General features: G+C 55.5%; 186 protein-coding genes and 2 tRNA genes (1 of these 188 only partly in view). 85 read left to right on the top strand and 103 right to left on the bottom strand.

Annotation, left to right across the window (positions count from 1 at the left end; translation table 11 throughout):
• The 4 genes from Q4501_RS07360 to Q4501_RS07345 all read left to right on the top strand — a co-directional run.
• On the top strand, positions 1 to 522 hold a 522-nt coding region (locus Q4501_RS07360), incomplete at its 5' end, for an energy transducer TonB (RefSeq protein ID WP_303595452.1).
• A gap of 301 nt (positions 523 to 823) precedes the next feature.
• Positions 824 to 1669, top strand: a complete 846-nt coding sequence (locus Q4501_RS07355; protein WP_303595450.1) for a formate/nitrite transporter family protein — start codon at positions 824 to 826, stop codon at positions 1667 to 1669.
• 74 nt (positions 1670 to 1743) lie between these two features.
• On the top strand, positions 1744 to 3474 hold the full coding sequence (locus tag Q4501_RS07350) for a bifunctional protein-serine/threonine kinase/phosphatase (RefSeq protein ID WP_303595448.1): 1731 nt from the start codon (positions 1744 to 1746) through the stop codon (positions 3472 to 3474).
• A gap of 205 nt (positions 3475 to 3679) precedes the next feature.
• Positions 3680 to 4198, top strand: a complete 519-nt coding sequence (locus Q4501_RS07345; protein WP_303595447.1) for an Hcp family type VI secretion system effector — start codon at positions 3680 to 3682, stop codon at positions 4196 to 4198.
• A 137-nt stretch (positions 4199 to 4335) separates the two neighbouring features.
• Here Q4501_RS07345 and Q4501_RS07340 read toward each other — a convergent pair whose 3' ends face one another.
• Genes Q4501_RS07340 through Q4501_RS07330 form a run of 3 tightly spaced genes read right to left on the bottom strand, consistent with a single transcriptional unit; the run spans position 4336 to position 6262 of the window.
• Positions 4336 to 4692, bottom strand: a complete 357-nt coding sequence (locus Q4501_RS07340; RefSeq protein ID WP_303595445.1) for a hypothetical protein — start codon at positions 4690 to 4692, stop codon at positions 4336 to 4338.
• 7 nt (positions 4693 to 4699) lie between these two features.
• Positions 4700 to 5593 (bottom strand): nucleotidyl transferase AbiEii/AbiGii toxin family protein, encoded by an 894-nt coding sequence (locus tag Q4501_RS07335; protein ID WP_303595443.1) that lies wholly within the window; start codon positions 5591 to 5593, stop codon positions 4700 to 4702.
• A gap of 48 nt (positions 5594 to 5641) precedes the next feature.
• A complete protein-coding gene (locus Q4501_RS07330; RefSeq protein WP_303595441.1) occupies positions 5642 to 6262 on the bottom strand; it encodes a type IV toxin-antitoxin system AbiEi family antitoxin domain-containing protein in 621 nt (206 codons plus the stop codon).
• A gap of 173 nt (positions 6263 to 6435) precedes the next feature.
• Here Q4501_RS07330 and Q4501_RS07325 point away from each other — a divergent pair, with 173 nt between their 5' ends.
• Positions 6436 to 7152, top strand: a complete 717-nt coding sequence (locus Q4501_RS07325) for a hypothetical protein (RefSeq protein ID WP_303595440.1) — start codon at positions 6436 to 6438, stop codon at positions 7150 to 7152.
• Here the strand turns inward: Q4501_RS07325 and Q4501_RS07320 are convergent.
• Positions 7130 to 8434, bottom strand: coding sequence for a nitrate regulatory protein (locus tag Q4501_RS07320; RefSeq protein WP_303595438.1), 1305 nt, complete (start codon positions 8432 to 8434; stop codon positions 7130 to 7132). The genes Q4501_RS07325 and Q4501_RS07320 overlap by 23 nt on opposite strands.
• A gap of 334 nt (positions 8435 to 8768) precedes the next feature.
• Here Q4501_RS07320 and nirB point away from each other — a divergent pair, with 334 nt between their 5' ends.
• The 3 genes from nirB (at position 8769) to Q4501_RS07305 (ending at position 13318) form a co-directional block, all read left to right on the top strand.
• The gene (nirB, locus tag Q4501_RS07315) at positions 8769 to 11276 is read left to right on the top strand and encodes a nitrite reductase large subunit NirB (protein ID WP_303595437.1); all 2508 of its coding nucleotides are present in this window, start codon (positions 8769 to 8771) and stop codon (positions 11274 to 11276) included.
• 163 nt (positions 11277 to 11439) lie between these two features.
• A complete protein-coding gene (gene nirD / locus Q4501_RS07310; protein ID WP_303595435.1) occupies positions 11440 to 11808 on the top strand; it encodes a nitrite reductase small subunit NirD in 369 nt (122 codons plus the stop codon).
• Between the two features lie 112 nt (positions 11809 to 11920).
• Positions 11921 to 13318 carry a wax ester/triacylglycerol synthase family O-acyltransferase gene (locus Q4501_RS07305; protein WP_303595433.1) on the top strand — a complete coding sequence of 466 codons (1398 nt, stop codon included), beginning with the start codon at positions 11921 to 11923 and terminating at the stop codon, positions 13316 to 13318.
• Here the strand turns inward: Q4501_RS07305 and Q4501_RS07300 are convergent.
• Positions 13311 to 13718, bottom strand: coding sequence for a TM2 domain-containing protein (locus Q4501_RS07300; RefSeq protein ID WP_303595430.1), 408 nt, complete (start codon positions 13716 to 13718; stop codon positions 13311 to 13313). The two genes, Q4501_RS07305 and Q4501_RS07300, sit on opposite strands and share 8 nt — an antisense overlap.
• Before the next feature lie 17 nt (positions 13719 to 13735).
• Positions 13736 to 14911 (bottom strand): AraC family transcriptional regulator, encoded by a 1176-nt coding sequence (locus Q4501_RS07295; RefSeq protein ID WP_303595429.1) that lies wholly within the window; start codon positions 14909 to 14911, stop codon positions 13736 to 13738.
• Between the two features lie 219 nt (positions 14912 to 15130).
• On the opposite strand from Q4501_RS07295, the gene Q4501_RS07290 reads away from it, so the two are divergent.
• Positions 15131 to 16036 (top strand): metal-dependent hydrolase, encoded by a 906-nt coding sequence (locus tag Q4501_RS07290; protein WP_303595427.1) that lies wholly within the window; start codon positions 15131 to 15133, stop codon positions 16034 to 16036.
• Between the two features lie 47 nt (positions 16037 to 16083).
• On the opposite strand, the gene Q4501_RS07285 is transcribed toward Q4501_RS07290, so the two are convergent.
• The gene (locus Q4501_RS07285; RefSeq protein ID WP_303595426.1) at positions 16084 to 16887 is read right to left on the bottom strand and encodes a class II glutamine amidotransferase; all 804 of its coding nucleotides are present in this window, start codon (positions 16885 to 16887) and stop codon (positions 16084 to 16086) included.
• Between the two features lie 31 nt (positions 16888 to 16918).
• Complete coding sequence (locus tag Q4501_RS07280; protein WP_303595425.1) at positions 16919 to 17734, bottom strand: SDR family oxidoreductase; 816 nt, start codon at positions 17732 to 17734, stop codon at positions 16919 to 16921.
• A gap of 199 nt (positions 17735 to 17933) precedes the next feature.
• Between Q4501_RS07280 and Q4501_RS07275 the strand changes: the two genes are divergently transcribed.
• Complete coding sequence (locus Q4501_RS07275; protein WP_303595424.1) at positions 17934 to 18386, top strand: NfeD family protein; 453 nt, start codon at positions 17934 to 17936, stop codon at positions 18384 to 18386.
• Positions 18387 to 18392: 6 nt separating this feature from the next.
• The gene (locus Q4501_RS07270; protein ID WP_303595423.1) at positions 18393 to 19427 is read left to right on the top strand and encodes an SPFH domain-containing protein; all 1035 of its coding nucleotides are present in this window, start codon (positions 18393 to 18395) and stop codon (positions 19425 to 19427) included.
• A gap of 31 nt (positions 19428 to 19458) precedes the next feature.
• On the opposite strand, the gene yfbR is transcribed toward Q4501_RS07270, so the two are convergent.
• Positions 19459 to 20052, bottom strand: coding sequence for a 5'-deoxynucleotidase (yfbR, locus tag Q4501_RS07265; RefSeq protein WP_303595421.1), 594 nt, complete (start codon positions 20050 to 20052; stop codon positions 19459 to 19461).
• Between the two features lie 44 nt (positions 20053 to 20096).
• Positions 20097 to 22925, bottom strand: coding sequence for a DUF748 domain-containing protein (locus tag Q4501_RS07260; protein ID WP_303595419.1), 2829 nt, complete (start codon positions 22923 to 22925; stop codon positions 20097 to 20099).
• 224 nt (positions 22926 to 23149) lie between these two features.
• Here Q4501_RS07260 and pdxH point away from each other — a divergent pair, with 224 nt between their 5' ends.
• From pdxH to Q4501_RS07235, 5 genes are read left to right on the top strand one after another with little or no spacing between them, the layout of a single operon-like run.
• Positions 23150 to 23785, top strand: a complete 636-nt coding sequence (pdxH, locus tag Q4501_RS07255) for a pyridoxamine 5'-phosphate oxidase (RefSeq protein ID WP_303595418.1) — start codon at positions 23150 to 23152, stop codon at positions 23783 to 23785.
• Positions 23754 to 24536 (top strand): 4'-phosphopantetheinyl transferase superfamily protein, encoded by a 783-nt coding sequence (locus tag Q4501_RS07250; protein ID WP_303595417.1) that lies wholly within the window; start codon positions 23754 to 23756, stop codon positions 24534 to 24536. Before pdxH ends, Q4501_RS07250 begins: the two co-directional genes overlap by 32 nt.
• A gap of 34 nt (positions 24537 to 24570) precedes the next feature.
• A complete protein-coding gene (locus Q4501_RS07245) occupies positions 24571 to 25191 on the top strand; it encodes a DNA-3-methyladenine glycosylase I (RefSeq protein WP_303595415.1) in 621 nt (206 codons plus the stop codon).
• A 57-nt stretch (positions 25192 to 25248) separates the two neighbouring features.
• Positions 25249 to 25569, top strand: coding sequence for a DUF6482 family protein (locus Q4501_RS07240; RefSeq protein ID WP_303595413.1), 321 nt, complete (start codon positions 25249 to 25251; stop codon positions 25567 to 25569).
• On the top strand, positions 25566 to 26030 hold the full coding sequence (locus Q4501_RS07235; RefSeq protein ID WP_303595411.1) for a DUF3429 domain-containing protein: 465 nt from the start codon (positions 25566 to 25568) through the stop codon (positions 26028 to 26030). Before Q4501_RS07240 ends, Q4501_RS07235 begins: the two co-directional genes overlap by 4 nt.
• On the opposite strand, the gene Q4501_RS07230 is transcribed toward Q4501_RS07235, so the two are convergent.
• From Q4501_RS07230 to Q4501_RS07205, 6 genes are all read right to left on the bottom strand, one after another.
• Positions 26027 to 27025, bottom strand: coding sequence for an RNA polymerase sigma factor RpoD/SigA (locus Q4501_RS07230; protein ID WP_303595410.1), 999 nt, complete (start codon positions 27023 to 27025; stop codon positions 26027 to 26029). The genes Q4501_RS07235 and Q4501_RS07230 overlap by 4 nt on opposite strands.
• A gap of 104 nt (positions 27026 to 27129) precedes the next feature.
• Complete coding sequence (locus Q4501_RS07225; protein WP_303595409.1) at positions 27130 to 28572, bottom strand: aspartate kinase; 1443 nt, start codon at positions 28570 to 28572, stop codon at positions 27130 to 27132.
• Positions 28573 to 28623: 51 nt separating this feature from the next.
• Complete coding sequence (ectB, locus tag Q4501_RS07220) at positions 28624 to 29889, bottom strand: diaminobutyrate--2-oxoglutarate transaminase (protein ID WP_303595408.1); 1266 nt, start codon at positions 29887 to 29889, stop codon at positions 28624 to 28626.
• Between the two features lie 157 nt (positions 29890 to 30046).
• Positions 30047 to 30556 carry a diaminobutyrate acetyltransferase gene (gene ectA, locus Q4501_RS07215; RefSeq protein WP_303595407.1) on the bottom strand — a complete coding sequence of 170 codons (510 nt, stop codon included), beginning with the start codon at positions 30554 to 30556 and terminating at the stop codon, positions 30047 to 30049.
• Positions 30557 to 30704: 148 nt separating this feature from the next.
• Positions 30705 to 31655 carry a hypothetical protein gene (locus tag Q4501_RS07210; RefSeq protein WP_303595406.1) on the bottom strand — a complete coding sequence of 317 codons (951 nt, stop codon included), beginning with the start codon at positions 31653 to 31655 and terminating at the stop codon, positions 30705 to 30707.
• On the bottom strand, positions 31652 to 33058 hold the full coding sequence (locus Q4501_RS07205) for a sodium:solute symporter (RefSeq protein WP_303595405.1): 1407 nt from the start codon (positions 33056 to 33058) through the stop codon (positions 31652 to 31654). Before Q4501_RS07205 ends, Q4501_RS07210 begins: the two co-directional genes overlap by 4 nt.
• Here Q4501_RS07205 and Q4501_RS07200 point away from each other — a divergent pair.
• The gene (locus tag Q4501_RS07200; RefSeq protein ID WP_303595404.1) at positions 33051 to 33365 is read left to right on the top strand and encodes a hypothetical protein; all 315 of its coding nucleotides are present in this window, start codon (positions 33051 to 33053) and stop codon (positions 33363 to 33365) included. The genes Q4501_RS07205 and Q4501_RS07200 overlap by 8 nt on opposite strands.
• 69 nt (positions 33366 to 33434) lie before the next feature.
• Here the strand turns inward: Q4501_RS07200 and Q4501_RS07195 are convergent, their stop codons facing one another.
• Both Q4501_RS07195 and Q4501_RS07190 read right to left on the bottom strand, forming a co-directional pair.
• On the bottom strand, positions 33435 to 34403 hold the full coding sequence (locus tag Q4501_RS07195; RefSeq protein ID WP_303595402.1) for a radical SAM protein: 969 nt from the start codon (positions 34401 to 34403) through the stop codon (positions 33435 to 33437).
• A gap of 79 nt (positions 34404 to 34482) precedes the next feature.
• Complete coding sequence (locus Q4501_RS07190; RefSeq protein WP_303595400.1) at positions 34483 to 36678, bottom strand: FAD-dependent oxidoreductase; 2196 nt, start codon at positions 36676 to 36678, stop codon at positions 34483 to 34485.
• A gap of 183 nt (positions 36679 to 36861) precedes the next feature.
• On the opposite strand from Q4501_RS07190, the gene Q4501_RS07185 reads away from it, so the two are divergent.
• The 4 genes from Q4501_RS07185 to Q4501_RS07170 all read left to right on the top strand — a co-directional run bounded on the left by Q4501_RS07185 (position 36862) and on the right by Q4501_RS07170 (position 39114).
• Positions 36862 to 37482, top strand: coding sequence for an RNA polymerase sigma factor (locus tag Q4501_RS07185; RefSeq protein ID WP_303595398.1), 621 nt, complete (start codon positions 36862 to 36864; stop codon positions 37480 to 37482).
• Complete coding sequence (locus Q4501_RS07180; RefSeq protein ID WP_303595397.1) at positions 37476 to 37736, top strand: zf-HC2 domain-containing protein; 261 nt, start codon at positions 37476 to 37478, stop codon at positions 37734 to 37736. Before Q4501_RS07185 ends, Q4501_RS07180 begins: the two co-directional genes overlap by 7 nt.
• Before the next feature lie 125 nt (positions 37737 to 37861).
• Positions 37862 to 38272 carry a hypothetical protein gene (locus Q4501_RS07175; protein ID WP_303595396.1) on the top strand — a complete coding sequence of 137 codons (411 nt, stop codon included), beginning with the start codon at positions 37862 to 37864 and terminating at the stop codon, positions 38270 to 38272.
• An 86-nt stretch (positions 38273 to 38358) separates the two neighbouring features.
• Entirely contained in the window at positions 38359 to 39114 is a 756-nt protein-coding gene (locus tag Q4501_RS07170) for a YiiX/YebB-like N1pC/P60 family cysteine hydrolase (protein ID WP_303595395.1), read from the top strand.
• Between the two features lie 89 nt (positions 39115 to 39203).
• Here the strand turns inward: Q4501_RS07170 and Q4501_RS07165 are convergent, their stop codons facing one another.
• From Q4501_RS07165 to Q4501_RS07150, 4 genes are all read right to left on the bottom strand, one after another.
• A complete protein-coding gene (locus tag Q4501_RS07165) occupies positions 39204 to 39860 on the bottom strand; it encodes a c-type cytochrome (RefSeq protein ID WP_303595393.1) in 657 nt (218 codons plus the stop codon).
• A 51-nt stretch (positions 39861 to 39911) separates the two neighbouring features.
• Positions 39912 to 40475, bottom strand: a complete 564-nt coding sequence (locus tag Q4501_RS07160; protein ID WP_303595391.1) for a DinB family protein — start codon at positions 40473 to 40475, stop codon at positions 39912 to 39914.
• 88 nt (positions 40476 to 40563) lie between these two features.
• Entirely contained in the window at positions 40564 to 40893 is a 330-nt protein-coding gene (locus Q4501_RS07155; RefSeq protein WP_303595389.1) for a hypothetical protein, read from the bottom strand.
• 82 nt (positions 40894 to 40975) lie between these two features.
• Complete coding sequence (locus tag Q4501_RS07150) at positions 40976 to 43387, bottom strand: amylase (RefSeq protein ID WP_303595388.1); 2412 nt, start codon at positions 43385 to 43387, stop codon at positions 40976 to 40978.
• A gap of 155 nt (positions 43388 to 43542) precedes the next feature.
• Here Q4501_RS07150 and Q4501_RS07145 point away from each other — a divergent pair, with 155 nt between their 5' ends.
• On the top strand, positions 43543 to 44922 hold the full coding sequence (locus tag Q4501_RS07145) for a DsbA family protein (RefSeq protein WP_303595387.1): 1380 nt from the start codon (positions 43543 to 43545) through the stop codon (positions 44920 to 44922).
• Between the two features lie 174 nt (positions 44923 to 45096).
• Here the strand turns inward: Q4501_RS07145 and Q4501_RS07140 are convergent, their stop codons facing one another.
• Positions 45097 to 45855, bottom strand: a complete 759-nt coding sequence (locus Q4501_RS07140) for a S9 family peptidase (protein ID WP_303595386.1) — start codon at positions 45853 to 45855, stop codon at positions 45097 to 45099.
• 81 nt (positions 45856 to 45936) lie between these two features.
• Between Q4501_RS07140 and Q4501_RS07135 the strand changes: the two genes are divergently transcribed.
• Both Q4501_RS07135 and Q4501_RS07130 read left to right on the top strand, forming a co-directional pair.
• A complete protein-coding gene (locus tag Q4501_RS07135; RefSeq protein WP_303595385.1) occupies positions 45937 to 46134 on the top strand; it encodes a hypothetical protein in 198 nt (65 codons plus the stop codon).
• Between the two features lie 107 nt (positions 46135 to 46241).
• A complete protein-coding gene (locus tag Q4501_RS07130) occupies positions 46242 to 46394 on the top strand; it encodes a hypothetical protein (RefSeq protein ID WP_303595384.1) in 153 nt (50 codons plus the stop codon).
• 268 nt (positions 46395 to 46662) lie between these two features.
• Here the strand turns inward: Q4501_RS07130 and Q4501_RS07125 are convergent, their stop codons facing one another.
• Genes Q4501_RS07125 through Q4501_RS07115 form a run of 3 tightly spaced genes read right to left on the bottom strand, consistent with a single transcriptional unit; the run spans position 46663 to position 49067 of the window.
• Positions 46663 to 46857 (bottom strand): hypothetical protein, encoded by a 195-nt coding sequence (locus tag Q4501_RS07125; RefSeq protein ID WP_303595382.1) that lies wholly within the window; start codon positions 46855 to 46857, stop codon positions 46663 to 46665.
• A gap of 14 nt (positions 46858 to 46871) precedes the next feature.
• Positions 46872 to 48086 carry a YeeE/YedE family protein gene (locus Q4501_RS07120; protein ID WP_303595380.1) on the bottom strand — a complete coding sequence of 405 codons (1215 nt, stop codon included), beginning with the start codon at positions 48084 to 48086 and terminating at the stop codon, positions 46872 to 46874.
• Between the two features lie 24 nt (positions 48087 to 48110).
• Positions 48111 to 49067 (bottom strand): sulfurtransferase, encoded by a 957-nt coding sequence (locus Q4501_RS07115; RefSeq protein WP_303595379.1) that lies wholly within the window; start codon positions 49065 to 49067, stop codon positions 48111 to 48113.
• A 232-nt stretch (positions 49068 to 49299) separates the two neighbouring features.
• Here Q4501_RS07115 and Q4501_RS07110 point away from each other — a divergent pair, with 232 nt between their 5' ends.
• Positions 49300 to 49458: a hypothetical protein gene (locus tag Q4501_RS07110; RefSeq protein WP_303595378.1), complete on the top strand. Its 159-nt coding sequence runs from the start codon at positions 49300 to 49302 to the stop codon at positions 49456 to 49458.
• Between the two features lie 68 nt (positions 49459 to 49526).
• Here Q4501_RS07110 and Q4501_RS07105 read toward each other — a convergent pair whose 3' ends face one another.
• Positions 49527 to 50372, bottom strand: a complete 846-nt coding sequence (locus tag Q4501_RS07105) for a DUF547 domain-containing protein (protein ID WP_303595376.1) — start codon at positions 50370 to 50372, stop codon at positions 49527 to 49529.
• An 88-nt stretch (positions 50373 to 50460) separates the two neighbouring features.
• On the bottom strand, positions 50461 to 51153 hold the full coding sequence (locus tag Q4501_RS07100) for a TVP38/TMEM64 family protein (RefSeq protein ID WP_303595375.1): 693 nt from the start codon (positions 51151 to 51153) through the stop codon (positions 50461 to 50463).
• Positions 51154 to 51325: 172 nt separating this feature from the next.
• Between Q4501_RS07100 and Q4501_RS07095 the strand changes: the two genes are divergently transcribed.
• On the top strand, positions 51326 to 51478 hold the full coding sequence (locus Q4501_RS07095; protein ID WP_303595374.1) for a hypothetical protein: 153 nt from the start codon (positions 51326 to 51328) through the stop codon (positions 51476 to 51478).
• A 139-nt stretch (positions 51479 to 51617) separates the two neighbouring features.
• A complete protein-coding gene (locus Q4501_RS07090) occupies positions 51618 to 52643 on the top strand; it encodes a lipid A deacylase LpxR family protein (protein ID WP_303595373.1) in 1026 nt (341 codons plus the stop codon).
• Between the two features lie 83 nt (positions 52644 to 52726).
• Here the strand turns inward: Q4501_RS07090 and Q4501_RS07085 are convergent, their stop codons facing one another.
• The gene (locus Q4501_RS07085) at positions 52727 to 53350 is read right to left on the bottom strand and encodes a YbhB/YbcL family Raf kinase inhibitor-like protein (protein WP_303595371.1); all 624 of its coding nucleotides are present in this window, start codon (positions 53348 to 53350) and stop codon (positions 52727 to 52729) included.
• Between the two features lie 153 nt (positions 53351 to 53503).
• Between Q4501_RS07085 and Q4501_RS07080 the strand changes: the two genes are divergently transcribed.
• Together Q4501_RS07080 and Q4501_RS07075 are read left to right on the top strand one after the other, a co-directional pair.
• On the top strand, positions 53504 to 53836 hold the full coding sequence (locus tag Q4501_RS07080) for an ankyrin repeat domain-containing protein (protein WP_303595369.1): 333 nt from the start codon (positions 53504 to 53506) through the stop codon (positions 53834 to 53836).
• 27 nt (positions 53837 to 53863) lie between these two features.
• Positions 53864 to 54604: a spermidine synthase gene (locus Q4501_RS07075; RefSeq protein ID WP_303595367.1), complete on the top strand. Its 741-nt coding sequence runs from the start codon at positions 53864 to 53866 to the stop codon at positions 54602 to 54604.
• A gap of 23 nt (positions 54605 to 54627) precedes the next feature.
• On the opposite strand, the gene Q4501_RS07070 is transcribed toward Q4501_RS07075, so the two are convergent.
• Complete coding sequence (locus Q4501_RS07070) at positions 54628 to 55188, bottom strand: TIGR00730 family Rossman fold protein (protein ID WP_303595365.1); 561 nt, start codon at positions 55186 to 55188, stop codon at positions 54628 to 54630.
• Between the two features lie 177 nt (positions 55189 to 55365).
• On the opposite strand from Q4501_RS07070, the gene Q4501_RS07065 reads away from it, so the two are divergent.
• Positions 55366 to 56676, top strand: coding sequence for an NAD(P)/FAD-dependent oxidoreductase (locus Q4501_RS07065; RefSeq protein WP_303595364.1), 1311 nt, complete (start codon positions 55366 to 55368; stop codon positions 56674 to 56676).
• 47 nt (positions 56677 to 56723) lie between these two features.
• Here the strand turns inward: Q4501_RS07065 and Q4501_RS07060 are convergent, their stop codons facing one another.
• From Q4501_RS07060 to Q4501_RS07030, 7 genes are all read right to left on the bottom strand, one after another.
• Complete coding sequence (locus Q4501_RS07060) at positions 56724 to 58277, bottom strand: PAS domain-containing methyl-accepting chemotaxis protein (protein WP_303595362.1); 1554 nt, start codon at positions 58275 to 58277, stop codon at positions 56724 to 56726.
• Positions 58278 to 58404: 127 nt separating this feature from the next.
• Positions 58405 to 59736 (bottom strand): HD-GYP domain-containing protein, encoded by a 1332-nt coding sequence (locus Q4501_RS07055; protein WP_303595360.1) that lies wholly within the window; start codon positions 59734 to 59736, stop codon positions 58405 to 58407.
• A 108-nt stretch (positions 59737 to 59844) separates the two neighbouring features.
• Positions 59845 to 60072: a formate dehydrogenase subunit delta gene (locus Q4501_RS07050; protein WP_303595358.1), complete on the bottom strand. Its 228-nt coding sequence runs from the start codon at positions 60070 to 60072 to the stop codon at positions 59845 to 59847.
• A complete protein-coding gene (fdhD, locus tag Q4501_RS07045; RefSeq protein WP_303595356.1) occupies positions 60069 to 60872 on the bottom strand; it encodes a formate dehydrogenase accessory sulfurtransferase FdhD in 804 nt (267 codons plus the stop codon). Before fdhD ends, Q4501_RS07050 begins: the two co-directional genes overlap by 4 nt.
• Positions 60873 to 60918: 46 nt before the next feature.
• Positions 60919 to 63840 carry a formate dehydrogenase subunit alpha gene (gene fdhF / locus Q4501_RS07040; protein WP_303595354.1) on the bottom strand — a complete coding sequence of 974 codons (2922 nt, stop codon included), beginning with the start codon at positions 63838 to 63840 and terminating at the stop codon, positions 60919 to 60921.
• A 1-nt stretch (position 63841) separates the two neighbouring features.
• Positions 63842 to 65401: an NADH-quinone oxidoreductase subunit NuoF gene (locus tag Q4501_RS07035; RefSeq protein ID WP_303595352.1), complete on the bottom strand. Its 1560-nt coding sequence runs from the start codon at positions 65399 to 65401 to the stop codon at positions 63842 to 63844.
• Between the two features lie 17 nt (positions 65402 to 65418).
• Positions 65419 to 65937, bottom strand: a complete 519-nt coding sequence (locus Q4501_RS07030; RefSeq protein ID WP_303595348.1) for a formate dehydrogenase subunit gamma — start codon at positions 65935 to 65937, stop codon at positions 65419 to 65421.
• A gap of 100 nt (positions 65938 to 66037) precedes the next feature.
• Here Q4501_RS07030 and Q4501_RS07025 point away from each other — a divergent pair, with 100 nt between their 5' ends.
• On the top strand, positions 66038 to 67111 hold the full coding sequence (locus Q4501_RS07025; RefSeq protein WP_303595347.1) for a substrate-binding domain-containing protein: 1074 nt from the start codon (positions 66038 to 66040) through the stop codon (positions 67109 to 67111).
• 6 nt (positions 67112 to 67117) lie between these two features.
• Here the strand turns inward: Q4501_RS07025 and Q4501_RS07020 are convergent, their stop codons facing one another.
• On the bottom strand, positions 67118 to 67813 hold the full coding sequence (locus Q4501_RS07020) for a GntR family transcriptional regulator (RefSeq protein ID WP_303595346.1): 696 nt from the start codon (positions 67811 to 67813) through the stop codon (positions 67118 to 67120).
• A 123-nt stretch (positions 67814 to 67936) separates the two neighbouring features.
• On the opposite strand from Q4501_RS07020, the gene Q4501_RS07015 reads away from it, so the two are divergent.
• Together Q4501_RS07015 and Q4501_RS07010 are read left to right on the top strand one after the other, a co-directional pair.
• Positions 67937 to 69289 (top strand): glutamine synthetase family protein, encoded by a 1353-nt coding sequence (locus Q4501_RS07015; protein WP_303595345.1) that lies wholly within the window; start codon positions 67937 to 67939, stop codon positions 69287 to 69289.
• A complete protein-coding gene (locus Q4501_RS07010; protein ID WP_303595342.1) occupies positions 69289 to 70599 on the top strand; it encodes an FAD-binding oxidoreductase in 1311 nt (436 codons plus the stop codon). Before Q4501_RS07015 ends, Q4501_RS07010 begins: the two co-directional genes overlap by 1 nt.
• Before the next feature lie 187 nt (positions 70600 to 70786).
• Here the strand turns inward: Q4501_RS07010 and Q4501_RS07005 are convergent.
• Positions 70787 to 70860 (bottom strand) — tRNA-Gly (locus tag Q4501_RS07005).
• Positions 70861 to 70933: 73 nt separating this feature from the next.
• On the opposite strand from Q4501_RS07005, the gene Q4501_RS07000 reads away from it, so the two are divergent.
• The 3 genes from Q4501_RS07000 to Q4501_RS06990 all read left to right on the top strand — a co-directional run bounded on the left by Q4501_RS07000 (position 70934) and on the right by Q4501_RS06990 (position 73810).
• Entirely contained in the window at positions 70934 to 72658 is a 1725-nt protein-coding gene (locus Q4501_RS07000) for a potassium/proton antiporter (RefSeq protein ID WP_303595341.1), read from the top strand.
• Positions 72659 to 72765: 107 nt separating this feature from the next.
• On the top strand, positions 72766 to 73326 hold the full coding sequence (locus tag Q4501_RS06995) for a murein L,D-transpeptidase family protein (RefSeq protein WP_303595340.1): 561 nt from the start codon (positions 72766 to 72768) through the stop codon (positions 73324 to 73326).
• 202 nt (positions 73327 to 73528) lie between these two features.
• Positions 73529 to 73810, top strand: coding sequence for an Lpp/OprI family alanine-zipper lipoprotein (locus Q4501_RS06990; RefSeq protein WP_303595339.1), 282 nt, complete (start codon positions 73529 to 73531; stop codon positions 73808 to 73810).
• 87 nt (positions 73811 to 73897) lie between these two features.
• Here Q4501_RS06990 and Q4501_RS06985 read toward each other — a convergent pair whose 3' ends face one another.
• The 5 genes from Q4501_RS06985 to Q4501_RS06965 form a co-directional block, all read right to left on the bottom strand.
• Complete coding sequence (locus tag Q4501_RS06985; RefSeq protein WP_303595338.1) at positions 73898 to 74947, bottom strand: L,D-transpeptidase family protein; 1050 nt, start codon at positions 74945 to 74947, stop codon at positions 73898 to 73900.
• A 53-nt stretch (positions 74948 to 75000) separates the two neighbouring features.
• Positions 75001 to 75570: a TMEM165/GDT1 family protein gene (locus Q4501_RS06980; protein WP_303595337.1), complete on the bottom strand. Its 570-nt coding sequence runs from the start codon at positions 75568 to 75570 to the stop codon at positions 75001 to 75003.
• 36 nt (positions 75571 to 75606) lie between these two features.
• The gene (locus Q4501_RS06975) at positions 75607 to 76998 is read right to left on the bottom strand and encodes a DHA2 family efflux MFS transporter permease subunit (protein WP_303595336.1); all 1392 of its coding nucleotides are present in this window, start codon (positions 76996 to 76998) and stop codon (positions 75607 to 75609) included.
• Positions 76999 to 77001: 3 nt separating this feature from the next.
• Positions 77002 to 77427: a MarR family transcriptional regulator gene (locus Q4501_RS06970; RefSeq protein WP_303595335.1), complete on the bottom strand. Its 426-nt coding sequence runs from the start codon at positions 77425 to 77427 to the stop codon at positions 77002 to 77004.
• A gap of 163 nt (positions 77428 to 77590) precedes the next feature.
• Positions 77591 to 78877: an MFS transporter gene (locus Q4501_RS06965; RefSeq protein WP_303595334.1), complete on the bottom strand. Its 1287-nt coding sequence runs from the start codon at positions 78875 to 78877 to the stop codon at positions 77591 to 77593.
• A gap of 271 nt (positions 78878 to 79148) precedes the next feature.
• Here Q4501_RS06965 and Q4501_RS06960 point away from each other — a divergent pair, with 271 nt between their 5' ends.
• The 3 genes from Q4501_RS06960 (at position 79149) to Q4501_RS06950 (ending at position 83021) form a co-directional block, all read left to right on the top strand.
• Positions 79149 to 80051 (top strand): YafY family protein, encoded by a 903-nt coding sequence (locus Q4501_RS06960; RefSeq protein WP_303595333.1) that lies wholly within the window; start codon positions 79149 to 79151, stop codon positions 80049 to 80051.
• A 10-nt stretch (positions 80052 to 80061) separates the two neighbouring features.
• Positions 80062 to 81819 (top strand): ExeM/NucH family extracellular endonuclease, encoded by a 1758-nt coding sequence (locus Q4501_RS06955; protein WP_303595332.1) that lies wholly within the window; start codon positions 80062 to 80064, stop codon positions 81817 to 81819.
• A gap of 176 nt (positions 81820 to 81995) precedes the next feature.
• Positions 81996 to 83021 carry an AraC family transcriptional regulator gene (locus Q4501_RS06950; protein WP_303595331.1) on the top strand — a complete coding sequence of 342 codons (1026 nt, stop codon included), beginning with the start codon at positions 81996 to 81998 and terminating at the stop codon, positions 83019 to 83021.
• Here the strand turns inward: Q4501_RS06950 and queE are convergent, their stop codons facing one another.
• Both queE and queC read right to left on the bottom strand, forming a co-directional pair.
• Positions 83022 to 83678, bottom strand: coding sequence for a 7-carboxy-7-deazaguanine synthase (gene queE, locus Q4501_RS06945; protein ID WP_303595330.1), 657 nt, complete (start codon positions 83676 to 83678; stop codon positions 83022 to 83024).
• Entirely contained in the window at positions 83678 to 84343 is a 666-nt protein-coding gene (gene queC, locus Q4501_RS06940; RefSeq protein WP_303595329.1) for a 7-cyano-7-deazaguanine synthase QueC, read from the bottom strand. The genes queE and queC overlap by 1 nt, the downstream gene beginning before the upstream one ends.
• 118 nt (positions 84344 to 84461) lie before the next feature.
• Here queC and Q4501_RS06935 point away from each other — a divergent pair, with 118 nt between their 5' ends.
• Complete coding sequence (locus tag Q4501_RS06935; RefSeq protein ID WP_303595328.1) at positions 84462 to 84968, top strand: hypothetical protein; 507 nt, start codon at positions 84462 to 84464, stop codon at positions 84966 to 84968.
• On the opposite strand, the gene Q4501_RS06930 is transcribed toward Q4501_RS06935, so the two are convergent.
• Positions 84943 to 85182: a hypothetical protein gene (locus tag Q4501_RS06930; protein ID WP_303595327.1), complete on the bottom strand. Its 240-nt coding sequence runs from the start codon at positions 85180 to 85182 to the stop codon at positions 84943 to 84945. The genes Q4501_RS06935 and Q4501_RS06930 overlap by 26 nt on opposite strands.
• Before the next feature lie 546 nt (positions 85183 to 85728).
• Here Q4501_RS06930 and Q4501_RS06925 point away from each other — a divergent pair.
• Complete coding sequence (locus tag Q4501_RS06925) at positions 85729 to 86001, top strand: hypothetical protein (protein WP_303595326.1); 273 nt, start codon at positions 85729 to 85731, stop codon at positions 85999 to 86001.
• A gap of 34 nt (positions 86002 to 86035) precedes the next feature.
• On the opposite strand, the gene Q4501_RS06920 is transcribed toward Q4501_RS06925, so the two are convergent.
• The 3 genes from Q4501_RS06920 to Q4501_RS06910 are packed head-to-tail and all read right to left on the bottom strand — an operon-like array spanning position 86036 to position 90558.
• The gene (locus Q4501_RS06920; RefSeq protein ID WP_303595325.1) at positions 86036 to 86449 is read right to left on the bottom strand and encodes a response regulator; all 414 of its coding nucleotides are present in this window, start codon (positions 86447 to 86449) and stop codon (positions 86036 to 86038) included.
• A gap of 57 nt (positions 86450 to 86506) precedes the next feature.
• Positions 86507 to 87058, bottom strand: coding sequence for a hypothetical protein (locus Q4501_RS06915; protein WP_303595324.1), 552 nt, complete (start codon positions 87056 to 87058; stop codon positions 86507 to 86509).
• Positions 87055 to 90558, bottom strand: coding sequence for a 7TM diverse intracellular signaling domain-containing protein (locus Q4501_RS06910; protein WP_303595323.1), 3504 nt, complete (start codon positions 90556 to 90558; stop codon positions 87055 to 87057). The genes Q4501_RS06915 and Q4501_RS06910 overlap by 4 nt, the downstream gene beginning before the upstream one ends.
• A 164-nt stretch (positions 90559 to 90722) precedes the next feature.
• Here Q4501_RS06910 and Q4501_RS06905 point away from each other — a divergent pair, with 164 nt between their 5' ends.
• A complete protein-coding gene (locus Q4501_RS06905) occupies positions 90723 to 91802 on the top strand; it encodes a hypothetical protein (protein ID WP_303595322.1) in 1080 nt (359 codons plus the stop codon).
• Here Q4501_RS06905 and Q4501_RS06900 read toward each other — a convergent pair.
• Entirely contained in the window at positions 91796 to 92053 is a 258-nt protein-coding gene (locus Q4501_RS06900) for a hypothetical protein (RefSeq protein ID WP_303595321.1), read from the bottom strand. The genes Q4501_RS06905 and Q4501_RS06900 overlap by 7 nt on opposite strands.
• Before the next feature lie 199 nt (positions 92054 to 92252).
• On the opposite strand from Q4501_RS06900, the gene Q4501_RS06895 reads away from it, so the two are divergent.
• On the top strand, positions 92253 to 92597 hold the full coding sequence (locus Q4501_RS06895) for a hypothetical protein (RefSeq protein WP_303595320.1): 345 nt from the start codon (positions 92253 to 92255) through the stop codon (positions 92595 to 92597).
• Between the two features lie 12 nt (positions 92598 to 92609).
• Here the strand turns inward: Q4501_RS06895 and Q4501_RS06890 are convergent, their stop codons facing one another.
• On the bottom strand, positions 92610 to 93896 hold the full coding sequence (locus Q4501_RS06890) for a serine hydrolase (protein WP_303595319.1): 1287 nt from the start codon (positions 93894 to 93896) through the stop codon (positions 92610 to 92612).
• A 112-nt stretch (positions 93897 to 94008) separates the two neighbouring features.
• On the opposite strand from Q4501_RS06890, the gene ybaK reads away from it, so the two are divergent.
• Positions 94009 to 94479, top strand: coding sequence for a Cys-tRNA(Pro) deacylase (ybaK, locus tag Q4501_RS06885; RefSeq protein WP_303595318.1), 471 nt, complete (start codon positions 94009 to 94011; stop codon positions 94477 to 94479).
• A 101-nt stretch (positions 94480 to 94580) separates the two neighbouring features.
• Here ybaK and Q4501_RS06880 read toward each other — a convergent pair whose 3' ends face one another.
• From Q4501_RS06880 to Q4501_RS06840, 9 genes are all read right to left on the bottom strand, one after another.
• The gene (locus tag Q4501_RS06880) at positions 94581 to 96824 is read right to left on the bottom strand and encodes an NADP-dependent isocitrate dehydrogenase (protein ID WP_303595317.1); all 2244 of its coding nucleotides are present in this window, start codon (positions 96822 to 96824) and stop codon (positions 94581 to 94583) included.
• Positions 96825 to 97101: 277 nt separating this feature from the next.
• Positions 97102 to 99093, bottom strand: coding sequence for an acetoacetate--CoA ligase (locus Q4501_RS06875; protein ID WP_303595316.1), 1992 nt, complete (start codon positions 99091 to 99093; stop codon positions 97102 to 97104).
• 16 nt (positions 99094 to 99109) lie between these two features.
• Positions 99110 to 99889, bottom strand: coding sequence for a 3-hydroxybutyrate dehydrogenase (locus Q4501_RS06870; RefSeq protein ID WP_303595315.1), 780 nt, complete (start codon positions 99887 to 99889; stop codon positions 99110 to 99112).
• A 48-nt stretch (positions 99890 to 99937) separates the two neighbouring features.
• Positions 99938 to 101308: a TRAP transporter large permease subunit gene (locus tag Q4501_RS06865; protein WP_303595314.1), complete on the bottom strand. Its 1371-nt coding sequence runs from the start codon at positions 101306 to 101308 to the stop codon at positions 99938 to 99940.
• A gap of 17 nt (positions 101309 to 101325) precedes the next feature.
• The gene (locus Q4501_RS06860) at positions 101326 to 101850 is read right to left on the bottom strand and encodes a TRAP transporter small permease subunit (RefSeq protein WP_368497311.1); all 525 of its coding nucleotides are present in this window, start codon (positions 101848 to 101850) and stop codon (positions 101326 to 101328) included.
• Between the two features lie 172 nt (positions 101851 to 102022).
• Positions 102023 to 103108 carry a TRAP transporter substrate-binding protein gene (locus tag Q4501_RS06855; protein WP_303595312.1) on the bottom strand — a complete coding sequence of 362 codons (1086 nt, stop codon included), beginning with the start codon at positions 103106 to 103108 and terminating at the stop codon, positions 102023 to 102025.
• Positions 103109 to 103434: 326 nt separating this feature from the next.
• Positions 103435 to 104847 carry a sigma-54-dependent Fis family transcriptional regulator gene (locus Q4501_RS06850; protein WP_303595503.1) on the bottom strand — a complete coding sequence of 471 codons (1413 nt, stop codon included), beginning with the start codon at positions 104845 to 104847 and terminating at the stop codon, positions 103435 to 103437.
• Positions 104848 to 104985: 138 nt separating this feature from the next.
• Positions 104986 to 107100, bottom strand: a complete 2115-nt coding sequence (locus Q4501_RS06845; RefSeq protein ID WP_303595311.1) for a 3-hydroxybutyrate oligomer hydrolase family protein — start codon at positions 107098 to 107100, stop codon at positions 104986 to 104988.
• Between the two features lie 327 nt (positions 107101 to 107427).
• Positions 107428 to 107790, bottom strand: coding sequence for a DUF6164 family protein (locus tag Q4501_RS06840; RefSeq protein WP_303595310.1), 363 nt, complete (start codon positions 107788 to 107790; stop codon positions 107428 to 107430).
• Positions 107791 to 107877: 87 nt separating this feature from the next.
• On the opposite strand from Q4501_RS06840, the gene Q4501_RS06835 reads away from it, so the two are divergent.
• From Q4501_RS06835 to Q4501_RS06820, 4 genes are read left to right on the top strand one after another with little or no spacing between them, the layout of a single operon-like run.
• Positions 107878 to 109290, top strand: coding sequence for a DUF2868 domain-containing protein (locus Q4501_RS06835; RefSeq protein WP_303595309.1), 1413 nt, complete (start codon positions 107878 to 107880; stop codon positions 109288 to 109290).
• Complete coding sequence (locus Q4501_RS06830) at positions 109287 to 110717, top strand: GTPase/DUF3482 domain-containing protein (protein ID WP_303595308.1); 1431 nt, start codon at positions 109287 to 109289, stop codon at positions 110715 to 110717. The genes Q4501_RS06835 and Q4501_RS06830 overlap by 4 nt, the downstream gene beginning before the upstream one ends.
• A 50-nt stretch (positions 110718 to 110767) precedes the next feature.
• On the top strand, positions 110768 to 111163 hold the full coding sequence (locus Q4501_RS06825) for an ectoine synthase (RefSeq protein ID WP_014869413.1): 396 nt from the start codon (positions 110768 to 110770) through the stop codon (positions 111161 to 111163).
• A gap of 6 nt (positions 111164 to 111169) precedes the next feature.
• Positions 111170 to 112360 (top strand): CynX/NimT family MFS transporter, encoded by a 1191-nt coding sequence (locus Q4501_RS06820; RefSeq protein ID WP_303595306.1) that lies wholly within the window; start codon positions 111170 to 111172, stop codon positions 112358 to 112360.
• A gap of 129 nt (positions 112361 to 112489) precedes the next feature.
• Here the strand turns inward: Q4501_RS06820 and Q4501_RS06815 are convergent, their stop codons facing one another.
• On the bottom strand, positions 112490 to 113665 hold the full coding sequence (locus tag Q4501_RS06815) for a type III PLP-dependent enzyme (RefSeq protein ID WP_303595305.1): 1176 nt from the start codon (positions 113663 to 113665) through the stop codon (positions 112490 to 112492).
• Positions 113666 to 113992: 327 nt separating this feature from the next.
• Here Q4501_RS06815 and Q4501_RS06810 point away from each other — a divergent pair, with 327 nt between their 5' ends.
• A complete protein-coding gene (locus tag Q4501_RS06810; protein WP_303595303.1) occupies positions 113993 to 116347 on the top strand; it encodes a fatty acid cis/trans isomerase in 2355 nt (784 codons plus the stop codon).
• A 31-nt stretch (positions 116348 to 116378) separates the two neighbouring features.
• Here the strand turns inward: Q4501_RS06810 and Q4501_RS06805 are convergent, their stop codons facing one another.
• Entirely contained in the window at positions 116379 to 117200 is an 822-nt protein-coding gene (locus Q4501_RS06805; protein WP_303595301.1) for a RimK family alpha-L-glutamate ligase, read from the bottom strand.
• Between the two features lie 157 nt (positions 117201 to 117357).
• Between Q4501_RS06805 and Q4501_RS06800 the strand changes: the two genes are divergently transcribed.
• Complete coding sequence (locus tag Q4501_RS06800; protein WP_303595299.1) at positions 117358 to 117726, top strand: DUF6746 family protein; 369 nt, start codon at positions 117358 to 117360, stop codon at positions 117724 to 117726.
• On the opposite strand, the gene hrpB is transcribed toward Q4501_RS06800, so the two are convergent.
• The 7 genes from hrpB to Q4501_RS06765 form a co-directional block, all read right to left on the bottom strand.
• A complete protein-coding gene (gene hrpB, locus Q4501_RS06795; RefSeq protein WP_303595297.1) occupies positions 117727 to 120225 on the bottom strand; it encodes an ATP-dependent helicase HrpB in 2499 nt (832 codons plus the stop codon).
• A gap of 145 nt (positions 120226 to 120370) precedes the next feature.
• Positions 120371 to 121582: a BamA/TamA family outer membrane protein gene (locus Q4501_RS06790; protein ID WP_303595295.1), complete on the bottom strand. Its 1212-nt coding sequence runs from the start codon at positions 121580 to 121582 to the stop codon at positions 120371 to 120373.
• Between the two features lie 73 nt (positions 121583 to 121655).
• Complete coding sequence (locus Q4501_RS06785; RefSeq protein WP_303595293.1) at positions 121656 to 122321, bottom strand: SCO family protein; 666 nt, start codon at positions 122319 to 122321, stop codon at positions 121656 to 121658.
• A gap of 141 nt (positions 122322 to 122462) precedes the next feature.
• Entirely contained in the window at positions 122463 to 123383 is a 921-nt protein-coding gene (gene cyoE / locus Q4501_RS06780) for a heme o synthase (protein WP_303595291.1), read from the bottom strand.
• A complete protein-coding gene (locus tag Q4501_RS06775; protein ID WP_303595502.1) occupies positions 123380 to 124474 on the bottom strand; it encodes a heme A synthase in 1095 nt (364 codons plus the stop codon). The genes cyoE and Q4501_RS06775 overlap by 4 nt, the downstream gene beginning before the upstream one ends.
• 63 nt (positions 124475 to 124537) lie before the next feature.
• Entirely contained in the window at positions 124538 to 125182 is a 645-nt protein-coding gene (locus tag Q4501_RS06770; protein WP_303595501.1) for a hypothetical protein, read from the bottom strand.
• Positions 125169 to 125906, bottom strand: a complete 738-nt coding sequence (locus tag Q4501_RS06765; protein ID WP_303595289.1) for an SURF1 family protein — start codon at positions 125904 to 125906, stop codon at positions 125169 to 125171. The genes Q4501_RS06770 and Q4501_RS06765 overlap by 14 nt, the downstream gene beginning before the upstream one ends.
• Positions 125907 to 125959: 53 nt before the next feature.
• Between Q4501_RS06765 and Q4501_RS06760 the strand changes: the two genes are divergently transcribed.
• The gene (locus Q4501_RS06760) at positions 125960 to 126163 is read left to right on the top strand and encodes a twin transmembrane helix small protein (RefSeq protein ID WP_303595288.1); all 204 of its coding nucleotides are present in this window, start codon (positions 125960 to 125962) and stop codon (positions 126161 to 126163) included.
• An 18-nt stretch (positions 126164 to 126181) separates the two neighbouring features.
• On the opposite strand, the gene Q4501_RS06755 is transcribed toward Q4501_RS06760, so the two are convergent.
• From Q4501_RS06755 to coxB, 4 genes are read right to left on the bottom strand one after another with little or no spacing between them, the layout of a single operon-like run.
• On the bottom strand, positions 126182 to 127069 hold the full coding sequence (locus Q4501_RS06755) for a cytochrome c oxidase subunit 3 (protein WP_303595286.1): 888 nt from the start codon (positions 127067 to 127069) through the stop codon (positions 126182 to 126184).
• A 16-nt stretch (positions 127070 to 127085) separates the two neighbouring features.
• A complete protein-coding gene (locus tag Q4501_RS06750) occupies positions 127086 to 127676 on the bottom strand; it encodes a cytochrome c oxidase assembly protein (RefSeq protein ID WP_303595284.1) in 591 nt (196 codons plus the stop codon).
• A 12-nt stretch (positions 127677 to 127688) separates the two neighbouring features.
• On the bottom strand, positions 127689 to 129272 hold the full coding sequence (gene ctaD / locus Q4501_RS06745; RefSeq protein ID WP_303595283.1) for a cytochrome c oxidase subunit I: 1584 nt from the start codon (positions 129270 to 129272) through the stop codon (positions 127689 to 127691).
• Positions 129273 to 129329: 57 nt separating this feature from the next.
• Positions 129330 to 130454 (bottom strand): cytochrome c oxidase subunit II, encoded by a 1125-nt coding sequence (gene coxB, locus Q4501_RS06740; protein ID WP_303595282.1) that lies wholly within the window; start codon positions 130452 to 130454, stop codon positions 129330 to 129332.
• Positions 130455 to 130660: 206 nt separating this feature from the next.
• Here coxB and Q4501_RS06735 point away from each other — a divergent pair, with 206 nt between their 5' ends.
• The 8 genes from Q4501_RS06735 to Q4501_RS06700 all read left to right on the top strand — a co-directional run bounded on the left by Q4501_RS06735 (position 130661) and on the right by Q4501_RS06700 (position 139022).
• Positions 130661 to 131989, top strand: coding sequence for an MATE family efflux transporter (locus Q4501_RS06735; RefSeq protein ID WP_303595279.1), 1329 nt, complete (start codon positions 130661 to 130663; stop codon positions 131987 to 131989).
• Positions 131990 to 132179: 190 nt separating this feature from the next.
• On the top strand, positions 132180 to 132830 hold the full coding sequence (locus Q4501_RS06730; protein ID WP_303595500.1) for a hypothetical protein: 651 nt from the start codon (positions 132180 to 132182) through the stop codon (positions 132828 to 132830).
• Positions 132831 to 132880: 50 nt separating this feature from the next.
• The gene (locus Q4501_RS06725; protein ID WP_303595277.1) at positions 132881 to 133546 is read left to right on the top strand and encodes a methylamine utilization protein; all 666 of its coding nucleotides are present in this window, start codon (positions 132881 to 132883) and stop codon (positions 133544 to 133546) included.
• Positions 133546 to 135906, top strand: a complete 2361-nt coding sequence (locus Q4501_RS06720) for a bifunctional diguanylate cyclase/phosphodiesterase (RefSeq protein WP_303595276.1) — start codon at positions 133546 to 133548, stop codon at positions 135904 to 135906. Before Q4501_RS06725 ends, Q4501_RS06720 begins: the two co-directional genes overlap by 1 nt.
• Positions 135907 to 135953: 47 nt before the next feature.
• Positions 135954 to 136805 (top strand): DUF3034 family protein, encoded by an 852-nt coding sequence (locus Q4501_RS06715; RefSeq protein ID WP_303595498.1) that lies wholly within the window; start codon positions 135954 to 135956, stop codon positions 136803 to 136805.
• 2 nt (positions 136806 to 136807) lie between these two features.
• Complete coding sequence (locus tag Q4501_RS06710; protein ID WP_303595274.1) at positions 136808 to 137257, top strand: group 1 truncated hemoglobin; 450 nt, start codon at positions 136808 to 136810, stop codon at positions 137255 to 137257.
• A 67-nt stretch (positions 137258 to 137324) separates the two neighbouring features.
• Positions 137325 to 137555: a DUF1653 domain-containing protein gene (locus tag Q4501_RS06705; RefSeq protein WP_303595272.1), complete on the top strand. Its 231-nt coding sequence runs from the start codon at positions 137325 to 137327 to the stop codon at positions 137553 to 137555.
• Positions 137556 to 137699: 144 nt separating this feature from the next.
• Positions 137700 to 139022, top strand: coding sequence for a Na+/H+ antiporter family protein (locus tag Q4501_RS06700; protein ID WP_303595271.1), 1323 nt, complete (start codon positions 137700 to 137702; stop codon positions 139020 to 139022).
• A gap of 429 nt (positions 139023 to 139451) precedes the next feature.
• On the opposite strand, the gene Q4501_RS06695 is transcribed toward Q4501_RS06700, so the two are convergent.
• Both Q4501_RS06695 and prlC read right to left on the bottom strand, forming a co-directional pair.
• Positions 139452 to 139706: a YheV family putative zinc ribbon protein gene (locus tag Q4501_RS06695; protein WP_303595270.1), complete on the bottom strand. Its 255-nt coding sequence runs from the start codon at positions 139704 to 139706 to the stop codon at positions 139452 to 139454.
• A 57-nt stretch (positions 139707 to 139763) separates the two neighbouring features.
• Positions 139764 to 141809, bottom strand: coding sequence for an oligopeptidase A (prlC, locus tag Q4501_RS06690; RefSeq protein WP_303595268.1), 2046 nt, complete (start codon positions 141807 to 141809; stop codon positions 139764 to 139766).
• Positions 141810 to 142031: 222 nt separating this feature from the next.
• On the opposite strand from prlC, the gene Q4501_RS06685 reads away from it, so the two are divergent.
• Entirely contained in the window at positions 142032 to 142568 is a 537-nt protein-coding gene (locus Q4501_RS06685) for a gamma carbonic anhydrase family protein (RefSeq protein ID WP_303595496.1), read from the top strand.
• A gap of 85 nt (positions 142569 to 142653) precedes the next feature.
• Positions 142654 to 144201, top strand: a complete 1548-nt coding sequence (locus tag Q4501_RS06680) for a sulfatase (RefSeq protein ID WP_303595494.1) — start codon at positions 142654 to 142656, stop codon at positions 144199 to 144201.
• 8 nt (positions 144202 to 144209) lie between these two features.
• Here the strand turns inward: Q4501_RS06680 and Q4501_RS06675 are convergent, their stop codons facing one another.
• From Q4501_RS06675 to Q4501_RS06640, 8 genes are all read right to left on the bottom strand, one after another.
• Positions 144210 to 144509 carry a PA4642 family protein gene (locus tag Q4501_RS06675; RefSeq protein ID WP_303595266.1) on the bottom strand — a complete coding sequence of 100 codons (300 nt, stop codon included), beginning with the start codon at positions 144507 to 144509 and terminating at the stop codon, positions 144210 to 144212.
• Positions 144510 to 144541: 32 nt separating this feature from the next.
• Positions 144542 to 145375 (bottom strand): flagellar motor protein MotB, encoded by an 834-nt coding sequence (locus tag Q4501_RS06670; protein ID WP_303595265.1) that lies wholly within the window; start codon positions 145373 to 145375, stop codon positions 144542 to 144544.
• 4 nt (positions 145376 to 145379) lie between these two features.
• A complete protein-coding gene (locus Q4501_RS06665; RefSeq protein WP_303595264.1) occupies positions 145380 to 146153 on the bottom strand; it encodes a MotA/TolQ/ExbB proton channel family protein in 774 nt (257 codons plus the stop codon).
• Between the two features lie 55 nt (positions 146154 to 146208).
• Positions 146209 to 147036 (bottom strand): shikimate dehydrogenase, encoded by an 828-nt coding sequence (gene aroE / locus Q4501_RS06660; RefSeq protein ID WP_303595263.1) that lies wholly within the window; start codon positions 147034 to 147036, stop codon positions 146209 to 146211.
• A gap of 3 nt (positions 147037 to 147039) precedes the next feature.
• Positions 147040 to 147975, bottom strand: coding sequence for an oxygen-dependent coproporphyrinogen oxidase (hemF, locus tag Q4501_RS06655; RefSeq protein ID WP_303595261.1), 936 nt, complete (start codon positions 147973 to 147975; stop codon positions 147040 to 147042).
• A gap of 8 nt (positions 147976 to 147983) precedes the next feature.
• The gene (locus Q4501_RS06650) at positions 147984 to 148556 is read right to left on the bottom strand and encodes an L-threonylcarbamoyladenylate synthase (RefSeq protein WP_303595259.1); all 573 of its coding nucleotides are present in this window, start codon (positions 148554 to 148556) and stop codon (positions 147984 to 147986) included.
• Between the two features lie 44 nt (positions 148557 to 148600).
• Positions 148601 to 149755, bottom strand: coding sequence for a DNA-processing protein DprA (gene dprA / locus Q4501_RS06645; RefSeq protein WP_303595257.1), 1155 nt, complete (start codon positions 149753 to 149755; stop codon positions 148601 to 148603).
• A gap of 67 nt (positions 149756 to 149822) precedes the next feature.
• Entirely contained in the window at positions 149823 to 150842 is a 1020-nt protein-coding gene (locus Q4501_RS06640; RefSeq protein ID WP_303595255.1) for a LysM peptidoglycan-binding domain-containing protein, read from the bottom strand.
• A 408-nt stretch (positions 150843 to 151250) separates the two neighbouring features.
• On the opposite strand from Q4501_RS06640, the gene def reads away from it, so the two are divergent.
• The 8 genes from def (at position 151251) to Q4501_RS06600 (ending at position 159457) form a co-directional block, all read left to right on the top strand.
• Positions 151251 to 151754, top strand: a complete 504-nt coding sequence (def, locus tag Q4501_RS06635; protein WP_303595253.1) for a peptide deformylase — start codon at positions 151251 to 151253, stop codon at positions 151752 to 151754.
• Positions 151755 to 151849: 95 nt separating this feature from the next.
• On the top strand, positions 151850 to 152785 hold the full coding sequence (gene fmt, locus Q4501_RS06630; protein ID WP_303595251.1) for a methionyl-tRNA formyltransferase: 936 nt from the start codon (positions 151850 to 151852) through the stop codon (positions 152783 to 152785).
• Position 152786: 1 nt separating this feature from the next.
• Entirely contained in the window at positions 152787 to 154097 is a 1311-nt protein-coding gene (gene rsmB / locus Q4501_RS06625) for a 16S rRNA (cytosine(967)-C(5))-methyltransferase RsmB (RefSeq protein WP_303595249.1), read from the top strand.
• Positions 154094 to 155470, top strand: coding sequence for a Trk system potassium transporter TrkA (gene trkA / locus Q4501_RS06620; protein WP_303595247.1), 1377 nt, complete (start codon positions 154094 to 154096; stop codon positions 155468 to 155470). Before rsmB ends, trkA begins: the two co-directional genes overlap by 4 nt.
• A 224-nt stretch (positions 155471 to 155694) precedes the next feature.
• The gene (gene glyQ, locus Q4501_RS06615; RefSeq protein ID WP_303595493.1) at positions 155695 to 156699 is read left to right on the top strand and encodes a glycine--tRNA ligase subunit alpha; all 1005 of its coding nucleotides are present in this window, start codon (positions 155695 to 155697) and stop codon (positions 156697 to 156699) included.
• Positions 156700 to 156701: 2 nt separating this feature from the next.
• Positions 156702 to 158783, top strand: coding sequence for a glycine--tRNA ligase subunit beta (gene glyS / locus Q4501_RS06610; RefSeq protein ID WP_303595246.1), 2082 nt, complete (start codon positions 156702 to 156704; stop codon positions 158781 to 158783).
• A 3-nt stretch (positions 158784 to 158786) separates the two neighbouring features.
• On the top strand, positions 158787 to 159356 hold the full coding sequence (gene gmhB / locus Q4501_RS06605; RefSeq protein WP_303595245.1) for a D-glycero-beta-D-manno-heptose 1,7-bisphosphate 7-phosphatase: 570 nt from the start codon (positions 158787 to 158789) through the stop codon (positions 159354 to 159356).
• 24 nt (positions 159357 to 159380) lie between these two features.
• Positions 159381 to 159457, top strand: a tRNA-Pro gene (locus tag Q4501_RS06600).
• 38 nt (positions 159458 to 159495) lie between these two features.
• Here the strand turns inward: Q4501_RS06600 and Q4501_RS06595 are convergent.
• Entirely contained in the window at positions 159496 to 160860 is a 1365-nt protein-coding gene (locus Q4501_RS06595; protein WP_303595243.1) for an OmpP1/FadL family transporter, read from the bottom strand.
• 127 nt (positions 160861 to 160987) lie between these two features.
• On the opposite strand from Q4501_RS06595, the gene Q4501_RS06590 reads away from it, so the two are divergent.
• Positions 160988 to 163369 carry a 7TM diverse intracellular signaling domain-containing protein gene (locus Q4501_RS06590; protein WP_303595241.1) on the top strand — a complete coding sequence of 794 codons (2382 nt, stop codon included), beginning with the start codon at positions 160988 to 160990 and terminating at the stop codon, positions 163367 to 163369.
• Between the two features lie 114 nt (positions 163370 to 163483).
• The gene (locus Q4501_RS06585; protein WP_303595239.1) at positions 163484 to 163831 is read left to right on the top strand and encodes a RidA family protein; all 348 of its coding nucleotides are present in this window, start codon (positions 163484 to 163486) and stop codon (positions 163829 to 163831) included.
• Here the strand turns inward: Q4501_RS06585 and Q4501_RS06580 are convergent.
• The 4 genes from Q4501_RS06580 to Q4501_RS06565 all read right to left on the bottom strand — a co-directional run bounded on the left by Q4501_RS06580 (position 163828) and on the right by Q4501_RS06565 (position 170380).
• On the bottom strand, positions 163828 to 164946 hold the full coding sequence (locus tag Q4501_RS06580) for an ABC transporter permease (protein ID WP_303595492.1): 1119 nt from the start codon (positions 164944 to 164946) through the stop codon (positions 163828 to 163830). The genes Q4501_RS06585 and Q4501_RS06580 overlap by 4 nt on opposite strands.
• A gap of 2 nt (positions 164947 to 164948) precedes the next feature.
• Positions 164949 to 167714 carry a ribosome-associated ATPase/putative transporter RbbA gene (rbbA, locus tag Q4501_RS06575; RefSeq protein ID WP_303595238.1) on the bottom strand — a complete coding sequence of 922 codons (2766 nt, stop codon included), beginning with the start codon at positions 167712 to 167714 and terminating at the stop codon, positions 164949 to 164951.
• On the bottom strand, positions 167707 to 168705 hold the full coding sequence (locus Q4501_RS06570; protein WP_303595236.1) for an HlyD family secretion protein: 999 nt from the start codon (positions 168703 to 168705) through the stop codon (positions 167707 to 167709). The genes rbbA and Q4501_RS06570 overlap by 8 nt, the downstream gene beginning before the upstream one ends.
• Positions 168706 to 168814: 109 nt before the next feature.
• On the bottom strand, positions 168815 to 170380 hold the full coding sequence (locus Q4501_RS06565) for a phospholipase D family protein (RefSeq protein ID WP_303595234.1): 1566 nt from the start codon (positions 170378 to 170380) through the stop codon (positions 168815 to 168817).
• Positions 170381 to 170550: 170 nt separating this feature from the next.
• On the opposite strand from Q4501_RS06565, the gene Q4501_RS06560 reads away from it, so the two are divergent.
• From Q4501_RS06560 to Q4501_RS06550, 3 genes are all read left to right on the top strand, one after another.
• Positions 170551 to 171096, top strand: coding sequence for a rhodanese-like domain-containing protein (locus Q4501_RS06560; RefSeq protein ID WP_303595232.1), 546 nt, complete (start codon positions 170551 to 170553; stop codon positions 171094 to 171096).
• A 61-nt stretch (positions 171097 to 171157) separates the two neighbouring features.
• On the top strand, positions 171158 to 172768 hold the full coding sequence (locus Q4501_RS06555) for a tetrathionate reductase family octaheme c-type cytochrome (RefSeq protein WP_303595230.1): 1611 nt from the start codon (positions 171158 to 171160) through the stop codon (positions 172766 to 172768).
• The gene (locus Q4501_RS06550) at positions 172765 to 173376 is read left to right on the top strand and encodes a cytochrome b/b6 domain-containing protein (RefSeq protein WP_303595228.1); all 612 of its coding nucleotides are present in this window, start codon (positions 172765 to 172767) and stop codon (positions 173374 to 173376) included. Before Q4501_RS06555 ends, Q4501_RS06550 begins: the two co-directional genes overlap by 4 nt.
• Before the next feature lie 84 nt (positions 173377 to 173460).
• Here the strand turns inward: Q4501_RS06550 and Q4501_RS06545 are convergent, their stop codons facing one another.
• Positions 173461 to 173901, bottom strand: a complete 441-nt coding sequence (locus Q4501_RS06545; RefSeq protein ID WP_303595226.1) for a hypothetical protein — start codon at positions 173899 to 173901, stop codon at positions 173461 to 173463.
• A 249-nt stretch (positions 173902 to 174150) separates the two neighbouring features.
• On the opposite strand from Q4501_RS06545, the gene Q4501_RS06540 reads away from it, so the two are divergent.
• The 3 genes from Q4501_RS06540 to Q4501_RS06530 all read left to right on the top strand — a co-directional run bounded on the left by Q4501_RS06540 (position 174151) and on the right by Q4501_RS06530 (position 178411).
• Complete coding sequence (locus Q4501_RS06540) at positions 174151 to 175413, top strand: FAD/NAD(P)-binding oxidoreductase (RefSeq protein WP_303595224.1); 1263 nt, start codon at positions 174151 to 174153, stop codon at positions 175411 to 175413.
• Between the two features lie 222 nt (positions 175414 to 175635).
• Positions 175636 to 177996, top strand: a complete 2361-nt coding sequence (locus Q4501_RS06535; RefSeq protein WP_303595222.1) for a GGDEF and EAL domain-containing protein — start codon at positions 175636 to 175638, stop codon at positions 177994 to 177996.
• A gap of 43 nt (positions 177997 to 178039) precedes the next feature.
• Positions 178040 to 178411: a VOC family protein gene (locus Q4501_RS06530; RefSeq protein ID WP_303595221.1), complete on the top strand. Its 372-nt coding sequence runs from the start codon at positions 178040 to 178042 to the stop codon at positions 178409 to 178411.
• A gap of 28 nt (positions 178412 to 178439) precedes the next feature.
• On the opposite strand, the gene Q4501_RS06525 is transcribed toward Q4501_RS06530, so the two are convergent.
• The 8 genes from Q4501_RS06525 to Q4501_RS06490 all read right to left on the bottom strand — a co-directional run bounded on the left by Q4501_RS06525 (position 178440) and on the right by Q4501_RS06490 (position 188487).
• Positions 178440 to 180704 carry an ATP-dependent DNA helicase gene (locus Q4501_RS06525; protein ID WP_303595219.1) on the bottom strand — a complete coding sequence of 755 codons (2265 nt, stop codon included), beginning with the start codon at positions 180702 to 180704 and terminating at the stop codon, positions 178440 to 178442.
• The gene (locus Q4501_RS06520) at positions 180701 to 182413 is read right to left on the bottom strand and encodes a VRR-NUC domain-containing protein (protein WP_368497256.1); all 1713 of its coding nucleotides are present in this window, start codon (positions 182411 to 182413) and stop codon (positions 180701 to 180703) included. Before Q4501_RS06520 ends, Q4501_RS06525 begins: the two co-directional genes overlap by 4 nt.
• Positions 182414 to 182479: 66 nt before the next feature.
• Complete coding sequence (locus Q4501_RS06515; RefSeq protein ID WP_303595217.1) at positions 182480 to 183211, bottom strand: sulfite exporter TauE/SafE family protein; 732 nt, start codon at positions 183209 to 183211, stop codon at positions 182480 to 182482.
• Positions 183204 to 184040, bottom strand: coding sequence for an SDR family oxidoreductase (locus Q4501_RS06510; RefSeq protein WP_303595215.1), 837 nt, complete (start codon positions 184038 to 184040; stop codon positions 183204 to 183206). The genes Q4501_RS06515 and Q4501_RS06510 overlap by 8 nt, the downstream gene beginning before the upstream one ends.
• Positions 184037 to 185005 carry an SDR family oxidoreductase gene (locus Q4501_RS06505; RefSeq protein WP_303595213.1) on the bottom strand — a complete coding sequence of 323 codons (969 nt, stop codon included), beginning with the start codon at positions 185003 to 185005 and terminating at the stop codon, positions 184037 to 184039. The genes Q4501_RS06510 and Q4501_RS06505 overlap by 4 nt, the downstream gene beginning before the upstream one ends.
• Entirely contained in the window at positions 184983 to 185897 is a 915-nt protein-coding gene (locus tag Q4501_RS06500; RefSeq protein WP_303595211.1) for a bile acid:sodium symporter family protein, read from the bottom strand. The genes Q4501_RS06505 and Q4501_RS06500 overlap by 23 nt, the downstream gene beginning before the upstream one ends.
• 6 nt (positions 185898 to 185903) lie before the next feature.
• Complete coding sequence (locus Q4501_RS06495; protein WP_303595210.1) at positions 185904 to 187205, bottom strand: NAD(P)/FAD-dependent oxidoreductase; 1302 nt, start codon at positions 187203 to 187205, stop codon at positions 185904 to 185906.
• A gap of 274 nt (positions 187206 to 187479) precedes the next feature.
• Positions 187480 to 188487: an AraC family transcriptional regulator gene (locus Q4501_RS06490; protein WP_303595209.1), complete on the bottom strand. Its 1008-nt coding sequence runs from the start codon at positions 188485 to 188487 to the stop codon at positions 187480 to 187482.
• Positions 188488 to 188624: 137 nt separating this feature from the next.
• Between Q4501_RS06490 and Q4501_RS06485 the strand changes: the two genes are divergently transcribed.
• The 6 genes from Q4501_RS06485 to recD all read left to right on the top strand — a co-directional run bounded on the left by Q4501_RS06485 (position 188625) and on the right by recD (position 203639).
• The gene (locus Q4501_RS06485) at positions 188625 to 190373 is read left to right on the top strand and encodes a thiamine pyrophosphate-binding protein (protein WP_303595207.1); all 1749 of its coding nucleotides are present in this window, start codon (positions 188625 to 188627) and stop codon (positions 190371 to 190373) included.
• 84 nt (positions 190374 to 190457) lie between these two features.
• Positions 190458 to 192347, top strand: a complete 1890-nt coding sequence (locus tag Q4501_RS06480; protein ID WP_303595205.1) for a DUF1302 domain-containing protein — start codon at positions 190458 to 190460, stop codon at positions 192345 to 192347.
• 34 nt (positions 192348 to 192381) lie between these two features.
• A complete protein-coding gene (locus Q4501_RS06475; protein WP_303595203.1) occupies positions 192382 to 193743 on the top strand; it encodes a DUF1329 domain-containing protein in 1362 nt (453 codons plus the stop codon).
• Between the two features lie 277 nt (positions 193744 to 194020).
• Entirely contained in the window at positions 194021 to 197581 is a 3561-nt protein-coding gene (recC, locus tag Q4501_RS06470; RefSeq protein WP_303595201.1) for an exodeoxyribonuclease V subunit gamma, read from the top strand.
• A complete protein-coding gene (gene recB / locus Q4501_RS06465; protein WP_303595199.1) occupies positions 197578 to 201306 on the top strand; it encodes an exodeoxyribonuclease V subunit beta in 3729 nt (1242 codons plus the stop codon). The genes recC and recB overlap by 4 nt, the downstream gene beginning before the upstream one ends.
• The gene (gene recD, locus Q4501_RS06460) at positions 201303 to 203639 is read left to right on the top strand and encodes an exodeoxyribonuclease V subunit alpha (protein ID WP_303595198.1); all 2337 of its coding nucleotides are present in this window, start codon (positions 201303 to 201305) and stop codon (positions 203637 to 203639) included. Before recB ends, recD begins: the two co-directional genes overlap by 4 nt.
• Here the strand turns inward: recD and Q4501_RS06455 are convergent.
• On the bottom strand, positions 203593 to 204750 hold the full coding sequence (locus Q4501_RS06455; protein ID WP_303595196.1) for a phage tail sheath subtilisin-like domain-containing protein: 1158 nt from the start codon (positions 204748 to 204750) through the stop codon (positions 203593 to 203595). The genes recD and Q4501_RS06455 overlap by 47 nt on opposite strands.
• 75 nt (positions 204751 to 204825) lie before the next feature.
• Positions 204826 to 206628, bottom strand: a complete 1803-nt coding sequence (locus Q4501_RS06450; RefSeq protein WP_303595195.1) for an ABC transporter ATP-binding protein/permease — start codon at positions 206626 to 206628, stop codon at positions 204826 to 204828.
• A gap of 162 nt (positions 206629 to 206790) precedes the next feature.
• Here Q4501_RS06450 and Q4501_RS06445 point away from each other — a divergent pair, with 162 nt between their 5' ends.
• On the top strand, positions 206791 to 208527 hold the full coding sequence (locus Q4501_RS06445; RefSeq protein ID WP_303595488.1) for an ABC transporter transmembrane domain-containing protein: 1737 nt from the start codon (positions 206791 to 206793) through the stop codon (positions 208525 to 208527).
• A 6-nt stretch (positions 208528 to 208533) separates the two neighbouring features.
• Here the strand turns inward: Q4501_RS06445 and Q4501_RS06440 are convergent, their stop codons facing one another.
• Genes Q4501_RS06440 through Q4501_RS06430 form a run of 3 tightly spaced genes read right to left on the bottom strand, consistent with a single transcriptional unit; the run spans position 208534 to position 211951 of the window.
• Entirely contained in the window at positions 208534 to 209781 is a 1248-nt protein-coding gene (locus tag Q4501_RS06440; RefSeq protein ID WP_303595193.1) for a hypothetical protein, read from the bottom strand.
• A complete protein-coding gene (locus Q4501_RS06435; RefSeq protein ID WP_303595190.1) occupies positions 209778 to 210923 on the bottom strand; it encodes a methanobactin export MATE transporter MbnM in 1146 nt (381 codons plus the stop codon). The genes Q4501_RS06440 and Q4501_RS06435 overlap by 4 nt, the downstream gene beginning before the upstream one ends.
• A gap of 53 nt (positions 210924 to 210976) precedes the next feature.
• Positions 210977 to 211951: an MbnP family copper-binding protein gene (locus Q4501_RS06430; protein WP_303595189.1), complete on the bottom strand. Its 975-nt coding sequence runs from the start codon at positions 211949 to 211951 to the stop codon at positions 210977 to 210979.
• A gap of 227 nt (positions 211952 to 212178) precedes the next feature.
• Between Q4501_RS06430 and gabT the strand changes: the two genes are divergently transcribed.
• A protein-coding gene (gabT, locus tag Q4501_RS06425) for a 4-aminobutyrate--2-oxoglutarate transaminase (RefSeq protein WP_303595187.1) crosses the window boundary here: on the top strand, positions 212179 to 212200 show its 5' portion. The gene runs 1256 nt beyond the window's last position; 22 of the gene's 1278 nt are visible here — the first part of the coding sequence; it begins with the start codon at positions 212179 to 212181; its stop codon lies off the right edge, out of view.

Genomic DNA, 212200 nt, shown 5'->3' with positions numbered 1-212200 from the left:
CCAGAGCCAGAGCCAGAGCCAGAGCCAGAGCCAGAGCCAGAGCCAGAGCCAGAGCCAGAGCCAGAGCCAGAGCCAGAAATGGTAGCGGAGCCTGAAACCTCCGCAACCCCTGAAATGCCGACTGACAGCCCCCCGGGAGAGGCAACAACCAGCGAATCCGCCGAGCCGGCGCCCGAGAATGGCGAAACCCAGTCACAATCATCGGTGCCCTTGCAGACTGCAGGCAACCCGGATGCCGTCGATGATTACCTGACGAAACTCAGCAGGCACCTGTCTCGCTTTTACGAATACCCCCGCCGAGCCCGCAGGCTAGGGCAGGAAGGCGCACCAGTTATAACCTTCGAGTTCCGTAGGGACGGCTCACTCGTTGACCACAGCCTGCGCACAAAATCCGGCCATGCCCTGTTGGACGAAGCCGCCCTTGCCATGCTCGAACAAGCGGCTCCACTGCCCCCTGTGCCGGATGACATGTCCGGTCGAACCTTCAGCTACGCACTGCCCGTAAGGTTCCGCTTGCGCTGAATTCCGCACCAATGCTGCGCGAATCGCACCTGCGTTGTGCGATCTGCCGGACTTGGCTTTAATCAATACGGCCACCCGCTTTCGCATTACCTATTGAATAAAAAGCCTTTTATTAAAAGTTTTCGATACTGGCACGACACCTGCTGTTAGTCATTCAGCAGATCGTAATTATCTGCCCACACAAAAGTTTGTTTCAGACGACGGCGTCTGCTCACACCTGCCAGCTAACGGCAGCCTGTGAGCGGCGCCGTTTTTTTTCGCCTGTCGAAAAGACGGCCAGAAAAGCACAGGGGATTACCTTATGTCTTACATCATGCCTTCAGAGTTCGTCACCAAAATGGTGGACGCCGGTGAATCAAAAATCTACATGGCCACCAGGGACGTGCTGATCCGGGCGTTCATGGCTGGCGCCATTCTGGCGTTGGCAGCAGTATTTGCCATTACCGTAGCCGTTCAGACCGGCAGCCCACTGGCGGGAGCCATGCTGTTCCCGGTCGGTTTCTGCATGCTCTACCTGATGGGCTTTGATCTACTCACCGGGGTATTCATGCTGACACCACTGGCGTTGCTGGATAAGCGCCCGGGGGTTGATACCAAAGGTATTCTGCGCAACTGGGGCTGGGTATTCCTGGGTAACTTTGGTGGCGCCTTGACGGTGGCGGTAATCATGGCCTTTGTCTTCACTTACGGGTTCAACACTGACCCCGGCGCCGTGGGCGACAAGATTGCCAGCGTCGGCAAGGCTCGGACCCTGGGTTATGCCGAATACGGAATTGCCGGCTGGATGACAATTTTCCTGCGCGGCATGTTGTGCAACTGGATGGTCTCCATGGGCGTGGTTGGCGCCATGATTTCAACCACTGTCCCCGGCAAAGTGCTGGCCATGTGGATGCCGATCATGCTGTTCTTCTACATGGGCTTTGAGCATTCCATCGTCAACATGTTCCTGTTCCCCTTTGCCCTGATGATGGGTGGCGAGTTCTCTATCATGGACTACTTCATCTGGAACGAAATCCCGACTGTGCTGGGCAACCTGGTAGGCGGCCTGTCCTTTACCGGCCTAACCCTGTACACCACGCACATTCGTACAGCACCCAAGCGCACTGTTCCGGGCAACTTCAGCGGTGAGCTGGCCCGTTCAAACTAAACAACTGCAGTAGGGGCAAAGCCCGGGGGCCGCACCCTCCGGGCTTTGCACCGTAGTTTGAGACAGAGCAAGCCATGACTACCCAACTTTCCGTGACCACAGGCCAGCATTCGGACAAAGGTCTGAAGCCGCTTAACCAGGATTTTCATGGCCTGGTGCTACCAGAGAACCATCAGCTCCGGTCCAAGGGAATCGCTGTGGCCATCGCCGATGGCATCAGCTCCAGCAATGTCAGCCAGATCGCCAGTGAATCAGCGGTGGCAGGTTTTTTGAGCGACTATTACTCGACGCCAGACAGTTGGACGGTCAAGCAGTCAGCCCAGCGCGTCCTGCGGGCCAGCAATGCCTGGCTGCATGCCCAGACCCGCCAAAGCCGGTACCGTTATGATCAGGACCGCGGATATGTATGCACCCTCAGCGTGCTGGTTCTGAAATCCGCCACCGCCCATCTCTTTCATGTGGGCGACGCACGTGTTTATCGAGTTCAGGGTGACTCTCTGGATCAACTGACGAGCGACCACCGGGTCTGGCTATCGCGAGACGACAGTTGCCTGAACCGAGCCATGGGGCTGGGGCAGCAGCTGGACATTGATTACCTGGCGACTCCAGTGTGGCCCGGAGATACCTTTGTGTTGGCAACCGATGGGGTTTACGAGCATCTCTGCGAAGGTGACATGGCTGGAATCATCCGCGAATCCTGTAATGACCTGGAGAATGCAGCCAAACAGATCGTTGCAGCTGCCCTGGGCAACGGCAGCGACGATAACCTGAGTGTGCAAATCGTGCGGGTCGACTCGATCCCCGCCAGCAAAAGCAATGACGAGATAACCCGGAATGCGCACCAGCTCCCCTTTACTCCTGAGCTTCACTCGGGGCATGTGGTGGACGGTTACCGGATTCAACGACCGATTCACGCCAGCAGTCGAAGCCACGTCTATCTGGCCGTTGACGAGGCCAGCAGCCGGCAGATTGCTTTGAAAATACCTGCCATGGAAATGCAGCAGGACCCAGCAGCGCTGGAACATTTCACCACCGAGCAATGGGTGGCTCAGCGCATCAATAGCCCCCATGTCGTGCGGGCTTTTGCTCCGGAGCGGCAACACAGTTGTCTGTATCTGGCCACGGAATACGTTCAGGGCATCAGTCTCAAACAGTGGTTACAGGACAATCCAGACCCGGACCTGGAAACCGTACGCCGGCTGGTAGAACAGATAGCGCGGGGATTGCGCGCCTTTCACCGGCTGGAAATGGTGCATCAGGACCTGAAGCCGGAAAATATTCTGATCGACAACGAGGGCACCGTGGTCCTTATTGACTTCGGCGCCACCCGGATTGCCGGCCTGCAGGAACTGAAAGAGCATGACGAACCCTATTGGCCCAGGGGCGCTGCGCTCTACAGTGCACCGGAAACCTTTTTGGGGGAGCCCGCAAGCTGGCAGGCCGACCAGTTTTCTCTTGGTGTGATTACCTATCAGTTGCTGACCGGCCAGCTACCTTACGGCACCCGAGTGCCCGGCATCCGTAACCCTAACCAATTGCGGCGCCTCAGCTACCACTCCGCTCGCCTGCACCGGAACGACCTGCCGGGGTGGGTTGACAGTGCTATCGCCCGCGCTGTTAACCCGGAACCCCACAAACGCTACCAGGCACTCTCTGAATTCCTGTTCGATCTGCGTCAACCGAGTCGTCACTGGCACCAACAACACCGCAAACCCCTGATTGAGCGCCACCCGGTAGGCTTCTGGCAGGGATTGTCAGCGCTGTTGCTGTTCGCTCTGATCTTATCGTTTGCCTATCGACCATAATCCGGGCCATTTATTGCCCCGCCAGCAAAAGCTCGCCCAAGCTTCCAGGCAAGGGTTTGCTTGGTGCTCTCGACCATGACCAAAGAGAAGCGTCATCTTGCTGTTTTTAATGGATTTTAACAGATTGGCACGCGCCTTGTAGAAGTCTGCGCGTCCAGGGAACACCCCGGGGACGAACACTTACTTAAACGTCATGGAGCAGACAATGCCAACCCCTTGTTATATCGCCATCGAAGGTAAAACCCAAGGCAACATCACCGCAGGTGCATTCACATCCGATTCCGTCGGGAACATCTACGTAGAAGGTCACGAAGACGAAGTCCTGGTTCAGGAATTCAGCCACGTTGTTACCGTACCCACCGACCCACAGTCCGGCCAGCCTTCCGGCCAACGTGTGCACAAGCCATTCAAGTTCACATCCGCGCTGAACAAGTCCACCCCGCTGATGTACAACGCTCTGGCTTCCGGCGAAATGCTGCCAAAGGTTGAACTGAAGTGGTACCGCACGTCCGTTGAAGGCAAGCAGGAACACTTCTTCTCTACCATTCTGGAAGACGCCACCATCATCGACGTCAACTGCAACATGCCACACTGCCAGGACGCCGCCAGCGCTGATTTTACACAGCTGGTTACCGTTTCCCTGTCCTACCGGAAAGTAACCTGGGAGCACGCTGTTGCCGGCACTTCCGGTTCAGACGACTGGCGTTCGCCGATCGAGGCGTAATTTGCGCTTTGATGTGAAAAAGAGGGGCTACGGCCCTTCTTTTTTCCACCGATCAAAGCCCGGTATTTGACGGTTTCCTACTGTCCCGGTTTAGTAAGCTTTTTATGTCGGCGCTGGATTAGGCAATTTGCCCAGTGCTAGGCCACCCACTTCCGACCACTAGCCGCAAACTCCACGACCAGCTCGAAAACGTTGTCACACTTCTCCTTGAACGCCACACGGTCATAGCTTTCCGGAAGATCCTTATCCAAAACCTCTTCAATGGCGGCCTTAACAGCCCGCTGGGTCTGGCCATCTCTCCACCAGTCCTGAACCCGTACTTTGTGGTGCCCTTCCAGTAACCTGATAATCAGATCCTTGGCTGCCAACTTGACCTTCTGCTCTTCCGACTTGGTGAGTTTGTCTTTCTTGAGGAGCTTTCGGAATTGTATTTTAGGCTGAAGGCCCTGCAACAGCGCCTGCTCGATGTTATCTTCCGAAATAAAACTAGCCATCGGTCTACTACCTGCTCCATGGACCGGGTGGGTGCCAGACTTCCTCAGAGGTGCCTGCAGCCTTGCCCGCCATCACTGGCGCAAGAAACTCAGTCACCACCGTTACAACCTCCATGAACGCGTCTGGTACATGGGGCTGGCCAAGGCGTTTGCAGAAAGCTTGCCATTGCGGTTGCTTGCTTTCCACAAAAGCGGCAGAAAAGGGACTGGTTTCAGGGATTCCCGTTCCGCGTTTATGGAACGTGCGTTCAACCGTACCCATCAGATTTTCCAATCTGAACTCATGCTGGCGCGAAAGCAGCCAGATATCATAAAAGTCTTTCATCCGACTGTTCAGTTCACCAAGATTCACCATGGCCTGAAACTTCTCAGCGATGGAAGACTCCGGTGTATAACACTGAATTCTGGCTGTGGGAAAATCCAGCAGGGCCGGGAACTCCAGCCAAGAAGGAAAGGGAAAAACCGGGTCGCCAAATCCGATGTCCAGTTGCATCGGGATTCTGGCATTATCAAGAAAACCGGTGAAGGCCACTCTCAGCCCCTGATAATCGGCATCTTCGGTAATGCTATCCACTTGCAAAGTGTCCGGATCAAAGCGCAGACCGTCATCGACGACTTCCGCAGCAATAACATCACGAACTTGCGCCAGAATCGCCTCAGGCTCATTGCTGGTCTGACCCAGCATATCAATATCCCGGGTCGGTCGGCTGCTCGGCCCCTGGATAGCCCAAAGCATCAGCGCGCCCTTGAGAGTAAAACAACCGCTATGGGGCGACTGGCTCAGCCGGTATAGAAACCGCTCCATCGCGTAGTACTGTAGCAGCTCCTGAAAGGGGCGTTTCTCTTCCCGGGATTTATTCAACAACTTCTGACGAACAGACGCGGCGATGTTTTTCGCCATCGTGATCTCCTTTCACGCTTGTTTATTCCTTTAAAAGCCTGGCTCCACTCACAGCTTCGCTTCCACGTAGGGTGCCATCACATTAGCGACCCGGCAGATTCTGGCGTATTCCATCAGCTTGCCCGGCAGGAAGGTTTTGCGGGTGCGGTAGAGCTCCAGTGCTTCCAGCACCACATCCATACCGATGCGATTGCGGAACTTGAAGCAGTCCGCCAGTGTTTTCTCCGGGTTGTAAACTTGCAGTGTGATGCCGTCCACCGTCACCTGCGCTATGCCTTCACTGAAGGACCGCCCGGAGAACCGGTAACCCGCCACCGGGGGATAATCCAGAACCGGCAGACGAGCATCCCGCTCAACCGCGAGATGGACCTGATGGGGAATCTGCGTGGTGATACCATGCCAGGCCAGCGCGGAAATAAGACAGAGCACTGCATGGGGGAAACGAGTAATGGCGGCGACCAGATCCGGGTTTTCAATAGGAGGCAGGTCCGCCAGCCGGTATAGGCCCCGGCTGACCGGCTCAATCAGCCCTTCATCCCGCAGCTGATAGAACTGGTATCGATTGATGCCCTTGGCCAGCGCCTCGCTCAGGCGGAGCTGACCGCCGTGCAGGCGGAACAGAGATTGGAGTTGCACCCGGAATGAACGGGTGGAATCAGACTCAGACAAACCGTCACCACTTATTTATATCTGGTGACAGTTTGTCTTATTAGTGTTGCAGGTTCAAGCAAGACTAAAGATCAGTCCGAGCACCGGCTGGGCCATAGCAAACACCCTCTTCGAACGTTATTCTTGTTGAAAGCTATTAACCAGACCATGAGGCGTGTAGCCCTTCAATTGATATGACTGACCCGAAACCTCAAGCCCGCAAACTCGGCGAACTGATGTGCATTGTTACCGAACAGATTCTCTGGCAACCTGCTGCAGGCTGGGTTCAGCAACGGGTATCTGGCAGCTCTCTTGTGTGCCGGGTGGGCTCTGGGCAAGCAACTTATCATCGCTTTGAGCCGCAGCGAAAACAGCACCAGATTACCTACGGCCTCCGTATGATTCAGGCCAAGCATCAGCCGGATACGGCCAGTGGCTGGCTTTCTGCACGGGAAATCCAGAGGCGAGGCTATTTCGGCGGCGAGCTGAGTACACTTAACCTGCTGGCACACACCTGCTGTCACGAGTTTGCACACCTGTTACAGCACAGCGCCGGCAAGAGATATCGTGGCTCGGTTCACAACCGGCATTTCTACACCATTCTCGATGAACTGCATGAGAGTGGTGGTGCAGAAACGACGCGGGCGACACTGGCGAAGCAGGCGAATGAACACCAGATCCCTCTATCCAGTGAAACTTTCGAGCTCCCTGAACCGGCACTCCAGCCGTCGCCCTGGCAAGTAGAAGATGCCGTGGCCTTCAGCTCCGGTGCTCGAGAGTTTCAGGGAGAGATTGTCCGGGTCAATCGGAAAACCTGCACTGTCGACGGGACAGGAAGCTTCCGGGGGCAACGCTACCGAGTGCCCTTATCAATGCTGCGCAGGCGGTCTACTCCAACACATCGGCCATAGAGACCAGCGCCCGCGCAACCTCGGGCAGCTTCTTACCCTGATCCATGGCCAGCTTTCGCAGAACCCTGTGGGCTTCGTCGTTACTGATCTTTCGGTGACCCATCAGCAATGAGACCGCTTTTTCCTGGATTTTCCGCTCCTCCAGCGCTTCCTTCGCACTCCGCAAATCCTCGCTCATTTTTTGAAGCCGGAGTGATTGTTCCTGAACCAGGTGAAAAATCGACCGTCCTGATTGCTGGCCCATTCCCTCACTGCTCCAGACTTCACCTGCCAGGGCCTCCCCACTGTCATCCGGCTCACATAGAACCAACAGGGGCTGAGCCGAAGGCTCAGGCTCATCGAGTGATGCGATGAGTGTCTCATGGTGTGCCAAGGAACGTCGCGCCTCGGAGAATCGCTCTACGCAGCGACCATGAAAGCTGCCCTCCACGGACTCTTCTACTTTCTTGAATTCGTCCATACGCTCGCTCATTAACGCAAACCACTGATCGGAAAGCTCCGGGTCCAATGGCTTGTAGCGACCGATAGAGCATCCGAGCTTCCGCAGGCGCTCAATTTCCTTCTCCCGCTCGTGAGCCAGAAGATCCTGTAACAGCCCGCAGCTTTGCTCATCTGCAAACCCGAGAAACACCTCAAAACACCGTTCCTGTGCTTCAACAAGGTGCGTTATGCGCCGAGCCAGTGCACCATCAAAGCTACCCTTCGCGAAGCCAGCCGAGCCTGTTGCACGCTCCTGACCACAGAACTCTTTGCCGTTCATCAGATGCACCATGGCCACCAGCAAACGCGCAAGTGAAGGGTCTACCGCTGTATCCGCCGCTTCGAAGACCACCGCAATCAGACGATGAATAAGCATGCTGTAGGATTCGGTTGCCTCCGACACCGACAACGTGCGGTCCTTTACCCCCAGGCGCAGCGCCGGCAGGCTCCCCAGTCCGTGAAGAGCACTGGCAATATGGGCCAGTAAGGGGCTGCTCACGGGATGAGCCGTCAGCTCTTCATGGATCTCATCCAGAGCCCTTTCGAAAACGGTGTACAAACAACCGGATTCCGCGACCATGGCCTTTCGTTCCTCGCCGAATTTTTCACCATCCGACCCCAGAAAGATGTTAGATGCGCCTCGCTCCCGCTGCAGGCCGTGCACCAGGTTACCGATGCTCTGCATCAGCTTGCCCATCTGCAAAAAATATTGGAGGTGCATAAGCTCGCACCGTCTGGAGGCAATCAGATACTCCTCAGCCGAGGGCTGCGCAGATTTGCGTTGGCGTTTACGGGTGTCCATTTCAAAACTCCGGGTGAGTCACACGGTTGCGTTACCGGGTACCGGAGCAATTACTGCGCCAGCCAAAAGGCATCAAAATCGTGCAACCTGCTCCGCCAAAGTGCAGAAAACCCGTGCATCTGTGCGCCACCGCCAACCAGGAAAACTATAACCATCTGATTTAAATAGCTCTTTGAAACTGGCATGAACATCGCTTTGCATAACCCAAGGATGCATATCCCGGCCAAGGACCAGGCCGAGCTTCCAGAACACTATTGTTGGCATTGGCGCCGGACCATCGACTCCCACAGGGGACGAGATGCTCCGGCTTTTTTTTGTTTAAAAGGACACCACCATGAGCAAGAAAACCCTGATCGTGATTGGCAATGGCATGGTAGGTCACCATTTCCTGGAGCAGTTCGTCGCCAGCTCCAAAGCCGCTGATTACGAGATAATCGTATTCGGGGAGGAAAAACAGCTGGCCTATGATCGCGTACATTTATCGGAGTATTTTTCCGGCTCCACCCACGCCGATCTCGCTATGGGCACCACAGGCTGGTACACCGGGCAGGGTATTGAGCTGAGGCTGAATGAGCCGGTCACCGCCCTGGACCGTGAGCAGCGCACCCTTACCACTCCCCAAGGCGAATACAACTACGACGAACTGGTGCTGGCCACCGGGTCCTTTCCGTTTGTACCGCCGATTGAGGGCCGGGAGCACCCACATTGCTTCGTATACCGGACCCTGGAAGACCTCGATGCTATCCGGGCCAGTGCACATGAAGGCAAATCCGGGGTAGTGGTTGGGGGCGGGCTGCTCGGCCTGGAAGCCGCTAACGCACTAACCAGCCTCGGCCTGAAGGCGCATGTGGTTGAATTTGCCCCCCGTCTGATGCCCGTACAGCTTGATGCCGATGGCGGGGCACTATTGCGCCACAAGATCGAAGAGCTGGGTGTTCAGGTGCACACTGAAAAAGCCACTACCGCCATCGTTGAAGGCGAGAACGCTCGGCTGCGCATGAACTTCAGCGATGACAGCCATCTGGAAACCGACCTGATCGTATTTTCTGCGGGTATTCGCCCGCAGGATACCCTTGCGCGAACCAGCGGCCTGGAGGTGGGCGAGCGCGGCGGTATTGTCGTGAATGACCAGTGCACTACCTCAGACCCACATATCCATGCCATTGGCGAGTGTGCGCTCTGGGAACAGAGAATTTTCGGGCTGGTTGCCCCCGGCTATACCATGGCCCGCACCCTGGCTTCGGTTCTGAACGGCGACAACAATGCCGCCTTTACCGGCGCTGACATGAGCACCAAGCTGAAACTGCTGGGTGTCGACGTGGGCTCCATCGGCGATGCCCATGCCCAGACCCCGGGAGCCCGGAGTATCCGTTTCAATGATGAGCAGGCCGGCCACTATCGTCGCATGGTCATCAGTGAGAACGGCAAGACCCTACTGGGCGCCATTCTGGTGGGCGATAACAGCCACTACGATTCCCTGCTGCAATACGCTCTGAACGACATTCCGTTGCCAGAGAATCCGGAAACCCTGATCCTGCCGGAAAACCAGGGCGGCGCCCCGGCACTGGGTCCGGATGCCCTGCCGGAAACCGCCTCGATCTGTTCCTGCCACAACGTAACCAAAGGGGACATCTGCAAGGCCATTGATGCGGGTTGTGCCGATTTCGGCAGTGTCAAAGCCGAGACCAAAGCCAGCACCGGCTGCGGGGGCTGCACCGCACTGCTGAAGAACGTGGTGGACTGCGAGCTTGAAAAGCGCGGCGTGGAAGTCAGCAAAGACATTTGCGAACACTTCCCGTACAGCCGCCAGGAGCTGTTCCACCTGGTCAGGGTGAATGGTATTCGCACCTTCCGCAGTCTTATCAGGCAGCATGGCATGGGCCAGGGCTGTGACATTTGCAAGCCGGCGGTCGGCTCCATCCTGGCCTCCTGTTGGAACGAGCACATCCTGGCCACTGACCATGTGCCTCTGCAGGACACTAACGACACCTTCATGGCCAACATGCAGAAGAATGGCACCTACTCCATCGTGCCGCGCATTCCGGGTGGTGAGATCACTCCGGACAAGCTGATTGTGCTGGGCGAAGTGGCCAAAGAGTACGATTTGTATACCAAAATTACCGGCGGTCAGCGGGTGGATCTGTTTGGTGCCACCCTGAGCCAGCTACCGGAGATCTGGGAAAAACTGATCGCTGCCGGGTTTGAAACCGGCCACGCGTACGGCAAATCACTGCGGACCGTGAAATCCTGCGTCGGGAACACCTGGTGCCGATACGGGGTGCAAGACAGTGTGGGTATGGCGATCCGCTTGGAGGACCGCTACAAGGGCTTGCGGGCGCCGCACAAGGTGAAGATGGCGGTGTCTGGTTGTACGCGGGAATGTGCCGAGGCTCAGAGCAAGGATTTCGGGGTGATAGCTACCGAGAATGGCTGGAACCTGTATGTCTGCGGTAACGGTGGCATGCGGCCGCGCCACGCCGATCTGTTTGCCACCGATTTGTCTGATGATGAGCTGATTCGCACCATTGACCGGGTGGTGATGTTGTATGTACGCACGGCAGACCGGCTACAACGTACGAGTGTGTGGATGGAGAATCTGGAAGGCGGCCTGGAGTACCTGAAGCAGGTGGTGCTGGAGGACAGCCTGGGGATCTGTGCCGAGCTGGAGGAACATATGGCCGGCATTGTCGACACTTACCAGTGTGAGTGGAAAACGGCGGTGGAAGATCCCGAGAAGCGTAAGCGGTTCCGGGAGTTTGTGAACCTGCCAGAGCAGAAGGATCCGGTGCAGCAGTGGACTTCAGAGCGGGGGCAGAGACGGCCCGTTCTGGAGTCTGCGTAGCCTGTTTGTTTGGGTGCGAGAGCGCGGCGGCACGAGGTGCTTTTCCTCTGGGAAAAATAACTCGCTGCGCTCAGACATCTTTTTCCCGGCGGAAAAGCACCCCATACCAGCACTCTCACCGAACGCGCGAATATCAAAAAACGAAGACTTAAGGAGAACGAAGATGAAAACTCATACTTCCTGGAATGCGGTTTGTACTGTTGACGATCTGGTGCCTGAATCCGGCATTGCGGTCTGGACGGAAGAGGGGCCGGTGGCGGTGTTTTATCTGCCGCACCGACTACCGGCTCTCTTTGCCATCAGTCACACGGATCCATTCAGCGGCGCTAATATTCTGGCCCGTGGTATCACGGGGGACCTGAAAGGAAATGCTGTCGTAGCCTCGCCGTTATACAAACAGCACTTTAACCTGAAAACCGGAGCTTGCCTGGAAGATGATTCGGTGTCGGTCAAAACCTACTCTGTTCTCCTGGACGGCAACCGAATTCTCCTGGAAACAGCCGATGTTCAGCGGCAAGCCGTGGCTGCTTGACCGGGCGGGGCTGGATCAAGCGATTTTAACGGGCCGGCATGCACTCGAGGTCAACCTCTCACAGACAACCTGAGGTAAGATCAGGGAAACATCAATAAAAAGGATGCCGCCCGTGAAGCCTCTGAGCCCCACCGACCAGCTTTTCCTCTGGCTGGAGAAGCGCCAGCAGCCCATGCATGTGGGCGGACTGCAGATCTTTTCGTTTCCCGAAGATGCACCGGATGATTACGTTGCCCGACTTGCCGAGCAACTTCGCAATGATACTGAAGTGACGGCGCCCTTTGATCGTCGTCTCGACAGTCGGTTTGCACAACCGGTTTGGGTACACGACAAGCATCTGGATCTGGAGCACCATTTCCGTTTTGAAGCTCTGCCTACCCCGGGTCGTATTCGCGAGTTGCTTGGCTTTGTCTCTGCGGAACACTCGCACCTCATGGACCGTGAACGGCCACTGTGGGAGTTTCATCTCATCGAGGGGATGGGCGACAGGCAGTTCGCAGTTTACATCAAGATACACCACTCCCTGGTAGACGGTGTTTCTGCGATGCGCATGTTTCAGAGAATGCTGTCCACGGACCCTGCAAAGCGCAATATGCCACCAATCTGGGATTTGTCGGCACGATCCGGGCGAAATGAGAATGGGGGCGGGTCCTCCCTCTGGCGCAACTTGAGTCATTTGCTGGGAGAATCCGGCAAACAGCTCGGCACTGTGCCGGCCGTAGCCCGGGCGTTGTTGCGCACCATGAACACCGCACGCAAAGACCCCTTCTACGACTCCATTTTTCATGCGCCACGCAGTATTCTGAACCAGAAAATTACCGGCTCCCGACGTTTTGCGGCCCAATCATACTGTCTGAAGCGGATAAAAGCAGTGTGCCAAGCTTATGGCGTCACCGTAAACGATGTCGTCACTGCAATGTGTGCCAGTGCTTTGCGTACCTACCTCATGAACCTGGATGCGCTACCTGAGAAGCCATTGATCGCTATGGTTCCGGTATCGCTGCGCAAGTATGACAAACCCGACGACGGGACACCGGAAAGCAAGCAATCAGAAGGCAATCAGGTGGGTGTAATCCTGGCGAACCTGTATACGGACGAGAGCCACGCTGGCACGCGCCTGCAAAAAATTCATCAAAGTATGCAGGAGGGGAAAGACCGCTACGCGAACATGTCTCCTGAAGAAATCGTTAACTACACCGCACTCACCTTATCGCCAGCAGCGTTTCATCTGCTCACAGGCGTGGCCCCTAGGTGGCAGACGTTTAACGTGGTGATATCCAACGTCCCCGGGCCGAAAGAGGCCAGCTACTGGAACGGTGCCAAACTGGAAGGCATGTACCCGGTTTCCATCGCTATGGACCGCCTGGCGCTGAATATGACCCTCACCAGCTACAACGATCAGGTGGAATTTGGTTTGATTGGCTGCCGCCGCACGCTACCAAGCCTGCAGCGGATGCTGGATTATCTCGAAGATGGATTGGTCGAGCTGGAACAGGGTGCCGTCAGCTGAATTTTACGTCGCGGTTACGCTCCGAGATCTGGTCATTCAAGGTCCAGAAATCGTAGAGAATACCGATAAGGAAGAGGCCGCCGGTCAGCAGGTAGATAATACCTGTGATCCACTTTCCCATGTACATCCGGTGTAACCCGAAAACGCCGGTGAAGGTCAGCAGCAGCCAGCCAATGTTGTAGTTGACCTCACCTTCGCGGAACCGGCTGTCGGCCTGCTCATCCATGGAAGGTATAAGAAACAGGTCGATTATCCAGCCTATAAAAAATAGCCCGAATGTGAAGAACCAGATGGTTCCGGTGATCGGCTTGCCGTAATAAAAACGGTGGGCACCTAAAAATCCGAAGATCCAGAGCAGGTATCCAAACAACTTGCTGTGCGTATCTGGTCTGCTAATCATAACTACTCCGCTGAAAATTATTCGTGACCTTTATATGGGGCTAACACCTTAATTCCACAAGGCCTGCAGTTAAGGTGCCGGGCCGGAGAGTGGCCGACCTCTGATACCGGATCAGGCCCACCTTCGCGAAATTCGCTGGCGGATTTCCCGGTCCACTTTCTGAAAGCCCGGCTGAAGTTGGAGAGGTCGGCGTAGCCCAGTTCGTAGGCAATTTCGCTAACCGACTGGTTTGTATAACGTAACAGCTGAATCGCTCGGTCTTTCAAGACCCATTCTACGATTTCACGGTAGTTGGTCTCTTTGTCTGCGAGCCGGCGCTTTAATGTTCGGGAAGATACGCAGAAGCGCTCTGCCATGGCTTCCAGAGAAGGCAGGGGCCCGGGCATCATGCGCAACATGTTGCGTACGGCCATGGCGAGATCGTCCTGTTCTTTCAACGCTTTCTGCAGCTCGAACTCGCACTCCTCGCGGGCCATGAGACTGGCTTCTGCATCCGCCAGCCTCATGGGGACATCCAGCAATGCTTTTGGAAACACCAGGAGTGCATCGGGCTGATCGTACTCGAATCTGACCGGCAGCTGATCCGCAAACTGGTGGTAATAAGCGGGTTCAGCGCCGCCAAGGCGCACACTTACGCCAGACAGTTTGCCGTTATCAAGAGAAAATCCGCGTTTTTCCACATCGCCGCCATCCAGTAACTGTTCGGTGAGCAAGATGAGTGTGGCACTGACGGTTTCTACCAGAAACGGATAGAGGCTGGGCACATCAAAATCGGTGCAGAGTTTCACCAATACGTGATCATCGGCTTCAGTCCAACTCATGCTCAGAAAGGGCGCTCGTAACTGCAAATAACGGCGAACCGAGTCAAGAGCCCCGGCAAACGTCGGGCTGGTTAAAGCAGCAAATCCAAGCGTGCCATGGATGGTTACCCGCAGCTCCCGGGCCAACATGAAACTCAAACCTTCGTTGCCGGCGAGTTTCAGTGCGCGCTCGGCCATAATCATTGCGTCGGTTACGAACACCCGGCTGTCATTGGCTTTCAGGTCTTCCGGGCCGAATGTGAGGCCCTCGTAGAGCGATAGGTCGTTATGTCCAAGCTGTCGAACAGTCTGTGCCAACACCCGCATGTACACGCCAGGCAAAAGGGAGAGTCCCAACACATGCAGTTCTTTTTCTGCTCCGGGGATCACCATAGGCTGACCTTTACCACCTGGGAGAATGTCTCAAACTGACTCTAGCAAAAGCCCACACCCACTACAGTGGGACGAGTTGCACCCCGGCTAGCGTCGCGCCGGCCAACTGACCAGCAATTTTGTCCCATATGGCATGGTGACCGTCCCGTTTCCGCATTCGTCCTGACGCTGGACTCCCACACACTGGGCATGACATCAGCCAATGTGAGGAGTAGACCCATGCTGAGCACAAAACCCGCTGAGAAGCGGGCTTCCAAAGTCAGCCTGGCGTCAAAAACGCCGGGTAACGTTAACATCAAGGCCCAACGCATGGGGTTTGAATTTAATGAACAGGTGCCCCGTTACTGGCTGGAAAACAGCCATTTTCTGAGCCACATGATGAACGCTCTCTCAGTACTTTTTCCCCTGGGCGAGCAGTTTTTCGTGGACTCTGTACGCGCCTATCGGGATCAGATTGATGACCCCAAGCTGAAGGCCGAGGTACGGGGATTTATCGGGCAAGAGGCCATGCACTCCCTGGAGCATATCGCCATGAATCAGCATGTGCGGGATCGTGGCATGCCGGTGGACGAGATGGAAAAACACCTCGCCGTGGTTCTGAACGCCACAAAAAAACTGCCAAAGCGCCATCAGCTGGCGATTACCTGCGCCCTGGAACACATGACAGCTATGATGGCGGATATGCTTCTGGAGCGTGACGATATCCGCGAAGGCATGCATGAGACCATGCGCCCGCTCTGGGCATGGCATGCGATTGAGGAAACCGAGCACAAAGCAGTGGCTTACAATGTGTTCCAGCAGGTCGGTGGCACCTACGCCGAAAGAACCTTTTACCTGGCTTTCAGCACGGCCGCTCTGGGTGTCATGGCCACTTATTTCACCTGTCGCATGATGCTGAAGGATGCCAGACGCTTCTCAATCAAAGATACCGTCAGCGGCTTGTGGCGTTTATGGGGGAATAACGGCACCTTTTCCAGCCTGATCCCTGCCTGGTTTGCCTACTTCAAGCCAGGCTATCATCCCTGGGACCATGACAACAGCGAGCTGGTTGCACGCTTCAAAGCTGAAATCCAGGCTTACATTGCACCCCAGTACCAAAACGGCAACCGCAAAACCCTGCAGTAACTCCGAGATGCAACCGGGTGGCCGGCCAAATAGTAGCGCCGGCCAGTCTAGTTTCCAGGCGCAGCGCTCTGTTCGTTGACCGCTATGCCTTTCGCTTCCACTATGCCCTTACGCCATAACCGCCACTCGCCGGGCTGATAAATATCCCATTCCTCATCGCTGGTCAGCGGCTCGGTTACGATAACGCTCACGATATCGTTCGGCGTCGTTTCAGACTCAAAATCGACGATAACGTCTGCATCTTTCAGCCTTGCGGGGCGAAAGGGCGCACGGCGGGTGATGCTGGCCATTTTGGTAGTGCAGTAAGTGAACAGCCAGTCGCCGTTGCTCAGCAACAGATTGAACACACCCTGACCAGCATAAGTTTTCGAGAGCTGAACCAGTCGCTCGGTAATAGCCTCAGCCGGGTCGCTACGATCACACTGACCACGCAAGTGATTGAGAATGTCGCAGAACAAAGCCTCACTGTCCGTGCCGCCAACAGGTTCGTAAAACCCCGGCGATGACTGAAACTCGGAAAGCTGACCGTTATGGGCAAACACCCAGTAACGGCCCCAAAGCTCACGCATAAACGGATGGGTATTGGCCAGGCAAATTTCACCCACATTAGCCTGGCGGATATGGCAGATCGCTACTTCGCTTTTGATCGGGTGAGTCTGAACCACTTCCGCAAGCCGTGAATTAGCGCTGGCATCCACATCGTGGAAGGCCCGCACGCCTTTGCCCTCATAAAAAGCCACACCCCAGCCATCCTTGTGGGGGCCAGTGTCGCCACCTCGGCGGGTCAGCCCGGTGAAACTGAAGCAGAGATCAGTGGGTGTATTGGCGCTCATGGCCAGCAGTTCACACATAGAGCGAAGTTATTCCTTACAGTTGTTCCGATCAGCGATACAAACTCTTTCCGGCAAAACGCTCAACCAGGGGCTGATAGGCCGAACCCAGCAGTCGGTTGATCGCATCAATACCCCAGGCATCAGTTCCCACGAGAATACGGGACTCATTTTTAAGAATGCCTTTTACAATCGTTTCAGCGGCTTTTTCCGGCGTGGTCATAGCCAGCCTGTCAAAGCCTTTTCGTAGGTGTTCGGCACTTTTAGGCCGGCTGGTGCGTGCCGAATTGGCAATATTGGTTTTGATACCTCCAGGGTGCACACAACTGACCGCAACCGGCTGCTTTTCCAGTTTCATTTCCTGGCGCAGGGACTCGGTAAATCCGCGAACGGCAAATTTCGCTGCGTTATAAGCACTTTGTGTGGGCACGCCGATCATGCCAAACACACTGGATATGTTCACCACATGACCATCACCCGAGGCGATCAGGTGTGGCAGGAAAGCACGGGATCCGTTTGCAACACCCCAGAAATTGATATTCATGATCCACTCAAAATCCGCGTCAGACATCTCTCTCACCGTTGCAGAAAGTGCAACACCGGCGTTATTGATGATCACATTAACCTGGCCAAAGTCCTTCACAACGTCCGCCGCATGGGCGTATACAGCGTCTCTGTCACTCACGTCCAACCGATAAGTTCTGACTTCCGAACCTTCGATAGAAGCAGCCGTTTCAGCCAGGCCTTCCTCGTTAACATCCGATAAGGCGAGCCTGCAGCCCCGCACTGCCAGCGCTTTGGCGAGGGCTCGCCCGATACCAGAACCCGCTCCGGTTACTACCACCACTTTGTTTTTCAGATTTTTCATGGGCGTTGAACTCTTGTTGTGTGTTGTGCTGATTAAAGAAGATACTCTAACAACCGCCCCTGATCAGCATATGGCTTCAAATTTCTGTCTTGAGCGACGCCAGGGCCACTCGGACTCAGCCCTCGCTTTTGGGTACAATCCAGAATCCGGGAGCTTAGTCTCGCGGATTTCTTCAACCCTGAACCTGCGGATTTTCTGTATGGAATGGAGTCTTACGCATTTCTGGCTGATTCTGGCGCTCGTGTTAGGCCTCGCCGAGCTGACATCTGGCGTGCTTTTACTGCTGGCATTGGCGATTGCCGCCGGCCTGACCGCTGTGCTTGCCTATATTGGCCTGTCGTTCGAGTGGCAGCTTGTTGGTATGGGCCTGTTCTCTGGCCTGCTGGTACCCATTGCTATCCGCTGGATACGCCCGCGCTTTTCGCCTAAAGGCGTGGCCTACGGCACTACCGGCACAGGTGTCGAGCAGGGGCAGCGTTATCGCACCCAAAAACGGGATTTCGACGGTGCCGCGGGTATAAAAATCAATGGCGACTTTTATCGTCTTAGAGACGAAAAAACCGGGGCTACCGATTTCCCTGAAGGAACCCACGTCATATTCAGACAATTCGACGGCACCACCGCCGTTGTTCAAACCGCCCCCAAGGAGTAGTAAGTTATGGAACCCTATATTTCACCGGGACTGATCATCAGTCTTATTGTTGTTGCCATCGGTATTTTCATCATTGCCAAGGGCCTGGTGATCGTGCGCCAGTCTGAAGTCATGGTTATTGAGCGTCTGGGCTCGTTTAACCGGGTTCTGGAAAGCGGCGTGAACATTATTATCCCGTTCGTAGAGCGGCCCCGCCCCATCACTATGATCCGCTACATGCGCATGGGTGAGGAATATCACCCGATGACCACTGATGAAACCCGCATCGACCGCCGTGAAACCGTGATGGATTTCCCCGGGCAACCGGTGGTGACCACCGATAACGTGACCGTAAAAATCAACGGTGCGCTCTACTACCAGATCATCGACCCCCGTCGTGCCGTATACGAAGTAGCCAACATGAGCCAGGCGGTTGAAGTACTGGCCAAAACCACTTTGCGCTCGGTAGTGGGCAAGATGGAACTGGACAAGCTGTTTGAGTCCCGCGCCGAGGTGAACAACGCCATTCAGGCCGAAATGGAAGAACCTGCGTCAAAATGGGGTGTAAAACTGACCCGGGTGGAAGTGCAGGACATCAGCATGCCGGAAGAGGTGGAGGATGCCATGCGTTTGCAGATGGCCGCAGAGCGCAAACGCCGAGCCACCGTAACCGAGGCAGAAGGCGAAAAAACAGCAGCGATTGCCATGGCACAAGGCCAGCGAGAATCCGCCATTCTCAACGCCGAGGGTGATAAACAGTCGGCTATTCTGCGTGCCCAGGGGGAGCAGGAATCCATTCGCCTGGTGCTGAGCGCCATGGGTGATTCGGAAGAGAATAAACAGACGGTTATCGGCTATCTGCTGGGGCAAAGTTACATCAAGGTATTGCCGAACATGGCGAAAGACGGTGAGCGGGTGTTTGTACCCTACGAGTCTTCTGCGCTTCTGGGTTCTATGGGTATGTTCCGGGAACTGGCCGGCAGCCCGGACGACGTGGTTCGCCAATCACTACAAAAAGACGGCCTGCGTGGTGGGTTCGTTGGCGGCGCCAGCAACCTCTGACGCTCACGAGTGCTAAATAACCTGCCGGGCATCAGCCCAGCAGGTTATCCAACGGCTTTTCATAGCCGGGAGCGAATACTTCCATAAAGTAAGCGACTTCCGGCAACCCTTCCTGCTCTAGCCTCTGACGGATCTGCTTCTCAGCCGGCTCAAACTCACGGTTACCCGCCCGCACTTCCGCTTGGCACTTCAGCCAAGCCGACAATCGGTCTGCGGCCTTGATCAGTTCGCGATCCTCAGCCGGCAATTGGGACTCCCGAAGATAGGGCGCAAAATCCTCACGCAGGTCCTCCGGTAGCAGTGCCAGCAACTCAGCCTCCGCCTTGTGTTCAATATCACCGAAAGCCTCCCGCATAACTTTCGAGTGGTACTTAACAGGAGTCGGCATATCGCCGGTGATCACTTCAGTAGCGTCATGATAAAGCGCGGCAGCAGCGATTTTATCGGCATTCACCCGCCCGCCAAAGTGCCGGTTGCGGATCAGTGCCAACGCGTGAGCCAGTGTGGCCACTTCCCAGGAGTGGGTAGCTACGTTCTCTTCGATAGCGTTGCGCATCAGCCCCCAACGCTTGATCCAGCGTAACCGGGAAACATAAGCAAAAAAATGACTACCAGCCTGTGACACGCGCTTTATCCCTTTCAAACATCGTTGTGAAATTTACCGCCGCCTCAGCGGGCATCCAACGTAAACCCGACAATGACATTGCCGTCCTCAGATACCTCGGCATTACGTGACGGATCGAGCATGAATAACTGGTTTGCCGGAACACCATGAGTATCCCGCAGGATTTCCTGTAATGCAGCGCCCCGTGCGCTGGCGAGATTACTCATTGCCTCGGGCACCAGAGTCCGCTCTCCCGCCAGATAGGCCTCGCGGGCTTCTTGCCAGACCTCCTCTGACAAGGCTCCGTTCTGGCTCGCCGCCAGCTCATCACGCAGCAGCGCCAGCCCATCAGCATCGGGCGAAACACCACCACGTATATTCAGTAACAAATCCGGGCGATCAAGCAGGGCTTCTGCCAGGGCGGCCAGCTTCTCAGCCTCGCCCTGCACCAGCCTGGTCGTACCGGGCTCAAAGCGCACCTTGCCCAACTCCTCGCTACTCAGGCCAGCCAGTTCGGCAATCGATCCAAGCACACTGAACGGTGACGTAGCGGCTTTTGCAAGCAGGTTAACAAACGTTCGCATAACAACCTGACCGATTCTGAAATCCGGGCTGTCCAGATCGCCGCTGACTGGCAGGTTCACATCAATAACACCATTGCCGTCCCTTAGCAGGGTCAACCCTAGCTTCACCGGTGCGTTAACGGCCTCTTCGCTGGCAACGGGTTGCCCCAGACTCAGGCGATCCATAATCACCCTGTTCGATGCGTCTATCTGGCTCCCGGTAATTTCATAGTCAAGATCCAGCTCTAACTTGCCGCTATCAATGCCGTAGCCCAAATAACGACTCAGATAGGGCGAAAGTGCGGGCAATGAGAGGTCTTTCATGGTCAGTTTCAGGTTACTGGTCTCTTCCGTACCCAGAGTGCCGATGGTGCCGTCAGCTTCCACGCTGGCGCTGCCACCCACCCGACCTTTCAGGGACACCTTGCCTTGCTGCGGCGATACATTGCTGAGGCCGGTGATTGTTCCATTGAGCTGGTCAAGCGACGTTGTAAACGCGGGGTCCAGAGTACGATCTGTGTAATCGAGCGCGCCTTTTTCAATCATTAACTGGCCGATCCGGAAGATAAACGATTCGTCTTCTGTCGTGTCCTCCTGCGGCTCTGAGGCTGTATCAACAGACTTGGGCGGCAGAGAAATTTTCGCTACGTTGTGCACACTGTCGGTGTTGCGAACAAGGTTAATCGTGGGCTCGGCGAGGGTAACCGTGCCGATTTCCAATCTGGGCGGGTGGACGTTGTACTCGATGGGCGCCAGGCGAAGCGCCTGCCAGGAGATCATTCGATCGCTGCTATCTGGCAACTGAAGGTTCAGCCCGCTGACCTCAGCTGTGCCGCTGAAAGTACCCGTTAGCGGGTCCTGCTGCCCATCCAGATCGAGATTACCATCCAACCCCAATGTGCCAGATTCAATGGCAAGATTGGCTGACTCCTGCAAATAGGGCTCGAACACCGCCAGAAGGATGCCCGAGCCGGATATCGCAGCTTCCAGCGTAAAGGGCAGAGGTGTCAGCTGGCCATTCAGGGACAGCGTGCCACCGCTGGCCAAAGCTGTCTGGAGCTTGTACGACATCGGGTCTTCCATCTCGCTGCTGATGTCGCCGGTGGAAAAGGACAATTGCTCCAGTGTCAGCTCCGCAGGCGAGCCCGGCTGCTGATCCTTCCAGCTCACACGACCATCAGAAATGCTGATGCCATCCAGTGACCACCGGAACGGTTGCTCAGTCGATGCAGGCTCCGACGCTTCAGTGCCAGGTTCTTTTTGTTGGTTGTTCTCATTGAACGCGGCAAGCCCGGCGACCCAGTCAATGTCGCCTGCTTTGTTCCGCGCCAATGCAACATTGGGCTGCTCCACCGAAATCTGACCAACAACGGCTTCACGGGCATTGAGGTCGAATCCTATATCGTCAACAGCGATGGATGCCGTGGTTAGCCCAGGCTGCTCATTTTGCGCATCGGGAGCCACGGCCAAATCTTCCAGCAACAACCGGCCGTTGCGGGTAGAAAAATACAGAACATCTCCTGACTGCAGCTCGTAATCTGAACTTACCGACACCTTACCCCCGCGCAAATCATAGGGCAGGTAAGGTGCAAGGAAATGCCCAACTGTCTCGTGGTCAACGTTGGAGACCATCAGGTTTCCATTGGAGTAAAGCGGTGTAACACTCAGGTTGCCGCGCCACTCAATGATCTGGCTGCCCAGTGCTGCCTGCAGGTCATAGTCGCTGTTGCGATCATCCCGTTGCCATGTGGCAAGGTCGCTCAAAGTAAGGTCCAGTGGTGTAATCCGGAACTCTGCCATTTCGGCCTGGGTGTAATCCCGAAACAGTAGTTCGCCACCGTTCACATCGATCTGCCCAAAATACACCGAAGGTGGGGCTTGATCCTCCTCCGCCCCGGCCTGCTCTTCCGGCAAAGCGTCGTCCTCTGCACTGGCAGCCTGAAAGTCCCGCGCAAAGTTCACACTGTAGTCTTCAAGCAGATCAACCCGTATAAAAGGTTCCTCGAGCTGAATGGCCTCAAAGCCGACAATTCCACGAATCAGCTGAAAGAAGTTCATGTCGATCATTAGTCGGTCGAAACCAACCACCGTTTCTTCGCTGCTATCGCGGGCGGTAAGCTCAGAAGCTTCGACACTCAACTTGAACGGGTTGGCGCTGATATCGGTAACGTCAACCTGCCAGCCCATACGCTGGCTCAGCTGTTCTGGTACAAATCTTTCCAGCCACCAGGGCAAAAGCAGAAAGCCTGCAAGGCTATACAGAATCAGAAGAACCAGAAATCCGATAATCAGATTTCTGGGCATTCGGCTGTGCTGACGGCTCTGGGCCACGGGTATCTCCTCAATAACGGCGGAATACCGGGGCGATCTTGCCCACCTTCCTGCCCATAAGGATAGTCGGCCAGGTGCCGGTTTGTCAGCTGCTCACTTTGTTGTTAATTGCATGTCACCGGTTACAACACGGGGACCGCTGACAAGCGGCCCAGAACCGGATATGCTCAGCCGTCGTAATGTCATCCCGTGCAGTCTGTTCAACGCGAGTGAGGGAAAGGTTTATGGATATTGGCGATATGCGTCGCGATTTTGAAAGCGAAGGGCTCGATCGCGAGGCACTGAGCGACAACCCGGTCCAGCAGTTCGAGACCTGGTTCAGCGACGCCCGGGAAGCCAGTATTCTGGAGCCGAACGCTATGTCCCTGGCTACAACCGGCGCCAACAACATGCCGGATTTGCGCACAGTGTTGCTGAAGTATTTTGATGAGCGCGGGTTTGTTTTTTACACCAATTACGAGAGCCGCAAAGCCCACGAGATGGCGGAAAACCCGAACGCTGCCCTGCTGTTTCCCTGGATTGGCTTGAACCGTCAGGTACGCATTCAGGGCCAAGTCGAAAAAGTCAGCAAGACTGAATCCCTGAAGTACTTTGCCTCACGCCCAAGAGGCAGCCAGATAGGCGCCTGGGTATCAGAACAGAGCAAAGCCATTAACTCCCGGGGATTGCTTGAGCAGAAAGTGGCGGAAATGAAACGCAAATTCAGCGAAGGTGAAGTGCCATTACCGGGTTTCTGGGGCGGCTATCGCGTTGTCCCGGAGCGCATTGAATTCTGGCAGGGCCGACCCAGCCGTCTCCACGACCGATTTGAATACGTGAGGGAAGGTGATGGCTGGCTCATCCAACGACTTCAGCCCTGACTCCAGCGGCAACCAACCGAAGCCGGCCATCTGGCTATGCCACCAGGCCGGACCCACTCCCGAGGCTCCACCGGACTGGCTTGCATTTGATGAGCGTGAACGGTTTTCCGGGCTCAGCCAGGACCGCGCGGCAGAGTTTCTCACCAGTCGCTGGCTGATCCGCCAGGCTCTCAGCAGGGTAAGCGCCGAAGAGCCAGCCCGGTGTTGGCCGGTGAAAGGGCGCGCGACAGCCTCTGAGAACCCGCCAGGCTGGCAACTCTCACTCAGTCACAGTAACGGGCTGTCTGCCTGCAGCACTCAGTACGGCTCAGCCCTGGGCATAGATATAGAACCCAGCAAGCGTCACCCGCAATGGCAAAAAGTGGTTAAGCGCTGGTTCTCGCCCATTGAACAGGAATGGTTGTTTCAGGAAGATGACCCCCACGCTTTTCTCTGGGCCTGGACATTGAAAGAGGCATGGCTGAAAGCAACGGGTCGCGGTATTGCGGGAAATCTGCAGACACTGGAAGTGCGAAGGAATTTTGAGCTCTACGGCGACCAGCCTGCCGATGACTGGCGAGCCTGCGCCTTTTACACCGAGGGGTTTCTGTGCTCACTGGTGTACAGGCAGACTACAAGTGACCAGCCTGATTCATGGCCCGTCATCACGCTGCTGGAACCGCCACCAGAGAATTACAACCTGAGCGCAGGGGAGGTGCTGCCCCCCCACTGGGAGCCAATGTTTCAGCGTAGAATCCGGCCAAAGCGCTGAAGGCGAATCGATAAAACCGTCGGGAGACCAACTTATGCCTGTTGCGCAGCAAGAAGACCAAGCCCGCGAAACTCCGGCCGGCACTCAACGCTGCCCCTGGTGCGGTACCGACCCGCTTTATGTGCACTACCATGACACAGTCTGGGGTCGCCCCGAATACGACGACCTCGCCCTTTTTGAAAAGTTGTGTCTTGATGGCCAGCAGGCCGGCCTGAGCTGGATTACGATCCTGCGCAAACAGGAGAGCTATCAGGACGCCTATGACCACTTCTATCCGGAAAAAATTGTTCGCTACAACGACGCAAAAATCGCCGAGCTTCTGTCAAATCCGGGCATTGTTCGCAACAAGCTGAAAGTCCAATCGATTATCAAAAACGCCAGAGGATTTCTCGACTTGCAGGAGCAAGGCATCGGGTTTTCACATTTTCTCTGGTCTTTCGTTCAACACAGCCCTATCCAGAACAACTGGCGGAGCCATGATGAGGTCCCCGTTACCACACCGGAATCCGAGGCTATGTCCAAAGCTTTGAAGCGAGCCGGTTTCACGTTTGTCGGCCCGACCATTGTTTATGCTTTCATGCAGGCAACCGGAATGGTTAATGACCACCTCGTACATTGCCCGCAGCACATGCAGTGCCGCGCACTCGCCCAATGATCTTAAATGCTCACTGGCTCGTAAGTTCTGGAGAATCAGGTATCCCGGAGCTTCACTGTGAGAATTACCCTGGAACAACTCGCTACGCAGCCCAAGCAGGTCATTGACCTTCTTGAGATCATATCCATTGAAGGCCAGCAATACATGGCCAGGCTGAGCCTCGGAGACAGGCAGCTGCTACTGTCTGACAAGAAAGGCCTTACCCGACTGTTCAGCAGTGCCTGGCAGATTCAGGACACTCTTGGCAGCTTTCCCATTAAAGAGACTCAGGTAGTTCACCCTTCGGCCTATCACGAGATGATAGGCATGGCGCCCGCCGCAGTAGAGCCCTTGAGAATACGGGTTCAGAGACAGAAGGTTCAGGGGCAAGAACAGTGATTTCGGTAGCAAGACTGGCAATTCTGGTGGGCATTGCGGGCCTGATCCCCTTCATTGCCGGTGTTACTGCTCTTTTTACACTACCGCAATACAGCGTTTCTGTGTTGGGTTATTTTTATCTTTACAGTGCGGGCATTCTGGCTTTCATGGCAGGTGTGTACTGGCCCATAGCAATGCAACTGGATAATCGTTGTTACCCGCTATCACCGCTGGTAACCATGCTGCTAAGCCAGGTCTTCTTCGTTGCAGCAGGCGTCGGCCTTCTGCTAAGCACTCCAGCGCAGATTGCACTTTACAGTTTTGCCTACCTTGCGCTTTATATTACCGACACTCGCTGGATGCGAGTGTATTGGCCAGGCTGGTACCTGCGACTGCGCCTTGTCCTGACCCTCGTCGCAGTTACCTGTCAATTGACCGTCGGCGCCTGGTTCTTCCTGATCCATTCCAGCCAGGTGGTCTAGAGCTGATACGCCTCCTCCTGCCCAGTAACCAGCGCTTGCAACTTGCGTAGCGCTAACTTTTCTATTTGCCGCACCCGCTCCCGACTAATACCCATCTCATCAGAGATCACTTGCAGCGTGTCCGGTTCAGGCAAGCCCAGTCCGTAGCGGCGAGCAAGAATCGTCTGCTCCCGCTCCGTCAGCTCACTAAACATCGATGTCAGGGCCCGACGATCATCGCGCCCAGACATTCGGTGCTCCGGACTTGCCTGCTTGTCGGCTTCAAGGCTGTCACCCAAAGTGATTGAACCATCATCAATCAAAGGAACGTCCGTTGATAATTCCCGCCATGCCAGCGCCCTGAGTTCTCCAATCCGTGAGGGCGTCGCTTCCATCGCCCGGGCCAGTTCTGTCTGAGACGGCATGCGCCCGAGATTCTGATGCATCTGCAAGGATACTTTGTGAAGGTTGCGAATTTCATTCACGACGTTTTCCGGCGTATGAACCAACCGGGCACCCCGCTGCAAACAGCGTTTGACCTCTTCACTGATCCACCAGTATGCGTAAGTCGAAAAGCGGAAGCCTTTGGTAGGGTCGAAGCGCTCAACCGCTTTAATCAGGCCCACATTCGCATCCTGAATCAAATCAGACATGGGTATGCTGTGCTGATTGTGACGGCGGGCAATGTGCACGGCCAGACGCAAGTTGCTTTGAATGAGTTTGCGACGACAAGCGTTAGCAAGATGGAAGGCGCGGCGGCACCTGGGTGAAAAGACGCAAGCGTCGCCAAGGCTGCCGATGACAGCACGGAAGGTCTGTGGTGTGTCTTCAGGCAGAGTTAACTCTGCGCTGATAACATGGTAACACCGCGTGAGTTTGCGAGAGAGGCGGCGTTCAGACACCTCCGTGAGCATTTCATAGCGGGACGCATCCCTGAAATACAGCCCAACCAGAGAATCCCTTTCACCATCGTTGGGCTTTTTAGGAGATGGTCCCGGCCTGTCTATATCTAACATGGCACGGTACCCGTTGGAATTTACAGAGAATACGTCCTCATACCAAGGATGGATTCATCGCCGGCCGCCCTGCCGGCGCCATGAATCCACTCTGCACTCATTCCTCAGGCCGCGACAATCGCATAACCATGATTGTGGGGTTCGACTAGAACCCCATGCAAAGCAATGATCGCTTTCTCATAGTTGTCTTCATCAACCACAAACTGGATATCAACCTGTCGCATACACTGGTGCAAAGCCAGAATGTTGATTTCCTCATCAGCCAACACTTTGACCGACCGCGCAAGAATACCCGGCATCTTTATATCGCTGCCAATCGCTGAAACCACCGCTACTTTACGGGTACTGATCTCACCATTGGGAAACTCATCTTTCAGCGCACTTACCACACGCTTTACGTGCTTTAGAGTGCTGTCCACATAGTGGATAATCGTATTGGCGTTAGTATCCTTCGCCATAAAACGCACCTTGAAGCGGCTGAGAATATCCAGAATGCGACGATCAGAGCCTGGCTCTCCCTGCATATCCTGATCAAACACTTCTATCGCAAACACGCCCTTGGCACCGGCAATAATCTCAACCTGTGGCTTTTCGCTCACATAATCGCCAGTGATCAGGGTACCCGTGTGTTCCGGCTCGAATGTGTTCATCACACGCAACGGAATCTCAGCCTGACGCAGGCCTTTGCCAGCGCGGGGATGAATAGCTTCCATACCCAAATTTGCCAGCTGATCTGCCACGTCATAATTGGTACGACCCAGCGGGACCACTTTTTCTGCGCCTACAATGTTGGGGTCAGCAGAACTCAGGTGGTATTCCTTGTGAATAATGGCTTCGCGGGCGTCAGTCATCACTGCCACGCGGCTGAAGGTCATTTCGCTGTAGCCCCGATCGAAGGTACGCATCAGTCCTTCTTTGCACTGTGCGTAGCCAGTTACGATAGGTAGTTCACGGCTCAAATCCACCGCATCAAATGCCTGCTTCAGCTTTTCATCCAGCGGTAACAGTTCGGTATCACGCCAACCGGTAAGATCCACAAACCGCGCATTGATGCCTTCCTGCTGCAGTTTCAGGGTTGTATTGAACGCACTGTGCGCTTCACCAATGCCAGCAAGCATTTCCCGAACCGTGAGCAGATGCTCTTCGAGTTGGAACTGGCCGTAAGAGCACAAACGCTGAAGATCAATAAGACAACCGCGAACACCTTCAATACGATCGGTAATAAACTGATCAGCCTGCTGCTTCAGCATCGGGTCTTCAAAAAGTTCGCCGTTAATATCGGTGATGAACTTGATCAGATGGGTAAGATCATCACCCCATGCCCAATCCGACTCTGCGTCAGCGAACAAGGCATACACGCCCGGCTCACCGGTTTTTTTGTGTTCCAGCAACTCGTTGGTAACACCACCGTATGCAGAAACCACGAAGATGCGCTGGTAGAGATCTTCCTTACTACGGTCCGCGACAATAATGTTGTCGCGGACCGCTTCGTAGTTGCTCATTGAGGTACCGCCGATCTTCTCAACGGTATGTAATTGACTCGTCATATTCGTACCCTGGCTTATCCTGCAGATTATTGTTCGAGTTGCGGGGGCGCCTTACGACGCCTCGCTGATTCCTTCCTGCATGATTTCATCAACACTTTTCCCCAACAACTCGGCACCCAGCTTCAAATCGTCCTTGCTGGTTGTCAGCGGCATCAGGCATTTGATGACTTCATCGTTCGGACCACTGGTCTCGATGATCAGGCCATGCTCAAAGGCACGTTTGGTAATCGGCCCGGTAATATCCGCATGGGTAGCCTCAATGCCTCGCATCAAGCCCCGCCCTTTCATTTTGAACTCGCCCGGGTACTTATCGCAAATCGCCTGCAACGCATCACCCAGAACCTGGGTCTTTTCTTTGACACTGTTGGCGAACTCATCGTCTTTCCAATAGGTTTCTACTGCCGTACGGGCAGTAATGAACGCCATATTGTTACCACGGAAGGTACCGTTATGCTCACCTGAGTCCCAAATGTCCAGTTCCGGCTTGAGCAGCACAAGTGCCATCGGCAGGCCGTAGCCACTCAGAGACTTGGAAACAGTGACGATATCCGGCTTGATACCCGCAAACTCAAAACTGAAGAACTCACCTGTACGACCATTGCCTGCCTGGATATCATCAAGGATCAGCAACATATCGTGCTTTTTACACAGAGCTTCCAAGCCTTTCAGCCACTCAGCACGAGCCGCATTCAGGCCACCTTCGCCCTGAACTGCTTCCACAATGACTGCCGCAGGTAGCTCAACACCGGAAGAACTGTCCGATAGCAGCTTGTCCATAATGGCCAGAGTATCAACATCGTCACCCAGATAGCCGTCATAAAACATAAAGTCGACGTTGCTCAGGGGCGCGCCCACGCCACCACGGTGGTGTTTGTTACCTGTTGCAGCTACTGCACCCATGGTCACGCCATGGAAACCGTTGGTAAAAGAGATGATACCGGTACGACCTTTCACCTTACGTGCCAGCTTCAGGGCTGCTTCGACACAGTTCGTACCCGTCGGGCCCGTGAACTGCATTTTGTAGTCCAGGCCACGGGGATCAAGAATGTATTTCTTATAGGATTCGATGAAGTCATGCTTGGCGGTGGTAAACAGGTCCAGGCCCTGGCTTACGCCGTCTGATTCAATGTACTCAAGCAATGCTTTTTTAAGAATATCGTTATTGTGGCCGTAGTTCAGCGAACCTGCGCCGGCCAGAAAATCCAGATACTGCTTACCGTCTTCCGTGTAAAGATGTGCGTTTTTGGCACGATTAAAGATCACTGGAAAGGCACGGCTATATACACGTACTTCGGATTCAGTCTTGAAAACTTCCATAATAGTTCCTCTTAGCCTCTAGGCTTTTGAATAGAGTTCGGTGTCGATGGGGGCCGAGAGAGCAGCGCGGGTGCAAAGGGAGACACAGTGCCCCTTAAAGAACACCCGGATAAGCTCTGAAATCGCTCCAGGGCTGCTTGAGAGCCGCTTGCTGCAGCTACTTGGTGAAAGGCCCTATGCGCAGCAGAAATTCAGAATCGTGCTGACCACCAAAGTGAGTGTCTTTCTCGAAGTGCTCATGGTGCTCAAGCTCGGCGCCCATATCTCGCGCAAAGGAGCGGAACAGTGCCCATGAAGCTTCGTTGTCAGCGGTGATCGTGGTTTCCATGTGGGTCACGCTTTTGCACGCATCCCGAGCCACGATTTCTTTAAGCATCCGCTTGGCCAAGCCCTGACCGCGGCCTTTCTCATGGACGGCCACCTGCCATACAAAAACAGTTTCGGGCTTTGAGGGGGGGATGTATCCGGAGATAAAGCCGACCAGATCGCCGTCTTTCTCCGCAGCAACGCCGGTGTCGGCGAAATGGCTGCACTGCAAGAGGTTGCAGTAAATCGAGTTGGCATCCAGAGGGGGGCATTCTGCTACCAACTGGTGGAGCCTGAAGCCATCATCCTTAACGGGTGTACGCAGGGTGATGGCGGTGGTATTCGATCCTTCTGATGTCATAACGTGGTTAATTCGCCTTAAAAGTAAGAGGTAAATTATATAGACCACAAAATATATTTCAAGTCGGCCCGGTCAAAGGCGCCACGGGAACCATGAGCGCCTCCATCAATGATAGACCGGATTATGGCATTCGCCAGTGACGGAAATATTAAAAAACCGAAGGAAACACAAGTTCGCCCGGGGTGAGCGAGGCACCTTCAAGAACACGCTTTCGATAGGAGATCGCAGCCGGGGAACCCTCGGGCCAGAGGCGATCAAACTCCGAAAGCCAAGCCCTGACATCGAAGTCAACAGGCATCAGATGCAGATGCAATCCACCGGACTCCAGGCCTGCGACCGACTCAGACAGCGGTGCTGAGCGACTAACACGAGCAATCAGGCCGCGGGTATCAGAGCTCAGATTGCCCATACCCGATGAGCCATTGTTGGCCACCAGGCGACGACGCCCCTCGACTTCGCCCGACCAGAGCACCGGCAGGCAGGTGTGGGTGGACACCATCACATCCGCGCCGGAACTCCCAAACCACTCAGTGAGCTTTTCTCTGTTGCCAGCAGCAAAGGATTCATGAGCCAGCCCCCAACCGGCCAGAGACTCCGGATCGCCATGCAACACCAGAATCTTTAGGCCTCCAAATAACAGACAATGATATCTGGGAAGAGAGGCCAGCCGCTTCTGGATATCCGGATGCGATCCGGCAACATCCTGAAGCTTCGCCATAATCTGATTGGAGCGCTCAACCACGCCCTGGTTTATAAACTCAGGATAGGCACAACCGCACCCGGCACCCGTACTCGGGGCAGCCAGTTCATAGTCAACGTTCCCCAGGCTGGCCGTGTGGCTCAGTACCCGACTGTTGATGTTGCGGAACAGTTCGTCACTGGCGTTGAACCAGTTGAAATCGCCATTGAACACCAGCCTTACGCTGCGCCCTTGCCGTTCTTCGGCGAGGGCCATGCGCTCAATTTCATCCAGAGCAAAAGGGTTCCCATACAGCCCACCAATGACATAAAGAACGTCTTCCGTAACCGGCATGGGGTTTGCGCATAAAGACGCCGGTTCATAGCGATAAGCCAGGGGACAGCTGCGACCTTCACTCATCGTACCTCTCCCGCAGTCAGAGACTTACCAACCAGCAAGCGCAAGGCCAGCGGCAGGAAAAAGCCCGCAGTGCAAATAAGGAACCCATAGGCATTAACGCCGAGCAACATGGCGTAATTACCGTCACCAATAGCCCAACCTGCCGGGATAAGACCGATTGCCAGCATCAGCCCCAACCCGAGACCGGTCCAGAAGCTCAGGTGAAAACTCCACGGCGACCAGCGCGTGAACCCGTAAAACAGAAACACCGGCGCCAGCCCCATCACCATGGTTCCGGAAATCGTGGTGGCCTTGAGAATATCCGTACCGGCAAACATCGGCAGGTTGCCAATCACTGCAAATACAATCATTACAGCCGCGCCCACCCGCATACCGGGCAGCCGGTCTGTCGCCCGCTTCGCCAAACGCGGTAAGTCAACCGCCAGGGATTTAGCGAGAGAGGTAAAGGTTGAATCCAGGGTAGAACCTGCAGAAGTCATCATCACCACACTCATAAAAAACAGCGCCGCCAACCCAAGTGACTGGCCGACTGCAGCGGGCGCATTGCCCATGGCCTCAATACCATTCAGGCGGGCGTGAACACCCACCAGGCTGAACAAGAACACCGCCACAAAACCCAACAAGCCCGCAACCACAAAGCTCTTGAGCATGGTTTTTTCCTTGTTCACAAAACCCCGATCCGTCAGCACCGGGTCATGAAACGGATAACTGAACATCTGCAACAAGGCGACTAACAACAAATCAAACCCAGCATTTAACCGGAACTCGCCTTCGCTCAGTAAAGCCGAGGTTTCGTTGGCCGGGATAATCATGAACAGCACCGCACCCAGGAAAAACACGAACACGAAGGTCTGGATCACATCGGTAAAAATCGAGGACCGGAGCCCACCTTTCAGGCTGTAGGCCAGCGTAAACGCCGTGAACACCATAGCCGCAACGTAATACTCCCACTCCCCGGGCAACCCGAAGTAACCACCCACAACCGCCGTGTTACTCCAGACCTCGTTATACAGCCGAATCAGAATAGCCGCAGCAAACGCCAACCCCGCAAAACGCCCAAACCGCGAAGTAAGAAAATCCTGCAGACTGCGCGCGCCAGTCTGTGTCCGAATGAGATAAATGATGTACCCAGCCACCGGAATCGACAGCCAATAACTGGCATAAGCCAGCCCTCCGGTCACGCCGTAAGTCGCGCCAAGGTTCGCTGCATTGGTCACCGACTTGGCAAAAATCCAGCTGATAAAGATACTCGCCGTAAGCGACCACTGACTAACCGGGTTACCCTGATCATCCGCGCCTTTGTAAAAAGACTCTGAATTCCTGCTTTTTGGCGACAGCACATACATAACCACGCCATAAACCAGCAAAAATCCCCAAAACAGGGAGGCTTCCGTGATGTTCATTGATGTCTATTTCCTCGTTGTGTTCCGGGGTTTTATTCGTATTTCAGCTTCGGAGGTATCGGCGCTGGTGGGGTTGGGGTCAAAAAACCGCCCGTGGACCCATCCATGGGGGGCTTGGTCGCGCCGTCCATGGCGCTCCACATTTTTTGACCCCAACCCCACCAGCGCCTTAGCTGAACCAAATTCGTTCCTTCCCCGACAAACAGGCGCCTGGAACGCTTCCATCTTCATTCTGATCAAGAGGCCTGCACGATTCCGCCGCGGTATGGGGGGTGACTGTTTATTTTCGCCGGAAAAAAATGTCTGAGCGCAGCGAGTTGTTTTTTCCAAGAAAATAAACAGTCACCCCCCATACCGCCAACTCCCATGCCAAAACTCAAACAGGCGCCGAACAACTAGCCCCAAACCGATAACAGGAAAAACACCGGTGGTGCCGCAACATAACCCGCTCATCCATGCTCTCCGCCAGCGACCCACCCAGATCATACTGAGGATCATCATCCACCAGCGTGCACGCATAAACCCGCACCGAATCGCCCTTCTTTACCAACATCCGCGTATAGGTACACATGAAATGCGCACGACTATCCACCGTCGGATATTTCTCCATGCAGTTTTCGGTAATCTCCGGGCTACCATCTTCTGATCCCGGCGTACCCAGATCCGGGAACGCAGTAAACGCCAGAGTTTCGGGAATCTGCCACTCACGGAAAATCTCCCGGAACGCAGCTTCCACGTCAGCCGGAATTTCATCCGGATCCGTCTGGCGAGCAATAGACACCTTGAACCCCTGCTCAACCAGCCAGTGAATGCCCTCCAGCGCCTGATCAAAACTACCCTCACCTCGATCCTTGTCATGGCGAGCTCGATCCGGGAAATCCAGGCTCACGCGGAAATGGATCGGGTAGGGATTTTCCAGCAACGGCAACACCTGATGACGGCGCTTAAGTAACGGCTCCGTGGCATTGGTAAGCACAAAGCAGGGCCGATGCTGACTGGCATAATCCAGAATGTTCACAAAATCACGAATCACAAACGGCTCGCCACCGGTGAACGAAAGCTGCTCCACACCCATATCGAGGGCTTCGTGAATAAACGGCTTCACATCACTCAACTTCATGCCGGGAATACGGCCATCACCCGGGTGACTGCCTTCCAGACAAAAGGGGCAGGCCAGGTTGCAAGCTGTGCCCGTGTGAATCCACAGCTCTTTCAGCCTGGCGGCGTCGATGTATCCGCGAGGGTCGCCATTGCGGGTGTGAGTCCAGCTATCAAACGCTCTGGACTCCAGTACTTCTACCGCCGGAATGCGTTTTCTGGCAGGTCGGGTTTCGGTCAGGGGCATAAATGCTCCTCGATAGCTCTGGAATAAGGATGCTCGAAAACAGGCGAAGCCTTCTGGTGACAGCTATCGCCCACAATTTTCAGCGCTCGGTTACTTTTATACGGTTCGCCGGAACGGTCGGGCTTTTACCCCGGCGCCAGCCGTGTAATTTTTCCAGCAGTTTCAGAATACCTTCAGGGGCGTGGGCGCGTTTCCACTCACCAGCTGCGTACTTGGCCGACTCATTCCAGGTCGGGTAGGGGTGAATAGTGCCCAGAATCTTGTTCAGCCCAAGGCCATGCTTCATCGCCAGCGTAAACTCCGCGAGGATTTCACCCGCATGAGAACCAACCACAACCACCCCAAGGATCTTGTCTTTACCCGGTGGCGTCAGGATCTTTATAAAACCGTAATCTTCACTTTCAGCAATAGCGCGATCCAGGTCATCCAGGCCATATCGGGTAATTTCGTAAGCAACACCCTGGGCTTGAGCTTCCGCCTCACTGAGCCCGACCCGAGCCACCTCTGGCGAAGTAAACGTTACCCAGGGCATTACCCGATAATCTACCCGAAAGCGTTTGAACTGCCCGAACAGGCCATTAACCGCCGCATACCAGGCCTGATGAGCAGCCGCATGAGTAAACTGATAGGGGCCTGCCACATCACCACAGGCAAACACGTTGGGGTAGCGAAGGCTCATATCGTCTTCAACTGGCACGGTCCCATTGCGCAGAGTTTCAATACCAATATTTTCGAGCCCCAGACCTTTGGTGTTCGGGGCGCGACCCACTGCGACCAACACCTGATCAAAGGCAATACGAACCCGCTCGCCTTTGTGCTCGCAGTAAACGACTTTCTCACCCTCTTCAATGGCGAATTCCCTGGCCGCGTGTTCCAGGCGAAGGTCGATACCATCGCTCTCAAACTGGGTTTTTATCAGTTCCGAGACATCGCTGTCTTCTTTAGCCAGCAACCGGTCACCCATTTCTACCTGAATTACCTGGCTCCCCAAGCGAGCAAACGCATGGGCCAGCTCGGAACCGATCGGACCACCACCCAGAACCAGCAAGCGCTCTGGCTGTTCCTGCAGTTCCCATAAATTGTCAGAGTTCAAAGGCGCCATTTCTGAAAGCCCTGGAATCGGCGGCATGGCCGGCTTTCCGCCAGTGGCAACAATTATGCTGCGAGCGGTCAATCGCTCGATACGGCCGTCGTTATGCCTGACTTCCAGCTCCCAGGGAGATACGAAGCTCGCCTCTCCCGAGATGCAATCCACACCCAGCTTGCTGTACCGCTCCGGGGAATCATGGGGTTCTACCTTGGCAATCACTTCTTGAACACGGTTCATGATGTTCTTGAAGGAGCCTTTCACCGGCACCGACTCCAGCCCATAGCGGTTAGCATGGCGCATGGTATCCGCGGCCTTGGCACTGCGAATAAGGGCTTTCGATGGCACGCAGCCAGTGTTCAGACAATCGCCGCCCAGCTTGTGCTTTTCAATCATCCCCACTTTCGCTTTCACCGCTGCAGCGATATAGGCGGACACCAGGCCTGCCGAGCCACCGCCAATCACCAACAGGTTGTAGTCAAAGCTCTCAGGCTTCTGCCAGCCGGCATAAACCTTGCGACGGCGGATGAAGCCCACCACGAACTTTGCAATCAGAGGGAAGAGCCCGAGCAATGCAAAAGAAAGCAGCAGGTCTGCGGAGACGATATCACTCGTAGACTGGATCTGACCCAGTTGCGTTCCGGCGTTAACGAAAACAAAAGTACCTGGAAGCATGGCAATCCAGCTTACCAGAGCGTAAGTGCGCAGCTTCATGGCTGTCAGGCCCATGGCCAGGTTAATCAGGAAGAAGGGGAACACCGGAACCAACCGCAGCGTTGCGAGATAAAACGCACCGTCTTTTGAAATTCCCCGGTCCATCTTCGCTACGGTTTCCGCGTAGCGCTTGCGCAGCGTGTCCCGCATGAGGAATCGGGCCACCAGAAACGCCAGGGATGCACCCAGGGTTGAAGCAATAGAAACCGCAATCAGGCCATAAAAATTGCCTAAAAAGGCACCACCTGCCAAAGTCATTATGGTAGCCCCTGGCAAAGACAGGGCTGTGACTACCACATAAACAGCAGCATAGCCGACCACGGCGATCAGAAGATTCTGCTCAATCCATTGTGCCAAAGCGCTCTGGTTCGCCTGCAGATTCTCCAGGGTGAGCAACTTGTGCCCGTCGAAGCCGATAAAAGCGGCAACAACTACCGCTATGACCAAAAGAAGTAAGAGCTTGCTACGAGTCATATCCATGCCTTTTAAAATATAGGAACCAGTATGTTGATTTCATTCAGACACGGTCATCCGTTGAATGTTACACGCTACTGAAAAATATTTTTGAGTGATCGCTCCAAAATACAGGAACTTTCCCGGAATCAGAAACACTAAAAACAAAATAATCTCCTAACGCCATACAAGGGACGACGTTCCATGGACACTGCCACCCACCCCGATCCTCAAGGTTCGCTGATCGAAGATCTGAAACGAGGCAATTCATTCGCCTACAAAGAAGCCGTACGGGAATACTCTCCCGGTATGCTGGCAGTCGCCCGGTTTTACCTGGATCACTCCAGCGCTGAAGAAATTGTCCAGGACTGCTGGGTTACGGTGATTGATGCCATTCAGAAGTTTGAAGGCCGCTCTGGCCTGAAAACCTGGCTGCACCGAATTGTCGCCAACCGCTGCAAGAACAAGCTCCGATCCATTAACAGGGAAGTAGCTACTGACTTTTCAGAGAGCCTCGACCCGGAGCTTGCCGACCGTTTCAATGCCAAAGGCCGCTGGGACCTGCCACCAAAACTAAAGTTCCACGAATCTGCTGACACACTTATGGAAAATGATGCGCTCAGTGGCTGCCTGGACAAACACCTGTCGGCTCTGCCAGAAACCCAGCGTTCGGCCCTGATGCTGTACGAAGCCCATCAGCACAAATCTGAAGATGTCTGTAACATTCTTGATATCAGTGCATCTAACCTCCGTGTACTTTTACACCGCGCGAGGCAGAAGATCTTTCTGATGGTTGAAACGTTTCAGGAGACAGGAAAATGTTGATGTGCAGGGATCTGGCAGACATAGCCAGTGACTACATAGATGGTGAACTCACGAGCCGACAGAACCTGTCCGTGAAAATGCACCTGATGATGTGCAAACATTGTCGGACCTTTATCGGCAATCTGCGCGCGAGTACCGATCTTTTAAAGGTGCATTCATCCGGACGGGAAAATGAAGAGCTGATTCGAAAAATAGATGAGCGGGTGGCTGAGGCCCTCAGGGAAAGAAAGTCTGACGGCGGCACTCGCGAATGACGTAACACAGGCTGCAGTGCGATCTCCGCTACCCCAATCGTTTCAAAAAACTCCCCTTTGGTGGAACTCTGTATGACCGCACCTGTCACTGGAGCGATCACTCAAAAACCACAAAGGAAAAAAGAATGCCCAAACAGCTACCTCTTGCCCTGCTGCTGCTCAGACTCGGCGTTTTTATTGTATTTCTGTTCTGGACCCTGGACAAACTGGTGCAGCCTGAACACGCGGCCAAAGTCTTTACCGCGTTCTATGGGCTAGGAAGTCTTGGAGAAAGCGCTTTTTATGCAATAGGTATCGCCCAACTGGCACTGATTCTCGCCTTCGTCGCAGGGCTCTTTAAAACCTGGACCTACGGCGCCATTCTGGTGTTCCACGGGGTTTCCACCCTCGCGTCATTCAGCAAATACCTCCAACCTTTCGACAACCTCATATTCTTCGCTGCCTGGCCAATGCTGGCGGCCTGTGCCGCCTTATTCCTGTTACGGGATTACGATACCCTTACGCTTTCCCGGAAACCGACTCCCGCCCTTGCCTAGCACCATGCATTGGCGACTTGTGTAACAGATGCCCCGATTGTCTGTCTGTGTTATCAATATAAACAGATTTACGACCGGGGTACTGCATGTTTCTTAACTGGCTGTCGAGGCGCTTGGCTGCCTATCTTTCCAAGCAGGTAGCGCAACACTCCGTGCCGACTTCAACCTATGAAGCGCTGGAAAAGGCGCTCAGGCCCGGAGACGTCCTGCTTGTAGAAGGTAATACACGCGTCAGCGTCGCGATAAAGTACCTGACCCAGTCAACCTGGTCTCATGCTGCGCTTTACCTCGGGCCGAATTCAGGTTTGGGTATATCGGAAGATGGCGAACCTCACACCCTGATCGAGGCGGATCTGGAGTTCGGTATTCGTCCCCTGCCGCTCTCCTATTATCGAAATAGTCATACCCGTATCTGCCGCCCTGTAGGGCTGGATGACGGCAACATGCGTATGCTAACCGATTACGCACTGAGCCGGTTGGGGGACCAGTACGACATGAAGAATGTGTTTGATCTGGCGCGCTATCTTATCCAGACACCGCCGGTACCTGCCCGGCACCGGCACAAATTGCTGTCGCTTGGAAGCGGCGACCCCACACGAGCGATCTGTTCCACGTTTATTGCCGAGGGTTTTCAGCGTTTGCGTTACCCGATACTTCCGACTGTCGACACAATACCTTCAGACGACCCGAGCTGCAGGGGCTGTATTCGCGAGCATTACCGTATCCGGCACACATCCTTGTTCACGCCGCGAGATTTTGATGCATCTCCGTATTTCCGGATTATCAAACCAACGCTGGAAAACAGCTTCGATTTCAGGGCCATCAACTGGGCAAATCTTTAACCTGTCCCAGTTGCCAGCCAACAAAAAAGGGTGGGGGTTCTGGCCCCACCCAAGGTCGACAAAAATCTTACTGATGCAAACCAACGTAGTTACTTGTCGATGAATTTCTTTTGCTCCGTTCGTGCGTATTCAGTCAGCGCAGCCAACTCCTCGGACCCCCATTCCAGAGGCTCCGCTGCCATCGGAGCCACCATGCAGATCTGGACCATTTCATCCAGGTGCACCATGTCCATCCCAAAGTCACGCTTGCCCATGGCCACGAAATGCGGGTACTCGTCCTTGAAGGTGGGGTTATAGAGCATGCCATTTGTATGGCAAGTGGCACACGCAAGGCCGTTTGAGGACAGGCTGGTGTCGTTGAACAGCTTCTCACCCTTGGCTCTCAGTTCGGCCACATTGCCCTGGTAAGGTGTGTAACCTTCAGGCCGGCGCACCGCTTTCTTGAGACTGGCCGATACACCCTCTCCCTCAGCCTCGCCTTCCGCTTCGCCCTCGGCGTGGCCCTCTGCTTCACCTTCTCCTTTAGCAAAGTCTTCTGCCTCAGCTTTGGCTTCTCCTTCTGCTTCGCCTTTTGCTTCGCCTTCAGCCTCACCCTGCGCCGCTTCGGCGGATGGAATCAGCTCCACAAAAGAGCCGGAACCCGTGTTGAAACCCGCTACAGTCACTACCGTCATCATGGGAAGCGTCACCATGAGATTTCGCGACAGTTTGCGTAAAAGTTCTTTTCGATTTTTATTTGTAGACATATCAACAACCTCCGGTCGTATTTTACCCTTATTCAGGGTGTGCTCAGGGCCTCAGGCGCTTCTAGCCATGCCCGAAACCTGCCTTTCCATATAACGCAACGTCGAGGGATGGACCCCGAATTCTGCATTGACTTCCACACCTGCCTGCTCAGCAAGCATTCCGATAATCGCCATGTGGTGAATGGTGTGGCTGGCCAGAAAAACCAGTTCACGATCGACACTGGTGGTTACCACGTGCCGCTGGCCCTCACTGCTGTGCAGCATCGCAAGTTCACTGCAATACTCTGTTCCAAATCGGGTGCGCAATTCCCGTAAAATGTCTGACAGGCGGCGCCCCCCAGCCCGCCGATCTGTTTCCAGTGCCGGATCCCGGTGCCGGTTTTCATAGTCGAGCAATGCCCCTGGGCAATCAGTGGCCGACAACAAGGCGCTGTAGTGATCGATGATGTGACGAACGTGCTTGCCAATCACATGCTGCTTCCTGTAACCAGAGCTTTGCCGGTAAAGGTTCCCGGGCAACGCTTGCAACAAGTTGACGAGTTGCCCGATGGCATGGGCATTTTCTTCAACAATGTCGCTCACGTCCCGACGCTTATCTGAAACTGGCTGTGTCATGGTATTTATCCGTTTGCTGTTGCTCTGTTAAGCACTGAAAGCGACCGAGTGGACACAAGCGTTACTCATGCCCACACCGGACAATATCTCAGCTCTTGGCCTTTCCTTCGGCCTCGCCTTCCCCTTCTCCCTTGCCGTCATCCTTGCCATGGCCTTTCTTCTTGGTTTTGCCTTCAGCTTCTCCTTTGGCTTCACCTTTGCCTTCGGCTTCACCTTCTCCATAGCCCTTCTTCTTGGCTTCACCCTCGGCTTCCGCCTCTCCAGCGGCAAGCATCAGGTAGCCGGGCTCCGCTGTAACGTCAGCGGCTGAGACGTTGAACGCCGAGGCGCCTATAACGACTGCAAACACGGGGCCCGTGTAGGCCATGCCCCGGGCAAGCTTACCGAGCAATCTCTGTTTCTGCGTTTCTCTGGACATGATGCGTCCCCTTTGCTTTTCACGTTATTGCCAGGTTGTATGCCTGGCCTCCCAATATCCGGATATCGAAGAATATTTATACTCAACGGCTCCCGGATGCCTTTTGCGGTGTTCTCACGGAACACTGCCCGGAAAGCGTTGCAGCAGCGGCCTCCGGATTATTCATATCAACCAGATAGCGTTCGCAGCCTTCCAGCCACTCTGCGAGCCTGCTGAAACCACCGGTATCCAGTGGCCGCCCGTCTTCGGAACAGCAGTTGGCAATGAGGTGTCTGAGCGCCTCATTTACGGTCATGGCCTGTACACCGCTTTTGTCCTCGATTGGCTCGCTCGTGGGGACAAGTACCGCAAGTACCTGGGCGAAGTTGCCCGTCATACCCGCCATTGCGGGCAGGAGCATTCCCTCCAAGTCGGGGGCCTGCAGGGGCAAACCCAGCCCTTCAATGTGATCGTCTCCGGAGGCTTTCAGAAGCGCCCCGCGGCCATAATCAGCACGCCAGTGGGCAGACAGAGCAAGGGTGAGCGCGTCACGCAGGGTTGGCTCACTATGGCTGACCATATACATCGGGCCAGCCTGATCGGGGCCGGCAACCAGGCCGGCGTCTATAGCGATGTCATCGTGTTTGGCGGCGTGCGTTGCCAGGCAGTTTGCAAGGGCGGGCGTGACAGCCGAAAGCGGCAATCGTGGGTGGAGCACCTGACCATCGAGAATCAACGTGAAGCCAGGCGTATCCCGGACAATTTCGAGCCGGGGCAGCGAGTCTTTTCCCGCCTCGTCGGACACCGCCATTGGCTGTAACAGGTTTTCAATCCGATTGACCAGCGCTGCACTGTCGGTGAAGAATCGAGCGCGGAAGCGACCGCAGGCCAGCACCATCGACATCATCGCGGATGTCTCCGGGAATGGCGGCTGGACAGATTCCAGCGCAACCCGTTCGGCCAGGTGATTCTCAGATTGCACCAGAAAACGGTTGTTAACCCAGTCAGCCAGTGTATTCCATACATCATTGCGGATAGCCCAGGCTTCCGGGGCCACAGGCATACTTTTGAAAGCGGAATCTACCAGCGTCGACGCAATATCATCCGGCCCGGCACCTTCTGTGGCCATCAACCAGATCAGTGAGGCGGTCTCGTTCAGGCTACTCAGGTGGCCCAGCCGGGTGTCGTAGACATAGACCTGGTCTTCACTGAACGTCTCCTCGGACATCCACCGTTCAAGACGAGGCTGCTTCACCGGACGGTCGGAGAGCGCTTGGGCAACCACCCAGTCAGCCAGCCGAGGCAGGGCCATAAACGGCAGGTATACCGTAGGATCCGACCCCGGTATCAGGTTTTTGAAACCACCACTGTTGGCTATTTCGGCCTGGGTTTCCCGAACCAGCCGCTCCGCCATGAAACCGGCAGAATCGGCAGAATCGGCAGAATCGGCAGAATCGGCAGAATCGGCACCAGCAGGCCGGTTAAGGCCAAGCATTTCAACCATATCCCCTATCAGGGCGCCTTTGATGCCTTCCTCAATGTCGCCGCCACTCTCAGGGCCGGCACAGACTCCCAGAGACGGGCTGAGGTTACACTCCAGGATCCAGGGCTTGAGGTTGCCGTCGACGAGGCAATCAATGCCCATAAGTTCATAACAGCCCCGGGTGTCGGCGCCGATAACTCGTGAGCGCTCGCGCATGGGCTCCAGAGCTGCCAGGCAGGTCAGGGCAACCATATCCTCGATTTTGGTGAATAGCGCCTCGTCGTCATGGCCCTGCTCCCGTAACCAGGCCCGGTAGCGCTCGAAATCCACGAATTCCACCGGCACATCAGCCTCAAGGTTCAGAGCGTTGACATCAGGGTTGGTCAGGTAACTGTACGGATTATTTGCGTTTTCTTCGTCGTAAGGCGCCGACGCGAGCTTGGCAAACCCCTGGTGGTACAGGTAAACCCTGAAGGGCGAAATAGACGACACCAGCACATACAGGCGCAGCACATATTTTCGACCATGCATGGTATGGGGATTTTCAAGATACTCCTGAACCATCCAGGAGGACTCCATGGGCACGTCCGCCGGGTCACCCACCAATTGGACACCTTTTCCGCGGGCGGCATTCTTGGGTTTGAGAATCCAGCGTTTGTCCGGGTTCTGAAGTGCCGCCTGCTGGAAATCGTGATAATCCTCGGGCATGGAGAAAACTCCGGGGACGAAAGCCAAGCGCTCCGTCAGGTGCCCGCCGCCTTTCTCCTGCCGCTCCATTCGTTCCCGCAGCTCCATAAGGCTTTGGTGCAGACGGCTTTTCACCGTGAGGGCATTGTTTCCGGGAATATGGTTAATTTTTCGTTCCGGCCCCACCTGGCTGAAAAACTCCGGGTCTGGCATACCGGTATACCAGCATGCATGCCATTGTTCGGAGGTCTCTGCCTGTTGCCACAGGGATTTGTCGAGGGATTCGTCAAAAAAGCGGTCTTCCTCGTAGGACCTGTTGCCACCCATCCAATAGTGCCGAGTCATCTTGTCGCGCTCTCCGTTCCGGTTACTCACTGCCTCGGTAGCTTCCAAGGTATTGATTGTTCGCGTTTCACCGGTAGAGACACATGAGAAGTGCAACTGTTACAGTACGTAAGGAACTGTCTGTTCAATCAATAACAAATAAAGAGACTCCTCCTATGCATCGTCCGGTCAAAGCGGATCTTATGCCCTGGTTCGCCCGCGCATTTTCCAGCCCGTACCGATATGCTCTGCAACGATCCATGCACAAAGCTCGGGCAAGGCTGCGAGGCGAGAGCGACCTTGTTCGGGTGTTCGTGAATCCCCGAGACCCTTTCGGGCTAACCTTGTTGCAGGCACTTGTTCAATTGCAGGAGCACTATGGGGTGCGCATCCGGCTCCATACCGTTTGGCAGTTGGATGAAGAAATGTTCCCCGAGCCGGCGCTGTGGGGCTCGTGGGCTCAACAGGACGCCACCCGGATCGCCAAACTGTATAACCTCACGCCGCCTGACCGGCCAACGCCACTCTCGGAAACCGAACTCAAGGCCGCCACCGCCCGGCTGCTTCAGGCCGAACACGCCAACGACGGACTCAATACCGCTGCCCGCTTATTGACGGACCTCTGGAGTTCCGATTCCCAAAGCAAGCCAGGTTCGGGACCTACAGATCTTGATAATCAAACCCTGCTCGATAATGAAAAAATGCTTCGGCGGCTCGGCCACTATCAGGGCAGCATGGTTTGGTACCTGGGTGAGTGGTTCTGGGGCGTAGACCGGCTGGACCATCTTGAACGAAGTCTCACCGATCAAGGGCTGAACCGGGATGCCTCAAGGGCGATAACCTATACGCGCACCTGGGCTGATTTAACAAATATCGCCACAAGATTACCCGATGGCCATCCGGCCGCCGAGACACCTCTGGATGTGTTCTTTTCCATTCGCAGCCCCTACTCCTACCTCGGCCTGGAACGGGTAATCCTGCTGGCGAAGGCATGGAATATACCTCTGCAACTGAAGCCGGTGCTCCCCATGGTGATGCGCGGACAATCGGTACCCGATGCCAAGAAGTGGTACATCTTCCACGACACAAAAAGGGAAGCCGACAAGCTGGGCATTCCTTATGGCTTTGTCGCTGACCCTCTCGGGCCTGGCGTGGAAAGGTGTTATGCCCTGTTTGAATACGCCCGCTCCCTGGGCCGTGAAATCGAGTACATGCGTAGCTACGCCCGGGCCGTCAATGCCGAAGGCATCCGCTCGGAAACCGATGCAGGCTTGAAAGTCATCGTAGAGCGCGCTGGATTGGAATGGCAGAAGGCAGAGACTTTGTTAGATGACCAGAGTTGGCATGAATGGGCGGAAGTAAACCGTAAGGCAATGTATGACTGCGGGCTTTGGGGCGTCCCGAGTTTCCGCTATGGAACCTTCAGCTGCTGGGGTCAGGACAGGCTCTGGCTAATTGAGGAGGCCATCAAAAAAAGGGTGGAGACCAGCTCCACCCAAGGGGTTTGCGACCCGACCAACAATGCAAAGGTTACAGAGAGCCAGAGCGACAATTAAGGAAAGTCGTTCCATATCTCATGACCTACTGACAGGCGAACCTGCAAATTGTTACAGAATCAGTGCCGGCTTTTTTACCCGCGCAAGTGCCGAATCAACACCCTGGAAGACGACGGGAATGGCAAGGTATCGGCGACCAGGTTCAGCCCCGAATGCCAGACTAACTCCGTAACGTTAGAGGTACCGGCTGGACCAGGCCACGAGCATATCCGCAACGTATTCCGCATCCGCAGCTTTTGATAGCAGATGGTCGGCATTATCAAGAGAAATAAAGCTTTTGGGATGCTTGGCCGCCTGATAGATAGTGGCCGCTTCGTTGATACCCACAACCTCATCAACCGGCGAATGGAAAATAATCAGTGCCTTACGCAGATTACCGATGTGGTCCGGTGTATTCCATTGCACCAGATCATCCAGCATCTGCGATTTTACATTGAATGTCCGACCGGCCAGGGTCACTTCGGCTTCACCGGACTCACGAATCTCGTCGGCCTTGCTGTCAAAAAGATGCTGGACGTGATGGGCGGTAGCCGGCGCCCCGATGGTGGCAACGGCTTCAAGGGACGGCATGCGCTGGGCTGCTGCCAAAACCGCGGCGCCTCCCAGGCTGTGACCAATGATCATTCGCGGCGCCTCGTAGTGTTGCTTGAGGAATTCGCCGGCCGCCAGCAAATCCTCGATGTTGGAGGAGAAATTGGTATTGCCAAAATCCCCGTCACTGTTGCCCAACCCGGTAAAGTCGAAACGCAACACACCAATGCCCTGCTTCACGAGGGCGCGCCCTATCCGGGACGCTGCAGCAATATCCTTTCCACACGTAAAACAATGGGCGAATAGGGCCATAGCATAAGGCTTGCCCTCGCCCGGCAACTCCAACAAGCCCGCAAGGTTCTGGCCCTGAGCATTTGCGAACTCCACTTTGGATCTCGTCATAGTGTTTTTCCTTGCCCGTTAAGAAGGTCTACTGTTAGTAGACTACCAAGCAGTGCCAATTGTTACAGGACAGACCACGAAATGAAGTTTTTCTTTCGTGAGAATCGCTGCCCTATCCCATTATCGCCCCTCGGTACCCTGGCGATACTCATGCTACTGCTGGGTGGCTGGTCGACGGGCACACTCAATACCGAGCTGAGCGGCACGTCCACGGCAGCCCACTATGACTTCGAATCGCGACTGCCCGGCCAGAAACGTCAGCGTGCAGAAAATCTGTAATCCTTTGATCGCTCGTGTGTCCATAGCGTGAACTCCACACCGCAGAATGTTGACTGAACTCACAGCAACAGGAGTGTGGCCGCTGACCAAAGACGGAGAACAGCATCATGAAAACATTAACACTGATAACCGCCCTCATTGCCTTCACATTTGGCGCAACAGCACATGCAGAAGGAGTAAGCGCGGAGGATATCGAGCGCGGAAACAACCCATCCACCTTCCATATCCAAGAGGGTGAAAGCCAAGGGTCAACCGGATAAGCGGTGAAGCACACGAACCTCAGGCCTCCTGGGGTTCTGTTTGCCATATAGAGGTAATCAATGAGTCGTCGAGCTTCAGTTGGTTAAGCATCAATGGAGAATGCGTATGATAAAACGCAACCCGGGACGGCTCACTGCCATCTTCACGCTGTTGGCTTTCCTGCCTGGCAGGCAGGGCAAACGCCTAACCCGCCTTCGTGTCAGGTGGCCAGCAGATGGAAATTCTGGCCACCAACCCCGTGTGAAAGAGTACCGGCTAGTTTGTCAGTCAGTCTCGTGTTGAAGGGCAGGGTGCTCCACATGGCGCACAGGCCGTTTCATCTCGCTGGCTCAACGCTGTTTGCACGTTGCCTTGCCCGGAATTGAACGCAAAGGTGGGGCTGCTCAGGTGGTCTGCCATAATCAGCACCAGAATAATCCCGAGCATTACCAGAATGCGGACGGGGCTGTAAGCTCGTTCCATGTTCTTCTCCCGCTTCAGTTGGGCAGCCGAAACCAGGGCCGCAGGCGTATTCCAAGCAGTGACCCGGAAAAGGCACAGACAAACCAGATCCAGGCGTGCAGGCTGGCTGACGCAATACCTGAAAACAGCGCCCCGATGTTGCAGCCAAAGCCCAAACGGGCCCCATAGCCCAACAACAGTCCACCGACTACGGAAGCCAGAAACTGGCGACCTTCAGGCCGACTACGGCTCGCCTCGTTAAAACGGTTCGCCAGGCCTGCCGCCAGCATGGCACCGAGCAACAAACCGAAGTTCATTACCGAAGGCGCATTGGTAAGCATGGAGTCTTTCAAGGCCATGGCGGGGTATTCCCAGGTCCAGAACTCGAACTGGGACATATTCACTCCCATCACTTCCATAGCTTTGGCGCCCCAAACGTTAAAGGCAAACGTGATACTCCAGGGAGCACCGCTAAGGGCCAGAGTTAACGCGTTCCCAGCGGCCAGAATCAAAATCGCCCAGGTAAACGGCCAGCGACCACTGATCAGCGTTCGGAAGACACCATGTTCCTGGCCTTTCCAGAGTAGCTCGCCACGCTCAAGGTTGCCGTGTGCCTTGCGCTCAACCCGGTTAACCCAGCGGGCAATCAGGCCCAGACCCAGAAGCTGAACAATAATTGCTCCACTGACCCCAAAGGTGTTGACCAGTGGCACCGGGTCGAAGCCCGGCTGATCCAGCCACCAGGGTAGATGGATGGATCCAAGCACAGTACCGGCTATAAAAAACACCAGCGTTACCACCATGCGGATATTGCCGGCACCTACCGTAAACAAGGTGCCGGAACCACACCCCCCACCAAGTTGCATGCCAAGCCCGAAAATAAAGGAGCCCACAACCAGGGAGGTACCTACCGGAGCAACAGCACCCACAAGCCCTGCCTGCCCGCTGTAAAGCATGGGCACCATAATCAGGGAAGAGAGCCCAAACAGCATGAGTTGTGCACGCATTCCGGCGCCGCGCTTTTTAACTACCAGATTGCGCCAACCTGCCGTAAAGCCGAATGCACCGTGATACAAGGCCATGCCCAACACACTACCAATTACAAATAGCGCCACCATGAAGGGCGCAGTTTCCAGCCATATCAGCCCACCCAGCAAAGCAAGGCCTGCCAGCGCGGTTGCTACGATAAATCGATCCACCTGCCAGCCAGGCTGCTGAAGCCCGGTCTGAAGAACTGCAGAATCTGTCATTGCGAATCCACTTGGTTAAACGGGTTAGTTAAACAGGTCGAGAAGCTTGCCAAGCCCCTTCTTCGCTACCTGCATCGGTCGGCTGCTGTCCTGGGACCACTCCGCCATGGAACCATCATAGAGCGCAACCTCCTGGAATCCGGCAAGCTCACTTAACACGAACCAATCTGTGGCCGCCCAGTGGCCAGTGTTGCAAAACGCGATAGTGCGAGCGCCGGAATCAAGCTCAGCCTGATTAACCTGCGCGGTGATGTCTTTTTCGTTCAGGTACCAGACCGCGTTTTGCTCACCAAGGAAACCTGCATGGGGCAGATTGAAAGAACCCGGAATTGTGCCAGGTGCCTTGGCGTCGGGGGATTGGTTTTCGCCTCTGAAATAGTCGGAAGGGCGAGCATCCACGAGTTGAGCCTGACTATCTCTGGCTTCCTGCACCTCCTCCAGAGTTGCAAGCAATTCCGGCTGCAGGGTGCCTTCAAACTGCACCAGGTCGCGCTGATTCCCTTCACCGCTGTCCACCCGGTAACCGGCAGCCTTCCAGCCAGCAAAGCCACCGTTGAGGATGGTTACCTCGTCGTGGCCCAACACTCTGAAGGTCCAGTAAACACGGGCGGCACTTCCAAAGTCGGTTGCGCCTGTGCCAGCAGGTACAACCACCACGGTATCGTCGTTACTGATTCCCAGGCTACCAATCAGGCGCTCCACGCTTGCGACAGGCGGTAACAGACCCCTGACGCCGTCCCTGCTTTCGCGCCAGCCATCACCAGTGTAGCTGCTGTATACAGCTCCGGGGATATGAGCATTCTGAAAGCTGCTTCGGTCACCACCATTATCAATGCCCGAACGGACATCCAGCACTACCAGGTTATCTCGTTCGAGGTTCGCTTCAAGCCAGTTGGCATCAACCAGGGGCGGCGTTCTACCGCCATCCGCCCACGCAAGTGAGCTGGCAATCAGCAGAACAATGGCCAATATGCGGCTCATGGCGCTTCTCCTTATATCACTATCAGTTTTTGAGCCGCCATTATGAATTCTACGTTGAGTAATGGACAGCTCAGTTTCTATGACGTTTGGTTATATGCAAATCTCCAATTTTTCTTGCCACTTTCCAAAAATCTGTAACACAAGGGGGCAGTCGGTTGTCTATACCTCGTAAGCGCGGCCTGACCGAGCATCGGACAGACCCTGTGCATCATCACGAACGAGGTACCAAACCATGAAGAAACTGACACTGATATTCGCCGTTATTGCCCTTTCATTCTCAGCATCTACTGCGCTGGCAATGAACGGTCAAGCGGACAGATACAACGAAGCAAAGAGCTACCCGGTTGCAACTGCTGACAAAATTGTGGAAATGAAAGTCTCTGCAAAGTGATCGGGAACGGAAAAGGCCGCTATTCTCCGGAATAGCGGCCTTTTTGTGTCCGTGTTCCGAGAGCAGGCTTAACGCAACTCGGAAAAATTGGCCGGACTGTTTAAAGTCCAGTCATAGTTGATGAATTCTATGGTTCCTGTGCCTGCCACTCGATCCACCACTATCGGATCAGCCCATTCTTCAATGAACGCCTTTTCAGAACCGGAAGCCGCTGCGAAATCCTCTTTATACCATTTGAATAATTCGGTGAGATAAAGAACCTCACCCTCTACACGGAGGTGACGCTCTGTGCTGAACGCCCGGCGGGTATTTTCTGCAAGCATGTCTTCCAGATTGTCTGCGGTATAAAGGATGTCCCGAAGTGGCGGGCAACCAACCGAAGCACAGTTCACCGCAAAATGTACGCGGGCATCCTTCCAGCCCCTGTCCGCGTAGTCGTTTCCCAGCAGGATTTCTTTTTCAATCTCATTAAGACTGTGTGCTCGCCCCCCAATAACAAAGCTCTTCCGCTCAAACACACTGTCAACAAACGGATTCACCCGGCCACCATAATCCCAGACGGACGAAACCAGTTCGCCATCCGGTCGTTCAGTGAGTATCTGGGCAAGCATGAAAAAATTGTAGGCGTTAATCCAGAAGGCTACGGATTCCTCTCGTCCATTCAGGGTCTCGGGGTCGAACTCCCGCAGTTTGGCCTGTTGGTCCGCCAGGTTCTTTTGCAAGCCACTATCGGCCAGAGCAGACCGATAATCGAAAGCCGATACCAGGCCGTTCCCGGGCATCGCTTGCTCAACCACGTAATCAGTCAGAAGGCGCTGGTAGCTCTTGTACAGCCCGGTATCAGTATCTGCCCAAGCAAGGGCAGGCATAACGAGAATGGCCAGAACACAGGATAGACGTCGGTAACCAAGCATAATCACTCCAATCGCATCGGATTTTCAGTAAAGGAATGCGATTACAGACAACCATCTTCGCGTTCTGTTACACAGAAAATGCTCAGACTCAAACAACCTTATTCAGATGCAGCCAGCGGGCCAGCCTGGAATTCGGGTGTCGGCCAAGATAAATCGGCAGGGTACTCATAAATACCAGAACAATAACAGCGGCTATTACCGTCAGCACCGGATTGAACTCAAAGCTCTGGCCAAGCCCCGCAAAAACGAAGGTCATCGGCAGCATGCCCAGGGTGGTCGCAAGGGCGTAACGCCAGAGATGTATTGCGGTGACCCCAGCGGCATAACTGACCAGGGCAAAGGAAAACAGGGGGATCAGCCGGGTGATCAGTACCGCGAAAAACAGGAAAGGTTGCGACCCCCGTGCCGAGAACATCGGGTTGTGCCCCAATTTCTTCTGAACGGCATCGCGCCCGAGCATCCGCGCCAGGTAAAAGGCAATAAGCGACCCGGCAAGCGCGCCAATCACTGCAATGGCCGTTCCGGCAAACATGCCATATACCAGCCCCGATGCAGCGCTGATGGGCAATGTCGGAATGGGCCCGACAACTACCGCGAGAATCATCAACAGCATGAGCAACAGTGGTCCGAACATGCCCTGATCGTTAAGCCACTCAGACAGCGCTACTGGTGCAAGACTCACAGGCATGCCCAGTTGGCGAAGAACCAGCCAAATGGCGCCCATCACGAGTGCGACAATAACAAGAATAGTGAGACGGAAAGCCCATTGGGAACGGTTCATCAGACTATTCTACCGGTCATGTTGAAGGCGTGCATTGAGTCTGCGGCATGCAAATAATCTGTAATCCTTCGTTCGCTCGTGTGTCCATACCGTGAAAGCCACGCCTCAGGACGTTGACTGAACCCAGATCAGCGGGAGCGTGGCCGCTATACCAACGAAGAGGAACAGCATTATGAAAACTCTAACACTGATCGGTGCCCTTGTTGTCTTCGCGTGGGGTGCAACAGCTCATGCGGATACACCAAGTGCCAGAGATCTCGAATGTGGAAACAACCATCCGTGCCTTCATAGCCCGGAGGTCAAAGACGCAGGTACAATCAGCTAAGCGATTTACCCGCTTCATAAACGCGATGAACCTCAGGCCTCCTGAGGTTCCAGCCGACGAAGCATCTCCCAGCTTACCTTTCCAGACAAGTGGCTCAGGGAAGACAATAGCGTTTTGAAAAATTACAGGTGATTAAAAGTTGAATGCCGGCTCTCGTTTGCTCTCATTGGCGTTGATGTTCTGTGCTGCAGTATTGCCAGAAACCACCAAAGCTGGAGGGACGGTCCGCGTTGAACTCTCCAACGACGTTATTCTCACTTCCGATAATCAGTTCACCAATGGCATTTCAGCCGTTGTATCGTCTGAACCTGTCAGCTCGTTGGGTGAAACCGGGGGCACGCCCGCTTTCGGCAAAGCCTTGGTTGCCTGGGCAATTCCCGACATTGCCGGTCTGAACTATCGTGAGAGTTGGGTGCTCGGTCAGAATATGGAGACGCCGGCAAACATCGAACAACCAGTGCTCATTGAAAATGATGTTCCCTATGTGGGTTTTTTAGGTTGGGGCAACAGCTTTTACGGGTTTGATGATGAATACTTTTTTGGCGCCCAGTGGCTGTTTGGATGGGTGGGGGAGCCGGCACTTGCCAGGCAGGCCCAGGTAACGGTTCACACCGCAATAGGCGGTGATAACCCTGAAGGCTGGGATAATCAGCTCGCCTTTGAACCCATACTCAACGGGTATATCAGTGCCAAACGCCGGCTGTACCAAAACTCCTGGTTTGACGTTGCTCTGAGCGGAGATGCTGCAGTGGGCAACTACTACACGTTTGCGCAGCCCGGGCTGGAGTTTCGGATTGGTGATCGTCCACAAGGGTTCACGTTTATTCCGGGCCCCGTCGGTCGTGGGATGGACTATGACGCCACCATCGCACCGGTTACGGGCAATCGGTTTTATGCGTCGATCACCTTGAGAGCAACCTACTTCGCCTGGGCACTGCCGCGTGAAGGCAACCTTCTGGTGAGCAACGACTGGACAGACAGCAACACAATCAAAATCAACCGCACCGTCGGCCAAACCATTCTGGGTTTGCATTGGCTTGGGCCACGCTTTGGGGCCCATCTCAGCCTATGGCTATCGACGGAAACGGTCGACGACGACAACCTGCCTCCGAGCCAAGATCCAAGAAACAGCTTCGGCTCATTCATGGCAGAATACCGGTTTTAATCTCGCGAGAAAGCAACCAGAAACACGCCGGAACCTATGTGCTGCGGCTCCGGCCTCTGCGTTGAGGAGCGATGTCCGAAAGCTTAGCGCAGGTCCGGGTTCAGCGTATAAGTGCCAGTCACCCGCGCGCTCGCCAGCACGTGACCCTTCATGGCATTGCGCACCGCCTCTCCATCAAACTCTCCGGAAAGACCCAGTGATTCCACATCCAGCGCATGCACTTCGTAGTGATAGTGGTGCAGCAATTCATCGTTCCAGGGCGGACAGGGGCCGTCATAGCCGTAGTAAGTGCCGGCCATATCGGGGTTTCCAGCCAGGAACTGGGTGAAATTGTTCACCCCTCGCAGGCCAACCGGGCCAGAGCCTCCGTCTTTGCCTTTGGGCGTAACGCCATCGCTGTCTTCACCTTCCGGAATACGGCTGATTTTGGCGGGGATATCCACCAGAAGCCAGTGGAAGAAATCAACCCGCGGAATATCTTTCGAAACTGTTTTGCCTTCCTGGTTTGCATCATCAGCCACACTGGGCACATCCGGATCAAACATCATCACAACGAAGCTTTTCGTACCTTCCGGCGCACCTTCCCAGAACATGTCCGGGCTCCGATTAGGGCCAAAACTCATGTGCTCTTCCCGGTTGAACACGCCGAACGCGAATATCTCCGGGACCGGTTTGCCCTCTTCAATACCCTCAACGTTCAGTTTCATGGCACTTTCTCCTGTCAGTTAATGCTGTTAATAGCTGGGTTATATCGTTTTGATTGTGCCAGAGGCGAACCCACTCTGTGCTAAAACGTTGTATCAGCGGTATCGTATGCATGTCTATACCGACTTTTCAGCAGCCTTTGAAACGGAGTCCCAATGAGCGAGCACAAAACCGGCCAACCTCAGCAACCTGAGAACCAGTCAGATGAAGACGCCATCGCCTTTGCACAGGGAATTTTTGAGCTGGCACGCAATGGCGGTGCCGGACCTCTCAGCGTGATGCTGGATGCAGGCGTACCAGTAGACATGCGCACCAGCGAAGGTGAAAGCCTGCTGATGCTTGCCGCGCGCAACGGCCATGCCGATACGGTAGCGCTTTTGCTGGAAAAAGGCGCCAACCCGGAACTCCAGGACGCCGATGGCAACACGGCGCTGAGCCTTGCCCAGGGCAAGGGCGCACAGGACACAATTAAACACCTCAGCCGCTAGGTTTCCGACTTCCTCAAAGAGCACCGCATGTTCAACAAAGGCGAGATTATTCACCATAGCCGGGACAAACTCGGCAGCATTCTGGTGATCGACTACCGCAAGCACCGGGTGTTGACCTTTAACTCCGTGTTTGAGCAAAGCAAGATTGACCGACGATACCCGCATCTCCCCGTGCACGAATACAGCCGGGCCATGTTGCTTCCGGCTGCCTTCATCAGACCGCGCCACGTCACCATCCTGGGCCTGGGCGGCGGGGTTATGGCCAGCGCCTTTCATTATCTGTTCCCGGAATGCCAAGTGCACGCGGTTGAACTGCGCCAGGCGGTACTGGATGTGGCACGGGAGTACTTTGGTCTACCCGAGAGTGATCGCCTGCTCGTTACCATTGCTGATGCCCGCAATGCTCTGAACGACGCTCCAGACGCCAGTACCGACCTGATTCTGGCCGACCTGTATAGCGCAGACCGCATGAGCCCCGCACAGGCAAAGCGGCAATTTATAGAAAGCTGTAGCCGGGCTTTAAGCCCCGACGGCTGGCTGGTTCTGAACTACCACCGGACACCCGACGCCGAAGGGCCCTACTTCCGCCAGCTTCGAAAGCACTTTGCCGTGCTGCTGATATTCAAAAGCAAAACCAACAATACCGTGGTGTACGCCAGCAAGCGGCCCTTCGAGGCCATGCACCCGAAAGACCCCGCATTGGCCAGCCTGGAGAAACGGCTACCCATCGGCTGGAGCCGACTGATGGGCAGAGTCAGCCGGCTTTGAATCCTACCTGGGCCAAGGCTGGCTCAGGTCCACTTCTCCTGAGGTGGCACGTAGGCCTTGAAGCGTTCAATCAGCTCTGTGGGTGTTTGCGTCAGCACAATCATGTCGAGGTATTGCTGCTTCACAAACCCGGCCGCCACCATGCTTCTGACCATCTCCAGCAGCGCATCGTAAAACCCTTCGACGTTATAGAAGCCACAAGGCTTCTGGTGCATGCCCAGCTGCCCCCAGGTCCACATTTCAAAGATCTCTTCGAGTGTGCCAATGCCCCCGGGTAAAGCAACAAAGCCATCGGCCAGCTCTGCCATCTTCGCCTTGCGTTCATGCATGTCACGCACAACAAACAACTCAGTAAGACCGGGGTGCGCCAGCTCGCGATTGACCAGGTGTTGTGGGATCACACCGTAAACCTTGCCGCCGCTGGCAAGCACAGAATCGGCAATAACACCCATCAGGCCAACGTGCCCACCACCAAATACCAGGTCTATACCGTTTCGGCCAAAGAACTCTCCCAGCTCTTTGGCCTTCTCAACGTATAGCGGCTCGTTACCTGAACGGGAGCCACAGTAAACTGCTACTTTCATGCTTTTATGTCTCTTGTGTGTTGAACCGCCGATAAAACTAGGTCTTATGACCAATTGTACCGCCCGTCCGGAGAGCGTTAGTATTGGTATCCTACCTTGTAACCAGGCTCCAGTGACGACAGCCAAGCGTTTTTCAGAAAGAGCGTTTGCCTTTCTTTACTGACAGGTCGGATCACTATGGAAAATCTTCATCATATTGTAGTCGTCGGAGGTGGCGCAGGCGGCCTCGAACTTGTGACCAGCCTCGGCAGAAAGCTGGGCAAAAAAGGCAAAGCCCGCGTTACCCTCGTGGATGCAGGCCTTACGCACGTGTGGAAGCCCCTCCTGCACGAGGTTGCATCCGGCTCCCTCGACGCCAACTCCAATGAAATAAACTATCGCGCTCATGCGCGCCGGCACCATTACGAATTCCAACTGGGGCGCATGAGCGGCCTGAACCGTGAAACCAAGAAGCTGGTGATCGCGCCTTTTCTCGACGAAGAAGGCAAAGAAGTGGTTCCCGAGCGCCAGCTGAATTACGACACCCTGGTTATAGCCGTCGGCAGCACCGCCAACGATTTCGGAACCCCCGGCGCACAAGAGCACTGCCTGTTCCTGGACAGCCTGAAACAGGCCCGGCGCTTCCACAACCTGATGCTCAATGCCTTTTTACGCAAAAATCACGAAGCCCGGCAAGGCAACGAACACACCCTGGACATCAGTATCATCGGTGCCGGTGCCACAGGTGTTGAACTGGCCGCAGAGCTCCGGTTAGCTTCACGGGAATTGCCGGTGTATGGCATGAACCACCTGAAGCCATCCGATGTACACATAACGGTGATTGAAGCAGCGGACCGGATTCTGCCTGCACTCCCTGGCCGACTCTCTGCGGCCGCTACCAAGGAGCTGGACCACCAGCATGTGAACGTTCTTAACGGCCAACCCGTAAGCGAAATCCGCCCCGGCCTTGTTCTATTGAAAGATGGCACCGAGCTGCCCTCAGAAATGACCATCTGGGCCGCCGGCATCAAGGCACCGGCCTTTCTGGCAGACCTGGACGGGCTGGAATCCAACCGCGGAAATCAATTGGTTGTGCACCAGACTCTGCAAACCACCAGGGATTCTGACATTTTCGCTTTCGGTGACTGCGCCGCCTGCCCCCAACCGGACTCCGACCGGCCTGTCGCACCCCGCGCTCAGGCCGCGCACCAACAGGCAGACGCTCTGTTAAAGTCCCTGTGCAACCGGCTCGAAGGCAAAGAACTCGTGCCCTTCGTGTACAACGACTACGGCTCCCTGATCAACTTCAGCCACTACACCACCGTAGGCAACCTGATGGGCAACCTCTCTGGCCGCAGCATGTACATTGAAGGCAAAGTGGCGCGACTGTTTTATGTTTCGCTGTACCGCATGCACCAGGTGGCCCTGCACGGCTTTGTGCGCACAGGGGTGATCTGGTTTATGGATAAGATCAGCAGGGCGATGCAGCCACGGATGAAGTTGCATTAATGGGCGGGGAACCGCATCCATAAAACTGGAGAGAGTGCCGAGCCAGCCTATTTGAACCTTATAACGAGCTCGTGCAACTCTCCGGCAATGGTTTCCATTTGCTGCACCTGGCTTATTGCCAAATCCCCTTTATGCAAGCTGTCGGAGCCCAGGCTGGAGATGTGTTCAACCTGTTCGTTTATCTGGTCAAACACCTGGGCCTGTTCCTCCACAGCGGCTGCCATCTGGATGGACATTTCCGCAATCGTGCCTACCGACCCTGCTATTTGACCAAGCGTTGTCTCAGCTTCGAGCATGTGCGCAAGCCCGCTGTCGGCCGTTTTTTTGCCCTCATCGGTCGCCCTCACTGACACAGACGTTCTGGAGAGCAAGGCTTCGATAATGCTGTGAATCTCCTGGGTGGAGTCCTGAGTCCGCCTTGCCAGGCCCCGTACCTCGTCGGCTACCACCGCAAATCCGCGCCCATGCTCACCGGCCCTGGCCGCTTCAATCGCCGCATTCAACGCCAGAAGGTTTGTCTGATCGGCGATTTCTTCAATGATTTTGGCCGCGCTTGCAATTTTCTGGCTTTCAGACGCAAGCTCGCCCACCGATTCACTGATACTGTGAACGGTTGTTTGCAGGCTCTGGATGACTTCCCGGGTTGTGCCCACAACTGCAGCACCACGATCTGCCAGCTCTCGGGATTCCTCGGCTTTGCGCGCGGTACTCTGAACATTCGAGGACACTTCGGTGATGGTCTGGGATACCTCATGCACAGAAGCCGCTACATTGCTGATTTCCGCCTGCTGCGTTCTCAGGGCTTCATGGGATTCGTAGGTAACTTCAAGCCCTTGCACGGCCCCGAATTTCACTTGCCCGGCAGAGTCTTCAAGCCTTGTAAGCACTGCGTCGAGGTGGGCTTTCTGGGCCATTACGGCCACTTTCATGCGCCCGGAATCAAGGTCATCATCCGTATAGCTTTGTGCCGCGAGGTCGTCGGTAAAGCTGGTTCCAAGTAGGTGCGTTACCGAGCTGATTAACCGACGCCTGGAGCCATGCATCCAGATTGCATACGCGATAATTCCACATACCAATACAGCTTGTGAAATTAATGCCTGGCCGACATAGAAGGAGACTGCGGCAGCCACCAGAACGGCCATCAAAAACACGGATTCCGGTGCAAATCTCCGCGAAAGGGAGTTGCCTGAGCTGCCCTGGCGAATTCTTGCGTACTGTTTTTCCGCTCGCCGGACATCCTCTCTTAACGGGCAAGAGCGGACTGATTCGTAACCGACAACTTTGCCGTTCTCAGTAACTGGTGTGATGTAAGCGCTGACCCAATAAAAATCGCCGTTTTTGCGGCGGTTTTTAACCATGCCCATCCAGGGGGTGCCGGCCTTCAGATGGCTCCACATATTTTCGAATGCGCCCGGAGGCATGTCAGGGTGGCGCACAATATTGTGAGGCTGGCCAATGAGCTCTTCTCGCGTGAACCCGCTGACTTCCACAAACGCCTGATTGCAGTGGCGTATTTTCCCGTCCAGATCGGTCGATGAAATAAGCTTTTGCGACTCTGAAAACGTGTGCTCAGTGTCAGTAACTGGTAAATTTTTTCTCATCAAGAACACCCGGATCGGTGATTATCGTTTCACTAATCGGGTGTAGGGTGCCCGATATGTAAAACATTTGCTGAAACAAATTGTTTTTCAGGAGGTGTGCAGGGCGGCTATAACAGCCACTTGAACTTTATTCCGAATCAAGCAGCGGTAAAGGCGCTGTTATGATTGAACCATTCTTTACGTAATCTTGCAGAATAATACCGTAGGTTCCGTCGGGAACCTCTTTGGAAATCTGATAGACCCTTCCGCTGTCGTCTACTGGCGATTCCCGCAAATCCAGGACCTTGGAGGTAGAGATTGATGATCCATTCACATCCCGAACCATTAACACCTTCGGCTTTAGCCTGTGATCCTCATAGCTCTCAACCACGATGCCCACTTCGCCATTGCGCATTTCGACAATCGACCCGGGCGGGTAGATACCGACCATACGGATAAAGGCATCAGCAAGCTCAGTATCAAACTGGGTTCCGCGATTGTTATAAATGATTTCCAGGGCCTGCATAGACGCCATGGCTTTCTTGTAGACACGCGTACTGGTAATCGCATCGTAGGTATCCACCAGCGCAATGATCTTCGCAAAGTAGGGTATGTTTTCGGCCTGAAGCCCTCTGGGATAACCTTTGCCATCCACCCGCTCGTGATGAGAGAAGGCTACATCCACAGCACTTTGCAGGGAGGCGCCGGTGCTCATAAGTATGGTGCGGCCATGAACCGCATGATTTCTCATCAGGGCAAATTCGTCGTCAGTAAGGCGGCCAGGTTTGTTCAGAACCTCGTTGGGAATTCTGGTTTTACCGACATCGTGCAACAGGCCACATAGCGCCAGGTTCTGGATCTCCCCCTTTATCATGCCCAGGGATTTTCCAAACGCGGCAGCCAGAATGGAGACGTTGATGCAGTGTTCGGCGGTATACTCGTCCTGGTTCTTGATTTTGGTGAGCAACATCAAGGCATTGTCGTTACGCAGTACACTTTCTACGCAACTATTCACAACCTTTCTGGCGTTATTTAAATCCAGTGTGCGGCTGACACGCAAACCGGACATGATGGACTTTGCGGTGAGCTGAGCATCTTCAAACCGCATGGTAGCCGTTTGTAACTCCCGGCCTACGCTCACCTTATTAATATAAGACACCCGTTTTCGGGGCGAGCTGGGGGCAGCTCCACTTTTCAACGCCCTCTCAGGCTTCTGTTTGGATTTGAAGAAACCCGCCACACCCCTCCTGTTGGTAGCCTTATCTGCGGGCTGCCGCTTTCTTTCAGCCACACCCTCAATAACAACGAACTCACATTGGCGACGCAACGCATGAATTTCTGTGATGTCGTTAATGATAAAGCCTTGCACAAGAAAGTCTGTGTCTTCCCAGGGCCTGTCCAACCGGATGACATGCATGCCGATTTCCAGGTCAGCAACATCTACCTGGGTTTCTATAAGCTCAACGTATGTGCCGCGCATTGCTTTAGCCCAACCGTGACAGTTACCAACCTAATTAGGGAGCAGTCTAAAGGTAAAAGGCGCAGGGAGTCTGTAAAAAACAGTTAAAACCTGTGTGGTTTGACGCTACTACGATGAGGCTTCCAGCTTCGCAATGGTCGACCGTGCCGGTGCAGACAACTCGGCAGGGCTTTGATTCGCGTAGGCGATTATTTTCTGCTTCATGCTGCGGGCCCAGAATTTACGCAGGTGGTCGGCAGCCACATCGGTTACCTTTTCATCGTTACCGCAATGTCGGTTGTTGGCGATAATCTGGTCGAGCATTTTGATCAGGTTGTCCAACTGCTGGTCACTCACAGACTGTTCTCCTGAGGTGTTGTATCACCAAGGGTATAGATAACGTGGCGCCCGGGCCGGGCGAACCCGATGAGGTTCATGCCACTTTTGCTGGCCTCGCGGATGGCCAGGGCGGTAGGGGCCGATACCGCCACCAGAGTGCTGATACCTACACTGGCGCTTTTCTGCACCATTTCAAAGCTGGCACGGCTGGAGATCAGCGCGAAGCCTTCGATGAAAGCCTGATTGCCATACTCACGCAGGCGAGCGCCAATAAGTTTGTCCAGCGCGTTGTGGCGGCCTACATCTTCCCTTGCCAACACAACCTTACCCTCCATATCGCACCAGGCCGCGCCGTGGGTAGCGCCGGTTTGCAACTGCACAGGCTGATGTTTTTTCAAATTGTTCAACGCTTCTTGCACAGCCTTGTCCTCGGGGGGTGGCTGCGGAATAATCTGATCAATGGTTCTCACCACATGGGCCAGAGATTCAGTGCCACAAAGCCCGCAACCCGTTCGGCCAGCCATATTTCGGCGCTGTTCGCGTAGTCGTGCATAGCAATCACCGGCAATGTGCATGTCCACCTCTATGCCGTCTTCGCCCGGCTTTATCTCGATGCTGAACAGTTGGTCCGGGCGCTGCAGAATGCCTTCGCTCAAGCTGAAACCCAGGGCAAAGTCTGCAAGATCGCAGGGCGAGGCCATCATCACAGCATGGGACACGCCGTTGTAAACCATAGCCACGGGAATTTCTTCCGCAACCAGATCGTGGGGACGCGCACCTTCAATACCGCCACGCACGACAACCCTGGCTTCACTCATAGATGGTGAAGTGCACGTGGGTGTATCTACTCCAACTGGTTGCTGATTACTTGAGTGTGCTTGCATGGCGGCCTTCCCCGTTTTCCATGGCTGGCTTCAACAAAGCCCGCTGGCGCTCGTCGAAGTCTACAAAGTTGCGCTGCCAACCCGACGGCTGGGACACTTTTTCTACCTGAACAGCGGTTACCTTGTATTCCGGGCAGTTGGTGGCCCAGTCGGAATTATCGGTCGTTATCACGTTGGCTCCGCTGCCCGGATGGTGGAAGGTTGTGTAAACCACTCCCGGCAACATGCGGGTACTGAGCTTTGCCCGCAATACCGTATGGCCCACCCGGCTGCTGATACCTAGCCAGTCACCATCCTTTATGCCACGCAGTTCAGCATCGCTGGGGTGCAGCTCCAACCGATCTTCTTCGTGCCAGTCGCTGTTAGCCGTACGCCGGGTTTGTGCGCCGACGTTGTACTGGGACAATATGCGGCCGGTGGTCAGCAGCAGCGGGAAGCGACGGCTGGCACGCTCTTCCGTAGCCAGGTATTCCGTCACTGCAAAACGACCCTTGCCAATGGGAAAGTCCAGCGTGTGCATGGTGGGCGTACCGTCCGGGTGCTCGTCGTTACACGGCCACTGAATACTGCCCAGTTGCTCCAGTTTGTCGTAATTTACACCCGTGAATGTGGGTGTTAACGACGCAATCTCATCCATGATTTCAGAAGGGTGGCTGTAGTTCATGGGGTAACCCAGTGCATTGGACAACGCCATGGTTATTTCCCAGTCTTCCATACCGGCAATCGGTTCCATGACTTTACGCACGCGGTTGATACGGCGCTCAGCGTTGGTGAAAGTGCCGTTCTTTTCCAGAAAGGTGGAGCCTGGCAGCAACACGTGGGCTAGCTTGGCGGTTTCATTCAGAAAAATATCCTGCACAATCAGACAGTCCAGAGCTTTCAGCGCTGCCTCAACATGCTGGGTATTGGGGTCTGACTGAGCGATGTCCTCACCCTGCACATAAAGCGCCTTGAAACTGCCGGCGATTGCGGCATCAAACATGTTTGGAATACGCAAGCCCGGTTCGTTGTCGATGGGCGCACCCCAGGCAGCCTCAAAGCGCGCACGCACATCCGGATCATTCACATGCTGGTAGCCCGGCAATTCGTGGGGGAAGGAGCCCATATCGCAGGAACCCTGCACATTATTTTGCCCGCGCAGCGGATTTACACCTCCGCCTTCCTTGCCGATATTGCCGGTGGCCAGCGCAAGGTTGGCAATACCCATCACCATGGTGGAGCCCTGACTGTGTTCGGTTACGCCCAGGCCATAGTAGATAGCGCCGTTGTCTGCCTGTGCATAGATGCGTGCGGCTTCGCGCACCTTGTCTGCCGCTACGCCAGTTACCGATTCCATGGCTTCCGGGGAGTTGCGCTCCGCGGCGATAAACGTTCGCCAGGTGTTGTAAGCTTCGGTATCGCAACGGCTGCTGATAAACCCCTGATCCTCAAGGCCTTCGGTCACAATCACATGGGCCAGCGCGTTTACCATGGCGACGTTGGTGCCCGGGCGCAGCGGCAGGTGCAGACCTTCATCAGCATGAGGTGTTTTCAGAACGTCGATACCGCGAGGGTCAATCACCACCAGCCTTGCCCCTTGGCGCAAGCGGCGGCGCATCAGTGAACCAAATACTGGATGAGCATCGGTCGGGTTAGCGCCAATGACCATAATCGTGTCGGCTTTCATCACCGAGTCAAACGTCTGGGTTCCCGCCGATTCGCCGAGAGTGGCTTTTAAACCATAGCCGGTAGGGGAATGGCACACCCGCGCGCAGGTGTCGGTGTTATTGTTGCCAAACGCCGCCCGCACCAGTTTTTGCACCAGATAGGTTTCTTCATTAGTGCATCGCGAGGAAGTGATGCCGCCAATGCTTTCGCGACCGTAGTCAGCCTGAATACGCTTGAGCTTTTTGGCGGAGAACGCCAATGCTTCATCCCAGGATACGACTTGCCACGGGTCATCAATGGAATCGCGAATCATCGGTTCTTTGATGCGGTCCTTGTGCGTGGCGTAACCAAAGGCAAAGCGACCTTTCACACAAGAGTGGCCATGATTGGCTTCGCCGCCTTTGTAAGGAACCATGCGCACCAACTGGTCGCCTTTCATTTCGGCTTTGAACGAGCAGCCAACGCCGCAGTATGCACAGGTGGTTACCACGCTGTGTTCGGGCTGACCGGCGTCAATCACGCTTTTTTCCATCAGGGTGGATGTGGGGCAGGCTTGCACACAAGCACCACAGGATACACATTCGGAATCCATGAACGGGTCGTTCTGACTGGCGGCAACCACTGAGTCAAAACCGCGGCCTTCGATGGTCAGTGCGAAGGTGCCCTGCACTTCCTCACAGGCGCGAACGCAGCGCGAGCACACGATGCACTTGCTGGGATCGAAGCTGAAGTAGGGATTGGAATCATCAGATACGGCGTCCAGATGATTTGCACCGTCAAAGCCGTATCTTACTTCTCGCAGACCTACTGTTCCGGCCACATCCTGCAACTCGCAATTGCCGTTGGCGGGACAAGTCAGGCAATCCAGGGGGTGGTCAGAAATGTACAACTCCATGATGTTGCGGCGCAGCTTCGCCAGCTTGCCGGTCTGGGTGGTGACATCCATGCCCTGGGTCACAGGGGTGGTGCAGGAAGCCGGGTAACCACGGCGGCCTTCGATCTCTACCGCACACAGGCGGCACGAGCCGAAAGGTTCCAGATTGTCAGAGGCACAAAGCTTGGGAATATTGATGCCCGCCAGCGCCGCCGCCCGCAACACCGAAGTGCCCTCAGGTACGCTAATCTCGCGGCCATCAATGGAGACAGAGACAAGCGTTTCCGACACTCTTGCCGGGGTGCCGAAATCAAAATCAGGGTTCGGAATGCTCGTGCCAGCGTCGTAACTTTGTGTGCTTGGGTCGTAATAGTGCAACATGTTATGCCTCCACCGGGTGCGGGCTGGCCATCAGGTCTTCGGGGAAATGTTTCATTACACTCTGCACCGGGAAAGGCGTCATACCGCCCATCGCACAGAGCGAGCCGTCCACCATGGTTTCACACAGATCTTCCAGCAACTCCAGATTGCTATCACGATTCTCACCGGCTCGGATGCGACCAATCACCTCCACGCCGCGCACTGAGCCAATCCGGCATGGGGTGCATTTGCCGCAGGATTCAACGGCGCAGAACTCCATGGCAAAACTGGCCTGCTCGCCCATATCCACTGTGTCATCAAACACCACCACGCCGCCGTGGCCGATACCGGCACCGAGCTTCGCGAAGGCTTCGTAATCCATCGGTGTATCCCACTGACTTTCAGGCATGTAGGCCATCAGTGGGCCGCCCACCTGCACGGCTTTCATTGGTCGACCGGTAAAGGTGCCGTCACCGAAGTCCTCTAGCACTTTGCGCAGAGTCACGCCAAAGGCCAGCTCAATCAGCCCCCCCTGCTTGATGTTGCCCGCCAGTTGAATGGGCAAGGTGCCCAGTGACCGGCCCATGCCGTAATCGGCGTAGGCTTTGCTACCGTGAGCCAGGATGTATGGCACCGCCGCCAGCGACAGCACGTTGTTCACCACCGTAGGCTGGCCAAAAAGACCTTTTATAGCTGGCAGCGGCGGCTTGGAGCGAACCAGCCCCCGCTTACCCTCCAGACTTTCCAGCAGTGAGGTTTCCTCGCCGCAAATATAGGCACCTGCGCCTAACCGCACTTCCAGGCGAAAGGTGCGGCCATTGCCACACACGTTATCCCCCAGATAGCCCTGTGCCTCGGCCCGGTGAATGGCCTCGTCCAGCATCCTCTTGGACAGCAGATATTCCGAGCGCACGTAAATAAAACCGAGAGTTGCGCCTACCGCCAGCCCGGCGATGGTCATACCTTCAATCAGCATGTAAGGGTCGCATTCCATCACCAGGCGGTCGGCAAAAGTACCGGAATCGCCTTCGTCGGCGTTGCACACCACATATTTTTGCTGGTTATGCGGTTCGTCGAGTACGGTTTGCCATTTGATCCCCGCCGGGAATGCGGCACCGCCACGGCCTCTTAAGCCGGACGCTTTTACTTCATCCACAATCCCCTGGGGCGTCAGCGCCGCAGCTTTCTTCAAGCCGGCAAATCCGCCGTGGGCGATGTAGTCTTCAATGCAGACCGGGTCGGTAATACCAATGCGGGCGAAGGTAAGACGTTGCTGTTGCTGAAGATAGGGGTGCTGGGCAATATCACCCAGGTACAGAGAATGATCCGGGCTGCCCTCAAACAAGCCGGCGGCCACCAATTCTTCCACATGCTCTGGTTTCACGGGGCCATATGCTACGCGACCATAAGGCGTTCGCACTTCCACCAAAGGCTCGAGCCAGAAAAGTCCGCGTGAACCGTTGCGCACCAGATTGATATCGAGATGTTGCGCTGCCGCCGCATACAGCAGTTCTTTTGCCACCTGGTCTGCCCCAAGAGAAAGTGCAGTGGTATCGCAGGGCACATAAATTGTTATTGTCATGGGATTCGCTCCTGCCTTTACTTTAGCTTAAGGACTGACGTTGTCAGTTTGTCGGCCAGCTCATCGAATGACTGCGGGGTTACCCGGCCAATGATTTCGTCGTTCAGCCGAATGGACGGGCCACAGGCACAATTGCCCAGGCAATACACCGGCTCCAGCGTGAATTCGTTATCAGCAGTGGTTTGGTGGTAGCCCACGCCCAGCTTCTCCTGTACGTGGTGCTCAAGCGTGCGACCGCCGCGGGCCTGACAGGCTTCAGCACGACATACTTCCAGGATGTTGCTGCCTGCCGGGCGGGTACGGAAATGATGATAGAAACTGATAACTCCGTGAATATCGGCACGGGTTTGCTGCAGCATTTCAGCAATGATAGGTACAGCACCGTCGGGCACGTAGCCGATGCGGTTCTGTATAGCATGCAAAATGGGTAAAACTGCGCCTGGCTCGTGCTGCAGGGCCGCGACGTCCTGGCGGACCATGTCAGGGTTCCAGTCATCGGCAAGAGGCACCGTTTTATGGCCAGTTCTTTCTGACATATGCATAACTGTTCCTACCTGTTTTTATTTTGATACAGTATCAAAACTCTCAACTACGCCAAATTAGCACTCCAGGCTCAGGTACGGAATATGAACAGACATGCATAACAAGAAACTAAACATATCTCCGGCCTGGGTATTCCGTACCGATACGGACGAACTTTTCGAGCCAGTTCTTTTCCGCCTGCTGGCGAGCATTCGCGATACCAGTAAGCTAACCGTTGCTGCCGCCGCAGTCGGTATTTCCTACAGGCACGCCTGGAATCTGCTCAACCGTGCTGCCGATATTCTGGGTATGCCATTGGTTATTATGCGCAAAGGCCACGGCAGCCAGCTTTCTGCCTTGGGTGAGAAACTGCTTTGGGCCGAGCACCGGGTAAGCGCGCGGCTTGGCCCACAAATTGACAGTATGGCTGCGGAGCTCAATGATCAGATTCAGCAATTATTGGCAGGCTCCAAACCCACCCTGCGCCTGCATGCAAGCCACGGGTACGCGGTTGCACTGCTGCCGGAGTTCTCGGAGCAGGCAAACATCAACCTGCAGTACCGGAACCCGGAAGAAGCGCTTTCTGCCCTGAATCGCGGAGAATGTGATATTGCCAGCTTTCACTTGCCCACCTGCCCATCACTTGCCCGACAGATTATCAGACACTATAAAAAGCACCTGTATGGCCATGAGCACCGCCTTATCCGCTTTGTCACCCGGCGGGAAGGTTTGATGATGCGCAAAGGCGAACATGAGAACATCCGCACTTTGCAGGATTTGAGTACTTCCGGACTCAGCTTTATCAGCCGCGACCGTCACTCCGGCACCCGGATTCTCTTTGATCTTTTGCTGAAGCAACAAGAGGTAGCCGGGGATAGCATCAACCGCACATCCCAGCAAGAGTTCACCCACACGGCGATTGCAGCCTTCGTTGCTTCGGGAATGGCGGAAGTTGGTTTTGGGGTGCAGGCTGCTGCCGAGCAGTTCGGCCTGAACTTTATTGAAATGGCAGAGGAGCACTACATGCTGATCTATCGTCAGGATCGACTGCCACGTGCTGCACTTGAAGAGTTGAAAGCGCTAATGAAAACTCCGGCACTGATCGATCGCATCAACAGCGTGCCGGGCTACGACCCCGACAGCCCGGGCGAGATCACCACGTTTGATGCACTTCCTGGCAGAGCTTAGAAACCTTCAAGCCGGGGCGGTCTCGTCAAGCAAGTTTCGGCCGGACTTCCAGGCTCCATCACTTATATCGTTGGTAATGGCCTCCTCCAGAGCAATAACATCACGGGTCGATAAGGCCGCCAGAATCTCTTTATGGCGATCAACCTCATAGTTTTCTGCAACCGTCGTAAGGATCTGCCGCTGAAAAGGACCAAGCTGCAACCAGATGCTTTCAATGATCGGCATCGAAGCCTGGGCCGGATTAACCGTGTACAGGGTGCGATGGAAATCCTGGTTCAATAAAGTCAGTTGATCCAGGTCTCTTTCGGAAACGAACCCGTCCATCCTGTCATCTATTTCCGTCAGCTTTTCTATGACGACATCCGATATGAAGGGCAGTGCGCGCTTGGCTGTATGGACCTCTATTGCAATGCGCAGTGCAATCAGCTCTTCAAAGCGGTCAGAGGTCATCAAAGGCACTGTCATGCGGCGGTTGTCCTTGACCTGTATCGCATGTTCCGAGCTGAGTCGCCGCACGGCCTCACGCACAGGAGTTGGGCTGAGCCCCAGGCAGTCGGCCAACCCTCGCATCGTCAGCGAAGTGCCGGGCTCAATTGCGCCCAGCATAATCGCGTTACGCAAGCGCTCGTAAACGTATTCCTGCGTGGTCGTGCCGGATACCGCCGGGATATCAGGAATGTTGAGTTCGCCGTTACTGATCATCAGGCCGCCCCGGAATTGAATGAAAGGTATAGATTATCAAAATAGATTGACACATTTAATCTAATGATATAAAAATCCGAAAAATGATATCACATTTTTTCGAAAGGTATCGCAAGGTGACCCATGTCTGATGATAATAAGGCCGAAACCTGGCTGGCACAGCATCCCGAGATTGATTCCATTTTTGCCTGTGTGTGTGACCTGAACGGCACCATGCGCGGCAAGCGTGTGCCTGCCGATCAACTGGCCAAGGTTATAGACGGCGGGCTACGGATGCCCTTGTCGATCGTAGGCATGGATATCTGGGGCGAGGATGTCGAAAACAATGAACTCGTTTTCGAGACTGGCGATTCCGATGGATTATGCGACTTTACCGGCCGCCCGTTGATGCCAATCACCTGGACCAGTCGTCCGACTGCCCTCGCTATGCTGTGGTTGCGACAGGAGGACGGCTCTCCGTTTCCCGGCGATCCGCGCCGGGCCCTCGCACGCGTTGCAGACCAATACAAGGCGCGGGGTCTGACCCCTGTCGTGGCCACCGAGCTGGAATTCTATCTGGTTGATCCAACGGAGGATTATCCACAAGCGCCATGCTCCCCGGTTACCGGCAAGCGGCTTGAATCTGACGGAGCACTGTCACTGGACGAGTTGCAGCATTTCGATGAATTTCTGAATGATGTTTACGATGCCTGCGAATTGCAGGGCATTCCCGCAGATGCAGCTATCTCGGAAAACGGAGCCGGCCAGTTCGAGATCAACATGCGCCATGTCGCCGACCCCTTGCGTGCGGCCGACGATGCTGTGCTGTTCAAACGACTTGTACGTGGCATTGCCCGCAAGCACGGGTTTGCAGCCACCTTCATGGCAAAGCCCTACGGCGCTCTATCTGGTAGCGGTTTTCACGTGCACTTCTCATTGATTGATGAAAACGGCGCAAACGTATTCGATAACGGTAGCGATGAAGGCTCACCGCTAATGCTGAACGCGGTGGCCGGAATGCTGGCCACAATGCAGCAGAACACTCTCACATTTGCGCCGCATGAAAATTCTTATCGCCGCCTCCTCCCAGGTGCTCATGCGCCGACCAATGTTGCCTGGGGCTACGAAAACCGGACGGCGGCAATCCGCATTCCCGGCGGTGCTGCTAGCGCACGACGCATAGAGCATCGCGTTGCTGGCGCCGATGCCAACCCTTACCTTGTACTGACCAGCATTCTTGGCGGCGCGCTGTTCGGTATCGAAAACAATCTGCAGCCGGCTGCACCCATCACCGGGAACGCCTATGCGATGAAGCTGGACAACCTGCCGCTGGATTGGGCGACAGCCATCGACGCCTTTAAAAAAGGAGCAGAGGTGCCGGGCATCTTTTCCAACCGCCTGCAAACAATGCTGGTTGAATGCAAGATGCAGGAGTTGCGCACGTTTGCCCGCCATGTGACCAATTTTGAATATCACAGTTATCTGGAGATCGTGTGATGGGCTCCCGAAGTCACCCATATTCTGGCGACGGCAACCACACCAAAAGTTACTACGCAGCCTCAGCAAATCCTTCGCCAGAGCGACCGGAACTGGTCGGTGATCACCACATCGACATCTGTATCGTCGGTGCTGGCTATAGTGGGCTCTCCACAGGCCTGCACCTCGTGGAGAAAGGCTACAAGGTAGCTATCATTGAGGGCGCGCGGGTCGGATGGGGTGCCTCGGGGCGCAACGGTGGCCAGATCGTCAACGGGCTGAACGCCAGCCTGCAGACCATCAAAAAACGCTATGGCCAGGACACGGCCACATTCGTCGCCGGCCTTGTGCAGGAAGGTGGTGAGATAATCCGCGAGCGAATCAGCACTTACAACATTCAATGCGACCTGAAAGACAAGAATATTTTTACGGGCCTGACCAGCGCCCACATGAAAGAGCTGGAAGAGCGAATGAAGCTTTGGGCCAGCTATGGATTGAAAAACCAGGAGATGCTCGACAAGGATCAACTGCGAAAATACGTCAATTCTGACCTTTACACAGGCGGGATGATCGACCATTCCGGCGGCCATATGCATCCATTGAACCTTGCCCTGGGTGAAGCGGCGGCTTTTGAGCGCAACGGTGGCATAATTTATGAGATGTCTGCAGTCACTGACGTTGATCACAAGGTGACGCAACCTGTTGTCAGAACTGCCAGAGGCTCGATGACCTGCAAGACACTGATTCTGTGCGGCAACGCTTATCTGGGTCATGTGGTGCCGACACTCACCCCGAGGGTAATGCCAGTATCAACGCAGGTGATGGCAACAGAACCCCTGGGCGAGGCGCGGGCCCGAGAATTGATCCCCTCGGATGCTTGCGTCGAAGATATCCGTTACATCCTAGATTACTATCGCCTGTCCGGCGACAAGCGCATGCTATTCGGCGGAGGTACCGTTTATGGTGGCGCCGATCCCAGCAACATCAAAGCCAAGTTGCAACGCAATATGGACAAGGTATTTCCCCAACTCAAGGGGATCAAAATCGACTACGCCTGGAGTGGTAATTTCGCGCTTTCGTTCAGCCGGGTACCGCAGATGGGGAGAATCGGCGGCAATACCTATTTCGCGCATGGCTACAGTGGCCATGGTGTGACCGGATCACACACCTTCGGCCGCATTCTGGCAGAGGCCGTTCACGGCGACATGACACGGTTCGACGTGTTTGCCAGGGTGCCCTGGTATCCGTTCCCCGGCGGACGCATGTTCCGCGTTCCCTATTCGGTTATGGGCTCCTGGTGGTACTCCCTGCGCGACAAAATGGGAATGTAATAGAAGAATAATTATTAAAAAAGAGACAGCACTGCCAGAAAACGTGAGCCAGTGCTGCGAACGCATACCACTGAAATTGAAACACTAAAGAGAAAAGTCACGGTTTGACACATTAACCATGTAGCCTGCCAACCATTTGATCTAAATGTGGTTTACGTTGATACTGGAAGACGTAGAACATTCAGTATGGAGCGGGTGATGGGAATCGAACCCACGTATGCAGCTTGGGAAGCTGCCGTTCTACCATTGAACTACACCCGCCGGAAGGCGTGAATACCCGCGCAATATAAGCGCTTCTGCCGGTTCCCGGCAAGCACTCTCTTTTGGAGCTCTGATGGACCCAATGCTCACCCTTGTAGGTGCTCTGATGCTTGTTATCAGCATCGTTCTGAGCCCGCTTTCCAGCCGGGTCGGGATGCCGGTGCTGCTTATTTTTCTGGCGGTGGGCATGATGATGGGCAAAGACGGTCCGGGCGGCATTGAGTTCGATGATTTCCAGCTTTCGTTTCTGGTCGCCAACCTGGCCCTTGGCGTTATCCTGCTTGATGGTGGCATGCGAACCCGGGCAGAAACCTTTCGTGTAGGCCTCAAACCCGCCCTGGTACTGGCAACCGTTGGTGTCGCCTTCACCGCCATGGGAGCCGCATTCGTCGCGTGGTTGGTCTTCGACCTTAACTGGATGACAGCCCTGCTCATTGGCGCCATTATTTCATCAACCGACGCGGCCGCCGTGTTTTCGCTGTTGCAGGGGCGCGGCCTGCACCTCAATGAACGCGTCAGTGCCACGCTGGAAATCGAGTCCGGCAGTAACGACCCCATGGCGATTTTTCTCACGCTGATGATGGTGACGGTGATTGCCAGTAGTGGTGACCACGCCATACAGGATTCACTGATACTGTTGTTCAAGCAGTTCAGCATCGGCGGCGTTGGCGGCATCATTGGCGGTTTCCTGATTGCCGAGTTGGCCAATCGCATTCGCCTGACGCCATCGCTGTACCCTCTACTTGTGGTGGCCGCCGGCATTCTGGTGTTCTCAGCCACCAATGCACTTGGCGGTAGCGGATTCCTGGCCATCTACCTGTGCGGTGTTGTGATCGGCAATCGCAAGGTACGTATGATGCCGATGATCCTCCAGGTACACGATGGCCTGGCGTGGCTCGCACAGCTCTGTCTGTTCCTGATACTTGGTCTGCTCGTTAACCCATCGGACCTGCTCCCTCTGGCTGGAAGCGGTTTTATACTGGCGCTGGCGCTGATTTTTGTGATCCGGCCGTTAACCGTTATGCTCACTGTCTGGCCATTCGGGTTCAATCGCCGCGAACTTGGCTTTATCAGCTGGGTCGGGCTCCGGGGGGCTGTGCCCATTGTTCTGGCGCTGTTCCCGATTATTGCCGACCTGCCCGAGGCTCAGCTGGTCTTTCATGCTGCGTTCTTTATCGTTCTGGTGTCTCTACTGGTTCAAGGCACCACACTCACACCGCTCGCACGCGCCCTACGCCTGGAAATCCCGGCGGACGGAGAACCATACCGCCGCCTGCCACTGGACGCACCTGCAGCAGGCGACCACGAGTTAATGCTGTTTCCGTTGCGGGGCGAAAACTGGGAAACACCAAGAGTGTTGGGCCAGCTCCGCTTTCCGGAAAACACTGCAGTTGCCGGCGTGTTCCGTAACCGGGTCTGCCTGCAACCCAAGGCAGATCTGGAAGTATCCAGTGGCGACATGGTCGCCATGTTTGCCACTCCCAGCGTTCTGAAAGAGCTGGCCAAATCGCTGAGTGGTCGCCACACACCAAAGTATCTCGCTGAGCGAGCCTTTTTCGGGGATTTTGTGCTGAACGGGGAAGCGCTGCTTGGGGATGTGGAACAGGTTTATGGCATAGAGTTCGATGAATTCCCGCCAGAGTTGTCGCTGGCAGAGTGCTTCGCACGACGTACCAAAGGTCACCCGGTTATTGGCGACACTGTGGTTCTGGGGCCAGTGACTCTTGTAGCCAGAGCTACTGAAACCGACCAGGTCACCAAGGTTGGCTTGAAAATGGACAAGTCACAAAATGCCTGACAGCAGCATCGGATAGCTATAAAAGTTAACAAAACCCCTTAACAGCTGGCCTTTCGGTTATGTTATAAAAGCCCTGAACAAAGATTAATCATTGGTAAGTTAGGGTTATGGCTATTCTCCGTTTATTGATTTCATCGTTACTGGCTCTATTTGTTGTGGCAAGTCTTCCGGCCTTCGGGTCTGAACTTCTGGCCAGAGCAGACTCCCGTATGCCGACGCTGAACGATTCGCCAGGCGAGTCTCTGATCGTTAACAGAGTTTTGGTGAAAAAAGGACAACGCCGTCTTTTTTTGATGAACGGAGAAGAAATAATCCGGAGTTACCGCATATCATTGGGTGATAATCCGGAAGGGCACAAGCTCTTTGAAGGTGACGAACGCACCCCGGAAGGCGATTACACGCTGGACTGGCGGAATTCCGGCAGCGATTTCTATAAATCCATTCACATTTCATACCCCAGCGTAAAAGACCGTGAAATGGCTGAAAACTGGGGGCTGAACCCAGGTGGCAGCATTATGATTCACGGCCTACCCAATGGCGCGGAAGACATGGCATTTGCTTACACAGGCCTGGACTGGACCAACGGCTGCATTGCAGTAAATAACCAGGAAATGGACGAAATCTGGCAATTGGTCAACGACGGAACCCCCATTCGCATCCTCCCCTGATGAATTCTCCATGGCACAAGAATTAAGTTGTTGTCATAACCTCAGAAAATTTACGTATACTTAGTTAACATTTCGTCTCAGAGTGTTTTACACTGTTTCTCGACTCCGGTAGTCAACGCCTATCGGGCCGAAACTGACACGAAGTCGTCTGAACTGACTTTCGGATCAACAGGAAATAACTCGACCAAAAAGGGGATTTACAATGCGTAAACTGACGATCGCCGGAATCGCACTGGCTACTGCTCTGACTGCAGGTTGTGCAACTACTGACCAGGGCGCTCTTGACGAAGCCAATGCAACCGCCAGCTCTGCAGAGATGACTGCAGACAAGGCAATGAACACCGCTAACAGCGCTGCCAGCTCTGCTCGCTCCGCTCAGCAAACTGCTGATCAGGCTCTGGCCGCGGCAAAAGCAGCTCAAAAAGCTGCTGACGAAGCTAACGAGCGCGCCAAGCGTATGCTCGACCGTGCAAGCATGAAGTAAGACTTCAGCTTAAGCACTGCGAAAAAGGCCGGGAATCCCGGCCTTTTTTTATGCTTCAACGTCGCTTCGTATTCCTTTCCCGCAACATCAGAAATACAGCTTCTGCTCAGGCTTTTCCGATGCAACAGGCTGGCTGTCTTCTGACGTTTTATCAGCCGCCAGGCGGGCAACCTGCTCACCGACCATGGCGGGAATTCCGTCAGCCTGGTCTACGGCAAGCTCTATAGCTCTGCGCTGAACCTCCACACCCGGATGCTTCTTGCGGAAGGCTTCTACTTCAAGGGTAACTTCACGCCAAAGGCGGTCGCGATCCTGCTTGCTGTATTCTTCATGGGGGCGATGAACTTCAAGCCAGACTTCACCACCGGACAACCCCATTTTTACCGGATCATTTACGATTTGAACCGAAGTGCCCTTATTTACCTGATACACGAAACGGGATATGTCTTCGTTGTACATTCGGAAACAACCGTGACTGACAGGCATGCCTACGCCAAAAAGCTTGTTGGTGCCGTGGATCAGGTAACCCTTCTCACTCAATAAAAGAGCATGGGTGCCCAGTGGGTTTTCGGGGCCGGGCGGTATCATTCGGGGCAGAAAGTCTCCCGAGGCTTCATATTCTGCACGAATGCTGGCGGGGGGATACCACGCAGGTGATTCCAACGGCATGGTAACTTTTGCGTCGGTCAGGGGAGACGGGTTCTCGGCAGACCCGACACCAACCGGATAGACCTGCACGCCATCCTCGGTGAAATAGTAAAGCCGATACTCCGCGAGGTTGATAACAATACCTTCTCTGCGGGCCTCCGGGAGAACGTATTGGCGCGGTAATGTAATCGTGGTGCCTTCTCCCGGAAGCCATGGGTCCACGCCGGGGTTTGCTTTGACCAGCTCCAGATAACCCAGCGCCAGCTGGCTGCCAACTTCGGCAAACGTGTCTTCGTAGCGGGTGGTGAACACACCCAGCTGACCGGCCAGATCACCGTTAACGTTAAATGTTGGCACCCGGGGGCTGCGATCCGACGCCTTTGCAGAATCCGGTTTTTCAGGAGTACTGCGCTGCCCAGCGGCCCAAGCGGGCTGGAAAGTCAGGGCGCCGGCCAACAGCATCAGTAGTGAATACGTTTTAAATCCCATAAATCCCATTCCAGAAAAACCTGCTTATCAACGTGCAATGACAGCAGCCACTCTCAAGAGTTCCAGAGCACCGATGCAAGGGTCACTGCGGCCATGACCGCGAACAGCACGCTCGCACAAATTCGCGCTGTCGCCAGTGGCATGCGATCCATTAGCCACTGACCCGCCATAATAACCGGTATATTGGCCAGCAGCATCCCCACAGTTGTACCGATGATAACCCAGATCGTTTCAGTAAATCGGGCAGCCAGTACAACGGTCGCTACCTGGGTCTTATCACCGATCTCTGCCAGGAAAAACATGACGGTTGTCGCCATAAAGGCGCCCATACCCAGAAACCGCGAGTCATCGTTATCGTCCTTGTCGGGAATCAGAAGCCACAGCGCAATCAACACAAAACTCACTGCCAGAATCCAGGGTAACCAGGCTTCGGGAATCCACGCAGCGACCCAGGCGCCCAACCAGGCAGATAACGCATGATTGAGAATCGTCGCAACCAGAATACCCATGATAATGGCCATTCGTCGGGAGTAACGGGCAACGAGAAAGAGCGAGAGTAACTGGGTCTTGTCGCCAATTTCAGCAATGGCGACGGCTATGGTGGAGGTGACAAAAGCATCCATGGATCAGTCCGGTGGGATAGTCGTAAAAACTGCACTTTACACGCGCATTCGCCAAACCGGAATGGCTGCAACAGCGACAAATGCGGCAACAAGCCACCAAGCCGAATGGAAAGCGCCAATAGTAGGCACACCATCACTGTGCTCACCAAATTCGATAGTCAGCGCGACAATATTCACACCAAACGCACCACCGAGCTGCCGGGTAAAGTTGATAATACTGGAGCCTGCTCCCAGTTCTTCCGGCTCGAGAGGATTGAGCGCACCAGTAGTCAGCGCTGGTAACATGAAACCAATACCTACACGCCCAAGCATCGCCCAGACCACCAACCAGCCAAACGCCAGCGTCAGTCCAGATAGGGCAAACAGCACCGCTGACATCGCAAAAACCACGATGCCGAAAATAACCAGCTTTCGGGCACTTTCCCTGTCTGCCAGGCGGCCTGCCAGTGGAAACGTCATACCCAGAACAATGCCTGCAGGCAGCATCAACAGGCCCGCCTCTGTGGCGCTAAATTCCAGGGCAGTCTGAACATACAGGGGGATCAGATAGGTGGAGCCAAATAATGCCAGCCCAAGGGCCATAGCCCCCATGTTGGCGAATAGGAAAGAGGGTTTACGTATCAGGGCAAGATTGAGCAGAGGAAACTCTATTGTCTTCTGACGCCGCACGAACATGAGCAAAAACATCAGGGCCGCCAGGCCTTCAATTACAATACGGGCCTCCTGACCCGCCAGACTCTGCACTCGATTCAAAGTGTCGAGGCTCAGGCCTATGGTGGCTCCCAATAAAACCAGCCCCTTCAGGTCAAACCGGTAAGGCGATGGGCGGGAAGCAGGCGTTGGCAGAAACCGCAACGCCATGAATACGCCGAGAAAGGTGACAGGGGCTGGCGCAAACATCACATAACGCCAGTCCAGCTGATCCACCAGAAAACCACCAAGCACTGGCCCCAGTGCCGGCGCCAGCACTATGCCCATGCCGTAGATGCCCATGATCCGGCCACGCTGTTCCCGGGGGAAAATCCGGAACACCAGATACATACCCATCGGCTGCATCACGCCAGCCATGGCACCCTGCCCAACACGGGCCGCAATCAGCTGTTCCGGCGAGCTCGCAAAGCCTCCCGCCAATGAAATCAGCGTAAAGACCGCCATGGCAAACGCCAGAGTCTTACGCACTCCGAAATGGTCAAGCAACCAGGAGGAAGCAAGCATGGTCGTGGTCATGGCAGCAATAAAACCTGTTGCCAGCCAGTGCACCTGCCCCTGCCCAATACCGAACTCCACCATGATATCGTGGAGCGCAACGTTCACCACTGTGGCACTCAGAACCGTCGCGATGGTTCCCAGCATAACCGTAACGAGCGCAAACCACCGCCACTGAGGTCCGTATCGGGCGGTCAGGTTGGCAACAGAATTATCTCTCAAGGATCACTTCTGCTTTTCAGCGTTATCCAGAATTTTGTGGAACACTTTCAACGCGCTCTCAATATCGTCCAGGCTGATACCGTCAAGCATTTCGTCTCGCAGCACATTGGCCCGTGCGGTCAGAACTTCCATAAACTCGCGGCCCGGGTCAGTGAGATGCAGGCGGCGGGCCCGACGATCATTCGGACAGGCGCGGCGCTCTATCAGTTTCTGTTCTTCCAGGCTGTCGAGCAGCCGTACAAGCGTCGGGTTCTCTATAGCCATCAGGCTCGCCAGCTCACGCTGGGTAAGACCTTCGCCGCCCTCCTGAAGGTAAACCATCGTAGTCCAGCGGGCCTGAGTGACACCCAGATCTTTCAGGCGTTCATCCAGCAATTTGCGCCAGCGCCGAGTCACCCGGGCAACAGCAAAAGGGAACTGATCTTTCATGGCAGTACTCCATTCCGAGGCCGGAGTCGCACATTTCTGGCACTCCGACAAAATGCTTACATTATGGGAAAGCTACCAATAGTAAGCTAACCATTAACATAAAAACAGATATGAAAACAAAACAGAATCGGGAAAAACCGAAAGCCAGGATGGCACCCTTGCTTCAGCCCGTGTGCCGTAAGGACTCTTCGTTCATTTCCTCAGCTTCGGGAGATTCATGAAATTCCGTGTTCCGCGGATCCAGCTCGGCCAGAACAGGGGATGTTTCGGGCATAGCTGGCACATAGTGCTCCTGATCCACTACGGCTACATCTTCAGTGTAGGTAATACGAAGAGACGTAATTACAGCAAGCACCAGCAGGAACGCGGCATTTCCCAGGAACAGTCCTTTGGGCCCCATGAGATTAATCAGCTCAGCCATCGCGATGGGGCCAATAACGCTGCCCACGCCGTAGCTAAGTAACAGGGTGGCACTGGCCGCTACGATACGCGTGCTTTCCATGCGGTCGTTGGTTATAGCAACAGATATCGGGTAGATCATTGCCGAGAGGCCAGTAAATACGCCAACCAGGAGCATGAGCAGCGGAAGGTTTTCCGCACCCGAGAAACTGACAGCAACGGCCGCGAGAGCGGCAGCAGATACCACCCAGAACATCACACGACGGCGATCAAAGCGGTCGCACAACCGGCCGAGCGGCCAGGCGAGCAGCATGGCTGCAATAATGGCACTGGCCATAAACGTTGAGGTCTTCGCGACATCCAACCCCATCAGGGTTGCGTAGACTGGCCCCAGCGCATAGAAGCCACCAATCAGGATGCCACAGATCACGGCGCCGGAGACGCCGGTAAACGACTCCCGGGCGAGCGTGAAAAACGAGATGCGCTGGACCTGCTCAATGGTCGGTGCCTCCATCCGGGTCAGAGATAGGGGGATCAACGCCAGCGCCAGCAAAATCGCAGCGAGGGAATAGGGCATGAAGTTAGCTGGATCGCCCACATTAACGATAAGCTGGCCGCCAGCCGCGGAAAGATAAAAAACGATCTGGTAGACAGCAAAAAGCGCTCCACGGTTGGTGTTGCTGGCACGGCTGGAGAACCAGCTTTCGATGACAACCAGTACTCCGGCAATACTGAACCCCGAAAGCACCCTGAGAAACGCCCAGAACTCGGCGGAAATAGCCATGGGGTACATGAGCGCTGTCACAGCTGCCACCGCCGCAAATACCGCAAAAGCGCGTATGTGACCAACCCGGCCAATAATGTGGTGTACGTACAGAGTTCCCAGAACAAAGCCTATGGAATAGCACACCAGGACCCACCCGATGGTGTCCGGTGAAACCGATTCAATACTCAGACGAATGCCTAACAGGGTCATAAGAAACGCATTTCCGCTGACCAGCAGGACAATACTCAGAAGGAGAGCAGACAGGGAGGTGACCATTCGGGTCATTGCAACAACTCCGGGCTTTGCGGGCCGGATTCATGGGGCTGAAAGGCAGAGCTGCAGCAAGATCCGGGATATCGATATCAACGTATTAAAGCAGTACATTAGAGGTGTGACTACTACGCACTTGCCGAAGCCCGGGAACAGGCACGAAACCGCCAAACGCGCTTGTGACGCGGTTTCACAATGTTTCACATTAATGTGCCGTAACAGACCCGCTGCATCATAGAAGGTAATATTACGGTTAGCTATTCAATAAACCCGTGAGCGCCTGGTTATGAAAAAAACGGACTGGCCCATTCGATGGGATTTGCTGCTTCGCTACCGACTTATTGAAACCATTGCCCTGTGGGAAGGTCGCCTGACCACCAACCACATTTGTCACAGCTTTGGTATCGGCCGGCAGCAGGCATCCAAGGATATAAACACTTACCTGCGCGAACTGGCTCCGGGCAATCTTGTTTATGATCGCCACCTCAAAGGCTACGTGCCTGCAGAACGTTACCGTCCCGTTGTTACCCGGGGACATGTCAGCGAATATCAGGACCTGCTCGCGCGGCAGCAGAGCCTCAGTAGTACCTTCGAGGACCTGGATATAGGTCTGCCGGACAGCACCGTTGTTTACAGCCCTAACCGGGTTATAGCCCCCGCAACCATGCGCGCAGTCGTAGCTGCCACTCGCCATGGCCGCCAGCTCAGGGCGAGCTATGCATCCCTGAGCCGCCCCGAAGCCGTAGAGGGTATCCTCGAGCCGCACACGCTGGTATGTACGGGCAACAACTGGCACCTGCGTGCCTGGTGTGATTCCAATCGTGAGTTCCGGGATTTCGCTCTCAGCCGCTTCCACGCTGCACCCTCAGCATTGCGACAAAAGGCCAAGCATACCAGTGTGCAAGATGACGACTGGAACCGTAGCGTCACAATGTCGATCTCACCCGATCACCGCCTGACGGAAGCCCAGCAAAAAATCATTGCCATGGATTACGGCATGGAGAATGGCCATCTGGATATCAACACTCGCGCGGCTCTTGCCCCCTATGTACTGTCACGCCTCGGAATTACGCTCGACAATCATCATCCCGACCCGCTGATACAGCAACTTGAACTGACAAATCCTGATCAGCTCGGGTTTGGCAGCAAGCGCGAACGCGCTCTGAAAGCCTCCGCAGGCCTCAGATAAGCTGGCCAGTGTGATCGCAGGTTCACGGTCTGTTGCACTTTTTCTTGCACTGCTGCTGACTGCTTCAGAGGGCCTGGCCGCGAATGCCTGCGGAAAACCTGCGACACCTGTTTCTAAGATTCAGGGGCGGGGTGACGCTTCTCCGTTGGTTGGTGACCGGGTTACGGTAGAAGGCATACTTACTTTTGATGCCCGCGCTGAGGGCGGGTTTGGTGGTTTTTATCTGCAACAGGCTGACGACGAAACCGACGCTAACCCGGAAACCTCTGAAGCCTTGTTTGTACATACCCGCAATAACACGGGGGCACCCGGTGAGCGCTTACGCGTTACTGGCACGGTAAAAGAGTTCCATGGCCTGACCGAGCTGACCGACATCGGAACCATCACATCCTGTGGTTCGGAACCTCTCCCGAAAGCACAGACTCTGACGTTACTTTGGCCGGACGCCCTGGAGTCACTCGAAAACATGCGGGTCCACGTGGCCCAGCCGTTAACAATTATCGATTCCTGGAACCTGGCACGTTACGGCGAACTCACGCTGGCGGCTGGCGATCAAATCATTCCCACGGAATACCTTGAGCCTGGACCACAAGCCACACAGATTGCCAGCCGGAACAAACAGCAGAGGCTGCTGCTGGACGACGCACGCAGCGTTCGCCACCCGAACCCGATACCCTGGCCACCCGGCGGCCCGGGTGGCGAGCAAACTGCCCGCAGCGGCGATAAAGTCCGGAATATCTCGGGCATCCTTGATTACCGCTTCGGAGCCTGGCGAATACAACCGAAAGAACCACCAATTTTCGAATCCTCGAATTCGAGGCCCCCAGCACCAGCCCGCCCGGCCGAGCCTCATGTCCGAATCATGGCCATGAACCTGGAGAATTATTTTAATGGCGACGGTGAAGGCGGGGGCTTCCCAACACAGCGTGGTGCACCAACAGCTCTGGCTTACGAGGCGCAACACAGACGGCTGATAGATGCCCTGCGGCGACCAGACCCGGATATTCTGGCGATCACTGAGCTGGAAAACGACGGCTACAGTAAGACCAGTGCGATAGCTCAGCTGGCTAAGGCTCTCGGCCCGGAATGGGCTTTTGTTATGACTCCGGGTAAAGATGGCCACGACCAGATACGCACCGCTCTGCTTTACCGCAGTGACCGCATCGTGACCGAAACAGATCCGGAGCGCCTGAACAGCGGCCCGTTCAGCAACAAAGGGCGCCCGCCGCTGGTACAGACTTTCCGGCCCGAAGGCCAGCGCCTTGCTATTCAAGTGGTAGTGCCACATCTGAAATCAAAGTCCTGCAAGGGCGCAACCGGTGCCAACCGGGACAGGAACGATGGACAGGGGTGCTATGCCGGGCGTCGCACAGAAGCAGCTCATGCGCTTACAGAATGGCTTGACCGGCTGCCGCAGGTTCCCGACCTGGCAGGTACTCTGATCACAGGCGACCTCAACAGCTATTTTCAGGAAGATCCGCTAAAAGCTTTGCAGCAGGCAGGGTTCACCAGCATGGTGCACCATTTTCATCCGTGCAAGGCACAGCAGTGTGCCCATTACACCTACCGCTACAAGGGTGAAAGAGGTTCGCTGGACTATTCCCTGGCCTCAGCCTCACTCAAACCCCGGATTCTCGGCGCCAGAACCTGGGCTATCAATGCCGACGAGCCACCGCAATTGGGGTATAAACACAACCCGCCAGGCACTGCCGCGTCGCCTTGGCGCTCCTCTGATCACAATCCGGTTATTACCGATATCCAGCTCTGAGCCAGCCTCCAGACTCTTGAATTCCCTGCTCGAAGTTTTGCCCTGCTCTGAACAATTGGCCTCTCGTGCCTATTGACGCGTCACTAGAGTCATGGGGGCGCAGCGCCGCAAAGGTCATAATCAACTCCAATAGTCACCACGTCATATAACAAGAACAGCTTGCAACAAGGACTCCTATGCGTATCGCTGCCTCAACTGCCCAGGACCTGGGTATGCCGGCCATCTACCTGCATATACTGGCCGAACTGCTGAATACCATCGGACTCGACGAGCGCGACCTGCTGCTGCGGGTCGGCCTGGATCCGGTTCAGCTGAAATCTGCGGATCTCCGGGTAAGCCAGGCCCAGGCCAGTGAATTTGTTACCCGAGCCATTATAGAAAGCCGCGAGCCCGGCCTGGGCATCATGCTCGCAAGCAAGCTCAAGCTTCCATTGCACGGCGTCCTGGGCGTTGCTGTGATGAGCAGCCGGACACTGCAGGACGCGCTGGATCTGATGACCCGGTATCTGACTTTAAGGGCTCCGCACCTGAGCGTGAGCCGCCGCGAGTGCGGCACGGACATACACTACACCATCCGGAGTGATGGCGAGCCGGGCCCTTTGCAGAAGCTGGTTATGGACGCAATGCTGTTCGGATGCGCCTTCATGGGTCAGCAGCTCACCGGCACGACCGCAAAAGGGTCGAGAATTCTCAGAAAGGGTCCTGAGCCCGCCTATTTTTATCGCTTCCGACAGTCGATCGTTATGCCGGTTAATTATGACGCTCAGGTTGACGCGCTGGTGATCCCCGTCGCAGCCCTCTCAGCGCCTATCCGATTCAGTGATGACCAGCTTGCAGAATCGTCACGAGTCCAGTGTGAGAACGCGCTTGAACAACTGACCGCAGATGCAGGCTTCGAGTGCCGGGTGCGACGGGTGATTGAAACCAGTTACCCCTTCCCGCCAAAGCTGGCGCGGGTAGCCGCCACTCTTTTTGTTTCAGAACGCACTTTGAAGCGCCGGCTCCAGGAAGAAAACGCCAGTTTTCAGAGCCTTGTAGATCAGGTGCGGCTGGACCGGGCCAGGGAGCTGCTGACCGGCACCGGGATGAATCTGAACCGGATTGCTGACGTTTTAGGCTACGCAGATGCAGCAAATTTTACCCGGGCGTTCAAGCGCTGGACAGGCAGCAGCCCGAGTTACTACAGAGTCGCAGCCGCATAATCAGTCAATGCCGATGATTTTGTGCATCTGCAAGGTAAGGCGCCAGCGTGGGTGCGCCAGGCAGTAGTCGGTGGCCCTGCGGGTATTGCTCTGCTTGACCGGGTCTGTGCCCTTGTCAGGAGCTGACGGGGAAGCCATGGGCGAGAGAAAAAAATGCCTGGCATTTATGTGCGTAAACCTGTCCGGCATGGCCTTGGGCTGAGGATATACCAGCTTCAGCTCGTCGCAGGCTTCAATCACCACAGGTGCATCCGCCTTCGGACTCACGCACAGCCAGTCGATGCCGGCGGGCGCGGGCAGAGTGCCGTTGGTCTCCACTCCCACTTCGAACCCCCGTTGATGAAAAGCATCAATCAGGCTTTCGTCCAGCTGCAACAAGGGCTCCCCACCGGTACAAACCACGTAGGGCACTCCCGGAGCATTCGGCCAGAGGTTATTGATATGACCCGCCAGAGCTTCCGCGGTCTCGAAAGCTCCTCCATTCTGGCCGTCCGTGCCCACAAAGTCCGTGTCACAAAAGTTACAGACCGCCGTTGCCCGGTCTTTCTCCCGGCCCGTCCACAGATTGCATTTGCTGAAGCGACAGAATACTGCAGCCCGGCCAGCTTGAGCGCCCTCACCCTGCAAGGTATAGAAAGCTTCTTTGACCTTGTACATCAGCGCCCCGTCTCATAGGCCAGCGGATCCGGAATGTCGTTTTCGGCGAAGGCTTCCAGGCGCTCCACGCAAGAGCCACAAAGCCCGCAAGCCTTTTCACGCCCGTTGTAACAGGTCCAGGTGTTGGCGTAGTCCAGGCCAAGCTTCACACCCTCTGCAAGAATGTCACCTTTACTCATATGCATGAACGGCGCTTCGATGCCCACAGGCTCATAGTTTGCAACACGGCACACTGCATCCATCTTTTCTACGAATTCTGGCCGGCAGTCGGGATATATCGCGTGATCGCCGCCGTGGGCGCCATACCACACTGCACCGGCATCCACGGTTACGGCGTAGCCGGTGGCCAGAGAAAGCAGGATCATGTTGCGGTTCGGCACGACCGTGGCTTTCATGTTCTCTTCTTCGTAGTGACCTTCGGGTATGTCTTCGTCGGATGTTAATGCGGAACCGGACATGACCTCGCTCATGGCACGAATATCGATAACCTTGTGAGGGATACCGAGATCGGCACAAACAGAGCGGGCAACATCGAGTTCACGGACATGACGCTGACCATAATTGAAGGACAACGCATGGACTCGCAACCCACGGGCGCGCGCTCGATGAAGCAAAGTAAAAGAGTCCATTCCTCCGGAATAGATTACAACCACGGCGTCAGTCATTCGGGCTCCTGGTTAAGGGATAATTGGGTCTGTAAAGACCAGGTAACAGAGTAGTGGTATTGTAGCAGCGCGAGGGCAGGTAAACTGACCCTAAAGCAACCTGACAATCAGACTTCCAATGACTACTGAACTGCGCCCCGCATTTATCGACTTCGAAGCATCAAGTCTTGACCTGATCGCAAGCTACCCGATCGAGGTCGGCGTTTGCATGCCCGATAGCTCACTGCATAGCTGGCTGATTGCGCCCCATATATTATGGAAGGACTGGTCTGAAAGTGCAGAACAGATTCACGGCATTCCGAGGTCTCGATTATCGGCGGAGGGCAGTGGTGTAGTGCAAGTCGCTCATAACCTCAACCGATTACTGTCCGGGAATGTGTTCTGTGACGCCTGGACGTTTGACAGTTTCTGGCTCTACCGGCTGTTCCGGGCTGCCGGCGTGGAGCCCGGATTTCAGCTGGAATCCGTCGCTGTACTACTTGATTCCCAGCAGATCAAGGAGTGGCCATCTGCGCGCCAAAAGGTCATTTCTGCCCTGGGCCTGCCCGTTCATCGGGCAGCAAACGATGCTCTGATTCTGCGAAGAACCTGGGAGTATGTCAGTGCTTCAGAGCGCGTGTTCTGAGAGCCACGATCTCCAGGCCATCCCTTAGGGTGTTTAGCGTCCAGTAAGTGACAAGCGCCATCAACCCGGCACCAAGAACGGTAAAAGCAAGATCATCGCCAACGATCTGGCCGTTCGCCAACAGCATGTATATGGCCAGCGCAGCGATCAAAACGATTTCTACAGCAAAATGGATGCGGAACTTATTGCGGGCAAATCCGAATTCGTCGGACATTTTCTTAGGTTTCAACCTCTGGGTATATATCAGTTTGAGTGATTGATTAGTGTACAAAGTATCCCTCAAACAACCCCGGATATCTGTAAGAGTTAGTGGCTACGGACTTTCCACTACCCAAAAAAAACGCAGCCCTGAAGGCTGCGTATAAAGGAGAGATCCATTAATTACCTGCCTGACAGGCAACCTGGATAGCACAACGTAAAAACACGTGACAAATGCATTATGAGCATACTTCCTGCATGCGTCTGTACGCGTTTGCCGAAGCGCCGGACCTATTGCAAACACTGGGCTAATGGATACACTATTCGTTCAAATTAAACAGCAAAACCGACTATGACCCGAATGACTCCTACACACATGATGAACGCCGTAGAAGCTTGCCTTGAAGGGCAGTGCATGCGTGCGCAGGTAAAGAGCATCTAGCGGCTTTCGGTCAGTTCCCGGGAGCCTTTGCAGCGACCGGGTCAGCATCTCCGCAGAACCCCGGTTGCCCTCGGCTCCGGGGTTTTGTTTTTGCCGTCGCAACACGACAAGGAGATCACCATGAGAAGACAAACGACAGCGCGTGCAGCCAACCAGCCCACAAACACACGGCCAGGGCCCATCCGTCGTCCGGAAAAGCTGCCGTTGTTGGATGCTATCTGCAAAAAGCTGAACCAGCGCGTTAATCTTGATGACGAGCAAAGGGTGCTTGGAGTCTATGAGCGGGGCTGGATCTTCAACGGCGTGCTGGCGACGCTCGGGGCTGCAGAAGCCCGCTACGTTCGCGCTTTGGCTACTCGCCACAATTCCTGGATCGCGCGCCAGGTGGCCTAGTCTGCTCAGGGCAGAATAGAAGCGTCTGAACCGGTCAATGGTGCCGGTTCAGACCCTGCATTGTGGCCGGGTCGCCGCCATGCACCACCGCATAGTTGCTGACCACATCGTGAATTTTTTCCTGGGAATAGGGTTTGACCACATAGCCGTTGGCTCCTGCGCTGATGGCCCTCTGAATACTGTCAATAGAATCATCCGCTGTAACCAGCACAACATGCTGTCCATCCCGGGCCATCTTGAACTCCCTCATTAGTTCATGCCCGTCGCCATCCGGTAAACCGAGATCCAGCAGCACGATCTGGAATTTGCCAGCATCAAATGCCTTGCGAGCTGAGGCCGCATTCTCGCAACCCGTTACGTCAGCTGCTCCTGCCTTGTAAAGCATCCCAACCAGTCGTTCACGCATCACCGGCTCATCTTCGACAACCAGTACGGTCAAATTGCCCATCCTTTATCTCCTTGTTCGCCAGAGGTATTGCTCACCGGGCTCCTTGCAGAACCGGGATTACCAAGAGTCGGAACCAGTATGCCGAGGCAGGTCCAGCGGTGTAGACCCGACTCTCGAGGCGCGGACAATATCCGGCATAACCCCCTCTGTATTGGCGGGGTATGATTCCTGCTCACCATCACGGGTCAGTATATTGCTGATACTGACCGCCGTTGAATAGAGCGAAATCGCAATGATCAGCAGCACCGGCTGCACAAATGCCACGAAGCCAGGCACTTCAGTGCCCCCTGAAATACTCAGCATCAGGATAATGGCGGGCCCCAGAACGACAAATAGTGTCAGGGCAATAAAGAATACAATACGTTCTTTATAGCGGCCAAGGTCCCGGTTAGTGACCAGCCCAAGCACGAACTTGCCGATTGCAAGACCGGCAAGAATAGCAGCCGCTATGCTCAGATCCGCATTCATCAGGGTTTCGTAAAGCTGACCATCCCAAAGGCGCTGCATGCCGATAACGAGAAACGGGAAAAGCACGAACAGAATATCGGCATAGGTGCCGTACATCATGCTCATGGACTGGTTTTCACGGTGTAACTGGCGCTCACTCATTGAACCCTTCCTTTTTTATTCTGTGTTTGTTCACGCTCTATCATCTCACCCAGTATCGCAAGCTCAGTGCGTACCTGCTCCCATTGTGGGCTCGTACCTTTTACAAGTGCCTCCACAATACCCGCCTGGCGGGTCATTGCCGGATACCCCATAGCGCCCGCAGAGCCTTTAATCTGATGCGTTTCCGTTTCGAGTGTTGCCTGATCACCGCTTGCCAGTGCCAGGCTCATTCGCTGCCAGCGCCCGCCTAGCCCGGACAAGAACCTGGTCGCCAGGCGTGCAATTTCCTCATCGTCATATACAGTCTCCTCGCTCCGGGGGACATACGTCAGAAAACGCTCCAACAGCGTGTGCAAACGCTGTTCATCTAGTGCTTCGTCCAACACCTCGTCGCAACCTGCTTCACGCAATACGTTGATTTCCTGCTGGTCAGCGGCGCCAACGGCAATGACCGGGTATCGAAAACCCGCCTGTCTGAGCAGCTGCGTTGCATCCACACGATTCATTTCGGGCATATATCGACCCAGAAGCACCAGTTGCACAGACTCGGAAAGCGCCTTACGAACAGCTTCCGCACCTGAGGCAACCGCTATCACGTCCGGCCCCATAGGTTTCAGCATCCGCACTACCAGGTGCCGGCGTTCTTCATTGGCCTCCGCCACCAAAACACATCCGTGGTATTGCTGGTCGGGCTCCCCGACACTGCCGGGCTGAACCTTCAGGTAACGGGCCAGAACCTGATAGAAACGCTGCTTGTCGATGGGCTTTGCCAGGTGTTCGTTGCAGCCGGCAAGCCGGTAGTCGGCAATATCCTCTGACATGACATTGGCTGTCAGTGCAATTACTGGCGTATTCACTCCCGCCTCCCGCAACGCAGCGGTGGCATCACGGCCGTTCATGACCGGCATCTGAATGTCCATCAGAATCAAATCAAAAGGCTCTCTGACAGCCACTTCCAAAGCTTCTGCGCCGTTACCCACGTGCACAAGTTCAGCACCAGTGCGCCCTACCAGCAGCGAAACAAGGCGGCGATTTACATCGTTATCTTCCGCACAAAGTATGCGTCCGGAAAGGCGAGGCGCCACAACTACCGGAATACTGCGCCGACGCCGGCTGAGCTCCGACGCGTCCTGCAGGAAATGCACATCATTCAGGGCACCGGTGCGAATCGACAATTCAAACTCACTGCCTTCGCCGTATGTGCTGCTGACCCGGATACTGCCACCCAGCATTTCGGTCAGCCGCCTCGAAATACTCAGGCCAAGCCCTGTACCGCCATACTGCCGGGAAATAGCGGCACTGCCTTGGGCAAAGGGGTCAAACAACCGACCAACCTGCTCCGGCTTCATACCGATTCCCGTATCCACAACCCGAGCAACCAGCAGTTCCTGCTCGCAATCACAACGGATCAAAAGGGAGATCGAGCCTTTTTCTGTAAATTTGAGAGCATTTCCGCACAGATTGATAATAATCTGGCGCAAACGCGTCGGATCCGTCTGGATCTGCTCTGGTAGCGGGAATTCACAGTCTATGTTGAAAGTCAGGCCTTTTTCTCTGGCCCGCGGAGCAAAAAACGCGCGGATTTCATCCAGCAGATCTGGCAGATTCACCGAAACCACATCCAGGTCCAGTTTGTTGGCATCGATTTTGGAGTGATCAAGGATATCGTTTACCAGGTCGAGAAGATGCCGCCCGCTGCGGACAACGGTCTCCGCGCTGCTGCGCTTTTCCTGCTCATCAAGGTCAGGATCCATGAGCGTTTCGCCGTAACCGATTATCGCCGATAGCGGCGTTCGTATCTCATGGCTCATATTGGCAAGGAACTGGCTCTTGGCCTCTGCGGAATTGCGCGCAAGCTCTTTTTCCAGCCGCTCCTGCTCCCGCTCACGCTCGATACGCTGGCGCCGGTGACTTTCCGTAGAATCAACACAGGTTCCTTCCAGGTGCGTGGGCTCGCCATCGGCGTCGTAAGCCGTATGGAGAGAAATAATGGCCCAGCGCTCCTTCCCTTCATTCGTCAGGTATCGAGCCTCCACCCCTTTTACCGTGCCCCGCGCCTCCAGCTGCTCAACCACCAGTTCCCGGAGCTGACTATCGGCAATGCACGCCTCAAGTACATCCGGGTTGTTTTCCAGAAGTTCCTGGCTGTTATCAAACCCCATCAAACGTGCCATAGCCGGGTTGGCCGTAACAAACTGTCGCCCGGGGGACATCTGGAAAACCCCCTCAATGGCGTTATCAAACAATGACTGGTAACGCTGCAGGTTGGATAAAGCCCGCCGGCTCCAGTTCAATGCCTGGCCCTGGACCTGCTTGATCCGGTCAGCCAGAGCAAAGGAAAACAGAATAATCTGTGCAGTGAGGCCAATCTGGGGCGCATAACCAGTGAATGTGTTGAGCGGCAGGTACCCCATAACCGTCAGGGCGTATATACCAAAGCCAATCAGCGCCAGCGTCCAGGCGAAAAAGTAGGAGCGTGCAGCCGGGTTGTAATAGCGCCAGGACAGATAGCTCACCACGATCAGGATAATGCAGAGCAACATTGAACCGATGACAATCCATTCCATGGCAACGTGATAAGGCAGGAACAGTGACAATACAAAGGTAAGAAGTACCGAAGAGATGCACAGCTTTATCACCCGGTCCAGATCCATAGACCGGGCGCGGGTTTCGAGCAATGCCCGAGCCATCAGAAGGCCCCAGAACCAGGTCGTGATGATCTGAAAATGCAGATACTCCTTGCTAAAGATTGCAGGACGGCTATCCAGCAACTGAACGCCGTGTACCTGTTCAGTAGCGATAAACACCGCTGCCGATACCAGGTAGAGCACGTAATAGATATTGCTTCGTTCGCGAACAGATATCGCCACAAACAGGTTATAGGCCAGAATGGCGAGCAGGCTCCCCAGAAGCGCGCCTCGGACCATCTCATCCACGGACACTTTTTCAATGTAGCTGTCCGGGCTCCAGAGACTGACGGGCAAGCGGAACGTGTTGGTATTTATAATGCGCAAGTACACCGAAGTAACACTGCCCGGCTCAAGATGCAGGCGGAACGTGGGGTTGGGCACAGCCAGATCACGCTCTGCCCAGTTGTCTTGATAGCCTGCCGTGCGCTGATCAACCAACTCGCCATCGCGCACCAGATACAGCACCACTTCATCTACCAGTGGCAAAGCCAGTTCCAGAATCCAGTCTGAGCCCGCCTCACCTGTATCCGTACGCAAGTCAAAGCGCGTCCAGTAAGCAGATTCGGTATAGCCGAAATTCAGCACACCGCTTTCATGCCGGGTGAATCGCTCGGGCTCCAGAGCAAGAATATCGGGTAGAAGGTAAAGCTGTCCGGCATCCTCCAGATACGAGATGCAGCCACCAAAATCACGAACGCTCTCCATGCCTTTTTGCAGAAGAATCTGACCATTCCGGCACGGCTCACTGGCGCTCGCAACGGCGGGCGCCAGTGCCGTTACCAGGAGTATCGCGGCAAGCAGCCATTGCACCGCTTGGCCTGAAGCCGATTTGCACCGTTGCTGCAAAATGTGATCTCCGCGAGGGTAGATGCCTGTTTTATGGTTTATTGTCAGCAGTCGGATCGGGGCGGAAAGCCCCGCGGGTATTCACTTTAGTCGTTTACGGACAATTGCGCACCTCAGGGCCTTCTGAAATGAGACATTCCTGCTTTTTCGCTGCCATCTCACTTACACTACTGAACTTGAGCGGTTGCGGACTGGAGGATACCGGTGAATCGGCGTTTAATCCTGCAACCAATGTGGACCTCGCCTTTTCAACATTTGATCTCGAAAATACCGAGCAAGTACCCGACAACCTTGAATACACCCGGTTCCGGGATTTCTACCAGGGCATACAACCCAGCGGTCCCGACGACAGTGCTGACAATCGTGAAACGGCAAACGAGATTCGCGCCCACATTGACAGGTTCATTCAGGCAACCCGTGCCGAAAACAGCAATAGCTATGAAAAAGTGCGCAACCCGCTAGATCTGATCAATCAGGTCATTGCATCCAACCAGGTCACCAACTTCCGGGAAGGCAGGACGTATATCAGCCAACGCATTGCCGCCGGACAGGCCGGCACCTACAACACCCGGGGAAACGGGGCGCTCATCAGATTTACAGATCAGAACGCTGTGTTGAGCGATAAATCGCTCAACGACAAGCTATGGGTTTTCTCGACACTGGACTGGAGATACCTTCCAGTCGGCCCCGAAGGCAGCGATCTGGATGCAAAAGTTTATCGAACCATACAATACGTGAGCCGGAGCGTTGAACCTGAAGCAGCTGAGGCCCAGCCGGAATTGATCAGTCTGCTGGCAGGGAGCCGGTTTGATGCCAACAACTTTGTGACTCTCGGCTACAACAGCCCGGAGTATGCGACTGCGGATTATCTCAGCAGGAACTTCGGCAGTATCGAGCTAAGGCAGGATTTCGTTCAGGACAAAGTCGACACTCTGTTTATCAAGAGTGCAGATAAAACAACACTGGATCTTAACCGATATGACGCCCTCAGCCTGAGCGACTCAAGCCCCGACTGCCTGAGGATCGAGCTGAACTACGCGAATTCAATACTCAGAATATTCTATTCCAATGGGGAACCCACTGTAATTAACACGCCAACCGATGCGGAGCCGGAAAAAACCACCGCTAACCCGGCTCATTGCAGTAACCAGCCAGACAATGATGCAGCTGTCAGCTGGATTGCGACCGGTGCATTCGTGCGTCAATAGACACGGCGTTCATCAAGCCCCCAGTTCTGCAAAAAACCTTTTTTGTGACTGATGATTCGCTCGTAGGCCGAAATCATGACGGCAACATGAGGGGCTTTAGTCAGGCGCAGAATCTCTATACGTCGCTCCAGCCGCTCTACTTCTGTACTGACTTGCTGATGTACGTGGCTTCGGACACTGTCGTGGTGATCGAGCCGGACGTTTCTGGCGGTGGAAGGGTATTCGTACTGGGGGAATCCGGGCTTTTCCATTGTGTCTCTCATCCATTGAGTAACGGCAATTCCTTTACCAGAATGCAGTTTGCACAACTGTCTGACAAAGCGCAACAAAAATGAATGGAGTTTCACTTTTACGACATAATCGCAGCAAGAACCCGAGACGCAGAGAAACCCTTTGAATCCACTGCTATAGTGCCACTTACTGCTTCATTTCCAGCCACCGGGATTGCTTATGAGCCAGACATCCGTTGCCGATACCCTCAGAGAATACCTCTCCCTGCTTGAGTTACTGGACGATGCCTACTGGGAAGCCGCCAGCATCCAGCATAAGGACATGTTGTACGACATCATCAGTATTTTCAGCCAGGAAGTGTCCGAGATAAACAAGCTCAGCATTCAGGACCACCATTACCCTTATGAGGTGATCACGGAAGGCATTCGCCGTGTTGTGCCCAAACTGGAGCGGCTAGATGAGAGCCGCGAGGAAGTCATTCAGCGCACTCAGACACTGACGGACTTTCGCGACATTCTGTCATCCGTACTCGGTATTCTGGAAGCGCAACTCAGAACCTTGTAAATAGTTGCTGCCTCAGGCAGCGATCACCGGGCGCTCGCTTTCCGGGCGAAGCGGGAACTCCCGGGCAATGGTATAGACGAACTTCCCGAGTGCAGGTAGGTGGTGCCCGACGATGGGAATCCCGGTATTAAGAAGACTTACGGAGATATCCCGCGCCGCATCTGCCCAACAGAGCTTGTTAATCAGCCCCACATGGCCGAAGGCATAGCGGCTTTGCTGGCCCCACAAACCAACCGGATTGCCGCCCAGCATCATCCCGGCACTGAAACGCATGGGGATCATCATGGTTCGATCAATCTGTAATGAGCCGAATTGCTGGATTGCGCGCCGAACAGTGATCTCACTGCAAATGCGCTTGCCTTTCCAAATACCGCCGTTAAGCATCATCTGGAAGAAGCGCCCCATTTCCTCCGCTGTTCCGCAAAGATTACCCGCCGGGATCACGGCTTCCTGAAAGCGAGGGTCGTTGGTTACCTGCTCCACGGTCGCAATGTCACCGCCAAGCGCACGGTTGACGATCCAGGACACAGGGAAGCGAGGTGTAGGGCCGGTAGCGTAGTTGGTAGCCAACTCATGAAGGTTCTCCGGCTGAATTCCGTAGGTAAACCATTTCATGTCCATAGGCTGGCGCAGGTGTTTATCGAGATAGTTTTCAATAGAGTCGCCGGTCACCTTTTCCAGCACTCTCTGCAGTACATAGCCACCGGTTATTGCATGGTAGGCAACTTTGGCGCCATTTACCTCAACTGCTCTGGCCTCACAGAGCAGTCGCCAGATCTCGTCCTGATTCCATAGAACATCAATCGGGGTTTCATTCGGAATAGCAGGAATTCCACCCCTGTGTGACAGGATCTGATGCACTGTGATGGTCCGCTTCCCGTTCGTGGCGAACTCCGGACAATAATAGGATACCGGGTCCATCAAGTTAACCAACCCCTGCTCAACCAGCATATGCATCAACAAAGCGGTAACCGCCTTGGACGCCGAGAAGTAGCAGATGGGCGTATCGGTTGTCATCGGTACTTTGGGCACACCAGCAGGATCCTGGGGGCCATTGCCACTCGCATGGCCAATCGCACGATGCAGAATCTGCTCGCCCCTGTGGCGCACAGATAACTGGATACCCGGGTGGACACCGGTGCGGTAGAGAGATTCGACGCTTTTCCAGATAGCATCTACGGTGCGGGTATCAACGCCAACCGATTCCGGTCTTTCGCCGGCGGCATCGCGGTGCGTAACGGTAGATAGATCTTTGGGGACCTTACAACTATGCAGTGCACGACGGGCTATTGGGTTCATCGGGTATGCCTTGGTATTGGTGACTGTTTTTATTCTGTATACGGGTTGGTTAAGTCTGAAGTTATCATAGACTGTTGAGCATGATAAAAACCAATGGTTTCAGGAGCACTCTATGACGCCTGGTATCAATGCGGCCTGTAAAGCCGGCGTTACCCACAACATCCACGAGTACGACCACGATCCCGCCAGCGCGGGTTACGGCAACGAAGCCGCCGAAAAAATGGGCGTTAACCCGACACGGGTATTTAAAACACTGGTTGTCACCGTTGATGGCAAAACCCTCGCCGTCGGCGTGGTACCGGTTACCGCCATGCTGAGTATGAAGTTGATTGCCAGAGCTGCCGGCGGCAAGAAAGCCAGCATGGCCGATCCACAGGAAGTCCAGCGTCGCACCGGCTATGTGCTCGGGGGCGTAAGTCCATTGGGCCAGAAAAACCGTCTGAAAACGTTCATTGATGCCTCCGCTGAGGCCTTTGAAACCATCTACGTCAGTGCTGGTCGCCGCGGCCTGGAGATCGAGCTTTCACCCGGGGACCTGGCCCAATTGACCGGAGGCCGGTTCGCACAGTTACAACAGGAGTAAGGCATCTCCCACGCAATGGGTTTGCGGTTAATCCGCGGCCAAAAAAAACCCGGAAGGCCACAAGGGGCGTTCCGGGTTTTTATTCACAATTGCAACGCGGATTATTTCACCGAAGCACGGGCCTCTTCCATAATCCGGTTAAGAGTTTCACTCGGCTGCATTACCGCCTTCACCTTATCTGCAGGTGCGTGGTAGTAACCACCGATATCCGCAGGATGACCCTGGATAACACTCAACTCTTCCAGAACCTTGTCCTTGTTCTCTTCCAGTTGTGCCGACAGTTTTGTAAAGAACTCTTTCAGCTCCGGGTCACTATCCTGGTTGGCCAGACCTTCTGCCCAGTAGCGCGCCAGATGGAAATGGCTGCCACGGTTATCCAGCTCACCCGTTACCCGTGACGGCGACTGGTTGTTTTCCAGCAGGCGCTCAGTAGCCTTGTCCAGGGTCTGCCCCAGCAGGCGTGCACGCTGATTTTGGTGCTTTTCACCCAGCTCATCCAGGGACACCGCAATGGCCAGGAACTCGCCCAGCGAATCCCAGCGCAGGTGGTTTTCCTGCAACAATTGCTGTACATGCTTGGGTGCAGAGCCGCCAGCACCAGTTTCGTAAAGACCACCACCGTTCAACAGGGGCACGATAGACAGCATTTTGGCACTGGTACCCAGTTCCAGAATCGGGAACAGGTCGGTGAGGTAGTCACGCAGTACGTTACCGGTTACAGAAATGGTATCCAGGCCACGAATCAGGCGCTCCATGGTCCAGCGAATGGCGCGGACCGGTGACATGATGCGGATATCCAGACCGTCAGTGTCGTGATCCTTCAGGTAGGTGTTTACCTTCTTGATCAGCTGCGCGTCGTGGGCACGTTCATCGTCCAGCCAGAATACAGCGGGCATGCCAGTAGCACGGGCGCGATTGACGGCAAGTTTGACCCAGTCGCGGATCGGCAGGTCTTTGGTCTGGCAAGCGCGCCAGATATCGCCTTCCTCAACATTGTGTTCGGTCAGTACGGTGCCATCTTCGGCAATCACCCGCACAATACCGTCTTCCTTGATTTCGAAGGTCTTGTCGTGAGAGCCGTACTCTTCGGCTTTCTGCGCCATCAGGCCTACGTTTGGCACAGTACCCATGGTGGTTGGATCAAAGGCGCCATGAGTCTTACAGAAGTTGATGATTTCCTGATAGATGGTGGCGTAGGTGGACTCAGGCATAACGGCCTTGGTGTCCTTCAACTTGCCATCACGGGCCCACATCTTACCGGAGTTACGAATCATGGCCGGCATGGAAGCATCAACGATCACGTCACTAGGTACGTGCAGGTTGGTAATCCCTTTAACGGAATCAACCATGGCAATTTCAGGGCGATGCTCGTAGGTCTTGTGCAGCGCTTCCTGAATTTCTTCCTGCTTGGATTCCGGCAACTGCTTGATCTTTTCGGTAACAGACGACAGACCATTGTTCGGGTTTACACCGATTTCTTCAAACAGGTCACCATACTGGTCAAACAGTTCCTTGTAGAAGATCTTCACCGCGTGACCAAACACGATCGGGTGAGAGATTTTCATCATGGTGGCTTTCACGTGCAGGGAGAACATCACGCCAGTTTTTTCGCAATCTTCGATGGCCTCCTCGAAGAATTTGCACAGCGCTTTTTTGCTCATGAACATGCCATCAAGCACTTCGCCTTCAAGCAGAGGTAGCTCAGCCTTAAGTACAGTCTGCTTGCCCGCCTTGTTCTCGAAAACAATGCGAACGTTGGTCGCTTTGTCGAGAGTCAGCGATTGCTCGTTGGAGTAAAAATCGCCACCGCGCATGTGCGCCACGTGGGTACGCGAAGCCGGGCTCCACTCACCCATGGTGTGGGGGTATTTACGGGCAAAGGCTTTGACGGCGGCTGGGGCGCGGCGGTCAGAATTGCCTTCACGCAGAACCGGGTTCACGGCGCTGCCAAGTACTTTGGCGTAGCGGGCAGTAATCTCTTTTTCTTCGTCGGTTTCAGGGTTTTCCTTGTATTCCGGAAGCTTGTAACCCTGGTCGATCAGTTCGTTAATAGCGGCGCGTAGCTGCGGAATAGAAGCAGAGATATTCGGCAGCTTGATGATGTTCGCATCCGGGTCTTTGGTGTAGTCGCCCAGTTCCGAAAGGGCATCCGGAACCCGCTGATTTTCTTCAAGGTAATCCGGGAAGGTTGCCAGGATACGGGCCGCCAGGGAAATATCGCTGGTTTCAAATTCAATACCAGCCGGTTTGGCGTAGGTTTCCAGGATCGGAAGAAGGGAACGTGTCGCGAGAGCTGGTGCCTCGTCGGTCAGTGTATAGACAATCTTTGCTTTGGATGATGTCATTTTCGTCCTCAGGATAATAGGTGGGTTCAGGACGGCCATGGCGAGATCTGCAGCCTTGTGAGCGACTGATCGTTGCTATGACTGATTTGGAACTTTTAATAGGCCTACTAAGATACCATTTTTTTGGGATTTCTGGTTACGATCTTAGTATAAGAACGGAGTAAACACCGTTAATCTTCAGTGACAGAGTGATTAAATGGAGGGAATTTACGAAACTTTCGAACATTTTGCTTCGATGTATAGCGGTGGGGCCTCTGCTCCCCACCGCTCACACAAGCTAAGTCTTCGGTAGCAAGTTTACCTCCGCAAGCCGGTCACGAATCTGGTCCAGAGCTTCCGGGTTGCCCAGAGCATCGCGGTTATCTGCCTTACTGGAGCCATTGACCAGGCGGGCAACGGCCAGCTCCACTTTCTTACCGCTACGGGTATAGGGAATGTCAGGCACCTGCACAATGTGCTTTGGAACATGGCGTGGGCTGGCACCTTTACGGATCCGGACCTTGAGCTGATTCAACAGCTCGTCGGTTAGTTGCTGACCTTCCGCAGGCACAACGAACAACACCACTTCTACGTCGCCTTCGATCTGGCGTCCCACCACAAGGCTGTCTTTGATAGCCGCTTCGGTTTCTACCTGGCGATAAATTTCTGCCGTGCCGATGCGCACCCCGCCGGGGTTGAGTGTGGCATCGGAGCGCCCGTAAATAATTGCGCCGCCGTGCTCGGTAAACTCAATGAAATCTCCATGCGCCCACACGCCCGGAAAGCTCTTGAAATAGGCAGAGCGATAGCGTTCACCGTCGGCGTCATCCCAGAAAGCGACGGGCATGGAGGGCAAAGGTTGGCGGCACACGAGTTCGCCCCGACCCTGCTTCACCGGCTTGCCATCGTCACCATAAGCAACAGCATCAACGCCCAGAAGGCTGCACTGTATCTCGCCCCGGCGCACCGGCAACATGGGTGTGGAACCAACAAAACAGCCGCAGATATCTGTACCACCAGCAATGGAACCAAGCAGTGCTTCAGGGGCTCCATGGCTGTACATCCAGTCATAGTCTTCCGGAAGCAAGGGCGAGCCGGTTGAAAATACGACCCTCAGGCTGCTGAGGTCAAGCGTATGCGCCGGGGACATTTCGGCTTTTCGGCAGCCAGCAATAAACCGGGCGCTGGTGCCGAAGTGGGTGACGTGTTCGGCGGCGACGGTGTCCCACAGAAAGCTGAGACTGGGGTAGCCAGGTGAGCCGTCTACCGTGATCACGGCGGCTCCGGTTAACAAAGCTGACGCCTGCCAGTTCCACATCATCCAACCGCAGGTGGTGAAGTAGAGGAATCGATCTCCGGGACCTATGTCACCGTGCAAGATCAGTTCCTTGGCATGATTCACCAGTAAACCAGCAGTCCCGTGGACAATGCACTTGGGCTTGCCGGTTGTGCCGGACGAATACAGGATATAAACAGGGTGATCCGGATCGACAGGGGTGTACGAGGGTGCCTGGCCCGCGCCGGAAGCAAGCGCTGCGTCCCAGGTGGTAACGAGTTCGCCCGGAATAGCGGCTTCACCCGGAAGCTGCTCAACACTGATAACACACTTGAGCGACTGCAGACCTGCCACCAGTTCAGCAAAATCCTGCTGTCGGGCGAATGTCTTGCCGCCATAGCCATAGCCGTTTACCACGATCAGTGCAGAGGGCTCAATCTGGCCAAACCGGTCAAGAATCGCATTGATACCGAAGTCCGGCGAGGCGGAGCTCCAGATGGCGCCAAGGCTGGTAGCCGCCAGCATGCCTACGATGGCCTCATAGCCATTGGTGACAACACCGGCTACCCGGTCGCCTTTTTCGATGCCCTTACTGCGTAAAAACGCCTCCAGTGCGCCAACGTCGGCTTTCAGTTCACCGTAGGTGCGACGCAGAACAGGGCGCGTCTCACAATAAGCCACGATCGCTTCCTGGTTAGCATGATCACCTTCAGCCAGTCGCAGCAGGTTGGCCGCAAAGTTCAGTTTCATGCCCGGGAACCACTCGGCACCCGGCATGTCCCGCTTGCCCAGCACCTTGGTGGCCGGCGTTTCGCAGATCAGCCCGCAATAATCCCAGACTTTGGTCCAGAAGGTTTCCAGATCATCAACGGACCAGCGGTGCAGCGCGTGATAATCGGCAAAGGGACCATATCCCTGATCTTCCAGCCAAGCTTTGAACCTGCCCATCCGGGCATTGTCCAGCGTGTCCTCCGAGGGAGTCCAGACTACGGGTGATAGTTCAGTAAAGCTCATCCGTCGCTCCTGTTGCTTACTGCATGTGCCAGCCGTGGCTGACAACAATCGATTGGCCTGTAAGGGCAGCCGAGGGGAAGGCAGCAAGGTGCACCGCCATTTCGGAAACATCTTCCAGTGTCGTGAACTTGCCGTCCACTGTGTTCTTCAGCATAACCTTGCTGATCACGTCTTCTTCGGAAAGACCCAGTTCTCTTGCCTGTTCCGGAATCTGCTTGTCTACCAGCGGTGTTCTGACAAAGCCCGGACATATAATATTGCTGCGCACGCTATGTTCTGCACCTTCTTTGGCGACCGCCCGGCATAAACCCAGCATACCGTGTTTCGCAGCCACGTAAGGCGCTTTCAGTGGCGAAGCCTCCAGTGAATGCACAGAACCCATATATAGCATAGTCCCGCCGCCGCCCGCGTACATCTGTTTGAGGGCAGCCCGGGTTACCAGAAAAGCGCCATCAAGATGTACATTCATCACACGGCGCCAGTCTGCATACGCAAGCTTGTGAACCGGATCAATATGCTGAATACCGGCATTGGCCACAGCGATGTCCAGGCCACCCCAGGCATTCACAATTGCAGACACGCCCTCTTCAACGGCCAATTCATCGGTCACATCCATGGCTAGCGCCATCGCCGTACCACCCGCTTTTTCGATGGCATCAACAGCTTCTTGCGCACTTTCCAGCGTGAGATCTGCGACCGCCACTCGGGCACCTTCACGGCCATAATGTTCGGCGATTGCCCGGCCGATGCCACGCCCCGCACCGGTAATCAGTGCAACTCGATTTTCGAGACGCATAGTGTTTGTCTCCCAGTTGTTATTAAAAAATCTGCGGAAAGCCGCCCGTCACGAACCGCCATAAACTTCATTTGGCAGCCAGGTTGCCAGCGGGGCAAACCAGAACACCAGAGCCAGGGCCAGCAACTGCAAGGCAATGAACGGCAACACACCCAGATAGATATGCCGGGTGGTAATACCCGGCGGGCATACACCTTTGATGTAGAAAAGTGAAAAACCGACCGGTGGTGTCAGGAAAGACGTCTGTAGGCACATGGCAAACATGATGGCGAACCACACCGGCTCCACACCCAGCTTGAACAGCACAGGTGCCACCAAAGGCAATACAATAAGCGTGATCTCTACCCAGTCCAGGAAGAATCCGAGCAGAAAGGTAATGAACAGAACGGTCAGCAGCACACCCGTGGTACCGAACGGCAAACCAGTGATCGCGCCTTCAATAACCTCATCACCACCAAGCCCGCGCAGCACCGAAGCAAAAACCGTAGCACCAATAAAGATGCCGAAGATAAATGCGGAGGTACGGCTGGTCTGGTAGAGCGACTCTTTCAGGGTTTCCATATCCAGTCGCTTGCTGACAAATGCCATGATCAAAGCACCGCCAGCGCCAACGGCAGAGGCTTCCGTGGTTGTGGCGATACCGAAAAAGATCGAACCAAGTACAGAAATGATCAACGCCATCGGTGGCAACACCGCCAGAATAACGCCCAGCCAGGCGCGGGCGTCAAGGCGCTCACGGTTTTGCGGTGCGGGCGCCAGATCTTTCTTTATGTATGAGGCGATGATGATGTAAAGAATGTAGAGCATCGCGAGCATGACACCGGGGATCAGCGCACCCATGAACAACTTGCCCACGGAGGCGTCCGGGGTACCAAGCCGGTCAGCCATCAACACCAGCATGATGCTTGGCGGTACCAGAATCCCCAAAGTTCCGACGGAGCAGGCTGTTCCCACCGCCAGTGACTTGTTGTAGTTGGCCTGCATCATGGGCCCCAGGGACAGCATGCCCAGCAATACAACAGACGCTCCAACAATACCGGTGGAAGCTGCAAGCAACACGCCTACAAGCACTACGGTAATCGCATAACCACCGCGCAACCCGCCTAGTACCCGCACCAGGCTGTGCATCAGTTTTTCGGCGATTCCGGAACGGTCGAGCATGATACCCATGAAAATAAACATGGGTAGCGCTACCATCAGCTCATTGGCAACAATGCCGTATATCCTGGCGTCCAGAACGCCAATAGTGCCCTGCCAGGTAAACCACAGGGGAGAATCCAGATACTCGACCATAACGTGGCCGATAATACCGAATACAAGACCAATACCCGCCAGTGACCAGGCAACCGGGAAGCCCAGCAGCAAGAGCACCATAAAGCTGGCGAACATGGCGATAACAAGAATCGCTTCTACACCCATGACGATAGCCTCGCGGTTCAGGGATTTGGATGGCCGACAGAGCGCCGGTCATCGTAGGGAGGCACAATGGCCCTGGGAAAACGGAACAAAAAGGTGGTGCATCGCGAGGCACGGGACACCAGGGCAATCATCACAAACGCCAGACCGAGTGGAAGCATACTTTTGAAAATAAACCGGTAAGGCAGACCACTGGGCGCTTGAGAGTGTTCCATGTAAGTCCAGGCCGTCCAGGCGTATGGCACCATTGAGTTGATCATCAATGCGATAATCGGCAGCGCCAGTAGCAAAATCCCCAGCAGTTCAATAATGGCTTGAGTTTTTGGGCTGAATTTTTCTCTCAACACATCAACACGTACATGGTCATCACGTACTACCGCGTACCCCAGCGTCAGTAGGGTCGCCGTTCCAAACAGGTGCCAGGATAATTCTTCAAGAGCGATGGAGCCTTGAGACATCACATAGCGCGAGAAAACGTTGATCAGAATAACAACCAACACTCCGATCCATAACCAGGAGGCAAGGCGGCCAACGGCAACGACCATTCGGTCAAGCTGCCAGGACAACGCATTGGTCGGTAGCGTATCAGTGTCGGATGCCGGGGCCTGATTATCCCCGGAGACATTGGTATCAGTCACAAAAACCTCGGATTATCCGGATGCAGGGCAGGAGGCGGGTAACGATTATCCGTTACCCGCAGTGAACATCATCCGTTGATCAGTCGTACTGGTAGAAATCCCGCGGCAAGTAGCCATTGGAGTGCCAGATGGAGTGGTGTTCCATGAAGTCGCGCTGGCTGGTCAGCACGCGATTGAACATTTCGTCCTCTGCAGCGATCTCGTCCAATACCTCGTTGGTGATTTTCTGCAGTTCGCGCAACACAGGCTCGGGGAGAGTCTGGGCGTTTACGCCTTCATTTTCGTAGTCACGAAGCGCTGTTGGCTGTGCCCACTCGCTCTCTGCAAAGCCCTTGAGCGTGGCAGATTCGCAGCCCATCTCAATGAGTGCGCGGCTCTGAGGCTCAAGTCCATCCCACACATCCTTGTTAACCAGCAGGTGTGACGTGGTCAGAGTCTGGTGCCAGCCAGGCATGATGTAGTTCTTGATGATCTGGTCCAGGCCCAGCATTTTGTCGATGGCAGGCTGCGAGAACTCGGTTGCATCAATAGTCTTACGCTCCAGCGCCTGATAAATCTCGCCACCGGGCACCATGGTTACCGAGGCACCAAGCTTTTCCAGTACCTTGCCGCCAATTCCCGCAAAACGGATCTTCAGGCCGTCGAAGTCTTCTACACCTTCAATCGGCTCTGCGAACCAGCCAGCACCTTCAGGCCCAATGATGCTGCACAGCATGGGGTGAATGTTACGCTTGGCGTAGATCTCTTCCAGCAGAGCACGGCCATCGCCCTGATAATACCAGGCCAGATAAGCTGGCGGCTCCATATTGAACGGGGCGCCTGAATACAGCGGCAGAGCCGGAATAGTGCCCTGATCGTAGCCTACCCAGGTATAACCCGCCGGGTATTTGCCACTACCAACAGCATCCATAATTTCAAACGGAGGTACCAGTTCATTGGGCTCGTAATAGCGCAACTGAACATCGCCACCTGAAATTGTTTTGAGATTCTCAGTCAAATGTTTAACCGGCGTTGTCAGGCCCACAAGGTGAGAAGGAAACGCCAGGGGCACCTGCCAACGGATTTTTTCAGCTGCCAAAGCATCGCTGCTGATCATGGCACCTGTCATAAGGGTTGCGGCAGTAATGCCCAGAGTCAAACCGGAAAGCTTTTGCTTGATAGACATGAAGATGATCCTTCTTGTTGTTGTATATGGCCCGGAGCTCTTTGGCCCGGTAGGCCTGGTCTGAAATCCAGCCAGAAAACACAGAAAACGCAACCGACAGTTATAAACCGGGGGTCCTACGTTTAGCGTCAGGATTATTTTCTGTGTTGTTCTGACGTCCTGCGCACTAGAATTAGCAGAGACTATGCCAATGCCAATTTTTACTTTTATATCAATAAGTTGAAAAAACAAAGGAAACGGTAGGTCACCGAAGTGTCCGAGGTGCCGGACAATATAATGCTATAGTCGTAAGTACTTGTACAGATATCAGGACACCTGTCCTGATATCAGGACATCTTGGCCAGTTTCTCGTACAGCACCGAGCGAGAAATACCCAATAGCCGGGCGGCTTTGGTTCGATTACCTCTGGTAGCAACCAGCGCTTCTTCCACCGCCTGCGCCTCTGCCTCTGCCAATATTTCCGACAAGGGCCTGACGGGCCGCGATGCCGTTTTCGGAAGCGGGCGCGCGCCAAAGCGTGGCAGTACTTTGAACATGGCGTCGGCATCCAGCACGCCACCTTCCTCACTCATGGTCAGAGCTCTCTCCAACACATTGCGCAACTCGCGGATATTCCCCGGCCAGTCGTAGCTTGCGAGCGCCGCGACACCTGCATCCGATATCTCTGCACGCATATCCAGACCCTCACTGATCTCCCAGAGCAGGGTCTCGCACAGCAGGCCGAGGTCAGCAAGCCGGTCTCTCAAAGGCGGTATGGGGATTTCCAGCACATTGAGCCGGTAATACAGATCTGAGCGGAAGCTGCCATCGGCAATCATAGCCTCGAGGTTACGACTGGTTGCCGCAATGACCCGGACATCGACCGATGCAACCTTGTTGGAACCCAGAGGCTCGACCTCCCCCTCCTGGAGAGCCCGCAACAGTTTGGCCTGCAGCGGCAAAGGCATATCGCCGACTTCATCGAGGAACAGAGTTCCGCCGTTGGCAAGCTGGAACTTTCCTTCCCGTAACTTCCGGTCTGCACCTGTGTAGGCACCTGGCGCCACACCGAAAAACTCGGCCTCCAGCAAGTTATCTGGAATGGCGGCCACATTCACACCCACGAACGGTTTTTCCGCGCGGCTCGAAACAGTATGGATCGCTTGTGCCAGCACTTCCTTTCCCGTCCCAGTCTCTCCCAGCAACAGTACCGCCATCTCACGACCGGCAGCCAGGCGTGCACGACGCTTGACCTCAAGAGCTCCCGGGCTGGCACCAACAAAATCGCCGAGGCTGTATCGTGTGCTCCTCGCTTTTTTTGCCAGCGCCTTGCGCGCAGCAGCAAGATCCTGATGCAAACGACGGTACTTGCTCACCAAGGGAGTAAGTGGTTGCAGATCATCATAGAGCACGAATGCCACCGCACCCTCAATTTCACCGGTTTCGTCATAGAAGGGTAATCGGGTAACCACCAACTGCTGTTGCTGATGCTCCATGATATCGAGTAGAAGTGGTTTGCCGGTCTCCACAACCTCGGGCATACGGGTTTCCGGAATAACCTGGCGCACCGGCCGGCCAATAGCGCTGGCCTGGCTTTTCAGGCCCAACAACTGCGAATAGCTGCTGTTCATCCAGGTAATGCGCGCCTCGCGATCAACCGCAATGGCACCGGCACTGGCTTCCTCGAACATCGGGAAGAGTGCTTCGATAAGGTCTCGGGTCAACCCGCTTTTATTTTTCTCACCGAACAACTGTGTCATGTAACGCGTACCGCCGGGGTCAATATCAATCATTATGAAGGCCCTGACACCCGGCAATGCCGGGTGTTCCGTCGGAAGTATATGGCCCCCTCCGTAAAGTGAGCAAATGAGAGGGGGAATGCGATGCTTGGATAGCCATCAATCGGGGATGCGCAACTCGTCACTTTCCAGGCTGATCAGATCGCCTGCTGGCGGGTTCATTGCAATCTCGGGCAGGTTTACCTCGGCCAGATCTGAAGCAGGGTTTCCCCTTGGCACGGCGCGGACCACCTGGCTTGGCGGCAGCGGCGTGTCGGCAGTCAGGCGCTTCCACACCAGATCCAGAGCCTGGAAATAGTAGTGATGCAGAGGGATATAACGCTCAGTAATACCCGCCAGACCGTTTAACGCGTCCAGGTGATGGGCGTTGAGTACTTCGTAATAACGAAGCTCGCTGTTATCACCTTCCACCCGCTGGTTAAGCCCGTAATAGGGCCGGGAAGCGTGATTGATCGGCAGAATTGCATCCGCACGGCCAGTCACAAACACCGCCGGCTTACCCTGCAGGTCGCCGGTGGCACGGATTTCGTCGATACCCTCGGCAATCGCTGCGGCGAGAGCTGCATCATCACCTGACAACGGATTGCCAGTGACGGCATCATGGCCCAACGCGAGGCTGTGCAAGCACAACAAGGCATCGAGACCATAGTCGGCTGTACTGCTACTGGGCGAAACGCTGGCAGGCATGGCCGTAGGCTGGCCTTCAGCATTGTCATAAACCATAACAACACCGGCGGTCGGCGGAATGCCGTTACTTATTGAAAATGCAGCGGCTTCGGCGGCGGCCGCAAACGGCGTGACTGCGCCCGCACCATCCACCGCAGCCATACTGAGGCCACAGACACGGTCTTCGACGCCAGCGCGACCATAAGCATTGGCGTAAGTCATGGAGATACTCTGGGCAACATTGGAAGCGAAGTGCACAGGCGCCAACAGATTCTGCTCGGGCTGAATGCCGAAGTCCTCGTTCAGAATACGCTGTGCCTCGGTAGCGTAATCGTCCAGAGTTGCGCTGGCTGCACCGTTGAGCAGGCCTTTATTTGCCAGGGAGTTACAGATATTCTCGCGCACCGCCGGTGTGTTGAGGAAGTTCAGTGGTGCGTCATCGCGAATCGCTGGCGCTTGGTTCGCACAGCCCTGATAAACCGCCAGCGCTGTGGTGTATTCAAACAGGCTTCTGCTGTGATCCACTATTGCGGCAGAGCTTCCCTGGTTGATAGTAAAGCTGGCATCCACAACCGGGTTTAAATTCGGCTCCGAGACCGCAACGCCATCAATCAATCCCTGAGTGTCCTGTTCGGCCGCACGAACCGATGAGCCACCACCATTGGAAACACTGGAAGCGATGACCAGCGTATTTGCGGGCGTAATCGCATTGGCTTCGTCGTCGGTGCCAAACTGCTCGTTGAGCGCCCAGAACCCAAACTCGATAGACTGCAGAACATGGCGTCCCCAGTCAGCTTCCGGGTTAACTTTCGAGTGGGCGTGTTTCCAAGCAAGCCGGTCCGGCCAGTCAGCAGTAAAATCACTGCGCTCTGTATCGCTGAGGTCAGCCCGGAACTGCACGTCTTCGTCTGCGCCGGTCAGCGTGCCGTCGATACGTTGGGTAGTGTTGGTTTCCAGGTTGTGCGCACCCGTCCCGCTACCTTTGTCGGTATAGACCACGGCACAGCCCTTTTTCAGTCCCCATTCTCCGGCCGTTCCTATAGCACCATAAATTCCCCGGGATCCGGAGGAGGGCGCGGTGATCATGCAGGGGCTTTGCGTATCGAAGCTATCCGGTATCTGGGCCATAACCGTAACGGGGACATCACTGCCCGGGACCGTCATGAAGGCAATATACTCCTGCCCGGGTACCAGCCCTTCGGTGCTATTGCCCACGCCGGGGCCAAAGAAAACCCCATAGCCGCCACCCGGCGACGTATCCACTAACGCCCGATAATTATTGTAGATCGCAAGCTGGCGCAGCTCGCCAGGAGTGGGATTGAGAGGGTCGGCGAAGGCCGGTGGAGTGGCGCTGCCCAGGCCTGTAGCGCCCAGACCGGCAGTGAGCAGGTCATCCGTAATACCATCATAAGCGGTGCGCTGGATATCACCCTGGATAAACCCGGGTACCTGATTTACCTCTGGCGTTTTGTCGTTATCGCTGTCGTTGCAGGCACTCAAACCAAAGCCTGTAGCGCCGATCAGCGTACAGATCATGAGACGTTTCATGGTCGTTCCTTATTTGTTGTTGTTAAGAACGGGTCGGGACCACGACCCGAAAGGAACCCTATGCGCCTCCTGTGCCATAATTCTATCTTTATGTTTTTACTGATTATTTTAATGAATTCTTTAGACTGAACTGCGTATTCGTCCAGATTTCCGGACAAGTTCACGGGGCCAGGCGTTCGAATTTGCATCGAAACCGCCCGCTACGGGGCCACTAACGGGAATTGTCCTGAAAACCGGACACCGTCGTGATTGTCGGACAGCCAATTAAAGCAAGCGGGTTTCTGGAGTGACACAGCGCCACGCGCTGACATCATAACGAGCAGAAAATTATCCTATCCGGATAAAAGGCAACAGGCTCAGGCCGGTAATCGCCAGTATGGCCAGGCAGGCTGCCAGGGTGCGTACCGGTTTATTCCGGAACATATGCCAGATTCCACCAGATTCCCCACTTGAACGCCGCACCTCGTAAGCCTCACGCTGGCTTTCCATGCGCTTGCGCTGATAATCCTGCAACAAGACTCTGGCTCTGTTTGCTTCCTCGTTATCATGCACCCAGAAACCACCCATGCTGATACCCCAGCGACTTGGCGGCGTCTCATAGAAACGTACCTCGTGAGCATCAAACAAGGCCCGTATTTCTTCGGCTTCGTCATCAGGCACATGGCGCAGATTCATCAGGTGGTGGGGCATGAGGGCTCGTTGTCTGGTATCGGACAGGGTAATACCGATATCCTACCATCAAAGACCAACAGACCGAATTCACAACCGGAAGCGTTCATGACAGATCACCCCCTCCACCTGCTGCTGGATTTTGATGCCTGCGCCCAGAGAGATAACGGCCAGGCCCCGGCATTTTTACACCGGAGGGACCGTAAATTTGCACTGACCTGCGAACAACAAGATGTCACGCCGGACCCTGAACGCTGGTTAGCCCACATGAACCGCCTTAGCGGCCCGGGCGCAGGAATATCGTCCGCTGAGCAGACTTTGCGCTTTTGGCGCCGGATCAACAGCGGTTTTATGCTAGCGGGTACAATGTTCGGGTTACTGACCATGCTTGGCCTGCTGTTCTATGACGGCGGACAGCGCATCAACATTACCATTTTCCTTGCCTTTGTAGCCTTCCAGTTGTTACTTGCACTGCTCACCACTGTGCAATCTCTGGTTGGCTGGCAACCATGGCGCGGTTTGCTCCGACGCTTCCGGAAGAGGCCGGAACCAGCAATCGCCATACGACTCCAACCGACTCTGATGGCAAGGGCCGCACAACTGGGCGGGCTGTGTTTTACCGTGGCAGGCCTGGTGACCTTACTTGCCATGGTGGTGCTTCAGGATCTTGCCTTTGGCTGGAGTACGACTCTCGAGACCGACGCAAGCAGCTATCACCGCATGGTGTCTGCAGTCGCAGCACCCTGGGCCTGGCTATGGCCGGCCGCCGCTCCCGACCTTGCACTCGTGGAAGCCACTCGTTTTTTTCGCGCCACTGCGGCGAACAGCGGCATCAACCCGGTACGCTGGGGCCAGTGGTGGCCGTTCATCGCCATGGTCTGGACAACCTGGGCGCTGCTGCCCCGGCTCGTTCTGTTCTTGCTGGCAAACATGCTGATCCGGCGTAAAGCCCGGCAGGTTCTGGCCAGCCACCCGGCGTTACGTGCATTGATGTATCGTATGGAAACACCGACGCTTGATACCGGAAACGAACATAATGATGCTTCGGACCTGCCGGACACCGAAACCCGTCTGAGCCTGCAACCCTTACCGGATTCCGATATTGTTTTGTGCTGGGCGGGCGCCGGTGAACCGGAGCTCCCGGATACCTTGACCACAGGCAAAAGCCTGATTGCCAGAGCAGGCGGTAGAATGACCCTGGAAGAAGACCGGCAGTCACTGAAGCAAATTGCCAGCCATCTGGCACAGGGGCCACGCCTGCCCGTTCTTTTGATTACCCGCAGTTGGGAGCCGCCAACGGGCGAGCTGGATGATTTTCTTGCCAGCGCCAGAGATCTTTGGCCAAAGGGCTCCAGGGTTACCCTGGTGCCGCTGGCTCCCCGCATGGAGCAGGAACCAGATCCGCATCAGACTCAGCAATGGCTGAGATTTTCCGAACGCGCAGGGCCGGAATTTATAACGGTCAGCCTTATGCCGGCTTCCGGAATCGTTCCCGATACGGAAGGGGGAATTATTGAATGACGAGCACACCCATCTTTGCTGTCGTGGGTCATCCGAACAAGGGCAAATCCAGTGTCGTGGCAACGCTCTCGCAGAACGATGCCATCGCCATTGCATTGGAGCCAGGCACGACCCGCACGCGACAGTCATACCCCCTCAGCGTGGACGGAAAGATCCTCTACACACTGGTAGACACTCCCGGATTTCAGCGGCCCAGGCGGGTTCTGGAATGGCTGGAAGCCCATAGCGTATCGGCATCTGATCACAGCGAAACCGTGCGTGCGTTTGTTCTGCAACATCAGGGCGACGGCCGTTTTACTGACGAGTGCGAACTGCTGACCCCGTTAATTGAAGGGGCCGGTATTATTTATGTAGTGGACGGCTCCGCGCCTTACAGTGCCCAGCATGAAGCCGAGATGACGATTTTACGCTGGACGGGGCAGCCCAGCCTCGCCCTGATCAACAGCATCGGATCCGACGATTACAGCGACACCTGGCAGTCCGCACTGGGGCAGTTTTTTCAGGTTGTACGCAAATTCGATGCCGTTCGCGCCCCTTTCGAGCAACATCTCAGCCTTTTGCGTGCCTTTGGCCAACTTGAGCCGGGCTGGGAGAAATCTCTGGATCAAGCAACACATCATTTGTTGGCCCAGCGTGAGCAACGCCGACGCCTGGCGGCTGGCATCATTGCGAAAGCCTTGAAGGATATGATGTCATTCCAGGAAAAGCGCACACTAACGCTGGACCAGGTCGCCGGTACCAGTGACAGCACCCTTGCGGACCAGCTCCGGCAACGCTGGTATCAGCATCAGCGCCAGCGGGAACAATCCCTGCGGATCGAAATCGAACACCTGTATCAACATCAAACCATCCGCCGACAGGAAGCCGAGCTGGAATGGCACAGCGACCATGACCTGTTCTCGGAAGATAGTCGCGAACACTGGGCCGTCAGCAAGCGCTATCTCGCCACCGCTGGCTTCGGGGCGGGCGCAGTCAGCGGTGCCGGCCTGGACGCAATCACCCTGGGTTCCTCACTTGGAGCCGGCGCTCTGGTAGGGGGCCTGCTAGGCGCTGCCGGAAGTTATTTTTACGGAGGGAAGCTAACGCTCCCGGTCCTGAATATCGGCCTGCTCCAGAACGGCCTGAAAACAGCCACGTTCGGGCCAGTGCAAGACAGCCAGTTCGGCTATGTCGTGCTGGGGAGGGCTGTCGACCACTGGTGGCATATAAGCCATCGCAACCACGCCGGCAGAGAGTTACTCGACCTCGAACCAGCAGATCATCACTGGCTCGAGCGCCTTGACAAAAAGAGCCGCCAGACCATTCAGCGAACCCTTGATAAGTGTCGCAAACAGCAACTTCTGGACGAAGGTCAAAAGCAGAAATTTCAGGCTGCCATAGAACAATGCATGGAGGTTTACGACAACTGGCGGTTGAACCGGACCTGAAAGGAATGTTTATACTGTAAGGCTATTCCAGCAAAAAACGAGGAATGCTCATGAAGATTGTACGGGTTAAAGACATCATTGGTACCGAGCGCGAAGTGCATGGGCCAGGCTGGACCAGCCGCCGCATGCTGCTAAAGAAAGACGGCATGGGCTTCTCGTTCCACGAGACAATCATCCCGGCAGGTGCAGAGCTGAACCTCTGGTACAAGCATCACCTGGAAGCGGTTTATTGCGTAGCTGGCAACGGCACGATCACCGACAAAGCCACTGGCGAGACCCACGAAATTTCCGACGGCACGCTGTATGCTCTCGACAAACATGATCAGCATACCCTCCGCGGTGGTACCGAAGACATGCGTCTGATCTGCTCGTTCAACCCGCCTGTTACCGGGCAGGAAGTACACGACGAAGACGGTGCGTATCTGCCGGATACCAGCGAAGACTGATCATTCTTGTCTATTGCTGAACACCCCGCAGCACCAGTAACGCCATCGCCAGCAAGCCTGCTGCCGGTGGCGGTTTTACTTTGGCTCGCCGGGGTTTACTTGCGCATCCCGATACTGATTGCGCCACCGCTGGCGCCGTTTATCGGTGATGAACTGGCACTCTCCCAGACCCTCACCGGCGCGCTGACCACGCTGCCCATCCTGATGCTTGCCGTAGGCGCCATGCCCGGCTCCCTGTCGATATCACGCATAGGTCCCCGGAATACACTCGCCCTTGCGATATTAGTCATGGTCATCGGCTCCGCCGGCCGCGGCCTGGCGCCAGACACCACCACATTACTGCTCACCAGCGCCGTTATGGGCATTGGCATTGCCATGATGCAGCCCGCATTACCTGCACTGCTGCCACGATGGCTGGAGCCAAAACACCTGGCGCTCGGGTCTGCCATCTACATGAACGGCATGCTGATGGGCGAATTCATCGGCGCCGGCATCACCCTGCCTGTAATCATGCCGTTGCTGGAAAACAGCTGGCGCGCCACCATGCTGGCCTGGTCATTACCCGCATTGTTGGTCGCCGCAGCATTGTTCCTGCCCAAGCGTGACCTGGCGCGGCCCATCCGAAAAGTTGCCTGGCTACCGGATTGGAAAAACCCGCTTACTCTGAAACTTGGCCTGCTACTTGGCGTATCCGGCTCCCTGTTCTTCGGCGTAAATTCCTATATGGGCGCGTTACTGGAGCAAAGAGGCGAGTTTGATAACCTTACCAAAGCCCTGTTCTGGTACAACTTTGCTCAGGTGATTGCGTCACTGTTGATGCTGAAAATGGCCCGCTATTGGGTAGGCAGAAAGGCACCACTAATCACCGTGCTGATGCTCAGCCTGCTGGGCACGATAGGAATGCTGTTATTTACCGGATGGTGGGCAATTGCCAGCGCGACAGTCATGAGTCTCACCGCTGGCATAATGCTGATCATGTTGGTGGCATTGCCGCCGCTACTGGTGCCAGCCAACGAAACCGGTCGGCTATCCGCCGGCAACTTTCTGGTGGGCTATACTCTGGCGTTCACCGTGCCCATGCTGGGGGGTCTGGTATCAGACTGGACTGGCGACGTAACACACGCCATAGCGGTAATGATTGCCTACGGCGTACTTGCCTTTCCTATAGCGGTCAAACTTAACCTTCAACGTCAATAAAGCCCTGCCTAAGATCGATGGTGCAGGGCTGGGGTGCGGGGGTGTCTTTTCTTCTGGGAAAAACAACTCGCTGCGCTCAGACATTTTTTCCCGGCGGAAAAGACACCCTCACACCCCGGCCTTCGAACTTTAGATATAGTAGTCCTTTAACGGCGGGAATCCGTTGAACTCCACGGCGCTGTATGTTGTTGTGTAAGCCCCCGTGGACAGCCAGTACATTCGGTCACCGATAGCCAAATTCAACGGCAGCGGGTATTTGTGATGCTCGTACATTATGTCGGCGCTATCGCAGGTAGGTCCCGCAACCACGCAATCCTCACCTTCACCTTTTTTGTCCGTCCAGATGGGGAATTTAATCGCTTCATCCAGCGTTTCAATCAGCCCATTGAACTTGCCCACATCAGTAAATACCCAACGGTGCAAAGCCGTACGGGACTTACGGGCGATCAAAACCACCTCGCTCACCAGCACGCCTGCGTTGGAAATCAGCGACCGGCCTGGCTCGATAATGATCTCAGGCAGATCATCGCCAAAGTCTTCCTTCAGGAACCGCGTGATCTCAGACGCATACACACCCAACTCATTGGTCCGGTTGATGTAATTAGCTGGAAAACCACCACCCATATTGATCATCTTCAACTCGATACCGTCTTCTTCTTTCAGACGCTCGAAAATGACCTTCACCTTATTCAGAGCCGAGTCCCAGGCACCGATTTCGCGCTGCTGGGAGCCCACGTGGAATGACACACCGTAGGGCACCAGGCCCAGATCACGAGCGAGAATCAGCAGATCCATGGCCATATCATTCTCGCAGCCAAATTTGCGCGAGAGCGGCCAATCTGCCGTTTGCGTGCCATCAGTCAGAATGCGCACGTACACCCTTGAACCGGGAGCCGCCTTGGCAATGTTACGCAAATCTGCCTCGGAGTCCGTGGCAAACATACGCACACCCTTCTCATAGAAAGTGCGAATATCCTGCGCCTTCTTGATGGTGTTGCCATAGCTGATCCGGTCGCCGGTCACGCCCAGCCCCATCACCTTTTCCAACTCATACACCGACGCAATATCAAAACTCGCACCCTTGTCCCGCAGCATGGTCAGAACCTGGGGAGCCGGATTGGCCTTCACCGCGTAATAGACATTGGCATAGGGGAAACCTTCCACCAACTCATCGTACTGCCGATCGATAGTGGCGGTATCAATCACCACAAACGGTGTCTCTTTGGTATCTGCAAACGCTTTGATCCGGTTAAAGGTCTCGGCGGTGTAGTAATCTGCGATGTTAGCGTTGGCTGACTCGGTCATTGATGGTGTGTCCCTCCTGAGGGAATACAGCTTGGGCGCCGGCGCCAGAATGGCCCCGACAATAATCGCGATAATCGGGCTTTTCTCCCCCCTCAGATATGAGCATATCTACCCATTTCCCAAACTTTGATGAGAAACCTCCAATGGCCGACCGGAAGCGGGCTGGGAAGACTTTTGCGCCGGGAAAAATGTCTGAGCGAAGCGAGTTGTTTTTCCCAGAGCAAAAGTCTTCCCGGCCTGCTGCCCACTCCCACAATGGGCCTTAGCGAACCCCAACCAAACCCTCTATAATTCCCCATCACAAAACGACAATCACAGGATCCCCCAATGGCGCGACTCATCACAGCAGCACTGATTACCCTGCTGTTCCTCGCCGGCTGTGCCGAAAACACCACGCCGCCCACCTTCAAACAGGCGCTGCCCACAGCAACCCAACAGCCGGTCAGCTTCAACGAAGACGTGCGCCCCATAGTCGAAGCCAAATGCCTCGCCTGCCACAGCTGCTTTGATGCGCCCTGCCAGCTGAAAATGGAGTACTCCGACGGCCTGATTCGCGGCGCTCACAAAGACTCCGTATATAACGGCGCCCGTCTGGACGCTCAAGCACCCACACGCCTGGGTATCGACGCCCAGACAGAACAGCAGTGGCGAGATAAGGGTTTCTACTCCGTACTCGCCCGTGGTGACCAGACCCGCAGCCTTTTCGAAAACATGATCCGCCTGGGCAAAGAATATGAATTTGCACCCAACAGCAAACTGCCCGAAGACATAGAGCTCGGGCTGTCACGCGCCAATCAATGTGTCAGCAATGCCGACTTCTCAGACTACGCCAGCGACCACCCCTATGAGGGTATGCCTTTAGCCGTTACCGGCCTGACTGACGACGAATATGCCACGCTAACTGGCTGGCTCAACCAGGGCGGCGCTATCAGCCCGTTAGTGACCCGGGTTAACGAAGCCGAGCGGAATCACATCCAGCGCTGGGAGACCTGGCTCAACGACGGCAGCCTACGACAGCAACTGGTCAGTCGCTGGGTCTATGAACACCTTTATCTTGCACACTTGTACTTCGAAGACGAGGGTGCAGAAACCCGTTTCTTTGAGGTTGTACGCTCCCGCACAGCGCCGGGCACACCCATCGACATGATTGCAACCCGCCGCCCCAACGATGACCCGAAATCTCAGGTGTATTACCGACTGCGCCCGGTCGCCGGCAGCATCGTACACAAACGTCATATCACCTTTGCTTTTGGCGAAGAAAAGTTTGAGCGTACCCGGGAATTGTTCGAAGCAGGTGACTGGCAGGTGGAAACCGTGCCCGACTACAGCCAGGAAAGCCGCGCCAACCCCTTCGCCACGTTTGCCGATATTCCGGCAAAGGCCCGTTACCAGTTCATGCTGGATAACGCAGAGTACTTTACCCGCACATTCATTCGCGGGCCGGTATGCCGTGGTCAGATTGCCACCGATGTGATCCGTGACCATTTCTGGGTGACTTACCATGACCCGGAGAATGATCTTTACATAACCAATGCGGAGTACCGCGACAAAGTAACACCACTACTGGCACTGCCCGGGCAAGACAACGCACTGCTGGATCTGGGCGAGAACTGGAGCGAATATAAAGGCAAGCGCAACCGCTACCATGAATTGCGAAACAGCGCCTACCGTGAGGCCTACCCTAAAGGAGCCTCACTCGACTACATCTGGGATGGCGACGGTGACAATACGAACGCCTTGCTGACTGTTTTCCGCCATCACGACAATGCCTCTGTCCAGCGTGGGCTGATCGGGCAGGTACCACTTACCAGCTGGTGGATGGATTACCCTCTGTTTGAGCGCACCTACTACGAACTCGTGGTGAATTTCGATGTATTTGGCAATGTGGCTCATCAGGCCCAGACGCGCCTCTATTTCGATCTGATCCGCAATGGTGGTGAGCAGGACTATTTGCGCCTTGTGCCACCAGGGGAGCGCAATCGGGTTTTGCGCAATTGGTACCAGGGTGCTGGTGAGCTGAAACTCGATTACAGCTATGCCAGCATGGACGAAACCGCCCCCTCCCAGGTGCGGTATGCAACCTCTGCTTTCAACGAAGAGCTGGGAGCGCGCCTGCTACTTAACTTCAGTGAATTGAACGCAGAGTCGGATGACCCGATAAACCGTTGCGGGGGCAGTGATTGTGGCCGTGAAGACGAACCGGAATGGGTCCGCAATGCAGATACGATGCTGTCAGAGCTGGCCGCAACCCGAGCCGAATTCCTGCCAGCTATCACCTATCTGCCCGACGTTACTTTCATTCGGGTCTATAACGAGGAAGGCGAGCGCACGGTGTACACCGTCATTCGCGACCGAGCCCACAGCAACGTCGCCTTTCTGCTGGGAGAGGACCTACGTTACCAGCCGGAGAACGATAAACTGACCATCTACCCGGGCATCATCGGCAGTTACCCGAACTTTATGTTCGACATTCCGGCATCACAACTGGGGCTGTTCAAAGACCGGATGAAAGGCCTGAAAGCCGAGGAGCCGAAAAGCTTCGAAGCCCTGGTTGGCGTCTGGGGTGTGCGCCGCACTCACAGACAGTTCTGGGAGATTCTTCACGATATCACGGCCTGGCAGTTAGAGCATCAGCCCTTACAGGCGGGCATTTTCGATATCAACCGCTACAAGAATCTGTAGCCGGGGCGAAGCGACTGCAGTCCCCTGACACTCATACCGCTATTAGTGGTTGAAGTGGCTCGGGAGCATTGGAGCCACCTGGGTCCCGAGGTTCGCTCTGTTGCTGAAGATATGCCAGGATGGCGTCCTTAAGGTCGCTACCCTGGCCGAGGCCCTGGTTACCGAACAAGCGGTTGAACTCCAGTACGTACGGGTGGCCCTCCACCAGCGCAATATCAAAACCGGCGTGATCCACTTCCAGATCACCTGCAAGCCGGAGCGCAAGATCAGTCATTACGGCAGGTACAGGGCTGTTGTCTATCCTGCCGCCCTTTGACACGTTGTTGTAAAAACCCTGATCAGCCTGAGTTCGCCAGTAGGCAGTTACGACTTTCTCGCCCACCACCACAACGCGCGCGTCGCGATCCAGCGGCAAATACTCCTGAACGTACAAAACCTCTGTGCGGTCGCAATATTCGCGCCAGTCAGCAAGGGTTTCAATCAGCCAAACGCCTTCGCCCATGCTGGCCTTCGGCAACTTCGCCACAAAGGGCAGCGCCATAACACTCCAGATATGCTCGCGCTCCTGGGGGCCGTTGGCCTCGATGATTGTCCAGGGAATATGCTCCGGCGCGACCGCCTCAAAAGCCCGGGTCATTTCAACTTTGTCATGGCCGATACGATAGCTTGCAACGCTCGGAAAAACCCGACACTTCAAGCCATGAACCAGAGCATTGAGCTGCCAGTATTCGGGAAACAACACCCAATCAGCCTCGCGTAGTAGTTCCTTGTGGCGCAGGAAATGCTCGGGCTTGAGTACGGTCGTGTCAGGAAAGCCGAGGGTACGGAAAATGTTAAACGATACGGATTTCATGAGCGGTGTTCGCGCTGACCAAAGTGTGCAAATTTTATGCAGTTTCAGTTTGAGCGCAAGCATTATATCAGCAACTTGATAAGGGTCATGGTTATAACGAACCTAATTGATAACAATTCGCATTACATTAACGCTTAACTGATTCCGGAGACATGCCATGACAATCCTTCGAAACATTTCTGCAATCACCGCCTCGCTGCTGATTGCCTTACCCGCACTTGCAAGCGACACAGATCATTTCAAAGGCAAAGCTGCAAACACCCTTGAACAGGCAGTGAGTAACTTTTCAGAATACAATCAAAAGTTGGAAGAAGTTCTGGCTGGCGACCTCTCTCCGGAAGCCATGCACGAAGTGCATCAGCTTACCTATACTCTGGAAAACGCCCTGCAGAAACTCGATGACGAAATCGACGAGCTTGAGGAAACACTGGAGAAAGTCCACAAGGCCTCAGAACACGCCGATCCGGATACCGTGCGTTCCGCCGGCAAAGAGTACCTGGTCAATAGCCGGAAAATCGTAAAGTAATCAATCTGGCCGCTTTCTTTTGACGCCCTGCTGAGCCAGGGCGGTAAGCGGGTCTTCTGGCCAGGGGTGTTTGGGATAGCGACCCCGGGTGTCTTTTCGCACCTGTGGATAGACGTTTGACCAGAAACTGGCCAGATCCGCTGTTACCGCCAGCGGTCGTTGGGCCGGCGAAAGCAGGTGAACCAACACAGGCACTTTACCACCGGCCAATTCCGGCGTTTTTGTCCAGCCGAACAATGCCTGTAGTTTCGCCGCCAGAACCGGGCCGTTTTCAGCGGTGTAATCCAGGCTGACGGAGCTACCGGTAGGAATAGTCAGTGCGGTTGGAGCAAGTTCTGCCAGTTGTTGCTGTTGCGGATATTCCAGCAAACTGTTCAGAGCGTGCTGCAGATTGAGCCGGGACAGTTCAGACCAACGGCGGAAGCCTGTCAGGAAAGGTGCAAGCCATTGTTCCATCGACTCTGTCAGCACCTGATCGCTGACGTCCGGCCATTGGCCGGGGAAGTGTTTGGCCAGCAAAGCAACTCGTGCCTGCCACTGCCTGGCTTCGGAAGTCCAGGGCAGGCTATCCAACCCTTTCCGCCGTATTGCATTGAGAATGCCCTGCTGAATCAGCTCGGGGGAGACTTTATCCAGGAGTTTCTCTGCAAGAAGCAATGAGCCCAGCCGACGGGTTCTGCGGGCAACCACCGTGCCGCGCTTATCATCCCATTCCGCCTCATCTTCTACTCGTATGTGAGCAGCCAGATCCTTTTCCAGAACCGGCAGATCTACCGGCGCCGCCAGGTAAATGGTTGCCTCTTTGGCTTTACCATCCAGGTCAGCTGCCACCAGCCACTCGTGTCGTGCCAGCCCATCGTCATCCCGCAACAGAGCGCCTTTGCCATTGCTGAGTTGATATCGTGGCGTATCACCCGGCCGCCGTTTGCCAACTCGATCAGGGTAAGCGAGCGCTAACAAGCGCCCGACATCTGTAGCCGCCGGAATCTCTTCCTCTGAATTTTTTCCACCAGTTTCCGGGACTGTCAGACGCTTTGCCTGTTGGTTCAGTGCCTGCAACCGACGCGTATCTATACGCTGGGAGCCACGTTCACCGCGAAGTACGCGAATGCGTTCATGCATATCGGCACCTGCACCCGGGCCCAACAGGTCACGATCTTCCAGCAAAGCGGCCAACTCAGCCGCCAGCCGGCCCAACCCCAGCGATCGCCCCAGTATGACCATATGCGCCAGCCTGGGGTGAATGCTCAGGGCGCGAGCTACTTTACCGTGCTCGGTAATTGCGCCTTCCTCATCCAGCATATCCAGCCACTGCAACAATTCCACGGCCTGATGCCAATGGGAGAGGGGTGGAGGGTCGATCCACTCCAGCTTGTCAGGTGTTCGGGCACCCCATTGAGCCAGTTCCAGTACCAGCGGGGCCAGATCTGCCTCACGGATCTCCGGGGGCGTAAACTCCGACAGCCCGAACTGCTCGGATTCGCTCCATAACCGGTAACACACCCCCGGTTCCACTCGCCCGGCGCGCCCTTTGCGCTGTTCTGCCGAAGCTTTTGAAACCCGGCCGGTGATCAGCCGGGTCATGCCGCTGTTGGGGTCAAACACCGCGCGGCGCTGCAGGCCACTGTCCACCACAACGCGCACGCCCTCAATGGTCAGGCTGGTTTCAGCAATAGCGGTGGCCAGCACCACTTTGCGAATGCCTTCGGCCGCCGGCGCAATGGCCAGATCCTGTTCAGCGGCTTTGAGGTTGCCATACAAGGGCGTAACCATTACGTTCGAGGCTAACTGCCCGGCCAGCGCCTGAGCCACCCGCTGAATCTCCCCTGCACCCGGAAGGAACACCAGCACCGAACCTGGTTGCTGTGTCAGGGCATCGGTAATCACCGCCACCACCCGATCCACCAGCCGTGGACTTCGACGTGTAGTGGGCGCGGGCCGATACAATACGTCCACCGGAAACGCCCGGCCCTCGCTGCTTAATATGGGCACATCTCCCAGCAGGCGGGCTATGGGCGCAGTGTCCAGTGTGGCGGACATGACCAGTACACGCAGATCGTCCCGCAAGGCTTCTTGTGTTTCCCGCACCAAGGCTAAACCAAGATCTGCCTGCAAGGAGCGCTCATGAAACTCGTCGAACAGCACAGCGGCGTATTGTTCCAGCATGGGATCGTTCTGGATCAGCCGGGTCAGAATCCCTTCGGTGACAACTTCTATACGCGTCGCGCCGGATACTTGGGTATCCAGCCGCGTCCGATAGCCAACGGTCTGTCCGGGCTTCTCGCCCAGTTGCGTCGCCATGAATCTGGCCGCTGAGCGAGCTGCCAGCCGCCTCGGTTCAAGCATCAGGATTTTACGGCCCTGCAGCCAGGGTGCATCCAGCAGTGCCATGGGTACCCTGGTAGTCTTACCAGCACCCGGAGGCGCCTGCAGAAGGGCGGTGGTGGACTGCTCCAGAGCTTGCTTAAGCTCTGGGAGTATGTGGTTTATCGGGAGCATTTTTTAAGCAGTGTGGACCCATGCGGAAGCTATTTCAGACTGATTAGACTACAGCCATGGCCTATGGAAATCACCAAACACGACAAACAGATCATCAGTCTCACAGAGGAAGTGCTTGCAAGAGGGCTGGCATCCAGCGAACGGATTACCAGGATGCGCCAGCCTGAATATAGAAAGCCGTATCTTCCGGTCCCCTGGCAATATCTGCCCCCATACGTAGACCATACCTGCGGGCAATAAGGTAACGAAACCCAAGACCGACGCTGTTGGCCAGCTCCGCATCGTCATGCAGGTCGCCAAAACTGTCAGCTGCTCGTCCTCCTCCGGTGAACACGTTAGTGCTCCAGCGTGGGGTAAATCGCCAGGTCAGTTCAACTTCGGCTACGGCGACGGCTCGTCCCTGATAGCGATTCATCGGCACCCCACGCAAATCGATAGAAGGTGCCACATAGGACGGCAAAACTTCGCCCTCATCCGCAGACACTCCGTCATATTGCAGGCGCACACCCAGATTAAACGTGTCTGACAGGCTCCAGTAATTCAGACCAACCCACTGATAACTATCGTAATCTACGTCACTACCGATAACGTCATCAAAGGTAATGTAGTGAAATTGGTGGTTGTAACCTGACCGGGGATCAAGCGGATTATCCCGGGAGTCATATTCAGCCAGCAGCCCCAGCCCGGAGGTTACGGACTCCCGGCCTAGCTGGTTCTGGAGGAAGGCGTTCACTCTGTCGCTGAACTCCTGATTCGGCAGCGTAATCTGACTTTCTAGAGTGGTTTCGACCTTGCGGTAAACCTGCCGGCCACCCAAAAACCAGTCACTGCCCCAGAGCCGGGTTTTAAGCTCCTGAATCACTGCAGGGCCTTTGATGTTCAGCTCAACAGGGCGGTTGAGCTGCTGTTCCGCCAGCGAATAAAAATCCAGATTTGCATCGCCATATAACACGAAGCCCCGGTAACGCAGACTATCGTCGAGCCAAAATCCCATATGGCCCAGCCCTGCACCCTTGGTCCCATTGCGGGTACCACCGACGCCCACAACCGAAATATTTTCGGGCAACACCGGGTGGCCTCCGCTCGCTTTGCTTGCAGATTGTTCACTCGATTCGTGGAAGAAAACTCCGGCTAACCCGAGGCCCATTCCAACAGCAGGTTCTGTAATCAAAACGGGCACTGGCAGGAACCCGCCAGGAACCTCTGAAAGATAGCGGCTGCCGTCCAGCATACCGTCCTGCGGGTCGATCATGTATTCCTCAAAGAACGAGGCTGAGGCCACACCCGGGCTCATGACGCCAGCCACCAGACATAACAGACCTGCCCAGCGCCCCTTTGAACTCAATGCCCCGTCCATGATGCCCCCTTGAATTCACATCCTTGAAATAGATGAGCACCTATCTTCGTGTTAGCGGCTCTTGAGAGCCGCTTCAGGAGCGGGCGTCTTCACGATTGGCCTGAGCCCACTGATAGATGCGCTCGAAGGCTTCCGCCAGCTGTTCCGGCTGGTGAGGCGGCTGAATAAGGGCCGCCAGCTCACCATCCGGATTTATCAGGGCGAAATGCCCGCTGTGATCTACCAACAATTCACCATCAACCTGCCGGTGCACAAACACGGCGCTCAAGCTCGTGGCCAAAGCCCGCAACGTCTCCAGGTCACCGGTCAGACCATGGAAATTTTCACCAAAGAAACCCGTATAGGCTTTCAGCTGCTCAGGCGTATCGTGTTCCGGATCCGCGCTGACGAGGAGATAATCTGGCTGAGGCAACTCATCTGACAACAGTTTTTCGGTACGCCGCAGATTCGCCATGGCTGCCGGGCAGATATCAGGGCAGTTAGTGTAACCCACGAACGCAAACGTCCACCGCCCCCGCAGGCTCTCCCGGGTTACGGTTTCTCCGTTTTCATTGATGAGCGTGAACTCCGCCAGAGGCCGAGCTTGGTCATAAACGTAGGTGTTCATCTCGGCGAGATCTGGAGCCGGGGTTGGTTCTCCAGTATCTGCCAAAAACACCTGCCGCCCCACCACCAGGCCAAAAACCAGAACAACGATAAGCAGTAAAGCAAATAAGGTAAATTTCAGGGAACGACTCATTATTACTCCAGACAGCAGTCTCCGCTGTGACGCAGCGACAGTAGGAGGGGTGCCTTTTCCGCCGGGAAAAAATGTCTGAGCGCAGCGAGTTGTTTTTCCCAGAGGAAAAGGCACCCCTCCTGCTGGCGCGTATGCACCAAGTCAGAAAAACACAAAGTGATCTACAAGAAGTACCACAAACAGGGCCATCAGGTAAGTGATGGAGTACTTGAAAGTGTTGAGTGCAACCCGCCGATCATCACCTTTGAGCAAACGTACTGCGTAATGGAGGAAGCGCAGGCCAAGGGCCAGGGCACCAGCCAGGTAAATCCAGCCAGACATGCCTGTGACAAAAGGTAGCAGGCTGACAGCCAGTAACATCAGGGTATAAAGCAAGATGTGCAGTTCAGTAAATTTATTTCCGTGGGTAACAGGCAGCATGGGGATGCCGGCTTTCGCATATTCTTCTTTACGGTGAATAGCCAACGCCCAGAAATGCGGTGGCGTCCAGGCGAAGATAATCAGAACCAGCAGAAGTGCATGGCCTTCTACCTGCCCGGTTACGGCGGTCCAGCCCAGCAACGGCGGCATGGCCCCGGCGAGACCACCAATAGTGATGTTCTGGGGTGTAGCTCGCTTGAGGAACAAGGTGTATACGCCGGCATAACCAACAAGCGAGGCCAGGGTGAGCCATGCGGTCAGGTGATTCACCTGCCACATCAGGACCACCATGCCAACACTGGCTAGCAGGGCTGCAAACACGACCGCTTCCACCGGGGAAATTTTTCCGGTCGCCACCGGGCGCTTGCGGGTACGAGCCATTACTGTGTCTATCTTCTGATCAACTATGTGGTTGACCACGGCGGCGGCACCGGCCAGGAAAGCGATACCGAGGTTACCCCAGATCAGCACGCTCAGGCCGGGTAAACCGGGTGTCGCCAGTAGCATGCCAATGGCCGATGTCAGGATCATCAAGGCCACGACGTTGGGTTTGGTCAGCTCCAGATAATCCCGCCAGGAAATAGTCCGTGCGGGCTGGATGGTCATGCTCTGGGCCGGCAGTACGTCCACTTGCTCACTCATGCCGTCATCTCCTGATGAATTATTGTTGTAGGTGTGGCTGTTTGTACCTGTGCCTGCAGCGGCAGTTGATAGTGTTTCCAGATCAGATAAATCACCGAGAGCAGAAGCCCGGCGCCCATGGCGTTGTGAGCAACTGCAATTGGCAGAGGGATGTAGAATAGAACGTTGGCAAGGCCGAGCGTAATCTGAGCCGTAAGCGCAGCGGCAACCAGTCCCACCGGGCCGTGAAGTTGTCGTTTATCGTCCCGCCGCCAGATGAGAGCCAGCATAACTGCAAAGTAACCCAGTACCACCAGAGCACCGGCCCGGTGGGTTACATGAATTGCCACTCGCCCGTCTGCCGTTAACTGCCCCCCCAGATAGTTAGGGCCAACGTGTTGGGTAATATCAAAGCCGTGCTGGAAATCCATGCCCTCTGGCCACCATTGGCCCTGGCAGGTTGGTAAGTCTGTGCAGGCAACAGCCGCGTAATTTGCAGCCGTCCAGGCGCCCAGTGCGATTTGCATGATGATCAGAAACAAGCCACCAAAGAGCCAGGGGCGAAAGCTGACCAGGTTACCAGCCGATACCGGATCCTTAACCGGTGCCAGGTGGTCTGTTTCCGGAGGCTCTGCCTGAGCGGCTGAGAATTTGCGCAGACGAAACACCAGCAGTGTGAGCAGGCTCAACGTGGTGAAGCCCCCGAGAAGGTGTAGTGCAACAACCTGAGGCCAGAGCTTCAGAGTGACCGTCCACATACCGAAGGCCCCCTGCAAAAGGATGAACGCCGCAATAAACAAGGGTAATTTGAAAGGCGCGCCACTCCGGCGCTGACGCACCGCGCTCACCGCCAGGCCAAATACCACCAACCCCAGCGTGCCGGCAGCGTAGCGGTGGATCATTTCCGGCCAGCCTTTGGCGACATCGACCGGCGTGTCGGGAAACCGGGCGTTGGCAATTGCGATGTGCGACTCGCTCTGGGGCACGGTCAGAAAGCCATAACAACCTGGCCAATCAGGGCACCCCAGCCCCGCATCAACCAGGCGTGTCCAGGCGCCCAGCATGATCACCACAACAGCGAGAAGCACTGAAAATGTAGCCCAGTTCACCATGGCTTTGGCTTTTGGCGGGCGGTCTGTGGATAACAAGCTCAAAACGACTCCTCCGGATCAGCCTCAGCCGACCTGTGACAGTTTGAGCAGGTGCTTCAGATCCTTGAGCATGTCCTTGCCAGAATTTTCCGGGCCATAGTGCATCATCACGTTCCCAAACGGATCAATCAGCATAATACGCGGCTCTGTTTCGGGGTTGATTCCTGCCGGCCAGGCCGGTGTTGTGCCGGGCACGGGTCTCAAACGTTCCATCAACCGGTATTCGGTAGGCCAGCGTGCTGCGAGATCCCCTGAAATACCGCCCAGTGCTGCTGCTCTGGAAACACGGTTGGCATTTTTACCCAACGCAATATTTGCTTGCCGGGCCAGGTAGAGCAACTCCTCACAGCGGCTGTCGCACTCGCCGGCGGCCACCACGAGCAACCATTGGGGCTCCGTCTGGCCTGCGCTGAATCGCTTGGCCAGCGGCTCACCCGAAAGTGTCTCAAGGTTGAGGGCCGCCACAGGTACAGTTGGGCTGATCAATGCGCCCTGATTGGTATGCCCGGCCGGGTTCAGCCAGCCGGTATAGAACATGACTGTGGCCAGAATCATCGGGCCGAAGCCAAGGGCAAATAGCAGAATCGCGGTGCGTCGCCCTCTGCGGACCTGCTCGGGCGTAGGACCTTCTGACTCTTGCTGTTGGGGAATCCGGTTAGCCATTGTCATTGTCATTATTGGCTCCTGTTTTTCGATAACTCGCTACTACACTCAATATAGCCAGCACGAGGGCGAGCGTAAACCACTGTGCTGCATATCCGTAATGAGTTTGGGGGCCCATCAGATCCGGTTCCCAGTCAGCACGGTATGCCCCGGGCTGCTCTTTGTCCTGCAACCGGATAATCGCCTCAGGCAGCTCCGCGATTTCAGCTATCGCAGCTGGCCGGGGAAGCGTTTGCACCCGGCGGGGCCAGCTTGCTGCCTGCACGGATTTGCTGGACAGAACCGGCGGCTCCGGGTATTGGCTGATCCGGCCGACCAGGCTGAATATGCCATCTGGGGGACTTACATCCGGTAATTCGTTTCGCGTTCTCGGGGCCGACACCCAACCTCTGTTTATGATAACGGGCGGCCCCTGAAGCGGGTAAAACGCCGTCAGTACCTCGTAACCGGCAATCCCATCGCGGGTACGGTTGTCCAGTAACCAGCTGCGCTCTCCAAACAACCCGGTAACCGTAACCGGCCGGCCGACCTCCAGCCCACTGATCACCAGCTCGGGCCAATCAAGGTTCTGAGCTTCCTGCTGCCACTGTTCAAGTAAGATCTGTTTTTCTTCCGCCCGGCTCAGTTGCCAGATACCCAGGCCGATCAGCAGCGGTAAAAATGCGCCCGTGAAGAGCATTAGCCGCCAATCCAGGTGCCACTGACGAGGATTATTCTTTGCCTCAGTCATGGTCTGCTATAGTGAATCTGCCAGTAAACAGAATAAAAATCAGAGATACGTTTATGCTCAAAGGCCTAATTATCTTTCTCATGCTCGCCGTCATGGTCAGCCTTTTCAGTGGGCTGTTTTTTCTGATCAGGGATGGCGGCAAAACCAATCGGGTTGTTAACTCTCTCGCGGTGCGGGTCGGGCTGAGCGTGCTGCTGCTCGCCGTTATTCTTCTATCGCTATGGCAAGGGAGCCTGACTCTGCATCCGACTCCCTGAAAGCTGGCCCTTGTCACATCAGATGACATACACAAATACGAACAAGCCCAGCCACACCACATCCACAAAGTGCCAGTACCACGCAGTTGCTTCGAACCCGAAGTGGTTATCTGAAGTGAAATGCCCCTTATGAATACGAATCAGCATGATGATCAGCATCAGGGTGCCCAGCATCACGTGAAAGCCGTGAAAACCGGTGAGCATGAAGAAGGTGCTGCCGTATATACCGGACTGAAGCGTCAGATTGAGATCCTGATAGGCGTGCATGTACTCTTCGGCCTGCAGAACCAGGAAGACCAGCGCTAACACTATGGTCGCTGCCAGCCAGATTTTCAGCTTCTTGCGGTTGTCCTCTTTGAGGGCATGATGGGCAATCGTCACAGTAAAGGATGACGTGACAAGAAGAATGGTATTCAGCAGCGGCAGACCCCAGGCACCAATCACCGACTTAGGTGCAGGGAAGGCTTCGGGGTCCGGATTATTGATCAGCGGCCAGGTTGCCTGAAAACCCTCCCAGAGCATATTGGAACTGCCCCTGTCGCCTTCGCCACCAAGCCAGGGCACGGCAAACACGCGGGCATAAAAGAGAGCGCCAAAAAACGCCGCAAAAAACATGACTTCCGAGAAAATAAACCAGCTCATGCCCCAACGAAAGGAACGGTCCATTTGGGCGCTGTAGAGCCCACTTCGGCTTTCTTTAATTACGCTGCCAAACCAACCGAACAGCATGTAGATCATGATCAGTGTACCGACGGCGAATATCATCCAGTCGCCGCTCGTGCTTTGGCCCTGATTGCTGCTGACCATAACCGAGGCCGCCCCGAAGAGCATTACCCCCATGCCCACCGTCGCGACAATGGGCCACTTGCTTTGTTCGGGAACGTAATAGGTCTGAAAGTCCGCCATAGCAGTCTCCGATGGCTTATCCGTTATTGATTGTTGTTGTTTTCAACACTGCCGCCTGTGATTCACCCTGGTCATACAGCGTATAAGACAGCGTCAATTTTGTGATATGGCTGGGCAAGTCCCGGTCCACAATAAAAACCAGAGGCATTTCTGTACTCTCGCCCGCCGACAGTGGTTGCTGGTTGAAACAGAAACACTCAGTTTTATGGAAATACAGCGTTCCTTCCGATGGCGACAGACTCGGAACCGCCTGCCCCACCATGTCCTTGTCAGTCGGGTTCTCAGCATAGAAGTTTACGGTGATAGCCTCACCGGGATGAACCTCGACACTGCGGGCAACCGGACGGAAAATCCAGGGCATATCCGGCCCGTTTTGTGCCAGAAACTGCACTTTGATCGTGCGGTTCATATCAGCCGTTGTGCTTTCGGTGGACTCATAGCGGCCGCTGGTCTTGCCGTTGATGCCCGTGATGTCACAGAAAACGTCGTACAAAGGGACCATGGCAAAGCCAAAGGCAAACATGCCGACCACGCTGGCGAGACACCAGCCTACAACCCGAGAATTGCTGGGTTTTGAGGTCGCGGTATTTGCCGGTTGCTCTGCCATGTCGCCAGTCTCCTATTTGACCTCAGGCGGAGTGGAAAATGTGTGGTAAGGCGCTGGCGAAGGCACCGTCCACTCAAGCCCCTCTGCGCCTTCCCACGCCTTGGCAGCAGCTTTTTCACCGCCCCTCACACACTTGACAACAATCAGCAGGAATAACAGCTGGGTCGAGCCGAACATGAACGCCCCAATGCTCGAAACCATATTGAAATCGGCAAACTGAAGAGCATAGTCCGGAATCCGGCGCGGCATCCCTGCAAGACCCAGGAAGTGCATGGGGAAGAAGGCCAGGTTCATCCCGACAAAGGACAACCAGAAATGGGTTTTCGCGAGGGTTTCGTCATACATATGGCCGGTCCACTTGGGCAACCAGAAGTATGCCGAAGCAAAGATGCCGAATATGGCACCCGGCACCAGGACGTAATGGAAGTGAGCAACCACAAAATAGGTGTCGTGATACTGGAAGTCTGCAGGGGCAATCGCCAGCATCAGACCTGAGAAGCCGCCGATCGTGAACAGAATCACGAAGGCAACGGCGAAGAGCATGGGGGCCTCAAATGTCAGCGAGCCCCGGAACATGGTGGCCACCCAGTTAAACACCTTCACCCCGGTGGGCACAGCAATCAACAAGGTGGCATACATGAAGAACAACTGGCCGGCCACCGGCACGCCTACCGTAAACATATGGTGCGCCCACACAAGGAACGACAGCAAAGCGATTGCGCCCACCGCGTAGACCATAGAGGCATAACCAAACAGCCGCTTGCGCGAAAATGCCGGGATAATATGCGATATAGCACCAAACGCCGGCAGGATCATGATGTACACCTCCGGATGCCCGAAGAACCAGAACACGTGCTGGAACAAAACTGGATCACCACCTCCGGCCGCGTTGAAAAAGCTGGTCCCAAAGTTGATATCCATCAGCATCATGGTAACCACGCCCGCCAGCACCGGCATCACCGCAATCAGCAAAAATGCCGTGATCAGCCATGTCCATACGAACATGGGCATTTTCATCAGGGTCATCCCGGGCGCCCGCATGTTCAGTATCGTGGCGATTACGTTAATAGCTCCCATGATCGACGACACACCCATAATATGGATGGCGAAAATAAAGAAGGTCGTGCTCGGCGGTCCATAAGTGGTGGACAGAGGGGCATAGAAGGTCCAGCCGAAGTTGGGTGCACCGCCCTCCATGAAGAGAGTTGATACAAGAATCAGGAAGGCACAAGGCAGCAACCAGAAACTCCAGTTATTCATCCTCGGCAGAGCCATATCCGGCGCGCCAATCATTAGCGGCACCATCCAGTTCGCCAGCCCCACAAACGCCGGCATAACCGCACCAAAGACCATGATCAGACCATGCATCGTGGTCATCTGGTTAAAAAATTCCGGCTGGACAATCTGCAAACCCGGCTGGAACAGCTCAGCCCGGATAACCATTGCCATGGTGCCCCCGAGCAGGAACATGGCAAAACTGAACATCAGGTACATGGACCCGATATCCTTGTGGTTGGTGGTCAGCAGCCAGCGGCTGATGCCACTGGCCGGGCCGTGATGATGATCCTGGGCGTGGGTATCTGCAACCGCACTCATTAAAACCCCCGTTACCGCCAATTATTGTGGCTGGTGATAGCTGTTATCTGGCGTTGATTACTGTTCGTTCTTGTAGTCGAAGATTTCTTTCGGCGTGACCATGTCACCAACGTTATTACCCCAGGCGTTCCGCTCGTAGGTAATGATGGCCGCAAGATCTGCTTCATTTAACTGACCACCGAAGGCCTGCATTGCTGTGCCAGGCTTACCGTTCACCACAATATCTATGTGATCGGTTATATCCCCGACGGCGATAGCGCTACCCTTGAGCGCCGGGAAAGCCGGCGGCGCACCGCTACCATCCGCCTGGTGGCAGGCAGCACAGGCTGTAGCATAGGCCTGCTCGCCTCGCTCCATCAGCTCTTCCATGGTCCAGTCTTTCTGGGTCAGCTCACGCTCTTTCTCAGCTGCGGCTCTTTGTTCGGCAACCCAGGAGTTGTACTCTTCTTCAGGCACTGCTTTGACAACCACTGGCATAAACCCGTGATCTTTGCCGCACAACTCAGTGCACTGACCACGATAGGTGCCGGGTTCATCCACGCGGGTCCAGGCTTCGTTGATAAATCCGGGAATAGCATCTTTTTTGACGCCGAAATCCGGAACCCACCAGGAGTGAATCACGTCGTTTGCCGTCAGCAGGAACCGAACCTTTTTACCGACTGGAATAACCATGGGGTTATCCACTTCCAGCAGGTAGTTTTCGCCCTTGGCCTGTCTGTTCCTGATCTGGTCGGAAGGGGTTGAGAGGTTGGAAAAGTAACCAAAATCTTCATTGATATATTCGTACTGCCACTTCCATTGGTAGCCGGTTACCTTGATGTCTATATCCGACTCGGTGGTGTCATACATGTCTATCAGAGTAGTCGTGGCGGGAATCGCCATGATGACAAGAATAACAAGCGGTATAGTCGTCCAGAGAACCTCGACGAGTGTATTTTCATGGAAGTTTGCTGGTTTGGCGCCCTGGGACTTGCGATGGGCGAAGATAGACCAGAACATTATTCCAAAAACCACGACACCAATGGCGACGCAGATCCAGAAAATGGTCATGTGAAGGTCAAAAATATCGTTACTGGTACCGGTCACCCCGGGGGTCATGTTTACCGTCCAGTCCGCTAAGGACAGGGCGGGGAACGACAGACCACCTAACAGGGCACCTGCCCGCTGAGCGTGCACGCGCATACTGTGTCTCCACAGAGTGTTATTCTTGTCGGATTTTGCGTTATCCCTCTGATTTTTGCCGGTGCTCTCGCATTCACCGGAATAAGTCAGAGTGAAAGCCTGCTTATAGATACCTCAAAAGGCAGTATAGACGCAGATCAAAAAAACACTAAAAATTGGATAAACCTAAATCAGCTAACTGCCGATTTTTAAGAAAAAAATAGAATATGACCTTCAAACTGTCACTGATAGATCGGCGTTTGTGGGCCCTGGCATGGCCTCTTATGCTCACCAACCTCACCGTTCCCTTATTGGGGCTGGTGGATACAGCCGTGCTTGGACACCTGGAAAGCCCCGAATACCTGGGCGCAGTGGCTGTCGGCGCCAATCTGTTCAGCATCCTTTACTGGACATTCGGTTTCATGCGCATGGGCACAACGGGGCTCGCAGCCCAGGCCTGGGGCAAGCGCGACAGCTTCAGCCAGGTTGCTCTGCTACTGCGCTCAGTGCTGCTGGCGGTCGGTATCGGCTTGCTACTCATCCTGTGTCATCAACCCCTGATCCGAACCGGTCTGGCACTGATGAACCCCAGCCCGGGAGTTACCGAACTGGCTGCCGAGTATGCCGCCATTCGAATCTGGAGCGCCCCGGCGGTGCTGTGCCAATACACGCTTGTGGGGTGGCTGATCGGCACTCAGTTCCCGCGCGGTCCCATGATTATGCTGATTGTTGCCAATGGGCTGAATATTGTTCTGGATGTGTTGTTCGTCACAGTGCTGGGCTGGAATAGCCGTGGTGTCGCCATTGCCACGGTGATTGCAGAGTACGGAGCGGCAATCATCGGGTTTGCCATAGTGCTGAGCCGTATGCCCGATGGACAAAAGCTCACCCGGGAATTGTTCGGCCAGCTTAAGGACTACCTCGCCATCCTTCAGGTAAACCGCTACATCATGGTACGCACAATCGCGCTGCTTCTGGTACTGGCGTTCTTTACCGCTCAGGGAGCTCGTCAGGGCGACACCATACTCGCAGCCAATGCCGTGCTGATCACTTTTCTGCTTCTGATTTCAAACGCTCTGGACGGCTTTGCCAATGCCGCCGAAGCTCTGATCGGGGAATCCGTGGGCCAGAACAGTCAACGGCGTTTCTTTGTGGTGTTTCGATGTGCGCTGCGCTGGTCTCTCTGGGGCTCACTGTTGCTGACCATTATTTTCGTTGTGGGTGGTCGCGGCCTGATCGCCCTGCTGACCGGCATTGAAGAAGTGCGCACCACAGCCTGGCAGTATCTGCCGTGGTTATGGCTACTGCCGTTCGCCTCAGTCTGGGGCTTTCTGTTCGATGGCGTATTCATCGGCGCGACCCGAACCCGCGACATGCAGAACACCATGCTGTTCTCGGCGCTGGGCGTTTTCGCACCTGTGTGGTGGCTGACGACAGGCTGGGGGAATCACGGGCTCTGGTTTTCTCTTATCTGCCTGATGCTCGCCCGCGCCGCAAGTATGGGCTGGCTGTGCTGGTCTCACACCCGGAATAACCGATGGTTCAGTAACCGGTAGCAGCGGGACAACCGTTAACAATATCTCACAGTCAGGAAATCGCAGCTCACTAAATCTCGTCTACACTTGTCAGAAATGACGGGCGCTTAGTGGTAATAAAGAACCGCACTATGGTTTGCCCGGTTATCCATGGCCCGTTACAGGAGGCCCCTTGCGACCTCAACTTGTCCAGACAATGGCATGCCCGCAAATGACTCCACAGGCAGTCCTAGAGATCATTGACCATGCACGGCGCAAGGAGGCCCGTTCAGGAACATTTCTTCGGCAACTGCATGAGAAGGCAGCGGTGCTGCCGTCGGCCGTCACAATTGAAGGGTACAAGCCGGCAAACAGCCTGTTCCAGTTTGCCATCGAGTACATCGAAATGGCCCCGAGGCTAATAGAGTGCGTAGACGCCTGCGCGCGCGAAGCGGGTACTGCGCAGCTGTTTGACCCGTTTGTTAAAGCGGCCATTGGTTACTTCACCGAACCATCCGTATTACTGGTTCGCTACGACGGGCTGGATGGGCTTCTGATCCGGGCATACCTTTGCCATCGCCTGATGGAGGAAATGCACGAAAATAATCACTCGATCAGAAACGGAGGACTTGTCGATATCGAAGCAACTCGTGCTAACCTGCTGGTTCACGAGCTTATTGGCGAACCTTTCGCAAACGAACTTGACGATTCAATCACCGTAACCGTCCTGCAGATCGCCGGCACACCCGACTATTACGAACTGAATCTCGACCCCTTTGTTGAACAGGTAAACAATGATGCCTGGAACTGGATGCGGCGCTACTGGGAAAACCTCCTGATCCGCAATCATATCCGCTTTTCTCTGGGCTCTGGCCGAGCCTGATTTCACTTTGCCCTGGAAGGCTCTGCATCATTGGAAGGTTCATAGCAATAATGAAGAAAAAAACGGTTTTGCTGCTGCTTTTTTGTCTGCTGCCAGCTTCTGTTCTGTCAGATGAGCTGACCGTCAGGGTTCAGCTTGCTGATGGCTCGGGCCCTGTGACCGGAGCCGTGGTGTATGTAAATGATGCGAGCCGACCACCCCCGGTGCGGGCAGAAGTGACTCAAAAGGACCGCATGTTCCACCCTCATATATCGATCCTGCCTACAGGCTCCAGCGTGGATTTCCCCAACCGGGACAATACCCAGCATCACGTTTATTCGTTCTCGCGCGCCAAAACCTTTGATCTTGAACTCTACGCTGGCCGGCCCGAAGCGCCTGTTGTGTTTGATCAGCCCGGCATTGTTGAGCTTGGCTGCAATATTCACGACCACATGCGGGCGTTCATTGTGGTAGCCGACACCCGCGCTATCGGACAAACCAACGACCAGGGAGAGGTAAGGCTCGCGCTGGATTTCGGCGATTCCCCTGCACCCGGTTCGCTGAGCCTTAACATCTGGCACCCCCGCTTGCCAGATAACACCCGGCCATTGGTTCGGGACATCGATGGCGCCAGCCTGGCAGGCGCGGCTACAGAAATCATCAGCATAGAACTGGAGCCCGAGCCACACCATGAAGGCCCTCTGGACCACCTCCAGAAGCGCTTCCGGGAGCTTTGATGGCAGGCTGGGCTAACCGCATAGGGTTCCGCGGCCGGCTGGTTACGGCAATGGTCGCTCTGGTTGCGCTGGTAAGCCTGCTGATTGGTGCGCTGTTGATGGTGTACCTGTTCGAGGATGAAAAGCTTCGGGCATTGGAACAACTCAGCATAGCCGAGCGCCTGACTAACGAAGTAATCGAGCGCCGCACCGACCTTGAGCTCTCGCGCCTGAGCGTTGTTATCCGTGATTTCGGCTTTCGCTCTGCCATCGCCAGTGGCGATCCCGCAACTCTCGGCAGTGCTCTGGAAAACCACAGCGGGCGCGTCGGGGCTGATTTTGCACTGCTGCTGGATAATCAGGGAGAACTTCTGGCGTCAACGCTGCCTCGTGCTCTTCTGCCCGGCGCTACCCCCGCGCAACTCACCAATGCCCGCAGAAACGGCGCTGACCGCTCACTACTTAGCATCGACCAACGCGGCTACGAGGTACTCGTTGTTCCCGTGGAAGCGCCCGGACTGAGGGCATGGCTAGTCGCCGGCTTCGAGATGGATCAGGAGCTGGCAAATGTCATCGCCAGGCTCAGCGGCAGCTCTGTCATATTCCGCACAAACGCCAACAATCCAGACGGGTTCACCAGTTTTGCAGCGTCTTCCGGTATTGCCAGCGCCGAAGAGCCGGCGCTTATCAAGTCGGCGGGGGGCCAGAACTTCATCGAAAGCGCCCGGTATTTCACACGCACACTGAATCTTGGCACTTCCGACCAGGGTAGTTTCGAAGCGGTACTGATGATAAGTCGGGAAGCCAGCCTGCAAAACTACTACAGCCGGGCGCTGGAAATTGCCCTGCTGGTCACAGTCATCATGGTGCTCGCCATATTACTGGCACTCCTGACAGCAAGATATCTGGGCCGGCCCGTACTTCAGCTAGCCCATTATGCAAGGGCTGTTGGACGGGGAGATAACCCCAAAGCCCCCGAAATTCGAACCGGCGGTGAACTGCGCGAACTCCGCAACGCTCTGCGCGATACACTTGCGCGGCTTACTCGCCGCGAAGCGGAAATCCGTCATACCGCAACACACGACGAAGTTACAGGACTAAGCAACCGTAGCGCCCTCATGCATGCGGCGAAGGAAGGTTTCGATGCGGGAGTGTCCTGCAGCTTGATTGGCCTGCGCGTGAGCGACCTTTCCAACATCAACGATACCCTCGGCATCGAGTTCGGTGACAAAGTCCTGCTGGGAGTCTCACAACGGTTGCGTGAGGAACTGCCGGATGCCAGCCTGCTGGCGCGCACCGGAGGTGGGGAGTTCCTCGCGCTGGTTCCGGAACAAAGCCCAGAAATGCTGGCGCAACGGGCCCTGACGCTACATAAGGCCGTGGAATTGCCCCTCGACGTCGACAATACTCCGTTTTCTCTGCGCGCTAACCTGATAACACTGCAACTTCCTGTCGATGCCAGTCAGACCAACGAACTGAGAAGGCGGATAAACCTTACCTTTGAACAGGCCTTGCAACAGGGTGCTGCGGTCACACCATACGAGCCCGGCCAGGATGAAAACCACCTGCGCGAACTCAAGCTGGTCTCCGATCTGCACAGTGCGATCCGCAACGACGGTCTGCATATGAACTATCAGCCCAAACTCGATAGTCGCACCGGGCAAGTACTTCAGGTGGAGGCCCTTGTACGCTGGATCCACCCCGAGCTTGGGTTCATATCACCGGAAGAGTTCATCTTCCTGGCAGAGCAGTCGGGGCAGATCAACGATCTCACCAATCATATCCTGCAACGGGTGGCCAATGATGCCAGAGCCTGGTTCAGCGCAGGCCTGGATATGGGCGTCGCAATCAACCTATCCGCAATGGACCTGACCTGGCCGGCGCTCACCGAGCGCATAACAAGCATTTTTGCAGGCTGGCACCACAGCATGGAGCGCATCACCCTGGAAGTAACAGAAAGCGCGCTGATGGAAGACCCGGGAGAAGCTATGGCTACACTGAACCGCCTACGGGATTTGGGCGTCACCCTTTCTGTTGACGACTTTGGCACTGGTTATTCATCACTGTCGCAACTGCGAAAACTGCCCGTTCAGGAGCTTAAAATAGACAAATCCTTCGTGCTCAGCCTGAATGCCGAACCTCAGGACCAACTGATCGTAAAATCCACAATCGATATGGCCCATGGTCTTGGGCTCAAGGTGGTGGCAGAAGGTATAGAAAACCTGGAAACCTGGAAATTGCTGCAGACCTGGGGCTGCAACGTTGGCCAGGGTTTCTATCTGAGCCGTCCGGTTTCTGCAGATAACCTGGCGCAAACTACCGCGGCCCTTGCCGACCGCCGGCACGAGCTGGCTGAGATCACGCCGGAGCCTTCTTCATGATACGTTTTTCCCACCCACTGCTGTGTGCCGCCGGATTTGCATCCTTTATGGCTGCAGGGCTTTTTGTAACCCCCGCAGCCATGGCGGATGTTGGCAGTCGCATCTGGGCAACCGGCGGCGTTACCACCATAGAAGGCAGCGCCGGCGGCGGACTGGTGCCCTGGGCCCTTCTTGGCAGTTACGCCAGCGATGAAGAATGGGGCGGCACACTTGCCCTGAGCCGGGCTGAAGTAGACGACTACACGCTCTCAGTCACCGGCGCCGGCCTGAACTGGAACAACCGGATCGAAGTTACCGTCGCGCGCCAGACTCTGGACCTCGACAGCCTGGTTTTCACCCTTAAAGATGGTTTCGGACTGGAGCAGGATGAGCTCAACCAGGACATCTTCGGAGTGAAAGTGCGGTTGGCGGGTGACGCTCTCTACAGCCCCTGGGGGCAATGGTCTTTGGGCGCACAGCATAAACGGCAACGGGATTTCACTGTGCCGGAAGCCATAGGTGCGCAGGATGACAGTGGCACGGATTTCTATTTTTCCGGATCGAAAGTCTTCTTTGCTGCCTTATTCGGCCGCAACCTGCTGGTAAACGGGACCCTGCGGGGAACCCGCGCCAACCAGGGCGGGCTGCTGGGCTTTGGTGGCGACTTGAATAACGGCTATGAAATCATGGCCGAAGCCGGTGTTGGTGTGTTTATGAACCGGCAGTGGCTGCTGGGTGCCGAGTATCGACAAAAACCGGATAATCTGAGTTTTGCCCGCGAGGAGGACTGGTGGGATGTGTTTGTTGCCTGGGTGCCGGATCGTCGGCTCGCGGTGACCGCTGCATTCGTCAACCTGGGTGATATTGCAACCCTGACGGACCAGCAAGGTGTGTATCTGTCTCTGCAGGGGAGTTTCTGACAATGCGCCCGAGCAAAACAAAGATGTATATGGCCGCACTCATGATTATGGCAAGCCTCCTTGCAGGCGGTTGCCAGAGCCTTCACAACGAGTCGGACAACAGCCTGTACCTGCAGCTGGGTGAACGCGCCGGTATCGCCGACGTGGTAGAAGACCTGCTTTACCTTATCGTGGACGACGAACGCATTAATGAGCAGTTCAAGGGTATGGACGTTGCGCAGTTTCATCGCAACCTTACCGATCAGCTGTGTGAGCTCAGTGGCGGCCCCTGTAAGTATACCGGGCGTGAAATGCGCGAGTTGCATGCAGCTATGGGGATTACAGATACCCAGTTTAACGCTCTTGCAGAAAACCTTATTCTGGCCATGGAAGACAACAATATACCAACAGCCGCACAGAACCGTCTGATCAAGCGACTATTACCTCTTTACCCGGATATTCGCCATCTATGACAATCGGAACGACCAAAAGTCAGAAACAACCAGAATCGGGAATGACATGACGAGGCACGATACCGGAATGACTGAAAAAAAGAACGAGATCCGCCCCGGCCGCTATCGGCACTATAAGGGCAAAGATTACGAAGTAATCGACATTGCCCGCCACAGCGAAACCGAAGAAAAACTGGTGGTCTATCGCTGTCTGTACGGCGACTACAGCCTCTGGGTCCGCCCCCTCAGCATGTTCCGCGAAACCGTAAACCTTGCAGGAGAGCAGGTCCCACGTTTCGCACGTATTGATAAAGCCTGACCATTACACAAGACCTTTGACTAAGCCTGACCATTACACAAGACCTTTGACTAAGCCTGCCAATTACTGCAAATTACCGCGCTTTCATGATTCCCGCCTTCGCAAGAGGGCGGGATAACCCACTACGCGTACCCGGAGTCTTCCATGAATGCCGTTGTTGCCGCGGTGCTGATCATGCTCGTATTGAGCCTGGCCCGCATCCACGTTGTTGTTGCCCTTATCGTAGGTGCCGTCTCTGGTGGCCTTATCGCCGGAATGTCGCTGGAAGCCACCATTGAAGCCTTTAACAACGGCCTCGGCGGCGGTGCTACCGTCGCGCTTTCCTATGCAACCCTCGGCGCCTTCGCGGTTGCTATCGGCAAATCCGGACTGGCCCACGCTCTGGCAGACAAAACCCTCGCCATGGTCGGCCAGCAGGAAAACAACGCGGCGGCCAAAAGCGTGCGCTACCTGATCATCGGCGTGCTGATCCTGATTGCTCTGTCGTCACAGAACATCCTGCCTATCCACATTGCATTCATCCCGCTGGTCGTTCCGCCCATGCTCTACGTGATGGCCAAACTGAAAATGGATCGCCGGCTCGTTGCCTGTGCGCTCACCTTCGGTTTGATCACCCCTTACATGTTCCTGCCCATCGGCTTCGGCAGTATTTACCTGAACGACATCCTGATGGCCAAAATCAGCACCAACGGCGGCGAAACAGAAGGCCTGAGTGTTATGCACGCCATGGCGCTGCCAGCTCTGGGTATGCTGTGTGGCCTTCTGGTTGCAGTGTTCTTTACCTACCGCGGCGAACGTGAATACGATCTGGAAGCCATTACCCGCACTGAGCGCGTAAACGTGTCTTACAGCTCTGGCACGCTGATCATGGCCGTTATTGCCATTGTGGTTGCCTTCGTGGTTCAGCTCTGGCTCGGCTCAATGATTCTGGGGGCGCTGGCAGGCTTCCTGCTATTCAACCTTTCTGGCGTAGTGAAGTGGAAAGAAGCTGACGATCTGTTTACGGAAGGCATGAAGATGTTGGCCATGATCGGCTTCATAATGATCGCTGCTTCGGGTTTTGCTGAGGTAATGCGCGAAACCGGTGAGATCGCAACTCTGGTGCAAAGTTCGGTAGACGTGATTGGCAGCAACAAACCCATGGCCGCGCTACTGATGCTGGTTGTTGGCCTGATGATCACAATGGGGATTGGCTCATCCTTCTCCACCATCCCTATCATTGCAGCCCTTTACGTGCCCCTGGCACTGGAAATGGGCTTTAGCTCCCTGGCTATCGTTGCCCTCGTCGGCACCGCCGGCGCACTGGGCGATGCTGGCTCCCCTGCCTCCGACTCCACCCTAGGCCCCACCGCCGGCCTGAACGTAGACGGCCAGCACAACCACATCTGGGATTCTGTGGTGCCCACGTTCCTGCACTACAATCTGCCGTTGCTCGGATTTGGGTGGTTGGCGGCTATGGTTCTCTGACTTTGGCGTTGCCTTCTTGTCTCGTAGCCTGCTGGTTTAGGGGCTAGGAGGTCACGGGGGTACTTTTCTTATGAAAAAAAGCAACTCGCTTCGCTCAGACATCTTTTTTTCGCCAGAAAAGTACCCCCGCACCCTCTGAGCAAACAGTACAGATATCTCCGGGGAAATACGGGGAGGACGAGCGTTCTCTGAAACACTGTATTGCCAGTCAGCACCTGACACTGAAAACGTAGAACCAAACCGAACTGAATTGAACGTCCTTATCTTTTAAATCGCGTATCCATGCAGTGGGAACAAGAGGGTGTGGGGAGATGTTTTTCTGCCGGGAAAAAAATGTTTGAGCGCAGCGAGTTGTTTTTTCCCGGCAGAAAAATATATCGCCGCGACCTCGTACTCCCCTCAAATCACAGGCTTCAGTCTTAAAAGTTCCTAGTCCTCAGAAGACCCGGCCTTAAAAAAAACAACCTGCTTAACCGTATGATCATCCTCATTGCCGCGCTTATTAACCCGGGTCTCCAACTCAGGCTCTGCAGGCTTTCCGGCATCCGATACCGCATCGGTAAAACCGCAAGCCACACACTCGCGAATCTGCTCACCGTCATCGTCGGTAAACATCTTGATCTTGTCCATCTCCGCACAGCGGGGACAAACCGCACCGGCTATAAAACGTTTCGGGCTTGCCATAATGTATCTCCACAATGGAATCTCCGGTGGCTTTAACGACCACCGGAGAGGATTGGATCAGGCCGCTTCGTTTGTGATGCCGGTTTGCTTCAACAGAGCATCCACCTGAGGCTCACGGCCGCGGAACGCCTTGAACAGCTCCATCGGCTCCTGTGATCCGCCTTTTTCCAGAATGTTCTGCAGGAACGCACGCCCGGTTTCCGAGTCGAAGATGCCCTTTTCCTCGAACAGCGAGAAGGCATCTGCAGCCAGCACTTCCGCCCACTTGTAGCTGTAATAGCCTGCCGCGTAACCGCCGGCGAAGATGTGCGAGAAAGCGTTCGGAAAACGGTTGAATTCCGGAGCTTCCACCACGGCGATGGTTTCGCGCACTTTGCGGTGCATGTGCAGCGGATTGGTCGGGACTTCTTCCGTGAACTCCGCATGCAGGCGGAAATCGAACAGGGAGAATTCCAGCTGTCGCACCATGGCCATGCCTGACTGGAAGTTCTTGGCCGCCAATAGTTTCTGCAGCAGATCTTCCGGTAAAGGCTCTCCCGTTTCGTAATGGCTGGCAATCAGTGCCAAAGAATCCGGATTCCAGCACCAGTTTTCCAGGAACTGACTGGGCAGCTCCACCGCATCCCAGGCCACGCCGTTGATGCCGGACACATCCATGACTTCCACCTGGGTCAGCATGTGATGCAATCCGTGGCCAAACTCGTGGAACAGGGTAGTTACTTCGTCGTGGGTGAGCAGCGACGGTTTGCCGTTCACCGGCGGCGTGAAGTTACAGGTCAGGAAAGCCACCGGCAATTGCAAGGTGCCGCGCTGATTGCGCCAGCGCACCCGACAGTCTGCCATCCATGCTCCACCGCGCTTGCCTTGGCGGGCAAACAGGTCGAAGTAAAACCAGGCAATCGGCTCGCCGTTACGGCTGATGCAGTAGGCGGTGGCGTCTTCGTGCCAGGTTTCTACCTCAGGCTTCGCTTCAATCTGTATGTCGAACAGCTTTTCCGCCACCTTGAACAGACCCGGCACAACCTTGTCCGCCGGGAACCAGGGACGAAGGGTTTCAGGCGAGATATCGTAGCGTTGCTGGCGAAGTTTCTCGCTGTAGTAGCCGACATCCCAGGCATTCAGGTCATCAAGGCCGTGTTCGTCTTTGGCAAACGCCTTGAGCTCGGCAAAATCCTTCTCAGCAACGGGTTTGGATTTTGCTGCCAGCTCCGTAAGAAAGTTCAGCACCTCATCGGAGTCCCTGGCCATTTTGGTGGCCAATGAGCGCTCCGCATAATTATTGAAGCCCAGCAGTTTGGCCAGGGCATGGCGGCGCTTGAGAATTTCGGCCATCACCTGGGTGTTATCCCAGGTTCCGGCATCTGGCCCTACGTCGGATGCCCGGGTGACAAAAGCTTCGTATACTTCGCGGCGCAGCTCACGGTTGTCGCCGTAGGTCATAACCGGAAAGAAGCTGGGGAAGTCCAGGGTGATCACGTAGCCATCGAGTTCTTTCTGGCTAGCGGCCTGTTTGGCACCGTCGATGGCAGATTCCGGTAGGCCGGCGAGTTCTTCTATATCCGTGATGTGTTTAAACCAGTGCTGAGTGGCATCCAGTACATTGTCGCTGAACCGGTTGGTCAGTTCTGCCAGCTCCCGGGACAGGGCCGCATACTGCTTTTTCTGCTCGTCCGGCAGGTCTACGCCACCAAGATGAAAGTCTCTCAAGGTGTTATCAACTGCTTTTCGCTGGGCTTCGCTCAACTCGCTGAAATCATCCCTTGCTGCAAGCTTTTTGTAGGCCTCACAGAGGGCGGCATTCTGGCTGACTTCCGTACCGTACTCGGTAAGCTTTTCCAGGCAGTTTTTGTAGACTTTGCGCAGGTCGTCGTTGTTCATGACACCATTCAGGTGCGAGATCACCGACCAGGCATTGCTGAGCCGGTTATCAAGAGCCTGCATAGGCTGCGCCAGAGTGTCCCAGTCAGGATCTTCGTTCTGGGCCAGGCTCGCAATCTTCATTCGGTTTTCGCTGAGAATCTGGTCAATGGCCGTTTCCATATGCTCGGTGCGGATATGGTCAAACTTTGGCAGCAAATCATCTGTCAGCAACGGGTTATTCATGGATCCCCTTCTCAGCAATGAGTTGGTAAAGTAGCGTGACACGAGTAACGCTTAGCTATTGGGCCCGGAAATGGAGTCCGGATGGAAGCCCTTTCCAAAACACGCCGTGAATACCTCCCTGTAGGCTCGGCTCCGCCATCCATGGCTCCGCACGGTTTTGGAAAGGGCTTCCATCCGGACTCCCCGATCTCGGGGAGTAATCTCATCTATCGAGTATATGTAATGACGAATGTACGTTCTCACAAGGGTACCACGCCAAATTTCGGAGCACGCACTCTGGTGGATCCCAGTGCCGTGGTTATCGGCGATGTCAAAACCGGTGATGATTGCTCCATCTGGCCGATGACTGTGGTGCGCGGGGATATGCACAAGATTCGCATTGGCGACCGCTGCAGTATTCAGGACGGCTCTGTGCTTCATATTACCCACGCCAGTGATTATAACCCCGGTGGTTATCCGCTAATTCTGGGCGATGACGTTACCGTGGGGCATAAGGCGTTATTGCACGGCTGCACGATTGGCAGCAGGGTGCTGGTAGGTATGGGTTGCATTATCATGGATGGCGCAACCGTAGAAGATGAGGTGATTGTTGCCGCTGGCTGCCTGGTGCCCCCAGGGAAAACGCTCGAGTCCGGCCACCTTTACGTGGGTTCTCCCTGTAAAAAGGCGAGAGCACTCTCGGAGAATGAACGTAGTTTCTTTGCATATACCGCTGCAAATTATGTACGCCTCAAAGATGAGTATCTTTCCGAGGCCTGAGCGCACGACCCGAACGGTGGTCTGAACAGCAGTCCCACGCCGTATACCTTCTATCCGCGAACCCTGGTGGAGAACGTGCGTTGTGATGCTGTTCTGGTTGTTGCTTCTTAACAGTCTGCTTCTGATCCCGGCTATCGCCTTGCCGGGAGCCATGCCTTGGCTTTCGATTGAAGCAATCGCTCTCTGGGCGCTGCTTTGCCTGTTGCCGCGCCGCGGCCGCCAGAATCGATTTACGATAACCCTGGCGGTCATTTACAGCTCTCTGGCTTTCCTGGTTTTGGTGGATGCGCTGGTTCGCGAGAGTCTGGGTCGGGGGCTGAATCTGTATCTGGAAGCAGGGTTGCTGGGCGCTGCCTGGAATCTTCTGGAGACCAATCTGGGTTCAGTGATAGCGGTTCTGACTCTGCTGCTTCTCGTGGGCTTTCTGACAAGTCTGGGGTGGCTGTTCCATGTATGCCTGAAACGTATTCAGTATCACTCATCGGCGGGCTTCGGCAAGCCACTGTTGTTTGTGAGCGGCCTGGTCATGGCAGGCGCGATAACACCCTTTATCGGTAGTCCGGCGTTGGCATTCATGGCCAACCAGGCATCCCTGATGACCTATACCCACCAGACGACTGAAGCTTTTGTCGAGCAACTCCAGAATCAGCCGGAGGCGAGCCGAACCGCCCAACCACTCACACAGTTGGCCGGCAGGGATGTCATCCTCGGCTTTATTGAATCCTATGGTATATCTACCCTGACGGATGATCGCTATCGCATGCTGATCAACCAGCGCCTGGAGTTAATGGAGCAGGAACTGGATTCCGCAGGCCTGACCATTGTGACCGGGCGGCTGCAATCTCCTGTACAAGGTGGGCAGTCATGGCTTGGACATCTCTCAGTGCTCAGCGGGCAATGGATTGAAAATCAGCTCGCCTACGAGACCCTCCTCAGCAGCAACTACCCCACGCTGGTCGACGACTTTCGCGGCACCGGCCATAAAACTGTGGCAGTGATGCCGGCCATTACTCGAGCCTGGCCCGAGGGCCGGCTTCTCCGGTACGAGTATATCTATGATCATGACAATATGGGTTATCGGGGGCCTGCCTTCAACTGGGTGACCATGCCGGATCAATACACCTGGCGCTGGCTGCAGCAACTGCGCGAGCGCACGCCCGAGCCCTTGCTTGTCGAACTTGCGCTGATCAGCAGCCATGCTCCCTGGGTTCCTGTTCTGCCGGTTCTCGCTGATTGGGAGGCTATTGGCGACGGAGAAGTTTTCGAGCGCTGGAGAGGTGCGGGAGAAGCACCCGCGTCGCTTTGGCGTGATACCGAACGCGTCCGCGACCACTATGGCAAGGCAATAGACTATGCCCTGAACGTTGCCAGTAATTTCGCAACCAGGTATGTAGAAGAGAACACACTGATGATCATTCTTGGCGACCACCAACCCGCCCCACTGATAACCGGCGAGAACGCCAGCCCGGATGTCATCGTTCACATCATCAGCGGAGATCCCGGGCTGGTTACACCCTTTCTTTCCGGAGAGCTGCCGGGATTCCAGCCCGGCACCAGGCCAGACCTTCAGGCTACCGGTGCACCCATGAACCAATTACGGCCATTTCTGCACAAGCACTTTGGCAACCCCTGAAATCGACCTCAAGAACTTTTTGTGGCTCCCGCGTTTTTCAGGACGCGGGCATAATCCTGGCTTTTATGATGCTCGCTGACTCTGTCCAGTATGGTTTCGCCGGTTTCATTCACCGCGTTGAGATCCCGACCCGCGTCCACGAAGAAGCCCACAAACCGTTCGAAATCGCCGGCTACCATAGCCTGGTAAGCTTTTAGCAGCGTATTGTAATCCGAGCCCTCACCTTCGGGTGGAGCCACCAGAAAGCTTTTTACGCGCTCGTCACTCCACTCTTCACCGATGACTTTGGGCTTATCCGGACCGCTCATATTCACACTCTCCTTATTCAGGAATTTTCTATTCAGGGCAGAATCTCCACCGGCAGGTCTCCGGTGGAGATGGATTCGTCGCACTCGGGGTCGCGAATGGCTATTTCCACCCGACGGTTCAGTGCTCGGTTTTCCGCCGTATCGTTTGCTGCAAGGGGGTTTGTTTCCGCACGGCCAGCTGCGACGACGCGCTCAGCGGGCACCTGTTGACTCATGACAAGCTCGTGCACAACAGATACCGCCCGTGCCGCGGAAAGGTCCCAGTTGGAGCGATAACGGCTACTGGAAATGGGCCTGTCATCTGTATAACCGGAAACCAGCACATCACCGGTACAGCCCGCCAGCACACCAACTACCCGCTCAATAATAGGAATCATCTCCGGTTTAATGGCAGCCTCCCCGGAGCGGAAGGTTGCTTCTTCCGAGAAGCGGATCACCACTTTATCTTTATCGTAGTTTACGCTCAAAGCCCCGGAGGCCACTTCACTCTCCAGTTCACCGATCATTCTGCTGGCCAGATCTATGACGCCACTGGAGATAACCGTATCAGCGGAGTCCGGCGCACGCTCATCGATAAACTCAGGTTCCCGCACCTGCGTTTCTGTGGGTTCTGGCAGGGATACGGTGTCTGATTCCACCAAAGTAATTGGCGAACCGCCAATGTTGTCAGACAGCACATTGGCAGAACCAAAAGCCACGGACATGGAGTTCGCCATAGCTTTGTATTTTTCGATGTCCATTTCCGCGAATGATAACAACAGAATAAAAAACGTCAGCAACAGCGTTGCAAGATCGGCAAAGGTAACGATCCACGCAGGCGTCTGGTTTTTTTGCCGCGGCTTGCTGGCTTTCCGGAGCGTTTGCAAAGCTTCAGACCTCCCGCTCCGGCACCAGAGCTCTGCGCTGATCTGGCGTTACAAACGAGGAAAGCATTTCTGTCATCACCCTCGGATTTTCCCCGCGCATGATGTTGCGCATGGAGGTGATAATCAGAACCTGATTGCGGCTTTCATCTTCGGCCTTGAGCTGAAGCTTGTCTGCCAGAGGAAGCGCTATCAACTGGGCGATGAAAGCGCCGTAGAGTGTTGTCAGCAAGGCAATCGCCATAGCCGGGCCGATAGAGGAGGGGTCATCCAGCGAGTTAAGCATCTGCACCAGACCCACCAGAGTGCCCAGCATGCCAATAGCCGGCGCAGACTCGCCAATGCCCCGGAAGACCCGCTCAGCGACTTCGTAGCGCTCTGCCATCTGCTGGGATTCCTGAGCCAGCGCCTCCTCAACCAGTTCCGGTGGATGGCCATCCACACACAGATTGATGGCTTTTTGCAGGAACTCATTGCCGGTCCGATGATTTTCCAGGCCCAGAACACCCTCTTTCCGAACGACCAGAGCCAGCGCCCCCGCTTCGCGGATCAGCTCCGTAGGTCGTTCGACCCTGTCAGTAAACGCAGCGCTCATAGCCAGACGGAAGGCGCTCATCACGGAGGATAGCCGGAACTTTATGAGCGTTACCGCAAAGGTGCCGCCAATAACAATGGCCAGGCCCGGCAGATTGAGAAAGGTCAGAATTGAAGCGTTTGCCAGCATCGCCAGAATAACAATCAGAATACCGGCGACAAGCCCTACGAGGGTAAGAATGTCCATATATAGCCCTTATGGATTATGGTCTCTGTGACTGGTCTGGCTGCGAAGTACGATTTTAGTCATTCCGCAATGTATCAATAACCGGCGCTGTTTCCGGGTACACGCCCCGCCAGACCCGGAACGACTCGGCTGCCTGTTCAACCAGCATTCCCAAACCATCAAATACCTCGACAGCACCGTTATCCAGAGCCCACTGGTTAAACGTAGTGGTCTGCAAAGAATACATCATGTCATAGACGACTGTGCCAGCCGCGATCACATTTGCACGAAGGGGTGGCAAGTCACCCTGCAGGCTCGCACTGGTGCCATTAACAATGACGTCGAATGGCTGATCCGGCTCATCGAATCCGCAGGCACTCAGATCGGCAGCGCCGGCCTCATCGGCAAACAGGGCGAGCAGTGCGTCGGCTTTAGCCACAGTACGATTAGCAATCTTCAGGCTGGCGGGTTTTTGTGCCAGCAGTGGGCCCAGAACGCCACGCACGGCACCACCTGCGCCCAGAACCAGTATCCGGGCACCTTCGAGCTTAACGCCATGGTTGCTCATCAGATCCCGAACCAGCCCACAGCCATCGGTATTGTCGGCTACCAGTTGCCCTTCACTGTTGTGATACAAGGTGTTGGCTGCGCCCGCCTTTTCAGCTCTGGTAGTACGGCTTTCCGCCAGTCGCCAGGCCTGCTCCTTGAAGGGAACCGTGACATTAAGACCCTTGCCGCCACCCTCAAAGAATTGGCGAACCGTTGTCGTGAAATCATCAAGGGGCGCCTGAATTGCGGTGTATTCCACCGGCTCACCGGTTTGAGAGGCAAACAAACTGTGAATTCTCGGTGATTTGCTGTGGCCTATCGGGTGTCCGACCACCGCATAAAGATCATTGCTCATAATCTACCCCTCTTGCGATGTGTTATCTGTCAACCAGTCCCGACCGGTAAGAAAGTGCTCCGTCAAGCGCGCCTCTTCGCTGCCCGCTTCCGGTACCCGGCTGTAATCCCAACGCACCAGGGGTGGCAGCGACATCAGAATGGATTCTGTGCGCCCGCCAGATTGCAGGCCGAACAGGGTGCCGCGGTCATAAACCAGGTTGAACTCAACGTAGCGGCCGCGCCGGTAAAGCTGAAAATCGCGCTCGCGCTCACCATATGCCTGGTCCATCCGGCGCCTTACAATGGGCTCGTAAGCTTCAATATAACTGTTACCCACGGATTTCATCAGCCCGAAATCCTTCTCGAAATCGCCGGTGTTGTGATCATCGAAGAAAAGCCCGCCAACGCCTCTTGGCTCGTCTCTGTGGCGCAAATAGAAATAGTCATCGCACCAGTTTTTGTAACGACGGTAGGTATCTTCGCCAAACGGCGCACACGCAGCTTCAGCAGTCTTATGCCAGTGCACACAATCCTCATCAAAACCGTAATAGGGTGTGAGGTCGTAGCCACCACCAAACCAGTAAACCGGTTCGCCATTCTTGGGCGTGGCGATAAAGAACCGCACGTTCGCGTGAGAGGTTGGCACGTACGGGTTGTTCGGGTGGATCACCAGAGAGACACCCATAGCCTGCCAGGGCGCACCAGCCAGATGAGGCCGGTGTGCCGTGGCTGAGGCAGGCATGGTATCGCCCATCACATGGGAGAAATTGACCCCACCTTTTTCGAAAACTCGGCCATCGCTGATAACGCGGCTTACACCACCGCCGCCCTCCGGGCGATCCCAGGCGTCGCGAACGAACTCTGCACCGCCCTCCAGCGCCTCAAGGCGCTGGCATATGCTCTCCTGCAAGCCAAGCAGATACTGTTTAACCGCATGAATATCCGGTTGCTGTGGCATGGATTCTCCTAACGAAGCTGTTCGCCGCTGACAATATCAATAATACGGCTGGGTTTCTGGTTACCGCCAAGTGCGCCCGGCACTATCTGGTCGAGCCGGTCATCAAAGTAATGGCGAACCTGCTGGGCGTCACGGGCGGGGTCCTGCCCGGCAGGATTGCACGAGGTGGAGACCAGAGGCATGCCGGCGCTTTCGCACAGGGCTTTAACCACGGGGTGCTCACTGACTCTGACAGCAATAGAGCTGTGACTGCCACGCACCCACTCAGGAATCTGTTTGTTCACATCAGGCAACAAACAGGTCACAGGGCCGGGCCAGTGGCTCAGAGCTGTCTGCTGAAGCTCTTCGGGCAAAGGGTCGAGCAGAAAGCGAACCTGTTCCACAGACGCCGCTACCAGAATCAGGCCTTTTTCCACCGGGCGGTTCTTGAGTTCAAGAATGCGTGTTACTGCCTGAAGGTTCCAGGGGTCACATCCAAGACCCCAGACAGCCTCGGTCGGATAGGCGATAACACCGCCTTGCAGAATTGTACTGCGGGCAAGCTGTAACTGCTGATCATTTAAAGGATTTTGCACAGCCATGTTGATTTAGTCAGACCAAAACGAAATAAATCATCACACCAGGCTCAGGCGATTTTCTGGAAACCTCCGGGTGCAGAACTCACCAAGCCTTCAAGCTCCAGTAGCAGCAGAGACTGAACGAGTTGATCGGCCGGAAGACCGGTTGCTGAACACAGTGCATCAGTTGATTGGGGATCATACCCTAATGCCTCAAACACCGCGATTTCCCGGTTGTCCAGTGCAGCCAAAGGGCCAGCATCCCGGCTTTCAGCCCCAGGCTGAATGCCAGACTGCTCTGGCAATTCGCGAACGGCAGGCAGTGACCAACAGGCGCCAAGTTCTTCCAGGATATCGTCAACCGTATCGACCAGCCGTGCGCCCTGCTTTATGAGATGGTGACAGCCACGGGCTACCGGGCTGTGAATGGACCCCGGAATGGCAAACACTTCGCGCCCCTGCTCCAGGGCCATTCTCGCGGTAATCAGAGAACCGCTTTTCAAACCAGCTTCAACCACCAGAATGCCACGACTCAGGCCGCTGATAATACGGTTACGCTGAGGAAAGTGAGCAGCTCTGGCGGGCGTACCGGGCGGATATTCGGATACCATCAGGCCATGTTCGATAACCCGATCACCAAGCCGACGATGCTGGTTCGGGTAAATTCGGTCAAGGCCACACCCGATAACGGCGATTGTCGCGTATCCCGCATCCAGGGCCCCAGCGTGGGCCGCGCCGTCAACACCCAGCGCCAGGCCACTGGTTACCAGCAGGTTCCGGTTGCTCAGTTCTGCAGCAAAGCGTCGGGCGTGATCCAACCCCGCAGGGGTGGCGTTGCGACTGCCAATAATGCCAATCTGCTCATAGCACAACAGCCTCGGATCACCTCGGGTATACAACACCAGTGGCGCATCATGAATGTGCCTCAGTACATCCGGATAATCAGGGTGTTGCCAGTTCACGGTACCTATGCCATGCCGCTCACAAGCCACCAGGATCTGCTGGACGGTTTTTACAGAGCTATCGGCTTCATTTTGCTGTTGCCACGCCAGAATTGCCGCAACCGTTTCAGCATGCAGGCCCTGAGCCCGGAGCGTTGCAGGATTTCTCGTGAGAAGGTCAGTGAGATCGGGGGTTGTCGCAAGCATCGCCCGCCGACGGGCACGCCCGAATTTGGGCAAACAGGTAAGAAATAACCACTGCGCAGAAGGAGAGGAAAACACGGCATCATCCTTGGAAATAACAAAACCGGGCCTTCCTGGCCCGGCTTTCGGTTAACCGCCTAAGGGATCAGGGATTGGTGACTTTGTCGCCAACCGATAGTGCCCTTGTCGCCTGCAATACCAGGCCGTAGCTCATTTTTTCGTATACCTGGAATACCATCAGCAAGCCAGCTCTCTCGGAAGGCAGTTCGACGGTTTCGTTGGTAACCGGGTCACGCACCAGGTTGCCGCTTTTCAGAATGGCCATCACATTGCCAGCTTCCAGCCCTTCACGGCTGCCCCGGTTGATCGCAACCACATTGTATTGACCAATTTGAGTAACACCTCCATCCACGGAGATCATTTTGCCTTCGATCTTCTCGCTGGGGGAGCTAGGCGTAAAACTGGTGGTCAGGCGGCGATCTTCATTGACCAGCAGGCGATCACCGACACGCACCTCTTCACTGGAGCTTGTCAGATCTACAGTCAGAACATCACCGTTTTCTGCAGCCACATCGCCACGGGCTATGCTGCGCGCCTCCAGACCCAGAAACTCTCCGGTATCCGGATCAACAAATTCTGTGCTGCGACGGAATACACCCACTTTATCCGCAGGCTTTTCGCCTCGGGCATACACCCGGTCACCAGCGCCATTAACAATGCGACCGTCTACGCCTTCAAGAACATAAGGCGCTTCATTGATCAGCTCAGGGCTGACAATGCGAGTATCGGTCAGGAAACTGCTGATAGCATCGAGAGGGATTGCGGGAATGGGTGTATCGATCCGCTCCGAGCGAATCTCCGGTGACAACTTCACAACACCGTTGTTGGACGCCACCTTCGTGAGCCGGGGCTTGCCGTCGATGTAAACGAGAGCGAGACGATCACCCGGGTAAATCAGGTGAGGGTTGGCTACCTGCGGGTTAACGTGCCAGATTTCAGGCCAGTACCACGGGTTGCTCAGAAATCGCCCTGAAATGTCCCAGAGAGTATCACCCTTTACAACAGTGTAACGCTCAGGGTGGTCAGGCCGCAGTTCTGGTGCAGCTTGAGCCCAGGAGGTTGCTAGCAGCATAGTGGCCGCCAGAGCGTACAGCAGTTTCCTCATTGTCTAAGTCCTTGATCGCGTGCCTTGAATCTGTGAGTTCTGGTAAGGATGCAGCCAGTTGTCTGCAGCTTATTACGTTGCTATGCAAGTTACTATAGAAGAAGTCTCGCAAATTGTGATGTTATCTTTTGTTCTTCCAGTAAATTCTATGCCATTTCCAAAAGATTTTAACTATTGCCTGATCAGTTTGTACTCAATCGGCGAATTGTTGGATAATGTACCGAAAGAGGCGTCACGCCGCCCATATTAATGTGAAAGGAACAATTTGCGCAGTACGCTGTCGCATTTCAGAGATCGCTTTCACACGGTTACAAAAGACAACGTTAAAAGTTCGGCACAACCATTAGTCATAAAAGGGTGCCAGCCCGAAACACTGGCATTCGTCATACAGGCCAAAGTACGAGCACTATGATACTAGATATTCTCGAATACCCTGATCCCCGTCTTCGCACCATCGCCAAGCCGGTTGATGAACTGACAGACGCCGACCGCAAGCTGATCGACGACATGTTCGAGACCATGTACGATGCGCCCGGCATTGGTCTGGCGGCCACACAGGTGGACGTTCACAAACAGATCATCGTTATGGATCTGTCTGAAGACAAGAGTGAACCCCTGGTGTTCGTCAATCCGCAGGTTGAAGTGCTCGATGGCGAACGTGAACCCATGCAGGAAGGCTGCCTTTCTGTGCCTGGCTTTTATGAAGACGTTGAACGGATTGAGCACTGCATGATCCGTGCACTGGACCGGGACGGAAAGCCGTTTGAAATTGAAGCCCGAGGCCTTCTTGCTGTCTGCATTCAGCACGAAATGGATCACCTGAACGGCAAGCTGTTTGTCGACTACCTCAGCAACCTCAAGCGCAACCGCATACGCAAGAAGCTGGAAAAGCTTCACAAGCAAAGTGCGTGATCAATGCCTGAACGGCGTTTGATGATTGTATAGAAAGTATCGGACCGGGCCTTGGCCCGGTCTTTTCGTATTCAACGAATCAGAGACCCAACACCGTGCGACTCGTTTTTGCCGGCACTCCGGATTTCGCAGCAAGCGCCCTGAAAGCGCTACTGGGCACCCATCACACCATCGTGGGCGTATACTCCCAGCCTGACCGACCCGCCGGCCGTGGCCGCAAACTCCAGCCCAGCCCGGTCAAACAGGTTGCTCTGGACAACAGCATCCCGGTATTCCAGCCAGAAACCCTGAGAACCCCGGAAGCACAGCAGGAACTGGCAAACCTACAGCCGGATGTGATGATCGTTGCGGCCTACGGGCTGATTTTGCCCCAGGCAGTGCTGGAAATCCCCGCCCATGGTTGCCTTAACATTCACGCCTCGCTGTTGCCCCGATGGCGCGGCGCGGCGCCCATTCAACGCGCTATTGCCGCCGGCGATAAAGAAACCGGCATTACCATCATGCAAATGGACAAAGGCCTGGATACCGGCGCCATGTTGCTGAAATCCCGAACCGCGATTGAAGCCTCCGATACCGGCGGCAGCCTTCACGACCGCCTTGCTGAATTGGGTGGCGACGCCATTATTGAAGCCTTGACCCAGCTCGAGAGCAGCAAGCTAATTGGTGAAACCCAGAATGACGGGGATGCCTGCTACGCCCACAAACTTTCAAAAGAAGAAGGTCACATTGATTGGTCGCAAGACGCTCCGGCCATCGAGCGATTGATTCGTGCCTTCAACCCCTGGCCTGGCACTTATACCGATCTGGAGCAGCAACGCCTGCGGATCCACGAAGCCACGGCCATCGACGAGCAGAGCCAGAAGCCGCCAGGAACCGTGTTAAAGCGGGAGCGGGAAGGTATTGATGTTGCCTGTGGCACCGGCACTTTGCGCATCAACCGACTACAATTGCCGGGGTCCCGCGCCCAAAGCGTCAACGACCTGATTAATGGCGGCAAACAATTGCTGTTGCCCGGACAGGAGCTGCGCTGACATGGACCGCTATGATCAACTTGATCAACCGATGCGCGCCGTTGCGGCCAATGTGCTGATGGCGGTGGAAAACGGTGAGTCTTTGTCCCAGTGCCTGCCGCCGGCTCTGCAGCAACTTGCGCCAAATGAGCGCCCGGCACTGCAAGCACTCTGCTACGGCACTTGTCGTTGGTTTCACCGCCTCGACAGTGAGCTGAACAGTCGACTGAAAAGCCCTGTAAAGAAGCAGGATCGCGTTGTTCATCATCTGATGCTGGTCGCTCTGTTCCAGTTGCGCTTCAGCCAGCAGGCCACCTACGCCATCCTGAACGAATCCGTAGAAGCCTGTCGCGCCCTCGACAAGCCACATCTCACCGGTCTGGTGAATGGTGTTTTGCGTTCTGCCGAGCGCGAAGGTGCGCCCGAGCCGGCAAATGATGCCAGCCGCTTCAGCCATCCCGCCTGGATGGTGGAAAAGTTACGCCATAACTGGCCAGACCATTGGCAGCAGATTCTTGAAGCCAATAACGCCCAGGCGCCCATGACATTGAGGGTGAACGCGCTTCGTTTTACCCGCGATGAATATCTCGCGCTGTTAAACGACGCAGGTATTGAAGCGACCGCGACCTCCTTTGCACCTCAGGGTATTCAGCTTGCCCGGCCGGTTCAGGTTGACCAGCTACCCTGGTTTGCCGACGGCGCGGTCAGCGTTCAGGACGAAGCCGCACAGCTCTGCACGACGCTGCTGGACCTTGCGCCGGGCCAAAGGGTTCTGGACGCCTGCGCAGCGCCAGGCGGGAAGACCTGCGCCATTCTTGAAAGCCAGGCAGAGCTTGCCGAAGTCGTAGCGATCGACGAGTCGGCGGCGCGGCTACCCCGGGTTCAGGAAAACCTCGACCGGTTGGATTTGCACGCAAGCTTGCTGCAAGCAGATGCTGCGGACACCGAACAGTGGTGGGACGGCCAGGCCTTCGACCGCATTCTGCTGGATGTTCCCTGCAGCGCCAGCGGCGTTATCCGCCGCCACCCTGACATCAAACTCCTGCGCCGGGAAACCGATGTTGTGCCCCTGGCGGCTATACAACTCGGACTGCTGGAAGCTATGTGGTCTGTACTCAAGCCGGGCGGTCGCCTGGTCTACGCGACCTGTTCCGTGTTCCCCCAGGAAAACCACCGTATAATCCAGCGGTTCCTTAAACAGCAAAACACCGCCGTTCTTATTGAGCCAGAGGTTCAATGGGGTCGAAACATGGGCGCGGGGCGACAGCTTCTCCCCGATCCAACCAGCCATGACGGCTTTTTCTATGCCGTACTGGAGAAACCTGAATCATGAAGATCCTGATCCTCGGCGCCGGCCAGGTCGGCGGCACACTGGCAGAAAATCTGGCCAATGAAGCCAATGATATAACGGTCATCGACACTGACGCGGTGCGGCTACGCGAACTGCAGGATCGGCTCGACATTCGCACGGTTCAGGGCATGGCCTCTTATCCAACGGTATTAAGCCAGGCTAATGCCGAAGACGCCGACATGCTGATTGCTGTTACCAACAGCGATGAAACCAACATGGTTGCTTGTCAGATTGCGAGCATTCTGTACAACACACCCACGAAAATCAGCCGCGTGCGAGCCAGCGCCTACATATCCAATAACAAGCTTTTCCAGAAAGAAGGCGGCTTTCCGATTGACGTCATGATCAGCCCGGAGCACCTGGTTACCCGGCATATCACGCGGCTGATTGAATATCCGGGCGCCTTGCAGGTACTGGAATTCTCCAAGGGCCTGGTCCGGCTAGTGGCCATTCGCGCCACAGAGGGCGGCCCACTGGTCGGGCGCGAGCTGTCTTATTTCCGTATGCACATGCCCAAAATTGATACCCGGGTGGCAGCTATTTTCCGCAAAGATCACGCCATCATGCCAAAGGGCGATACGGTGATTGAGGATGGCGATGAAGTGTTTTTCATCGCCGGTGCCGACCACATTCGCTCGGTAATGAGTGAACTGCAACCCTTGGTTAAAAACTACAAACGCATTTTTATATGCGGCGGCGGCAACATAGGTCAGCGCCTGGCTCACACTCTCGAAAACCGCTATCAGGTCAAGCTGTTGGAGCGCGACCGTGAACGCTGTGTTCTGCTTTCTGAAAGCCTGCGCAAAACGGTTGTGCTTGAAGGTAATGCTGCGGACAAAGACATACTGCTGGAAGAAAACATCGAAAACACCGATGTGTTCTGCGCCGTTACCAACGATGATGAAGCCAATATCATGGCATCCTTGCTGGCCAAGCGTCTGGGTGCCCGCAAGGTGTTCACGCTGATCAACAACCCGGACTATGTGGATCTGATCCAGGGCGGCGAGATTGATGTCGCTATTTCCCCTCAGCAAACCACCATCGGCAGCTTGCTCACCCATGTACGGCGAGGCGACGTTGTGAACGTTCACTCTCTCCGCAGGGGCGCTGCCGAGGCCATCGAGGCAATTGCCCATGGCGATCACAAATCTTCCAAGGTAATCGGCAGGCGGCTGGATGAAATCAACCTGCCCCAGGGTGCGACCATAGGTGCGATCGTCCGCCATAACGAAGTACTGATCGCTCACGACCACCTCCGGGTGCAACCGGATGATCATGTCATCCTGTTCCTGGTAGACAAATCCCGGGTGCGGGAAGTTGAAAAGCTCTTCTCCGTGGGGCTTACGTTCTTCTAGTTCAAAATCAAGAGCATAAAGACTACTTAGAAATACCGGTTTGGCGCGCGTATAATGCGCCTTTTTTCAGAATGACCCTCTTGCGAGCAAATTGAATATTGGCTCGATACTAACTCGAGATTGAGTCGAGATTGTGCCGAAGAGTGGCTACACACAGACCGAATCAGCAGGCAAACGTTGTGACAGAAAGAGTGACAGAAAGAGCGACAGACAAGGCAAAGAACATCAGCACTCCGGACATCAGGACTTTTCAGGGCCTGATTCTGGCTCTGCAGAACTTCTGGGCACAGCACGGTTGCGTGGTGCTTCAGCCGCTGGACATGGAAGTAGGCGCAGGTACCTTTCATCCCGCCACCTTCCTGCGGGCCATCGGACCAGAAACCTGGAATGCCGCGTACGTGCAACCAAGCCGTCGCCCCACCGACGGCCGTTACGGCGAGAACCCGAATCGCCTGCAGCATTATTACCAGTTCCAGGTAGTACTCAAGCCATCACCAGACAACATTCAGGAGCTCTATCTCGATTCACTGAGAGCCCTGGGGCTTGATCCGCTGGTGCACGATATCCGCTTTGTTGAAGACAACTGGGAATCTCCCACGCTGGGCGCCTGGGGTCTGGGCTGGGAAATCTGGCTGAACGGCATGGAAGTCACCCAGTTTACTTACTTCCAGCAAGTGGGCGGCCTTGAATGCTACCCGGTTACCGGCGAGCTCACTTATGGTCTTGAGCGCATCGCCATGTATCTGCAGGGTGTCGACAGTGTTTACGACCTGGTCTGGACAGAAGGTCCGGATGGTGTAGTCACCTACGGCGACGTGTTTCATCAGCAGGAAGTGGAAATGTCCACTTACAACTTTGAACACGCAGACGTCGAGTTCCTGTTCCAGAGCTTTGATGTCCACGAGCGTGAAAGTGCCCGGCTGATCGAAGCCGGCCTGGCGCTGCCTGCCTACGAGCAGGTTCTGAAAGCGTCTCATACGTTCAACCTGCTGGATGCCCGCCACGCCATCTCGGTCACCGAACGCCAGCGCTTTATCCTGCGGGTACGTACTCTGGCCAGAGCCGTTGCCCAGGCCTACTTCGACAGCCGGCGCAAGCTCGGCTTCCCGTTGGCCCCGGAGGCCCTGCGCCAGGAAGTGATGACCATAGCCGAAGCAGCCGAGAACAAGGCCAACGGTAAGAAAGGTAAAAAAGCGAAGCAGGAAAAACAGGCAGAGGGTAAGGCATAATCATGGCAAAGCAGGATTTTCTGGTCGAACTGGGCGTCGAAGAGCTGCCCTCGAAAGCACTCAAGCCGCTGTCTGAAGCATTCACTCAGGGTATTACCAAAGGCCTGGAAGACGCGGGCATTGCATTTGGCAAGGTAGAAGCCTTTGCGGCACCGCGCCGCCTGGCGGTTCGCATACGCGACCTGGCCGACGCCCAGCCGGACAAGCCCGTTGAAAAGCGAGGCCCGGCAGTCAAAGCCGCTTTCGATGATTCTGGCAACCCGACTCGGGCCCTTACCGGTTTCGCCACATCACTGGGTGTAACCCCGGATCAGCTCGACACCCTCGAAACCGATAAAGGTGCCTGGCTGGTCTATCGCACGGTAGAGCAGGGCAAGCCCACCGTAGATCTTATGTCCGGGCTGGTTGAACAGTCGCTGGCGTCATTGCCAATTCCCAAGCGTATGCGCTGGGGTGCGCACCGCACGGAATTTGTCCGCCCGGTACACTGGCTGGTAATGCTGTTTGGTAACAAGGTTATTGATGCGCCCATCATGGGTCTGACTCCAGGCAACAAAACCCGGGGCCATCGTTTCCATTGCCCGAAAGCACTGATCATTCCAACGCCTGCGGATTATGAAATTGTCCTTGAGCAAGAAGGGTATGTGATTGCCGATTTCGCCAAACGCCGTGAACAGATCCGTTCCGGTGTCAGCGCCCTTGCTGAGACCGAAGCCGGCGCTAAAGCAATCATTGATGAAGACCTGTTGGACGAGGTCACTGGCCTGAACGAATGGCCAGTGCCACTGATGGGGCGCTTCGACAAACGGTTCCTCGAAGTGCCTGCAGAGGCCCTGATTTCCTCTATGGCGGAGCACCAGAAGTACTTCCACGTGGTAGGTACCGATGGCGCAATGCTGCCATTGTTCATCACCGTCGCCAACATTGAGAGCAAAGATCCTTCGCAGGTAATCTCAGGCAATGAAAAGGTGATCCGACCGCGCCTTTCGGATGCTGCGTTCTTCTATGAAACCGACCGCAAGATCCGCCTGGAAGACCGCATCGAAAGGCTCAAGCCGATTGTTTTCCAGGAAAAACTTGGCAGCGTTTACGACAAAGCCGTTCGCGTAGCAGCGCTGGCCAAGAAAATCGCCGCAGCGATTGGCAGTGATCCTGCCCTGGCCGAGCGCGCCGCCATGCTGGCGAAGACCGACCTTGTCACTGAGATGGTACTGGAGTTCAGCGATCTTCAGGGCATCATGGGCCAGTATTATGCAGCCAACGACGGCGAGCCAGCCGACGTGGCAAAGGCCATGAATGAGCAGTACATGCCGCGCTTTGCAAAAGACGGCCTGCCCACCACGCTCACAAGTTGTGCACTGGCCATCGCAGACCGTCTGGATTCGCTGGTCGGGTTGTTCGGCATTGGCCAGCCGCCATCTGGAACCCGGGACCCCTTCGCTCTGCGCCGGGCCTCTCTGGGTGTGCTCCGCATCATTATTGAAAGGGAGCTGCCACTGGATCTGCAAACCTGTTGTGAATGGGCAGAAGAAAACTTCACCGGACTCACCGAAGACAATACAGCATCCAGTGTTGTTGATTACATGCTGGACCGGTTCCGCGCTTACTACGAGGAGCGTGGCATTAGTGCTGAAGTGTACCTGGCTGTTCACGCCCGGCGACCAACCCGTCCGCTGGATTTCGACCGCCGGGTGAAGGCCGTTGAAGCCTTCCGCCAGCTGCCGGAGGCTCTAGCTCTGGCCGGCGCCAACAAGCGAGTTTCCAATATCCTGTCCAAGCAGGGCGGAGAAAGCTTGGGCGAAACCGTCAACAAAGACCTGCTGCAGGATGCGGCCGAGAAAGCTCTGGCCGAGAAGGTAGACCAGCAAGCCGAGAAGGTGCTCCCGTTGTTCGAGCAAGGCGATTACGCCAGCGCGCTGCAGTCACTGGCGAGCCTGCAGGAGCCGGTAGACAACTTCTTCAACGAGGTTATGGTTATGGCCGAAGATGAAGCCGTGCGGAACAACCGTCTCGCGCTGCTGAATCGTCTGCACAACCTGTTCTTGCGCGTCGCAGATATCTCACTGCTGCCTACTGCTGGCTGACCGATGCTGATCATCCTCGACCGGGACGGGGTCATCAACAAGTATGATGGCAGTTACATCTGCTCTGTAGATGAATGGCAACCCATTCCCGGCAGTATCGAGGCGGTGGCACGACTTTGCAAAGCCGGCCACCGTATCGCCGTTGCCACCAACCAGTCCGGGATTGCGAGGGGGTTTTACGGCACCGACGTGCTGGACGCCATGCATGGAAAGCTGGAAAAGTTGCTGGAGGTTCATGGCGGCAGCATCGGTTTCATCGCCTACTGCCCGCACCATCCGGACGATGGTTGCCAATGCCGCAAGCCGCTCACCGGCCTGCTCAAACAGATCCGTGATCATTTCAAACTGGACGACCTCAAAGGTGCAGTAATGGTCGGAGACAGCCGCATGGATCTGGAAGCAGGTGTTGCAGAAGGCTGCCAATCCGTTCTGGTCCGCACCGGCAACGGTAAAGATACCGAACGCCACCTGAAATCCCGCTCAATACCCGGCGCCAGCGTGGCAATCCACGACAACCTCAGTGCATTTGCGGATGCCTTTTTATCAGGCCCGGGGCTGGTAAAAAACGGATGAATCCGTATAATACCGGCCGTTAATCGGCGTGTGGCGCAGCTTGGTAGCGCACTTCGTTCGGGACGAAGGGGTCGCAGGTTCGAATCCTGCCACGCCGACCATTTCCCGCTTTTATCTTCCTGTATTACCTCTTCGATTCTTAGAAACTCTGACTCAACTGAAGCCCCAGATTCCAGGGGGTAATGTCGTATTCGCTCTGAAACCCGGTTTGTCCCTGGGCAGGGTCTGTCGCTTTGTAGTCAATAGATATATCGCCCTCATAAAACACCCGCGCGACAAACATATCCACCGTCCAGCCATTCCCGGGGTTCTGAAACTGAGCGCCGACAGATACCTGGTGATAGTCCTCGAAAGGTGTCGCTGGTGATCGGGTTGCAAGCGTAACGGGCGATTCATCAAACAGATACCCCGCTTTCAGGGCCCACCGAGGTGTCGCTTGCCATATCGCACCCAGACGCCACTGCCAGGTATCTTTCCAGCTCTGGGGCTCCTCAGTCACACCATCTGCGGCTGGAAAAGCCACCGGGGTACTCTCCCGGGAAACCACCGAGAGCGCGGCGGCACGGCTCCACTTTGCCCAGGTCGCACCGGCCAGCAACTGCCAGTCAGGGTTTAACTGGTGGGCAATATCGATACTCAGGCTTTCCGGTACCTGAATCGGGACCTGTACGCGTTCGGTTACATCGGTCTGAACCAGCCCGCTGGCGGAGAGCTGAGGCGCATTGCTCAGAGTGCCTTTTCCCTGCAGTTCGAACTCCGTACCCGTTCGCCCTGAAAAGCCCAGCGTGGTGTCGGGGGTAAGGTCAAACATCATGCCGAACGTATACTCCAAGGCAACATCATCGCCCTCAAGAGAAACCTTGCCGTCTTCAAGCGTTCCGGCAGGAAGACCAAACCGGGCCTCCAGACCGCTGTAATCCACTGAGTTTTCCTGCTCGGCGCTGGCATAAAGTACGTTGACACCAAAGCCGATGGAAAAGCCATTGCCATCGTTAAAGGCAATCGACGGGCTGAGGCCAACGGAAACCAGATCAATGCGATCTACCAGATAGCGGCCGGCAAAGCCGTCCTCATAGTCCAGGCCCAGGCCGTAGGGCACGAATAGTCCCATGCCGATATCTACCCAATCGTTAACCTCATGAGTCACATAGGCATTCGGAACCACAATCGTACCAACATGGTCTCCGCCACCGTCGCCCGGCACCGGACGGCCGTCAGCCCGGGTTGCGCGTGTAGCATCGTCGCGGCCAAGCGCATCAATGTCCATCAGGAGCAGGCCCGCTGAAACGTTGGTTCCAGATAATCGGCTCATGCCGGCCGGATTGAAGTAAACCGTCGTCGCATCTTGAGGGTTTGCCGCTGCCCCGGCATTACTGGTGCCGGAAGCGCCGGCGCTCTGGTCTGCAAGCGTAAGCCCACCTGCCCATGACAGCGAAGGGGCTGCAAACAGGGCGAGTAAAAGAGAGTAAATTTCCTTTCGGAATCCGTAGGTTGGGCTATACATAGAGCATCCTTTTTATTAGGCTCCAAAGTATAAAGTCTCACTACATGTCACTCAAATAGCGGGCACCAGGGTTTGCAAAACTTTACAGTTTTGAACAGTTCCAGGTTTCGCAGGCAGGGAAGAACCAATGCGTGGAGTCGATCGGAAAACGGGGCTGTTTCAGGTCGTAATCGCCTGTTTGGTGCTTCTTGTTTCGGGCCTTGCCGCGGCCGCCAGCCCGGAGGCTGCCATCAGAGACCTCGGCTCAAAGATGGAGCTTTATCAGGGCAGTTGGAACAAACCGGAGCCGCCACCGGACGACGAGACTGGCTGGGTATCGGTTGCCAACCCCGCCTTTTCAACCTCCGACATCGACAAGCCCATCTGGCTGCGGGCCAATCTTGAAGACCTCGATCTCTCCAGGCAGCACTGGCTGATTCTCCACCCCTATGCACAGCGTGTGAACGTCTATGTCGACGGCAAACCGACGACTCCGGAGCCGCTCCATTTCTTCGCCCCGATGGACGAGCGCCCGGTTCCCCATCACTTTCTCGTTTCTCCAATTCCAACTTTTTCTGAAGGCGAGTCACAAAACCATCGCCTCCATCTCCGGTTGGAACCCTTTTTCCCGGTAAACACTTTTTTTCGTCTTGCGGACGACCAGGGGCTGGTCAAGGAGCTGACGCTGCATACTGCTCTCGGGTTCAGCCTGATGGCCGTTATCGTCATTATGGCCATCTATAACCTGTTTCTGTACTTCAGCACCCGTGATACGGTATATCTCTGGTACGTGGCCGCCTCCTGCGCCTCGCTGGCTTATTCCGCGATGCTCACCAATATCTCTGCCTATGTCATCGCTGACTGGGGGATGCCGCCTAAATACGGTTTCCTGGCCGGCTCAAGCGCACTCCTTCTGCAATTTTTACTGTTCCAGCGGCTTCTGGAAACCAAGACCGCCTTTCCCAAAGTTCACCTGGCGGTCAACGCAGTTCTGGCTATCGGGGCCGTTCTCCTGATCGCTTCACCCTGGATTTCCCAGGACCAACTGGTGGGGGGCATGCTTGTTCTGGGGCACCCGACCTATATCCTGGTTCTGGGTGTCGCGAGTGCCCGGGCTCTCAATGGGTATCATCCGGCAAGATACTTCCTTTTGGGCTGGGTCCCGTTTGTGGCCAGCCTGTTCATGACCACCTTTGAATATATGGGTCTTACCGAGCCAACGTCCTGGGTCTCCTACTACCTGCCCGTCGGTTTGTCCTGGGAAATGGCCCTGTTTTCACTCGCACTGGCCTCCCGCATAAAGATCCTTCGGGACGATCGCAACGCCCTTCAGGCCCGGCAAATCGAAGTCAGCGAAAAAGCCCGGAAAGCCCTTGAACGCAGCAACCAGATAAAGGACGAGTTCCTCAACGCCGTCAGCCACGAGCTGCGCACACCCTTGCATACCATCCAGGGCCAACTGGACCTCATGCGGGAGGCACCGCTTAACAGCGAACAGGACCAGGCTTTCCGCACCCTTGAGTCCGCCAATCTGAGGATGACCCGACAGGTGGGTGGCATTCTGGATTTCGTCGATGCCCAGAGCGATAACCTCGTGGGTTCGCCCCAGGTGTTTGAACCCCGGTCGCTGGCAGACCTGCTCAGTTATGAACTTGCCGAAGCCGCCCGTGCAAAACCCCTGTCGTTGTCGGTTGGCGTGGCAGCGAATGTGCCGCAAAAAGTCTTTATGGACGGACTGATGCTGGAAAAAACCCTGTTTCAGCTCATCGACAATGCGGTCAAGTTCACTCCCGCGAAAGGCCAGGTAGTCGTCTGGTGCGAGAAAGAACAAGGCCAACCCGCTCTTACCATATCGATTACCGACACCGGGCCCGGCATTCCCGCGGAAAAGCGCGACAAAGTATTTCAGGCGTTTGAACAGGGCGAAACCGGCCTGACCCGCCGCTATGCTGGCATGGGGCTGGGCTTGCCATTGGCCAATTCTCTGGCGCTTGCACTTGGGGGGGCGATACGGGTAATCAGTTCAACAGAAAATGGCACGACCATGGAACTCCGCGTACCCTTTGGTGAAATCCATCTATCACCGCCCGATACGAATGAACCCTTTCCCAATGATCGCGATACCCATTCGCCCCGGGTTCTGGTCGTAGAGGATGACGGCAGCAACCGGATGATTCTCCGAAAGCAGCTGAAAGCGATGGGCGTAACGTCCGAAGGGGTTCAGAACGGTCTTGAAGCTCTGAACTCTGCCATGAAAGAGCCATGGGATCTGATCATTATGGACTGCCAGATGCCAGTCATGGATGGCATAGAAGCTACCCGGAGAATCCGCCAGGAGGCGATCAGGAACCTGGGCACGCCCATTATCGCACTCACCGCCAATGCCAGCGCCAGCTACCGCAAGCAATGCCTGGATGCGGGCATGAACGAATACTGCACAAAGCCACTCAGTATGGAGAAGCTGGAAATGCTTGTGCACTCCTACACCGAGCATCGCACGAAAAGACAGTATGAACCTGGGCAAGCTTAATAATAACCGGGGGCCGCGGAGGAGGGGTACGTTTAGTACACAAACCCGGTATTCTTGAGCTCGGTGAGCTGCTACTAACGACAAATTCATTCCACTTTCTTCGAGGCAACACCCATGGCTATAGAACGCATTTCAACCAACAACCGCATGAGCAAAATCGTAAAGCATAATGGCACGGCTTATCTGTGCGGGCAGGTTGCCAAGGACAGGAACGGCGACATTCACACTCAGGTAACCGGAATGCTGGAAAAAGTGGATGAGCTTCTGGAGAGTATTGGTTCCAGCCGAAGCGAGATTCTGTCCGCGACGATTTATCTGGCAGATATGGCCGACTTCAAAGCTCTGAATGAGGTGTGGGATAACTGGGTACCCGAAGGCACTGCTCCAGCACGAGCCTGTGTGCAGGCCCAGATGGCGTCCCCGGAGTTGCTGGTCGAAATCTCGGTAATTGCGGCCTGTTAAACGGCCAGGTGCCGCCGGAACAAGGCCAGTGAGGCGCTGAACACCACTGTCCCTATGGCAGCCAGCGCCAGCATTTGCGGCCACACCACGTCCAGCCCAGCCCCCCGATACAGAATAGCCTGTGCCATGCTTACGAAGTGGGTCGTGGGGGCGACCAGCATAATGTTCTGCACCAGTTCCGGCATGCTTTCCCTTGGTGTAATGCCACCGGAGAGCAGTTGCAAGGGCAGGATGGTCAGAATCAGCAGTAAACCAAACTGCGGCATGGTACGGGCCACCGTGCCAATCAGGATACCGATCGCGGTGGTAGAAAACAGGTGAATCAGGGCACCCGTCAGGAACAGCAAAACCGAGCCCCGCACGGGTACTCCGAGGAATTCCTGAATCACCAGGGTGATGGAAAGGGTAGCCGCCAGCATAACCACCAGACCGTTTGCCCAGACCTTGGCAGCCATAATTTCGAAGGGCCTTACGGGCATCACCATCAGGTGCTCCACCGTGCCATGTTCGCGCTCCCGGATCAGCGCAGCACCGGTAAGGATGATACTGATCAGAGTAATCTCGGTAATCAGCTCCATTACTCCGCCGAACCAGGTGCCTTCGAGATTCGGATTAAAGCTGACCCGGGTAATCAGTTCTACCTGAAGCGTACTTGCGGAGCTTCCCGTCTCCAGGTATTCCGCTACTTCAGTGGTAATTATCTGCTCAATGTAGCTGGCGCCGATAAACGCCTGTGTCATCCGTGTGGCATCAATATCCAGTTGCAGGCTGGATACTTTTCCACTGCGTACGTCCCGTTCAAAACCTTCAGGAATGACCAGGGCGAAAGTATGGGTACCCTGATCCAGCATCTCGTCTATCTGACTGAGGCTAACGAGATCAGGCTTCAGAAACCAGGGCTGTTGCAGCGAGTTGATAACGCGCCCGGAAAGCACTGTCTGATCTTCATCCACGACCGCCACGGGTGCATTGTGCAGCTCCATGGAGCCAGCAGAGCCTGCGGTATAGACAATCAAAGTAAAAGCCAGCAACACAAAAATCAGCAGAACCTTGTCGTGCCAGACGCTGCGCAGCTCTTTAACACCGAGGTTCCATATAGTTTCGAGAGATTCCATCATCAGCGCCCCTGTTTCCTGAGTAATACCACGGATAAAAACGTGAGCACGGGAATGAACGCCGCCAGTATCAGGAAGGCATGTTGCAGGTCACCAAAGGTCAGCCCCTTGGTAAACACGCCACGGGAAATTTCCAAAAACCAGGTGGCCGGCCAGAACTCCCCAATAATCGCAGTAAAGCCTTCCAAAGCAGATACAGGTTCGGTCAGACCGGAGAACTGCACCGTCGGCAGGATGGTAATAATGGCAGTAGCCGCCAAAGCAGCAATCTGGGTAGATGCAAAGGCCGAGATCACCTGACCCAGGCCAGTCGTAACCGTAACAAAGAGCAGAGCGCTCACTGTTAATGTCAGCAAGCTGCCCTTGATGGGCACATCAAACAGGAATATGGCCAGCAATACGAGACTCGCATAGCTCACCATACTGAACCCGATATAGGGCAGTTGTTTGCCCAGCAAAAATTCCAGCCGGGTTACCGGGGTTACGTACAGGTTGGTGATGGAGCCCAGCTCTTTCTCCCGCACAATGCCCAGAGCCATGAGAATCGCTGGAATAAAGATCAACAGAATGGGGATAACCGCGGGCACCATGGCATCCAGGCTTCGGAACTCCTGGTTATACCGGTAGCGGGTTTTTATGGAGACCAGGCTTAACGTTGGCGCAGTGCCATAAGTGCGCAGTATCAGGTCTTCAAAGTAGCTCAGGTGCAATCCCTGGATGTACCCAAGAATAGTCTCTCCACGAAAAGGCATGGCTCCATCTATCCAGACAGCGATCTCTGTAGGCCGGCCACTTTTAAGATCCTTGCCAAACCCCGGAGGGAATGAGAGCGCGAGGCTGAGTTCACCAGATACCATGCGCTGTTCCAGCTCAACCATGGTCGAAATCGGCGGTTGCTCAACAAAATACCGGGAACCCGAAACCGCCGTGATGTAATCCTGGCTCTCAGGACTCTGGTCCTGATCCAGTACGGCGAAAGAAAGATCTTCCACATCCAGGGTAATGCCGTAACCAAGGATCATCATCAGCAGCGCTGAGCCGATAAAGGCAAAGGCCATGCGGATAGGGTCACGCAACAGCTCCCGGGATTCACGGCGGGCATAGGCCAGAAGTCGCCTCGGGCTGAAAGCGCTGTCACGCTTCGCCGATGAGTTATCCGCACTGATAACCTTGCCATCACCACGGCTCTGCGGCTCTTTATCGACTGCTTCAAGGGTCTTCATGAATGCCGCTTCAAGGCTGTCAGCCTCTGCGTCACGGACCAGTGCTGCTGGCGTATCACACGCCAAAACCTCGCCAGCGTGCATCAGGGAAATCCGGTCGCAACGCTCACCTTCGTTCATGAAGTGTGTGGAGATAAAAATGGTCACGCCATCTTCTCTGGACAATTTCAACAACAGCGCCCAGAAGCGGTTGCGAGCGCCTGGGTCCACCCCAGAGGTGGGCTCATCAAGAATCAGCACCTCCGGTGAATGCACCACCGCCACGGCCAGGGATAGACGCTGGCGTACCCCAAGCGGTAAGTCGCCGGCGAACTGCTCCATCACCTCGGCAAGACCAAACTGCTCAGTGAGCTCGGACACCCTGGCTTCAATCGCTTCTGCCGGCAGGTGAAACAGACGGGCGTGTAACTTCAGGTTCTGGCGTACGGTCAACTCGCTATAGAGCGAGAACGACTGGGACATATAACCAACGCGCTGGCGGGTAGCCAGATCTCTGGCGTCCAGTGGTGAACCGAACAGGGAAACCTCGCCCTCCGAGGGCGTGAGCAAGCCGGTGAGCATTTTCATGGTTGTGGTCTTGCCACAACCATTGGAGCCCAGAAAACCGAATATCTCACCTTTCGGGATGGTAAAGCTGACGTTCTTCACCGCCGTAAAGTCACCAAAACGCAGGGTAAGATTGTGAGCCTCTATGGCCGGTGCATCGTCCCAAGAGGCATCACCTTTTGTCGAAGAGGTGACCTCTCCGCCTCCAGATACAAATTCCTGGCGATCCTCTGGCAACAGGGCAATAAATGCATCATCCAGGGTTTCTGTACCCGTTTTCTGTTTCAACTCCGCAGGGGAACCCGTCGCCAGAATGGAGCCTGCATCCATCGCAACCAGCCAGTCGTAGCGCTCGGCTTCTTCCATATAGGCCGTAGCCACCAGCACGCTCATCGATGGCTGCTGCCGGCGAATCGTATCAATCAGGTCCCAGAAGCGCTGGCGTGAAAGCGGGTCCACCCCGGTGGTGGGCTCATCTAGAATCAACAGCTCCGGGTTGTGGATAAGCGCACAACACAAGCCCAGCTTCTGCTTCATGCCTCCGGAAAGCTTACCCGCAGGCCGGTCGCGGAAATCCAGTAGCCCTGTGGCATCCAGTAAGCGGTCAACTTGCTCGGTTCGGGCCTTACCGGTCAGACCAAACAGATCGGCAAAAAAACCAATGTTCTCGTCGACGGTGAGCGTATGGTACAAATTTCCGCCGAGGCCTTGGGGCATATAGGCAATGCGCGGTGAAACCTCTTTTCGAAACCGGGAGCTCGCCATATCGCCACCCAGCACCTGTAACTTACCCTGCTGCAGTTTGCGGGCGCCAGCCACCAACCCCAACAGTGTGGACTTACCCACGCCATCCGGGCCAATCAATCCGACCATGCAACCCGCTGGAACCTTCAGGTTGATGTCTTGTAACGCCACGCGAGCGCCATAAAAGTGGCTGAGGGCCTCAAGCCGAGCTACGCCCGCCTCAGCCTCTAAACCCGTGTTCTGCATCTCAGCCATTGGGCAAAGTCACCTGCAGATTTTCTGGCCAGGGCTTGCTTTCATCAAGGCGCACATAGGCGTCACCCGGAACACCGGTTTTTACCCTGTCGCGATAGGCTTTCAGCAGTTCCGCATCTATGCGAATGCGCACTCTGAACATGAGCTTTTCCCGCTCGCTTCGGGTTTCCACAGCCTTGGGCGTGAACTGGGCTTCGGCAGCAACAAAGCTCACTTCCGCCGGCACTACGAAATCGGGCAGGGCATCCAGAATAATGCGTGCTTCAGATCCAACCCTGACTTTACCTGCCTGAACCGTGGGCAAGAACACGGTCATATAGACGTCGGTAACATCCAGTATGGTGGCAACTTTACCACCGGCAGCCAGTACTTCACCGGGTTCTGCAAGCCTGTAAAGCACTCGCCCGCCAATCGGGCTATCGAGATGGCTGTCATCAATGGTGCTTTCTATCTTGCGAATGCTGGCCTGCGCGGCTTCAATACCGGCTTGTGCCGAAGCAATCTGCACCCGCGCAGCCTGTAACGCAGCGTCGGCTGTGTCTGCGGCCGTGCTTGCCTGATCAAGCTGCTCCCGGGACACATGGCCTTTTTCCACCAGGGCTTCAAACCGGCCCAGTTCGGCGCGGGCCAGGCGTTTTTCACTCTCCCGTTGTTTCACAACGGCTTCTGCCAGGCGCTTGCCTTCGATAGCCTGGCTCAGGTTGGCCTCGGCAGCCGCCAGACTCGCGTCCAGTTCATCGGTATCCATCGCGGCAACCAGTGTGCCTGCCTCAATCAGATCCCCTTCGGCGACAAAAAGGCTGTCCAGCCGTCCTGCAATTCGGGTAGCAATGTCTACCTGAGTCGCCTCAATACGGCCATTGCCAGAGGCAATGTGCTCCGGCAGCTCGTCACTATCGGGGAGGAACTGCCAGGCCAGGATCGCAAGCAGTGCAATCATGGCCAGCGCGATCAGGAGTTTCAGATAGGATCTTGGGTTTGAACTGGACATGCATATTCCCCGATTCGGTTGTGGGCTTGCGTACCTATATTGAAGTGGACATCAGTATATCACCGGGCACTTTCTGGTGACTGACACGTATCAAAGGCGTACAAGATACTCAGAGCAAGGATTCAATAGGCAAAAACGAGAAAAAGGAAACCATCATACGCTTGATCAACCCGGTTCCCGGGTCCTGGCTATGCGTGATCACTTGCTCACCATTACGCTCCAGCCATTGCAGATCGCCAGCTTCGTCCAGAACCAATTCGTAGGCGGTCACACGTACCTGCTCCTCAAACCGCGCCTCCATCATCCGGGTCAGCTCCGGGCTCTCAATAACAAAACCCAGCTCGGTATTGATATGAACAGATCGAGGGTCGAAATTGAATGACCCGACAAAGAGGCGTTTGCCATCCACAGCGAAGGTTTTAGCGTGAAGGCTCGAAGACGAACTGCCCGTCAGGGATTTTTGTAACCGCTCCTCCTGTGGTTCCCCTCCAGGCAGTTTGCGCAGCTCAAATAACTCAACTCCCGCCTCCAGCAGCGGCTTGCGATATTTGGCGTAGCCAGAATGCACCATGGCTACGTCATTGGCTTCCAGAGAGTTGGTCAGCACACGTACCTGAACACCATTACTCTCCATCTCCCTGAACATTTCCACACCGGTTTCGGTGGGGATGAAGTAAGGCGATACCAGTGTTACTGAGCGTTCAGGCCTACCAATGGCTTCTGCCAGTTGCCGGCTCACTGGATCATTTTTGGATTTTTCCCCCCATACCTTGGCGGGGTCGTCACTAACCATCGAAACAGGAGCCCAGGTATATTCCAGATCACCGGCCAGCAGGTTTTTCAGGAATCCGGATTCGGCCACCGCACAGACATACCTGCTCGCCTCGGTGCTGGCGCTGCATTCTCTGGTTGTCTCAACAACCCGCTCCAGATCTACTTCTGCAGGCTCAGGCAGAATGATCGCAGCAGGATAGGACGAAGCACTTGACCAGTAACGGTCAAAGTCATCAGAAAGCTCGCTCACAACCGGCCCGATGGCCAGTACATCAAGGTCGGCAAACATCGCACCCTGACCTGCTCCAAAGTATTGATCAGCAACGTTGCGCCCACCAATAATGGTCGCCTGGTTATCGGCGGTGAAGGATTTGTTGTGCATACGGTGGTTCAACCGCTGAAAGCTGGTTACATATCCAATCCACTTCGGGCTACGCACAACAAAGGGATTAAACAGGCGAACCTGTATATTCGGGTGAGTATCCAGCGCTGCCAGGGGCTTATCGAGCCCGGAAATACCATTGTCATCCAGCAGGAGCCGAACGCGGACGCCTCTCTCGGCTGCCCGGTAAAGCACATCAAGCAGCAGGGTGCCGGTGATGTCGGATTGCCAGATGTAATACTGAACATCCAGCGTCGCATCAGCACCTTCGGCCAGAAGCGCACGGGCAGCAAACGCATCATGGGCATTTTCCAGCAGAACAACTCCACTTTCACTCGGGTGTGCAAGCGTCAGAGGTTCAATCGCAGCTCCCAGCCGGGTATTTGCAGTTTGTTCTGCGGGCACAGACCGGCTTTCAACGCGATCATTCAGGGACGGCAAGGCGCATCCGCTTATGGTCAGTACCAAGGCAAGAAAGGGTAAAAAAATGCCAGGAAGATGCCATCCAGGCTGGTTCAACAATTGCAGCACTCCTTCTGACCAGAGAGATAAGTTTAGCAGCTCCATGGACTATTTGATCTTGGTCAATCAAACGATTATAAGCTTATAACTTAGGTTGAGACTTCCAACCCATTGGGGGTATGGTAAAAGCTGAACTCCATTCTATTCCGACTTCGGGAGAAAAAGCGATGAGGCTGTTACTGGCTGCACTTCTCATTACCTTCGGGCTGAGCTTTCAAGCTTCTGCAAAAGACGCGTTGTCTCTGACTCCACAAGAGACCTACGATCTGGTTCAGAAACAGGGCGATCAGGTTCTGTTCGTTGACGTACGGGATCCGGTAGAAATCATGTTTATCGGTTACACCGATGTCGTGGATATAAACATTCCTTTCATGCTCGCCGATCGCAGCACTTTTCTCGCGGACAAAGGCCGGTTTGCCATGGAAACCAATCCGAACTTTGCGGCCAGCGTTGAGCAGGCTCTGAAAGACAAAGGGCTCGGCAAAGATGCACTGATTATTACCATGTGCCGCTCCGGTTCCAGCCGTGGTAAGCCCAGCGCCGACTATTTGCTGGAGCATGGTTTCACTAACGTGAAATACATTGATCACGGCTTTCAGGGCAGTGGCGCCAAAGAAGGGAAAAAAGCCGGAATGAGAATTGTAAACGGCTGGCAGAACGAAGGCCTGCCCTGGTCCATGAAGCTTAATCCGGAAAAAATATTCCAGCCCTGATAACTGCTTTACTGGTGGAGCACGGGGGATTCCTTAATCTGACAATAGTACGGAGAACGTCATGGCCAACCTGATAAAGGCTCTCCCTGCCAGACACCTGGTGGCGAGCATGGTGACAGCCCTGCTAGTGTTGACTGGTATCCCTGCCATGGCGGCGGTTGAGCGTGCTCCCGCCACCGCCGACCACAGCAAATTCAAAGCATTAAAAGGCCCGTTTGAATCCGCCAGCGAGGTAACCGAGGCCTGTCTCAAGTGCCACACCGAGGCCGCCGGGCAAATCAAGGCTACTACACACTGGACCTGGCTCTATGAGCATCAGGAAACCGGGCAGACGCTGGGGAAAAGCAAGGTTATCAACAGCTTTTGCGGGATGGCTGTTACCAATGAACCCCGGTGTACTTCCTGCCACGTAGGTTATGGCTGGGAGGACATGAATCAGCCGCCGCCAGAAGCCGACTCTGCCGTCGATTGTCTGGTGTGCCACGACACAACCGGCGATTACTGGAAATTCCCGACCCTCGCAGGCGACCCGACTTATGTGCCCCGGGAATGGCCGAAAGGCAGCGGGAACATGGTCCAGCCGCCGGATCTGCCCAAAATTGCGCAAAATGTGGGCGCCAGTGGCCGCGCCAATTGCGGTAGTTGCCACTTCTACGGCGGCGGTGGCGACGGTGTTAAACACGGCGACCTCGATTCTTCACTGGTATCGCCCGATCGCTCCCTCGACGTTCATATGTCGCCCGATGGCGGTAACTTCAGTTGTTCCGATTGCCATTCAACCTGGGGCCACAGTGTTTCCGGCAGCCGCTATCAGGTGAACGCCAAAGACACTCTGGGCATTGATATCCCTGGCCACACCGATCTCAGTCGCGCGAGCTGCGAGTCCTGCCATGGCGGCCAGCCCCATGAAAAGGAAAAGCTGAACGATCATGTCGACAAACTGGCCTGCCAGACATGCCACGTACCCGCGTTTGCGCGGGGTGGCGTACCAACCAAGATGTGGTGGGACTGGTCTACCGCCGGCAAGCTGGATGAAAACGGCAAGCCGATCACCACATACGACGAAGCCGGCCATGTAAGCTATCTGAGCGAGAAGGGTGATTTTCGCCACGGTGAAAATGTGGTGCCTTACTACGCCTGGTTTGATGGTACCGTTGAGTACACGATGGTCGATGAGCAGTTCGACATCGACAACCCGCCCCTGGAAATCAATCGACTGGATGGCGGTCCGGACGACCCGGCTTCACGCATCTGGCCATTCAAGTTGATGCGCGGCAAGCAACCCTTCGATACTGAAAGTAAAACACTTCTGGCCACTCACGTATTTGGCGCCGATGATTCTTCGCTCTGGAGCAACTACGACTGGCCCAAAGCCCTGAAATTTGCCAGCGAAATGTCGGGCATGCCATTCAGTGGCAACTTCGACTTCATAGAAACCAAAATGTACTGGCCGATTACGCACATGGTGCCACCTGCCGATCAGGCCCTGCGTTGCGGCTCCTGCCATTCGGGAGAAAGTCGCCTGGCGGGTATTGGTGGCATTTATATGCCGGGGCATAGCGCCAACCCATGGCTGGATCGTATTGGCTGGTTGGTTGTGGCGCTCACCCTGGCAGGCGTCATCATCCACGGCCTTCTGCGTGTGGTCTTCAGAAAGAGGAAGCAATCATGAGCCGGGTAATGGTCTACAAACGCTTTGAGCGCTTCTGGCACTGGTTTCAGGCCTTGTTGATTTTCAGCCTGCTGATCACCGGTTTTGAAATACACGGCAGTTATTCATTGCTGGGTTTTGGTGACGCTACACGGCTGCATACCATCGCGGCCTGGTCACTGATCGTACTCTGGCTGTTTGCGATTTTCTGGCACATCACCACCGGCGAATGGCGCCAGTATGTGCCCACCCGTGACGGTCTGTTTGCGGTGATGCATTACTATCTGATTGGCACCTTTACCGGTGCCGAACACCCCTACCGCAAAACCACCAAAGCCAAGCATAATCCGTTGCAGCGCCTGGCGTACCTGTTTTTCAAACTGGGGATCTCACCTGCGATCTGGGTGAGTGGGCTGTTGTACCTGTTCTACAACGACTGGCCGGCCACATTGGCGGGAGTTCTCAGCCTTGAAGCAGTGGCATTTGTTCATACTGCAGCTGCCTTCGCCATGCTGGTTTTTATTATCGCTCATGTATATATGGCTACGATGGGCCACACCCTGACCAGCCTCATCAAACCGATGGTGACCGGCTACGAAGACCTGGACGAGCCTGCCGGCAAACCCTGATAACCTGTGTGCTGCGACCTACAAAAAAGCCGGCCCCGTTAAAGGGGCCGGCTTTTTCACATCCCGGGACTCTGTCAGAAAATCTCAGAAAGTGAAGGTACGCATTGCCGGATTCAGCATCTGATCCGCCATCTCCGGAGGAGTAGCAACGCCCACACCATCAATCAGGTCATCCTTGCTGTGGTCGCCGTTAGGAAGGTAAAGAGCGCAGACGTTGGCAACGCCACCCTGCTTCATCAACCCACGCAGCATCTGTCCAGGAGTTACGTCCTTTGGCTTCAATGCCGGGGCTTCATAGTTCTTCAGAGCCAGATCGCCAGCTTTGTCACACAGCAGTACATTTACCTTGGCACCCTTCTGGGCCATGGTATTGGAAAGAACCATCGCCATACCCTGGGTTTGCAGGGAATCGCTTGAAAGAATCACCAGTACTTCCTCAACCATTTTCTGATCTCCTGCATGAGCGCTGATGGGGGCAACAGCAACCACGGCCGCTGCAACAAGTGCCTTGAGTGATTTGATCATTGTGATGTGCTCCTTGTGTCGGTTTAACGTTGGTCTAATCCCAGACTAGACCAGGCATCCGCATGGTTCAGTGACAAAGTCACCTTCAGTCAGGCCCCGAAAGGGCGAAACCGTCTTCAGATTCACCATAGAGTGAATAGCCATCTTTTATATTACTATTTTATATAACGATAGAACCCATTGTTTGATACGATTTGATGTATCTCAAGAGAAGACCACGCTTTCAAATAATGACAAGAGGTTCCAGGTATGAGCAGCAACCCAACAGAGCAGGATAAAAACAAACACCACACAGTGGTTATTGTCGGGGGCGGTGCCGCAGGCATTTCCGTTGCCTCCAGTCTCCATAAAAGAGACAGCTCGCTGGACATCGCAATTATCGAACCAGCACAAAAACACCATTACCAGCCTGGCTGGACAATGGTCGGCGGTGGCATTTTCAATCCCGAAGTAACCTCAAAGCCCATGTCTTCGGTTATGCCCGGCTTCGTCTCCTGGTACAAACAATCTGCGTCGTCTGTTGATGAGGAGAATAACCGTATCACTCTGGCCGACGGCTCCCGCATTGGTTACCAGGCGTTGGTGCTGGCACCTGGGCTGGAACTGAACTGGGGCGGTATTGATGGCTTGAAAGAAGCATTGGGCTCAAACGGCGTTACGTCCAACTACCAGGAAGGTATGGCCAGATACACCTGGGAAACAGTACAGAACCTTAAGAGCGGACGGGCGCTGTTCAGCCAGCCGCCCATGCCCATCAAATGCGCCGGTGCACCTCAAAAGGCTATGTATCTGTCTTCGGATTACTGGCTCCGGAACAAGGTTCTGAACAACCTGGACATCGAGTTCCATAACGCCGGCGCCGTGCTTTTTGGCGTCCCCGATTACGTTCCGGCGCTGGAAAGCTATATTGAGAAGTACGGTATCGATCTTAACTTCCAGAGCAATCTGGTCTCAGTGAACGGCCCCTGCCGTAAAGCCGTATTTCGTCGAACAGATGCCGACGGCAACACGGAAGACCGGGAAATCGGTTTTGATATGCTGCATGCCGTTCCACCCCAGCGCGCCCCTGAGTTCATCCGGGAATCCCGGCTAGCCAATGAAGGTGGCTGGCTGGATCTTGAAGACGACACTCTCTGTCACAAACGCCATACCAACATTTTCGGGCTGGGGGATGTGAGTGGCACAGGCAACGCAAAAACCGCTGCCGCCGTTCGTAAACAGGCACCAGTTGTTGCCGACAACCTGATCGCAAGCCTGCGCAACCAGCCGATGAAAGCGGCTTATCTTGGCTACGGCTCCTGCCCGCTGACCGTGGAAAACGGTCGTATAGTATTGGCAGAATTCGGTTACGGTGGCGTGTTGCAGCCCAGTTTTCCAACCTGGGTGAACGATGGCACCAAAGCGACACGAGCCGCCTGGTTTCTGAAAGCCAAGCAACTGCCAGCGCTCTACTGGCATGTTATGCTCAAAGGCCACGAGTGGCTGGCGAAGCCGGCACGCCGCTCCGCCTGACAACCTGACCCCAATCCACCTCGATAAACAACTTTTCTACGATTAACAGCCATAGCGCTTTGGCGCTATGGCCACCTGCTGCTATTATCTTATAACAAGTTTCACGCATGCGATGGTTCTAGTCGACTTATCGTTATATACGTTTTCGGTTCGCCCAATGTCACAATCTGAAAAATTTCGGTGTGCAAACATTTCGGTTGCTGGTTCTATTAAGGATCCCGAATGAATACTGCTGAAACCGAAAAAAAACGGCTCGCGGCGTTGACCCGGCTTGGGCTGCTAGACACACCTCCTGAAGAACGTTTTGAACGGCTTACACGCATAGCCCGCCAGCACTATAACGTCAAAATAGCCTTGTTCTCGGTACTGGATCATGACCGCCAATGGTTCAAATCCCGTCAAGGTCTTGATGTCACAGAAACTCCCCGCTCTGTTGCATTCTGTGCGCATGCCATACGGCAAGATCAGATTTTTGTAGTGGAAGATGCTTCTAATGACCCCCGCTTCCGCAATAACCCCCTGGTGCTGGATAGCCCGGATATTCGTTTCTACGCAGGCATGCCCATACGTGAACCTGGCGGCTTCAAAATTGGCACATTGTGCATCATTGATGACAAGCCCCGACGGTTCACCGAAAAAGATCTGGAAGTACTCCGCACCCTGGCCACCATAGTGGAAGACGAACTCGAACGTTCGTACATTGAGTCTGACAAGAGTGAGTATGTACCGGTTTCTCACCTAAACCGAGCTATCCACCATGCCCAGAACGTGTTTCTCACTAGCGACAACGAACGTTCCGCATTTAGCCAAATGCTCAGCGACCTGCTCGCCCTAACCGGAAGTCAGTTCGGGTTCATCGGAGAAGTGTTGCATGAAAGCAACGGCACTCCTTATCTTAAGGTCGGCGCCATTACCAATATCGCATGGAACCCGGAAACCCAGGCGCTGTACCAGGACGTTGAACGCCAGGGCATGATTTTCGACCGACTGGACAATATCCTCGGGCAACCCATGGTGACCGGCGAAATCATCATCTCCAATAATTTGCCCGAAGATCCCCGGCGCGGTGGCTTGCCCCCGGGGCACCCGCCGATTCATACCTACATAGGTATTCCTGTATTCACCGGCCGCAAACATCTGGGGTTAATTGGCCTGGCAAACCGGGCTGAAGGCTACACCCGCAAGCTAGCTGACGAACTGGCACCACTATCACAAACTCTCGCCAACCTGATCGAGCGCAAACGGTTGTATGAAGAGCAAAGATCCCATAAACAGGACCTTGAGCTGGCCACCAATTTCGATACGCTGACGGGCCTGCCCAATCGCCGCCGGCTGACGGAACTGTTCGAACAGGAGCTTTATGAAGCCGACCAGAGAAAAGGCCTGGTTTCTGTCTGTTTCATTGATCTGGATGGTTTCAAGACGATCAACGACAAGCATGGACACTCGGTAGGTGATGCCGTTCTCAGGTCCGTAGCCGCAAAACTCCTGGCAACCGTGCGCACCCACGACATCGTAGCCCGTCTGGGCGGTGACGAGTTCGTAGCCATCCTTAGGGACGCAGACGATGAACGGGTTTATGCGCGATTGCTGGACGCTATCCAACAACCCATTAATTTTCGGCATCACGTGCTTCAGGTTTCTGGCAGCATGGGCATCACTGTATACCCGGACGATGATTCGGATACGGACTTGCTGCTTCGCCATGCAGATCAAGCCATGTATGCCGCCAAGGAAACCGGCAAGAACTGCTTCAAGGTATTTGACCTGGCGTCACATTCCTCCCGCAAAGAGCGGATAAGAGTACTGGATCAGATCGACAACGCTCTTCGCCACGAGGAGCTCGAATTATTCTATCAACCCAAAATCTGCTTTCGTAACGGCTCAGTGAACGGATTCGAGGCCCTGATACGGTGGCACCACCCTCAAGAGGGCCTTCTCGGGCCCGCCCATTTCCTCGAGCATATTGAATACACTGAGTATGCACGCACCCTTGGGAACTATGTGATCCGGGAAGCCGTAAAGCAGCTGGCGGGATTTGCGCAACAGGGCCTGCCGTATACGTTGAGTGTCAACCTGAGCCCTTCACACTTCCTGAGCCAAGAGTTTGGAGACGATTTAGCCGCGGCGCTGGAAGGCTGCCCGAAGGAATTGCGCGCACGCCTCATCCTGGAAATTCTCGAAACCACAGCGATGGACGATACTGAAACCGTTCTGAAAAATCTCACGGCCTGTCGCGAGCTGGGGGTGGATGTTTCACTGGACGACTTCGGGACCGGGTATTCGTCTCTGGACTACTTTCGCCGATTGCCCGCCCAGGAAATCAAAATTGACCGCTCGTTCGTAATGGATATGCTGAACGATGCAGACGACAGCATGATTGTCAGTGCCATCGTCAGTCTCTCAAAGAGTTTCGAACGACGGCTGGTTGCCGAAGGCATAGAAAGTGCAGAGGTTGAACGAAAACTGATAGAGCTCGGCTGCGATATCGGCCAGGGTTTTTTCTACAGCAAGCCAGTGCCACTCCCGGAAGCCCTGCACTGGGCCGCGAATTTTCGGTGGGATAATAGAGTAACGCCTTAAGATGCACCGCGCAGACACAAAGCGCGAAACAGGAGAATTGAGCATGATCGGATACGTCACCATTGGTGTCAGCGATATGGAAAGAGCCAAGAAGTTCTACACAGAGCTTCTGGGCGGTATGGGCGCAAAGCTTCTGCTGGACATGGGCCGCATTGCATTTATTGGCGAAAGCATGAAGGGCCCGATGCTGGCTGTTTGCACACCCTTCGACGGCGAGCCAAACCATCCCGGTAACGGCAATATGCTGGCGTTCTGGCCAGGCTCGAAAGAGGCGGTTGATACCTACTACCAGAAAGCCATAGAGTTGGGTGCGTCCTGCGATGGCGAGCCAGGGCAGCGCATCCCTGACAAGTTTTACGGTGCCTACGTAAAAGACAAGGATGGCAACAAAGTGGCGTTTTATCACTTCGGCTGATTGAAGCCCGCCTGCAACCGGGGCTGTTTTAGTCAGCAGCCCCGGTTCCGAACCACCAGCCTGGTAACAACCCCCGAATCTGCGGCTGTAAAAAGCGGTCGTCTATCAGCCAGATCACGCCCTGATCCTCCGGTGTGCGAATCACCCTTCCCGCAGCCTGAGCTACTTTCTGCAAGCCCGGAATAAGATAGGTGTACTCATAGCCAGCGCCAAAACGCTGCTGCAGCCGATGTTTGAGAATCTCATGCCAGGCATCAAAAGGCGGTAAACCCAGGGTTGCCACAAAGGCGCCAATCAACTGATCCCCCGGCAGATCAATGCCTTCACTGAACACACCCCCCAAAACGGCAAAGGCCACGCTGCCGCTCTCTTCCCGGAACCCCGCCAGAAACTCCCGGCGCTGTTGCGGGCTCATGCCTGAATGCTGAGAGCGCTGGGGTACCTCCGGGGCGCTCGCGCCCAAGGCTTCACTCACTTCGTTCAGGTATTTGAAGCTGCTGAAGAACGCCAGATAGTGCCCCGGGCGCGCCTTATATTGCTCCGCAATCAGCGCAGCTATGGGCGCTACCGATGCCTCCCTGTGGGCCTGACGTGTACTGATCTTCGGTGTGAACTTTACCCTTAGCTGGTCAGCGCTGAAGGGGCTGGGCAATGAGGTAAACCGGCTGTCTTCCGGCAGGCCCAGAAGGTCCCGGTAATAAACGCCTGGGCTGAGGGTGGCAGAAAACAGTAATACAGAGGCCGCGGCCTGAAAACGGTCGCGCAAAAAATCTGCCGGCACCAGGTTCTGAATCGCCAGGCTGGCACGGCCCCGGCCTTCGCGGCGGAATTCACACAGGGAATGATCGCCGAAGGAATCAGCCAGTTTCATGAAAGACACAGACTCAAACAACAGCTCCTGAAGGGCCAGATCCGGCGGGTTATCCGCCAGATAATCCGTAAGGCCGGATACCAGCCCTTGCAGGCTACCGGTGAGAGCCGGAGGCAGGTTATCGAGAAACACCGGAGCGGAACTTACGGCTGAGTGATCACGCACAATCCCCTGCCAGGCCCGCGCTGTTCGATCCAGATGGGATTTCAGCGCTTTGGGTGCAGATGTACGCACCTTTAACAGCCGTTGCTGGTCCAGCTGAACCGAGTACATACCCCGACCACGATCCACAAGGTTGTGGGCTTCATCCACCAGAATGGCGGTTTTCCAGTTGTTCTGCCGGGTCAGGCCGTGGAGCAGGGCGGACTGATCAAACATCCGGTTTACATCGCCAATCACCAGTTCACACCAGCGCGCCATTTCCTGAGCCAGAAAGTAGGGGCAGATATTATGGCCGCTGGCAATCTTCGCCAACACCTCCTGAGTGAGGGTCACGCCGGCCTGGACCGCTTCGGCGCGAGCATCCGGCAAGCGGTCAAAAAAACCTTTGGCCAGCGGGCAGGAATCCCCGTGGCAGGCTTTATCCGGGTGTTCACAGGCATCGGCCTTGGCCACCAGTTCCAGAGTGCGCAAAGGCCAGATCTGCGGCGTATCCTGTGCCGCCCGCAGACGCTCGACGGCATCCACCGCCAGTTGCCGTGCGGTGTTGCGGCAGGTGAGATAATTCAATCGGTCGTGCTGCGCAGCCGGCATGGCCATCAAGGCCGGGAACAGAGTCCCCAGGGTTTTGCCCAGCCCCGTGGGCGCTTCCAGCAGCAAGGTACCGCCTTTAACCGTATTCTTGTAAACCGTTTCCGCAAGTTGACGCTGGCGCGGGCGAAAGTCCGCAAAGGGAAATCGCAGGCCGGCGAGACGAATATCCCGCTGTTCCCGGTGGTGGGCTTCCTGCTCCGCCCAGAGCCGGTAGCGGTCGCACAAGGCTTCCAGTTCCTGCCAAAGCTCATCGGCCGTGGCGATTTCAGTAACCGGCGTTTCACGGTTCTTGCCAATATCGAAATAGACCAGGGACAGCTTCAGTTTTTTGCGCTTTTCCTGACGACAGAGCAGGGCACCATAGGCCCGCAGCTGGGCGCGGTGCAAAGCCCGCTGATGGGGCCGGATACGGGATAAATCCCCCCGGTGGGTTTTAATCTCTTCCAGCAGCCCCGAATGCGGGTTATAAACGTCCGCGCGGCCATAAAGCTCTAAACCAAGGCATTCACCGGTAAGTGAATACTCGCTTTTATAACCGTAGCCACGTTTCCCCTGAATAGCCTGATGCCCCGCAATACCCTCTTCGGCGCTGGGTGCCGGCGTATAACGGAAGTCCAGGTCGCCTTCGCGAGCGGCGAACTCGCAGAGGGTTCTGACCGCAACCCTCACAGTGTCGCTCCGCTATCCTGCCAACGCAGATAGCACACGCCGGAGGCGATGCCCTGATGGGCGAAGAAGTGCAGCCAGCGGATCTGGTGATCCTGCAACCGGTCGCCCGGGCCTTTCACCTCGATCATTTCATAACGGGGCTTATCCTCCGGGTTCTCCGGATAAAAACGTACAAGATCGGGGAAACCACTGCGATGTTCGCGGATATTCAGCAAAAGGCGCTCAAAAAGAACCTGCAGGTCTGTTGCAGGAATGCAATCCAGTGCCAGACCCAGCAATTCCTCATTCAGCGCCGGCCAGATCACAAACGGGTTGGAGATGCCCTGTTTGGCAGCATAGGTGGCCAGAATCCTCTCCCGGTATTCGCCATTCTGAAGCGCGGTAAAACACTCTTCAAACCCGGCTTGCCGGCGGCTGACAAAATCCTCCCGCACCAGATCCGCCGGCCCGGTGTGAAACGGGTGAAAAAATGCACCGGGTATGGCTTTAAAAATAATGTGCCAGCACAGCAAACCGAACAGACCATTGATCAGGGTGTTTTCCACATAGAATACTGGAGCTTCGGGTGTGGACAGGTTATCCCGAACCACCGCCTCCACAGAGCCACCGGTTTGCGGCAGGGCCAGTACGAATTCACGGATATCCGGGGCCTGGGGCACCGGTGGCGCCGGCTGGCCCACTTTTACCGCCAGCCGCTTGAGTATACGTGCCAGCCCCTGAAATTCAGCGTCGCTCAGTTCATCACTCTGCCATTCAGTGGCAATGGCCCAGGCTTCTTTAAAGCGCTTCATCCGCTCCAGCAGCCGCAGCTGTTTTAATCGGGCCTCCCGATGGCCACTGGCCGCCAGCGCCTGCAACGCAATCTCTCGCTCAGTCTGGCGTTCCGCCTGACGCCCCAGCTCCAGCAGCAAACGATCACGGCGGCTACTCAGCCAGGCGTTATCCGAAGCAGGCGGGACCTCAGCCCAAACCTCTGCCGCTGGCATTCCCGCATCCAGGTTTTCACGGCAGTGGTGCATCGCCAGGTAGGTGTCCACCTCGCTGCGATGCGAGAAGGCTCGCGCCTCCGGGGTAAATTCCACCGGCTCATAACGGTGATGGCCCAGTTCCACCAATACAAAATCAGACCAGCTCTGGCGCAGATTGCCGAAAAACATCAGGCGGATGCGGTTAAACAGTTCCATGTGCCTGACCCGCACAACAGGCGCAACACCTTGACCGAGCCAAGCGGCCAGTGTGAGAGGGCCTTCGAAGGTGTCTTGCAAAACCTCTCGCATACGGGCTTTCGGAAGATTTTTGCCATGCCCGGCCTGTACCAGAACCGGCGCAAAAGCCGGGCGAAGTTCCGCCAGAGTGAACAGCCGAAAAAGTTCGTCCAGCGTCAGCAGCGGATCTGTATCCAGCCAGCCACCGTTAACCAGCTTATCCATTGCTTCAGCTTCCGGGCTTCCCAGCTCCGGGTAATTCAGCTTGTCAGCGCGAAACAGATCGCCACTGCGCATCACCATGCGGGTCAGCAGCGCCCGTGAGGGGCGAGGCAGCTCAAAGAAATCCCGCAGGCAGCCGCGCTCGGGCTCTAGCAGCAGATCCACGTGATGAGTGGCCACCCAGGCCACTACCGTTTCCATGTTTTTCAGGTAATACAGAGGGTTTTCGAGAGGTGCTGCTTTGGGCCTTAAATCAACCCAAGCTCTTTCAGAATCAGGCACAGATCATCACCATTCTTTACTCAAACCCTGGCTCCCAGGGCCGACTGGCAGATAGTATAACTGTGCCTAAGCCTTCACAATCAACAGCAATCCAGTGACTAGCAACACACAATACACGGCCTGCCGGAACCTGGTCTCGTCGAGGCGTTGGTGGAAAAACTCTCCTACCAGAACGCCAACCACCAGCAAGGGCAAGTACCACACTAGCCGACCGGCACTATTGAGCAGGCTGCCATCAAACAGGTAGAGCACACTCAGAGTCAGGTTCAGAGTGAACCAGACCGCCAGGAGGGTTGCGCGGGTGCGGCTTTTGTCTTGCTGGATACCGGCCAGAGCATAGACAAGCAGTGGGCCGCCTGAGGCAAACAGGCCGTGGGTAATGCCTGCGCCGAAGGTGAGAATGCGGCTGGTCATCAGACCGTGGGGCCTGGCCACATGGCCACCGAACAGTCGCCAGAGTTCCTTGCCGGCAAACCACACTACCAGAGCGCCAAATAGCGCCTTGAGAAGACTGGTCCCCAGCCAGGGCGTGAGCACATAGCCGGTAAAGGTACCAGCTACCATCAAGGGAAGAATCAGGGCGGTGAGTAGGCGCCAGTCGATGTGCTGGCGGTGTTTCCAGGTCAGATAGCCGCTCATGAACACGTTCAGGGGCACGAGTACTGGCAGCATCTCCGGAATAGGCAGGAATATGGCGCCCAGGGACAGGGCGATAACAATAGAACCGAAGCCTGTGATGGCTTCAATGGTGTAGGCAAGTAATATGGCCAGGCCAAGCCAGAGCCAGGGGTCAATCATGTGGCGGGTTCCCGTGTGAAGTCGCGATTGCTGGTTCTGCACTGTCCTCAATGTCACCTGCGAATTTTCGGCGCACGACTCTAAGATACAGCAGCGGGGCAATGCGCCACAAAAGGCTGCCGAAGCGGGATATTCGATCTGGCAACAACCAGGGCTTGCGCTTGATGAGAGCCTTGGCGATCAGCTGCGCAATATCATCCGCGCTGGCCATACTGCCAACGGTGGAACGGGCGTGGGTCGCCCTGTTGCCATCGGCACCCAGGGCACTCTGCTCTATGGGCGTGTCCAGAAAGCTGGGGTAGACCATGAGCAGATGAATGCCCCTGGGCTCCAGCTCCAGCCGCAGCACCTCGAAAAATTGAGTCAGGGCACTCTTGGCTGCGCAATATCCGGCCCGACCCGGCACCGGCATCCAGCCAGCCATTGAGCCTATGCAGATAATCTGACCTTTGCTGCGCTCCAGTAAGGGCAAGGCCAGCTGCGTCAGCTCCACTGGCCCCTGCCAGTCAACGGCCATAACCTTGCGAAATACGTCCGGCTTTGTGCTGGCAGCCAGGGAGCGGTGAGTAATGCCCGCGTTATTCACCAGCAGATCCAGACGACCATATGCAGCCTCGGTTTCTCGTACCAATCGCTCAAGATCCGGTGTGTGGGTGACATCCACGGTAACGATATGCACCCGGGTGTCATCGCCCAGCTCCTTTTGCCGTCGCAACAAGGCATCCGCATCTATATCCGCCAGCACAAGGTTGTGGCCGGCCTGGTACCAGTGTTGGGCCATGGCCCAGCCCAGGCCACTGGCAGCGCCGGTGATCAGGGTAACGCTCATAGGTCGCCCGCCTTTTTCGCCTGCTCGATAAAGAACTCGAAGGTCTCTGCCGAGGTTTTTTGAAGTCGGTAGCCGAATTGCTCCTTCAACCGGCGGTTGCTCAACACGGGTCGGTAACGGAGGAAGTTGACCTGCTCCGGGGCTACCGGTTTGCCCAGCCACCTGGCCACTTGCAATGCGCCTTTCGCCACACTTGCGGGTATGGTCAGCAGGGACTTGTCCAACCGGCTGGCGATCTCCCGAATGGTAAGGGCTCCGTCACCGGCCATGTTGTACCGGCCAACCTTGTCCTCTCGGATGCCCTGCTCCATGGCTCCAATAACATCCTGGTCCCAGATAAACACGAACGGTGAGTCACTGCCCCGGATGGCTAACAGGCGCGGCGCCAAAAACAGGCCGGTGATCTGGTTGCGGGTTTCAGCCCCCAGTACCGTGCCAGGTCGGAACACCAGCTGTTGCAATTCCGGGTGCTCATCGAGGTATTTCCGCAGTAGCTCCTCCACCTGGCGTTTGTGGTCCGAATAGGCAAACTCCGGGTTGCCCCGCAGAGGGTCGTCCTCATCGATCCAGGCCGGGTTATCCGGATGGTAACCGTATGCGGCGCCAGAGCTGGTGACAGTGAGATGTTTCACCTTCGCCGCGACACACGCCTCCAGTAGGTTTCGAGTGCCGTTTACGTCGATGTCGTAATCACGTTGTCGGTCGGGTGAAGCCTGGAGTATCGAAGCCAGGTGAATCACATGGGTAATCCGGTATTCCGCCAGGGTCAGTACGAGCTTGTTGTCCCGCACATCCAGCACTTCCAGCGGAAAATCCAGGCCATCCCTTGTTCTTATGTCGGTGCCAAGGACAAAATAATCCTTTGCGAGCCGGTTGCCCAACTGGTGGCCGATGTAGCCAGCAGCGCCGGTAATGAGTATCCGTTTTTCTATGGTCATGGGATCAGGAGTATTGCTCTGTTGCATGAGGAAGAGGTCGCCGGGCCCAGATCTGCGACAGGGTCAGGCCGGACACCAGGTGCCAGACGCCCCAGAAGGCAGTAATCAGCATCATGCCGCCGGCATCAGGGAAGAAGGTGAACAGGATAACCAGCCCAAGGCCTGAGTTCTGGATACCCACTTCCATGGTAACCGCACGCTGATCCGGCACTGACAGCTTCATCAGCCGGGCCATGGCGTAACCAAGCCCCAGAGCTAAAAGGTTGTGCCCTACGACCAGCCAGAAGAAGCTATGGAAACGCTCCAGAAACAGCTCCATATTGTTCAGGAAGGCAATAGCCACGAACACCATGAAAATCATTAGCGAGATAAAGCGCAGAGGCTTCTCGCTACGTACCGCCAGCTGCGGAAACCGCCCGCCAGTGATCATGCCCAGTAGCAACGGCAAGGCCAGTACCAGTAACACCAGCAGCAGAATATTGCCGGGCTCCAGGGTGATTTCCTGTAAGTAGGCCCGGGTATGGGGGTTAAGCCAGCCGTAGAGGGCAAAGTTGAAGGGGGTCATCACCGTAGCCGCCAGGCTGGAGACGGCCGACATGCTCACTGACACCGCCACATTGCCTTTACCCAGCCAGGTCATGATATTCGAGAAGCTGCCACCGGGGCAGGAAGCCACCAGTATCATACCCAGCGCCAGGTCCGGATCGACGCGGAAGAACCAGGTGAACAGGCAAGTAGCCAGGGGTAGCAGCAGGAACTGGGCGAACAGCCCGGCCAATGGCGCACGGGGTATGGTGAGTACCCGCCGGAAGTCTGCCGGCTTCAAGGTCATGGACACCCCGAACATCATCAGTGCAAGAATGAGGTTCAGGATAATCAGGCTGGCGGGGTCAAACTGCACCGTCATGGACGACTGCATACGCCATTACCCCTTGCTGTCAGTTTCGAGGTCTGCGATGTGCCTGGCCAGGCTGTCCAAGTAGGCGTCTTTGTTCACATAGTAGGCCATGCGGGCCAGTTTGATGTAATTATAGCCCCCGTCCAGCCGCTCCCCGGCACGGGTTTTCTTTTTCTGGGACAGGTCGGTGGCGGCAGCAGAGCCCCGCTGCTTTTCCCGGATGAACAGGGAAGCCAGCCGGGCCTGCTGGTTGCGACCCTCCCATCCCAGGCCCGTGGCCTCGATCATCCCCATAACGAACAGGTTGTCGTAATCCGGGTGCATCATGTTCTGGTACAACCGAGGGGCGTCTTCGTGCTCGGGCCAATTCAGGTGTTTCTTGTTAATGAAGGGGTAGTCCAGCAGATATCCGGTAGCCATCAGAATCAGGTCATAGTCACCGGACTCGCCGTCGCTGAAATGCACGGTATGGCCTTCAACCCGGTCGATGGCCCTGCGAGGCTTGATGTCACCATGCCCCAGGTGGTGAAGAATCAGGGAGTTGATCACCGGGTGAGACTCGTACATCCGATATTCCGGGTCCGGTAAGCCATAGTCTGAAGGCTTGCCTATCACCATGCGCATCAGTCGGGCATCGAGCCTTTGTTTAATGGGGCGGGGCAGCTTCAACTTGCCACCGAGGGTATCGACCGGTCGACCGTTAATGAATTTGGGCAGAAAATAGTAGCCCCGGCGCAGACTCATATCCACAGAGTGAGCATGGTGCACGGCGTCAACTGCAATATCCGCCCCGGAATTGCCACAACCGATAATAAGCACGCGTTTGTTCTTGAAGACCTCCGGGGTTCGGTAGTCGGCGGAATGCATCACCTCGCCCGCAAAGTCACCAGGAAGTGCCGGCATGTTAGGGGTGTGGAGGGTGCCGTTGGCAATCATCACACCATCGAAGATACGGGTCTGTGTTTGCCCGTCGTGTTCGGTAGTGATGGCCCACTGGTCTCCGTCCGGCTCAACGCTGACCACCCGGGTACTAAACTCGTAGTGTTCCCGCAGGCCAAAATGGTCCACGAAGTCCCGGAAATAGGATTTCAGCTCATGATGGCTGGGGTACTGGGCCACGGAGTCCTTCATGGGGAATTCTGCGAATTCCGTCATCCGTTTTGAAGAGATCAGATGGGCCGTGTCGTACATGGTGCTGTGAGGGTTGTCGATATCCCACAGGCCGCCCACATCGCTGTGGAGTTCGAATCCGGTAAAGGGGATATTCTGCTTCTGAAGGTTGCGGGCACAGGCCAGACCCATGGGACCGGCGCCAATTACTGCGTACATAATGGTATTCCTGCTTTTATTATTAAGTGCCTGCATCTTACGGTTTCAGGCACTGGTTTTCCCGACCAGACGGGACACAAACCATGACAATTCGAGCCATGATATGACTCTGTCGGAGCTTATTGCCTACGAAACGGTAGCGGGCCAGCGGGAATTGCCCGCTTTGCAGGACAGGTTTATCGGGTTCGTGTCCGCAGTTTGTATACAGGGTACGTGGAGACGACCGAGGAGCGAGGGTTGATGAGATAGCACCGAGGGGGCACCCCTCATTTTATCAATTTGCGCCTTCATCCAGCGCCGATGGTGAATGATTGTCTTCGTCGGAGAGCCGCCGGCGCAGCTTGGCCGGAGAGGTGCCAGTCCAGCGCCTGAATGCCTTGGCGAACGCGCTTTCGTCCGAGAAGCCCAGCGCGTCGGCAATATCAACAAGCCGCTCTTGCCCCTGAAGGCGCTCAAGAGCCAGCCGGTGCAGCGTGCTGTCACGCAAGGATTTGAACGAATACCCCTCCTCCGCCAGCTTGCGGTTGAGGTGTCGGCCACTCAAGCTCATCTCCACCGCAATACGGTCTTTACCCCAACGCGGATACCGTTCAATGAGTCGCTGGGTCTCGGCGCTTAAGCTCTGGCACCCCAATTCGGCGAGGGTACGGTCAGTGAGGTGCCGGAGGTATGTGTGCAGGCTATTGTTGGCCTGAACCAGAGGTAGGGCAAGCTGCTCTTCAGAAAAAACCAGCGCGTTGCTTTCTGACTGGAAGCAGGCCTTCACGCCCAGCAGCCTGCTGTAGTTCTCTCTGGACGCCAGTGGCTCGTGCATGAAGCGAAATTCGCTCGCCGTAAAGCTGTCACCACTGGCCCAGCGGCCCAGATTAAGAATCGCCGCCAGCGCCGCCTCAACGCGCTCTGCCTGGCGCTTGGCAAGACGAGGCTGATAATGAACCGCAGCCTTGCCAGCCTTTTGGCGCACAAGTGTAAAGTCACCCCCTCCACCAACGATTGGAGCAACCTCTGTCAGTTGCTCCAGCGCCTCACCCAGTGTGGTGCAGGTCATCAGCAAAAGCCCCGCACTGTCGAGATGACCAGGTTGCAGCTCAAGCCCGATACGAAGCCCGACCAATGGATCCTTGCTGGTTTGGCAGCAGGCATCCCAAAGCTGATCCAGTAACGCCAACGGAAGGCGACTTTGCTGATCAACCATTTTCAGGAGTGTTGGGGAGATTGCCAGGCCGGCACGTTCTGCATATTGCGACAGTGCTTTGGCGTAAAGCTTGTTGACTGTATTCATGTTGCCATTCTTGGCTCGAATTACCGCCTTACTGTCCTGTTTAAACCGTCTTTGGGTAGACCCGTTATATATACTGACCGATGTCAATTGAACATAACAACAAGCCGGACCCATGTCCACAATGACAGGAGAGTGTGATGACAACAGCCAGTGGTGGCGCACTGCTAGCGCAGATGTTGCATCAAGAGGGGGTAGAGAAGGTATTCGGCATTATCGATGGCACTTATTTCGGTTTTTATTCGGAACTGCATCGGCTGGGTATCGAAATTGTTACTCCCAGACACGAATCCTGTGCGGCTCACATGGCGGGTGCCTATGCACGCCTGACCGGAAAGCTAGGGGTCTGTATGGCAAGCAACGGCCCCGGTGTCGCAAATATTCTGCCGGGGCTGGTGGTGGAGCAGGCAGAAGGTAACCGTGTACTGGTCATCACCAGTGCACGACGCCCCGGAATCATGTATCCGGACCGTGGCGGCGCTTACCAGTGCTTCAACCAGGTTGGCGTTATCGGGCAAATCGGCAAATGGAGCCATAGCGCTTCCGCCTTCGAGCGGGTTCCGGAACTGGCCCACAAAGCTCTGCGCGCTTGCTGGGAAGGGCGACCGGGTGTTGTACATCTGGATATTCCAGAGAACTTCATGAATGGCAAACAAAAGAATGTGCCAGCGTTAATACCACCCTCCCGGTATCGTCATCAGACCAGCCTCCCGCCAGACCCTGAGCAAGTTCGACAGGCAGCTGACTGGTTAACCAGCGCCACCGCACCCATGATTCATGCGGGTAGTGGCGTGATCCACGCCGGTGCCTTTGAGGCGTTGGCACGCGTCGCCGGGATTCTGCAGGCTCCTGTCACAACCAGTTGGGCCGCCCGTGGCGTTTTGCCGGAAACGGTTTCGCTGGCCATCCCGATGCCTCATGTAAACGTTAACCACAAGGTGCGCAACGAGGCTGATACGGTTCTTGTACTTGGTTCACGCATCGGTGAAACCGATTGGTGGGGAAAACCACCCTACTGGCGTTCGCCTTCTGAGCAAAAAACCATACAGGTGGATATCGATGCCAGCATTCTGGGGCTGAACAAGCCTGTAGACCTCGCCATTCAGGCTGATGCAGGGAGGTTTCTGGCTGCATTGGCTACTGAGCTTGAGCAACGGCAACAGACAGGGCTGGAGCAGCGCAAACAGCGCGTGGCTGACTATCAACAGCTGATGACCAAAGAGCGGTCAGGTTGGAACAAGGCGCTGGCAGATTTGTCCGAGCCGATCCACCCTGCACACATCGCCACCGTGTGCGACGAACTCTTCCCGGACAACAGCGTGCTGGTAGCTGATGGCGGTAATGCAGCGATCTGGGCGATGTTCTATCACAAGGTTCGAACCCCAAACCGTATTCTGTCGACTTTCAAATTTGGCATGCTGGGCGCTGGCATGGCGCAAGCGGTGGGAGCGGCAGTGGCGCTCCCAGACACACCTGTGTGTTGCATTATCGGTGACGGTGCTTTCGGTTTTCACCCCCAGGAAGTTGAAACCGCAGTAAGAAACAAGGCCAGGGTGATCTGGATTGTTCTGTGTGATAAACAGTGGGGTATGGTCAAAATGAGTCAACAGTTTATGTTGCGACCACTCAAGACCATGCTGTTCAAGAAGCTGGATGAAAATGAAACCATCAAGGCAGACTTGGGCGAAATCCAGTTTGATCAACTGGCCCGTTCAATGGGGGCGTTCGGTGCACGTGTTTCGTCAGTGGAGCAACTACGAGAGGCCATAGACCTCGCACTCGAAAATGGAGGCTGTGGTGTCATTCACGTGGATGTTGATCCAGTGAAGCATATGTGGGCACCAGGGTTGGTTCATTTCAAAAAAATGCATGAGGAACCGCAAGGCTGATCAAAGCGCTCAATGGCGCCGCTAGACATCGTGTATACCAATAATTAGAAAAGCGACTTATAACAACAATGGAGAATCCCACCAATGACAATAAAAACCCACCAATGGCAGCAGTGGATCAAACTTCCGCTGGCTGTAGCTGTTGCAGCGGGAATGTCCGGACAAGCAACTGCTTATTCCTTTTATATCGGGGGCGTGGACGCCGCTTTTGACACCACACTGTCGGCCGGCGCTGGCTGGCGTACCGAATCTCAGGACAAAAGGTTGATCTCACAAGGCAACCTTGGGCCACAGTATGCCAACTCATCTGTCGGTGCGTCCTCCAACAACTTTGATGACGGTAACCTCAATTTCAACAAAGGGGACACTTACTCCAAGATCATCAAAGGTAACAGCGACCTCTTCCTCAGCTACAACGTGGACAGCGACACCCTGACTCGCGTCGGCGGTTTTGTTCGCGGCCGATACTGGTATGACTTTGAGTTGAAAGACGAGAACAGGGCTGTGGACCCTGTTGGTCAAAGGCGCGAGTTGAACAGCGCGGTAAAAGACAACGCCTCTGGCGGTGAAATCCTCGACGCGTACGTGTTTTCAGACTGGTATTTTGGCGATGTGCCGGTCAGCCTCCGCTATGGCAAGCAGGTCGTGAGCTGGGGTGAGAGCACGTTCATTCAGGGCGGCATCAACACCATCAACCCGGTTGATGTTCCAGCCTTCCGTGCACCTGGTTCTGAACTGAAAGACGCTCTGCTTCCCGTAGAGATGTTCTACGCATCAGCCGGTATTACCGAAAACATCACCGTGGAAGGCTTCATTCAGACAGGTTGGGAACCCGTGCGCCCGGACGACTGTGGCACCTTCTTTTCGACCAACGATTTCGCTGCCGAAGGTTGTGGCCCTGTACTCCTTGCAGGCCAGTTACCAGACTCGCAAGCATATGCTCAAGGCTTTATCACCCCTCGCCTGGGGGACCAGGAAGCGGATTCCAAGGATCAGTTTGGTGTGGCCCTGCGCTGGTACGTCCCTGAGCTGAATGATGCTGAAATCGGCTTCTACTACATCAAATACAATAGTCGTCTGCCATATATCAGTGGTGTGTCGAACAACCCGTCGTCCCCGCTTCCGACCCAGCAGAACGACCCAAGTAAGGATTTCACGCAGTTCCCGAGTTACTTCGTAGAGTATCCAGAGAACATCAACCTCTATGGCATCAGTATCAACACCACGATACCGGGCGGCTGGTCTCTGGGTGCTGAATACAGCTTCCGGGATAACCTGCCGTTGCAGTGGAGTGCTTTCGAAATGATCTTCGGTGGCTTGCAGCAGCGCGGGCCGAATGGCGAAGTACTCAGTAAGCTGGAACAGCAACGCCTGGATGAATCGAACAACGCTAACCTGGCAGGCAAGTCAGTAGACGCCTACGACCGTTTCAACGTTTCTCAGGCACAGTTCACTCTGGTGAAGTTCTTCGATCAGGTTATGGGTGCCAGCCGCCTGTCATTGATCACTGAATTCGGGGCCACCTACGTTCATGATCTCCCGGGCAAGGATGAAGCGCGTTATGGTCGCTCAGGTACCTTCGGCATCGGCACCTTGCCGCTGGAGGGGCCAAACTTCACCGGAGACTTCTGTACCGCCGGCGCTAACATCAATTCCACCTACTGTAACAACGATGGTTTTACCACATCCTTCTCCTGGGGCTACAGGACCCGCCTGATCTGGAATTATCCGAACGCCATTGCTGGCATCAACCTTTCTCCGCAACTGGCCTGGAGCCACGATGTTGAAGGTTATGCGCCGCAACCTGGCGGCAACTTCAAAGAAGGCAGCAAGGCCATTGGCCTGTCACTACAGGGTGTGTACCAGAACCGCATAACAGGCTCCATCGGCTATACAAACTTCTTTGGTGGCAAACCGTTTAACGAATTAACAGACCGTGATTTCGTGAATGCGAGCATTTCCTACTCATTCTGACTCAGACTGAATTCGTTGAACGAGGACATTTGAAATGAAATTGAACAAGCATTTGCTGGCTACCAGCATTATGGTCGCAACCCTGTTTGCTGGTAACGCTTTGGGCGCCGTTTCTGAAGAACAAGCGGCCAAACTCGGTGACTCGCTCACCCCAATGGGCGCCGAGAAAGCGGGCAACGGAAATGAAATTCCAGCCTGGGACGGCGGCCTGGCAACGCCACCTGCTGGCTATAAAGACGACGGTGTCTACGTGAATCCGTTCCTGGACGAGAAACGGCTCTTTACCATTGATCAGAGCAACGTGGAGGAGTACGCAGACAAGCTGTCTCCCGGCCAGATTGCCATGATCAATCGCTACGACGGTTACGTGATTCCAGTGTATAAAACGCATCGTTCCGCCGTGTACCCGGAAAAGGTCATGAGCGATACCGTTGCGAACGCCACCACCACAGAGCTGATCAAAGACGGAAATGGCCTGGGTAACTATGAGACGGCGACGCCTTTCCCCATTCCTCAGAATGGCCTTGAAGCCATATGGAACCACATCACCCGTTACCGCGGTGGTTCCATTCAGCGTAACTCCGGGCAGGTGGCTCCGACGGAAAATGGCGCCTATAGCGTGGTGAAGTTCCAGGACGAACTGACGTGGAAAACCTACCTGAAGGATTACGAGCCCGGGCAGGCTGAAAACGTGCTGTTCTATTTCAAACAGGCTATTACCGCACCGGCGCGTCTGGCCGGTAACGTCCTGCTGGTCCATGAGACCATTGATCAGGTTAAAGAGCCGCGTAGTGCATGGATCTACAACGCCGGCCAGCGCCGGGTTCGTCGTGCACCGCAGGTAGCCTATGATGGCCCGGGTACTGCGTCAGACGGCCTGCGCACCTCAGACAACTTCGACATGTTCAACGGCGCACCCGACCGCTACAACTGGGAGCTCGTTGGCAAGAAGGAAATGTACATCCCATACAACTCCTACCAGTTGGTCGATCAGGACCTGAATTATGACGAGATCGTCAGGGCTGGCCACATCAACCAGGAACTGACTCGCTATGAGCTGCATCGGGTATGGCATGTGCGCGCAACCTTGAAGGACGGCGAGCGCCATGTCTATGCCAAGCGAGACCTGTACATAGATGAAGACTCCTGGCAGGCATCGATCATTGATCACTACGACGGGCGAGGAGAGCTCTGGCGCGTTGCTGAAGCACACAGCATGCAGTTTTACGATCAGGCGATCCCCTGGTATGCGATCGAAAGCCTCTACGATCTACTGTCTGGTCGCTACCTGGTGCTGGGCTTGACGAACGAGGAAGCCAACCCATTCACTTTTGATGTTGAGCGTATGTCCCGTGACTTCACACCTGCTGCTTTGCGTCGCGCGGGTACTCGTTAAGTCGTGAATTCCGGGTTCTCCCCCGTTACAGCGGAAAATACTACTTTTGATCACCGCTGTTTTCGGGGGGATTACAGCAGTGCCTGGAATTTTTTATCGCCCTAGCCGAGGCGTCTAACGATGCAATTTTCATAGCTATACCTTTTAGCAGATCGGCCGAAGAAACTTCGCTTTAATTGAATCTCATATGCCCAGTACGATTTGTACTGTCCGCTTCTTCAATCACATGCGGTAACCTGTAGCATTAGAGTCACGGCGGACACCAATCAGGAAACCCATGCCCGAACACGCAACCATCACCCCCGGCTTTCACGCCGTTCACGCCAACCATCTGGAAGACCTGCGCCGGGCCGTGGTGTTTATCTGCCAGCAGAGCCCGCTGCCGCCGCTGCAGAGCGAGACCTTTCTGGTGCAGAGCAACGGTATAGCCCAGTGGCTGAAGCTGGCGTTGGCGGAAAAGCCTTCAGACGATGGCAGTGAAGGCGGGCTGGGTATTGCCGCAGGTATGGATTTTCTGTTCCCGGCGCGGTTTATCTGGCAGGCCTACCGGGCCGTATTGCCGGATGGTGAAGTGCCGGAGCAGTCTCCTTTCGACAAACGCAGGCTGGTGTGGCGGCTTTACCGGCTGCTGCCGGAGCTGGTTCATACCGGTGAAGTGTTCAACCCGCTGGCGCGTTTTCTGGAAGGCAGCGATACGGATCTGCGGGCGTTCCAGTTGGCTGAGAAAGTAGCGGATCTGTTCGACCAGTATCAGGTGTTCCGCGCCGACTGGCTGGCAGCCTGGGAGCAGGGCCGGGATGTGGTGATCAGCGCCCGTGGCGAAGAAAAACCCATTGCAGAAGACACTCGCTGGCAGCCGAGGCTTTGGCGCGAGTTGGTAGAAGACACAGGTGCGGAATCCCACACCAGCCGGTCGCAGATTCATACCCGGTTTATGGCCGAAGGCCAGCGCATCTCGGCACCCGCGCACCCCGGCCGCCTGCCCAGGCGCATAGTGGTCTTCGGGGTATCCTCGCTGCCAAAGCAGGCGCTGGAAGCACTATACGTGCTCAGCCGCTTCAGCCAGGTGGTGCTCTGCGTTCACAACCCGTCGCAGTTTTACTGGGCGGACATTGTCAGTGACCGCGAGCTGTTGAAAGCCGAGCGCAAGCGCGGGGCCAGTCATCCAACCCTGTCAAAGATCGAGGATGCCGATCAGTTGCACCAGCATGCGAATCCACTGCTGGCAGCCTGGGGCAAACAGGGCCGGGACTACATTCGCCTGCTGGACGAATTCGACAATCCGGATGAATACCGCAGCAGTTTCCAGACGCCGGATCAGAAAATCGATATTTTCTCGGAGCATGGCACAGGGCAGGCCAGGTGTTTGCTGCACCAGCTGCAGAACGACATTTACAACCTGACCCCATTGCAGGAAATCCGCGATGAACAGCGAGAGCTGGATCTTCACGGGGATCATTCCGTCGTCTTTCACGATGCCCACAGCCCCCAGCGGGAGGTGGAGATTCTGCACGATCAGCTGCTGGCAGCGTTTAACGCAGACGCCTCTCTGAGGCCCAGGGATGTGATGGTAATGGTGCCGGATATCAACGTTTACGCACCCCATATCCAGGCGGTATTCGGGCGCTACCCTGCAGGGCAGAAACGCCATATTCCCTTTACCATTTCCGACCAGGGTCAGCGCAATCACGAGCCAGTACTGATTGCGCTGGAGACACTCATGTCGTTACCCCGCAGCCGGTTCGGGGTGAGTGAAATCATCAGTTTGCTGGAAGTGCCCGGCATTCGTGACCGGTTCGAAATTACCGAGGAAGAAATCCCTCTGGCCCGGCGCTGGGTTGAAGGCGCCAACATACGCTGGGGGCTGCACGGTGCCCACCGGGAAAGCCTGGAATTGCCGGCTCATCTGGAGCGAAATACCTGGCAATCGGGCCTGCGTTCCATGTTGCTCGGGTACGGCATGGGCGACGACGAGCCCTGGGCAGGTGTTCAGCCCTACGGTGAAATCGGGGGGCTGCAAGCCAGCCTGGCGGGGCGGCTTGGCGAGTTTGTGTTTCGCCTGGAGACCCTGTGGCATGAGCTACAGGCGAGCCGAGCACCTCAGCAATGGGAAGCCTTGTTCTCTGCCATGCTGGAGCAGTTTTTCCACAAGGTAGAGGGCCACGATCTGTTGCTGCTGAACCGCTTCCGCAGGCAGCTGGAACAGTGGCTCGATAACACCCTTGCCGCAGGGCTGGATCAGCAACCCCTGCCTTTGAACATTGTGAAAGACGTTTTGTTAGAGGGCCTCGATGAAGGCGGCCTTAACCAGCGTTTCCTTGCGGGCAAGGTCAACTTCGCCACCCTGATGCCCATGCGTGCGATTCCTTTCCGCAATGTGTGTCTGCTGGGCATGAACGACGGCGACTACCCGCGCTCACGACCACCGGTTGATTTCGACCTGATGGCTCAGGATTACCGCCCGGGCGACCGCTCCCGCAGAGAAGACGACCGTTACCTGTTTCTGGAGGCCATGCTCTCCGCCCGCGAACAGTTTTACATCAGCTGGGTAGGGCGCAGCATCCGCGATGATTCGCCACGACCACCCTCCGTTCTGGTGGGCCAGTTGCAGGATCATCTGGATAGCCTCTGGCACCTGGAAGCACAGCCAGGCGCTGCTGTAACTGCAGCCCTCACCACCTGCCATCCGCTGCAACCGTTCAGCCGTGACTATTTCCCCCAGGTTCAGCAGGCTCGCAGCCTGTTCACCTATGAACATGAATGGCGCAGCGCTCACAGAGACGAGAGTGCGGAGCAGGAAGGGCAGCAAGGAAATCAACAAACAGCCCTGCCATACCAGCAGCCCGAAGAGCCCATCACCCTGAACGACCTGGCGGGTTTCCTGAAAAAGCCTGTGGATACCTTCTACCAGCGCCGCCTGCAGGTGCGCTTCGAGGATGTAGAAGACGAGGATACAGATAACGAAAACTTTGATCTGAATGGTCTTGATCGCTGGCGCCTGGATACCGAACTGATCGAACAGGGCCTGCTGAAAGCCAGTGATGAAGAAGACCTGCACGAGCGTCTGCAAACTACGCTGGATCGTATGGCACGGCGCGGCGACCTGGGTATGGGCGTGACAGAACACAGGCTGCGCAACGAGCTGTCCGGCCGTCTGCCGGATCTGTTTGGGCGTTATCAGAGCGCGCTGGCCGAATGGCCTGAAGCGATCACGGAACCCCTGCCGTTTGAATACCGCTTCGCTGACACAACCGGCTCCGTGGAAGTGCTGGATCTGATTGGTGACCTGCGCCGCAACCATGAAGGCAAAAACTGCAGGCTGATTATCGCCGGATCCAGCCTGCTCAGCGGCAGCGGTAGCAGCAAAAAACTGCGCTACGCCAATCTGATGCGGGACTGGGTGATTCATCTGGCCGGACAACTGACGGAGCAGCCTTTTGAAACCCTGATTCTGGGCAAGGAAGAAGGCCGTAAGGTACGCTTTGCCTCCCTGCCAAAGGAAACGGCAACCAAGCATCTGGACGCCATACTGACCCACTGGATAGAAGCCAGCACCCGGGCCCTGCCGCTGCATGCGGAAGCCGGTTTTGCCTGGATTTACAGCTTCTACCAAAGCAAGAAATTCCTCGGCGACCACGAGCGCGCCATCAGTGACGCGCAGCAGGCATATACCACAGCTCTGGAACGGGACACCGGCTACCTGCGCGGCGCCTTCGACAGTGCTGAAGCCCTGATGCAAAGCGGCGAATTCGAGGCACTGCTGCACGTACTCTACGTGCCTTTGTGGGAAGCCGAACAGGACAAGTCAGCCGCCGGCCAGATCGAGGGCAAGCTATGACAACTGTGAAAAATCTGAACCCGAATCTTGATCCGCTGGCACTGCCCCTGAACGGCAGCAGCCTGATTGAGGCCAGCGCAGGTACAGGTAAAACCTTTACCATTGCGATTCTGTATGTGCGTTTGGTACTCGGCCACGGCCAACCCGAAGGCAGCGCCCTGGCTGCCGGCATGCTGCCGCCAAACCTGCTGGTGGTCACCTTTACCGACGCCGCTACCAAAGAACTTCGGGATCGCATCCGCACCCGGCTGACCCAGGCTGCCGAGGTATTTTCCAGTAACGCGGAAAGCCTTCAGCCCACGCCGGAAACAGCGCTGATTCACCAGCTCAGAGACCAAAGCTACCCGGACCCGGCTACCTGGCCGGACTGCCGCAAAAAACTGCTTCTGGCTGCCGAGTGGATGGACGAAGCCGCGGTATCCACCATCCATGCCTGGTGTAACCGCATGCTCACCGAGCATGCTTTCGACAGTGGCAGCCTGTTCCGGCTGACACTGGAAACCGACCAGAGCGATCTGCTGGATGAAGTGGCTCGGGATTACTGGCGCACGTTTATCTATCCGCTGTCGCCGGTACTGATGGATGAAGTACTTGGCCACTGGAAAACGCCGGATAACCTTCGGGCCTCCGTACACAACCTGCTTGGCGATGCCGATTCTCTGGAGCTTGCCACCGATGATGTAAAAGGGGCCATCGAAGCCACTGTGCAGCGGCGCATAGAGCAGGCACAAGTACTGAAAGCCCACCCCTGGGCGGACTGGAAACCCCAAGTAACCGACATGCTGGTGGCGCTCAACAAGAGCAAGCGCCTGCACGGCGGCAGCATGAAGCCGATGATTGCTGCCTGGGACACATCGCTGGACTGGGCCGCATCCGATGTGCTCTACCCGGAAGGGCTTGAGAAAGCGGGTTTCCAGAACCAGACACCGGACATACTGGCCAGCAAACTGAAAGGCGAGGGCGATGTGCCCCACCATCCCGCCTTTGATGCTATCGAAGAGCTGATCGCCTTCGCAGAAAACCTGCCCAGCGCTGAGGCCGACATTCTCCGGCACGCCACCCGCTGGATTGCAGAACGACTGGAATCGGAAAAACAGAAACGCTCGGAAATGGGTTTTGACGATCTGCTCACCCGGCTGGACGATGCTCTTCATGGCCCCCGGGGCGATCAGCTGGCCGCGACCATCCGCCGGCAGTTCCCGGTAGCGCTGATTGATGAATTCCAGGATACGGATCCGGTTCAGTACCGCATCTTCAACCGCATTTACCGGGTCGCGGAGAATCACCCGGATACCTGCCTGCTGATGATAGGCGATCCCAAACAGGCCATTTACGGCTTCCGTGGCGCCGACATTTACACCTACCTGGACGCCCGCACAGGCGCCCGCGATCGTACCTGGACCCTGGGCCGCAACTTCCGTTCGTCCAGACCCATGGTGGCCGCGGTCAACCGGGTATTTGAGCATGGTGACCTGAACAGCCCGGAAGGCGCCTTTCTGTTCGGCAAGGGCGACGCCTCTCCGTTGCCATTTCAGGGGGTAGAAGCCAACGGCACCAAACGCCTGTGGACGGTGAACGGCGAGATACAGCCCAGCCTCACCCTGTGGTCGCTGGAAGGTGATCAGGAAGACAGGAACGGCAACCGTAAAAGCCTGGCAAAAGGCACAGCGACCACGGAAGTGGCTGAAACCTGCGCCAGCGAAATCGCGCGCCTGCTGACGCTTGGCCAGCAAGGGAAGGCAGGATTTGCTCTGGAAGACGCTGCAGATGATCTGGAGCCGGTTGAGCCCAAAGATATTGCCATTCTGGTGAACAACCGCAACGAAGCTGCTGCGGTGCGGGACGCTCTGAGCCAAAGGCGCATAAAAAGTGTATACCTGTCTGACCGGGATTCCGTACTTACCTCCCAGGAGGCAAAGGAAGTACTGTGCTGGCTCAAGGCCTTTGCCGAACCCCGGCAGCTGGCCTATGACCGTGCTGCTCTGGCCACACCTACACTGGGCTTGCCCTGGCGCTATCTGGACCAGCTACTGACCGATGAAATCGCGCTGGAGCGCGAAATCGAACGCTTTATGGGCTATCAGAAACAGTGGCAGACCCGGGGCGTTCTGCCCATGCTGCGCAGCTTTCTGATGGACTTTGAAGTGCCCGGACAGCTACTGCAGCGCCCGGATGGTGAGCGCCGGCTCACCGACATTCTTCACATTGCGGAATTGCTGCAGCAGGACAGCCTGCAACTGGATGGTGAACACGCGCTGGTGCACCACTACACCCAGATACTGCGGGCAGCGGACGAAGAGGACGAGCACCGCACCCTGCGTCTGGAAAGCGATGCTGGTCTGGTAAAAGTCATCACCGTGCACAAGTCCAAAGGCCTGGAATATCCTCTGGTGTTTTTGCCTTTTGGTACCGCCTTCCGCGCCCAGAGTGAAAAGCAGTCGTTTGTGCGTTATCACGACGACAACTCACAATTGATCACTGTGTTCGACCCCACGCCAGAAGATGTTGCCCGGGCCGACCGGGAACGCCTCGGCGAAGATATCCGTAAACTCTACGTGGCCCTGACCCGCGCCCGCTTTGCTACCTGGGTAGGCGTGGCCGATATTGAAAACTGGCACCTGAGCGGCCTGGGGTATCTGCTGGGGGGTGAACCTGCAGCGCAGCACCCCTTGAGTGATGTGCTGAATCATCTGGTGAACGGCTATCCGGAGCTTTATACCGAGCCGCTGCCGGGCGCCAGCGGCCTGGGTTACACAGAAGAAACACCGGCCGCCCTGGGGCCAGCGCGGGTATCGACCCGAGAAGCCAGGGAAGACTGGTGGATTGCCAGCTACTCGTCGCTGGAATACATCGGTCTATCCGGTACCGGCATCGTCTTCGTCGGCGAAGTGGAAGACGCAGAAGCCCAGAACCTGCTGGAAGAGGGCACCCATAATCCAGAGGACGAAGACGCAACCAGTCCGCTCAGCCACAGCCTGCATCATTTCCCAAAAGGCGCCGGGCCGGGTACCTTCCTGCACGATTTACTGGAGTGGTGCGTACAACAGGGCCTGCAACACATTGTCGATAACCCGCTGGAACTGCGCGAACAGCTAACCCGCCGCTGCAGTACCCGAGGCTGGAGCGACTGGGTGGATACTCTGGAACAGTGGATACTTGCGCTCATCCGCCAGCCGCTACCGTTAAGTCGCAACGGCAGTGAAAGCGCCAGTCTGGCCAGCCTTGGCACTCTGCGCCCCGAGCTGGAGTTCTGGTTTGAAAGCCGCAACGTCAGCACCCGCGCCTTGGACAGCTTGGTTACTCAGCACACCCTCAACGCCGCGGACCGCCCGCGGGTGGATGACGGGCGCTTCAACGGCATGCTGAAAGGCTTTATCGATCTGGTGTTTGAACACAAGGGCCAATATTACGTGCTGGACTACAAATCCAACTATCTCGGCGACAATGACAGCGCATATACAGATCAGGCCATGGGTGAAGCCATACTGGAGAAACGCTATGACCTGCAATACGTTCTCTATCTCCTCGCTCTGCACCGACTGCTGAAAGCACGACTGCCGGATTATGACTATGACCAGCACCTGGGTGGCGCCGTCTATCTGTTTTTAAGAGGCATTAACGCACCGGGCGCCGGGGCGTTTACCGACAAGCCGCCCAGAGTATTGATTGAACAGCTGGATGCGATGTTTGACGGCAAGGCAGCCTCCGGGGAGGTGGCAGCATGAGCAAAACCCGGAATACCGACAACCAGTTTGCCTTTGATCTGGAGCCACCAAAAGATGTGGACACGGCGCCCCCTGTTTCCGTCGCCCAGGATAGCGGCACCGGAATTAATCGAGTGAACACCAGACTGGCACTGAGCCAGACAGGCACCTTACTGGAGCTGTTGGATAACTGGGAGCAGGCCGGCTGGATCCGGCCGCTGGATGTGCGCTTTGCACGGCTGATACAAGACCTGTCAGAAGAGCAGGGTGAGGCGCCACAACCGCTGGTTCTGCTCCTCGCCGCAATGACGTCCCATCAGGTGGGTCGGGGCCATGTGTGTGTGGATCTGGCAACCCTGCTGGCCGATGCAGACAGCACGCTTGCACTGCCTCCTGAGGACCCGAAAGGAGCCTCTGTTTTCAACGATCCGGAAAGCACTGAGATGAACCGGACCGGACCGGGCGAGCTTCTTGCCGAAACATCCACACAAGAGTGCCTATCCGCTCTTGGCAATGCTTTTGCAGTAAGTGATGGCTCACATACAACGCCATTGGTGTTGAACGGCACCCGCCTTTATCTGCGCCGCTTCTGGCGTTATGAACAGCAGATTGCTGCTGGTATTCTTCAGCGCCTTGCCCAGCCATCCGCCGTCGCCGACCCCGCTGTCCCGGCCGCCATCACCCTGAGCCAGGCACTGGATACACTCTTTAAACCACAGGGTTCTGCCGGTTCACCTGTGGACTACCAAAAGCTTGCCTGCGCCCTCGCAGCCCGCAACCGTTTTGCCGTCATTACCGGTGGTCCGGGCACAGGAAAAACCACCACCGTGGTGAATTTGCTGGCAGCCCTGCAGTCCGTCGCCGGTGAATCCACAGAACGAAACGGCCGCAAATACCGTATCCGCCTTGCTGCACCCACCGGCAAAGCGGCAGCGCGACTGAACGAATCCATCGGCGGCGCCGTCAGCCGTTTACCTCTGGACAAGCTGCCAGGGAAGGTGTCGCAGGCGGACATTCCCACCCGGGTAACTACGCTGCACCGTCTGCTGGGCAGCCGCCCGGATACCCGCAAATTCCGCCACAACCGCGACAACCCTCTGCTGGTGGACATTCTGGTGATTGATGAAGCATCCATGGTGGACCTGGACCTTATGGCGTCGGTATTTGATGCCCTGCCCGCCAACGCCCAGTTAATTTTGTTGGGTGACAAAGACCAGCTGGCCTCGGTAGACGCCGGCGCGGTGCTGGGCGAACTTTGCCAGCGCGCAGCAGACGGACATTATCAGCCAGCAACGGTGCAATGGGGGCAGTCCATCACCGGCACCGACATACCGCCAGATTTACAGGACAACGAAGGCCAGCCACTGGATCAGGCTGTCGCCATGCTCCGCAAGAGCTACCGCTTTGCCGAAGGCAGCGGTATCCGCCAGCTTGCCGAGGCGGTCAACACCAACACCTTGAGCGCCAGCACCCTTGAACAGGCCCGCAACGCAGGATTCGAAGATGTGGTGTGGCTCAATGGCCACACCGGAAAGCCCTCACTGGAAACTACTCAGGCGCTGATATGCGGCCATGCGGTTACTGGCAGCCCTCAGGCCTTCCGTAATCAGGGAGAAGGGCGCATTGAAGGTAATGGTCAGCCACTACCTCCACCAGTGGGTTACCGACATTATTTAACGCTGATGCAGAATCACAACCTGAACAGCAACAGCTCCAGGGAACAATGGGACCAGTTGGCGAAGACGGTATTGCTGGCCTTCAGCGACTTCCAGATACTCTGCGCCCTGCGCCGGGGCCCCTGGGGTGTGGAAGGGCTGAATGAGCTGATTGCCCATCACTTGCTGGCGCAACGGCTGATTCCACGCGCTGAAGGCTGGTATGCCGGGCGCCCGGTGCTGATTACCGGCAACGATTACAACCTGGGGCTGATGAATGGCGACGTAGGCATTACCTTCAGCCTGCCAGTCCATGGGGACCCACGGAGCACCAACAACAAGCAGACAGCGTTGCGTGTAGCCTTTCCTGCCAGCGATGGCAGCGGAACCATCCGCTGGATATCACCCAGCCGGCTGCAGCAACTGGAAACTGTGTACGCCATGACTGTGCATAAGTCCCAGGGCTCTGAATTCAATCACACCTGTCTGGTACTGCCTGACCGCCTGAGCCCCGTACTCACACGGGAACTGGTCTATACCGGCATCACCCGCGCCAGGAACTGGTTCAGCATGATAACCGGCGATGCCAGCGTGTTCAGCGACAGCGTTGGTCAGAGGGTGGTCCGCGCCTCCGGGTTGGCGTCGGTGCTGATTAATGGCCTGGCTGAGAGCCCAGGCTCTGCTGAACCCTCAGAATGACGAATTCCGCCGGACGCATCGGAGCGAAACCTACCATCAGGTTAACTCGGCCCAGGTCAATATCGCTCTGCGTCGTGGTGCTGGAATCGCAGCGCACAAACCAGGCATCGGACGCCTTGGCCCCCTGGAATGCGCCCTGTTGAAACAGGTTCTGCATGAAAGCGCCGGCGACTGACCGTATCTGCGCCCACAAATGCTCGCCATTAGACTCGAACCGGGCAAACTCCAACCCTCGGGTCAGGCTTTCTTCGATAGCCAGCGCGGCACGGCGGACGGGGGTATATTTATATTCGTTCTCGCCCGAGTTCTCAAAACCGGCCATGGTACGAGCCCCCCAGATCATCACACCGCCCGGGAGTTGCCGCAGCGTGTTGACCCCCTGAGGATTCGTTATGCTGATATCGGAGTTCGAAATGAAATACTCTAACCCTGTCACACCCAGAACAGATGCGCTCTTACCCGCCGGCGCCTTCCAGACGCCGCGCTGCGCATCGATCCGCGACATAATGCCCGCGACAGTTCCAGCCGGATCAATGGGTAACGCCGAATAGGCCGACAGAATTCGAGGCCAGTAGATGCCTGCATGGTCGGTAACAGCCCCCGTTCGCAGTGCAGCTACTCCAGCAGCGGCATCAGCGGCTGTTTGCCAGTCACTCCGGGGATCAACTATCAAGAAGGCCCGCTGGCGCTGACAAAATACGCTGGCGCTTGCCCATAATGGCTGCCGCTGGTCATCTGTCTGCCCAAATCCACGAGGCAGTACCAGCAAGTTGAAGAGTTCGACTTCCGATGCGACCACACGGAATGCAGTTTCGTAGTCTGCCAGTTCAGGAATGCCGCCGGCCTCACTCCCAACACGCACGATGATCGCCTCATCCCCCCTATTGAGAAAAAACTGTTTTACCTGCAGCGCCATCTCGCCATAGGAAAGATCACCACCGAAGATCCGTTCAAATTGGTCAAGCCTGTGGATAGTGGTCGGGTGGTTCAGATTCCCTTCAAGGGCCATACCGATAAAGAGCGTGATCGAAGTCGGCACACCTGCTATGGCTCTCAATCCTGAGGATGTTTCCTGGACATAAACACCCGGGTATCTTGGGCGTGGTGGCATAATCTCGCTCCCTGCAATCAATCCATCGAACAGCTTGAATACACCATAGACCAGAATTGTGCACCAGACATACCACTAAACGCTCTCCTCGCCATCGCTATACTGCTGCTGCAGCCACAATCTGGCGTAATAGCCATTTTGCGCCAGTAACTCGCTATGGCCGCCGCTTTCCACGATCCGGCCGTGATCCATGACAAGAATCGTATCGGCGTCGCGCACGGTGGACAGGCGATGGGCGATAACCAGGGTAGTGCGCTGCCGGCTAACTTCGTTGAGCGCCTCCAGAATCGCCTGTTCAGAAATGGAGTCGAGTGATGAGGTGGCCTCATCCAGAATCAGCAACGGCGGGTTTTTCAACAGTACTCGGGCAATGGCTACCCGTTGTTTTTCCCCGCCGGAGAGTTTCAAACCACGCTCGCCTACTTTGGTGTCGTAACCTTCTGGCAAGCTACGGATGAACTCGTCCAGGCGTGCTTGTTTAGCGGCGAAGTGTACTTCTGCCTCGGTGGCATCTGGCCGACCATAAGCCAGATTTCGATACAGGGTGTCGTTAAACAGCACCGTGTCTTGGGGCACCACGCCAATAGCCGAGCGCAGGCTGTCCTGGCTCACCCCACGAATATCCTGGCCATCAATGGTAATGCTGCCCTTATCCACATCGAAGAAACGGAACAGCAAACGCGCCAAAGTAGATTTACCAGCACCGCTGGCCCCCACAACCGCCAGTGTGTGTCCTGCCGGTATCGAAAAGTCCACATCCTGCAGAATCGGTCGATCTGAACGGTAAGCAAAATGCACGTGATGAAAGCCAACCTCTCCTTTTTCCACAATCAGTGCCGGCGCCCCGGGGGCGTCTTCAATTGCCGGTGCTTCTCCAAGCAAACCGAACAAACGCTCCACGTTCACCAACGCCTGGCGGATCTCGCGGTACACAAAGCCCAGGGCATTCAGGGGAATAAACAACTGCAGCAGGTAAGCGTTGATCATGGTGAAGTCGCCCAAGGTAATAGCGCCACTGGCGACTTCCCTTACGGCCATTACCATCATGGTTATCATGGCCAAACCTATGATGAGAGCCTGGCCGGAATTAAGTGCTGCCAGGGACAGGCGGTTTTTCAGACGGGCTTGCTCCCAGCCTTCCAGGTTCTCATCGTAAAGATCGGCTTCAAATTTTTCGTTATTGAAGTACTTCACGGTTTCGTAGTTCAGCAGGCTATCGATGGCGCGGGAGTTGGATTGGTTGTCGCGGGCATTGGCCTCGCGCACAAACTTGGTTCGCCATTCGGTAACCTTGATGGAAAATACGATATACACCACCACAGCAATGAGAATGGCCAACACATAGCTGGCGTTAAACGCCACCAGTAAAATGCCCGCCACCATCAGTATTTCCAGCAGGGTGGGGACAATATTGAACAGGGTAAAGCGCAGCAGAAAGCTGATACCTGTGGTTCCCCGCTCGATATCCCGGGCTAGGCCTCCGGTTTTGCGATCCAGATGGAAGGCCAGTTCGCGGTCATGGAGATGGCGGAATACCCGCAGTGATACCCGCCGCATGGCGCGCTCGGCAACCCTTGCAAATACGGCGTCCCGAAGCTCACTGAACAGGGTGCTGCCAAACCTCAGGGTGCCATAGGCAACCACCAGCACAATGGGAATCCACAACAACAGCTCGCCTTCACGGCCCTGGTCGAGATAGTCGACAATGTATTTCAGAGCCACAGGCGTTGCGACGGTTGCCAGCTTTGCCAGTATCAGGAAGGCAACAGACAGAGCAACCCGACCACGGAACTCGGCGAGATAGGGCCAGAGGCCGGCGATCACGTTCCAATCGGGTTTATGGTGTTGCGGGTAATCACTGTCGGCATAAGCTCGCACAGGGGAATCCTTTTGCATGACGAAGTTATTGGATACGCGGGGGCAGGCTTTTTAGTCTGGCTGTATGATTAGTCCTTACTTCAAGCGTGACCGTATAGCAGACCAAGTCTACAGCAGCTGATCCCCAGGAGGCACACCATCAACACTCGTCACCGGCAAGCCCTGAAACTCGTTATAGGGTTTATACGCCCCTATCGCAAAGCCGTTGCCGGTGCACTTGTCGCCCTGGTTATCACGGCAGGTATTACTCTTGGGCTGGGTCAGGGCCTTCGAATTCTGGTCGATCAGGGTCTGGCAACAGAATCTGCCGGCAATCTGGCCCGCGCCATGGGGTTGTTTTTTATTCTGGTACTGGGGCTGGCGTTCGGCTCCTTTGCACGCTTTTATCTGGTGTCGTGGATTGGCGAAAGGGTGGTAGCGGACATCCGCAAACAGGTCTTCAATCATCTGATTGACCTGCACCCGGGGTTCTTCGAGCAGAATAGGGCACTGGAAATACAGTCGCGCTTCACCGCCGATACCACGGTGCTGCAGTCTGTGATCGGTTCAACGGTTTCCATCGCCTTGCGAAATGCACTGATGCTGGTGGGTGGGCTGCTATTGCTGTTCATTACCAACGCCAAGTTGGCCGGAATTATTCTGCTCGGCTTCCCCTTGGTGATTGTGCCCATTCTGTTTTTCGGTCGGCGAGTACGGCAGCTTTCAAGGCTGAGCCAGGACAGGGTGGCCGATGTAGGCAGCTACGTGGGGGAAAATCTCACCCAGATTAAAACTGTGCAGGCTTTTAACCATCAGCCTCACGACCGGCGCTTCTTTGCGGAGGTGTCTGAGCGGGCCTTCGACATCGCCCGTGCCCGCATAAAACAACGTGCCTGGCTGACGACTCTGGCTATTTCCCTGGTGATGGGGGCGGTCGGTGTTGTGATCTGGATTGGTGGCCTGGACGTTATCCAGGGCCGCATTAGCCCGGGAGAGCTGGCAGCATTTTTGTTTTACAGCTTGCTGGTAGGCGTTGCTGCAGGCGCCATCAGTGAGGTGATAGGGGAACTACAACGGGCAGCCGGCTCCGCCGCTCGGCTTTTTGAACTACTACAGACGGAACCTGCATTTAACCGACCCGCAGGACTGGCAAACGGATTTCCAAAGCCCATTACCGGGGATATTGCCATCAAAGGCCTGAATTTCAGCTACGCCGGTCGCAGCGAACACCCGGCACTGGCCGATCTCTGCTTACATGTCCGTGCCGGGGAAACCCTGGCGCTGGTCGGTCCATCCGGGGCAGGAAAATCCACGCTGTTTGATTTGCTGCTGCATTTCTATCAGCCCGACAGCGGCACGATTTATATTGACGGTACAGATACCGCCACGGTTTCGCTGGAAGCTCTACGCAGCTGCTTCTCACTGGTGCCCCAGAACCCGACGCTGTTCCATGGCACTGTGGCAAACAACATCCGCTACGCCCGCCCGGATGCCAGCCAGGCCGATGTTGAAAATGCGGCCCGAATCGCTCACGCGCACGAATTTATCAAGAAACTGCCTGAGGGCTATCTGACCCGGCTGGGCGATGCCGGGCTAGGTCTCTCCGGCGGTCAGAAACAACGTCTGGCCATTGCCCGCGCCCTGCTCGCCGACGCGCCCATATTGCTTCTCGACGAAGCCACCAGCGCCCTGGATGCGGAAAGCGAAAGCTTGATTCAGCAAGCCATGCCAGCGCTTACCACGGGCAGAACCACCCTGGTGATTGCTCACAGGCTTGCCACCGTGCGAGATGCCGACCGCATCGCCGTTCTGGATCAAGGCTGCTTGCTAGCGGTTGGCACGCATGAACAGCTAATGCAGGAAAATCAATTGTATCGGCGCTTGGCGCAGCTACAGTTCCGCAGCGAAACGGGTGAATAGTCTGTTTCAGTGCTGGTGCCCGGCACTGGAGCCCGAGGTTGCAGGCCAAAGCCGGCCGCTCCAAACCACGCCCACCGACCAGCGCAGATCGCTTTCTGGCAAGGTCCGATCCTCGGTTACCTCGGTTCGTAGCGCCAGATTGTCTCGCCACTGCCAGTGCCAAAATGCGGTGTAACGCTCTGGATCGTGATCCTCGGGATTCGCAAGACCTGAATCAGTGGCCAGAACCGGCGCAGCAGCGCCCACCAGATGATTGTCGGTTGTAAGCCATTCTCCTCTCAGGCCCACAATATGACGGCGCCACTGCACATAGGGCTGCACCCAGCCACCGAACTGATCACTATCCACACTGGCCTCGCGTCCAGTAGAGTCATGCAGAATTCCGTCCATATCCATTTGCATCAGCTCTGCTTCTACGCCCCATTGCCAATGCGGTTGGGGGTTGTAACGAAGGGCTCCGTGGAGGCCGGCGATGTCTGTATCTCCGGTAAAGCGGGTATCAGGGAACGGAGTCGCTGTTACGCCAGGCGGAGCCACCGGGGTATGCGTATGAGTTCCACCGTAGCGGTGGTCCGCCCTCGAACTGGCAGACGCCCGGTAAAACCAGCCACCCCCGGAAAGGCTAAGTCGCTCTCCCTGCCACCGATAACTGGCAAATATGTCCCAGTTGGTGTCTCCGGTATCGGTGGCTGGAAAGGCCTTACCGCGCCAGAGCTCGACACCCGCCGACAGGCCTGCCGTTTCATGCCACCAGAAACGCACACCTTCATCGTGGAAGTCGCGGCCAAAAAACACGTCATTGACCAGGGGCGTATCGCTGATCCAGCGATCAGCTGCGTGGCTGGACAGGCTCGGAGAAAAAACTGCCGACATTTTGCCCGCTTCCAGTACCCAGGGGCCGGTGGCATCGCAACAGACATAGCCCAAGTAGGCGTGTTGCAGTTCCACCTCGTCGCTATGGTCATCTCCACCGCCATGACTGCCGATTTCGATGACCCCGAACACCCGCTCATTGATACGGGAACCCAGCGACACCATCGCTTCATCAACACTGACACCTTTCTCCTGGGGCCAGGCATGTCCACCCATCATGGTTCCGGGGATTTGCCAGAATTCGTATTCATCAACAAGACTGGAAGAGCGCCAGGTTGCCACCACACTGGCGCTCACTTCCAACTGAGCGTCTTCGGGAATGTAGTGCGCGTAGCCCGTAACCGGCAACAGCAGCGCCAGCAAGAGACAGAAACGAATCATGGAATGAGATCCTTATTGGAATTATCGGTCCAGGGGTTTGCAAATCGGGGATTGGTAACAAAGGCTTGGTCCGTCAGGGACTCCAGAAAGGCCACCACATCCTGAATTTCGTCCTCCGTAATCGGAAACGAAGCGATGAAACCGTCTTTTAAGGGATTCATACGACCATCGCCCGCATTGGGCGGGGATACTCTAAGGCGGCCACCGGCGGCGTAGTTACGGATCACATCCTCTAAAGTGTCGACCGAGCCATCGTGGTTGTATGGTGCGGTCAGCGCCACGTTTCTCAGACTGGGAGCACGGAACTGTCCCATATGATCCGCCCTCCCGGTTACCTCATGGCGGCCGGTATTCGGTTCCGGGTAAGCACCAAGACCGTCAATATTGTAGAGCCCGGTATTGTGGAAAAGCAGAGTGTTATAGGTAGTCAGGCGGTCTGTAGTGGCGTCGGTAAAGTTATACCCGGCATGGCAGTGGAAACACTCAAGCCTTTCGCTGTTGAATAACCGTTCCCCTCGCAGCGCCGCAGCAGACATAGCTCCGCGATCGAAATCACTGTCGAAAGAGCTCAATCCACGTACAAAAGAGGCAAGCGCCTTAACCACATTGTCCCAGGCCAGATCATCGAATAAGGGATCAGCCTGATCCGGGAATGCTGCGGCAAACAGACTTGCGTACTCAGGTTCCGCCTGCAAGCTACGGAGCACCTGCTCATGATTGCCCTCGTTCAGCCCGTGCTCGATGGGGTCATCGCCAAACAGAGGGATCATGATCTGTTTTTCAATGGTGCCAAGGCTGGGGTTGGCCCAGGTCAGGGTATTGTTCCAGGCAACATTCACCAGAGCCTGACTGTTCCTCGGGTGACGTTCCCCTGTCGCGCCGGAAGCCTGAGCCAGACCATCACTGAACGCCTTGTCCTGATGATGACAGCTGGAACAGCTGATCGTGCCATTGGATGACAAGCGGGTGTCATAGAACAGATGCCGCCCAAGCTGGAATTTTTCTTCCGTCATGGGGTTATCTTCAGGTTCCCGGGGCAGGGGAATGTGCTCGGGAAGCCCCCAATCAAAACTGGAAATCCGGGCACCCTGATCGTCCACCGTGGTTTGGCTCTGTTCCAGGCAGCCACTCAACAGTATCAACAGGACAACACCGAAAGCGGGCCGGCAAAGGCCGGCCCACAGTTGGCATTTTCTCATGGTGCCGAAAGCTCGACTATCTTGAACACCTCAATGTTCGGATTACCATCGGCGTTATCTTCTTCGCCGAATGGCAGAGCGAGGTTTTTGAACACAGCCGGACACTCTGGGTCGCCTGCGAAGGACATACAGCCCGGTGCACCACCCTCATTCTCATTTAAGTTGGAAGCAGATACCAAGGCAGCATAGTCGATTGCGACTGCGTAATCCCCTAACTCGTATCCTCCCAGAGCCAAAGACACGTCTACACGGTTATCAGCTAAACACGGGGTGGGAGCATCACCGTTTTGCAGTTCAGAGGTCCCGACGTCACAACCTGTGCTGCCTAGGTGGAAATTCCAACGGCTTCCACCTTCATAGGTTGGTACTACGTCCGCTCCGATAAATTTGTAACCATTCTGCCAGCTCCAGGCCATACCGGTCGCAAGACCAGGGTTTCTCAACGGTTCTTCTGCGCCGGCTTGATCGACATGATTCAGTTCGAATGGTACACCTATGGTAAATTCGAAGTGGCTGATGGTTTTCGCCGGGTCAATATCGGCAGTACCCACCAGAGAGTCCTTGAAGCCCGGATTTTCATCTGTACCTGAGACGCATACGTCCGTCGCATCTCCGGCGTCGTTTACTGTTGCTGTATCGCGGAAGTCCAGCAATGCCACCTGTGCGTTCTGACCGGGCGCATCTACGTCCAGATTGAATGGAATTTCTTCGCCCTGGTCTGTAACAAGGCGTATATTGCTGATAAACACCCTGAAGTCGACAAACGTAACGTCTGTTGAATTCAAGCCTAGGCCAGTGAAGGTCTGACCGCATGTCATCGGATCAGTGCCCACCAATGCCTTGAAGGGTATTGTCAGTTCGGTTACCCCGGTGACGTCTTCTGTTTCCGTAGAAGACGAAGACGAGCTTCCGCCACAACCACTCAGCAATAAGCCACCGGCGATCAAACAATAGATTCCATATTTTTCCACGTCACACTCCAGTTGTTGTTAATAATTGTTAGCGTTAGTCATCTTATTAAAACTCACTCATTATCTTTGGCTTAAGCACAAATATGGATGTGACATGTTGTCGCGGCAGCCTGGCTTTCACGGGCCCCATCCGGGCACTACTTTCATTCATCGGTTTGTGTCAGGCCCCCGTACTCCCTACACTGTTATTGAACCAGTTAAATCCGATACACAGGGAGAATGGCAAAGTGAGCAATAAAGAATTGCAAG

Origin of the sequence: Marinobacter sp. 2_MG-2023, from assembly GCF_030546935.1 — a bacterium.
GTDB lineage: Bacteria > Pseudomonadota > Gammaproteobacteria > Pseudomonadales > Oleiphilaceae > Marinobacter.
This window is presented reverse-complemented; position numbering and strand designations above follow the sequence as displayed.

Excerpts from the sequence above, each read along its gene's own strand:
- Q4501_RS07355 (WP_303595450.1), top strand. The coding sequence starts at position 824 with ATGTCTTACATCATGCCTTCAGAGTTCGTCACCAAAATGGTGGACGCC.
- Q4501_RS07350 (WP_303595448.1), top strand. The coding sequence starts at position 1,744 with ATGACTACCCAACTTTCCGTGACCACAGGCCAGCATTCGGACAAAGGT.
- Q4501_RS07345 (WP_303595447.1), top strand. The coding sequence starts at position 3,680 with ATGCCAACCCCTTGTTATATCGCCATCGAAGGTAAAACCCAAGGCAAC.
- Q4501_RS07340 (WP_303595445.1), bottom strand. The coding sequence starts at position 4,692 with ATGGCTAGTTTTATTTCGGAAGATAACATCGAGCAGGCGCTGTTGCAG.
- Q4501_RS07335 (WP_303595443.1), bottom strand. The coding sequence starts at position 5,593 with ATGGCGAAAAACATCGCCGCGTCTGTTCGTCAGAAGTTGTTGAATAAA.
- Q4501_RS07325 (WP_303595440.1), top strand. The coding sequence starts at position 6,436 with ATGACTGACCCGAAACCTCAAGCCCGCAAACTCGGCGAACTGATGTGC.
- Q4501_RS07320 (WP_303595438.1), bottom strand. The coding sequence starts at position 8,434 with ATGGACACCCGTAAACGCCAACGCAAATCTGCGCAGCCCTCGGCTGAG.
- nirB (WP_303595437.1), top strand. The coding sequence starts at position 8,769 with ATGAGCAAGAAAACCCTGATCGTGATTGGCAATGGCATGGTAGGTCAC.
- nirD (WP_303595435.1), top strand. The coding sequence starts at position 11,440 with ATGAAAACTCATACTTCCTGGAATGCGGTTTGTACTGTTGACGATCTG.
- Q4501_RS07300 (WP_303595430.1), bottom strand. The coding sequence starts at position 13,718 with ATGATTAGCAGACCAGATACGCACAGCAAGTTGTTTGGATACCTGCTC.
- Q4501_RS07295 (WP_303595429.1), bottom strand. The coding sequence starts at position 14,911 with ATGGTGATCCCCGGAGCAGAAAAAGAACTGCATGTGTTGGGACTCTCC.
- Q4501_RS07290 (WP_303595427.1), top strand. The coding sequence starts at position 15,131 with ATGCTGAGCACAAAACCCGCTGAGAAGCGGGCTTCCAAAGTCAGCCTG.
- Q4501_RS07285 (WP_303595426.1), bottom strand. The coding sequence starts at position 16,887 with ATGTGTGAACTGCTGGCCATGAGCGCCAATACACCCACTGATCTCTGC.
- Q4501_RS07280 (WP_303595425.1), bottom strand. The coding sequence starts at position 17,734 with ATGAAAAATCTGAAAAACAAAGTGGTGGTAGTAACCGGAGCGGGTTCT.
- Q4501_RS07275 (WP_303595424.1), top strand. The coding sequence starts at position 17,934 with ATGGAATGGAGTCTTACGCATTTCTGGCTGATTCTGGCGCTCGTGTTA.
- Q4501_RS07270 (WP_303595423.1), top strand. The coding sequence starts at position 18,393 with ATGGAACCCTATATTTCACCGGGACTGATCATCAGTCTTATTGTTGTT.
- pdxH (WP_303595418.1), top strand. The coding sequence starts at position 23,150 with ATGGATATTGGCGATATGCGTCGCGATTTTGAAAGCGAAGGGCTCGAT.
- Q4501_RS07250 (WP_303595417.1), top strand. The coding sequence starts at position 23,754 with ATGGCTGGCTCATCCAACGACTTCAGCCCTGACTCCAGCGGCAACCAA.
- Q4501_RS07245 (WP_303595415.1), top strand. The coding sequence starts at position 24,571 with ATGCCTGTTGCGCAGCAAGAAGACCAAGCCCGCGAAACTCCGGCCGGC.
- Q4501_RS07230 (WP_303595410.1), bottom strand. The coding sequence starts at position 27,025 with ATGTTAGATATAGACAGGCCGGGACCATCTCCTAAAAAGCCCAACGAT.
- Q4501_RS07225 (WP_303595409.1), bottom strand. The coding sequence starts at position 28,572 with ATGACGAGTCAATTACATACCGTTGAGAAGATCGGCGGTACCTCAATG.
- ectB (WP_303595408.1), bottom strand. The coding sequence starts at position 29,889 with ATGGAAGTTTTCAAGACTGAATCCGAAGTACGTGTATATAGCCGTGCC.
- ectA (WP_303595407.1), bottom strand. The coding sequence starts at position 30,556 with ATGACATCAGAAGGATCGAATACCACCGCCATCACCCTGCGTACACCC.
- Q4501_RS07210 (WP_303595406.1), bottom strand. The coding sequence starts at position 31,655 with ATGAGTGAAGGTCGCAGCTGTCCCCTGGCTTATCGCTATGAACCGGCG.
- Q4501_RS07200 (WP_303595404.1), top strand. The coding sequence starts at position 33,051 with ATGTTCATTGATGTCTATTTCCTCGTTGTGTTCCGGGGTTTTATTCGT.
- Q4501_RS07205 (WP_303595405.1), bottom strand. The coding sequence starts at position 33,058 with ATGAACATCACGGAAGCCTCCCTGTTTTGGGGATTTTTGCTGGTTTAT.
- Q4501_RS07195 (WP_303595402.1), bottom strand. The coding sequence starts at position 34,403 with ATGCCCCTGACCGAAACCCGACCTGCCAGAAAACGCATTCCGGCGGTA.
- Q4501_RS07190 (WP_303595400.1), bottom strand. The coding sequence starts at position 36,678 with ATGACTCGTAGCAAGCTCTTACTTCTTTTGGTCATAGCGGTAGTTGTT.
- Q4501_RS07185 (WP_303595398.1), top strand. The coding sequence starts at position 36,862 with ATGGACACTGCCACCCACCCCGATCCTCAAGGTTCGCTGATCGAAGAT.
- Q4501_RS07180 (WP_303595397.1), top strand. The coding sequence starts at position 37,476 with ATGTTGATGTGCAGGGATCTGGCAGACATAGCCAGTGACTACATAGAT.
- Q4501_RS07175 (WP_303595396.1), top strand. The coding sequence starts at position 37,862 with ATGCCCAAACAGCTACCTCTTGCCCTGCTGCTGCTCAGACTCGGCGTT.
- Q4501_RS07170 (WP_303595395.1), top strand. The coding sequence starts at position 38,359 with ATGTTTCTTAACTGGCTGTCGAGGCGCTTGGCTGCCTATCTTTCCAAG.
- Q4501_RS07165 (WP_303595393.1), bottom strand. The coding sequence starts at position 39,860 with ATGTCTACAAATAAAAATCGAAAAGAACTTTTACGCAAACTGTCGCGA.
- Q4501_RS07160 (WP_303595391.1), bottom strand. The coding sequence starts at position 40,475 with ATGACACAGCCAGTTTCAGATAAGCGTCGGGACGTGAGCGACATTGTT.
- Q4501_RS07155 (WP_303595389.1), bottom strand. The coding sequence starts at position 40,893 with ATGTCCAGAGAAACGCAGAAACAGAGATTGCTCGGTAAGCTTGCCCGG.
- Q4501_RS07150 (WP_303595388.1), bottom strand. The coding sequence starts at position 43,387 with ATGACTCGGCACTATTGGATGGGTGGCAACAGGTCCTACGAGGAAGAC.
- Q4501_RS07145 (WP_303595387.1), top strand. The coding sequence starts at position 43,543 with ATGCATCGTCCGGTCAAAGCGGATCTTATGCCCTGGTTCGCCCGCGCA.
- Q4501_RS07140 (WP_303595386.1), bottom strand. The coding sequence starts at position 45,855 with ATGACGAGATCCAAAGTGGAGTTCGCAAATGCTCAGGGCCAGAACCTT.
- Q4501_RS07135 (WP_303595385.1), top strand. The coding sequence starts at position 45,937 with ATGAAGTTTTTCTTTCGTGAGAATCGCTGCCCTATCCCATTATCGCCC.
- Q4501_RS07130 (WP_303595384.1), top strand. The coding sequence starts at position 46,242 with ATGAAAACATTAACACTGATAACCGCCCTCATTGCCTTCACATTTGGC.
- Q4501_RS07125 (WP_303595382.1), bottom strand. The coding sequence starts at position 46,857 with ATGGAACGAGCTTACAGCCCCGTCCGCATTCTGGTAATGCTCGGGATT.
- Q4501_RS07120 (WP_303595380.1), bottom strand. The coding sequence starts at position 48,086 with ATGACAGATTCTGCAGTTCTTCAGACCGGGCTTCAGCAGCCTGGCTGG.
- Q4501_RS07115 (WP_303595379.1), bottom strand. The coding sequence starts at position 49,067 with ATGAGCCGCATATTGGCCATTGTTCTGCTGATTGCCAGCTCACTTGCG.
- Q4501_RS07110 (WP_303595378.1), top strand. The coding sequence starts at position 49,300 with ATGAAGAAACTGACACTGATATTCGCCGTTATTGCCCTTTCATTCTCA.
- Q4501_RS07105 (WP_303595376.1), bottom strand. The coding sequence starts at position 50,372 with ATGCTTGGTTACCGACGTCTATCCTGTGTTCTGGCCATTCTCGTTATG.
- Q4501_RS07100 (WP_303595375.1), bottom strand. The coding sequence starts at position 51,153 with ATGAACCGTTCCCAATGGGCTTTCCGTCTCACTATTCTTGTTATTGTC.
- Q4501_RS07095 (WP_303595374.1), top strand. The coding sequence starts at position 51,326 with ATGAAAACTCTAACACTGATCGGTGCCCTTGTTGTCTTCGCGTGGGGT.
- Q4501_RS07085 (WP_303595371.1), bottom strand. The coding sequence starts at position 53,350 with ATGAAACTGAACGTTGAGGGTATTGAAGAGGGCAAACCGGTCCCGGAG.
- Q4501_RS07080 (WP_303595369.1), top strand. The coding sequence starts at position 53,504 with ATGAGCGAGCACAAAACCGGCCAACCTCAGCAACCTGAGAACCAGTCA.
- Q4501_RS07075 (WP_303595367.1), top strand. The coding sequence starts at position 53,864 with ATGTTCAACAAAGGCGAGATTATTCACCATAGCCGGGACAAACTCGGC.
- Q4501_RS07070 (WP_303595365.1), bottom strand. The coding sequence starts at position 55,188 with ATGAAAGTAGCAGTTTACTGTGGCTCCCGTTCAGGTAACGAGCCGCTA.
- Q4501_RS07065 (WP_303595364.1), top strand. The coding sequence starts at position 55,366 with ATGGAAAATCTTCATCATATTGTAGTCGTCGGAGGTGGCGCAGGCGGC.
- Q4501_RS07060 (WP_303595362.1), bottom strand. The coding sequence starts at position 58,277 with ATGAGAAAAAATTTACCAGTTACTGACACTGAGCACACGTTTTCAGAG.
- Q4501_RS07055 (WP_303595360.1), bottom strand. The coding sequence starts at position 59,736 with ATGCGCGGCACATACGTTGAGCTTATAGAAACCCAGGTAGATGTTGCT.
- fdhD (WP_303595356.1), bottom strand. The coding sequence starts at position 60,872 with ATGAGTGAAGCCAGGGTTGTCGTGCGTGGCGGTATTGAAGGTGCGCGT.
- fdhF (WP_303595354.1), bottom strand. The coding sequence starts at position 63,840 with ATGTTGCACTATTACGACCCAAGCACACAAAGTTACGACGCTGGCACG.
- Q4501_RS07035 (WP_303595352.1), bottom strand. The coding sequence starts at position 65,401 with ATGACAATAACAATTTATGTGCCCTGCGATACCACTGCACTTTCTCTT.
- Q4501_RS07030 (WP_303595348.1), bottom strand. The coding sequence starts at position 65,937 with ATGTCAGAAAGAACTGGCCATAAAACGGTGCCTCTTGCCGATGACTGG.
- Q4501_RS07025 (WP_303595347.1), top strand. The coding sequence starts at position 66,038 with ATGCATAACAAGAAACTAAACATATCTCCGGCCTGGGTATTCCGTACC.
- Q4501_RS07020 (WP_303595346.1), bottom strand. The coding sequence starts at position 67,813 with ATGATCAGTAACGGCGAACTCAACATTCCTGATATCCCGGCGGTATCC.
- Q4501_RS07015 (WP_303595345.1), top strand. The coding sequence starts at position 67,937 with ATGTCTGATGATAATAAGGCCGAAACCTGGCTGGCACAGCATCCCGAG.
- Q4501_RS07010 (WP_303595342.1), top strand. The coding sequence starts at position 69,289 with ATGGGCTCCCGAAGTCACCCATATTCTGGCGACGGCAACCACACCAAA.
- Q4501_RS07000 (WP_303595341.1), top strand. The coding sequence starts at position 70,934 with ATGGACCCAATGCTCACCCTTGTAGGTGCTCTGATGCTTGTTATCAGC.
- Q4501_RS06995 (WP_303595340.1), top strand. The coding sequence starts at position 72,766 with ATGGCTATTCTCCGTTTATTGATTTCATCGTTACTGGCTCTATTTGTT.
- Q4501_RS06990 (WP_303595339.1), top strand. The coding sequence starts at position 73,529 with ATGCGTAAACTGACGATCGCCGGAATCGCACTGGCTACTGCTCTGACT.
- Q4501_RS06985 (WP_303595338.1), bottom strand. The coding sequence starts at position 74,947 with ATGGGATTTAAAACGTATTCACTACTGATGCTGTTGGCCGGCGCCCTG.
- Q4501_RS06980 (WP_303595337.1), bottom strand. The coding sequence starts at position 75,570 with ATGGATGCTTTTGTCACCTCCACCATAGCCGTCGCCATTGCTGAAATT.
- Q4501_RS06970 (WP_303595335.1), bottom strand. The coding sequence starts at position 77,427 with ATGAAAGATCAGTTCCCTTTTGCTGTTGCCCGGGTGACTCGGCGCTGG.
- Q4501_RS06965 (WP_303595334.1), bottom strand. The coding sequence starts at position 78,877 with ATGACCCGAATGGTCACCTCCCTGTCTGCTCTCCTTCTGAGTATTGTC.
- Q4501_RS06960 (WP_303595333.1), top strand. The coding sequence starts at position 79,149 with ATGAAAAAAACGGACTGGCCCATTCGATGGGATTTGCTGCTTCGCTAC.
- Q4501_RS06950 (WP_303595331.1), top strand. The coding sequence starts at position 81,996 with ATGCGTATCGCTGCCTCAACTGCCCAGGACCTGGGTATGCCGGCCATC.
- queE (WP_303595330.1), bottom strand. The coding sequence starts at position 83,678 with ATGTACAAGGTCAAAGAAGCTTTCTATACCTTGCAGGGTGAGGGCGCT.
- queC (WP_303595329.1), bottom strand. The coding sequence starts at position 84,343 with ATGACTGACGCCGTGGTTGTAATCTATTCCGGAGGAATGGACTCTTTT.
- Q4501_RS06935 (WP_303595328.1), top strand. The coding sequence starts at position 84,462 with ATGACTACTGAACTGCGCCCCGCATTTATCGACTTCGAAGCATCAAGT.
- Q4501_RS06930 (WP_303595327.1), bottom strand. The coding sequence starts at position 85,182 with ATGTCCGACGAATTCGGATTTGCCCGCAATAAGTTCCGCATCCATTTT.
- Q4501_RS06925 (WP_303595326.1), top strand. The coding sequence starts at position 85,729 with ATGAGAAGACAAACGACAGCGCGTGCAGCCAACCAGCCCACAAACACA.
- Q4501_RS06920 (WP_303595325.1), bottom strand. The coding sequence starts at position 86,449 with ATGGGCAATTTGACCGTACTGGTTGTCGAAGATGAGCCGGTGATGCGT.
- Q4501_RS06915 (WP_303595324.1), bottom strand. The coding sequence starts at position 87,058 with ATGAGTGAGCGCCAGTTACACCGTGAAAACCAGTCCATGAGCATGATG.
- Q4501_RS06905 (WP_303595322.1), top strand. The coding sequence starts at position 90,723 with ATGAGACATTCCTGCTTTTTCGCTGCCATCTCACTTACACTACTGAAC.
- Q4501_RS06900 (WP_303595321.1), bottom strand. The coding sequence starts at position 92,053 with ATGGAAAAGCCCGGATTCCCCCAGTACGAATACCCTTCCACCGCCAGA.
- Q4501_RS06895 (WP_303595320.1), top strand. The coding sequence starts at position 92,253 with ATGAGCCAGACATCCGTTGCCGATACCCTCAGAGAATACCTCTCCCTG.
- Q4501_RS06890 (WP_303595319.1), bottom strand. The coding sequence starts at position 93,896 with ATGAACCCAATAGCCCGTCGTGCACTGCATAGTTGTAAGGTCCCCAAA.
- ybaK (WP_303595318.1), top strand. The coding sequence starts at position 94,009 with ATGACGCCTGGTATCAATGCGGCCTGTAAAGCCGGCGTTACCCACAAC.
- Q4501_RS06880 (WP_303595317.1), bottom strand. The coding sequence starts at position 96,824 with ATGACATCATCCAAAGCAAAGATTGTCTATACACTGACCGACGAGGCA.
- Q4501_RS06875 (WP_303595316.1), bottom strand. The coding sequence starts at position 99,093 with ATGAGCTTTACTGAACTATCACCCGTAGTCTGGACTCCCTCGGAGGAC.
- Q4501_RS06870 (WP_303595315.1), bottom strand. The coding sequence starts at position 99,889 with ATGCGTCTCGAAAATCGAGTTGCACTGATTACCGGTGCGGGGCGTGGC.
- Q4501_RS06865 (WP_303595314.1), bottom strand. The coding sequence starts at position 101,308 with ATGGGTGTAGAAGCGATTCTTGTTATCGCCATGTTCGCCAGCTTTATG.
- Q4501_RS06860 (WP_368497311.1), bottom strand. The coding sequence starts at position 101,850 with ATGGTCGTTGCCGTTGGCCGCCTTGCCTCCTGGTTATGGATCGGAGTG.
- Q4501_RS06855 (WP_303595312.1), bottom strand. The coding sequence starts at position 103,108 with ATGTCTATCAAGCAAAAGCTTTCCGGTTTGACTCTGGGCATTACTGCC.
- Q4501_RS06850 (WP_303595503.1), bottom strand. The coding sequence starts at position 104,847 with ATGACACAGTTGTTCGGTGAGAAAAATAAAAGCGGGTTGACCCGAGAC.
- Q4501_RS06845 (WP_303595311.1), bottom strand. The coding sequence starts at position 107,100 with ATGAAACGTCTCATGATCTGTACGCTGATCGGCGCTACAGGCTTTGGT.
- Q4501_RS06840 (WP_303595310.1), bottom strand. The coding sequence starts at position 107,790 with ATGCCCCACCACCTGATGAATCTGCGCCATGTGCCTGATGACGAAGCC.
- Q4501_RS06835 (WP_303595309.1), top strand. The coding sequence starts at position 107,878 with ATGACAGATCACCCCCTCCACCTGCTGCTGGATTTTGATGCCTGCGCC.
- Q4501_RS06830 (WP_303595308.1), top strand. The coding sequence starts at position 109,287 with ATGACGAGCACACCCATCTTTGCTGTCGTGGGTCATCCGAACAAGGGC.
- Q4501_RS06825 (WP_014869413.1), top strand. The coding sequence starts at position 110,768 with ATGAAGATTGTACGGGTTAAAGACATCATTGGTACCGAGCGCGAAGTG.
- Q4501_RS06815 (WP_303595305.1), bottom strand. The coding sequence starts at position 113,665 with ATGACCGAGTCAGCCAACGCTAACATCGCAGATTACTACACCGCCGAG.
- Q4501_RS06810 (WP_303595303.1), top strand. The coding sequence starts at position 113,993 with ATGGCGCGACTCATCACAGCAGCACTGATTACCCTGCTGTTCCTCGCC.
- Q4501_RS06805 (WP_303595301.1), bottom strand. The coding sequence starts at position 117,200 with ATGAAATCCGTATCGTTTAACATTTTCCGTACCCTCGGCTTTCCTGAC.
- Q4501_RS06800 (WP_303595299.1), top strand. The coding sequence starts at position 117,358 with ATGACAATCCTTCGAAACATTTCTGCAATCACCGCCTCGCTGCTGATT.
- hrpB (WP_303595297.1), bottom strand. The coding sequence starts at position 120,225 with ATGCTCCCGATAAACCACATACTCCCAGAGCTTAAGCAAGCTCTGGAG.
- Q4501_RS06790 (WP_303595295.1), bottom strand. The coding sequence starts at position 121,582 with ATGGACGGGGCATTGAGTTCAAAGGGGCGCTGGGCAGGTCTGTTATGT.
- Q4501_RS06785 (WP_303595293.1), bottom strand. The coding sequence starts at position 122,321 with ATGAGTCGTTCCCTGAAATTTACCTTATTTGCTTTACTGCTTATCGTT.
- cyoE (WP_303595291.1), bottom strand. The coding sequence starts at position 123,383 with ATGAGTGAGCAAGTGGACGTACTGCCGGCCCAGAGCATGACCATCCAG.
- Q4501_RS06775 (WP_303595502.1), bottom strand. The coding sequence starts at position 124,474 with ATGGTGAACTGGGCTACATTTTCAGTGCTTCTCGCTGTTGTGGTGATC.
- Q4501_RS06770 (WP_303595501.1), bottom strand. The coding sequence starts at position 125,182 with ATGACAATGGCTAACCGGATTCCCCAACAGCAAGAGTCAGAAGGTCCT.
- Q4501_RS06765 (WP_303595289.1), bottom strand. The coding sequence starts at position 125,906 with ATGACTGAGGCAAAGAATAATCCTCGTCAGTGGCACCTGGATTGGCGG.
- Q4501_RS06760 (WP_303595288.1), top strand. The coding sequence starts at position 125,960 with ATGCTCAAAGGCCTAATTATCTTTCTCATGCTCGCCGTCATGGTCAGC.
- Q4501_RS06755 (WP_303595286.1), bottom strand. The coding sequence starts at position 127,069 with ATGGCGGACTTTCAGACCTATTACGTTCCCGAACAAAGCAAGTGGCCC.
- Q4501_RS06750 (WP_303595284.1), bottom strand. The coding sequence starts at position 127,676 with ATGGCAGAGCAACCGGCAAATACCGCGACCTCAAAACCCAGCAATTCT.
- ctaD (WP_303595283.1), bottom strand. The coding sequence starts at position 129,272 with ATGAGTGCGGTTGCAGATACCCACGCCCAGGATCATCATCACGGCCCG.
- coxB (WP_303595282.1), bottom strand. The coding sequence starts at position 130,454 with ATGCGCGTGCACGCTCAGCGGGCAGGTGCCCTGTTAGGTGGTCTGTCG.
- Q4501_RS06735 (WP_303595279.1), top strand. The coding sequence starts at position 130,661 with ATGACCTTCAAACTGTCACTGATAGATCGGCGTTTGTGGGCCCTGGCA.
- Q4501_RS06730 (WP_303595500.1), top strand. The coding sequence starts at position 132,180 with ATGACTCCACAGGCAGTCCTAGAGATCATTGACCATGCACGGCGCAAG.
- Q4501_RS06725 (WP_303595277.1), top strand. The coding sequence starts at position 132,881 with ATGAAGAAAAAAACGGTTTTGCTGCTGCTTTTTTGTCTGCTGCCAGCT.
- Q4501_RS06720 (WP_303595276.1), top strand. The coding sequence starts at position 133,546 with ATGGCAGGCTGGGCTAACCGCATAGGGTTCCGCGGCCGGCTGGTTACG.
- Q4501_RS06715 (WP_303595498.1), top strand. The coding sequence starts at position 135,954 with ATGGCTGCAGGGCTTTTTGTAACCCCCGCAGCCATGGCGGATGTTGGC.
- Q4501_RS06710 (WP_303595274.1), top strand. The coding sequence starts at position 136,808 with ATGCGCCCGAGCAAAACAAAGATGTATATGGCCGCACTCATGATTATG.
- Q4501_RS06705 (WP_303595272.1), top strand. The coding sequence starts at position 137,325 with ATGACTGAAAAAAAGAACGAGATCCGCCCCGGCCGCTATCGGCACTAT.
- Q4501_RS06700 (WP_303595271.1), top strand. The coding sequence starts at position 137,700 with ATGAATGCCGTTGTTGCCGCGGTGCTGATCATGCTCGTATTGAGCCTG.
- Q4501_RS06695 (WP_303595270.1), bottom strand. The coding sequence starts at position 139,706 with ATGGCAAGCCCGAAACGTTTTATAGCCGGTGCGGTTTGTCCCCGCTGT.
- prlC (WP_303595268.1), bottom strand. The coding sequence starts at position 141,809 with ATGAATAACCCGTTGCTGACAGATGATTTGCTGCCAAAGTTTGACCAT.
- Q4501_RS06685 (WP_303595496.1), top strand. The coding sequence starts at position 142,032 with ATGACGAATGTACGTTCTCACAAGGGTACCACGCCAAATTTCGGAGCA.
- Q4501_RS06680 (WP_303595494.1), top strand. The coding sequence starts at position 142,654 with ATGCTGTTCTGGTTGTTGCTTCTTAACAGTCTGCTTCTGATCCCGGCT.
- Q4501_RS06675 (WP_303595266.1), bottom strand. The coding sequence starts at position 144,509 with ATGAGCGGTCCGGATAAGCCCAAAGTCATCGGTGAAGAGTGGAGTGAC.
- Q4501_RS06665 (WP_303595264.1), bottom strand. The coding sequence starts at position 146,153 with ATGGACATTCTTACCCTCGTAGGGCTTGTCGCCGGTATTCTGATTGTT.
- aroE (WP_303595263.1), bottom strand. The coding sequence starts at position 147,036 with ATGAGCAATGATCTTTATGCGGTGGTCGGACACCCGATAGGCCACAGC.
- hemF (WP_303595261.1), bottom strand. The coding sequence starts at position 147,975 with ATGCCACAGCAACCGGATATTCATGCGGTTAAACAGTATCTGCTTGGC.
- Q4501_RS06650 (WP_303595259.1), bottom strand. The coding sequence starts at position 148,556 with ATGGCTGTGCAAAATCCTTTAAATGATCAGCAGTTACAGCTTGCCCGC.
- Q4501_RS06640 (WP_303595255.1), bottom strand. The coding sequence starts at position 150,842 with ATGAGGAAACTGCTGTACGCTCTGGCGGCCACTATGCTGCTAGCAACC.
- def (WP_303595253.1), top strand. The coding sequence starts at position 151,251 with ATGATACTAGATATTCTCGAATACCCTGATCCCCGTCTTCGCACCATC.
- rsmB (WP_303595249.1), top strand. The coding sequence starts at position 152,787 with ATGGACCGCTATGATCAACTTGATCAACCGATGCGCGCCGTTGCGGCC.
- trkA (WP_303595247.1), top strand. The coding sequence starts at position 154,094 with ATGAAGATCCTGATCCTCGGCGCCGGCCAGGTCGGCGGCACACTGGCA.
- glyS (WP_303595246.1), top strand. The coding sequence starts at position 156,702 with ATGGCAAAGCAGGATTTTCTGGTCGAACTGGGCGTCGAAGAGCTGCCC.
- gmhB (WP_303595245.1), top strand. The coding sequence starts at position 158,787 with ATGCTGATCATCCTCGACCGGGACGGGGTCATCAACAAGTATGATGGC.
- Q4501_RS06595 (WP_303595243.1), bottom strand. The coding sequence starts at position 160,860 with ATGTATAGCCCAACCTACGGATTCCGAAAGGAAATTTACTCTCTTTTA.
- Q4501_RS06590 (WP_303595241.1), top strand. The coding sequence starts at position 160,988 with ATGCGTGGAGTCGATCGGAAAACGGGGCTGTTTCAGGTCGTAATCGCC.
- Q4501_RS06585 (WP_303595239.1), top strand. The coding sequence starts at position 163,484 with ATGGCTATAGAACGCATTTCAACCAACAACCGCATGAGCAAAATCGTA.
- Q4501_RS06580 (WP_303595492.1), bottom strand. The coding sequence starts at position 164,946 with ATGGAATCTCTCGAAACTATATGGAACCTCGGTGTTAAAGAGCTGCGC.
- rbbA (WP_303595238.1), bottom strand. The coding sequence starts at position 167,714 with ATGGCTGAGATGCAGAACACGGGTTTAGAGGCTGAGGCGGGCGTAGCT.
- Q4501_RS06570 (WP_303595236.1), bottom strand. The coding sequence starts at position 168,705 with ATGTCCAGTTCAAACCCAAGATCCTATCTGAAACTCCTGATCGCGCTG.
- Q4501_RS06560 (WP_303595232.1), top strand. The coding sequence starts at position 170,551 with ATGAGGCTGTTACTGGCTGCACTTCTCATTACCTTCGGGCTGAGCTTT.
- Q4501_RS06555 (WP_303595230.1), top strand. The coding sequence starts at position 171,158 with ATGGCCAACCTGATAAAGGCTCTCCCTGCCAGACACCTGGTGGCGAGC.
- Q4501_RS06550 (WP_303595228.1), top strand. The coding sequence starts at position 172,765 with ATGAGCCGGGTAATGGTCTACAAACGCTTTGAGCGCTTCTGGCACTGG.
- Q4501_RS06545 (WP_303595226.1), bottom strand. The coding sequence starts at position 173,901 with ATGATCAAATCACTCAAGGCACTTGTTGCAGCGGCCGTGGTTGCTGTT.
- Q4501_RS06540 (WP_303595224.1), top strand. The coding sequence starts at position 174,151 with ATGAGCAGCAACCCAACAGAGCAGGATAAAAACAAACACCACACAGTG.
- Q4501_RS06535 (WP_303595222.1), top strand. The coding sequence starts at position 175,636 with ATGAATACTGCTGAAACCGAAAAAAAACGGCTCGCGGCGTTGACCCGG.
- Q4501_RS06530 (WP_303595221.1), top strand. The coding sequence starts at position 178,040 with ATGATCGGATACGTCACCATTGGTGTCAGCGATATGGAAAGAGCCAAG.
- Q4501_RS06515 (WP_303595217.1), bottom strand. The coding sequence starts at position 183,211 with ATGATTGACCCCTGGCTCTGGCTTGGCCTGGCCATATTACTTGCCTAC.
- Q4501_RS06510 (WP_303595215.1), bottom strand. The coding sequence starts at position 184,040 with ATGAGCGTTACCCTGATCACCGGCGCTGCCAGTGGCCTGGGCTGGGCC.
- Q4501_RS06505 (WP_303595213.1), bottom strand. The coding sequence starts at position 185,005 with ATGCAACAGAGCAATACTCCTGATCCCATGACCATAGAAAAACGGATA.
- Q4501_RS06500 (WP_303595211.1), bottom strand. The coding sequence starts at position 185,897 with ATGCAGTCGTCCATGACGGTGCAGTTTGACCCCGCCAGCCTGATTATC.
- Q4501_RS06495 (WP_303595210.1), bottom strand. The coding sequence starts at position 187,205 with ATGTACGCAGTAATTGGCGCCGGTCCCATGGGTCTGGCCTGTGCCCGC.
- Q4501_RS06490 (WP_303595209.1), bottom strand. The coding sequence starts at position 188,487 with ATGAATACAGTCAACAAGCTTTACGCCAAAGCACTGTCGCAATATGCA.
- Q4501_RS06485 (WP_303595207.1), top strand. The coding sequence starts at position 188,625 with ATGACAACAGCCAGTGGTGGCGCACTGCTAGCGCAGATGTTGCATCAA.
- Q4501_RS06480 (WP_303595205.1), top strand. The coding sequence starts at position 190,458 with ATGACAATAAAAACCCACCAATGGCAGCAGTGGATCAAACTTCCGCTG.
- Q4501_RS06475 (WP_303595203.1), top strand. The coding sequence starts at position 192,382 with ATGAAATTGAACAAGCATTTGCTGGCTACCAGCATTATGGTCGCAACC.
- recC (WP_303595201.1), top strand. The coding sequence starts at position 194,021 with ATGCCCGAACACGCAACCATCACCCCCGGCTTTCACGCCGTTCACGCC.
- recB (WP_303595199.1), top strand. The coding sequence starts at position 197,578 with ATGACAACTGTGAAAAATCTGAACCCGAATCTTGATCCGCTGGCACTG.
- recD (WP_303595198.1), top strand. The coding sequence starts at position 201,303 with ATGAGCAAAACCCGGAATACCGACAACCAGTTTGCCTTTGATCTGGAG.
- Q4501_RS06455 (WP_303595196.1), bottom strand. The coding sequence starts at position 204,750 with ATGCCACCACGCCCAAGATACCCGGGTGTTTATGTCCAGGAAACATCC.
- Q4501_RS06440 (WP_303595193.1), bottom strand. The coding sequence starts at position 209,781 with ATGATTCGTTTCTGTCTCTTGCTGGCGCTGCTGTTGCCGGTTACGGGC.